170 protein-coding genes and 19 pseudogenes (1 of these 189 running past the window's edge) are annotated in these 230686 nt (G+C 58.2%); 98 read left to right on the forward strand and 91 right to left on the reverse strand.

The features are described 5' to 3' along the window. Nucleotides 1-58: 58 nt before the first annotated feature. Nucleotides 59-921 (forward strand): annotated as a pseudogene (locus P6U23_RS26845) (GSU2403 family nucleotidyltransferase fold protein); the annotation flags it as partial. 90 nt (nt 922-1011) lie between these two features. Beyond that, nucleotides 1012-1437, forward strand: a complete 426-nt coding sequence (locus P6U23_RS26850; RefSeq protein ID WP_407181587.1) for a DUF1488 family protein — start codon at nt 1012-1014, stop codon at nt 1435-1437. Here the strand turns inward: P6U23_RS26850 and P6U23_RS26855 are convergent. The 8 genes and pseudogenes from P6U23_RS26855 to P6U23_RS26890 all read right to left on the reverse strand — a co-directional run. Further along, nucleotides 1415-1585 carry a DUF3363 domain-containing protein gene (locus P6U23_RS26855; RefSeq protein ID WP_407175492.1) on the reverse strand — a complete coding sequence of 57 codons (171 nt, stop codon included), beginning with the start codon at nt 1583-1585 and terminating at the stop codon, nt 1415-1417. The genes P6U23_RS26850 and P6U23_RS26855 overlap by 23 nt on opposite strands. Before the next feature lie 911 nt (nt 1586-2496). Beyond that, the gene (locus tag P6U23_RS26860) at nt 2497-3831 is read right to left on the reverse strand and encodes a glutamine synthetase family protein (RefSeq protein ID WP_407175493.1); all 1335 of its coding nucleotides are present in this window, start codon (nt 3829-3831) and stop codon (nt 2497-2499) included. Further along, complete coding sequence (locus P6U23_RS26865) at nt 3824-5116, reverse strand: ATP-grasp domain-containing protein (protein WP_407175494.1); 1293 nt, start codon at nt 5114-5116, stop codon at nt 3824-3826. The genes P6U23_RS26860 and P6U23_RS26865 overlap by 8 nt, the downstream gene beginning before the upstream one ends. Beyond that, on the reverse strand, nt 5113-5982 hold the full coding sequence (locus P6U23_RS26870; protein WP_407175495.1) for an EamA family transporter: 870 nt from the start codon (nt 5980-5982) through the stop codon (nt 5113-5115). The genes P6U23_RS26865 and P6U23_RS26870 overlap by 4 nt, the downstream gene beginning before the upstream one ends. A gap of 162 nt (nt 5983-6144) precedes the next feature. Then, nucleotides 6145-6930 carry a gamma-glutamyl-gamma-aminobutyrate hydrolase family protein gene (locus P6U23_RS26875; RefSeq protein ID WP_407175496.1) on the reverse strand — a complete coding sequence of 262 codons (786 nt, stop codon included), beginning with the start codon at nt 6928-6930 and terminating at the stop codon, nt 6145-6147. Nucleotides 6931-6959: 29 nt separating this feature from the next. Further along, nucleotides 6960-8018, reverse strand: coding sequence for a dhydrorhizobitoxine desaturase (gene rtxC, locus P6U23_RS26880; protein WP_407175497.1), 1059 nt, complete (start codon nt 8016-8018; stop codon nt 6960-6962). A gap of 33 nt (nt 8019-8051) precedes the next feature. Then, complete coding sequence (locus P6U23_RS26885) at nt 8052-10463, reverse strand: 2-aminoethylphosphonate--pyruvate transaminase (RefSeq protein WP_407175498.1); 2412 nt, start codon at nt 10461-10463, stop codon at nt 8052-8054. 1608 nt (nt 10464-12071) lie between these two features. Then, nucleotides 12072-12362 (reverse strand): annotated as a pseudogene (locus P6U23_RS26890) (transposase); the annotation flags it as partial. Nucleotides 12363-12984: 622 nt separating this feature from the next. Here P6U23_RS26890 and P6U23_RS26895 point away from each other — a divergent pair. Beyond that, the gene (locus tag P6U23_RS26895) at nt 12985-13524 is read left to right on the forward strand and encodes a YopT-type cysteine protease domain-containing protein (protein WP_407175499.1); all 540 of its coding nucleotides are present in this window, start codon (nt 12985-12987) and stop codon (nt 13522-13524) included. A 757-nt stretch (nt 13525-14281) separates the two neighbouring features. Here P6U23_RS26895 and P6U23_RS26900 read toward each other — a convergent pair. From P6U23_RS26900 to P6U23_RS26915, 4 genes are all read right to left on the reverse strand, one after another. Further along, nucleotides 14282-15019 carry a carbonic anhydrase gene (locus P6U23_RS26900; RefSeq protein WP_407181588.1) on the reverse strand — a complete coding sequence of 246 codons (738 nt, stop codon included), beginning with the start codon at nt 15017-15019 and terminating at the stop codon, nt 14282-14284. 445 nt (nt 15020-15464) lie between these two features. Next, complete coding sequence (locus P6U23_RS26905; protein ID WP_407175500.1) at nt 15465-16571, reverse strand: sulfotransferase family protein; 1107 nt, start codon at nt 16569-16571, stop codon at nt 15465-15467. Between the two features lie 139 nt (nt 16572-16710). Continuing rightward, nucleotides 16711-17193, reverse strand: a complete 483-nt coding sequence (locus P6U23_RS26910; RefSeq protein WP_407175501.1) for a hypothetical protein — start codon at nt 17191-17193, stop codon at nt 16711-16713. 30 nt (nt 17194-17223) lie between these two features. Further along, entirely contained in the window at nt 17224-17592 is a 369-nt protein-coding gene (locus tag P6U23_RS26915; RefSeq protein ID WP_244558879.1) for an antibiotic biosynthesis monooxygenase, read from the reverse strand. Nucleotides 17593-17690: 98 nt separating this feature from the next. Between P6U23_RS26915 and P6U23_RS26920 the strand changes: the two genes are divergently transcribed. Continuing rightward, on the forward strand, nt 17691-18164 hold the full coding sequence (locus tag P6U23_RS26920; RefSeq protein ID WP_407175502.1) for a MarR family winged helix-turn-helix transcriptional regulator: 474 nt from the start codon (nt 17691-17693) through the stop codon (nt 18162-18164). A gap of 53 nt (nt 18165-18217) precedes the next feature. Here the strand turns inward: P6U23_RS26920 and P6U23_RS26925 are convergent, their stop codons facing one another. Next, entirely contained in the window at nt 18218-21322 is a 3105-nt protein-coding gene (locus tag P6U23_RS26925; protein ID WP_407181589.1) for a multidrug efflux RND transporter permease subunit, read from the reverse strand. Nucleotides 21323-21430: 108 nt separating this feature from the next. After that, complete coding sequence (locus P6U23_RS26930) at nt 21431-22165, reverse strand: FkbM family methyltransferase (RefSeq protein WP_407175503.1); 735 nt, start codon at nt 22163-22165, stop codon at nt 21431-21433. Between the two features lie 940 nt (nt 22166-23105). On the opposite strand from P6U23_RS26930, the gene P6U23_RS26935 reads away from it, so the two are divergent. From P6U23_RS26935 to P6U23_RS26945, 3 genes are all read left to right on the forward strand, one after another. Further along, nucleotides 23106-23855, forward strand: a complete 750-nt coding sequence (locus P6U23_RS26935) for a hypothetical protein (protein ID WP_407175504.1) — start codon at nt 23106-23108, stop codon at nt 23853-23855. Nucleotides 23856-23918: 63 nt separating this feature from the next. Continuing rightward, a complete protein-coding gene (locus P6U23_RS26940; RefSeq protein WP_407175505.1) occupies nt 23919-24590 on the forward strand; it encodes a hypothetical protein in 672 nt (223 codons plus the stop codon). Between the two features lie 442 nt (nt 24591-25032). Continuing rightward, on the forward strand, nt 25033-26793 hold the full coding sequence (locus P6U23_RS26945) for an NEL-type E3 ubiquitin ligase domain-containing protein (protein WP_407175506.1): 1761 nt from the start codon (nt 25033-25035) through the stop codon (nt 26791-26793). 769 nt (nt 26794-27562) lie between these two features. On the opposite strand, the gene P6U23_RS26950 is transcribed toward P6U23_RS26945, so the two are convergent. Then, entirely contained in the window at nt 27563-29851 is a 2289-nt protein-coding gene (locus P6U23_RS26950) for a hypothetical protein (protein ID WP_407175507.1), read from the reverse strand. A 374-nt stretch (nt 29852-30225) separates the two neighbouring features. Between P6U23_RS26950 and P6U23_RS26955 the strand changes: the two genes are divergently transcribed. From P6U23_RS26955 to P6U23_RS26970, 4 genes are all read left to right on the forward strand, one after another. After that, entirely contained in the window at nt 30226-30699 is a 474-nt protein-coding gene (locus P6U23_RS26955; RefSeq protein WP_407175508.1) for a VirK family protein, read from the forward strand. Between the two features lie 1159 nt (nt 30700-31858). Continuing rightward, complete coding sequence (locus P6U23_RS26960) at nt 31859-32548, forward strand: response regulator (RefSeq protein WP_407175509.1); 690 nt, start codon at nt 31859-31861, stop codon at nt 32546-32548. Nucleotides 32549-32639: 91 nt separating this feature from the next. Beyond that, the gene (locus P6U23_RS26965; RefSeq protein WP_407181590.1) at nt 32640-34037 is read left to right on the forward strand and encodes a type II and III secretion system protein family protein; all 1398 of its coding nucleotides are present in this window, start codon (nt 32640-32642) and stop codon (nt 34035-34037) included. A 10-nt stretch (nt 34038-34047) separates the two neighbouring features. Then, on the forward strand, nt 34048-34677 hold the full coding sequence (locus P6U23_RS26970) for a CpaD family pilus assembly lipoprotein (RefSeq protein ID WP_407175510.1): 630 nt from the start codon (nt 34048-34050) through the stop codon (nt 34675-34677). A 92-nt stretch (nt 34678-34769) separates the two neighbouring features. Here P6U23_RS26970 and P6U23_RS26975 read toward each other — a convergent pair whose 3' ends face one another. From P6U23_RS26975 to P6U23_RS27025, 11 genes are all read right to left on the reverse strand, one after another. Then, the gene (locus P6U23_RS26975) at nt 34770-35807 is read right to left on the reverse strand and encodes an EscU/YscU/HrcU family type III secretion system export apparatus switch protein (protein WP_407175511.1); all 1038 of its coding nucleotides are present in this window, start codon (nt 35805-35807) and stop codon (nt 34770-34772) included. Next, complete coding sequence (sctT, locus tag P6U23_RS26980; RefSeq protein WP_407175512.1) at nt 35804-36619, reverse strand: type III secretion system export apparatus subunit SctT; 816 nt, start codon at nt 36617-36619, stop codon at nt 35804-35806. The genes P6U23_RS26975 and sctT overlap by 4 nt, the downstream gene beginning before the upstream one ends. A 712-nt stretch (nt 36620-37331) precedes the next feature. Beyond that, complete coding sequence (locus P6U23_RS26985) at nt 37332-37607, reverse strand: EscS/YscS/HrcS family type III secretion system export apparatus protein (protein ID WP_407175513.1); 276 nt, start codon at nt 37605-37607, stop codon at nt 37332-37334. A gap of 1 nt (nt 37608) precedes the next feature. Further along, on the reverse strand, nt 37609-38274 hold the full coding sequence (gene sctR / locus P6U23_RS26990) for a type III secretion system export apparatus subunit SctR (protein WP_407175514.1): 666 nt from the start codon (nt 38272-38274) through the stop codon (nt 37609-37611). Continuing rightward, on the reverse strand, nt 38267-39322 hold the full coding sequence (gene sctQ / locus P6U23_RS26995) for a type III secretion system cytoplasmic ring protein SctQ (RefSeq protein ID WP_407175515.1): 1056 nt from the start codon (nt 39320-39322) through the stop codon (nt 38267-38269). Before sctQ ends, sctR begins: the two co-directional genes overlap by 8 nt. Before the next feature lie 57 nt (nt 39323-39379). Beyond that, entirely contained in the window at nt 39380-39916 is a 537-nt protein-coding gene (locus tag P6U23_RS27000; protein ID WP_407175516.1) for a hypothetical protein, read from the reverse strand. Then, entirely contained in the window at nt 39892-41247 is a 1356-nt protein-coding gene (sctN, locus tag P6U23_RS27005; protein ID WP_407175517.1) for a type III secretion system ATPase SctN, read from the reverse strand. The genes P6U23_RS27000 and sctN overlap by 25 nt, the downstream gene beginning before the upstream one ends. Then, nucleotides 41244-41867 carry a type III secretion system stator protein SctL gene (gene sctL, locus P6U23_RS27010; protein ID WP_407175518.1) on the reverse strand — a complete coding sequence of 208 codons (624 nt, stop codon included), beginning with the start codon at nt 41865-41867 and terminating at the stop codon, nt 41244-41246. Before sctL ends, sctN begins: the two co-directional genes overlap by 4 nt. Next, nucleotides 41864-42484, reverse strand: a complete 621-nt coding sequence (locus P6U23_RS27015; RefSeq protein WP_407175519.1) for a nodulation protein NolU — start codon at nt 42482-42484, stop codon at nt 41864-41866. Before P6U23_RS27015 ends, sctL begins: the two co-directional genes overlap by 4 nt. Nucleotides 42485-42505: 21 nt before the next feature. Continuing rightward, nucleotides 42506-43360: a type III secretion system inner membrane ring lipoprotein SctJ gene (sctJ, locus tag P6U23_RS27020; RefSeq protein ID WP_407181591.1), complete on the reverse strand. Its 855-nt coding sequence runs from the start codon at nt 43358-43360 to the stop codon at nt 42506-42508. 16 nt (nt 43361-43376) lie between these two features. Then, the gene (locus P6U23_RS27025) at nt 43377-43757 is read right to left on the reverse strand and encodes a nodulation protein NolB (protein ID WP_407175520.1); all 381 of its coding nucleotides are present in this window, start codon (nt 43755-43757) and stop codon (nt 43377-43379) included. A 330-nt stretch (nt 43758-44087) separates the two neighbouring features. Between P6U23_RS27025 and P6U23_RS27030 the strand changes: the two genes are divergently transcribed. The 11 genes from P6U23_RS27030 to P6U23_RS27080 all read left to right on the forward strand — a co-directional run bounded on the left by P6U23_RS27030 (nt 44088) and on the right by P6U23_RS27080 (nt 55403). Further along, a complete protein-coding gene (locus P6U23_RS27030) occupies nt 44088-44789 on the forward strand; it encodes a secretin N-terminal domain-containing protein (RefSeq protein ID WP_407181592.1) in 702 nt (233 codons plus the stop codon). A gap of 307 nt (nt 44790-45096) precedes the next feature. After that, nucleotides 45097-45717, forward strand: coding sequence for a hypothetical protein (locus P6U23_RS27035; RefSeq protein WP_407175521.1), 621 nt, complete (start codon nt 45097-45099; stop codon nt 45715-45717). Nucleotides 45718-46347: 630 nt separating this feature from the next. After that, complete coding sequence (locus P6U23_RS27040) at nt 46348-48150, forward strand: HrpF/NolX family T3SS translocon protein (RefSeq protein WP_407175522.1); 1803 nt, start codon at nt 46348-46350, stop codon at nt 48148-48150. Nucleotides 48151-49054: 904 nt separating this feature from the next. Next, nucleotides 49055-49351, forward strand: a complete 297-nt coding sequence (locus P6U23_RS27045; protein WP_407175523.1) for a hypothetical protein — start codon at nt 49055-49057, stop codon at nt 49349-49351. A 71-nt stretch (nt 49352-49422) separates the two neighbouring features. Then, complete coding sequence (locus P6U23_RS27050) at nt 49423-49656, forward strand: nodulation protein NopA (protein WP_407175524.1); 234 nt, start codon at nt 49423-49425, stop codon at nt 49654-49656. Between the two features lie 115 nt (nt 49657-49771). Then, entirely contained in the window at nt 49772-50659 is an 888-nt protein-coding gene (locus P6U23_RS27055; protein WP_407175525.1) for a hypothetical protein, read from the forward strand. Between the two features lie 219 nt (nt 50660-50878). Then, the gene (locus P6U23_RS27060; protein WP_407175526.1) at nt 50879-51232 is read left to right on the forward strand and encodes a hypothetical protein; all 354 of its coding nucleotides are present in this window, start codon (nt 50879-50881) and stop codon (nt 51230-51232) included. Between the two features lie 2 nt (nt 51233-51234). Further along, the gene (locus P6U23_RS27065) at nt 51235-51663 is read left to right on the forward strand and encodes a tetratricopeptide repeat protein (protein ID WP_407175527.1); all 429 of its coding nucleotides are present in this window, start codon (nt 51235-51237) and stop codon (nt 51661-51663) included. Nucleotides 51664-51671: 8 nt separating this feature from the next. Further along, entirely contained in the window at nt 51672-53789 is a 2118-nt protein-coding gene (gene sctV / locus P6U23_RS27070) for a type III secretion system export apparatus subunit SctV (RefSeq protein ID WP_407175528.1), read from the forward strand. A gap of 146 nt (nt 53790-53935) precedes the next feature. Beyond that, on the forward strand, nt 53936-54379 hold the full coding sequence (locus tag P6U23_RS27075; protein ID WP_407175529.1) for a tetratricopeptide repeat protein: 444 nt from the start codon (nt 53936-53938) through the stop codon (nt 54377-54379). Between the two features lie 157 nt (nt 54380-54536). Beyond that, nucleotides 54537-55403, forward strand: a complete 867-nt coding sequence (locus tag P6U23_RS27080) for an Effector protein NopP (protein WP_407175530.1) — start codon at nt 54537-54539, stop codon at nt 55401-55403. A gap of 1261 nt (nt 55404-56664) precedes the next feature. Here the strand turns inward: P6U23_RS27080 and P6U23_RS27085 are convergent. The 3 genes from P6U23_RS27085 to P6U23_RS27095 form a co-directional block, all read right to left on the reverse strand. Further along, nucleotides 56665-57084, reverse strand: a complete 420-nt coding sequence (locus tag P6U23_RS27085) for a hypothetical protein (protein ID WP_407175531.1) — start codon at nt 57082-57084, stop codon at nt 56665-56667. Next, entirely contained in the window at nt 57081-57296 is a 216-nt protein-coding gene (locus P6U23_RS27090; protein WP_407175532.1) for a hypothetical protein, read from the reverse strand. The genes P6U23_RS27085 and P6U23_RS27090 overlap by 4 nt, the downstream gene beginning before the upstream one ends. A gap of 862 nt (nt 57297-58158) precedes the next feature. Further along, nucleotides 58159-58368, reverse strand: a complete 210-nt coding sequence (locus P6U23_RS27095) for a cold-shock protein (RefSeq protein WP_407175533.1) — start codon at nt 58366-58368, stop codon at nt 58159-58161. Nucleotides 58369-58854: 486 nt separating this feature from the next. Here P6U23_RS27095 and P6U23_RS27100 point away from each other — a divergent pair, with 486 nt between their 5' ends. The 20 genes from P6U23_RS27100 to P6U23_RS27195 all read left to right on the forward strand — a co-directional run bounded on the left by P6U23_RS27100 (nt 58855) and on the right by P6U23_RS27195 (nt 87668). After that, nucleotides 58855-59019, forward strand: coding sequence for a hypothetical protein (locus tag P6U23_RS27100; RefSeq protein WP_407175534.1), 165 nt, complete (start codon nt 58855-58857; stop codon nt 59017-59019). A gap of 2556 nt (nt 59020-61575) precedes the next feature. Beyond that, nucleotides 61576-62259: a response regulator transcription factor gene (locus tag P6U23_RS27105; RefSeq protein ID WP_407181593.1), complete on the forward strand. Its 684-nt coding sequence runs from the start codon at nt 61576-61578 to the stop codon at nt 62257-62259. Between the two features lie 79 nt (nt 62260-62338). Next, on the forward strand, nt 62339-62737 hold the full coding sequence (locus tag P6U23_RS27110; protein ID WP_407175535.1) for a response regulator transcription factor: 399 nt from the start codon (nt 62339-62341) through the stop codon (nt 62735-62737). A gap of 2025 nt (nt 62738-64762) precedes the next feature. Continuing rightward, a complete protein-coding gene (locus P6U23_RS27115; protein WP_407175536.1) occupies nt 64763-65308 on the forward strand; it encodes a hypothetical protein in 546 nt (181 codons plus the stop codon). A 309-nt stretch (nt 65309-65617) separates the two neighbouring features. Further along, a complete protein-coding gene (locus tag P6U23_RS27120) occupies nt 65618-67087 on the forward strand; it encodes an acetyl/propionyl/methylcrotonyl-CoA carboxylase subunit alpha (RefSeq protein WP_407175537.1) in 1470 nt (489 codons plus the stop codon). Between the two features lie 2 nt (nt 67088-67089). Continuing rightward, nucleotides 67090-67593, forward strand: coding sequence for an acetyl-CoA carboxylase biotin carboxyl carrier protein subunit (locus tag P6U23_RS27125; RefSeq protein WP_407175538.1), 504 nt, complete (start codon nt 67090-67092; stop codon nt 67591-67593). A 1-nt stretch (nt 67594) separates the two neighbouring features. Then, a complete protein-coding gene (locus P6U23_RS27130; protein ID WP_407175539.1) occupies nt 67595-69202 on the forward strand; it encodes an acyl-CoA carboxylase subunit beta in 1608 nt (535 codons plus the stop codon). A 355-nt stretch (nt 69203-69557) separates the two neighbouring features. Then, nucleotides 69558-69917, forward strand: coding sequence for a hypothetical protein (locus tag P6U23_RS27135; protein WP_407175540.1), 360 nt, complete (start codon nt 69558-69560; stop codon nt 69915-69917). A 1779-nt stretch (nt 69918-71696) separates the two neighbouring features. Further along, nucleotides 71697-72722 (forward strand): anthranilate phosphoribosyltransferase, encoded by a 1026-nt coding sequence (gene trpD / locus P6U23_RS27140; protein ID WP_407175541.1) that lies wholly within the window; start codon nt 71697-71699, stop codon nt 72720-72722. A gap of 3 nt (nt 72723-72725) precedes the next feature. Then, entirely contained in the window at nt 72726-73571 is an 846-nt protein-coding gene (trpC, locus tag P6U23_RS27145; protein WP_407175542.1) for an indole-3-glycerol phosphate synthase TrpC, read from the forward strand. Between the two features lie 313 nt (nt 73572-73884). Beyond that, nucleotides 73885-74127 (forward strand): hypothetical protein, encoded by a 243-nt coding sequence (locus tag P6U23_RS27150; RefSeq protein ID WP_407175543.1) that lies wholly within the window; start codon nt 73885-73887, stop codon nt 74125-74127. Between the two features lie 356 nt (nt 74128-74483). Beyond that, nucleotides 74484-74933: a flavin reductase family protein gene (locus tag P6U23_RS27155; protein ID WP_407181594.1), complete on the forward strand. Its 450-nt coding sequence runs from the start codon at nt 74484-74486 to the stop codon at nt 74931-74933. 684 nt (nt 74934-75617) lie between these two features. Next, nucleotides 75618-75854 carry a hypothetical protein gene (locus P6U23_RS27160; RefSeq protein ID WP_407175544.1) on the forward strand — a complete coding sequence of 79 codons (237 nt, stop codon included), beginning with the start codon at nt 75618-75620 and terminating at the stop codon, nt 75852-75854. Nucleotides 75855-77266: 1412 nt separating this feature from the next. Beyond that, complete coding sequence (locus P6U23_RS27165) at nt 77267-78805, forward strand: class I adenylate-forming enzyme family protein (protein ID WP_407175545.1); 1539 nt, start codon at nt 77267-77269, stop codon at nt 78803-78805. Between the two features lie 168 nt (nt 78806-78973). Further along, a complete protein-coding gene (locus P6U23_RS27170) occupies nt 78974-80272 on the forward strand; it encodes a hypothetical protein (RefSeq protein ID WP_407175546.1) in 1299 nt (432 codons plus the stop codon). A gap of 499 nt (nt 80273-80771) precedes the next feature. Then, nucleotides 80772-82601 carry a trehalose-6-phosphate synthase gene (locus P6U23_RS27175; protein WP_407175547.1) on the forward strand — a complete coding sequence of 610 codons (1830 nt, stop codon included), beginning with the start codon at nt 80772-80774 and terminating at the stop codon, nt 82599-82601. Between the two features lie 961 nt (nt 82602-83562). Further along, entirely contained in the window at nt 83563-83697 is a 135-nt protein-coding gene (locus P6U23_RS27180) for a hypothetical protein (RefSeq protein ID WP_407175548.1), read from the forward strand. Nucleotides 83698-83843: 146 nt separating this feature from the next. After that, entirely contained in the window at nt 83844-84329 is a 486-nt protein-coding gene (locus P6U23_RS27185; RefSeq protein ID WP_407181595.1) for a lasso peptide biosynthesis B2 protein, read from the forward strand. Beyond that, on the forward strand, nt 84326-85984 hold the full coding sequence (locus P6U23_RS27190; protein ID WP_407175549.1) for an asparagine synthase-related protein: 1659 nt from the start codon (nt 84326-84328) through the stop codon (nt 85982-85984). The genes P6U23_RS27185 and P6U23_RS27190 overlap by 4 nt, the downstream gene beginning before the upstream one ends. Further along, the gene (locus P6U23_RS27195; protein ID WP_407175550.1) at nt 85971-87668 is read left to right on the forward strand and encodes an ATP-binding cassette domain-containing protein; all 1698 of its coding nucleotides are present in this window, start codon (nt 85971-85973) and stop codon (nt 87666-87668) included. Before P6U23_RS27190 ends, P6U23_RS27195 begins: the two co-directional genes overlap by 14 nt. Here the strand turns inward: P6U23_RS27195 and P6U23_RS27200 are convergent. Together P6U23_RS27200 and P6U23_RS27205 are read right to left on the reverse strand one after the other, a co-directional pair. Beyond that, entirely contained in the window at nt 87577-88272 is a 696-nt protein-coding gene (locus P6U23_RS27200) for a GntR family transcriptional regulator (protein ID WP_407175551.1), read from the reverse strand. The genes P6U23_RS27195 and P6U23_RS27200 overlap by 92 nt on opposite strands. 1099 nt (nt 88273-89371) lie before the next feature. Further along, a complete protein-coding gene (locus tag P6U23_RS27205; protein ID WP_407175552.1) occupies nt 89372-89686 on the reverse strand; it encodes a hypothetical protein in 315 nt (104 codons plus the stop codon). Between the two features lie 1273 nt (nt 89687-90959). On the opposite strand from P6U23_RS27205, the gene P6U23_RS27210 reads away from it, so the two are divergent. Continuing rightward, nucleotides 90960-91550, forward strand: coding sequence for a hypothetical protein (locus P6U23_RS27210; RefSeq protein WP_407175553.1), 591 nt, complete (start codon nt 90960-90962; stop codon nt 91548-91550). Nucleotides 91551-93675: 2125 nt separating this feature from the next. On the opposite strand, the gene P6U23_RS27215 is transcribed toward P6U23_RS27210, so the two are convergent. The 4 genes from P6U23_RS27215 to nifH all read right to left on the reverse strand — a co-directional run bounded on the left by P6U23_RS27215 (nt 93676) and on the right by nifH (nt 98269). After that, the gene (locus P6U23_RS27215; protein ID WP_407175554.1) at nt 93676-94236 is read right to left on the reverse strand and encodes a hypothetical protein; all 561 of its coding nucleotides are present in this window, start codon (nt 94234-94236) and stop codon (nt 93676-93678) included. Between the two features lie 600 nt (nt 94237-94836). Then, entirely contained in the window at nt 94837-95520 is a 684-nt protein-coding gene (locus P6U23_RS27220; protein WP_407175555.1) for a 2OG-Fe(II) oxygenase, read from the reverse strand. 12 nt (nt 95521-95532) lie between these two features. Further along, nucleotides 95533-96720, reverse strand: coding sequence for a GFA family protein (locus tag P6U23_RS27225; RefSeq protein WP_407175556.1), 1188 nt, complete (start codon nt 96718-96720; stop codon nt 95533-95535). A gap of 667 nt (nt 96721-97387) precedes the next feature. Continuing rightward, nucleotides 97388-98269: a nitrogenase iron protein gene (gene nifH / locus P6U23_RS27230; protein WP_407175557.1), complete on the reverse strand. Its 882-nt coding sequence runs from the start codon at nt 98267-98269 to the stop codon at nt 97388-97390. A gap of 611 nt (nt 98270-98880) precedes the next feature. On the opposite strand from nifH, the gene P6U23_RS27235 reads away from it, so the two are divergent. Next, nucleotides 98881-99030: a hypothetical protein gene (locus P6U23_RS27235; protein WP_407175558.1), complete on the forward strand. Its 150-nt coding sequence runs from the start codon at nt 98881-98883 to the stop codon at nt 99028-99030. Nucleotides 99031-99316: 286 nt separating this feature from the next. Next, nucleotides 99317-100681 carry an MFS transporter gene (locus P6U23_RS27240; RefSeq protein ID WP_407175559.1) on the forward strand — a complete coding sequence of 455 codons (1365 nt, stop codon included), beginning with the start codon at nt 99317-99319 and terminating at the stop codon, nt 100679-100681. A 966-nt stretch (nt 100682-101647) separates the two neighbouring features. On the opposite strand, the gene P6U23_RS27245 is transcribed toward P6U23_RS27240, so the two are convergent. The 4 genes from P6U23_RS27245 to P6U23_RS27260 all read right to left on the reverse strand — a co-directional run bounded on the left by P6U23_RS27245 (nt 101648) and on the right by P6U23_RS27260 (nt 108875). Beyond that, complete coding sequence (locus tag P6U23_RS27245; RefSeq protein WP_407175560.1) at nt 101648-102940, reverse strand: FAD-dependent oxidoreductase; 1293 nt, start codon at nt 102938-102940, stop codon at nt 101648-101650. A gap of 24 nt (nt 102941-102964) precedes the next feature. Further along, nucleotides 102965-104095, reverse strand: coding sequence for an electron transfer flavoprotein subunit alpha/FixB family protein (locus P6U23_RS27250; RefSeq protein WP_407181596.1), 1131 nt, complete (start codon nt 104093-104095; stop codon nt 102965-102967). A 16-nt stretch (nt 104096-104111) separates the two neighbouring features. Continuing rightward, a complete protein-coding gene (locus P6U23_RS27255; protein WP_407175561.1) occupies nt 104112-104954 on the reverse strand; it encodes an electron transfer flavoprotein subunit beta/FixA family protein in 843 nt (280 codons plus the stop codon). 1044 nt (nt 104955-105998) lie between these two features. Next, nucleotides 105999-108875 carry a hypothetical protein gene (locus P6U23_RS27260; RefSeq protein ID WP_407175562.1) on the reverse strand — a complete coding sequence of 959 codons (2877 nt, stop codon included), beginning with the start codon at nt 108873-108875 and terminating at the stop codon, nt 105999-106001. A gap of 1255 nt (nt 108876-110130) precedes the next feature. Here P6U23_RS27260 and P6U23_RS27265 point away from each other — a divergent pair. The 4 genes and pseudogenes from P6U23_RS27265 to P6U23_RS27280 form a co-directional block, all read left to right on the forward strand. After that, nucleotides 110131-110631: pseudogene (locus P6U23_RS27265) on the forward strand (GDP-mannose 4,6-dehydratase); the annotation flags it as partial. Next, entirely contained in the window at nt 110615-110779 is a 165-nt protein-coding gene (locus P6U23_RS27270; protein ID WP_407181784.1) for a hypothetical protein, read from the forward strand. The pseudogene P6U23_RS27265 and the gene P6U23_RS27270, both read left to right, overlap by 17 nt. Next, nucleotides 110760-111719 (forward strand): GDP-L-fucose synthase family protein, encoded by a 960-nt coding sequence (locus tag P6U23_RS27275; RefSeq protein ID WP_407175563.1) that lies wholly within the window; start codon nt 110760-110762, stop codon nt 111717-111719. The genes P6U23_RS27270 and P6U23_RS27275 overlap by 20 nt, the downstream gene beginning before the upstream one ends. A gap of 176 nt (nt 111720-111895) precedes the next feature. Beyond that, entirely contained in the window at nt 111896-113476 is a 1581-nt protein-coding gene (locus P6U23_RS27280; RefSeq protein ID WP_407175564.1) for an acyl-CoA dehydrogenase family protein, read from the forward strand. Here P6U23_RS27280 and P6U23_RS27285 read toward each other — a convergent pair. The 3 genes and pseudogenes from P6U23_RS27285 to P6U23_RS27295 all read right to left on the reverse strand — a co-directional run. Beyond that, nucleotides 113459-113624 (reverse strand): annotated as a pseudogene (locus tag P6U23_RS27285) (IS630 family transposase); the annotation flags it as partial. The gene P6U23_RS27280 and the pseudogene P6U23_RS27285 sit on opposite strands and share 18 nt — an antisense overlap. 180 nt (nt 113625-113804) lie before the next feature. Beyond that, nucleotides 113805-113963, reverse strand: a pseudogene (locus tag P6U23_RS27290) (oleate hydratase); the annotation flags it as partial. Nucleotides 113964-114097: 134 nt separating this feature from the next. Further along, a complete protein-coding gene (locus tag P6U23_RS27295) occupies nt 114098-114475 on the reverse strand; it encodes a hypothetical protein (protein WP_407175565.1) in 378 nt (125 codons plus the stop codon). A gap of 547 nt (nt 114476-115022) precedes the next feature. Here P6U23_RS27295 and P6U23_RS27300 point away from each other — a divergent pair. After that, nucleotides 115023-115297: pseudogene (locus P6U23_RS27300) on the forward strand (IS5/IS1182 family transposase); the annotation flags it as partial. Nucleotides 115298-115417: 120 nt separating this feature from the next. Here P6U23_RS27300 and nifA read toward each other — a convergent pair. The 12 genes from nifA to P6U23_RS27360 all read right to left on the reverse strand — a co-directional run bounded on the left by nifA (nt 115418) and on the right by P6U23_RS27360 (nt 129798). Further along, a complete protein-coding gene (gene nifA, locus P6U23_RS27305) occupies nt 115418-117253 on the reverse strand; it encodes a nif-specific transcriptional activator NifA (protein WP_407175566.1) in 1836 nt (611 codons plus the stop codon). Nucleotides 117254-117428: 175 nt separating this feature from the next. Further along, a complete protein-coding gene (locus tag P6U23_RS27310; RefSeq protein WP_407175567.1) occupies nt 117429-118265 on the reverse strand; it encodes an SDR family NAD(P)-dependent oxidoreductase in 837 nt (278 codons plus the stop codon). Between the two features lie 420 nt (nt 118266-118685). Next, complete coding sequence (locus P6U23_RS27315) at nt 118686-119765, reverse strand: nodulation protein NodZ (RefSeq protein ID WP_407175568.1); 1080 nt, start codon at nt 119763-119765, stop codon at nt 118686-118688. A 393-nt stretch (nt 119766-120158) separates the two neighbouring features. Continuing rightward, nucleotides 120159-122204 (reverse strand): carbamoyltransferase, encoded by a 2046-nt coding sequence (locus P6U23_RS27320; RefSeq protein ID WP_407175569.1) that lies wholly within the window; start codon nt 122202-122204, stop codon nt 120159-120161. A 429-nt stretch (nt 122205-122633) separates the two neighbouring features. Beyond that, nucleotides 122634-123422, reverse strand: coding sequence for an ABC transporter permease (locus P6U23_RS27325; RefSeq protein ID WP_407175570.1), 789 nt, complete (start codon nt 123420-123422; stop codon nt 122634-122636). Between the two features lie 3 nt (nt 123423-123425). Beyond that, nucleotides 123426-124340: a nodulation factor ABC transporter ATP-binding protein NodI gene (gene nodI, locus P6U23_RS27330; protein WP_407175571.1), complete on the reverse strand. Its 915-nt coding sequence runs from the start codon at nt 124338-124340 to the stop codon at nt 123426-123428. 9 nt (nt 124341-124349) lie between these two features. Then, complete coding sequence (gene nodU, locus P6U23_RS27335) at nt 124350-126059, reverse strand: nodulation protein NodU (RefSeq protein WP_407175572.1); 1710 nt, start codon at nt 126057-126059, stop codon at nt 124350-124352. 12 nt (nt 126060-126071) lie between these two features. Further along, nucleotides 126072-126785, reverse strand: a complete 714-nt coding sequence (nodS, locus tag P6U23_RS27340; RefSeq protein ID WP_407175573.1) for a nodulation methyltransferase NodS — start codon at nt 126783-126785, stop codon at nt 126072-126074. Further along, nucleotides 126712-128085: a chitooligosaccharide synthase NodC gene (gene nodC, locus P6U23_RS27345; RefSeq protein WP_407175574.1), complete on the reverse strand. Its 1374-nt coding sequence runs from the start codon at nt 128083-128085 to the stop codon at nt 126712-126714. Before nodC ends, nodS begins: the two co-directional genes overlap by 74 nt. 14 nt (nt 128086-128099) lie before the next feature. Beyond that, nucleotides 128100-128759 (reverse strand): chitooligosaccharide deacetylase NodB, encoded by a 660-nt coding sequence (gene nodB, locus P6U23_RS27350; protein WP_407175575.1) that lies wholly within the window; start codon nt 128757-128759, stop codon nt 128100-128102. Then, a complete protein-coding gene (locus P6U23_RS27355; RefSeq protein WP_407175576.1) occupies nt 128756-129388 on the reverse strand; it encodes a NodA family N-acyltransferase in 633 nt (210 codons plus the stop codon). The genes nodB and P6U23_RS27355 overlap by 4 nt, the downstream gene beginning before the upstream one ends. Next, a complete protein-coding gene (locus P6U23_RS27360; protein WP_407175577.1) occupies nt 129385-129798 on the reverse strand; it encodes a response regulator in 414 nt (137 codons plus the stop codon). The genes P6U23_RS27355 and P6U23_RS27360 overlap by 4 nt, the downstream gene beginning before the upstream one ends. Nucleotides 129799-130263: 465 nt before the next feature. Between P6U23_RS27360 and P6U23_RS27365 the strand changes: the two genes are divergently transcribed. From P6U23_RS27365 to P6U23_RS27410, 10 genes are all read left to right on the forward strand, one after another. Then, a complete protein-coding gene (locus P6U23_RS27365) occupies nt 130264-131205 on the forward strand; it encodes a LysR family transcriptional regulator (protein WP_407175578.1) in 942 nt (313 codons plus the stop codon). Nucleotides 131206-131916: 711 nt separating this feature from the next. Then, nucleotides 131917-132852: a LysR family transcriptional regulator gene (locus P6U23_RS27370; protein WP_407175579.1), complete on the forward strand. Its 936-nt coding sequence runs from the start codon at nt 131917-131919 to the stop codon at nt 132850-132852. A 1818-nt stretch (nt 132853-134670) separates the two neighbouring features. After that, entirely contained in the window at nt 134671-135435 is a 765-nt protein-coding gene (locus tag P6U23_RS27375; RefSeq protein WP_407175580.1) for a MerR family transcriptional regulator, read from the forward strand. A gap of 1067 nt (nt 135436-136502) precedes the next feature. After that, nucleotides 136503-137507: a branched-chain amino acid ABC transporter substrate-binding protein gene (locus tag P6U23_RS27380; protein ID WP_407175581.1), complete on the forward strand. Its 1005-nt coding sequence runs from the start codon at nt 136503-136505 to the stop codon at nt 137505-137507. A gap of 366 nt (nt 137508-137873) precedes the next feature. Further along, nucleotides 137874-139097: a hypothetical protein gene (locus tag P6U23_RS27385; protein WP_407175582.1), complete on the forward strand. Its 1224-nt coding sequence runs from the start codon at nt 137874-137876 to the stop codon at nt 139095-139097. Between the two features lie 248 nt (nt 139098-139345). Further along, complete coding sequence (hisC, locus tag P6U23_RS27390) at nt 139346-140464, forward strand: histidinol-phosphate transaminase (RefSeq protein WP_407175583.1); 1119 nt, start codon at nt 139346-139348, stop codon at nt 140462-140464. A gap of 104 nt (nt 140465-140568) precedes the next feature. Then, the gene (locus tag P6U23_RS27395; RefSeq protein WP_407175584.1) at nt 140569-141594 is read left to right on the forward strand and encodes an LLM class flavin-dependent oxidoreductase; all 1026 of its coding nucleotides are present in this window, start codon (nt 140569-140571) and stop codon (nt 141592-141594) included. Nucleotides 141595-141795: 201 nt separating this feature from the next. Beyond that, nucleotides 141796-142227: a hypothetical protein gene (locus tag P6U23_RS27400; RefSeq protein WP_407175585.1), complete on the forward strand. Its 432-nt coding sequence runs from the start codon at nt 141796-141798 to the stop codon at nt 142225-142227. A 1810-nt stretch (nt 142228-144037) separates the two neighbouring features. After that, complete coding sequence (locus tag P6U23_RS27405; protein ID WP_407175586.1) at nt 144038-144343, forward strand: hypothetical protein; 306 nt, start codon at nt 144038-144040, stop codon at nt 144341-144343. 349 nt (nt 144344-144692) lie between these two features. After that, nucleotides 144693-144944, forward strand: coding sequence for a hypothetical protein (locus tag P6U23_RS27410; protein WP_407175587.1), 252 nt, complete (start codon nt 144693-144695; stop codon nt 144942-144944). Between the two features lie 375 nt (nt 144945-145319). On the opposite strand, the pseudogene P6U23_RS27415 reads toward P6U23_RS27410, so the two are convergent. Beyond that, nucleotides 145320-145632: pseudogene (locus tag P6U23_RS27415) on the reverse strand (efflux RND transporter periplasmic adaptor subunit); the annotation flags it as partial. Between the two features lie 83 nt (nt 145633-145715). Between P6U23_RS27415 and tnpA (P6U23_RS27420) the strand changes: the two are divergent. The 3 genes from tnpA (P6U23_RS27420) to tnpC (P6U23_RS27430) all read left to right on the forward strand — a co-directional run bounded on the left by tnpA (P6U23_RS27420) (nt 145716) and on the right by tnpC (P6U23_RS27430) (nt 148147). Beyond that, nucleotides 145716-146138, forward strand: coding sequence for an IS66-like element accessory protein TnpA (gene tnpA / locus P6U23_RS27420; protein WP_407175588.1), 423 nt, complete (start codon nt 145716-145718; stop codon nt 146136-146138). Beyond that, complete coding sequence (tnpB, locus tag P6U23_RS27425; protein WP_007601228.1) at nt 146135-146488, forward strand: IS66 family insertion sequence element accessory protein TnpB; 354 nt, start codon at nt 146135-146137, stop codon at nt 146486-146488. Before tnpA (P6U23_RS27420) ends, tnpB (P6U23_RS27425) begins: the two co-directional genes overlap by 4 nt. A gap of 69 nt (nt 146489-146557) precedes the next feature. Further along, nucleotides 146558-148147 (forward strand): IS66 family transposase, encoded by a 1590-nt coding sequence (gene tnpC, locus P6U23_RS27430; RefSeq protein ID WP_407175589.1) that lies wholly within the window; start codon nt 146558-146560, stop codon nt 148145-148147. Here the strand turns inward: tnpC (P6U23_RS27430) and P6U23_RS27435 are convergent. The 3 genes from P6U23_RS27435 to metC all read right to left on the reverse strand — a co-directional run bounded on the left by P6U23_RS27435 (nt 148130) and on the right by metC (nt 151146). Beyond that, nucleotides 148130-148636, reverse strand: coding sequence for an efflux RND transporter periplasmic adaptor subunit (locus P6U23_RS27435; RefSeq protein WP_407181597.1), 507 nt, complete (start codon nt 148634-148636; stop codon nt 148130-148132). The two genes, tnpC (P6U23_RS27430) and P6U23_RS27435, sit on opposite strands and share 18 nt — an antisense overlap. After that, nucleotides 148596-149048 (reverse strand): biotin/lipoyl-binding protein, encoded by a 453-nt coding sequence (locus P6U23_RS27440; protein WP_407175590.1) that lies wholly within the window; start codon nt 149046-149048, stop codon nt 148596-148598. The genes P6U23_RS27435 and P6U23_RS27440 overlap by 41 nt, the downstream gene beginning before the upstream one ends. Before the next feature lie 949 nt (nt 149049-149997). Further along, nucleotides 149998-151146, reverse strand: a complete 1149-nt coding sequence (gene metC / locus P6U23_RS27445; protein ID WP_407175591.1) for a cystathionine beta-lyase — start codon at nt 151144-151146, stop codon at nt 149998-150000. Nucleotides 151147-151328: 182 nt separating this feature from the next. On the opposite strand from metC, the gene P6U23_RS27450 reads away from it, so the two are divergent. Then, complete coding sequence (locus P6U23_RS27450) at nt 151329-151712, forward strand: hypothetical protein (RefSeq protein ID WP_407175592.1); 384 nt, start codon at nt 151329-151331, stop codon at nt 151710-151712. On the opposite strand, the gene tnpC (P6U23_RS27455) is transcribed toward P6U23_RS27450, so the two are convergent. Genes tnpC (P6U23_RS27455) through tnpA (P6U23_RS27465) form a run of 3 tightly spaced genes read right to left on the reverse strand, consistent with a single transcriptional unit; the run spans nt 151713 to nt 154191 of the window. Then, complete coding sequence (gene tnpC, locus P6U23_RS27455; protein WP_407175593.1) at nt 151713-153338, reverse strand: IS66 family transposase; 1626 nt, start codon at nt 153336-153338, stop codon at nt 151713-151715. A gap of 53 nt (nt 153339-153391) precedes the next feature. Beyond that, nucleotides 153392-153742, reverse strand: a complete 351-nt coding sequence (gene tnpB / locus P6U23_RS27460; protein WP_407175594.1) for an IS66 family insertion sequence element accessory protein TnpB — start codon at nt 153740-153742, stop codon at nt 153392-153394. Further along, nucleotides 153739-154191 carry an IS66-like element accessory protein TnpA gene (gene tnpA, locus P6U23_RS27465; protein ID WP_407175595.1) on the reverse strand — a complete coding sequence of 151 codons (453 nt, stop codon included), beginning with the start codon at nt 154189-154191 and terminating at the stop codon, nt 153739-153741. The genes tnpB (P6U23_RS27460) and tnpA (P6U23_RS27465) overlap by 4 nt, the downstream gene beginning before the upstream one ends. Nucleotides 154192-155765: 1574 nt before the next feature. On the opposite strand from tnpA (P6U23_RS27465), the gene P6U23_RS27470 reads away from it, so the two are divergent. Then, the gene (locus P6U23_RS27470) at nt 155766-156497 is read left to right on the forward strand and encodes an outer membrane protein (protein WP_407175596.1); all 732 of its coding nucleotides are present in this window, start codon (nt 155766-155768) and stop codon (nt 156495-156497) included. A 418-nt stretch (nt 156498-156915) separates the two neighbouring features. On the opposite strand, the gene P6U23_RS27475 is transcribed toward P6U23_RS27470, so the two are convergent. After that, nucleotides 156916-157971 (reverse strand): cytochrome-c peroxidase, encoded by a 1056-nt coding sequence (locus P6U23_RS27475; protein WP_407181598.1) that lies wholly within the window; start codon nt 157969-157971, stop codon nt 156916-156918. Between the two features lie 568 nt (nt 157972-158539). Continuing rightward, on the reverse strand, nt 158540-159265 hold the full coding sequence (locus P6U23_RS27480) for a LuxR family transcriptional regulator (RefSeq protein WP_407175597.1): 726 nt from the start codon (nt 159263-159265) through the stop codon (nt 158540-158542). 1612 nt (nt 159266-160877) lie between these two features. Between P6U23_RS27480 and aepX the strand changes: the two genes are divergently transcribed. From aepX to P6U23_RS27515, 7 genes are all read left to right on the forward strand, one after another. Then, on the forward strand, nt 160878-161690 hold the full coding sequence (gene aepX / locus P6U23_RS27485) for a phosphoenolpyruvate mutase (protein WP_407181599.1): 813 nt from the start codon (nt 160878-160880) through the stop codon (nt 161688-161690). 256 nt (nt 161691-161946) lie between these two features. Continuing rightward, nucleotides 161947-163239, forward strand: coding sequence for a pyridoxal phosphate-dependent aminotransferase (locus P6U23_RS27490; RefSeq protein ID WP_407175598.1), 1293 nt, complete (start codon nt 161947-161949; stop codon nt 163237-163239). 191 nt (nt 163240-163430) lie between these two features. Next, nucleotides 163431-164234 carry a phosphocholine cytidylyltransferase family protein gene (locus P6U23_RS27495; protein WP_407175599.1) on the forward strand — a complete coding sequence of 268 codons (804 nt, stop codon included), beginning with the start codon at nt 163431-163433 and terminating at the stop codon, nt 164232-164234. A 61-nt stretch (nt 164235-164295) separates the two neighbouring features. Continuing rightward, nucleotides 164296-165417 carry a PLP-dependent aminotransferase family protein gene (locus tag P6U23_RS27500; RefSeq protein WP_407175600.1) on the forward strand — a complete coding sequence of 374 codons (1122 nt, stop codon included), beginning with the start codon at nt 164296-164298 and terminating at the stop codon, nt 165415-165417. An 11-nt stretch (nt 165418-165428) separates the two neighbouring features. Then, nucleotides 165429-166064, forward strand: coding sequence for a CDP-alcohol phosphatidyltransferase family protein (locus tag P6U23_RS27505; RefSeq protein WP_407175601.1), 636 nt, complete (start codon nt 165429-165431; stop codon nt 166062-166064). Nucleotides 166065-166167: 103 nt separating this feature from the next. Next, nucleotides 166168-166992 carry a class I SAM-dependent methyltransferase gene (locus P6U23_RS27510; protein WP_407175602.1) on the forward strand — a complete coding sequence of 275 codons (825 nt, stop codon included), beginning with the start codon at nt 166168-166170 and terminating at the stop codon, nt 166990-166992. 189 nt (nt 166993-167181) lie between these two features. Continuing rightward, the gene (locus P6U23_RS27515) at nt 167182-168090 is read left to right on the forward strand and encodes a DMT family transporter (protein ID WP_407175603.1); all 909 of its coding nucleotides are present in this window, start codon (nt 167182-167184) and stop codon (nt 168088-168090) included. Nucleotides 168091-168354: 264 nt separating this feature from the next. Here the strand turns inward: P6U23_RS27515 and P6U23_RS27520 are convergent, their stop codons facing one another. From P6U23_RS27520 to P6U23_RS27530, 3 genes are all read right to left on the reverse strand, one after another. Further along, a complete protein-coding gene (locus P6U23_RS27520) occupies nt 168355-169191 on the reverse strand; it encodes a carbohydrate ABC transporter permease (RefSeq protein ID WP_407175604.1) in 837 nt (278 codons plus the stop codon). Next, nucleotides 169188-170093, reverse strand: a complete 906-nt coding sequence (locus tag P6U23_RS27525) for a carbohydrate ABC transporter permease (RefSeq protein ID WP_407175605.1) — start codon at nt 170091-170093, stop codon at nt 169188-169190. Before P6U23_RS27525 ends, P6U23_RS27520 begins: the two co-directional genes overlap by 4 nt. Before the next feature lie 71 nt (nt 170094-170164). Continuing rightward, nucleotides 170165-171343, reverse strand: a complete 1179-nt coding sequence (locus tag P6U23_RS27530; RefSeq protein WP_407175606.1) for an ABC transporter ATP-binding protein — start codon at nt 171341-171343, stop codon at nt 170165-170167. A gap of 425 nt (nt 171344-171768) precedes the next feature. Between P6U23_RS27530 and P6U23_RS27535 the strand changes: the two genes are divergently transcribed. Further along, nucleotides 171769-172677 (forward strand): LysR family transcriptional regulator, encoded by a 909-nt coding sequence (locus P6U23_RS27535; RefSeq protein ID WP_407175607.1) that lies wholly within the window; start codon nt 171769-171771, stop codon nt 172675-172677. Nucleotides 172678-172892: 215 nt separating this feature from the next. Then, nucleotides 172893-173708 (forward strand): phosphonopyruvate hydrolase, encoded by an 816-nt coding sequence (locus P6U23_RS27540; protein ID WP_407175608.1) that lies wholly within the window; start codon nt 172893-172895, stop codon nt 173706-173708. A gap of 458 nt (nt 173709-174166) precedes the next feature. Here the strand turns inward: P6U23_RS27540 and P6U23_RS27545 are convergent, their stop codons facing one another. From P6U23_RS27545 to P6U23_RS27560, 4 genes are all read right to left on the reverse strand, one after another. After that, nucleotides 174167-175507: a M24 family metallopeptidase gene (locus P6U23_RS27545; protein WP_407175609.1), complete on the reverse strand. Its 1341-nt coding sequence runs from the start codon at nt 175505-175507 to the stop codon at nt 174167-174169. An 83-nt stretch (nt 175508-175590) separates the two neighbouring features. Further along, nucleotides 175591-176847 carry an ABC transporter substrate-binding protein gene (locus P6U23_RS27550; RefSeq protein WP_407175610.1) on the reverse strand — a complete coding sequence of 419 codons (1257 nt, stop codon included), beginning with the start codon at nt 176845-176847 and terminating at the stop codon, nt 175591-175593. 193 nt (nt 176848-177040) lie between these two features. Beyond that, on the reverse strand, nt 177041-178474 hold the full coding sequence (locus P6U23_RS27555) for a DcaP family trimeric outer membrane transporter (protein ID WP_407175611.1): 1434 nt from the start codon (nt 178472-178474) through the stop codon (nt 177041-177043). A 2094-nt stretch (nt 178475-180568) separates the two neighbouring features. Further along, on the reverse strand, nt 180569-180829 hold the full coding sequence (locus tag P6U23_RS27560; protein WP_407175612.1) for a hypothetical protein: 261 nt from the start codon (nt 180827-180829) through the stop codon (nt 180569-180571). Here P6U23_RS27560 and P6U23_RS27565 point away from each other — a divergent pair. The 8 genes from P6U23_RS27565 (at nt 180776) to P6U23_RS27600 (ending at nt 186204) form a co-directional block, all read left to right on the forward strand. Further along, nucleotides 180776-181354 (forward strand): ThiF family adenylyltransferase, encoded by a 579-nt coding sequence (locus tag P6U23_RS27565; RefSeq protein ID WP_407181600.1) that lies wholly within the window; start codon nt 180776-180778, stop codon nt 181352-181354. The two genes, P6U23_RS27560 and P6U23_RS27565, sit on opposite strands and share 54 nt — an antisense overlap. 63 nt (nt 181355-181417) lie before the next feature. Beyond that, on the forward strand, nt 181418-181579 hold the full coding sequence (locus P6U23_RS27570; protein ID WP_407175613.1) for a transposase: 162 nt from the start codon (nt 181418-181420) through the stop codon (nt 181577-181579). A 289-nt stretch (nt 181580-181868) separates the two neighbouring features. Continuing rightward, nucleotides 181869-182129 (forward strand): IS66 family insertion sequence element accessory protein TnpB, encoded by a 261-nt coding sequence (tnpB, locus tag P6U23_RS27575; protein ID WP_407175614.1) that lies wholly within the window; start codon nt 181869-181871, stop codon nt 182127-182129. Between the two features lie 45 nt (nt 182130-182174). After that, entirely contained in the window at nt 182175-183815 is a 1641-nt protein-coding gene (tnpC, locus tag P6U23_RS27580) for an IS66 family transposase (protein ID WP_407175615.1), read from the forward strand. Between the two features lie 221 nt (nt 183816-184036). Next, the gene (locus P6U23_RS27585; protein ID WP_407181601.1) at nt 184037-184552 is read left to right on the forward strand and encodes a Mov34/MPN/PAD-1 family protein; all 516 of its coding nucleotides are present in this window, start codon (nt 184037-184039) and stop codon (nt 184550-184552) included. Nucleotides 184553-184875: 323 nt separating this feature from the next. Further along, on the forward strand, nt 184876-185589 hold the full coding sequence (locus P6U23_RS27590; protein ID WP_407175616.1) for an aminotransferase class I/II-fold pyridoxal phosphate-dependent enzyme: 714 nt from the start codon (nt 184876-184878) through the stop codon (nt 185587-185589). Between the two features lie 106 nt (nt 185590-185695). Beyond that, nucleotides 185696-185842: a hypothetical protein gene (locus P6U23_RS27595; RefSeq protein ID WP_407175617.1), complete on the forward strand. Its 147-nt coding sequence runs from the start codon at nt 185696-185698 to the stop codon at nt 185840-185842. A 56-nt stretch (nt 185843-185898) separates the two neighbouring features. Beyond that, nucleotides 185899-186204, forward strand: coding sequence for a hypothetical protein (locus P6U23_RS27600; protein WP_407175618.1), 306 nt, complete (start codon nt 185899-185901; stop codon nt 186202-186204). 243 nt (nt 186205-186447) lie between these two features. Here P6U23_RS27600 and P6U23_RS27605 read toward each other — a convergent pair. From P6U23_RS27605 to P6U23_RS27620, 4 genes and pseudogenes are all read right to left on the reverse strand, one after another. Next, a pseudogene (locus tag P6U23_RS27605) lies at nt 186448-186618 on the reverse strand (transposase); the annotation flags it as partial. A 227-nt stretch (nt 186619-186845) separates the two neighbouring features. Then, the gene (locus P6U23_RS27610) at nt 186846-187250 is read right to left on the reverse strand and encodes a hypothetical protein (RefSeq protein WP_407175619.1); all 405 of its coding nucleotides are present in this window, start codon (nt 187248-187250) and stop codon (nt 186846-186848) included. 421 nt (nt 187251-187671) lie between these two features. Further along, nucleotides 187672-188673 carry an aldo/keto reductase gene (locus tag P6U23_RS27615; protein WP_407175620.1) on the reverse strand — a complete coding sequence of 334 codons (1002 nt, stop codon included), beginning with the start codon at nt 188671-188673 and terminating at the stop codon, nt 187672-187674. Between the two features lie 65 nt (nt 188674-188738). After that, on the reverse strand, nt 188739-191759 hold the full coding sequence (locus P6U23_RS27620; RefSeq protein ID WP_407175621.1) for a non-ribosomal peptide synthetase: 3021 nt from the start codon (nt 191757-191759) through the stop codon (nt 188739-188741). 302 nt (nt 191760-192061) lie between these two features. Between P6U23_RS27620 and P6U23_RS27625 the strand changes: the two genes are divergently transcribed. The 4 genes and pseudogenes from P6U23_RS27625 to P6U23_RS27640 all read left to right on the forward strand — a co-directional run. Next, complete coding sequence (locus P6U23_RS27625; RefSeq protein ID WP_407175622.1) at nt 192062-192523, forward strand: GNAT family N-acetyltransferase; 462 nt, start codon at nt 192062-192064, stop codon at nt 192521-192523. 44 nt (nt 192524-192567) lie between these two features. Further along, a pseudogene (gene tnpC, locus P6U23_RS27630) lies at nt 192568-193548 on the forward strand (IS66 family transposase); the annotation flags it as partial. 77 nt (nt 193549-193625) lie between these two features. Beyond that, a pseudogene (locus P6U23_RS27635) lies at nt 193626-194185 on the forward strand (LysR family transcriptional regulator); the annotation flags it as partial. 119 nt (nt 194186-194304) lie between these two features. Further along, a pseudogene (locus tag P6U23_RS27640) lies at nt 194305-195385 on the forward strand (IS630 family transposase); the annotation flags it as partial. A 783-nt stretch (nt 195386-196168) separates the two neighbouring features. On the opposite strand, the gene P6U23_RS27645 reads toward P6U23_RS27640, so the two are convergent. Next, nucleotides 196169-196297 (reverse strand): hypothetical protein, encoded by a 129-nt coding sequence (locus tag P6U23_RS27645; protein ID WP_407175623.1) that lies wholly within the window; start codon nt 196295-196297, stop codon nt 196169-196171. Nucleotides 196298-196752: 455 nt separating this feature from the next. Between P6U23_RS27645 and P6U23_RS27650 the strand changes: the two genes are divergently transcribed. The 3 genes and pseudogenes from P6U23_RS27650 to P6U23_RS27660 all read left to right on the forward strand — a co-directional run. Continuing rightward, nucleotides 196753-198027 carry an aminotransferase class I/II-fold pyridoxal phosphate-dependent enzyme gene (locus P6U23_RS27650; protein WP_407175624.1) on the forward strand — a complete coding sequence of 425 codons (1275 nt, stop codon included), beginning with the start codon at nt 196753-196755 and terminating at the stop codon, nt 198025-198027. A gap of 166 nt (nt 198028-198193) precedes the next feature. Then, entirely contained in the window at nt 198194-198979 is a 786-nt protein-coding gene (locus P6U23_RS27655) for an SDR family NAD(P)-dependent oxidoreductase (RefSeq protein WP_407181602.1), read from the forward strand. A gap of 509 nt (nt 198980-199488) precedes the next feature. Next, nucleotides 199489-200053 (forward strand): annotated as a pseudogene (locus tag P6U23_RS27660) (transposase); the annotation flags it as partial. Between the two features lie 1030 nt (nt 200054-201083). Here the strand turns inward: P6U23_RS27660 and P6U23_RS27665 are convergent. From P6U23_RS27665 to P6U23_RS27685, 5 genes and pseudogenes are all read right to left on the reverse strand, one after another. Next, entirely contained in the window at nt 201084-201773 is a 690-nt protein-coding gene (locus P6U23_RS27665) for a hypothetical protein (protein ID WP_407175625.1), read from the reverse strand. A gap of 383 nt (nt 201774-202156) precedes the next feature. Next, a complete protein-coding gene (locus tag P6U23_RS27670; protein ID WP_407181603.1) occupies nt 202157-202411 on the reverse strand; it encodes a transposase DNA-binding-containing protein in 255 nt (84 codons plus the stop codon). A gap of 176 nt (nt 202412-202587) precedes the next feature. Then, nucleotides 202588-202980: pseudogene (locus P6U23_RS27675) on the reverse strand (ATP-binding protein); the annotation flags it as partial. Beyond that, a pseudogene (istA, locus tag P6U23_RS27680) lies at nt 202980-204289 on the reverse strand (IS21 family transposase). The pseudogenes istA and P6U23_RS27675, both read right to left, overlap by 1 nt. A gap of 434 nt (nt 204290-204723) precedes the next feature. After that, nucleotides 204724-205716: pseudogene (locus P6U23_RS27685) on the reverse strand (IS110 family transposase); the annotation flags it as partial. Between the two features lie 92 nt (nt 205717-205808). On the opposite strand from P6U23_RS27685, the pseudogene P6U23_RS27690 reads away from it, so the two are divergent. Beyond that, nucleotides 205809-206106: pseudogene (locus P6U23_RS27690) on the forward strand (transposase); the annotation flags it as partial. Nucleotides 206107-206516: 410 nt separating this feature from the next. Here the strand turns inward: P6U23_RS27690 and P6U23_RS27695 are convergent. From P6U23_RS27695 to nodU (P6U23_RS27710), 4 genes are all read right to left on the reverse strand, one after another. Beyond that, nucleotides 206517-207410: a 3-keto-5-aminohexanoate cleavage protein gene (locus P6U23_RS27695; protein ID WP_407175626.1), complete on the reverse strand. Its 894-nt coding sequence runs from the start codon at nt 207408-207410 to the stop codon at nt 206517-206519. A 651-nt stretch (nt 207411-208061) separates the two neighbouring features. After that, on the reverse strand, nt 208062-210629 hold the full coding sequence (locus P6U23_RS27700; protein ID WP_407175627.1) for a CoA transferase: 2568 nt from the start codon (nt 210627-210629) through the stop codon (nt 208062-208064). 605 nt (nt 210630-211234) lie between these two features. Further along, nucleotides 211235-212671 (reverse strand): MATE family efflux transporter, encoded by a 1437-nt coding sequence (locus tag P6U23_RS27705; RefSeq protein WP_407175628.1) that lies wholly within the window; start codon nt 212669-212671, stop codon nt 211235-211237. 1624 nt (nt 212672-214295) lie between these two features. Next, on the reverse strand, nt 214296-216008 hold the full coding sequence (gene nodU / locus P6U23_RS27710) for a nodulation protein NodU (protein ID WP_407175629.1): 1713 nt from the start codon (nt 216006-216008) through the stop codon (nt 214296-214298). A gap of 1132 nt (nt 216009-217140) precedes the next feature. Between nodU (P6U23_RS27710) and P6U23_RS27715 the strand changes: the two genes are divergently transcribed. Beyond that, entirely contained in the window at nt 217141-217320 is a 180-nt protein-coding gene (locus tag P6U23_RS27715; RefSeq protein WP_407175630.1) for a hypothetical protein, read from the forward strand. Between the two features lie 281 nt (nt 217321-217601). Here P6U23_RS27715 and P6U23_RS27720 read toward each other — a convergent pair whose 3' ends face one another. The 5 genes and pseudogenes from P6U23_RS27720 to P6U23_RS27740 all read right to left on the reverse strand — a co-directional run bounded on the left by P6U23_RS27720 (nt 217602) and on the right by P6U23_RS27740 (nt 222719). Continuing rightward, a complete protein-coding gene (locus P6U23_RS27720) occupies nt 217602-217946 on the reverse strand; it encodes a hypothetical protein (protein ID WP_122402509.1) in 345 nt (114 codons plus the stop codon). Beyond that, nucleotides 217946-219037, reverse strand: a complete 1092-nt coding sequence (locus P6U23_RS27725; protein WP_407175447.1) for an IS5 family transposase — start codon at nt 219035-219037, stop codon at nt 217946-217948. The genes P6U23_RS27720 and P6U23_RS27725 overlap by 1 nt, the downstream gene beginning before the upstream one ends. Before the next feature lie 215 nt (nt 219038-219252). Continuing rightward, the gene (locus P6U23_RS27730) at nt 219253-220557 is read right to left on the reverse strand and encodes an IS701 family transposase (protein WP_407175446.1); all 1305 of its coding nucleotides are present in this window, start codon (nt 220555-220557) and stop codon (nt 219253-219255) included. Nucleotides 220558-220653: 96 nt separating this feature from the next. Next, nucleotides 220654-220827: pseudogene (locus tag P6U23_RS27735) on the reverse strand (transposase); the annotation flags it as partial. Between the two features lie 449 nt (nt 220828-221276). Continuing rightward, on the reverse strand, nt 221277-222719 hold the full coding sequence (locus tag P6U23_RS27740; protein ID WP_407175631.1) for an aldehyde dehydrogenase family protein: 1443 nt from the start codon (nt 222717-222719) through the stop codon (nt 221277-221279). A 1224-nt stretch (nt 222720-223943) separates the two neighbouring features. Between P6U23_RS27740 and P6U23_RS27745 the strand changes: the two genes are divergently transcribed. Together P6U23_RS27745 and P6U23_RS27750 are read left to right on the forward strand one after the other, a co-directional pair. Next, nucleotides 223944-224843, forward strand: coding sequence for a dihydrodipicolinate synthase family protein (locus P6U23_RS27745; RefSeq protein WP_407175632.1), 900 nt, complete (start codon nt 223944-223946; stop codon nt 224841-224843). A gap of 383 nt (nt 224844-225226) precedes the next feature. Next, nucleotides 225227-225966 (forward strand): IS5 family transposase gene (locus P6U23_RS27750; RefSeq protein WP_407181604.1). Its coding sequence is split into 2 segments (ribosomal slippage): nt 225227-225545 and nt 225545-225966, totalling 741 coding nucleotides; the frame shifts between segments, so codons are not numbered across the junction. 54 nt (nt 225967-226020) lie between these two features. Here the strand turns inward: P6U23_RS27750 and P6U23_RS27755 are convergent. Further along, nucleotides 226021-226506 (reverse strand): annotated as a pseudogene (locus tag P6U23_RS27755) (dihydrodipicolinate synthase family protein); the annotation flags it as partial. Between P6U23_RS27755 and P6U23_RS27760 the strand changes: the two are divergent. The 5 genes and pseudogenes from P6U23_RS27760 to P6U23_RS27780 all read left to right on the forward strand — a co-directional run. After that, nucleotides 226399-226800: a hypothetical protein gene (locus P6U23_RS27760; RefSeq protein WP_407181785.1), complete on the forward strand. Its 402-nt coding sequence runs from the start codon at nt 226399-226401 to the stop codon at nt 226798-226800. The pseudogene P6U23_RS27755 and the gene P6U23_RS27760 overlap by 108 nt on opposite strands. A gap of 284 nt (nt 226801-227084) precedes the next feature. Further along, the gene (locus P6U23_RS27765) at nt 227085-227291 is read left to right on the forward strand and encodes a hypothetical protein (RefSeq protein ID WP_407175633.1); all 207 of its coding nucleotides are present in this window, start codon (nt 227085-227087) and stop codon (nt 227289-227291) included. Next, nucleotides 227281-228237 (forward strand): hypothetical protein, encoded by a 957-nt coding sequence (locus P6U23_RS27770; protein WP_407175634.1) that lies wholly within the window; start codon nt 227281-227283, stop codon nt 228235-228237. Before P6U23_RS27765 ends, P6U23_RS27770 begins: the two co-directional genes overlap by 11 nt. A gap of 819 nt (nt 228238-229056) precedes the next feature. Then, entirely contained in the window at nt 229057-230025 is a 969-nt protein-coding gene (locus P6U23_RS27775; protein ID WP_407175635.1) for a hypothetical protein, read from the forward strand. 205 nt (nt 230026-230230) lie between these two features. Next, nucleotides 230231-230527, forward strand: a pseudogene (locus P6U23_RS27780) (transposase); the annotation flags it as partial. 31 nt (nt 230528-230558) lie between these two features. Here P6U23_RS27780 and P6U23_RS27785 read toward each other — a convergent pair. Then, a protein-coding gene (locus P6U23_RS27785) for a UPF0149 family protein (RefSeq protein ID WP_407175636.1) crosses the window boundary here: on the reverse strand, nt 230559-230686 show its 3' end. The gene runs 448 nt beyond the window's last position; only the last 128 of its 576 coding nucleotides appear in the window; its start codon lies off the right edge, out of view; the stop codon is at nt 230559-230561.

A 230686-nucleotide genomic window follows, 5' to 3' on the forward strand; every position in this document is an offset into this window, starting at 1 on the left:
AAAGCCACGCCGGATTCCAACTCCCTTATACTCAACCCGCAAACTGAGTATACCGACCATGCCGGCCCCTTCCCTGGTGAGCCAGACCACCTATGCCGAGCTCCTGGAGCGCACCGCGAACGCCGCCTTCCAGGACGCCTTCGCGGACAATGGCTCGTTCACGGCCAAGAGCATCAATGGCCGCAAGTATTGGTACTTCCAGACCGGCACCGGCGCCGAGCGGTCGCAGCGCTATGTCGGGCCGGAGACGCCGGAGCTGCTGGAGCGTATTGCTCACCATCAGGAAGTTCGCGAAGACGAGCGCGAACGCCGGGCGCTCGTGTCCACCCTCGTCCGCTCGTTCAGCTTTCCTCGCCCCCTTCCCGAGATCGGCGACGTCATCGCGGCGCTTGCCAAGGCCGGCGTGTTTCGACTTCGCGGCGTGCTCGTTGGAACGATCGCCTACCAGGCCTATGGCGCCATGCTCGGCGTTCGCCTCTCCGCCAGCTCACTTCAGACCGGCGACGTCGATATCCCCCAGTTCAAGAATGTCTCGGTGGCTATCGAGGACTCGACGCGCCTGTTCTGGACGTGCTGAAGGAAGTCGACAAATCCTTTCGTGCCGTCCCTCACGTATCTGATGGCCGGCGCGCGACCAGCTATGCCGCCAAAGGCGGCTTGCGCGTCGACTTTCTCACGCCCCACGAGGGCAAGGAGGCCGGTCGTCCCCAAAAGCTGCCCGCCCTGAACACGGACGCCCAGCCGCTGCGCTTCCTGGATTTCCTGATCCGCGATCCCGAGCCCGCGGTCATCCTGCACGGCCCCGCCATCTACGTGCACGTGCCGGCTCCGGCGCGCTACGCCGTCCACAAGCTCATCATCTCCCGCCGGCGTCCTGAAGGGTTTGCAAAGCGCGACAAGGACCTGCAGCAGTCCGACGCCTTGCTTGCGGCCCTGACTGAAAAACGCCCCCATGAGCTGAAATCGGCTTGGGAGGAAGCTCATGCGCGCGGTCCCAAATGGCGCCGGTTGATGCTCGAAGGGCTTGCTTTGATTGCGCCCTCCGTTCGGGACGTGGTGCTCAGGGCCATTGGCGCGCCGCGCTCGATCATTCCGGGCATCGATCTTGCCTTCGACAATCCCCCGGCTCGCTATGACTTCAACCGCGACGTCGTGACGTTCCAGGGAAAGGAGCTTGGCGGCCTGGTCAACTGCGCAGTCAGCCGCGAAGCGCTTGACGACCATTTCGGCGCCGATTGCCCGGACAGGAGGGTCGGGTGGAAGCGTTCCTCAAGAACAGGTCGAGGATTGAGGAGATCGCTCGCGCCAAATACCTCTCCTCGCCGGTCGAGGAGCCCGGGGCCGTCCTGGTCAAGACCTCCGACGTCGAGAGTTTTTCGGTGCGACGAGCGCCCAAACGGAAGTAAGTCCCTCGTCATCCTCCGATCCCTCGCTTGATGCCGATCGCCCAGGATATGCCCTCCCCGCTGACATGGCCGGTGACCAATTGCCCGCGCGCTCGCTCCAGCACCGGCCGCCACGGCACCAGCACGAACTCATGGGATCGCTCGATCAGGGCGAACCGCCCGCTGTTAAGCGTCAACATGCGCCGGTACACGAAGATACTAGAGAAGACAGATGCGGTGGAATTTCATTAAGCCATTGGGCTTGCCGCTCATGGCGGGATCGGCTCTTACAGAGCCGGCTATTTCGAATTTCAAAGTATCTCAAGGAGAATAAGGCGGATCAACTCTTGCGGCGAGGACAGTACATTCCACGCTTCCAAAGAAAATTTTTCTGGTCACCGTAAGCCCCCCAAAGCTCTTCCAGTCTCTCGTCACCCCAAAATAGCACAAAACCGCAGTCCTACCTGCCTTCCAGGCATGCCTGTTCATCCGCATTCGGCCCGCTACGCCGTCTGATATTTCTTTTACGTATTGGCATCAGCGGTTCGCCCTCAATGCTGGCGGCTGAAGGCAGCGCTACATCTAGTCCCAACTCTCTGACCAATCGCGCAAACGCCAATCGGCTATCGCGCTCAATGGCGACTTCCGGGCGGCTAGGCGGCGCGCCGAAGCGGTCCTCATAAGTCATGCCGTGCTTGGACGAGCACTTCGCCTCCGGGAATTCCGTTTTCATGCGAGCCCGCATCATCATCATTGTGGCGCCGGGCCGGGTGAAGCGCACTCGGGCATCGTGAACCCAGCGAGCATTATCACGTAAGTGAACTCGACGGACTCCAACACAGAGTGCCTGACCCGCACAAGGCTGTTCGGGAGAGTCTCTCCCGACACCTACGTTGGATCTGAAGCGACCGTCTCTGCCGGTCCAAGCCGCGAACAGAACGCGTCAGACCTCCTCAACCTCGCCACGCAGGGGCCCGCGGTTGACCAGCGACTAGCATTCGCTCCGTATCGATGCCGAACGTCACGCCTACACAGGCATCCGCACCAGCCGTCGGGCGCCATCCACCCAATAACGCCAGGACCTCAGGCGCGAACTATCGAAAAGCTCAAGCTAGATGATCTCGAAATATCGCCGCCGTTCAAAGTCGGTGACGCGATGTTGAACGGCTTCCCACTCCCAGCGCCGGGAGCAAGAAAAGACCTCAACAAACCTTTTTCCGAAGGCATCATTGGCCGCCCGAGACTGTGCAAAGCGATATGTTGCCTCTGACAGGCTTTGAGGCAGCCGCCCGGACCGAGGAGAGATCTCCGCGCTTGCATCGCCGACGATCGAAGGCGGCAATGCCGCATCTGTCTCGACGCCCAGTATGCCAGAACCGATAGCACATGAGAGGGCGAGATATGGGTTGATATCTGCGCCTGGCAGCCTGTACTCGAGGCGGTGTGCAGACGGCTCTCCCGGAATGGCCCGTACCGCGCAGGAGCGGTTGTCAACTCCCCAGCTTGGACAGACCGGTGCCCAGCAGCCAGGCACCAACCTCTTGTAGCTATTGAAGTTGGGCGCAGCGAGCACACAGAAGTCATTCATGTATTTGAGCTGTCCGCCGATGAATTGCCTCATAACCTTCGAAATGTTGCGTGACGCGTTACCATCGTAAAACGCATTCTGGCCGCCCGAGAACATCGAGATGTGAATATGGCCCGACTGGCCGGGCCAATTCTCGGAAACCTTGGCCATGAATGTAGCCGTCATGCCTCGCGTTTGCGCCCAGGCTTTTATCATCGACTTGAAAATGATTGCCCGATCCGCAGCTTCCAGGGCATCACAATGACGAAGTGACGCTTCAATCACGCCCGGTCCCGTTTCAAAGTGCAGCCCACTGAGAGGTATTCTGGCCTTCTCACAAAGCGCCAGGATCTCACCCAGCAGCTCCTGGTGCGCGACAGTACGCGCAATCGAGTAACCGAAGGGACCGCGCGTTAAAGAAGCCCATTCGCCGAACGGCTTGTCTTCAATTGTATCGGCATTCTCTCTGAACAGCATGAACTCGAACTCGAACCCGGCCGTGCAGCCGTATCCGTGGTCAGCAGCCCTTTCCAGGACTTTCCGCAGAACACCTCGCGGGCAGATGTTCTCATGTGCGCCCATAAACTCGGCGAGGTAGAGATCCTGATCGCCGACATAAGACACCCGACGACCGGTAGCTGAGAGAACGCGCAGATCGGCGTCTCCGAATGCTGACAGCGCCTCTCGCGTGAATCCCGCCGGAATCACCCGGTCGGAACAATCCCACGCCAGCACCGCTTCGGAGAACTTGATGACTTTATCCCCAGCCGAGAGGTTCTCACCCAGGACGTGCTTGCCTCGAAGAATGCCGTCGAAGTCGCTCACGCCAATCATCGCCGCGCGGGCTGAATTCGCGCAAGTCACCCGGCTGTCAGTCATTCCTTGGGCTCCTGCCCACCAAATCGAACACCTGGTCCATTCTCATCGCGCGCAATTGGCGATAGTCATCCTCGAGCTGTATCAAATCGTTATTCACGAGATACACGATGCCTGGTGTGGACGCCAAGTCGATCGTCGGGACCAGGGGTTGGCCTATCGGAACGAATGCAATGGCATCCGCGAAGCTCGGGAGCTTGTGGATTGCATCGAGACCAGAGTGACCGCCAACGACGCCGCTCATATCGGAAATCAGCGAAACGCAAAGTGCATGAGCCTGCCGCTTGTAGACCCCGCGTCGTCTCATATACTCGCCAAAGCCGTTGGGATCCGCGTAGCGCCACGCCGTCAGCGTCATATGGTTGTGACCCAAAGCCATGGTCCGGGCTTTGGCCGACATCGTACCTTGCAGCCTCGCTCCGAAGTCGACCAAAACTGGTCCGCGATCATCGACGATGATCTCGGCATGAGCAGGTCCGTTGGTGATCCGAAGCGCCTGCAGCGCACGCACAAGATAGTCGGACAGCTCCAGAACGATTGACTCCTTACCATCCAACAACCGCTCGACTGAGCAGACCGATGATGCGCCCTCAACAGGAACGGTCTCATAGGTCCAGGCCTCCGTGACGAAGGCTTCTCCGTCGATCGAGACGGCATTTACGGTATATTGCTGGCCATTTATTTTCTCCTGTCCGAGCGCCAGTTTGTTGAACGCTCCGACACGGTTCGTCTTGCCGACGATGGCAGCCAGAGCGCGCCTAATATCCGCATCGGTCGAGCAAAAGAACACGTCCTCCGTGCCTGTGCTGTTCAGCGGCTTGATGACGATCTCGTCGAAGTTCTCTTCACGCCTCCAGCTTGCGATCTCCTCAGCATCGTCGGATACGACTTGTCTGATCGATCGCACGCCTGCTGAGGCCAACGCTTCGGATAGGCGCGATTTGTCACGCCTGGCGGCTGATAGGGCAGTCCCATTCGAAGGCAAGCCCAGCCGCTCCGACAGGGAATCGGCTAGCTCAACGCCGGTCTCGCACCCCGCTATAACGAACTCCAGCTCCCTGCCTAGGAGAGCCTGAAGATGAAATTCAACGATCTCATCGTACCCCATGTGCTCGCGCGGGCGAATGACTTCGTCATACAGAGCCGCATTGAAATGCGACTGGAATATGGGTGGAATGTGTGCAGCCGACATCACATGCACCGTCCCAATTCCATACCGCTTGAACTCTTCCGGCAGAAACCGGCCAGTCGAATATGCGTCGACAATTACACAGTTACGTTCATTCATGCGGACCTCCGGTACTGCGAGTAGACCTTGCTGACAGCGACAGCCGTGATGAGAAGATTTCCAAGGAATGTGTGTGGCGAAGGCACGATGCGGGAATCGAAGTACTGGAACAGGAACGTGATGACAGGCGCAGTGGAGAGCACCATGTTGACTGTGAAGGGCTCTACGCGGCGTATGCCCTCCTGGATCAAGAGCAAAGGCACAATGATCGTGGATAGCCCAATCGTTGCGATTGCAAGCCAATGCTGTGAGATCTCAAGCACGACGGAGGAATGGTCGACCAGCCCCAGCAGCAAAAGAAGCGTTCCATAAAATCGATGCGCCAGCACTTGTCGGCCAGAAAACCCGCGATCGAACAGCAGTTTGACGAGTATGTTTGTAAGGGCGAGCGATAGGCCCGCGACGATTGCCAGGACGATACCAAGGGATGATCGCGGTCCCCACTGCACGCCCGCATTGCCGCTGGCCGAGATCCAGACCATGTAGCTCCCAATCATCGCGATCGCAACGCTCGCGACGATGTCGGACGCAGGAGGAACGCCCTGCCGCCTGATCAGAGCGTTCAACCACACCGTTGCGGCGGGCCCTAGCGCCACCATGAACGCGACCACGATCGCAGGTTCGGCGTATTTCAGGCCGATAAACAACCCAATCCAGCTGACCGCGGTCACGACATTGAGCGACACAAACACCATGAGCGCTGAACCCGTAACTCGTGGCTTGCCTCTGTCGTGACCGGCCATCACATTGAATGACAGACACACCGCAGCAAAGGACAGCAGAAGAGCGACGAACAGATCTGCCTGCTGAAAATACGATGCCGCATATACCTCGCCTGCCGCGCTCAGAACGACATAAAGCGCCACAAAGAGCACTCCCAGAGCGAAGCGGCTAGTCAATCGTCCTTCCTCGCGCTGGGGGTGGTGCGGCGTAGCGCACCGCCCGAACGATGCCCGTGCATCGAGTCCGGTGGACCCTTCTTTCAACCTGGGCGGACCGCGTTTGGTTTGAAACGTCACAATCCGCCTCTACTGTTTCTTCTGTTTGGCGTACGCAACACACGCCTCTCCAAATGCGGTGAACAGTTGCTTGCTGAGGAGATCGGTTGAAACGTGCCATTCGGGATGCCATTGCACACCGATTTGCAGCGTCGGCGCGCCAATGACCGAGGCCGCTTCGACCAGACCGTCAGGGGCCCACGCCTCGGGCCGGAGCGCAGTGGCAAGCTTCTCTATGCCTTGATTGTGCAGGGAGTTGACTTGCGCTTCGATGGCGCGCGCGATCGGAAAGAGCGCACCATCCTGACATATCCTCACGTTGTGCGCGACATCGTACTGGCGGTCTCTTGGAAGCTCTGGTTTCTCGGCATGAATCTGGCCACTTCCCTGGCTCCACTCCGCAAGCGACGAGTGAAGTGTGCCGCCGAAATAGACGTTGAGCTCCTGCAGCCCACGGCAGATGCCCAGGATTGGCATTCCGAGCGCAATGGCGCTCTCGATGGCTCCCGCGGCTAGCCTGTCCCGCGGGCGATCACGGATTGCCCCATCAACCTCCTGCTGATCAACCCCTGGATAGGATACAGGCGCCCTCAAAACGGCAGGATCGATATTGGATTCATCTCCTGTCAGCACCAGCCCGTCGAGCGCGCGCATGATCGCCGGGGCGGCCTGAACCCCCGCATCTTCAGCGTCGATCGTCGGCAATATGACGCACGCCACTCCCGCATGGTGAAGGAGGGCCTTGACATACTTGCGTCGCAACCAGTCGCGATGCACCCCATCGACCAAAAGACGGTTCGAGGTGACGCCGACCACGGCCCGGGCTTTGTCTGGCCGTTGCAATGTCACGCGACTTGCCCTCTCGTGCGGGCATCGTCCACGGACTGCTCATACAGGCGTCGATTTCGCTCCTTCAACTGAGTTATAACGCTTGGTTGACCTTGCGGCCCCTTGACGAAGAGCCCTCCCCAGCTTGCGGCAATCCTTGCGTAATTCGGATCCTGCATCCGGATCTTCTGGGCTTTATGCAACAGCCAAAACGGGATGCCGGGCGAGAGGTGATGCTCGAGGTGATATTCATCCAAATTTTGCCCAAGGATGGCCCGCTCGAGAAAATTCCCTTTCCGATTCCTGGTCAGATAGACGTTCTGCGTCTCGGTCTCGCACATCGGCGAATGCTCGGCGAGCTCGATAAACCAACCCAGGACCTGAAAAGTGGTGAGATAGGGTACGATCCAGAACAGGATCAGGATGTGGAGTATCCCAAGAGCATATGACCCGGCCAGAATGCCGATCCAGAAGAGATAGAAGCCATACTTGTCGACAAGTACGCCTGACCGGCTCTGGTCCTCTACATCCATGGTCAAAAACCGATTGGTCCAGATATACTTCAGGTACGCCACTGTCGCGCCGCCAAATATCGGCTTCCAGATCAGGTTGAACGCGTACCGCTCAGGTGGCTGCACGTCGTAAACACCGCTGTCCAGGAAGAACTTCAGGTCGGGATCCTTGTCCGGATCGCCGAGATACGGATGATGCAAATAGACATGTGAGATCCGGTACGCCCAGTGGCGCTGGAACAGAGGATAGGCAGCGAACAGAATTCCGAGAACGTAGTTCCAGGTCGTGTTCTTCGCGAGCGTGCGGTGAGCCGCATCATGGGCGATAGTTGTCAATCCGCGCTGGTAAGCGCCGATCAGAAGAACCGCGAGTGGGTAGAACCACCATGAGACGGACACAGTCGCGAGCGTGCACGCTGCGATTACGGCGTAATCTTTGGCGATATAGGCCGCTCCCGTGATGTTATCGGGCCTCAGCTGCGAGAGCTGCTTGTTGATCTCGCGGCTGAATTGAACGGCCTCATAGCGTGACGACCTCAGTTTCCAAGCTTCTGGCTGATTCATGAGAATCCCCTTTCCTGATGGCCTTCCAGGTTGTCAGATTGCGGAAAGCGCCTTGTCCAGATCGCGGACAATGTCGTTGACATCCTCGATGCCGACGCAAAGCCGGATCGAACCGCCAAATATGCCGGCGGCCTCTCGCTTTTCCCGTGGAACGGTTGTGTGTGTCGTGGACACAGGATGCGTCACGAGTGTGCGGGCGTCCCCAACATTCGAAACGTGGTACATCAAGTCGACGTTCTGGATGAACTTGCGGCCGGCGAGCTCGTCCTCCACCTCGAACATGACCATTGCGCCGTGTCCGTATGCCGCGTTGAGCGTCTGGTCGACAGTTTCCCGATCGGCTCCTTCGAAGAGCCCCGGGTAGAAGACACGGCGCACCTTTGGATGCTCCTTGAGAACGTCTGCCACGATCTTGGCGTTTGCGCAGTGCTGCTTCATGCGGAGCGGCAGGGTCTCAAGCCCCTGGATCAGTTGAAAGCTCGCAAAGGGGGCGATAGCCGCGCCAGTATCGCGCAACCAAGTCATCCGGGCCTTCAGCAGGAACTCGCTCTTTCCAAGATCGTCGACATCCGAGAGTGCGCTGCGCCAGACAATTCCGCCATGCGCCTCGTCAGGACCGTTGAACAAAGGAAAGCGGGACGCTCCGCGGTAACTGAACTTGCCGTTGTCGACGATCAGTCCGCCAAGTGTGGTGCCGTGGCCGCATATGTATTTCGTTGCGGAGTAGGTCGTAATCGCAGCACCGAGATCGGACGGCCGACATACCAGTGGCGTCGTCGTATTGTCCACCACCAGGGGAACGCCGTACTTTCGGCCAATCTCCGCCAGTTGCTTCACCGGGAGTGGAATCAAACAAGGATTCGAGATTACCTCTCCGAATAAGCATATCGTGCGATCATCGATGGCACGTGCGAACGTCTCGGGCCTTCGAGGATCCGCCGTCCTGACGCTGATCCCAAGACGCTTCAGCGTGTTATGGAGCAGGTTCCACGTATTGCCATACAGATATGGCGAGGCGACCACATTATCCCCCACCTCCCCGCTTGATAAGTTGACAATGGCAAGGAACGTCGCCGCTTGCCCTGATGCGACGGCGAGCGAGTCCCTTGCTGTATCGACCGCCGCATACCTTCTTTCCAGCGCGCGAGTCGTCGGATTGATAATCCTTGTATAGGTGAACCCATCAGCCTTTACGTTGTAGACATCAGCAATGTGGTTTAGATCGCCATCGAGTTCATAAGCCGTATTCTGATAAATCGGCACTGCGACAGCTTTCGTCACCGGGTCGCGTCGGTAACCTGCGTGCAGAACGGCAGTCTCAGGGGAAACCGGGAGCTGCATCCCGCCTGCCACTCGAGGCGACACTTTTACGCGAGTCTCGCATTTCTCCTGGGCAGACATCGGTCGCGCTGCCGCACCCTGACCAGACCGGAAGTATGTCCGGAAAGCGCACCCCAACTGCTCGATCCAGCCGGATTGGATTTCCCCGATGCAACCGACCCGAAAACTCCGCGTCGCAAGGTGCAGCTTCGAGTAGATATAGAGGTTGTGGGCCGCCAGGTGGCGATATAAGCCATCGAATGCCGCCTGATCCGCAATTCCGGATGGCGCAACAAACGCAACGCAGACTGGCGACTGCAAGTCCGCAGCTAATAGCGGAGACACCACCCCTTCGAGTTCGTTGACCAGATCGTCCCTGACCTTCTCATACCTGCGGCGGCGGGCATCAATGCCCTCCACGTCCAGGATCTCCAGCGCCTTTGTAGTTGCCTGAACGATGTGGGTAGGAGGGGTCGACCGCCACTCACCTGTGCGCTCGAGCGAGAGCCATTGATCTCTCACATCTAGTACAAATGACCTCGGTTCCTGAACCGCATTCTTCAGAAGCTCGCGAGACGCGATGACAAAAGCTACACCCGGGGGCCCTTCTATGCACTTGTTGCTCGACGTGACCAGGACGTCAGGTCCACCCTTGCTCAGGTCAATATCAATGGCGCCGAAAGAACTCATCCCGTCGATGATCGTCTTTACACCACGTCGCCTCGCCTCCTCCACGATCGCGTCCAGCGGATTGACGATCCCGGTCGTCGTCTCGCAATGCACGAAACAGAGGTGAGTAACGCCAGGATTTCGGCTCAGATGCTCGCCAATTTCCTGAGGATCCAAAGGTTCGGTCGCTCGCTTGGTAAGCGTTAGCGCTTCGACGCCCCACAGCCGCAGAATTTTGAAAACGCGCTCGCCATAGATGCCGTTTATGCAAACGAGCGGCTTGTGCGCTCGAGACACGAATGTAGAGAGAGCGGCTTCCATCGCAAAAGAGCCGCCCCCCTGAATAGGGACCACCGAATAGTCCTCGGCATTTCCTAGCAGATTGAGCATCAGCCGCCTCATGCGGGCGGTCACTTCCTTGAACTCGCAATCGCGCGATGCAAGATCAAGCTGCATCTGGCTCCTAACCGCCAGCGACAACGACAATGGACCAGGCGTCAGCAGAGAGCGCTGTCTTGTCACACCATTCCCCCTCAAATTGTATTCGTCAATGCATCTGGAGCACACCCGCCCCACCAAAGAGATGGCGAGCGCCGTTCAACAGCTTTGGGTCCAACGCCATGAATCCCGCGCGCGCTTCGGGTCGACGCCCGAAAAACATGCCGCGGGACAACCTCCATATCCAGTCCCAGCTGCGGAGTGATCTCTCGCAAGGCTCCTCACCGATGTCATTCATATCTCCAAGAAGTTGGCTTTTTGATCCAGTCCTCGAACTCAATTGGCGCGATGCCCACTCTCATCGAGCCATCACGCATGCGCAGATTTGAGCGCGGCCGTGGTCTTGCTTCGCAGACCCGGCAGGTCGCCGATCGGCTTACGTGGGACCTGTACCATTCAGACAGGATAGCGGTGCACGTCGGACCACCGCGCCCGGATACAGATCGGCGCATCGTGCACTACATGATTGTCGTAGACGACGGGACGCTTCCTGCGTGAGCCTGAGACTTGAGACATTCGCACACTGCGCTCGTTGTTTTGGTACGCTGACGACCGTCAGTCGCCTATTTCGAAGTCGTACAACTTGACGTTAGGTGCGTTTCAACCCTCTACGGGACTTTCTCGCGTGAATTTTTCCTGACACGCACCTTCACCTCGCGGCTACAAGCGCGACGTGGGCGGCAAGTAACGGAGATTCACAGGCGAGCAACGTAAGCATCTGGGATTTGGACATCAGGATCGTCGGCATTCACCTGCGAGCTCGATGCACGCAGGCAGGTGAGTTGGCCTGATCCTCTCGCTTCACGCGCTATCTTTTCCAAATTGCTAAGCGGGCACACCGAATTTGATTTCCTGGGATACGGGTGGCTGCGAAATGCATGATCCCGCTTGGCATGAGCGCCAGCATGGCATCTTGCGCTTGAATGCGCGGCTTTGGCATGCTTGGTCCAGCCCCGGCTTTGAAGGCGGCTACTTTGCGATCGCTGGCCCATTTTTTCAGCGACAGTTCGATGCTTTTCGGCGAGCCGCCGTGTGCAAACCATGTCAAATCTTGACCCGGTCGCGGATGAGTGAGACGTCCTCGAGTCCGCCGGTTGGTGGCCGATCCCAGAGCGCGGCCGCCGAAGTGAGCCGCTCGAAGCTCAGCAGCCTGATCGCGGACAGAGCTCCACGGCATTGCGGCGCCGGATCGTGATTTGCTTGTGCTTCAGGCTTCGGCTCCTGCTGATCGTATCCATCCGAGCTGGGCCGCGAACAGTGGATCACCGATTCCGCCGCTTGAAGCGTTTGGGATCTTCCTTGTGTATCCTGATGAGCTCCATCATTTTCGATGCTGATGTCCGTGAACGCCGTGACGCCGTCGTCATCTATGCCGTAGACCCAGATGACTCCGTCCTTCGGGCCATTCCGTTGGTCAGGTCCCTCAGCCGGTCCTCGTCTTGCCGAGGTCCTTTGCGAGGCGACCGCTGGTGAAGACAACGAACTTTGTTGACGTGCATGGCTAGGCCGCCTGGGTGGAGGACGTCACATGGGAGGCGTCTAATTCCAAGGCAGCAACTCGTGCAGCTAGCGCTGTGGCATGTCGGCGATCCGCGCGAAGACGTCCGCGAGCCACGCTTTCGGGTCGATGTTATTGAGACGCGCCGTCATGATGAGCGTCGCCATCACCGCGGCTCGCTCGGCACCCGATCGGAGCCCGCGAACAAGCATGCCCTTCTTCCAAGAGTAAAACGCGCAGGCACGCTCCGCGGCATTGGTCTTCAAGCAGATCCTTCCATCATGGACGAAGCGGGTGAAGCCGTCCCACCCCTTAAGCAGGTAGTTGATCGGCTTGATAAAGTCGGACGAACGCGACAGCGCTCCGCTTGCAGCCAACCCTCAAAATCGCTTAGCAGCGCGGACTTCGTCGTCTTTAGAAGGCGAGGTTTGATGGCTCTTTTGTGCCGTCTCGGGTCAGGACTGCGGTCAAGCCTTCAGCATAAGGCTATCAACGGGTCACCTCAATGTCCGCGAGCCCCATCGATCGTGTCGCGATCGAATGTATTGACGGGCCTCGCATTGTGTCCGTCAGCTCGTTGTCAGCTTGCTTGGCTACGCTCGCAGCAGCGCCTAGCGCTCGAACTCGCCTAGGCAGCCCGAATTCGCTGCGACGAAAGGCACGCCTAAGAAAACGCGGAGCGCCATGTATAATCGAATCAGTGACTCAACCACACGGACTAACCAAGCTGACGAACTGAATCAGCCGGTGGACAGCGACAGCTTTACGGAAGCACTTGCGGATCTCGCCTTACCGAGAAATCTCCCACCTGGGGAGTTGCCCGACAAAATGGGGCACTGCTGCAGCAAGCCACATACGTCGGATGCAAACTTTCACAGTTCAGACGCCTCCAGCCCGAGTCCATCCTCCTCCTCCTCCGATCCCAGTACATCCGCTCCAGCGAGGCCGAGCACCTCCTTATTCGAATACAGGACGGCCGAATTGCCTCAGGCGAATGTAGACGGCATCTGCGTTGGGTTGGCAACGGAGTGGCTTCTCAATCTCAACAACAGCCCGTCGAGCCGAACGAATGCGCTACTACCCGGATCGGAAAGGCACGCCTCAGCGGCTGTGCGCCAGCAGCAGTATGAGGATCTCAAGCGTCTGTTGCGAAGCGAGGGAGCAGGCGCTTCTCGGGCCGACCTTCAGGCACAAAACACGATGTTGCAAGCAGCAGGCTTGGCACCATCCGGAAAAGAGAAGAAATACAGTTTTGGCGAGCCCTCAAGCTTCTCGCGCATGCTGGACAAAATCACCGAAGACGGATCCAACCATTTGCTCAGCCTGTATTTCGCCGAAGGTGGCGCACACACAGTTGCGACGACGGCGTCCGATGGAGTGACCACGCTCTTCGATCCTAACTATGGAGAGTTTACTGTTCGATCAGACCAGATGGGTTCATTGTTCCAAAGCCTCGCCAATCGCTACAGAAATCCCAACGGGCTGCATGTGTCGACAGTCACCACACAGAGGATGTACTAAGTCGGGCCTGCAGGTCGCCGCCGATTGGCGCCTTCTGTGAAGGCGCCGATGCACCTCCCGGACGTGAACCTACCCTGGGCCATTTTTGTCGGCAATGAATCGCGCACAAACGGAGGCTTTGACTAACTACCGAGATGCGAAGTGCCGAGCTAGGGCTGCCCTGCCCTAGCAAAACGGCGTTTCTGCAATAGTGGGTTCCGCGATGTAGCGGACCCCGCTACCAGAGCAAATAGGCGTTTCTCACGTCTCCGCTTTCCTTGAAACGATCGGGTAGAACACACTTCGACCGCAGTTGGCGTCATGTCGGTTGGGGTATCGACCGGTCTTGATGCCGGGGAACGCGCACCTCGGTATGCGTCCTCTGGCCCGATGGATCAGCAGCAATGGCTGATTGGTCGCATTGTCGCGTTCGCACACGATTTCCTGCATCAGGGGATGAGGCGCTGCTGGGCGCGGTGCTCCTCGATGAAAGCTTTCACATCAAGCCATATCGCCCGCTCTCGCCGCAACGAGGCGCGGCTCGGACAGGCTCTCCAAAACAATCGGCGCCTTCTCCTCCTCAGACCAACGCCGCCGCCGGCCTGTCTCCACCACCTCGAGGCGATTCGGCGCACTGATCGTATGGCCGTCCATACGTACAGTTCTCAACCATCAAACCATCCTCGCAAATCGTCTTTCCTGGGAAGCTTACAGCCCTATCGAGCCCCACGTCCGCGAAGGAACGGGATCTTTGTGCTGGTAGCGCTCTGTCGTTGGCTCAGCTCAGTAGATCGACCTCACCGGTGTCGAGCCGATACACTCCCCCAACGACCTTCAGTTTCTTTTGCTCAGTTGCCGCGTTCAAAAGCGGGCTCTCTGATCTGAGCGTTCTGACATTATCGGCCACATTTTGCTTGATCGCGTTGGCGAGCGCGTTCCCGGTTTCCTGGGAAGACGCCTTTACCGCCGGAGCAAGTGCAGTGACGAGGGATGACCTATGCCCCGGCGCAGGCTTGTCCTCTTTCAGCGATTTGATCGTGGCCTCGACAGCGCCGCAACGGTCGTGGCCGAGTACCAAGATCAGCGGAGTGTTTAGCGCCTCCACCGCATATTCCATGCTGCCGATCATTTCGTCATCGGCGACATTCCCTGCGACCCGGCAGACGAACAGGTCGCCGAGTCCGCTGTCGAAGATATACTCGGGTGCAACACGCGAATCGGCGCAGCTCAAGATCGCGGCATATGGATTTTGCGCACCGACCAAAGCTTTACGCTCTGGTCTGAGATCGTCGCATCGCGATGTGCCACGCACATAGCGCGCATTACCTTCCAGTAGTCGCTTCAGCGAAGCGTCCGGCGAGAGCAGGTTCTCCGGCTTAGGCAGCGCTTTTGCATCCTTCGCGTCGGCAAGCCTATCGCCGAGCAGCATGCCCACTGCCGAAGCAGCGAAGAGCATCAGGGACCGGCGAGACGGCGCGATCGAATTAGGGCGGATTGGGGGGCAGTCTTCGCACATGGTTTTCCTTTTGGCGCGCGCCATTGCACCTTTTACAAGTGATAGATGCGCTCGCCCTTTCGGTTCACTCCGCCCCTATCATGCGCTCGGGTGGCGGCCGGTCTGATACGGAAGCAGCTCTGCGCAACAGCCTTGGAGCGTTGCTTTGCAGGAAAGTGGCGGCATGCCTACACCCTGACGCGACGTGAGATTCAAGCGATTTCTTGCGGCGTATCACCGAATGATGAGAACGCCCTTTCGCAAAATCATAGGCTAGACAACGCTGCGTCCCTTTGAGTCCAATCTGCTCTCCGCCGCGGTCACTCTTGTCGCCCTAATTGATCAATCTGCCGAGATGGAGACGCAGGTGTTTTGGGACTGAATTGGCTCGCTCTGCTTGGACTGAGCCAAACTGTCCTACAACTCTGGATGCTAGCAGCGCGATGTCGAACAAAGATGCAGGCGATCACCGTCTTGACGCCGTGAGCGCCTGCTCTATTTCAGCGGCGACGAACTTCACCAGGCGCAAAGTTTCCTCAATTTTGGTGTCGGCCAAGCCTTGCGCCTCGCGAACTATCGAGGAGACGGAAGTGAAGGAGGACGAGCTCTCGAGCACTTGGCTAAGGGCGCTGTTTGGCTGCGTTCCGAGACCCGTGACACCTGAGCCTCGTTCCGTGATGCCAGCGGACAAATCGAAGCATGCTTTGAACAATTGACGGTAACCTTCCGTCACTGCTGGGCCACGATCAGTGACCCCCACCTGCTGGGCGTATCTCAGTTCCTCCCCATAACCGAGCTCGTTAAGGAGCTCAGCTCCGACGAGATCAGTCACGGCTTGCATTTCCTGTGTGGTCAATTGCATCTGCCAAATCCGGACTGAGCGGTCATCGACCGCTCTTCGCTCTAGGATTTTTCGATCCCCGAAGCTGCTGGACCGCAGGTAATCCGTTTGCTCCACGGTTGCCGACGCTAATTGCTCAGGATCGTAACCCAGTGCAGCGATCGCGCGCCGCACTTCGTGCTCCGGGTGTGCGACCAGATGCTCATAGCGTACCACCAGTGTATCATGGCGACCGCGTTGAGCGGCAAGCGTCGGCAGGCCAAGAACGAGGTCGGCAAGCGAAGAGGCGATCGACGGTGGAGGCAGACCGACGGCTAGATCGGCGAGACAAGATGCGATGGCTGATGGGCAGCTCGCCGAGCTGAGTGGGATGCCCCATTTAGCTTTCACCGATGCGGCTATGGCATACGGATTGCGAAATAGAACGATTCGTTGCGCTTCGGGGTATAGACCATCTAGAAAATCCAGCACCATCCAATAGCGTGGCGTCTTATCTATGAAGGTACGTTTCCCGGTGGCCGCCAGATACTGCCCGTAGGCAGCATCAGCCAGGGCTCGGGCTACGATGCGACGATCTATTCGACCAAGGAATTCCGATGTCGCGCCCCTAATCAACGGCGCGCCCGCTGGGTGACGGTTATCCACGGTGCCGAACGCCTCAAGCGCCAACATTAGCCAGGGCTCAGGCGGAGCCAAAATATCTGGATGCTGTTGTAGCAAATGGGCCAGCACGGTCGTGCCTGAGCGGGGAAGGCCTAGAAGAAAGCAGACCCGTGGCGAACGGCTAGGATCCAGTGTCATGAGCTCATACCCTTAATTTCGGACGGCCGTCGGAAGGCGCGTACTCATAAAGTCACGACAATACCGGGCGTCAGGTCACTTGTGCGCGCAGTTCCGGTTCAGGTGAGCAAGCGGGTTTGCGGCGCAACCATCCCTTCATTTTGAGACCGTCCCGCATGTTGAGAGCAAGAAGTGTAATGTTTGTTGCGCCCGCGACGAGCTCGATCGCCTGCACAGCATAGAACGTGGCATCCAATTCTGCCGCCTGAGCCTTGGACGCAAGGAAGAGCGCAGACGGAATAAGAATCAGGATGCCGTTTCCTGCAATGAATGGCATGCGCTTGAATTTGGCCCCGATCAGTCCGGCCCGGCGCCCCTTTGCCAAGATGACACCTGTACCACCGGTCGCAGCGAGCGCCGGAATCAGCAACAAGAAACCCCACGGTATGGTGCTCTTAACCGCTGCAACTGTGGCATGGGACGCGAACAGCTCGCTGAGTACCGTCGATAGCCAAAATGTGCCGATCGTTGCGATAGCCAAGGCGCCAGCGACAGGATGGATCAACTTGATCATGAGTATCTTCCCTTCCTAAAAACAGCAGGGCTAGGCAACGCAGATGCCGGGCACGGCAACTTTCTGGAACAGATGAGGGGAAGCTATCGCCGAGGCCGGATAGCTGGCGATTTTTGCTAGAAAGTCAGGATGGGTAAAGGCCGCGCGGAAGTGTGCGGTGGATTCCCAGACGGCGTAGTTCAGATAGGTCGAGCTGTCGCCGAGAGCTCTGTGCAGCTGAGTGGAAATGAAGCCCGGCTGTCGCTTCATGAACGCTGCGTCGTCCTGCCAGGTCTTGAGAAAAGCCGCCTCATCGGCTTTGTCGAGAGTGAATGGGTTCACCAGGACGACCGAATTTGCCTCAATAGCGATCTGGCGGTCGATCGGGAAGGAAGGGTCGAGTGGGCGTAGCAGCGACATGAGTGCCTCCATCGCTATTTAATATGTGATGCCTAATGGGTATTATGATTACATAAGCAGATTGACATTATGATGTCAATAGAAAACAATGGTGACAAATGAAAAGAGCCAAGCGAACCCCCGAGGGTGACGCCCTGACCGACCTTGTTCTCGATCTATTCAGGCTCGACAGCCTACTTCTGACGGCCGGCGACCGTCTAGTCGCCCCGCTCGGCCTCACAAGCGCACGCTGGCAGGTGCTTGGCGCCATTGTGTCCGCCGAACGTCCCCAACCGGTCGCTTGGCTCGCACGCGACCTCGGCGGCAATCGTCAAAACGTGCAGCGGATTATCAATGATCTGCACAGGGAGGGCCTCGTATCTTTTGAGGTCAACCCGCATCACCGACGGGCGCAGCTCGTCGTGCTCACTGAGAATGGACGGCGCGCCTTCGAAGCCGCAATGGAATTGCAGGCTCCCTGGATCAACGATCTTTCAGAAGGGCTGTCGGTCAAGAACATACGGATTGTCCATCGCGTGATCACGGCCTTGCGAGACAGGCTTGAGGGCAGCCGTGAGGACAAGTCGGCCTGACATGGCAAAAGCATTATGCTCGGCCCGGCGATGCAATGAAGCTGGATTGGTCATCATGCTCGCCGCTCGGCCAGGTGGCCTTCCCCGACGAGCTCGAGCTCGGCGACTTTGTTGGACGGTTCGTAGGTGGGCTCGGTGCGGTGGTCGGAGGCGATCGCCACATAGACAGCCGGCAGCACGAAAAGCGTGAATAGCGTCCCGATCGACAGGCCCGCAACCACGACGAGGCCGATCGAGAAGCGGCTGGCCGCACCTGCGCCCGTTGCGGTGAGAAGCGGCAACAGGCCGGTCACCATCGCTGCCGTTGTCATCAGGATCGGGCGTAGCCGGACGCGCGCTGCGATCTCGACGGCAGAGCGGCGGTCGAGCCCCTCCTTGAGCTGGAGCTCATTGGCGAACTCGACCATGAGGATTCCGTGCTTGCTGATCAGGCCGACCAGGGTCAGCAGGCCCACCTGTGTGTAGATATTCATGGTCGCCACGCCGAAGAACAGCGGGACCAAAGCGCCAACGATTGCCATCGGCACGCTGATCATGATGACCAGCGGGTCGCGCAGGCTTTCAAACTGCGCCGCCAGCACGAGGAAGATAATGATCAATGCGAACGCAAAGGTGACGGCGAGTCGGTTGCCCTCCTGAACATATTGCCGTGCGTCGGCCAGATAATCGTGGCTGAAGCCCGCGGGTAGCTTCTTTGCCTCCCCCTCGAGGAAGTCGACCGCCTGCCCGACCGTTACCCCGGGCATCGGTACGGCCGAGAAGGTCGCGGAGTTGAGTTGGTTGTAGTGGGTGAGTGCGTTTGGATCAGTCCCCGTCTGTATGGAAACCACGGTCGATAACGGCAGCCGCGCCCCACTTGCGGCTGTCACGTAATAGCCGCCGAGCGATTCTGGCGTGAGGCGCCTCTCCCGAGGGACCTGCGGGATTACCTGGTATGAGCGGCCCTCCAGGTTGAAGCGATTGATGTAGTTGCCGCCGAGCAGCGTTGCGAGCGCAGCACCGATGTTCTGCATGGTGATGCCAAGGTCGTTGGCCTTGGAGCGATCCACCTTGATGCGCACCACGGGCTGGTTGAATTCGAGGTCAGAGTCGCTGACTATGAAGAGGCCGCTATTGCGAGCGGCGTCCTTCAATTTGTCCATTTGCTCATAGACGGTGCTGTAATCCAGCGTCGAGTTGATCGCCATCTGTACCGGCAAGCCGCCCGAGCCGCCCGGCAGCGGCGGGAGGTTAAAGGCAAATGCGTTCACGCCCTCGATCTTGGAAAGCTCGGCCTGCACCAATGGCTTGAGCGCGATGGAGGAGCGCTTGCGCTCGTCCCAAGGCTTGAGCAGCATGCCGGCGATCCCGCTCTGCGGACCGTTGATGCCGTTCAGCACAAAGCGGAGGTCAGTCTCGGGAAATTTCTGGAACGACCTGTCGAGCTTGTCGCCATAGAAATCGAGGTAGTCGATATTGGCGTATTTCGGCGCCTTGGTCATCGCGAATACGATGCCCTGGTCTTCCTCGGGAGCGAGCTCGCTCGAGGTATGCATATAGAGGAAGCCGACGAGACCTAGCATGGTCAGCGCGAACAGACCGGTTATTGGGCGGTAGTCGAGTGAGCGGTCGAGCTTGCAGCCGTACCAGCGCGTCATGGCGCCGAACACGCCGTTCACAAGTTTTGCAAACCGCCCCTCCTCGGCGCTCGTGAGGAACACCGCGCACATCATCGGCGACAAGGTCAACGCGATCACACCCGACACAATCACCGAGCCCGCGAGGGTGAACGCGAACTCCCGGAACAGCGAGCCGGTCAGGCCGCCGAGGAAACCGATTGGTGCGTACACGGCAGCCAGCGTGATGGTCATGGAGATGACGGGCCCCACGATCTCACGTGCTCCTTTGAGCGCGGCCTGTATGGGAGGCGCGCCCTCTTCGAGGTGACGGTGAATATTCTCCACGACGACGATGGCGTCGTCGACCACAAGTCCGATCGCAAGCACCATCGCGAGCAAGGTGAGCAGGTTGAACGAGAAGCCCAGCACCAGCATCATGCTGCAGACGCCGACCAGCGACAGGGGGATGGTGACGATGGGGATAACAACCGATCGCAGGGAACCCAGAAACAGGAAGATCACCATTACGACGATGACCACAGCTTCGCCGAGCGTCTTCTCGACCTCGTCGATGGAGGACTGGATGAACTTGGTCGAATCGTATGCCACCTTCATCTTCAGCGAGGGCGGCATGTTCCGCTCGATATCGGGAAGCAGTGCGCGCACTCCCCTGACGATGTTGAGCGGGTTGCCCTGGGGCGTTGCCTGCACGCCGATGAAAATCGCGTGCTCGCCGTTTAGAGCGACGCTGGCATCGCTCGTTTGCGCGGCGAGCTCCACGGTTGCGATGTCCTCCACGCGCACGAAGCCGCCGTCCTTGGCTTTGACGATCATGCGCTTGAAATCATCAACGCTTTTCAGATCAGTGTTAACGGTGACGTTGGAGAGGATAAGATAGCCTTTAGCCTGACCGGCCGCCGCCTGGAAATTGTTGGCTGCTACTGCAGCTGAAACATCGGCGGGAGACACGCCCTGCCCCGCCATCTTCATCGGGTCGAGCCACAGCCGCATCGCAAAGGTCTGCCCGCCCAGAATGTCGGCCGACGCGACGCCGTCCACCATCGAGAGAACGGGCTGCACCACTCGCGAGAGATAGTCTGAGATGGCACTGCCGTTCAGTTCCTCGCTGGAGAAACCGATATACATCACAGCCGTCGCCTGGCCTGTGGATTTGGTGACGACCGGATCGTTGGACTCTTTCGGGATCAGGTATTTGACCGAGTTGACCTTGGCGAGCACTTCTGTGAGCGCCTCGTTAGGGTCGAAATTGAGCTTGATATAGACCTGGATCGTCGACGTCCCGAGCACCGAGGAAGAGGTGATGTAGTCTACGCCTTCGGCGGAGGCAACCGCCTGCTCAATGGGGCTCGTGATGAACCCCTGGATCATGTCCGCCGAGGCACCAGGATATGAGGTCGTGATATTGACGACCGTATTCGACAGTTTGGGATATTGCCGGATCGGCAGCACGCTAGCCGCCCGAAGGCCGACCAGCAGGATGAGCAGGCTGACCACGACCGATAAGACCGGACGCTTTATAAAGAGATCGGTAAAGGCCATCGCCAGGATCGCATTCAAGACACTTGCGTTAGCACCTCAGGCCAGTGCCCGGCTCATCAATGCACGAGGATTGCGCCAAATAGCCCGAGGGACGCAGAAACCGCGGTTCTAGAGCTTCGTGTTCCTCAGCAGGACATCGCCTTCTACTTCTCGAGGATACTGGGCGACCAGTTCGAATGAAGGCAGAAGGTTAAGGATGGCTCGAAGCGATAGCTGCCCTTCGTAGAGCTCCTTGTCGCTGTATTCCGTGTAAATGAAGCGCGTCTTGTTCAGGGTCTCGCTGGCGCCCGCGATGACATCTGCCTCAGCTCCCTGCACATCCATCCAGATCAGATCGATCTTGTCCAACTTGGCGTTACTGTACCAGTCATCCAGCCTTCTGGTTTCCACTGAGATGGGCTGATCGAATCGAACCCAAGCATATTCGGAAAGGTGGTTCTTTGGCCGGCGTATTGACCCAGAGAGGGCCCAACCCTTTGCTTCTCCATCGCCATTGCTTGGATGAAAATCGATCCGGCCATTTCTGTCACTGATTGCGATCTCGAAAAGAGTCACCTTCTCAAGGGACGGATCGATATTCTTCTTGAACCGAGCGATCGCACGGGGATCTGGCTCAAAGCAGTAGGCCTCAGCTTTTGGGAAAAGCCGAAGAAAACGGAGCGTATCAGATCCGTCGTAGCAGCCAATGTCCAGGATCACGGGATCTGGCTTGTCCAAAAAGGACGCGATCTGTCGATGGACCTCTAGCGGTGATATTGGATCGAAATCACGCCCGAAAGCTTGCTGAGCAGGCTGCTGTACAGAGTCCGGCGGGCTTTCAGTGGCAGACTGCGGCATTTTCATTGAACTCCGTTCTCAACACATTTCAATTACAAGGACTCCCCCTGAACCAATCTGTGGGGAGCTCAGATTGCGCACCGGCCCGCCGATCGCCCTGGGTTCGTCCAGCTTCGGGCAACTTAAGAAGAACTCAAAGATCGGCTCAACTCTACGCAGGTAAGCGGCCGATATAGAAAGGGTTAAAAGACCTATACAAACGTTTGTCGGCAGCCGAGGCCCGGCTGATCTGCGGCGCCAAACCGGCCTGATGCAGCTTGCGAAGGGCCAGTGAACGTTTTCGCCACCACAATGATAAGTCTTGGCTGATACTCCGTCTCTCCACCTTTCTCCGAAACGGGACTCAATCATTCTGCTGTGCGCTGGGATTTGACCTCGACCTTGTATCCGCAGTTTCTGTGTCGGTAAAATCGATAGTTTCGATGCACAACATCCACACGATGGATAGATCCAAGGTGCCAATTGAACGCTTTCGAAATCCTCATCTCTTTCCCTATTGCCTCTTTGGAATGCTCGGCCACGGTTTGGAACGTGACGGTGGCGGGTGAGGTCGCGTACAGGACCACTACTCAGCAAAAGGAGTAGTGTCGCAGTTAAGGCCAAGCATCCCGCGACGGGGTCAAAGCAGCAGCGTTGAAGGCGAAAGCTGACGCGCTGTTAGATTCCTGGATTGGGCCTTCCGGTCGGCCTTCTTTGGGCCGCTGGTGATCGCAATGATGAGCGCTGCGCTTGGGACTTCCACAGTCCGGAAGATCTAGAGAATCTATCGTAAAAGCGCGATTACGTCATTTCGTCATGTGTGCTGATCTAGATCGCAGACGAAATGGGTTGGTAACTCCTTGAACGATTTCATCACCTCTTTTTTCCGCCATGTTCACGACCAAAGCACAGACTTGCCGCTCGCGTGATCCGCGATCGGCGCTAACGCGTTCTCAAGGGAATTCTAATGGCAAAGCCGGTTGTGATTGTGGTGGGTGCGGATAAGGGCGGGGTCGGCAAAACGACAGTATGTCGGACACTTCTGGACTACTTCAGTATCCATAGCGTGCAGACGCGCGCATTCGACACGGAATCGCCCCGGGGTACGCTCAAGCGCTTCCACCCCGATATCACTGAGATCGTCGACATGACGATGACGGCGGACCAGATGAAGATCTTTGACACCTTAAACTCGGGCCTATCGGTCACCGTGATCGATGTTCGCGCGGGCTTGCTTTCTCCGGCCCTGACATCGCTGCGCGACATTGGCTTCTTGGACGCGGTGAGGACCGGACAGATCACCTTCGCCCTGTTCCATATCCTCGGCTCGTCTATCGCCTCGCTGGACGAGATCGCCGAGACGGAAAACTTCATGAATGGCGGAAAATACTTCCTGGTGAAGAACTTCATCAATGACACCCAGTTCTTCCAATGGGACCACTCGACCTACAACTCCTATTTCCATCGCATCAAGGACGCGACCGATTTGACCATTCCGAAGCTAGACGAGATGGCGTATGAGCAGGTTGAGGTCGCTTCCGTTCCGTTCCTCAAGTTCATCGCCAATAAGGATCCGCGCGACGATGCCGCAAACTATTCCTTCGTGCTGCGCGGCTATGTGCGGCATTGGCTCGCAAACGTCTGGAGCGAGTATGACCGCATCAACCTCAAGGAGATGGCGGGGGCTACGTCCGTGAGCCGCAGCGGCGAGAAATGACTCTTCTGTCCGATTTTGCGCGGCTGAATTACGCACGAGAACTGCTCTGATGCACCGCCGATAATGTTAGCGACGCCGGTCTATATCATCTGCTCTCCGAGCCCGCAGGTCGGCAAGACCCTCGTGGCAAGGCTTCTGAGCGAATTCTTGCTGCTGAAGAACGGCAGGGTGCTCTCCTTCGATATCAACTTGAAAGAGCCGTCACTACTTGACTATCTCCCCGACATTACCGAGACGGCAGACGTGACGGATACCTACGGGAAGATGCAGTTGATGGACCGGCTTATCCTCAATGATCGGGTAACCAAGGTCGTTGATCTCGGCTTCCATGCCTTCGACGAATTCTTCAAGATGTGCGAGGTGATCGGCTTCATCAAAGAGGCGGCGCGCCGCCGTGTTGCGCCGGTGATACTATTCTTCGCCGGTACCGACCGGTTCTCATTGCGTAGCTATGAGATGCTGCGGCGGCGGGTTCCGCCCACGGCGCTGATCACCATCCATAACCAATTCGTGCTGCGCGGCGAATTACCTGACAGCATTCACCGCGCGCCAGTATTCCGCCTGCCCGTGCTGCCGGTCTTTCTAAAAACCTATATCGATAGGCTGAATTTTTCTTTTACAAGCTATCTACGCACCGAGAAGGATCCATCCAGTGAGTTGTATCAATGGATCGGACGAAACTACAGCATTTTTCGTGATCTCGACTCGAGGCTGATGCTGGAACGCTCGGGTTGAACAACGCCATGTTTGGGAAAGCTGTCAGGGGCTTTAGATACTGCCGCATTGAATTCAACAACACCGTGCGAACGATCTTAAAGGCTCGTAGTTCCTCAAGGTTTTCGGCTCGTCAGCTTATCGACAGCTAAGCCTCGTAGCATCAGAAGGTCTCTCTGGACTGACAAGTCCGGCCCGATCGGCTCAGATCTAGGACAGGAGAATAGGACGGAGCCTTTGACAATATCAATCCCATTCGAGCATTCAGATCTCGTGCGGACGTATTACGTCGGGCTGCGACCACTCTGTGGACGAGGGACCGTGCGTTCGGATGTTCTGGATTGGCGACCGCGGCTCGTGCTGCCCGCTTTCGTTGTTAGCTGTGTGAATCACCTGCGAGCTTCCGGTTCTACGAAGCAGCGATCGAGCGCATTTTCATTTCGTTAGCCAGGAGACCGCATCCATGAATCCAGATCATGTCCAGCCTGGCGCCGGCACGCCTTCCGAAATTTCCGAGTCCGAAACCTCCGAACCAGGATCTCCCGCCGCGGGGCAGTGGGACGAGGCCTTGAGGGAGGCGGGGACGTGGGCCGCCGCCCCGTCGCAGGATGCTGTCCTGACGGCCTGGGCTGCAGAAGGCGGACAGGGTGAAGGCGAGAATAGGCAAGAGGCGGTTGATCGAACCAGGGCTTGGCGGGATGCCGGCGTTATCAATGAGAGGCTGGATCTATCGTCCCTGTCCCTGACCGCCTTGCCTGCTCCGCTTCTGCCCGAGCTCCGACGACTGAACGTCAACAACAATCATCTGACCAGCCTGCCCGATCTTCCAGACGGGCTCCGGCGGCTTTACGCTATCAGCAACGGACTGACGAGCCTGCCCGCAGAGCTGCCGCCGACGCTGCGGCGCCTGACCGTCGACAACAACCAGCTGACGAGTCTGCCGCCCCTTCCGCCAACGCTTCGGGAGCTGGACGCCAGCGGCAACCAGCTGACCAGCTTGCCCGACCTTCCAACCGGGCTCCAACGCCTCAACGTCGACTACAATCAGCTGACCAATCTACCCGATCCCCTCCCGGCCGAGCTCGAGTGGATCAGCGCCCGCAATAACCGGCTGACCAGCCTGCCCGAGACAGTCCCGGCCGATCTCCTATGGTTCGACGCCGGCAATAACCGGCTTACCGGCGTGCCCGAGACCTTGCTCACGCAAATGCGCTTCGGGTCCAGCATCAATCTCGAGGACAATCCGCTGCCCGAGGCCACGCAGACCGCCCTGGCGACGGTCACGAATGCCGCAGCCTATGCCGGCCCGCAGATCTTTGTCACGATGACCGGAGAACCGATCGAAATTGAGCCGCGGCCGCTCCAGCAGGTCGTCGCCGACTGGCTCGAAGGCGAGCCGGAGACCGTCGAGGCGTGGCAGCACTTTGCGGATGAGCCAGGCGCCCAGGACTACGCACAGTTCCTGGAGAGGCTACGAGGGACGGTGAACTACGGCAATGACGAGTTTCGGCAGGCAGTGGCTGATGATCTGCGGCAGGCGGCGGCCAATCCGAGATTGCGCGAGCAGTTTTTCGCACAAGCTTCCGAGGCCAACGCGAGCTGCGAGGATCGTGTTACTCTGCACTGGAACGGTATGCAGACCGCGCGCCTTAACGCTGACGCCGAGGACGGGGTATATGACGGTCGGCTTGGCGAACTGATCCAGCGCGGCCGTGTTGCGTTCCGCTTGGAGGCGCTGGACGAGATCGCGCGCGACAGGTTCAACTCGCTCTTCAGCGTCGACCCGAGCATAGACGACGTCGAAGTCTACCTGGCTTATCAACAGCGGCTGCGCGCGCCGCTGGAGCTCAGCCACCTCGCCCCTGACATGCGCTTCCTGGCGGTCTCTCACGTAAGCGAGGATGATGCGATGGAGGCGCTGGACCTGGTCCGGGAACGGGAAGCAAGCCAGTTCACCGACTACATGGCAAGCCACTGGCACCCCTGGGAGACGGTGCTGAGGCGCATCGCTCCGGACGAACATGCGGCGATGCAAGACCGGCTGGTCGAAGCCATGGGCGAGGAGTTTCAAACCCGCTTGAATCAGCGACTGGCCGAGCATGGTCTAGTAGGCGACCTGGATGCCGAGCGGGTGCTCGGAGCCCAAGTCCGAAACCAAATCGCTGGCGAGATCAAACGCGAGGTCACGCGCCGGGTGCTTGGAAATCACGGCCTGCAGCTGTAAAGCTGGCCCTCAATGGCTGGTGCTGTCAATCTCTGCTTGCATTTGACCCAGCGGTCAGGGACCAAGCGGTGGCGGCACTCGATGCTCACGAACAATTGCCGGTCGGGAATCCCGGACGGTGCCGCCAGAGAACTCATTCTTACGTCAACGATCCATGATCCCCAGAAGCTGTCAGCGTGTGGCCCCTGGTGCCTGGTACGACTCAGGTCAGCGCTTTGCGCACGGCTAGTGGCCGCGCGGCGTTGATGATGGCGCGAGGGCACGCTCGCGGCCTTACGAGCGATACGGTGCACCAGGCACATACTAGGACTTATGGGCCCAAGCTCGCCTACAGGAGCAGAGCACTAAGCGTGATCGCCGCTCGAAGGTGACTTGGACCTCGCCCACAAAGCCATGCAGACATCCACACCGCACCTTCGAGCTTGGCCCGAGCATGCTTCCTCGTGGCCGCGAGCAGCGGCGAGGCAAGTCCTCGGGGCAAAGCCAGCGCGCGGCGCATTTAAGCGGCGATTCCTTCTGTCGCGGCGTCGCTGTGAGAACGACGGCCGCCGATCGCGTTCGACTCATAGCCTGTCGGGCTGTGGCCCTCCTGCGTCAGGGAGCCTAGCTACGATGTTTCCTCCTGTGGGACCTCTTGCACTCGATTATGGGCGGCGAGCTCGGGACCGGCCGCTTCCTCTCCCCAGTGTTTGGTTATTCAGGGTCGAGCCATCGCCCTGACCTCAATGAAGCGCTGCTGGTGCAACGTATTGGCCGCCAAAGCTCCGCCTCAGCCAAGTTCAGGATAAACACGAACGCGTGGGCCGCCGTCCGTTTGTACCAGCTCGGCCCTGTAAGGCACCTCTCGGATATTAATATAGGTTGGGCGCCCGACAGCGGGCATGAGGCGCTCGCCTTCTAACGCCCGGACAAGGTAATCCGGAAGAAAGCGTTCGTGGTGCTGCCACCCGCCCCGAATGAGAAAGCCAAGATCGGGTACGGACTCACGGGATCGCGCAAGGCTCTGAACGGATGGCCCAGCCCGGTCACTGGGTGCCATGGGCCGACTGGATGGCCCGGCTTCATCCGCCACGTAGGCGCGCGGATGATGGATGAGACGAACGTCCCTGCGCCCTCCCGGTCCGAACGTGGCCGAGTAGCGCTCACCATTGATCGCAAACTGGCTTGGCCCGAACTGGTTCGGCAGCAGATTGATATTGCCCAGTACGTCAACCAAGACGTCTGTGGCCGGTTGGGAGCCGTGGCGCCAGTCCGGCCCCACGATGGTTCCAATATCCCGTAGCTCCTGAGCGGCCCCTGACGATCCAGCGAACGATGGCGCTCCGCCGAATTCAGGTGCCGGCGCAGAGCGAGCGTCGTCGCGCAGTTCGTACGGTGTGGGCGGATTCAAATCAACCAGTGACTCGAGATCCCCGTAGATGTTTGACGATGGACGCCTCACCCAGGATGAGGACGCAGGTTCTTGCATCTGCTGTCCGAACCAATCCCAAGCTCCCTGGCTCGGGGTCTGCGGACTCGCAGGAAGCCCGCGCGATAGGTTCGGGTGCGGGACCAGTTGCGGCGCTGGCGATGGCGACGCCGGTCCATGCATCTGCTCCCTGAACCAATCCCAAGCTCCTGCACTCGGGGTGGCCGGAGTTCCGGGAATCCCTTGCGACAAACTGGCCTGCGAACCGAGATGCGGCGGTGGCAATGATGAGGTAGGCCCGTGGATCTGCTCGCCAAGCCAATTCCAGGCTCCCGCGCTCGGGGTAGCTGGCGTTGCAGGAAGCTCCTGCGGCGATGAGGCCTCTGGACCGCCTTGCCCAGCAGGCGAAGCGGCGTCCTCAGGAGGATTCAATCCGAGCGCCCTGTTCGCCTCGAGGACTTGTTGGTATCGCCCAAGCCTGAGCAAATCAGCGTTAATTTTGCCATCCCCGGTTTCCTGCCTGTACTCCTCGACATCTTGGGTCAACCCAGCGGTGAAGAGACGGTCAGCTATCGCCGACCTGTGGCTCGATCGCAGCCAGTCACTCAGCCTGAACAAGCGGCGCGCCAGTCTATCGATCGTCTCCGGCTCGACCCGGTGGGTCGCCTTTTCCGCCGCGGCCCACATGCGGATGAGGGTTGCGTCTGCACGATGGGGAACGAGGCGGCGGAGATCAGCCTCCAAGGCGTTTCCGGCGCCGAACTCCCGAAGCTTTTTCAAGGCCGCCTTGATCCGCCTGCCGCGGTCATTTGCATAGGCGTCCACATCCTCATCGAGCTCAGCTTCCAGCTGGTGGTTCCCCACCTCCGGATCGTCCAATTGCGCGTTTTCCAGCTCCCGGCGAATTCGATCAGCAATTGATGGCCGGCCGTTCGCGTTGAGGCGAGCGCTCAAATGCCGCAGATCCCCTGCCGCATTTTTAATGGTGCCGTCGCTCAGGTTGCCAGCCGCTCTGTTTCTGAAGTCTTCAATGAGCGCCTCGTCTGCCGCAGGGACAGGCCCTCCACGGTTCCGGCCGGGCTGTCTTGCGTAATCAACTCGAAACCTCGTTGAAAACATGCCTGGCTGCTCCGGGGCGCCGGAGGACTTCTCGCTGCCGCTTGCCCCAAAGGCTTTGCCGACCCCCGACTTGATGCGCGACCACAGCCCGCGCTTCTTGCTGCCCTTGGCGTTGGTGGCGTCCTGCGCCTCGGATGGGAAGCTATATCGCGCGCTGTTGAACAGATCATCTCGCAGAGCGGATTGCGTGCGCTCTTGTGTCCAAGTTTGAGGGAGAGTCTCGGGGATGTCTACGCTATGGCGCGTGCGGCTGAACGTATTGTCCTCCCGCGACGGCATGCGCATCGAACCACCGACGTCGGGGCGCCGGATCGCGGCACCACCCCGTCCAGGACGCGCAGCAGGTGAAGCCGCTTCTGAAGAGCTTTCGCTGGATGGACCGAGTTGCAACTCGCCCAAGTGCTCCTCAAAACCAGTTTGTTGGACTGGCTCGTCTGATTGCCGGCCTTCCGGCTGCTGCTGATAATACGCCCGCGCGAATCCTTCCACATCGAAATCGAACAGGTTGAAATTGCTGTTGGCCCGCTCCATCGCACCCTCGCAGATCTACACAGTAGCAAACTTCGAATCCGACGGAAGGAAAAGATAAAGTGAAAGCGTGCAGAAGCCGTCGGCTGAGAGTCCGCCCATGGACTCACAAAGCTGTCGTGAGCACGCGTCCAATCATCTCCGGTCCGGTCATCCTGCCCGTCCGCTAAACGGCATCGACATCCAGAACTCTCTGATAAGGAACTTAGCTGTTCAGAACCTGACGAGCGCTCGAAGAAGGGCATGAACAGATCGCGACCGTTTCATTTTCAGTTGAACCGCACGCAGCGTCAGATTGTAATTGTCTTAAAGCTAACGCGACCCGAAGTACTAAGCGGCCGAACTCTTTGGCAATACGACAGCGGGCACGTTGGCAGATGTGCAGCCTTTCGTTTCTAGGAGAAGAGAATATGCAGATTAGGGGCAGACAGCTGCCGATCGCGTTGTCCTTGCTTTTGGCTCTGAGCATAAGCGCGATCGCTAAAGCCGATGAGCCCTCGCCGAAATACCTGGAAGTGCTCAGTGCTCTGCAGGCCGGCAAGAATGTGAAGCTCATACTCGACTTGAGCCGCTGCACGACCGTCGACGGCGCCAAGCCGGGGCCGGCAACGCAAGGCGGCCTCGTTATCACTGCCTTCAGGGTGACCGCCCAGAACGGCATCAGCTTTGCTAATGCGCATCAAACGATCGACAGCTCGGGACACGCGGTCACGGAATACATTCGCCATAGTCTGAGCCGCGAGGGCAAGCTCACGGTGCGCGCGTCGAAGCTCGCGGTCGGGGCGGCTGAACTTGTGAACCAGGGTGAATTCGTCTGCGAACTGCCGGATGGAGCAAAGTTCGTCTGGTGATCGAAAACACGAACACGCAACGCTCCGCTGCGGTTCGGCGACGGGGCCCGATCTTAGAGATCATCTCGCCGTCTCTGGGGAGCTAGAGCACGGTAGGCGCAATCATAAAGGCGGCCAGCTCGTTTCTGGCCGTCTTTCCTCGGCTGGTACGCCAGAGCGAAGAGGCTTTCGAGAGGCTGGAGCAGTTGGGACGAGCCCGCACCGGTTCAAGTGCTTGAGCCAAGTATTATTGTTTTGATGTTCACGCAGCCGACAGTTTGACCAACGACATTAGTTCGATAGACTGGGTAGATCTTGACTGCCAAGCAAAGCTCCGCCTGCTCCGAGCTTGAGTGAGGCATCGGCCTTTCGATTGCCGGGGCCGTCGATCTGGCGCGAATTCCGCATCGAATCGCGCGTACGATTTTCTGATATAGATCCTACTCAAGAGCAAATGTCCTACATCGCTCTGTCCCTGTTCTGACACGATCGCGCGTCGCCTCTTGGGTGGGAACTTCTCCACGAGAGTAGATTTTTGATCTCCGGAGCAAGTGAATAGTGGTTTCCAAATAAGCTACCGCTGTTTGGTAGCATACTTACGCTCGCCGGGGCGGCAGCCCAGTATTCGTTAATATTTTCACGGAACGAGCTACGAAGGCACTTGAATCGCACGTAGCGTTAGATTGTAGGGTTTCAGACAAAGGTCGCGACATAATTCACCAGACGACCTCCTCCCGACAATTAGCAAGAACTGCGAATGTCTCAAACCCGCCAGGTGGGGCCGTATAGCTCCGCTGCACAGCTCAAGCTGTCCGCTCAAACGCCCGCTCTCAACCTCGGCGATGCGCTGGACAAGATACCAACCTCGGCCATTCGTGTTGGCAAGTGTTCAAGCGCTTCGAGAGGCTTGTGCGCTATTCTTGCATCATTGCCAGCTGACCGGAACAGAGCGCTCGATCCCAGTTCGAGAACAGGTTTGGCCAACCGCCGCTCCCAGATCAAGTGGGTCCACATGGCTGCGGGCTTGCGCACGGCACGGGCGGCTCTGGATGTAGGCAACGCCGGTGCGCACTCTCGCTCCCGGGCCGCTCAGTGCATTGTATGCAGCACTCTACTCCGCCGCGCGAAGAGCGTGATTTGCGCAGTCATTCCGACATGACTTGAAAAAAAGGCGACCAAAATGCGAGCACTACTCGTCGACCACGAAGCAGACCTTGCCCGTGCTCTGCAGGCCACGCTTTCAAATCGCGGTTTCGCGGTTGATGTCACACGCACGCTGGATGAGGCGACGGCAGCTCTTGATTGCGCGAGCTACGATATCCTTCTTCTCGAATTGGTCTTACCGGACGGAGACGGTTTAGACTGGCTAAAGCGCTTAAGGCGCGATGGCCACTCCATTCCCGCTATGATGATGAGCCGTCTCAACGACCTCAGTCGGCGGATCGCCATCTTCAATGGCGGAGCCGATGATTTTCTGCCCAAGCCCGTGTCAATTGATGAAATCATTGCCAGGATGCGAGCCATCCTACGGCGGTCAACACAAATGATCGCACCGATTGTCACATTCGGGAATTTAAAATTCGATCCGATCGCCCGGCAAGTGTCGGTGGATGGTCGGCCCCTGAGGATTGCACGTCGTGAAGTGTGCATTCTAGAGCATCTGCTCAGCCGCGCAGGCCGCACGGTACCACGCGCGTGTCTTGAAGACAGCCTTTACGCCTTTGACAACGAAGTTTCGACGAATGCGCTTGAAGTCGGCATTTACCGATTGCGCGGTCACTTAAGCCAGTCGGGCGCGACATTGCGGATCAAAACCGCGCGAGGCATTGGCTACGTACTGGAATTAGCGAGTGCGGCGTCCGCGGCGTAAGCGAACCAAACCGAAAGCAAGGACGACGTTGAAAATCCATCTTAGCAGTAGAAGCATTCGCGACCGTCGCTCTGCAACCGCCGGCTCCGGTCTGAATGCTCGTTTTACTTCACTTTTCCACCTGCTGTGCGTCGTTCTTTTGGCATCACCATGTACTGCCGGAGCTCAGACAACACGGGAGGTTAGTGCCGGCGCACGTGCCACGCCGGAGAGCATCAATGGGACGGTGACCCTTTCATCTTCGCTCGGCAAGACAATTCATCTGAGCGCGCCAGCTGCGAGCATTTTTATCGCCGATCCAACGATCGCGGACTATCAGGCGCCGTCCAACACGAGCATCTTCGTCTTTGGGAAGAAGTCGGGACGGACGAGCCTGTTTGCGTTGAACGATAATGGTGAGGCGCTCGCCGAATTACGGATCGTCGTCACGCAACCTATCGAGGATCTGCGCGCAATGCTCAAGGCCCAGGTCGGCGATTATCCGATCCAGGTCAACTATACGCCGCGCGGCGCGATCCTTAGCGGTGCGGCTCCGAGCGCTGATGTGGTCGACACGGCCATGAAGGTGACCGAGCAGTTTCTCGGTCCGGGTGCACTGGTGGTCAATAAGATCCAGGTGGCGGGTTCGCTCCAGGTAAACCTAAGTGTGCGCGTAGCCGAGGTCTCGCGGAGCGCCATGAAGGAGCTTGGGATCAACCTCTCGGCCATGGGTCAAAGCGGCACTTTTGTTTTCGGGTTTAGTAGTGGCAAGAGTGGCGGGACTGCTAGCGCCAACGGCGGTGGCACCGTGGGGGCCAGTTTTAGCGCCGGCAATGTTAGCATCGGCGCCGTTCTCGACGCGCTCGCGAGCGAGCATCTGGCTTCCGTACTTGCTGAACCTAATCTCACCGCGATGTCTGGTGAATCGGCTAGCTTTCTTGCCGGCGGCGAATTTCCGATTCCTGTCATGCAGGAAAATCGGCAAGTGTCCGTCCAGTTCCGCCATTTCGGCGTGAGCCTTGAGTTCGTCCCGACCGTTCTTAACAATAATCAAATCAATGTCCGCGTGAAGCCGGAAGTCAGCGAAATTTCGAAAGAAGGTGAAGTCAAACTCAACGGCATGTCCGTGCCTGCTCTCTCTACGCGACGTGCGGAGACTGTTGTCGAGCTCGCGAGCGGACAAAGCTTTGCAATTGGCGGGCTGATCAGGCGCAACTTCAACACTGATATCACGACGTTTCCTTGGTTGGGCGACGTACCGATTCTTGGTGCGCTGTTTCGCTCCTCTTCATTTCAAAAGCAGGAAACCGAGTTGGTCATCATTGTCACGCCTTACATTGTGCGGCCCGGATCGAACCCGAACCGGATGAGCGCGCCGAGCGACCGCATTGTACCTTCCTCAGACGCAGGGCGAATTTTCATGAACACCGTGGCGCGGCCGCCCCGTGAGCGCGATGCGCCTCGCGCCAGCGCACCAGGACTAACCGGCGCCGGCTTTATCATCGAATGAGGATCATCAAATGACCTTGCGACATCTGTGCTACCCGATCGTTGTTGCGGCAGCATTGGGTGGGTGCGCAAATACTACCTCCAACCTGCCCGCGCCGGCTGACCAAGAGATCCGGCTCGAGCAGAAGAGTAGCGTGCTGTTCCTGCAGAGCCTTCGTGGCCCCGAACGACATCGGCTCCGAAGCTTTATTGCAGCGACCAGTCGCGGCCGGCGGGATGCCCTCCATGTAGGTGTCACCGGCTCACCCAGACTCATTGCACAGGTGGCCCACGAGGCGCGCGCCATGGGCGTTGTCCCCTACAACATCCGCCTGTCCGCTTCTCCTGTGGATTTGCCGGCTGGTTCCGGGGTGAGGATCGAAGCGATCACTTTCGAAGCCCATCCTCCGGTCTGCCCCTCGCTCTCCATCGTCGGTCCTACGGTGAACGACAATTCGTTCAGTCCAACCCTTGGCTGCTCAATCCGGAATAACCTCGCAGTCATGGTCAATGATCCTAGCGACTTGCTAGGCAATGGCGCTGTCATGCCGACCACTGGTGATCGTGCAGTGCTTCCCATCACCCCACGTGGTGCGACGGCGGCGAGCAAGGAGCAATTTGGAGATGAAACCCATAACAGGGTTGCGCCAGAAACCCAATAAGCGGCTCGCACGCAGCATGAGCGTCGGCTTGGCATTCTATGGGATAGTTGGGTCTGACCAGAGGTTTGAGCGAATCGCTGTTTTGCGGGACGCTAGACTAGGCCGGCGGCAAAGACCGCCTTTGCAACTCTCTCGAAACACTCCATCGGAACGGCCTTGCCCATCGCACCTTTTCGGATCAGCTGACGCGCCAGCACATGATCCTCGACAATGCTCAGACCCTGGGCCCGCGCCTGCGCCACCAACTGTGAAGCCGTTTCGCCCTCACCACGGCACACCAGCACCGGGACGCCGGTCTCGCCCCGAACGTAGCGCAGCCCAATCAATGTCGTCCGCCCCGTCACTATCAGTGTCGCCCGATGGATGCCAAGCGGCGACTCGTTCGCCGATTCCCAACGGAGCCTGCGGTGTTCACTCTTGATCTGCGGATTACCATCCTGTTCCTTAGATTCGCGCTTGGCTTCGCTCTGTGTCATGCGCATGTCGCGCAAGAACAGCCAACGCTGAATGAGCAGATCAGCCAAGCCGCCAATCAGAAGAGCGCCGGCAGCAATCGCCATCAGCACTTTGAGCTCGTTAAAGACAAAACCAAAGCAACTCAAATCGCAAACGGGCAAGTATACCAGTGCCCTCCAACTTGCTAGCACAGTGAAAACGAACGTAGCGCCAAGCACCAAAACTTTGACGATAGACTTTCCAAGCTCGACAAGCGACCGCTGGGAGACAATTCGCTTCAGCCCTTTGACGGGATCCAATTTCTCAAAGCTGGGTTTAAGCGGCTCAACGGAAATCGTCAGCCCGCCGTTGGCCAAGACACCGGCCAGAATGGCCGCAACCACCGCCGCGCCTAGGATTGGGGCCGCGGCTGTTATAGAAAGGTCCATCAATCCGACCAACGCCTGCCGGACCGCACTGTTGAAGGGCTGTCCCTGCAGCTTGTCGATGAGCCGCACCGCTTCGCGCCATCCGTCTTCGATCGGGCCCGCCCTGAAGCACAGGCAGCCGAAACCAGCGCAAAGGCTTGCCGCGGTCACAAAGTCGGCGCTGCGCGGGCTCTGCCCCTTCTTACGCGCGTCCCTCAGCTTCTTGTGACTTGGTGGAAGCTTTTTCTCTTCGCTCGTATCATTCATTTCAAGAACTTCTCGAGCCACTCCAGCACGCCGTTGAACTGAATGATCTCTGCTCCCATATATTCGATCAGAAAAACGGCGTAGCTGACCATGATGATGCCAAAGGCGGCATTCTTGATGGTCAGAGAGAGATCGTTCAGCTTGATTTGCGGCGCAAAGCGCCCGAGCAGCATGAGGGATACGTCAATCAGAAGCAGCAGAGCCAACACGGGCCCGGCGACCACGAGGGTCGTATGCATGATATGGTCGAGCAGCCCGATAAACTCCATTGCCCCTTGCTGGGTCAGGGGCGGTAGCAGCCGATACACGGGCCAGATCAGATAGCTTCCATAGAGACATCTGACCATAGTCTGCAGACCTCCTGATACAACGAATATCGTAACCGCGGCAGTCCCGAGAAAAAGCCCCATCGCGGAGGTTTGACTGCGTGTCGCAGGATCGTCCACCTGGTTGGAGATGCCGCGCTGGGTATCAATGATGTCACCAACGGCCTGGATGCTCCAAAGTGGTATGCTAAGCAGAAAACCGAACAGCAGGCCGATAAATATCTCCTTCAAACCGAGGAGCGAGACCGCAATCATACGGGTGCCCGGATCTAGGGTCTGCAAGCCATTCCTGATCTGCATCAAGCAAGGCAATCCAATCACAACCGTCGCGCTTGCGCGGATCATCCCGCTAATGTGCGGTCGCGTGAATACCGGAAGAACCAGCATAATGCCGAGGGCCCGGGCCGCGCCAAGTCCGGCCGCAACGACGAACTCGACAGCACTCTGAACCAGACTTTGCGTCTCGATGGGTGACAACGCATCCATTTGAGCTCAGCTCGTCGCTCGCTTCAGCCAATCCAACCGCGCCCACTCGCCTCGCCATGAGGTAAGGCGTCAAGAACTCTGCAGATCATCGACCTCGTGTTCCAGCGGTTGCAGAGCGGCACGCCTCCCACAAGGGCAGATGACTTCGGCTGCAGCCAGCCATAACGGCTACAGCCATCCGGCGCAGAGGTATGACCATTCGATGAGAGCACCGGCCAGATCGCGCCGCTGCGCGGCCTGCTAGCCAAGCTCCTTCGGCTCTCACCGGCCGCAGCGCGGTTCGGTGATCTGAGGGTCTCGAACCTTCCATCAATTTCGCAGTCTATGAAGATCGGTCTCGAGCGGCACCCTCATTCGGGGCTTCATTCACCAGGACGCCAAGATCGTGCGGCCGCTCCCGATCAACGCGGTTCGCCCGTTCACCTTCGTCGACAACTCGGTAGGCTATCATCGAGGACAAGGTCTCAGCAGGTCATTCCATCACGTCGTAAGCGACATTTGACTCAAATGAATAGAGGTTCCAGATGTGGCCATTTTTCCTCCGAATACAGCAGGCTCATAGAGCCGAACGGGACGCTTCGGATAGCTATCCGTTTCATGCTAGTGAGGCGAGCTTTCGACAAGCTGACGAACTCGCCCTTTTGTGGTTCACAATGAAGGCTGACAAACGCGACGCTATAGCTGACACTTAGTCAGCCTTGCGTTCCGCGCACTAATACCTCGCTGTGAGCGTGGGGAACTCAGTGAAGATATGCTGGGCCTGCTCGATCAGCGGCGCGCTCAGCACCGGAGCAAACAGAACGAGCACGGCGACGACGACGAGGAGCTTCACGGTAAGCGGCAGGGTTTGATCCTGAAGCTGGGTCGCTGCCTGCACGATGCCGATAACCAATCCGGCCACGAGGGCTGCCAGGAGCGGCGGCAGCACCCAGATCATAAACAGGACCAGTGATCGGCTCAGGTGGGTGAGAATGCTGGCCTCCTCCATCTCAACCTCCCGGGGTTGCGTAGCTTAAGACCAATCCGTGCATGAGCCGCGACCAGCCGTCGATTGTGACGAACAGAAAGAGCTTGAAAGGAACGGATATCATTGTTGGTGACACCATCGACATGCCCATGGCCATCAGAATTGTCGTCACAATCAGGTCGATCGTGATGAACGGAAGATAGAGAAGGAAGCCGATTTCAAATGCGCGCTTAAGTTCCGAGATCAAAAAGGACGGCACGAGGATCGCAAAATCATCGGCTGTTGCGTTGCCGCGCATCTCCTCCGACCAGATATGTTCCGTCGACGACAGGAAGAACGTGCGCTGCTCCTCAGTGGTGAACTTTTTGAGATGGGCACGCAGCGGCTCGCTGCCCTCCTTGGCGGCGGTCAACCAGTCGTCGGCGGTTTGGTAACGAAGTTGCGGATCGGTCAGGCGGTTGTAGGTCTGCTCGAATACTGGCGCGCCTATGAACACGGTAAGGATCAATGCAGCGCCATATAGAACGATGTTCGGTGGTATGGACTGGGTGCCGAGCGCGTTGCGGACCAGGAAGAGAACGACGGAAACCTTGATGAACGCGGTCGTTGTGACGACTGCGAACGCCAGCAGGCCAAGGCCGACCGTCGCCGCAACAAGCGGAAGGATGCTCGGTTGAATGTCAACCATTGACCGCCAACCTGCTACGTAACCGGATGCCCAACGCTTCGCCGACGCGCACGATGTCCCCGCGGCCGATCAATTGACCGTTGGCAACAATATCGACCGGACCGTCCAGGGGCCGGCCAAGCTCGAACACGTGCCCCTCGTTGATGCTTCTCAACGTACCCAACGGGATGAGCCAGCGGCCGCATTCGAACACAAGTGTGATCTCGACACTGTCGATGTCGGCTTCCGAGGGCAGGATTGCATGCTCCGCTTCGGGGCGTATCGTCATATTTGCATACCTTAGAGGATGGGACTGCAGGCGGAATGGTCCCCGAAGGATCAGTCTGTCGCCCGCGACCTGCGCCGGCGCCCACAACTTGTCCGCAGCGAGGATGAGCTGGCCATTGGCAAAGGGAATGACGTCGGGCAGCAGTGCGTCGCCGCGCTGTGCTTGGCGAAGAAGCCTGACAGGCGCCCGCAGCGAGCCGATCTCTTTCGCAATCACGACCGGCAATTCCGAAGAAATCTTGCCTAAATCTCGCGGTAATTGGCCAATCAACTCCCCTAACACACGAAACGCAGACGGAACCAGACCGTCAAGAGGCGCGAACAAGTACAGGCGGGCCTTGCCCGCCAGCGGTCCGAAAGTAACGTCGAGCTCCAAATAGGGGTCTTTGGCCGTTGCGTCTTCGATGCGGATCAGTTGCAAATTCCGCGCAAGCTCATGCTCTAATCGAACAAGCCAAGGTTCGAGTGCAAGTTCGAGAAGCAGCGAGCGGGTTGGGTCGGAAGGTAAAGTAAGGCCATGCTGGACTGTTGAAATCAGTGTCTCGACGAGAAGGCGAGGCAAGGACAAGACGGCTGTCTCGCCTCCAACGCAAAATACGCAGTCGAGCATTGAAATGGCATATGGCTCGGCCTGCCAAACAAGCCGGCTCATACGGATGGATAGCGGCTTATCGCCAAGGCGGCTCTGCAGAAGCGTGCGCTGTGCGGCGATCTCGTTGAGCCACGAGACCACTCCATCCGACAGCTTTACCGCTGGCTGAAATGGTGCGGGTTCACCCACGGCATTTCCCGACAGCTTCCACAGGCCCAGCTCGCGATGTCATAAGAGAACGAGGCATTAGTTCGACCCGCCGACCGCCTGGCTGCGCGAACCACCCTGATATCGGAGCAAAACCTCATCGTCGACGTCGATTTCGGCTGCAAACTCCGAACGGCCAGCGGTGGTGCGCTGGACATTGCCCTCAATCTCCTTCCATTTCTGGCTCGCCGCCGAACGCTTGGCCCATAGCGTCCGCGCCTCATTCACTGCCCGCTGGGCCTGCTCATGCGCCGAGCGCGCCTGCTCAAGCGCCTCACGTGCCGGTTCGATCTCTGCTGCCAGCCGCGCAAGGACGAGTTGACAACGACGATCGAGCTCGATCACGGACATTGTCTCGAGCGAGGTCAGCTCCTGATAAAGTTCAGCTTCGACCCTGGCGCGATGCTTCTCCGCGCCCTCAAGATTCTCAAACGCTCGCTGCAGCGCGTCGGCCGCAATTCGGCGCCTGGCTTCCATGTTCGACAATTCACGAAGCGCGCTTCGTTCCCTCATGTCTTTCACCAGCCGCAATTTCGACGCTTGCACGGGATTCAGGCCGTCAGACGCGACATCCATGAAACGGTATCCTCAAAGCTAGACGGCTCGTCCTGTCCCTGGCGCAAGAATGCGCGCAGTTCCTCGATTGACTCGATTGCCCGATCCGTCAGTGGATCGCTGCCCGGCTTGTATTCACCGACCTTGATCAGGAACTCAGCCTCATTGTAGCGCGAGAGCAGATCGCGGAAGACGGATGCCGCCTTGCGATGTGGCCCAGAGGCGACCGCATCCATGACACGACTTCGGCTCGAGAGCACGTCGATGGCGGGAAAATGCTCTCGCGAGGCCAGCGCGCGCGAAAGAATGATATGACCATCGAGGATGCCGCGCGACTCTTCGGCGATCGGATCGCCCGTGCCGTCACCCTCGACAAGCACGGTATAGAATGCCGTGATCGAGCCCCGCTCGCCCATACCGGCGCGCTCCAACAGACCAGGCAGCAGCGCAAATACGGAAGGAGGAAAGCCGCGCCGAGTGGGCGGTTCTCCTGCGGCAAGGCCGATTTCGCGCATCGCTCGGCTAAAACGCGTCAGCGAATCCATCATCAGAACGACCTGCAGCCCTTGATCACGAAAATACTCGGCGAGTGCGGTCGCCATATGAGCGCATTGCGCGCGCTCCATTGCCGATCGATCGGATGTCTCGACGACAACGATCGTGCGAGCGATGGCATCTCCAATATGACGTTCGATGAATTCACGCACCTCGCGTCCACGCTCTCCTATGAGCGCAACCACGGTGACATCGGCGGCCGCGCCCTTTACAATTTGCGACATCAGCGTCGACTTACCGCAACCGGCATCTCCATAGATCCCGATCCGCTGACCTTCGCCACACGTCAGAAGTCCATCCAGCACGCGAACGCCGAGCGGAAACGGCTGTTCGATGCCACGCCGCCTCATTGGGTTTGGCGCCTTGCCGCGGAGCGGACGAGTGTGGACCGTCTTTATGGGCCCCCTGCCATCAAGTGGACGGCCGAAGCTATCGATCACGCGGCCGAGCAGGTCGGGGCCGACTGACACTTCCTGCATGCGACCGGTCGGGACCACTTCCGCGCGGTGTGACAAGCCGACCATATCCCCAATGGGCGTCAGCAACACCCCATCGGGCAGCAAACCAATGACTTCCGCCTCAAGTGACCATCCCGAAGCGTGATCCTGCAACAGGCAAAGTTCTCCGACACGGGCCGCGGGCAACACGGCATGAAGCAAGGTACCGACCGCCCGCGTGATCCGTCCCCGCACCGCACGCGTATCGACATCCTTTGCTGCGACCCTTAGAGATGCTATCGCCCCATGCACATCTCCTTCTCCGTCCGCTTGATCATGGCCTGATCGTTGCGTGGTCACGATCCGCTTTCCTGAGAAGATGGATTAAGATTGAGACGCAATGTACGGAGCTGCGCGGCAAGTCCTAAATCGACATTGCCGAACTCACTCCACAGGACGCACTGGTCCGGCCCCAGGGCCGGGTCCGGATCAATTCTGACTTTCGGCCGACCATCCGTCCCATCGAACGCAACGAACTCATGTCTTAGCGCATCAGCGTTCACGGGAGAGACGTGGAGGCATACTTCTGCGCTGCCATATCTTTGCTCGACAGCGTGACGAACGGCCCTTACCAACATCTCGCCTGGATCAAAGGAGCCCAACAAATCGGTCAATATTTCAATGACGAGCTGTGGCAACTCCTGTTGCAAAACGGCTTTTCGCCGGGCCACATCGGAAGCAGCCCGGGCGATCAGCTGCGCCATTTCGTCCGAGCCTGACCTAAGACCCTCGCAATGGCCGCGCTCCCGCTCTTGCTGATAGGCTTTCCTTGCCCAACTGCGAACCTGCCGCAGATATCGCTCGGCTAGCGCGCGCGTCTGCGCCGCATCGTACCAGATGCCAAGTTCCGCGGCTGGTATGAGTGGACCAAGCGGCCGTATCCGCGGGCTATCTGGCAAGGCTGTTTCATCGGCCGTCATGCCGCTGGCGCCTCCTTGGCCAAGTGCGCCACCACCAAAGGCAGTAACTGACCCGCTGACTTGTGGTGTTCGGCTGCTGGGGATTCTGCGGCGGTCCCCACAGGTAAGCGAAACAGAACGCGCACACGGTCAAGCTCTGATGCGTCCTTGAGCCAAGCACCAAGGCAGGCACATCCGTCATGTTCAATCTGGCTCGACAGTTCCTGCGGATCGTCAATCAATGTGGTTGCGACGGCGCTGGATGAATGTCGGATTGCGAAAGCATGTGCTTCCGCACCAATATTTTCGATCAAAATCGCTACGTCATGCTTTGACACAAGCTTCAGCATCGCGCGGGCATGCCAGATACTGCCTGCGAGCAGGGCCGCCCGACGCGGATCATGCCCGAGCAGAACGTCCCTACCCCAGTCAGTTCCGTTCGCGACCAGCTCATTGCCCAGCAGCAATTCGACCAGTCTTTGCTGCAGTCTCGGAGACTTCTGCAACTGCAGCACTGTGGCGGCCGACAGGACCCCATCAAGACGGCCGGCAAACCGGCTGGGATGGATCAAAGCGGCAAGCTCGCGCAGGCGATGGGAATGCGGATCGACTGAATGATTTGAGTCGGGGGATGCCATCGTTACGGACCTTCAGGCCGCCTATTTCGGATCGGAGGAGAGCTTTTTGCCGCCGGAGTGGACCGCTCGCTTGCTGACACCTCTGCCGAGATTTGTCATTTTGCGCCAGGATTGGCGGAGCTCTCGCCCACGTGTGCCCAGCAGCAGGTAAGATAGAATGCCCAACGCGGCGAGCGCACCTCCCGCGCCGATCGCAATGTTGGTTGCCATCAAACCGGCTGGTTCTACGGAGGCTGCCGCTGGCGCAACCGAGACCTCATGCTGAGCACGCTCAACCGGTACGAACACGACCGCCACCTTGTCGTATGATAGACCTTCGATGCTGTTGGCGACGAGCATCTTGATCTGCGGCAGCAAGGCTGAGAGCTTCGCGCTAGAGGCGTGTCGAATGAAAACCGACGCCGAGGACGGGGTTGCATCCTGTCGCAAAAGATCATTCTTCGGCAGAACGACATGAACACGGGCGGAGAGAACGCCATCGATATCGCTGATCGTGCGCGACAATTCTTCACTAAGGGCATAGACGTACCGGGCTCGCTCCTCAACCGGGGAGGCAACGAGGCCCGACCCTTTGAACACATCACCAAGGCTCTTGAAGGGTTGGCGCGGCAAGCCCTGCTCATTCAGCAGGTCGATTGAATAGGCGAGCTGCTTTTCTTCCACCTGAATTGTGCTGGTCCCATCCTTACCGACGACACGGGTGGCATCGACCCCCTTGATCAGGAGCAGCGCAAGCATCTCGTTGGCTTCACGCTCCTGAACTTTGGTATACAGATCGGCTTTGCAGCCGGCGAGGGTCAGCAACAGTGACAACAGGACGAGAGCATGAAGCGGCTTTCTTGCAGGCCGGCCGTTACCGATCTTGCCTTTCGTCAAGACAACCAAGGCCCGCTCAACCCGCCGATAGAAGCTTGTTCAGAGATGAACTGGCGGCACCTGTACCCTTGGAGATGAGCGAAACCTGGATGACGCCGTTGTAAACATCCCGCAGATTCGTCAGCGCCGAGTCGAAATGATCCGCACCTTCCGCTCTGCCTGCCGAATGCACCTCGACTTGCTGCGCACGCAAGACCGGTTGCGCTGCCGGCCCGGGCTGGAGACTCGTCGCAGGATCAGGCGCGCCGACGAGCATCGGCGACGCTGCTCCCGCCGGAAATGCTTTGTTCTGGTGGATGGCGGAAATGCCCTGAAGGACACGATCGCTGAGCGGGCTCGCCGGCGCGACTGCGCGCCGCACTTCCGACAGCGATGGAGCCGGCGCGCGCTCGGTCACAGAAGAGGCGACACCTTGGTTCGAGGCCGCCTGCGCAAGACTCTCGTGAAACTGAGCGTGCGCCGGCGAACAGAGCCTGGAGGCACACTCGACGGGATTGGCAGAGATCGACGTAATGCCAAACAACATGGAGGAAATCATTTCTGTCACGCGGTGAGATTAGCCGTTCGTTTGCATGAATGGGGCGGCACCTTAGAGAAGCGAGCTGACCAAAAGCTGACGAGCATCTGTCATCTAATGATCACGGTTAGCTTCCAATTTGGGACGAAGCATCGACTTTCAAATTTTGGGACGAATTCCGGTGCTTGCTATCCCTTGTAAATGGCAGGAATGCTCATCCCATCCACAAGGCTGCACATCTTGAAGAAAGCTATCTATGTTGGTGTTTTCATTTGCTTGGGCGCCGTCAAGGCGCTCGGCGCTGCCCTGGCGCTGCCATCGACACCTTATAGTTACACAGTTCTGGATCAGGACCTCGCGGCCGCACTGCAGGAATTCGGCAACAATCTAAATATCAGAGTCAATGTCAGCAGCGGGGTGAAGGGGCGGATTCGCGGGCGAATGCCAGATCTCCCACCGCGAGAGTTCCTCGAACGGTTGACCAACCTCTACAATCTTCAATGGTACTACGATGGGCTAGTGCTCTACGTCTCCGACGCGCATGAGGCGCAAAGCCGCCTCCTGGTCTTGAATCCGATCAGCTTTGATGCGTTCAAATCGGCACTCGATGCACTCAACATCTCAGACGAGCGTTACATCGTGAGAGCCGTACCGGGAGATGGCCTCGTCTTCGCCTCTGGTCCGCCCCGCTTCATCGCGCTTGTGGAGCAAACACTCAAAGGACTGGTGGCCGAGGCACAGGCGCGGCGAAACCCGAGCGGTGCCGAAAAACCGCCGCACGAGTCGGTTTTGATGCTGTTTCGGGGATCCTCCAGCGTGGTCGTTCACGAAGGACGAACCAATGACGCTCCTTCGCCCGAGGCACCACATCAAGACGGCGTGGTCCACACACCCGATGCAGACAACAAATGACCTGATGACAACAGATGGCCTAGGAAGGGATGCAATGCGTCTGTCTATGCCCTCTGTCAGCTTTTCGAAAGCTACTGCTGCCAATATCAGAGCGCGCATGTGTAGATGGCCATGCCGCAGGTTGGCCCAATAAACGTCCAGGCGGAGCCACGGATGCTCGAACCGGAATCCTGGCCAGCACCATACGTGACCCTGCTTTGGCACTTTAGCTTCTCATGCGAGCTTTTGAACAGCTCTCCGAAATCCGCAAAATGAGCTTCGTCGCCTAAGAATGAGAGCCACTCCGTTGTCCAAAAGGAGGAACAGGATGGACTTCAACGCGCTAAGCCGAGCAGACAAGATCCCAGCGTCCCACTCGCCCTCATCGCCCGCCGGTCCAAGGGAGTTTGAGCGTGAACTAGTGGCATTGCATGAAATACCCGAATACAGCCAGGACCTATTTTGGCAGGAGCTCGAAGGCACATCATCGCGTGTCGAACCATCATCGAGCGGCGGCGAGCGGCCCAATTCCCAACAGCCGATCGCTCAGCACCGCGCGGACGCCTCCGATTTCGGCAACGACCCTATTTGGCAAGATCTTGAGCCTGGACTCATACGGGTCGGGTCACCTCACGCTGAACCATCTCAAGCGGAGCCCACATTGCCCGCCCACGTTGCTCCGCCGGAACTTGGAGATTTCGCCATGGCGAACGGTCGTCGCGCCAAGGACAACTGGGTCTTCACTGCCCAAACAGCCACGCCCGCTCAGATCGAAATGCTAAGAAGCCGCGGTGTCATACCGAGCAGGGATGTCCGGACAACAACGTTCGCCATCCTGGGTGTGCCTCACACGGCGGAATGGCGAGAAGAAGGGTTTATTCGTCTCAAACCGTCGCTGGACCCTGCCCTTTGGCCTTTAGGTTCGAGCGAACACTCGCCGAGCGGCTAAGCATGACGACATGAAGAATGCGAGGTGCAGCTGAGCTTCGATCCGCTCGGAGCAACATGGTCTTCACAATACCTTCGGCGATCTACCCTTTCGAGCATCTACGCCGGCAACCTGATCCGATCATGCTGTATCTCGCTCATCGGGCAGGCGCCAACACTCTGGTTGGGCGCAGGCGCGAGGTGGTACGCGTGGGTAATTTCACCATAATATGCTGCGGAGACCTGCGACGTTGTTGCACGAATCAGCGCGCGTGACCGTCCGCAGAGCGGCAGACTCGGGTTCGTTCGACCTAGTTGGCGCGGAGACGAGCGATCGAGCACAACGGGCAACCCGATTCCGATATCGAGAACACATGCCGCCTTGCAGAACGTCATTTCGCGACTCGTTGTGAAATCCTCTGAGCGCCGTCAGCTTCTCGAAAGCTAATCGCTCCTACGATACGGCGTGAATATCTAGAGGGCGATGTGCCTATAGATTGCAGCGGAACTGAGCGCTGGGGGCGCAGTGATCAATCGGAAGCAAGTGGTAGGAGCCATCGACGCCTATCGACATTTCTTGCTCCTTGTTCGTCGCGATCTCGAGCTGCGCCACATGACCGCTTGTGGTGCGATTCAAATCAGAGGACGTATAATGTCAGTCAACAACCTACCGCTAACCGCCAGCTCGACTTTAGCTTTGTCCGGGCTGACCCCCGGGCCCTCATCGGCGCGTGACCTTTCAAACTTCGAGGCGGTGCTGGCTCGTTTCTCGTCGAAAGAAACGACCGATGACCATTCTGCACCGCAGGATCCGGCGGCTGCAGTCTCAGCCAAGCAGCTGACAGAGGAGCTCACGCTGGAGGTGCGGAGCATCCTCCCGCCGGAGATCAAGGCCGCACTGGAGGCATGTCAGCAGGCCCCAGAGCCATCCTCGACAGAGGCCTCCTCTGCGAGCGCCCCACAAATTGCAGAGGCCCCAGTCCAAAGCTCCAGGATCACGTGGAACAGCGGCACCCTGACTGATGCCGAGCTGCAGATCGTGTCGGTGTTGAACCGACACAAGGACAAATGCCCGCTGGATTGGAAATCTCTTGGAGAGTTGGCCAACGATCCCTCCACACCGCCGGATCTAAAGGCAGCAATCGAGGCACTGCGACAGGACCCAGAGCTCTTCTATGCGATAGGCTCGCAAGGTGATGGCCGCTGCGGCGGGAAGATCAAAGCAGGTGATCTCTCCGGCTTTTCCGATCACCACCCTCAGGTTGCTGCGTTCCAGGAGCAGCGGGCGAAGAGCTATGCGCAAAACTACATCCCCTCCGACGGCACCGGGAATGGCGAGCCATCGGTTATGACCCAGACCGATGCATTGCGGGAGCTCTATCGGTTTTCCGACAACCTGCCCAAGAACCTGAGCCTTGCGGACTTCAAGCAGATCGTCGACGGCGAAGCTAAAATCGGCAAATGCCCGCCGCAGGTCCTCGCGGCCGCTCAATATTTCCTCGAGCACCCGAATGAATGGAAGGAGTTGTACGGTGGCTCGATAGACAAGGTCCACAAAGAGGACTTCCTGCAGGTTGCTTCATCGTCGATGAATCTCACGCAAGCCGAGCTCGATACGCTCAACACGATCAGCAAGAACCAAAGCGCTTTCTTCGGGAAGGGCGACCTGACCCGGGAAAAGCTAGCGAGCATGGTCGATGATAAGAGTCTCGCGCCCGAGGTGCGAAAGGCGGCCTCCCAGCTGCTCTCCGATCCCGTGTTGTTCGGGTTGATGAACAACGCGATTACGGGCTACAAAACCCACCACAAGTTCTTCGACTTCGGCGGCGGCCATACGGTCGATTCCGGCAACATCAGCAACAGCGACTTCAACCAGTTCTTCAACAACATGTCGGGTGCGAACCGCACCGTTCACCAGGTGAAGACGCATGCCGCCCGAACGCCTGCCGAGCAGGACGCGGTCGCGGACATGACGATGGGCGTCGCAGACCAGCCCGACATCAAGTCTCCCAAAAAGAACGGTGGCGCCTTCATGCACGCACTTAATGACGTGCTCAAAGTCGGCTCTAAGGTACTCGACTGGGCCGCGACAGCAGTTGGTGTACTTGGCTTCATTCCAGGGTTGGGCGAATTGGCCGATCTGGGGTCAATGATCCTCGAAGCGGAGGCGCAAGCTGCAAATCTTCTTCACACTGCCATCAGTGGTGGCAACATAAAGCAAGCGCTGGAAGAAGCCGGGCTAAGCCTTGCGGCACAGGCGGTGGGCTGCATCGCCGGCCCTGAGGTCAAATTAGCAATGCGAGAAGGCTTGGTGAAGCAGGCAATTCAAGAAGCCGCGACGGCCGGCATCAACCTGCCGGTTTCGGTGGCCCAGTCCTATGCGGAGGATTATCTGAATAGCCTGAAGGCTCGTATCGAGTCCGAGCGCATGCAAGCTGCAGGTGCTTACGCCTAGCCGGAGCGAGGCTATCCTCTCAGGATCACGTTGGAAACGCTAGTCGAGCTTGCGCGGCCTCCGCGCGGTTGGCCCTCCCTGTCGAGCAGGGGTCGCGCAGGCTCTACCAGCATACTCGAGACCGGGATCCAAGGACCTCATTTCTGCTCTTCACTGCGCGCAAACTATGTTGGCCGCACTCGATCGCACGAAGCCGACCTCAAATCCGCTCTGCCGCAGCGAAGTTCCATCGACTGCGTACGCCGCCTGGCAAAACAGCTATGCATTAACGCTCCGCGACAGAACCGGCCGGAGCCGCGGAGCTTGCCGGTTTGCGCTAGGATCGAGCGCACATTGGTGCAGAGCGGCAGGGGCCGAACGCGCTTTCTCGAGCGGCAGGTTCCTGCTCGATCTTCCGTGAAAGTGGGTCCCGATTGACAGATCTGCCATCGGGCCACCAGGACCGAGGGGCCGCTCTTGGCCGCCGAATCGCCGTCACTCTGGCTTTCCGCCTCGCTCCCGACCAGGTCAAGCTCCGTCCCGCTTTCGCATGACCGCAAGCAGATTGTCGAAAGAGCTCGGAGGTGTCGCCAGGGACGCGAGCCCCAGATTGCAGCACGTCGGCCTCCAGACGCTACTTATTAGTGGCGGCTTTGACATTTCGCCTATCGACTCTTTCGACTTCACGAGCAACGAGCTCACTCGATCAAGCTCCACAAACGACCGTTTGTCTTGGTACAAACCATCTGATCTCCAGCTTTCGCAACCTGTTCACAACGGTTCGGCTGGTGAAGACGTTTAATGATGATGCCGGTCGGCTCATTGCATTTTCTAAGACTCGTCAGCTTGTCGAAAGCTAATACTTGCATAGTGGAGGGCGGAAACTGCCTCCATTGGCACGATCGAATTGACATAGGAGAACCCGATGCGCGTTACGAGCTCTAGCGCCGCTGGGCACGTTGATGCTGACCTCCATGCGGCTGGCGGCAAAAGCGGCAGCAAAAACGGATCGCACAAGCCTGGCGAGCGCGACGATCATGGCCGATCGCCTGATGCGAACATCCCCGTGAACGGCGGCGCGTCCACTCCGGGCGGTAACTCGCGAGAAGCCGCGATGCAGCAAGCCTTCAACGTCGCTCTGGGAGCCATTGCTCTCCAATTTGCAAATAGTGCAATGAGTCATTTCGACGATGTCATGGCCGAGACAGAGGAGGATTCCTGACCTCGCATCTTGCGGGGTTAGGAAATAGGAGCCGCACGTCGCGGCGCAATTCGAGCACACAGGAGATTAGTATGCCTAACAATGTTGGTGCGTCTCATACCTCGACTGCAGGTGGGGCAGCTGGCACCGCTACTGCTGCAATCGGTTCCGCGGCTGCTGACGCTGCTGGAGAGGCGGCATTCCAACGGCAAATCGCCGCGCTGACTGCCACCAGCACAAAGGCTGCTGAGAGGGATGTGGAACTTCGTGTCGTCTCGACCGAGCTCTCGACCATCAAGAAAGCGGCCGACGAGCGGGTGCAGTAAGGGATGAGGTGGGGCGACGTCGTCGCCCCACCTTCCCCGGCTGCTTAGTCTGTGAAGTCGCGACGGGCCGTACGGTTTTGCCGTACGGTTCCGTTCGCTGTTCAGGAGACCGATCGTGAATGAACCAAATTGCCCGCATTTCGAAGTGCTGTCGGGGTGTTATGCCGGGCTGAGAAGTAAAGTGGCGGTCGGATCGTCTCTGATTGGCAGCAGCCTCGATGCTGACTTGATCTTCGTCGAACAGGGGCTCGAACCGCACCATCTTCGTGTCACCCCGCATTCCAATTCGATCGAGATCGAGGCCCTTGCGGGGGACGTCAGGGTCGAGGGACACGAGACCATTTTACCAAACGAGCCCATTGTTGTCCCTCTTCCAGCCGTCCTGCATGCCGGCGCGATGTCGATTCGCTGGTCGATCGAGGGACACCAAACAGCTGGCTCTATCGACCGCCGTGTATCGCTCGCCGCACTCGCCTTAGTCCTGATCAGCTTTGCCGCGGTTGGCACAGTCTCATCCAGTTTTGTCCATGCGGACACCAGTGTGGCGTCAAGTCCCTCGCTCCCTATCGCGGACGTTGCACCCAAGCTGGCGCTCAGCGCTCCTGATGCTCAGGCCACCGATGCAGCTGCCGAGCGGCTGCAAGAGGAAGTTGACAGGGCGGGCCTTGTCGGCATCAAGGTCGGTTCTGGGGCGGGCGTTGTCACGGCCGACGGCACAGTTACGCCCGCCTCGCTCGCCACATGGCGAGACCTCCAGCAGCGGTTTGATCGCAATAGCAATGGCGCTTATACGCTCGTCAATGCAGTCGCCATCAAGGATGAGAAGACGCCCCCCGCAATTGGGGTCCAAGCTGTTTGGCGCGGGAGCGACCCTTATATTGTCATTGCTGGTCAAAAGTATTTCGTTGGCGCGCTCTTGAGCAATGGATGGACCGTCTGCGGGATTGAGGACGGGCGTGTTCTGCTGAGCCGGAATGGCCAGCATGCCACTCTACTCTATTAGCGTTTTAGGCCGCAGGTAAGGAAGCAAAGTGCCATGACTAGGCTGCCCCCGAATTTCGTCGAGCCTGGCACCTCTTTTCAGGGACCACACGTTGATCGTCATGCATCTGCCATCACGCCGGTCAATTCTCGAGCCAAGTCCATCGGGATTGACCGGACGCGTGGCAATGATGACAGGAGCCACACCGCAATTTCTCGACATAGCGACGCGCTGGATCGCTTGGTTGACGCCACGATCGAGACCGCGCTCGAGCTCAGTTCGATCGATGCGGTTTCGCGCATCAATCTCGACGAGGCCCGCGCCCCGCCAGGTCAGATCGAGCCAGGCTCGGAACTCGCTTGGCTCAATGGACCCAATCTCGCGCATAGCCTGCTCTCCTTCGTGACGCCGCGCCTACGTCATTCGCACGTTCTGCGTCCAGAGCAACACGGCCTCCTCCTGGAACGGCTGGTCGATACGCTATCAGCCGCGCCAGAGGATTTGGCGGCGCGTGAAGGGGCCGCCCTTCTGCAGCTGGAGTTGCAGCAGTTAATCCTGTTCCGGCAGAGCCACAACGGCTTGATCAAAGGCTAGCTATGGCCGGGCCAGACAAAGTGCAACACTTCACATCTGCACAGCCGCCAAACGTTTCCGAAGCCGATGCTGTCGAGCTGGTCTCCGGGCCGGAGCGAGATTTGCTCTGCGTGCTTTCTTATGTCTACCTTACGTGCGGGCAGAGCGCCAAGAGCCTGGCTCTGTTGCGGCTGGTCGCTCACGAGCAGTCTCAAGACATCGGCCTGCTCCGCATCTTGGCCTACGCTCTCATCTCGGAGCGTCGCGGTGACGAAGCACTGTCGGTATTGGACAGGCTGGACAAACTCGATGACGAGCCGTCTTCGTGCCTGCCTTTAATGCTGATGCGCAGCCACGCCCTGCGTCACGCTGGCCGCATGACCGAAGCGCAAGCCGTCTTCAAACGCTATGTTTTATTGCGGGGCAGCACAGCTCCAATCAAGCAACAATAAGGCTTCTCATGGCCAACGTTCTACGAAATCTCATCACGCGTGCGCCGGCACACCCGGATTTGATGGTCGCGTTGATGCTTCTTCTGGCGATCGGAATGATGATCATGCCGATACCGATCGTCGTGATCGATATGCTGATCGGCTTCAATCTGGGTTTCGCCATATTGCTGCTGATGGTCGCCCTCTATCTCAACACGCCGCTCGACTTTTCGTCCCTGCCGGGCGTCATCTTGATCTCCACCGTCTTTCGTCTCGCTCTTACCGTCGCAACGACGCGGCTGATCCTGGCCGAGGGGGATGCCGGCAGCATCATCCATACGTTCGGCGATTTCGTCATATCCGGCAACATTGCCGTCGGGATTGTCATCTTCCTGATCGTGACCATGGTGCAGTTCATGGTCCTCGCGAAGGGGGCCGAACGCGTCGCAGAGGTCTCGGCGCGCTTCACGCTTGACGCCCTGCCGGGCAAGCAGATGGCGATCGATGCGGAGCTGCGCAACGGTCATATCGATCAGCACGAAGCCCGCAGCCGGCGCGGCGCGCTAGAGCGAGAAAGCCAACTTCATGGCGCGATGGACGGCGCTATGAAATTTGTGAAGGGCGACGCCATAGCCGGACTCATCGTCATCTGCATCAACATGCTGGGTGGCATCACGATCGGCTCGCTCTCCAAGGGTATGTCCCTCGAGGAGGCGATGCATCAATACACCATCCTGACGATAGGTGATGCTCTCATTTCGCAGATTCCGGCCCTGCTGCTGTCAATTACCGCCGCAACCATCGTCACTCGTGTCAACGGTACCTCCAGACTCAATCTCGGCGCCGATATCGTCAACCAACTTACGGCCAGCACACAAGCGCTTCGGTTGGCCGCCTGTGTCTTGCTTGTGATGGGGCTCGTTCCTGGCTTCCCTTTGCCCCCCTTTGTCATACTGGCCGCGCTCTTCTCGGCCGCCAGCTTTGTCAAGGTTGGCGTGCAAGAAGGAAAGACCGCTCCCAACGCCGGCGCCAGTCCCACCGGTTCAGCTCCCGCTAGCGCACAGGGTCAGAAGCAAACCGTGCCCGCGGAGGCACTTCCGATTACGCTATTGCTAGCGCCAAACCTGATGCAGGCAATCGACGTAGGGGAACTCGAGCAGTGCGTCGCACGGGTTTCGGCACTGGTCTCAGCTGACCTTGGCATCACAATTCCACGTATTCCCGCCCAAAGCGCAAAGCACCTGGCCCAATCGCAATTCAGCGTGGCCGTCGAGGGAGTGCCCGTTGAAGAGGGCGCTATTGACCCGACACAACTCTTGCTTAACGACGACGTGGCGAACATTGAGCTGAGCGGGATCCCCTTTTGGCAGGACCCAGACACGAATCGGATCTGGATCGAACAAGGCCATGCTCCTGATCTCAAGGCTGCCGGAATAGGGCATCACCGTCCGAGCGAAATCATCGCCTTGCGCGTGCAGTCGACGTTGACACGCTATGCACAGCGCCTGGTGGGCATTCAGGAGACCCGCCAATTGCTGGGCCGGATGGAGCAGGAATATGGCGACCTGGTGAAAGAAGTGCTTCGAACAACGCCGGTGCCCCGAATCGCCGAGGTCCTGCGCCGGCTGCTCGACGAGGGTATCCCGATCCGCAACACCCGCCTGCTCCTAGAGGCATTTGCCGAATGGAGCGAACGCGAGCAAAATCCCGTCCTGCTCACCGAATATGTCCGCTCCGGTCTGAAAAGACAGATCTGCTATCGCTATGCTAACGCGCACCGCGTTTTGCCTGCCTTCATTATCGAACGTGAAAGCGAGGATATCGTGCGCAGCGCTGTGCGAGAGACTGCTGTCGGACCCTACCTGGTCCTGGAGGACTGGCAGAGTGAGAGACTACTGTCGCAAATCCGTCAACTCCATTCGAGCTTAGCACCACGTCATAGCCAGCCGGTGGTCCTGGCTTCAATGGACATCCGGCGCTTTGTCCGGGGCTTTCTCACCCGCAACGGAATCGATCTTCCTGTTCTGTCCTATCAGGATCTCGCGTCCGATTTCACGGTTCAGCCGGTGGGGTCGCTCAAGCTTCCATCTCCTAAAGAAACGCCACCTGCGGGGCCCCAACGCAATCAGCTAGCGACAGCCAGCTAACAGCGCACAATCGCGTAAGACTGCACGACATGATTTCGAGTGGCAGAACCATAGCGCCCCGACTGCACCCTCCTCCCGGCTTGTCTCTCCTCTCCGTATGCGCCGTTCTTCTACTTGGAGCTTGCGCCAGCTCTGACAGCCCAACGATGTCACTCCAACAGACGCCTCGTCAGGAGTTGCTGGGCGCCAAAGATATCGATCCCCCGATGCGCCAACGTATCGCGCAAGCTCTTGGTCAGGAGGTTGACGAGGAGAGTTTGCGCGAAACCCTGAAGCAAACGCCAGACAATGTCGATGCGGCGATCTTACTTACGCAGAGCCTCCTGGCACAAAAACGCGCAGGAGAAGCACTTGAGGTAACCGACAAGATCTTGGCCACGGTCCCCGGTGATTTGCGTGCACTAAACGCAAAAGGGGTCGTCCTCGACGTTGAGGGGCGGCATGAAGAAGCACAAGCGCTGTATCAGGAAGCTCTCGCAGCTGCTCCCGGCAATCAGATGTTGCGCAATAATCTCGGCCTATCGCTTGCGATTACGGGTAAAGCGGAGAGCGGCAACTCCAGCCATCCAGCAACTCGCGTAGGACGCTAGCAGGACATTCATAGCTGATGGCATTACAGTTCGAGCGGATTGCAAGAGGCCCGACTACCTCCAATCAGCTTCTCGTCAGACAATCCGGCTATCAAGTTCCGCGCCGGTCTCTGACCGGCTTAATGCAACACTCCCTGGTAGGAACACACACTTTACCATGTACAATCGAATCAACGGCTCATCCAGTTTTCCATGGACCGGTTTGTCCGACGCCGATGAACTGACACGCTCCGACATTCGTGGCACTCAACCAGACACAAAAGACCGGAGCTTTGAGGACGCATTCTCTGGCATGCAAATAGCTGAGTCGGGCTCTTACGCCAGTTCTTCCTCCTCGGCATCCCGACCCTATTTCCTCGCCTCGAGGCCGCCCGTAGAGGAGATCTCGCCGTCTTCATTCGCCGACAAACTTGAGGAGTTCCGCGGCGAGGACATCGAGCATATCGCCGCGAACCCCCAGAGGTACTCGCGTGAATTGTCCAGAAAGGCTGAACGCGCCATGGACGTTGTCCATAATCACGGTACATCCGGTTCGGACCACGCACGTTACTACAGCTATCAACTCGGCGAGAAGTGCGTCGGGCTTTTACGAACAGAACCTGGAGGTCCCTTAAGCGAAATCTTTAAAGGCCACAATTGGCAGAAAACGATTCCCGGACGGACTGACGCCACGTCCACGGTTGATTTTCGGGTTACTCATCCCCTGGTCGAGAACGCAGGCGATATTTTGCTCGAGCACCAGCTTCGCCGCGACGGCGATCGCCCGTTGCTCCTTTCCCACCCCGTGAACAACGAAGCGAAAGCGCGTGCAAAGGCGTTGGGCTTTATTGAGGTAGGTGACTCGATGATGGTGCTCGACCCTACACGGTCCGACAAATGGACCAATAGCTCCGGTGAATGGCAGCGAGCAAACAAACCGCCCCTTTACCTTTCCAAAGTTCAAGAGACTGATGGCAGGCAGGCCGAAGGTTCGCTGCCTGCGGTGAACACAACACCTGATTGGGAGGACGATGACTTTATGTAAGGACCAGAGAGGTCAAGCATGGAGAGCCCCATTGAGCCCCATCTCCATGCAAGACAGCTGGGAAGTCCCGCCGCGCAGAGGAAACAGCGCGGCGGCCATTGTTAGGGAGCGGCGGCCACGTTTCAGGCACGCCAAACTGCGCGTGCACTCACGAGCGGTCAGCTCTTCGAGTTCGCCGCATTTCGCTGCTGCTCATGAGAGGCCCATTCTATGAGCGCGTTCATCGGAAATGCCAAGCTCGTGGGGGAACGTCACGACTGAGCTGCCGGAGAAATCGCGGACGGTGATTTTTCATGTCTTCGAGGCAGCCCCGAACCGTGTACGAGGGCAACGGCCGGACGCACCTTTGGATAATCGCGACCGCAGCCAAATCTGATCGGCTTCTCAACGAGTTTCAAGCAGAAAGCTAGGACGCGGGACCCCTTAACGGGGGTGTGTAGCCGTAAAGAAAAGAGCCCCGCGGGCGGGGGCCTTCCCGCGGGGCTTTGCGTCAACGCAAGAGAGGATACTCTAACGTCGACGCGGCCGACCGAAACTCGAATAAACGGCCGGAACGTCAATCGTGGCCTTATGAGGTCCAGATCGTCTCGAAACATAGGCAGCATCGGCGCAACTCAAACAGCCTGAGTCATGTTTCGGCTCGCTGTCCCTGAAATTGCACCGGTCGATCAGCAGAACTGTCACCCCGAGATCCTGCTAGTGCTTTAGATAGGCCTGCTTGCGTTATGGCTTGGCTGATCTCATCGGGTGACCGGACAGCTTCGTGCGCCGGTTTCTCCCAACAATTTCCAGGCATCACAACGTTGTTCAATTTTGCCTTGAAAGCGATCTGCTCCGTCTTGTGCCAGTGCAACTGCTGACATGCACTGACACGATCCGGTTCGTTACATGAAGAAAAACCAATACGCCGACTGTGAGGCTCACGATTATAAGCGCGGTCATCAATAGGCAGGCCACACAGCACAGCCCGGCCACATCAAGCCACGATCGCAACCAAAACGGTGCCCAATCCAGGTTCAGCCTATCCTCCATATGGCCAGACATACTCGCTTGAAGTGTGATCATTGGCTACTAAATACCTACGGCTCGAGGCCTTAACGAACAAAGCTGACGCCAATCTGACGAGCTCTCTGCGGGAGCCTCTCCTCTGGAGAAAATTGAGCCCCTTACAAGCTTGGCTATCACTTCGAAGAGCTCCAGTCGTTGCCGCAACATGATTTTGGTGCATGGTCGGAAGCGTCACTTTTCAGGAATATGACTCTCACCCTGACAATTTCAGCCGTGCTGACAACGACGCAGCTTCAGATGGCCCAAGTCCGACAACTCCTACGAAGCGCGTTGGCGGCATTGGAATCTCTTGACGAGTCGGTTTCCAGAGATGCAGGCAGTATCGGCTGTTATTGACGTATTGCGAATGCGGCGGATGCAGCTGCATCACGCACTCCTCTTCATCCCAGAAAAGGTCTTTGACGAAGCACATCTCTTCCCAGTTTGGACAACGTCGCTGGGTCGAGACGGAGACATGCTCCCACCCTGGCCGGATAATTCCGACGATCTTGAGTTTGCAGCCACAAGGACCGTCGACGAAAAAAAGGCCGCAAGGGCCTGATCCCGGCTGGCTGGCGAACTGGCCAAATCGTACCCGGCTGAGTTCAAGCCTTTCTGGAATCTCCGCTCTCACGTCTCCTCCTTTGCCTCGCGGCTCGCTTTGAAATCGACGTAGATCACGTTGTCTTGCGACTCCTTCATCGATTCTAGCCAGCGCTGCTGCGCAATGTCCCAGTGCCATGCTTGACTCTCCGTCAGCCGCTGAACTTCGAATAAGCCGCCGAGCAAGCCGTAAATGTAGATCATCTCTCTTCTCCGCTGCGAAAGTAGGGCAATCACGTTCAATGAGGCGCCTCTGCTCTAATTGACGGATACGGCGCAAGCACCAGCAGCCCGGATTCTGTTCGCCATCTTTTCGCGCTCGGTTGAATACCCGGACTGAAAGGCGAGATCAGCTAAGCAGCCCGTCGCATGCTCCTCATCGGCCGCAAGCCTTGGATGATTGCATTGCACACGCTTCGAATTGCCTGTGTTTCGACCGAACCCTACCGATCGCTAGGAAGATAAGCAGACGCTTAGGCACCATTCCGCCACCGCCGTGGCAAGATAGCTGCTCATCGCCTTTGTCTAGCAAATACGTCAAGCAGCACTTATCCAGCCGGGCTCTGCCTGATATCCATTTCCTCAATGCTTGCGATCGCAACCATCGATAGCAGTTGCATCCAGCATCTCTGCCTCGTGCCCCACGTCAGGCGAAGCAGTTTGCAGAATGCGCCCACGAGGGCTCCCCAAAGTGGGCCGCCCCATTTCTGCACGTCAATGTAGCACTTGCTTACCCTCAAACCTGCCGCTCCTCGGCGAGGCTGAAACAGCGTCAATGGGACATCTGTATGGCCACACCGGCCCTGTCGTGCATTGAGCTTGTGAACAGAGTATGCATTTGCCGCAGCGTTGCTCGGCGAGCATGTTGTGGCTTGGAAGTGCAAATCGCACTTTCCATCCGCCGTTCTTGCGATGCTAAGGTCTCAATGCCGCCTACTCAGCTAGCCAGCTGGGACCTTGCTGAGTGGCGGCCTATCACAATTTGCAAATTGGGATCCGTCGAGAGCGCCCTCGGGGATCACTCGCCAGGGCGTCGAGCGCTCCTTCAAATGCTGAACGCGACTCTCACGAATGTGGCGGCAGCCGTTGCCTGCTGCAATGCGCCTCAAACATCGATGCGCAAGTTTTCAGCCGAGACTCTGCCACTGCGACCAGTGAAGAGTTCGTAGCTGACTCTGGCTCCATCTGGCAGGCCAGTTAGACCCGCCTTCTCGACGGCAGAGATGTGCACGAACACATCATCGCCGCCCCCATCTGGCCTAATGAACCCGTAGCCCTTCGTTGTGTTAAACCATTTCACAGTTCCGACCGCCAATTCAGTAGCTCCTCTTAGAAACACGATTGACGCAGCGATTACGAATCTTCTGCAGCCTGGTCGTAACCGGCAGCAAGAGTCCGCACTGAAATCTCATCGCGGCATCGATCGGCTACCACTACTAACGTCTAGTCGCCGGCTTGGCTAGAGGAGAGGCAGTCCGACTCCTGATCTCCTCTCTGCTCGTGCATATCGTGTTAAGCTGAAGACGGATGTCGGGAAGCCGACACCGACAGCTCGCCCCTTCAAGCACTGGCGCGTCGAACACTTCTTTTCTCCGTTAGACCGACGTGCGCGGGACGATCGCTTGCGGCACGCAGATTGCTGAGAGACGACAATGATCCAGTCAAGGAGCGGAAGTGTCGTCAGCCGCCGAGATCACGCAGTGTGCGCCATTAGTCTTGCCTTTCATCCCTGACGCGCGGCTGCGCCCCGAGACGCTATCACCACCCGATGCCCAAACCGCCGAGCCCTTTGAAACGCGCGGTGGACAAGCAGCCCGGTCAGTTTTGCACGGATTTTGCCGGCACGGTGATGCCGTCGCCCCACCTGGCGCCGTCCGACAATTGGGCCGGATGCATGGCACTGTTCGAACTATCGAAGCGAGATATGGATGACGCACTGGCGCGAACGAAAACCAGCCGTGATTGACGGTCATAGAGGGGCTCGCTGGTTCTGTCCCGTTCCGTCGCGGCCAAGCCGGCGTTTCTGCACATTTGCGATCATCGTTGTTGACGGGCTGCTCTGGGCCGCCATCTGCTGGCTCATTGCGGCCTTCTCATGAGGAGCACGAAGCGCGTCCCCAGGCTGACGCACAGGATGAGAGGCTCCCACTCGGTCACCAGGACCATTCATCGCATTACGATGACTATGGCGGCGCTATCCGGATTCGGGATCATTTTTAAACCCGCGCCGCGCCAGCCCAGCTTCGGTAACGCGATCGCTAAACGTTCTCCACTGGTCAATGGGCCGCGGGCGTGTGCCATTAGGCAGACTGACGTGCTGTTCCAAAGTGCGCGGGACGCGACACGGAGATAAGTTCAACCTCCGAGAATTTGGATCCTTAGATACATCAGTTTGCGCGATCGCCGAATTCGGCCACGGTTTGGCTATCCTAAAGCGAGGACAAAGAAGAGCTCGGATGAACTGTCCTGGATGGCGCAGCTGTTACTTGGAAGAATATCTTGTGGCAGCCTCTGCGGAGGCGTCCAGCCTCATCCATCGATCTCTCAAGCTGCAAAGCAACAGAAAGGCCCGACGCCTCTCCAGAACGGAGCTGCGTCGGGCCACAACCTGACAAGGTTGGAGCATCGACTAGGTGCAGGGATGAGGGGGGAGGAGGCCCTCGTCAATGCTCAACATGATCCGTGCAAGTGGTGTGCCGCTTTGAGCGACGGCGGTTCAGGTACCGCCGCGCCGAGAGCACGCCTCCATATGGTAGGCGCGGCTGAGCGCGTATTCTACTCAGAGCTCACGCGCCTCTCCGCCGCCGACAAAATATTCCAGGGCAAGCAAACGAACGTGTCTGTCCACATCGCCATGCCAGTCAAGCCGCTATTGCGCTCCTCGGCTTACAGGCGCAGCGGTGTCGCACTTCTCACAGGGCGAATGAGAGCATGACACTTGCGTTGGCGATCGGACAAACCGGAGGGCCGAGCTCGCGTGATGGGTGCGGCGGAGCTTCGACTGTCTTTATGCTCAAAACGCACAAATAAGCCCGACGCACCCGGCCGGGTACAAGGTGCGTCGGGCCCTTGGGCCTTGTCGAGGCTCAGACGTCAAGGACCCAGCCGCCCTTTTGCAAAAGGTGTGCCGTAACGAACTTTGGTCATAGTGTCCGGCCTGTCTTCTGCGCCTGCACCGTCTGTTTCCGGCGCGCGGACGCTATCCGCTGCTCTGCGAGGTGGCGGGGCTGGAATGAGAACAGACTCACCGACAACGAAGCAAAGCTGCGGACCGGCACTGAGGCCCCTTTGGACAAACGCCGGAGCTTCAAGATCCGTAATCGGCGTGTGTGTCACCCTCCCTTTGCAGCCTCTGCCACTCCTCTGCACGCCGGGCTAGGCTGTCATACTCACGCGCGACCTTGAGGAGCCTGTCTCTGTTTCTTCCATCGGCGAGAGCATTGGCTTTATCTCTCGTCGCATCTGCACGCGCTCGCCAGTGCTTGGGATCGTAGAATAGAGTTTTCGGGTTCATGCAAATGAGCATGCAATCTGAAGATCAAGGAAATGCGACGCGGGACCTACGTAGCATTACGTAGGTCGCCCTCACGCAACTTGATTGGCCTGCACTCGCCAATATGTCGCCGCCTCCACTGTAGGGCGGATGGCGAAGTTCTTTACAAGCAGATGGCGAAAGCGCTCACCAGGGGCAACGCTTCTGCCACATTCCAACCAGCGATGGCGATGCTCGCTCCTCACCGCACGAGAGCCGCCGCGCGCTACAATCATTTGTCTGAACATCGAGCATTAAGAGGAGCTCGTGGTCCGCTCGGACGCCTTCTGCCTTTAGCAAAGAGCAGAGAGAGGATCTGCACCTACGGGAGCGATACGCCCCGCAGGTCAACACACAAGCTGGGCCTATGGTGTCCGATGCAAAATTAGGGAGCAAGCCCACTTCTCCCCAAGCATACGGAACACGATTAATCGCTCCCGAGGGGAGCCTACCCAACCGGCCGCCCCGCAGATTAGCACAATTGAATTGCCTAGTCGACAATTGCACGATATTTGAACACGTGTATGCAGCGATTCTGAAGCGCCGCGAAAGCCGCAGATCCCATGGATTTGAAGCGTTGCGTGGATTTGGAAAACCTGGGTCCCGTAGGGCGGGTTCAGACGCCTTGGGAGTGGGTCGAGCTCGGGCTTTCTTCCTACTGTTGTCATCTGCGCATGAGGACGGGTTTCGCTCCTCCGACGATTGCGTTCATGTCAGGTGAATGAGTGAGGTGTAAGCGAGGCCACAGGAGCCATTTTCCTTGTCAGGCGAACCAGATGCGTGAACGGAACACTAAAGTTGGTCTTGCGGCCCCGCGCAAAACTAAGCCGGGCCTTCGCGGCTGCACCGAAACGGCTTTCAATTCAACCGAACATGGGCATCTGCCGCTTGGTGAAGCGCCAGCGCCCCCACACCTATTTCCATCTGTCGGCCGCAGGAGGCTCCGCAGCGCGGCGCACCAAGTCCGGTCCCTTTATAATAAAGAGTCCAATGGTGACCGGACGCTCTGACTCGCCTCAACTCGGAAAAGCCGACGAGCCGGATGGGAGGCCGACGGTCTTCGTTGTGGACGACGACGTTTCTATGCGTCGCTCGCTCACGAACCTTTTTCGGTCGATCGGCCTGAACGTACTTGCGTTCGAGTCGGCCCAGGAGATGCTCCAGAACAAACTCCCGCAGGTTACCAGCTGTCTGGTCCTAGACATCAGACTGCCTGGGCAGAGTGGCCTGGAGCTTCAGAATGAGCTTTCCAAGCAGAACATCCATATTCCGATCATTTTCATCACGGGACATGGCGATATTCCCATGACCGTCAAGGCCATGAAGCGTGGTGCGGTTGATTTCCTGACCAAACCGTTTCGCGACCAGGACCTGCTTGATGCGGTAGTCGCCGCGATCGAACGGGACCGCAAGAGACGAGAGGCCGAAAAAACCACTGCGAGCTTGCAGTCTCTGTTCGACAGACTAACTGCACGCGAGCAGGCGGTTATGAAACTCGTTGCTGCGGGGCTCATGAACAAACAAATAGCCGCGGAGCTCAAACTCGCCGAAATTACTGTCAAGATCTATCGCGGACAGATGATGAAGAAAATGGGCGCACGGTCAGTGGCTGATTTGATCAGAATGGCTGAAAGACTTGGTATTGGCGCCAATCGCGATCCTCTGCAAACCTAAGTATGATTTTACAATCTGCACGCCAAGGCCCACCTTAGGTCTGGGTGGCTATGCTACGGCAGGCGCCTTCCCCTGAGTTATGAGGGTCGTCTTGTCCGTCTTGTTTAGGATATCTGTCGTCGATGACGATGCACTGGTCCGTACTGCCACCAACAATCTTCTGAAGTCGCGTGGGTACATCGTAAGGACATTCGCATCGGGTGACGAGTTCTTAGGGTCGCCGCAGCTCGACGAAACCTCGTGCGTTATCGCGGACGTGCAGATGCCGGTCATGAGCGGCCTGGAGCTCCTGACACATACACGCGCGCGGGGTTGCGACGCGCCGTTCATTTTTATCACTGCTTTTCCAGACGATCGGGTTCGCGCCCGCGCGCTGAGCGCGGGAGCCACTTGCTTTCTGGCCAAACCCTTCTCCGGCCGCAAATTGATCAAGTGTGTCGACCTCGCGCTACAGGCGGATCACCGGCCGGGCGCGTGAGACCACTAAGGCGCGCAACTCGGCCCGCATTTCTTGAGGCTGGAACCGCCATGGAACCAGCCGCTCGACCAGTTCGCGAATTGCTCTGAGTCAGAGCTGGAACGACCCTCAACAGACCCCCCGAGTTCGAAAGCATATCACTCCCCTGGACCAGAGCTCGTCGGGGCCTTTGGCTGCGGGCACACTGACCCGAGCTGGGCGCAGGTCTTCTGGAACCGACGCGGGGCTGCGCCGCTTGGCGCCTCCGCCCGGACTTACTTCGATGCTGCCTCTATCTGCCGCACAGTGCGGGAAGAGCCGGGTACTTCGCCGGTTGAAGGCAGAGTGCTTCCATTGTTCGCAACTCAATCGCGTCAGCCGAACTAACGCTCCATGTCGAGGCCGAACTTGGCGCCTTGTAATCGTCAAGCGTGATCAGCGGGGACGGATTCTCATAATAACTCGAATGAGAGAACTTGCGCGGCAGATGAGACACCGCCTGGGCGCCGGGAGGTCTGCGACATTGGAATATTAACAGAGAGAGTCACTGCGGGGGCTTGAACCGCACGCAGCGTCAGATTGTACGGTTCGAAGGCACTCGCGGCGACCCTCGGTCACGCAAATGCTTCCTGATGGGTATCAACATGCACTACCGAGCTTAGCCATCCTACTTCGCGCATCAGATGCAGTGTTCGGGATGTTGCAAAACTTCCAATGTGCAGCCTCGAGGACGGATTGAACGAAATGACCAAAACAGCCGAAACGCACGTACGCATGCAAATGCAAAAGCAGCACACGCGGCATCAACGAGCTGAACGCAACCATTGCCAAACAGCAGCACACGACATGGAGGCCGATCGCGCGTCGAACCACTCCAACCCAAGAAATGACTGAGGCGAAGGATGGCTCGAAGCGCCTGCCGAGCTGTTCGGAGGTCGGGGCGCAAAAGTGGCGCGCCGGGTGATTGGTGGCGGTCGGCGCATGTATGTAACAACATCCGACGTCTTGTCTCTCGATGTCCATTCAGTGCTCGGTCAGGTATCTGGGAAATGAGTCGCCTCTCGGTAGACCCGGCAAGCACTCATCGAGCACCTGGCTGACGAAAGCCAAAGCGTGAAGTTCAGAGACGAGTGCAGCTTGCATAGTCTGTCGTCTCTCGGGCTCATAGCTGCGGCGACATTGGAAGCGCGAGAGCGATGCCCGAGCACCCCACCTAGACGCGTGCAGGTGGTCAAGAGCACTGAGGCGGATCATGGGGCGACTCACTGCGATCTGTTCACCGCCAGACAGGTCACCTTGCGCATCGCGCAGGACGAGCAATACCGGGACAACGTACTGACTAGATGAGGACATCGTGAATCGCAAACAAAAGATGTATGGGTCTTGGTTCTTAAAAGAGCTGCGCTTTCCAACAGCGATCGCAATTCTTGCTCTAGCGACTTCAGCCTTGTGCGACGAACCTGCAGCTGCGCTAGATCGGCCGCCGACGGCCCAGGAGCAGGACGCGTGCAAGGCGGACGTATTTCGGCTTTGCAGCAGCGTCATACCAGATCCCGCTGCCATCACTTCTTGTCTTAAAATCAACTTCGGCAGCTTGAGTGAACCGTGCCGCAAGGTGATGTCGATTAGCGCCTCCGACGCGCGAGGCTCGAAATGAGCTGCCGCCCACAAGCAAGCCTCTTGGATCGTCCTTCATCGGGGACAATGCACCCGGCCGGCGCGGAACCACGTCACGCGGCCGCCTTTGACGCCTCCTTAAATGCTGCTGATCGGGCTAGATGCGCTCACGACGTGCGTGGTTTTTCGGTTGCACTTGTGAGATTTGCCGGGCAGCTGGACGTTGCCGACCGGGAAAGATTCCTCCGGAGGAGCGCCACCACTTTTCAACACGAGTTTGTGCCGCGCTTTGAGGAGAATGTCCGCACCGGGCGATCATGGGCGTATGCGACAATCTGTAACCAGCTCAGCCAGGAAAGCGGAGGTAAGGCAGGTCTGGCGGCTTGCAGGAGCTTGGGGGCTCGGCTGTCGCGGCTTGATCCCGCGCTGGTGAAGAAGATCGAATTCAGAGCACTTGCGCTGTTTGTGGCAGCCTTCGGAAGGCATCCCCGAGCGGTTGAATGCCATGAAGGCGCAATCAGAATTGCCGAATTTCTGGCACAAGAAGGCGAGCCAATCCAACAGCTAACCAGCCGAGATTTATCGTTGCTGGTTGATGGCTTCAGCAAATGGCCTGACGAGCTGACCATTCGCCAAGCTGCGGTTAGAATTGCCGAGGAACTTCTTCGAACCAGGCGCGCCAATCGGCTTTCGAGCTTTGCTTACCAGCACCTGGTATCGCTGGTGGACGGCCTCAGGAAATGGCGGCAGGAGCCTGCCTGCCGCCGGGCCATCGCGGCGATCGCGTGTGAGCTCAGCCGTCGCAGGCATCGTCTCTCTGCCTTCACTCGGCAGCGATGGGCGAACCTGGTGAACGGTTCAGGAAAGTGGCCGGAAAACGGAGATCGTCGCCAGCGCGCGGCAATGGTTCCTACTGAGCTTCCTCGCAGCGCGGACGAGCTTACTCCGCTGCGTGCGCGAGCTCTCTGGTCATAGCGAAAAAGCGATGGCCGGACTTATGGACGATCTCAAAGACGCCGGAGAGGTGCATTCGTCGGCGCAGCCAGCCGGTCGATTTAGCTGCACGATAATGTTGAAATGTGTCGTGCCAGAATGGGCTTGGAAGCAAAAGAGGTTGCATTTCGAAACCCTGCCAAAATCGGCTAAGCGCTTCCAGGTAGGAGCCCTCTCCCGCCCTTTGCTCGGACGACACCACCGCCCCGGCTACGAACTTCCGCGGACGCGGAATTGCCGGCTGCTCCTTCGGATTGAGATGCTGCCGATCAAGGTGAACGAATAAAGCCAATGGTCACATTACCATTTGATACCGTTCTGATCGCCAATCGCGGCGAGATCGCAGTCCGCATCATCAAGACGCTGCGCAGGCTCGGGCTGCGCTCTGCGATTATCTACCACGATATCGATGTGCGAACGCTGGCCGTCTCGATGGCTGACACCGCGATCGCCATTCGCGGTCACACGCCCCTCGCGGCTTACCTGGATATTGAGCAGATCATAGCTGCAGCCCGCACGGCGAACGCGGGCGCGATCCATCCTGGGTATGGATTTCTATCTGAGAATGCAGAATTTGCGAGGGCCGTGACGCAAGCAGGATTTGTGTTCATCGGTCCTGCGCCAGAGGCTATCCAACTTATGGGGGACAAGATCCGATCTCGCAACTTCGTCCGGAGAAACGGTTTTCCGGTCGCACCTTCCGCGATCGAAGAAGATGAACCAGAGACGTTTCTTCGCAGAGCCCGGGCCATCGGAGCACCCTTGCTGGTGAAGCCATCAGCAGGAAGTGGCGGCAAAGGCATGCAAATCGTGCGCAAGCTGGAGTGCCTCCAGGACGCGATAGCACACGCACGCAGCGCGGCACAGCGATACTTCGGTGACACCCGCCTCTATGCCGAACGGTACGTCGAAAGACCGCGTCACATCGAAGTGCAGGTGTTAGGGGACTCGTTTGGTAACGTGGTCCACCTCTTCGAGCGGGAGTGTTCGGTGCAGCGCCGCTTCCAGAAGATCATTGAGGAGACGCCCTCGCCGGCATTGGACCAGACGCTGAGACAACAGATCTGTGAAACTGCCGCTGCCATCGCCCGGGCCGCGAATTATCGCAACGCTGGCACTGTCGAGTTCATCTTGGGCCAAGGAGAGTTCTATTTCCTGGAGATGAATACGCGCCTGCAGGTCGAGCATCCTGTGACCGAAATGACAACCGGGCTCGATTTGGTTGCCGAACAGATCTATGCCGCCGCAGGCCGCGAACTTCGATTTTCGCAAGCCGACATCGTCCCAAAGGGGCACGCAATCGAGGCTAGACTGTACGCGGAGACCCCGGAACGCGGATACGCTCCAACTACCGGCACAATACATATTCTCGAGTACCCGGGCGGCGACGGCGTACGCATCGATTCTGGGATTTCGCGCGGCCACCAGATCACAACAGCCTTCGATCCCATGCTCGCCAAGATCATCGTGCATTCATCTACCCGCATGGAGGCAGCGTCTAAGGCAGAACGCGCTTTGCGGGAGCTAGTGCTCCTTGGCTGCGAGACAAATGCGGATTTCCTGGCGCGTATCCTCGCGGACGAGACATTTCTGAGCGGCGATATTCATGCAGGATATCTCGAGGAGAATCCGCACGTCCTCTCGGGTGTGTCCGATTTGTCTCCTTTTCTCGCTGCAGCCGCTCTTCTCACAAAACCCGTCTGCGATTCTGCAAACGCCGTGCCTGAGCTTCACGCATCTCTCGGTGGCTGGAGAAATTGACGGTGAAGCACTCTTTCGAACTTGATGGCATCGATTATGATCTGTGGCTTTCGCCCTGCCCGCAAGGCTATCAGCTTCGGTTGGGGGACGACGTTGTTGGCCCGGTCGCATTCTCCGACTCCGGCAGCGATTCCGGCCTTCTTAGCATTGCGACCGAAAGAAGGCAGGTCAGGTTCTTCATCGATGGCGACACAATTCACCTGCATATCGGCGGCAGGACGCGCATTTTGCGCTACCGTGATCCGTTGCGAGCGCTTGCCTGTGCGAAAGACGATCCAGGCCATCTGGTGGCCCGTGCTCCAATGCCGGGCGTCGTGATCGCGACCAGAGTCTCACCTGGTCAATCCGTTTCCGCAGGGACAGAGCTTATCACAATCGAGAGCATGAAATTGCAGACAGTCATCCGCTCTCCAAAGGACGCGCGGGTCGCCTTTATTCACTTCAAAGAAGGCGAGAGCTTCGAGCGAGACGCTGTGCTGGTGACGCTCTCGGAAGAGGAACGCTGAAATGCAGCGAATCGTCTCTTCGGCGGATGTGAGCTCGCATGACTTTCAGCTCAACGAACTCCACAACAGACAGCTTGCGGCCGACCTGAAGCAGCGACAATGTGCCGCGCGGTTTAGCCGGCCAGAACGGGATCTGGACCGCCTGCGACAGCAAAATAAGCTGTTTGTTCGTGACCGGATCGAGTCCTTGCTCGATCCCGACACTCCGTTCCTGGAGCTATCAACACTGGCCGCTAACAAGGCCTACCAAGGCGAAGTCCCTGGCGCAGCGCAGGTGGTTGGGATCGGGATCGTGGCCGGCCGCGAAGTGATCATTCACGCCGATGATGCGAGTGTGAAGGGCGGCGCATGGTATCCGCTTTCCGTCAAGAAGATCGTGCGAGCTTTGGATATAGCAATCGAGAACCGCCTACCGGTGGTTCATCTCTGCGATTGTGCCGGAGGCTTTTTGCCCCTGCAGGCGGAGTTCTTCGCTGATCGCTATCACGCCGGTCGAATCCTGCGCAATCAATCAATTCTTTCCCGGATGGGCGTGCCGCAAGTCGCCATCGCAATGGGTCATTGCAGCGCCGGAGGAGCTTACGTTCCAGCGCTAAGCGACTACAGCATCATGGTCGAAGGTCAGGGAGCAATCTTTCTCGGCGGACCTCCGGTCGCGAAGGCTGCCACTGGCGAGATCGTGTCCGCCGAGGAGCTCGGTGGCGCCTCAATGCATACCAGCGTGTCGGGCACGAGTGACTATCTGGCAAGCTCTGAGATGCATGCGATTGCGATAGCCCGCGACATCGTCGCGCGCCTTCATCGCCCGACGAAAACCTTGATCGATCGAGCCCCGCCTGAACCGCCTTCCTATGATGCCTCCGAGCTCTATGGCCTTATTCCGAGGGACCCCCGGGTCCAGTTCGAAATGCGGGAGATCATCGCGCGTCTTGTCGATGGTAGTCGATTTCACGAATACCAGCAGAGGTATGGCCAATCTCTGGTGTGCGGTTTCGCCCGGCTGCATGGATATCAAGTCGGGATCATCGCCAACAATGGTGTGCTGGTTAACGATAGTGCACTCAAAGGCAGTCACTTCATCCAGCTATGTGACAGAAACCGAACGCCTCTGTTCTTCTTCCAGAACACGACCGGCTTCATGGTGGGCCGAGATTATGAGCGTCGTGGTCTCACGAAGGATGGAGCCAAGTTGATCATGGCCGTTTCTGGGACGTCGGTGCCGAAGTTCACCGTCATCTGCAACGCATCCCACGGAGCCGGGACTTACGCGATGGCTGGACGAGCGTTCGATCCCCGTTTCGTTTTTACCTGGCCACAATCTCAGATCTCGGCGATGGGGGCTGAGCAAGCCGCCGGCGTGCTCACCCATGTCAAGGCAAGGCAACTGGCCCGCCAGGGTGGCCGTCTGTCAGAGCACGAGTTAGCCGCCATTCGAGAGCCGATTCTGCAGGAGTATCAGGAGCGAGCGAGCGCGTACTACGCGACGTCCGAAATCTGGGACGACGGCATTCTCGATCCTGTCGATACCAGAACCGCGCTGGCAATCGCTTTGAGTGCCTCCCTCAACGCTCCCATCGAGGCACCACAGTATGGTGTCTTCAGGTTGTAACAGGCTGATCAACACCGGGACGCGGTTGAGCGGGCAGAGCCGAATGCGATCCTCTCGTTCAACAGCGAGCGCTTCGCTGATGAGACTACGCGGGACCGCCTCGGATCAGCCAATCGGTGACCGCGCGTTCGACGCGTTGACCCACCTTGAACGAAGGACCTCACTCTTGGAACACTCCAATCAAAAACTGCCGATCGACACACCTTGGACTGACCGCTCTCCGATAAATGACCGAGAATGGCGTGCCGGCGAGCACGGGTGCGCTCCCCAAGGCGATTCGGAGAGTATCTCCCGCCTGCGGAGTGCCCTTAGCGGGTCGGGGATCATTTCCGTCAGGCTCACTCTGCGCGCGTTGGTGTTGATCAACTTTGGGGCCGTCCTCGCAGTTTTGGAGTCTCTAACTCATGTCGCCGCCAAAGCTAAGCTCGATCTAAGCCTGATGAGCTCGGTGGCATTGGCAACGCTCTATTTCGGATGGGGCGCTGCCATGGCGTTGTTCGCAATCATCGCTCACGCCGCAGCTGAGCTAGAGGCCTCGAAGGCCAGGATGTCCGCGCCATCATCAACTGTGCAAGAGAAGCGCTGCTCGCGCAGGACAGACTTCACGCTGGCCTTGCAGCTATCCGCGCTCGTTTCCGGGCTGGCGTCTGTGGTGCTGTTCGCTTGTGGAATACTCGAGACCAACTCCAGCGTCGGAGAACTCTTGCAGAGGTGAACTCGCTAGGGAACCCGTCCATGTAATCTGTAACAACCCTACTACTTCGAGCAGTGGAAATCCGCCCGTGCTTTGCCCCAAATGTCACGCCAACAACTGGTGCGAGGTCGCATGTCACGATCCCTGGAGCGGCCGACCGGTGATGGGCTGCAATGTGTGCGGTGAATATACGCTCCCGGAGTCTTTCGAGCGCGAAAAAGCGCACGCGGTCATCGTCGACACGATTGCGCCAAGCCTTGGACGCGATTCGGAGAGGCCGGAAACAGTAGCAAGCAAAATCCTGGATGCGCTCGAGAATGCAGGATTGACCATTGGACGACGCTGAAGACGGCGCGACATGGCAGGCCCCCCGCATCTGCGAACACTCGACGTCTCGGCCGCGCTGCGTAGCAGAGGGGCCCGCTAATCGAACTCCCGGATAAGGGCCCATTGTCCGTGGGACGCTTATCGCCAGTAGCATCCCCCTGGGTTATGCCGGATCGGATCCTTCAACGCGCTGTGACGCGATCCGGCTTACCTGCCTCGCTGAAGCCGTTTTCACAACAGCGGGGGCGCCCGCGACGAATCTCTTCCAGCTGTTGTGGACCGAGACATGCTCCTGAAATGAGGCGACCCGCGCGATCGCTCTCTAAGCCGGTCCGTTCCCGCCACAGCTCGTGCCGCCCTTCTGGTTCGTCTTTTACTTGATTGAGGCTAGAACCAGGCTCCGCTGGCGCACCTTTGCCGCGATCGCCACACCGATCCAAGAGAACTAAGCACTTTTGGACCATTAGCAGCACCAGGGTTGCAGTGACCAGCAAAATCGCGGCAAACATGATCAGGTACTCCCGGTCCGGTCGATGGAAAGCAGCTGCGTCGCGGCGGTTCGTTGCTCCTGATCAGAGCAATCTGTGTGCCGCGCTGGAAAAAGGCGTCCGTTGTGCTGGGGCATTGAAAACCGACTCCGGCGCTCGCACCGCGCTTAATATGTCAGGAACGGCTCGGCGCAATGTGAGCTTTCCGACCTTGGCGTCTTTCGTTGAGCAGTTGCAGCTCAGCTCATCGCGCGAATAGGCGAGCAGCCGCGGCAGCCCTGTTGCAATGAGTGCCGGTCCAACTTGATGATGTGTTCGACCGCGATCCTTTGGTCGTCAGAGGATCATGCGCGACAAGCGCAATGGTGACCTGTCAGCTCGTCAATCCTTTTGCATCGCCGATAAACTTGAATTATCGCGGTCTTGGACCAGCGGGTCAGGCCACTCTGCGCCTTGAGCATCCTTATGACGATTTACGTTGAGCTTTACGCCCTCAAATCGTTATCGGCGCCCCCGCCTCCACCTGTGGACTCATCTGTCCTGCTCGCGTTACGGTCACAATCTGTCTTCTGCCGTGTCCCGAATATTCACGATCTTATGTTGATCACCTCGCCGCGGCCATCGCAATCGTGGCTTGGTGCATAGAGCTCGGCTCGAATCACAAGACATAATTTCCGTCGGAGCGCGGCCTGTCGCAGTCGTTGCACTCGGTATCTGCGTTCTGTTGGCACTGATCTTGCGTCTCGGAAGGTCGGCTTGAAACTCCTTGATCAGTTTCGGGGATCTTGTGGCGGGATCTGCAATGATCGTACTCACGGCAAGCCTCAAACCGCTTGATTCTTACGTTGCGTCAGGTTGTAGGCTTTCAAACAACCTAGCGCATTTTGAGCGACCAACGGCTGCCATTTTCTCGCAGCGTCCAGGTTGATCGTCGAAGAACAATCCTGGTTACCGCAAGCAACACTGTCCAACGCGAAATCGCGCTATGAACGATCTCAAACCAATCATTGGCAAAGTCGGATCTGGCGCCAAGTTGACCCGAGAGGAGGCAGCATCCATCTTCGCACGTATGATGTCGGGTGGCGCCACACCCGCGCAGATCGGCGGGCTACTTATGGCGCTGCGCGTGCGCGGCGAGACAGTGGAAGAAATCACAGGCGCAGCTTCTGCGATGCGCGGTCAGATGCGGCGCGTTAATGTTCCAGCCGATGCCATTGATATCGCCGGTACCGGCGGTGACGCTTCGGGCTCGGTCAACGTATCGACCTGCGCCGCTTTTATCGTGGCCGGTGCCGGGGTGCCGGTCGCGAAACACGGCAATCGCGCGCTGTCCTCGCGTTCAGGAGCCGCCGACGTCTTGAGCTTGCTCGGTGTGAAGATCGACATCCCGCCTGAAGCCGTCGCTCGCTGTGTGTACGAGGCTGGTATCGGCTTCATGTTCGCGCCGGCCTATCATCCGGCCATGCAGAACGTCCAGCCGATACGGATTGAGCTTTCGACCCGCACTATTTTCAATCTGCTTGGGCCGTTGTGCAATCCGGCCGGTGTCAAGCGACAGATCGTTGGGGTCTTTTCGCGTGATTGGCTCCTGCCGCTGGCGCAAGTGTTGCAGAACCTTGACGCCCATTCGGCCTGGGTGGTGCACGGCTCCGACGGACTCGATGAGATCACCCTCACCGGACCGACTTTTGTTGCAGCACTTGAGGGGAACCAAATTCGAACGTTTGAGGTAATTCCGGAGGAGGTTGGGCTGGCACGTTGCAGCGACCAGGCGCTCAAGGGCGGCGACGCCCGAGCCAACGCCGTCGCGCTCCGAAACGTACTTGAAGGCATGCGAAACCCCTATCGCGACCTGGCTGTTCTCAACGCTGCTGCGGCATTGGTCGTAGGCGGTCGTGTCATGACACTAAGGGACGCCGTAACCATCGCGCAGGACTCGCTAGATAGTGGCGCCGCGGCTTTGCGCTTGAAACAGCTTATCGCGGTGTCCAATGCTTCCCTGCCGGGCTAGCCGATGTCCGATATTCTGGCAACAATCGAAGCCTACAAGCGCGAGGAGATCGCCGCCGCGAGGCGCAAGGTACCGCTTGCAGAGATCGAGTCTCTGGCAAGGCGTGCCGGGCCTCCGCGCGGCTTCATCAACGCAATTCGCAAGAAGCACGGTGCAGGCGAGTACGCCCTCATCGCCGAAATAAAGAAGGCCTCACCGTCTAAAGGTCTCATTCGCGCTGACATTGATCCGCCCTCCCTGGCGAAGGCCTATGAATCAGGCGGCGCCGCCTGTCTTTCAGTCTTGACGGACACGCCATCTTTCCTGGGACATCTCGACAATATGGTCATGGCGCGCACGGCGACTAATTTGCCGGTACTACGCAAGGACTTCATGTTCGATATTTATCAGGTGTCCGAAGCCCGCGCGCATGGTGCCGACTGCATCCTGATCATCATGGCTGCCGTCGATGACGGAGCTGCCCGAGAAATCGAAGCGGCGGCACTTGAGCACGGCATGGATGTTCTCATCGAAGTTCACGACCACTTGGAACTTTCTCGCGCCTCTACTTTCCGCTCACCAATGATCGGAATAAACAACCGCAACTTGCGCAATTTTAAGACGAGCCTTGCCATCAGCGAAGAGCTGGCGTCGCTAGTCCCGAAGGATCGTCTGATCGTCAGTGAAAGTGGCATTTTCACTCCCGCCGATCTGATGCGGCTCTCGCACGTTGGGATTTCCACCTTCCTGGTGGGCGAAAGCCTGATGTGCCAGGCCGATGTGACGGCGGCAACCCGAGCGCTCGTCTCCGCCGGGACAACTGTTGAGACCGCACTCAGTGATCGACCGCAACGAGTATCGGACAAATGATTTCGGTCCGAACATTGCAGCTCCAGAGCGCATTGAATTGGCGAAACTTGGATGTACGCGCACTCAAGGGCACGATCGAAGGCTCGCATCCATGACACCGGAGCTCCGTCAGATGAGCGATGCCTCGAGCAGCGCTGCAATCACGACGGCACAACATTGATTAGAAGTCGCCGGGCGATCGCGCCTGGGGCCGCGTCTACAGAGGCGGCGCCGGCCCACATCGCGGCGCGGGTGCAACCCTCGTCGCGGAGAACGTCGACACGACGGGGGGTGCGGCGCATTGGGTCTCGTACAAGTACGAAGGAGACAGTTAATGATGACTTGGCACATGATGAGCGCCCTCGGATCCATTGCAACGGTCGAGCGCATAATTCAGAAATTTCGGGAACTGATCGATACAGACGATTCGATCGCGCCTGACGTTCGAGATTCCTTGCACGCGATGCTCGACAGGCGCGCTTCGTTCGCGAAAGAGCGCCTGCTCGAGTGGTCTCGAACAGAAGACGCCGAGCGCAAGATGCCCATCCTGCATGATGGTGTAGCTTGCAGCGAATGATCTTACTCGCGGAGATGAGAGCTCGTGAAGCCCTACGATCGCTCTCGTACGAGGGCGACAGGTACGAGATGCAAGGAAGAGATTCGAGGTGAAGTCGGCAGAACCAATATAGCCGATAGCGAGCGTTCCTGTGCGCTCTTTTGACCAGCTCGCCTCTCGCGAGTGCTCAGCTTGTCTTGGGAACGAAAGCCGCATCGGCACTAGTCGAACATGAACTGCCACACGCGCCTTCCGCGTGACATTCCGCCTGACTTAGACGTCGCAAGACCCAGCTTCGGGAGGTGGTTATGAGCTGCGGGCCGGTTTCAAAGACGCACGATATACCATCCATCGAGGGCAGCGAGTTCCGTCGAGCGATGAGAAATCTGGCGAGCGGTGTTGCCATTGTAGCCACGGGGACCGCCGCGGAACGGCGAGGTTTAACGGTCAGCTCAGTCACGTCCATATGTATGGAACCGCCCTGCTTGCTTGTCGGTATCAGTGCCGCGTCCCAGACTCACGACGCCATACTGGCGAATGGCATTTTCGGTGTGAGCATTCTAAGTGGGGATCAAGAGCACCTCGCGCAGCGTTTCGCCGGCCTGGATGGCGTGAGAGGTATTGAACGTTTCAATGTAGGCGGGTGGGATCAGGTGATTCTTGACGTACCGACTTTGCAAACCGCGGTCTGCACGCTCGAATGCGTCTTGTACCGCCACGAAGTCGTCGGGAGTCATGGCATCTTTGTCGGCCGGATCGTCGCGACACGCTCGGACGGAGGCGATCCACTCATCAACTTGCGAGGCAGGCTTCGAAAGCTGCCCTAGGGCTTTGTCGTGCAGAAATTTCAGGTCGATAATGCTGAATTTACAAATGGATCGAAATGCATTCTGCAGAGCGGCCCAGATAACATCTACCTGGTCAGCCCGTCGGTGAATGGCAGATGCAAACAGGAAGACCCCAGCAGGAGAGTTCTAGCAGGAGTTGAGTGATTTGGCGCACCATGAACAGAGCTCGGCAGCGGCTAACTCAGCCTGACGCGCGAACTGCGTCACAGGTGGGGGGTCTCCGCTTTGCGTTGAGCTACCCCATACTTCCCGTTGGAGTATTAGGCCGGTCCAGTGCGAGGACTTCGCAACTAGCCACACTCAAGATCAGCACCTCCGACCGTGCACGTCGCTACCGTGCGGCCATCGCGGTCAAGACGATCGGATTGCGCCTCACTGGGCGTCGCGCAATGAATGCCGTCAAGCTCAATGCAGCCTGAGAACGCATCGGTGGATCGCCATCTTCTCCCCGGCCAAGTTGCCTGGTGTCAGGCCACATCGAAACCCACAGGCGCATCCTGTTGCCGTGGATCTTCAGGCATGGCGGCATCGACGGCGCTCGCCTGCGCAATCAGTTGATCAGCAAGCGCGGCACGAGGCGAACAGCAGCGTGAGGTCAACGATCATCTGCCGCCACCTGCCCGTAAGTCGACGAGCGAAGACTATTGACCTGCGAGTGATCAAATGGTGCACTGCGTTCTTTGTGTTGCGTCAATCGATCGCGGTGTAGCGGTGGAGAGCATTGTTGAAGCTGTCGTGGACTGTTTCGGCGGCTCGATCAGCCGACCGACGCAGCAAAAGCTTTTGAGCTATTTACATTTGCTGGCCTCAACCGGCAAAACCGATGAACAGCTTCTGGCATTCGGCATCGCCTATGTAAGGGAACTCCTGGAGCCCAACCCCCGCTATTCGGGGTGGTGAAGGATAGCGGGTTGCATCGTGCTTTTACTTGTTGTCGGGCTCGAAGCCGGGCGCCCCTTTAACTCGCCGGCGCGTTGGATGAGGCCGGCAGCGGCGATGTGCCTTGGTCATCCTAAGCAGCAAAGCCACAGCCTCGCGTAAAAAAGCTGAAGTTTAGGTGCTGGCTTTGGATACCTTGAAAACCTCCGTGATCCTTTGATTTCTGGACTGGTCCCCTTCTCGGGCTCGGCGACCTCAAGGGCCAACCTGCACGAATTTGCAAGCGAGCCGCTCTGGATTTGCTTGCTCACAGGTAGAGGTCGCAAACAGGCTTGAATCGGACGTAGCGTCAAATTGTACGGTCTTCCGGGTACGAAGGTACCAGGGAATTGGGATGTCTCAACGTGTCAGAGTTAGGTCGGCCGGGTCCGTTACGATGCTCTCGTTCCAAAGGTCGGTTGACGAGGTGGTTGTGCGTCAGCGCGTCGTTCCGGCCGTGAGGCTACCAAGCCACCGTCGATGGGTCGTCGACCGCGAAGGGGCGCGGTACGTCTGTCGCAAGCCCCGCTCTGGTAAATCGGCTCAAACTAGAAAAGCCGCTCCCACCCTTCGGCACAGCGCCGCCGTTTTGCACCTTCGACAACTAGCCTTCGCCTCAATCGGGCCGGGACGTACAAACAATTCGACGCCCGTTCTCGTTCTACGGGCGTTGGGCGCCGAGCGCGGCAGATCGTCATCCTGGCCTGAGGGGCGCAAACTCGCGCTTTCGCCGAGCTTTGCCTGCACATGGCACCCAGCATGAGCGGCGCGGTGTCGCAACCTATCGTCTCGCATGCGGGCCCAGCAAGTGCGAAGGAGCCCGATGGCTCCAAGAAGGTCTTGCTCGTCGATCACACCGAGGGGCAATGCCGAGCTATTGTGGGCTGCAAAGATGGAGATCCCACAGCGGCCTATATGTGTGGCGAACCTGTATTGAGAAGGCCACGAAAGGACTCGTCATGGTGCGCTTATCACCATTGTCAGATGCACGTTTTGCACTGGTCAGACGGTCGCCACTCTTCTCAGCCAAAGGCAAGAACCTGAACAACATGTGAGTTGCACAGGATCGCTCCGACCATGCCTCATGTACGGACATTATCAAATCCTGCAGCCCGTCCTCGAATGGAGCCGCCGTCCGGCGGCTACAACAGAGACACGAAGTTATCACCGCTTTCGCCGAACAACCGGCAGGACCAGACGCCGATCCTGCGCTCCCCTCTGTGCATGAGCCACGCCAAGTCAGATCCCGCACGCTTGCGCGCGTCGACAATCACGGCCGAGACCATCGAACACGCAATGATGTCGCGATCGACGCCGCTCCCAAGATCTGTGAGGAGCTTTGCCTTGGCCGTGGGGGCGGATTGTTTTTCATACGCCAATCAAACGAACCATTGATGCTTGATCTCTGCACGCTAATTGAACGCCACGCCGCGTTCTTCCCCGACAAGCCCGCAATTTGTTTCGAAGGCGAGACATTAAGCTACGGCGCGTTTAATCACCGGATCGGGCGGGTTGCAGGCGCCCTGAAGCGCGACTTCGGCATCGAACGAGGCGATCGCATCGCGATCCTCAGCCTCAACCGGCCCGACTATCTGGTGCTGCTGTATGCCTGCGCGCGGCTCGGCGCAATGCTCGTACCTTTGAATTGGCGTCTTACCGTCAGCGAGCAGCTGTTCATTCTTTGCGACGCTGCCGTCAAGGTTCTGGTCCTCGAGAGCGCGTTCGAAGCACTCCTTCCCGCGCTGGCACAGCACCTGCCCAGCACCAGCGTGATCGGGTTCGATTTCGACCCGATGGGCGGCAGCACTTGGGAGTGCCTGCTGGATCCTGGACAGGACGAAAATCGCAATCCGCACACGGATCTGTCATCTCCGCTTCTGATCGTCTACACCTCGGGCACCACGGGGAGACCGAAAGGTGCGGTGCTGCGGCAGGACGCCCTACTATGGAATGGCCTAATGAGCCAGCATATGCACGGGCTCACCTCCGCCGATCACGTGTTGACAGTGCTGCCGCTATTTCACGTTGGCGGTCTCAACATCCAGACCACGCCAGCGCTCCATCAAGGTGCGACCGTTACGATTCACTCGCGGTTTACGCCCGAGGCGACGCTTGCTGCATTCGAGCGGGACAGGCCAACACTCACCGTGCTAGTGCCCGCCACAATCCAAGCGCTTACCGAGCATCCCGGCTGGAACAAGGCAGATGTATCCGCCTTACGCGCAATTTCTACCGGCTCAGCGATGGTCCCGCAGCATCTGGTCGAACGTTTTGTTGAGCGCGGCGTAGCCGTACTGCAGGTGTATGGCTCCACGGAGACTTGCCCTATTGCCATTCATACGACGCTCGGCGGCGATCCGCCGCGTGAAGGTTCGACCGGCCTACCCGGGCTTTTTTGCGAAGCGGCAATTGTCGATGCCCTGGGCAACGAGCTGCCACCAGGTATTCCAGGCGAGATTGTCGTGCGTGGGCCTCACGTTTTTGCCGAATATTGGGGTCATCAACGGGCAACCGAGGAAGCGCTGCGGAACGGCTGGTATCACACGGGGGACATTGGGCGGCGCGATGCCGATAGATATTTTTGGATCGAAGACCGGAAGAAAAATCTGATCATTTCCGGGGGAGAAAATATCTATCCGGCGGAGGTCGAACGGGTGCTCAAAGCGCATCCAGATGTCCTGGAATGCGCCGTCGTCGGTCGAACCGACCCGCGCTGGGGTGAAGTGCCAGTGGCCTATGTGATCCGGCGCTCCGGGTCTGCAATTGATGCCGAGGGGCTGACGGCTCACCTCCAACTTCAGCTCGCGCGGTTCAAGACGCCCCGCCAGATCATTTTCACGAACAATTTGCCGAGAACGGCACTGGGCAAAATTCAGCACTACATGCTGAAAGAAACCGATGCGTCGAGCCAGCAAGCTGAAACTCTTGAATAGCGAGCATTGGGCGATGACTGCACTTGCTTCAGCCTGCGTCGACGATTTCTTGTCTCGGGATCACAAAGCTCGTTCAGATTCTTCTCGGGCACACCGCGATTTTGGGATGGTGCTCACGTCGTTTGCGCTTGGAGAGCTCGGAGCCGGTTAATGCCGCGGATCTTGATCATGAATGCCGGCACTCCTCAGATGTCCGGTAGCGATCTGACCTCAGTGCAAGTTTCACTGGCGGCCAAGTCGGCTTGCCGCTCCGCTTGGTTTGCACGACAGGGAGACGTGATAGTCTCTCCTGTCCCAATCCCGATGGACCTGCTCCACTATATCGGCGCGACGCTCAAATTCGATCCGTCGAGCGTTTTGGTCCTTGTGCCAGAAAGCGCCAGGACAAGCACAGTCCTTAGCGATTTCATCATTGAAGCCGATTCAATCGTAGAGCAAATGAGCCGCCACATTGCTCAGAAGACGAATTGGTCACTTTGTCCGTGTTATCTTACCGAGGGGGCCGCGCGGCTTGCGAGGATACTTGGCGTAACCCTGGCAGGATCCGATTTCGCTCTCCAGCGGGGTCCTGATTTATTGAACCGCAAGAGCCATTTCCGCCAATTGGCGACAAGCGCTGCACTTCCAATGCCAAGTGGATGCGTGGCAACAACATCCGGCGAGCTATTCAGAGCAGTTAGCTCTCTTAGAGTTGAGACCGGCTCTGTGATCGTAAAGCTCGACAACGGCGCCGGAGGAGTTGGAAATGTTGTAATAACCGGGATGGAAACCGGCCCCGTGCCTGGGGCGAGAGAAACCCGGCAAATCGATTGGTCGTCCTTTGATCCTGAGGCACTCTGGCCCGAAATGACGACTCCGTCGTGCAGAACGGTCGTCGTCGAGGCGTATCACCCGGCCAGTTCGATGTTCTATCTGGAATTCGAAATCGAAGAGAACGGTTCAATCGCATACATCAACAGTGGAAACATACGTCTGCGTCGAAGCGAGGATCGATCGGAACGGGCCCTCGTCTGGACGGGACTCGAGCTTCCGGCCGACCTCACGATCAATGACTACTCTAGCGCCTACGGGCATGCTTACCGCTTTGTCGAGCTTGCATGCGCGTTGGGTTACCGAGGATTGATCAATATCGATGCGATCTTCACGCCCGACGGGCAGCTGTTGTTTAATGAGGCGAATGGCCGCTGGGGCGGTGGATCTGTGTTGCACAGCATTGCAGTCCGCCTACTCGGGCCGCACTACGCCCATTCCCACGTGATTTCATCTGTACGGGATGTCCGCTTAAGCCCGCTCCCATCAGCACTCGACGGTTTGGCCAACGAACGTTTGTTATTCAATAATCCACACGATGGAGGGGTGATCCCTCTTTCTGTCGATCAGGACGCCGGCACGGTCGAGTGCGCTACAATTGCGCGAGACAGGATCGCGAGCCGCAACTTCGAAAAGCAATTGTTGCGGATGCTGTGACTGAATCGCTCTTAGGCCGTGACTAGCCGTGCGGCATCGAAATCGAAGATTTCCGCCACTCCCGGTCCACTCGCCTGCAGAGTGAATACCCCGAGCGCCTCCTCCGCCGGCCCGCGTCATCCCCTCCTCCTGGAACGTTGGGCGATATGAGTCGGATTGGACGAAATTATCGGGACTGGCCGACCATCGTCGGACATCGATAAGATGGTTCAAAGCCGGTTGTGAAGTAGGGCGATGTGAGTAGGCAGGCAGTGTTGGAAAGAGGGGCTCCGTGGGTCCTTAAGTGACGACCCGCAAGACCCATCGACGCGGCGCATTCCAAAACGCGCGGGCTTTGTCGAGAGCTCACGCCGCTTGGTTGGATCGCCAACAGCGTGCAGATCGGGCCGTCAGTTTGTCGAAAGCTAGATCTGCTAGCGTGCGCAATGGAGACACTCGCCGGCATCTGTTGCGATCCGCGAGCCCGCATCGATGGGGGATATAGCAGCGGAGATGTAGGATGGATGAACTCAATAGGATTATGCAATCAGCAGCTTCCGCTGTGGCGGGAACATCACAGAGCGATGAACAACAGCAGCTCCTGCAGCAGGCTGCCTTCGAGCAGCACCTGAGCGGGGCACCAGCGGGGACTGCGGAGCAAGTTGGTGCAGGTCCGTCGGCTACTGTCCAGGAACTTCCTGATACGGCAGCCCAGCAACCGGATACGAAATTTGTCATCATTTCGAACCGCCTTCCGGAATTAAGCCCCGATCAACCAAAAACGGGCGGACTTGCCGCCGCTCTTGAGCCTGTCGTGAGGCGTTCCGGCGCCGTCTGGATGGGATCCTCCGGCAGGCTGGGTGATGGCGACCATCAACCGGCGTTGCTCAAGCAGCTCGGCCAAGGCCAGGTGGCGAGCTTCGATCTGCCGGCGGCGCACTATCCAGGCTATTACGACTATTCCAACGAGATCCTGTGGCCCTCGCTGCACTCGCTCTCCGATTGGATCTCGGGATCCGAAGAGAGTTTTGAGAGCTATCGCGAGGTAAACGACTTCCTGGCGCACGCGGCTTTCAACTTCCGAGATCGTGATGCGTTTGGGGTACAGGACTATCATTTGCTGCCGCTCGCCACTGGTCTGCGCCAGCTCGGCGTCGACGAGCCGATCGGTTTGTTCGTCCATGTCCCGTGGCCAAAGCCTGACGTGTTCGAGCAAATACCACATCATCGTGAGCTCATGACGTCGATGTTGGCAAACAATCTGCTCGGCTTTCAGACTGATGAGGACCGCAATAATTTCCTAGACTGTGCCCGTTCTCGTCCGAACACGGAGATCAGGGACGGTGTTGTGATCTCGGAGCAAGGCCAGACGCTGTGCAAGACGTTTCCGATTGGTATCGATCCCAGGCAGTTTGCAGATTTTGCAGCGGACTCGCTTGAGGCCCAGAAAGACTACATCTCATCCTTGCAGGAGAAGCTGAATGGCGCCACACTTGCGATCGGCGTCGACCGGCTCGATTATACCAAGGGCATCGACAAGCGGATTGAAGCCTTTGGTAGGGTGCTAGAAGAGAAGCCGCGCAGCGTGGCGCTCTTGCAGATAGCGACCCCCTCGCGCAGTAGCATTCCCGCCTACCAAGAGTACATGAGGCACGTCGGCAGCCTGGTTAACCAGATCAACGACAGCTATGGCACGGACGATTGGAAGCCGATCTTCTACGAGAACAATCCTTTCAGCCAGGCTCAACTCGCGGGACTCTATCGCGCAGCGAAGGTTGGGGTAGTGACGCCGTTGCGTGACGGCATGAATCTGGTCGCGAAGGAATATGTTGCCGCGCAAGATCCGAATGACCCAGGCGTTCTGGTCTTGTCCAAGTTTGCCGGTGCGGCGAAAGAGTTCGGTGAACACGCGCTGCTCGTAGATCCGAACCGTCCTGAGGAGATCGCGACCGCAATTTCAACGGCGGCCGATATGCCGCGCGAAGAGCGCATCAGGCGCTGGCGGCCTATGATGGATAAGCTTGAAGCTTATACGATCCACGATTGGGCGGCGGACTTCCTTCGGACACTGGACAACACCCGTTTGAGGGTACCTGCGAATCACTTCCCACATGTGGGCCTCGGCTGGATGAACACGGCTAAAATGCCTCTTTTCGCAAACTATGCCGAGGCCGCGGCCGCCTACGCCGATATGGATGACGCGGATCCCGAGGCGAACGAAGCTGCTTATGGCAAGTTGAAAGCAGGCTTTGATGCGCTAGCGCGCTCGCTGGAGCATAAACAGGATCGACTTTGGGTCCGGCCGCCTGCCACCGAGCCAGAAAACGGCGCAAGCGCCCCCTACCACTGAGCTCAAAGTAGCAGCCGTTCGCCGAAGCCGAACCACGCCTAAAGGCCGAGGAAAGATGAACTTGTGTACGTCAGGGTCAGCAAATTCGATCGTGAAGTCCGGCTGAGCCTCCCCTCGGAGCCGGCGCTCGCCTGCCCCGATAAACGCGAGCGCCTGCCGGACTCAAGAAACCGACTGCCGAGCCACCGGCTTAATTCTACCTTTCTCCAAGCTGCGTCAGGTTTTTCAGAAAGCTGACGCGACTAGCGAGAAAGGAGAGAACGAAACGATCTAACGATATTACCCGACTTTGGTCCGGATCTAGCTAGCGACAACGCCACGGTGCAACAGCCGCAACAGCGGCAAGCGGAATTTGAGCAGCACTTGGGAGACGTGGGACAAGTTGAACAGACTCCGCGACTATCGCACGGGACCATCATCGTCAAACAAAACGGGCTACTCGGCAAATAGGTCGGGCGATCGGGACGGAATACCCCATCTCTTGCGTGATCCTTTCGCTTGATCTGTCCGTCCTTGCTCAGTCCAGACTCTAACTCGATCTGGAGGCAACACGCAGTGGCAGGTCCAGCGTGATGCTCTGGTCCTTTTGGACCAGAACGAACTTCAACCAGGATTGAGCGCTAGGGTGTAGGACCTGCGGTTAACACGTGCTGGAATTTGCAACAGGTGAGTTTTGGTGAAAACTGACGATTAAACCTTCCGCTCGAAGCAATCCTGGAAGCTCAGGGTACGCATGACCATAGGTGATTGAATCGCCCCTTCATCGTCCCTTCGGCGGCTGGCCGGAAGCGCGACACGCGATCGCCTCGTCGCCCAAATCCCGCATCGTCCGCAATCTACGCAACGTCAAACTATTCTTTGCGTCGTTCGACATCATATAAAAAAAATAAAAGCCCTATTTTACATTACGATGTTAGGTTGCCCGCGCTGGCGAATATGCCGGTCACTCTGGAGAACGTCGATGAATACAACCGCTATCAATGACACAGTTCTGGACCTCGGGGACGCTACCGAGCTCACGGAAGGCCTTGGGGGCACGCACCGCCCCGCGCCGCGGACGGGCGATTACTATTTCGAGGGTGATGATTGCGATTGACGCGGAGTGTCTTGATGGGATGGGGTTCGGCCCATCCCATCATTTGACGGCGGGGTGGCCAAGGGATCGCTGCTGTGAGCAATGTATTTCAAGCGTGGTCTAATGGGCGTTGGATCAATCTCGACCTGCAATCCAATCGCTACGGCATGAGTACCACATCTGCAGCTTGTCCGGACGAGAGTCGACGGTTGATCGAGACGAAGGCAAAGTTGCGCGATTGCCTGAGTTCCCCGCCTGCCTTTATCCCACCCCTTCCTCTAGTATGGCACTACGCCCGCGCCGCTCATGCTGCTCGCACGATCCGCAGCCAGACCATCGTTCGTCAACTGGACTTTCTACGTGCCTCACTTCACGGTAGGGCACCCGTGTCTATGGGAGTCGAAAGAATCCATTACTACGCCAGCGTGTTCCAACATCTACGCAATCTTCGGTTCCGCCGCCCGCCCTGTCTTGAGGATTCCGTTGCGGGGTATCTGTTTTTCTACCCCTACATCGCATCACTTGAGCTCCTCGTGGGTGTGAAGCAGCCACCATTCAGAGCCCACGCCTGGCTGCAATCTGGCGATATAATTTTAAACGACACGAAGCGTGCTGTGGATGAGTACAGCGTCATCTTGAGATTCGAGAAATGAGACTCAACGCCGATGCGCTCTTGGATTCAGCCACCGCGCTTGCCTCGATCGTTGTAGACGGTCAGGTGGAACTCACAGTGCTCAACGATCTTGTTGACGCCGAGATCGGCAAGCCTGCTGAATTGGAACCAACACACTTTAAAGGCAAGTCTCTGCCGGAGATTCTGGCTCTCCTGCAGGAACGGTACGCTGGGGATGTGGCTTTCATTGTTCGCGCGCCAGGTGGCGTCGCGATCGTGCGCCCCCCTTTCTCCGAGATCTCGATCTTCAATCAGGTCAGAAATGATGTGATTGAATGCTGGGCAGGACTGAAGTTGCCAGATGGCGTCGTGGCGCAACGCCAAGCCTTCAACTTAGGCTATTTGACCGGCGTGATGTGCAACGCGTCCTGGTTGACCCCGCAAACAGGGTTGTGTGGGATTTTCGAGCTACTGAGTGGCGCGGCGCTCATCGTCTCAAGGGGGACCTTTCGGCAAGTCGATTTTCTGGCGGACGCCGTGGCCCGCCTCAAGGCGTCGGCGGTCTCTTTCGAGGAAGATACGGCCAACTTTCGCCAATTGATGGAGGCGAGCGTCGCTCACAAAACGCGCCGCTATAACGGTGCTTTCAGCATTGAATGTTCCGGTGGCCTTGATTCGTCGGTGGTGGCGTTGGCTGCGGCCGACCTCCATCGAGATAGGCCCCTCTCCCTTCTGAACAGCTACTCAGAGACGGACGTCAATGGCGACGAGCGTTTCTTTTTTGCGGCGCTAGCCGAGCAGGTGGGCGGCACCCGAACCTATGTCGAAACGAATGCTCGCTCCTCGATGACGGACCTATCGTCAGAATTGCTGGCTCCAACGGCGCGACCTTGTAAGCTAGCGGCCACGACCGCTACGACGTTTCAACTTCACGAGGCGGCGCAGACTGCAGGATCGCGCCTGGTGCTCACAGGAGATGGAGGCGATCAACTATTTCTCAGGATGAGCCGCCTGGCCATCGCCAGAGAACTGCTTGCCGAAACCCGATCGCCACGACAGGCATTGCGCGAGCTCGCCGGCCTTGCGATCCAGACCCGAGCGTCTATTTGGCGTGTCCTTCGCGACGTGATCACCGGGCAGAGCAGCCGGAACTTACGACGGCATATGTTCGGTGATCTTCGATTTCCGCAGCCGCCTCTCGCATCAGTGCTGCCGGATGGCCGTGCAGAGCTCGTACCAGGCGCCAGGTCCTTACGCCACCTACCGACGACGCGACTTTTTCAGTTCTTCGGCATGCGTAATGCGGAGCTCAATCGTATTGCACTACGAGGCATTGCGGTAGAAGAGCGAAAGGCCTTTGTGTTCTGGCCGCTGATCAAGGCCGGTCTCCTCACGGCTCGCCGACATCACCACTTAAATGGAATTGATCGTGCACTTGAGCGCGGGGCATTCCGGGAAGAATTACCGGACGTGATCTATCACAGGGTTGGTAAAGGTGCCGGGCGCGACATGCTAATGCGATACGAATATGGTGCCTTGGTGTCACGTATCGAGCGCAGTGCATTGTATCGGCACGGTCTGATCTCCCGCGATCTCCTCCGCTCTGCTGTCGACAATCTGTCTTACGACTCAGCGTCCGCACTCGTTCGCGTCTGCGCTGTTGCCGATTGGATGGACCTTCATGAACTCGGGTAAGCCGCTCTTGCCCCCGCTCCAATGGGACATCCTCAAGACGAGCCTACAATCTTCCCGCCTTCTTGTCGCGGCCTTCCTGCTCACGACAATTGCGGCGTCCGGCTGCACGGTCGCCGGGCCGCTCTTGTTCTCACGCGCCCTCGCCCGGCTGGCCAGCGCGCCACCGCTCTATACGCTCAGTTTATTGTTGCTGTTTGCTGTCACGGCCGCGCTTGCTCGGTGCTTGCAGGACGTCAAGGGGGCTCTGTCGAACCGGCTGGAACAGGACGTTCGTAATCTCTCCAGCAAGAAGATCATGGCAGCTGTGGTGAGCGCCGAGGGATCGCTGCTTGCTCAAAACAATCCGAGCAAGATTTCGGCGATGATGGAGAGTTGGCAACAGTCTAATAAGATCTACATCCAGCTCTATTTGATGGTGCTGATGGGCGGGGTCGCCGATATTGCGTTCTCGTTCCTTGCCGTCGGCGGAGCAACGAATTGGTCGGTGGCGCTGTTCGTCCTAGCCTACGGCGCCGTCCTCGTACTGATAGCGTTGAAGAGCAATAGGGCCACCAAGGTTTATCAGGCCAGGGCGCAGGCCTCAGCTAACGACGGCTCGAACCTATTAGGAAATGCAATTCAAAACATCATTTCAATTAGGGTCTTCCGCGCTCTAGCATGGATAGCTGAGTTGTATGATCGCCAGACCGACGCCACACGCCGAGCCTGGCTCACGTTCTATGGCATCCGGTTGCGCTATGGCGTTTTGCAAGCGACCCTCTTGTTCGTTCAGTATGCCTCGATCTTGGGACTTTTGTTTTGGCTCTATGGGCCGTCAGGCCAGATAGAGGGTCTCGTCATGGTAAGCATGATCCTAGTTCAATTGAACCGGCCGTTCGAGCTTATTGGCATGTCAATGCGGGACATCATCGTTGCGCGCGGCATGGCCGAGCCGCTGCAGGCGTTGCTTGATGCACATCCCCCACCGGTGCGACCCACTACAGTCGGGCGTACTATGCCGATATCCGGCCCACTCACCGTTTCAATCAGCGTGCTTTCCTTTGGTTATGAGCGAGCCGCCTCGCCGCTGCTCTCTGCGATAACGTGCGAGTTCAAGCCCGGCGTCATCAACTTCATTATCGGACCGTCGGGCGCTGGCAAATCAACTCTTATGCGGCTCTTGCTAAAAATGCATCAAGGCTACAGCGGCCTGGTGCGCATTGGCTCCTTGGACCTGGCCACGATCGATCCGGAAGATTACTTGGCGCACGTGGGTTACGTGCCCCAAGAGCCCATGATGATGAATCTGAGTATCCGCGAAAACGTTCTGCTGGGCCGCCCGTTTTCCGATGCGGACGTGTTCCACGCGCTAGAATGCGTCCATCTGGCTGCTAAGGTGACTTCCTTGCGGGACGGTTTGGACCACCGCGTCGGCGAGCGGGGCCAATTGCTAAGTGGCGGCGAGAGGCAGCGCATTGCGATCGCCCGTGCACTTATCGCAAGGCCTCGATTGTTACTTCTCGACGAAGCCAGTTCCGGGCTGGACGAGCAGACCGAGCAGGGGATCTTCGACGAACTTCGGCAACTCGCATCGGACACGACGATCATAGCCATCACGCACCGCCGGGGCCTGATAAATCCACATGACTACGTGCTAGATTTGTCACAGTCGGCATCCGCGAGAGCCTCGCCTGTGCTCGCATAACCTCCGTGACCCGGCGTCTGAAAAAGCCCTGGATGGCACGGGCTGCGGCCTTGTGCTGCCCTTCGACCACCAACGCGCTAATGCTCTGGCTCTCGGCAAGCAAATCGCTGTAGTACGTACGCGTTCCCATTGCGCGTGAGAGGTAGACATAAACGACGTCCGCGATATGATCCGCGACGTGGCGATGCTGTTTGACCAGCAACGCGCGCCGGTAGCACTCGCCTACTTTCAAGAAGAGTTTGGCGGGATCCTCATTGCTTGCGTAAATTGGCTCGATTTCACCGCAGAAGCTTGCCGCCACTTCATCGATCAGCTTCGCCTTTGTGAAATCGCTGATGCTGTCGAGATACATTTGCGATAGCATTTTGCAGAACAGGATGGCTTGGTGTGGGTCGATCGGCCTGGCGTTAAACCCCTTGTGGTCAATATTTTGCACCACATCGCGCTCAGTCAGCCGTATCAAAGCCTCTCGTACGGGGGAAATGCCGACGCGAAGCTCATCGGCAATTTCGGCAGGCTTCAAGGCCGTGCCGGGTAGCCAATGGCCGAGTAGTAGACGCGCGCGCAAGGCCTGGAATACTGGATGCTCCGCCTCAAAAGCCATGATTACTGGCCCGCTTAACCGTCCTGACTGAGTTGGCCAAGGCCGCCTCACCTTTTCGCACAGCTCTGCTCCACGCTTCTCAGGGATATCATCATGGCGGTGTACCCCACCAGCCATTTCGTCGCCGCGCGGACCGGGCGCATGGCTTCGAGGTGCATTTGCGAGGTCCCGCTGGATTCAAATCGCCGGACCGATCTCGTGCGCTCACGCCCCTTCTTCGGGTTGAGGGGTCGAACATCGCGAGATCGTCGCGCTGAGGATAATCTTCCACTCCCTTCTCAACTGCCTGAGCCTGCATCGAGGTGACGGTCGCATTCCTCGCGTGACTCCCGAGCGAGTTCGCGTCGATGTTGCCGTGCGAATCGTTCTCGACCAGGGACGGGCCGTCGTCCATGACTTCGAAAGGTCGAGCAGCCTCGGGGTCTCGAGGGCGCGCCGTCCAGAGACGGCGAGGCATCTGCAGGCGTTCCGTCAGGGCCATGAAGCTCTGTCCCCGAGCAGACATGGGCAGGTCCACACCGGAATGGGCAACGCAGAACCGGTAGAGGCGATGATGGAGCGGCATTTCTGCAATTGGGAAACTCGCCCATGAATCAGCAGCGCTAGCCACTATTGTCGCTGTCGGCGCCAACACGTTCGTTTCGCTGTTCATCATGATGGCCCATGTTGGGACCGAGCTCGCGGCCAAATTCGGCGGACCTCCTTGTCATGGCCGACGAGCCGAGCGGGATGGAGAGGTTGCGCTCCGCCGTTCCAAGTACCCGGACTGGTTCGCACCATGACGCCGGACTGTAGCAGCCGACGGCTCTACGGCGAGTGCCGCCGCTCAAGACTGCTACTATAGCTGCATGGCTCTTGCACATTGTCATTTTCTTGGAGGCAACCGCTCCCCGGCTATCTAGGTGCAATGCTCTTCGTTCGATGATGTCTGTTGCCAGGTCAACCCGCGACGTCGATCGATCTTGAGGCAGAGTGCGGAAGCGCTCGTCTGACCTAGTGAGCTGGTGAGACGTCGCCAACAGCGCGATCGTTGCGATGTCCAGCTCATCTATTGCTTGACATGGACCGCGATGCAGGTCGAGACGGCAATTTTCGTGACCTATTCGCTATCGCCTAACAACCTGACCAAGGGCCTGGCAAACACCACAACGGGGACAGAATAGGCAATGGAAAGAGCGACAACCATGGAGAGCAGGAACTTCGCGGCCTTCAATACGCGAGCAAGGTCGCGTGCGCCCCAACCGACGAAGCCGTTCACGATGTTTACAAGCATCGTGGTGTACCGGAACAAAATCGTCGCCGCGTACTCGAGCGCCACGGGCATGATGGTTGGAGTTGCCCCGACCGACACGAAGACCGCTCGCAGGTTTGGGAGTAGAGCGACCGTAAACATGATACCGATCGGCGCGATCAATCGCCGTGACTGCCTCGATCGGTTGGCGTTGTACAAACTGATTTTTGTCGGATCGACTTACGCTAGGCATACGCTCCCGCCATTCATCCCCTTCTGCGGTCCTTAAGGTCAGAGTTTGTTGTCCCGGGTCCAACGCAATTGCTCTGCGGCAGTGACGCACGCCGTGTGAACTGAACCCCACCAACTCTCAGCAACAGACGTGCAGCAACAGACGTGCCAGCTTTGCAAACCGATGAGTCGTGCGCTTTGCGCCGGCCGGCGGGCGGTGTTGTGTTTTAGTGTCAGGCTCCGAACATAGGCCGTCTTCAAGCGAACGCGGTCATGTCCTTTAACTGCCAATCGAAGGTGTTGGATAGCGCGATGAGACTGGGCGGGACTCCTAGCCCTTTATGCGGGCAGGTGTACGATTCGGCATGACGATTCGCCTGCCGGGCTTGAAACCGTACGCAACGTCAGGTTCTACGCTGCTAACAAGGCCGGCGGGCGTCAGAATTCGCTGATCGACAGTGAACATCGCGAAATCTCAAATCTTAAAGCTCGCTCCTCAGGACTCGGCTCTGCGCTCGTTGGGAGACCTTGGCAGTCAACATGGTCTATGCTCGGCATGGTTTGCGCCGAATCCATTACGTAGGCCGGTGGCGCGATGAAGCCTCATGCCGGCTCAACCGACGGGCACGGGTCGTCTAACGATCAGGAGTTTGCGGACCTATCCGGCGCGCCAGGTCAGGACTTTCTCTGATCGGCCGGCGGGCGGGGCATGCGCTTCGCATCGTCTCTTGCTGATAAGACCTCAATCATCTCGATGATGCGCTGACGGAGGGCAGGATTTCGGAGCGACCGAAACGCTCTCAAGAGACGAAAAGTCTCGGCAACCTCGTCAGAACGGTTCTTAATTGACAAGGGGCCCTCGCATTTACGGCCAAAGTGATGACAGTCTGATCCTGTTTACAGTAGCTTGCGCCGCTTTGATACACAACATGATGCCGGACGGAAAATTGATGTCGGTGTCTTGGCCAATCGGGTGCGACAATATCGAACATCTCACCGAATGGGCCGCTCCTTTGGGAAAGAGCGCCGTTCGTATGAACGAAATCAATGGCGTTCTGGTTTGTAGGATGTGTGGATTTGCCCACTAGCTCCAAGCCGCGTCAGGTTTCAGAAAGCTAACGCGACCAGCGAGAAAGGAGCGAACGAGCCCACCGGACAGGAACATGGATCGATCTAACAATAATATACCCGACTTGGACCGGATCGAGCTGCCGACAACGCCACCGTGCAACAGCCGCAACAGCAGCAAGCGGAATTTGAGCAGCACTTGGGAGACGCGCGACAGGTTGGCCCCATATATCCCCGCAGGCACCTTTATGATGTCACGAAGGAAGACGATTACCTCATCCAAGCAGCCTCCGGCGCTGCCCTCGAGCAAGGGCCACCGCCCAGTGCTACCACCGTCGAAACTTATGATCGTCGACTTCGCAAATTGGCTGAGGCGCTGAAGCAGTATGGACAATCAATTGCTGGGCTCGACGAGGATACTTTGCTGGACTGCGCCAAGACGCTGCTGCCAAAGACAAAATCATCGCCGCAGCCTTGTTTGATCAGCCGGTACCGCGCGCCTGGTGTCCCCGCTCGGCCGAGCACAACACATTACCGTCCTTCCAAGGAAGACGATCGCCTTATCAGGGAGGCTGCCGAGGCAGGCTTTGGTCGGGCGATCGACGTCAAAACCGTCGGAAATTATTGTAGCGGCCTTCGGAAGTTAGCGGCAGCACTTCGCCCTTTGTCACTTGCTAAGCTCAGTCACGATACGCTGCTCGGCCATGCCGACACCCTGTTTCCGAACGATAAGAAAGTTCCGCGTTGAACAGGCTGCGGGACTATCGCGCAATCGTCGGCCAGGACAATTCGGGCGGAGAAGGTGCCAGCTCGCGCCTGCCAACACAGCCGGCCGCGCGTTCGTCCATGCAAGTTTTCGATCATGAGCAGCCTTTTGGGAACGCCGCGGATCGGGGCGGCCCATTGCCGGCTGAGGCTTTCGATGCTCTGCAGGTTTGGCAAGGAATGGGTTTAGCCCCCCATTCTCCCGTGCAAAGTGTCGCCCAGGATGTGCTCTTCGACGCTGCGGAGCGGAGCGGCGAGCATCCGGCTGCGGCCTCGATCCACCGGTGCTTTGGCTGACGATGAGTTCAGCCGCCCAGTTGCCATGCAAAGTGTCGTCCAAGAAGCGCGCTGCTCGATGCCGCGGATCGACAGGGCCCGCTGCCAGCCACCACCTTCGATGCACCGGCGCTTTGGCAGCGGGTCAGTTCAGCCGTCCACTCGCCCATGCAAAGTGTCGCCCAGGACGAGCTTTTCGATGCCGCGGATCGGGACGGCTCTGTGCCTGCTGACAGTTTCGACGTGCCGGAGTCTTGGTCGGCAATGGGACCAGCCGCCCGCCCGCCCCTACGAAGTGCCGCCCAGCACAAGCCATTCGATGCCGCGGATCGGGGCGGCTGGACGGCTGATAGCTGATTCGAAGCGCCGGAGTTTTGGCAGGAAATGGGTTTGGCCGCTCACTGGCCCGCGCCAAGCGTCAAGCAGGAGAGGCTTTTCGATCTCGCAGCGGGGCAGTCCAACTCGCAGCTGCGCTATCCCAACTCGCCAGAATTTCTTGGACGAACGTTTGAGCAAGCCGGGCCGGCATCGGCCAGGGCTGCGGAGACGCCTCCCGCGAGCGGCGAGGCGTTCGATGCTTCGCTGGCCGTTCCCAACGACTTTTCCCACGGCACTCAACTCGCTCCGGACACAATGCTCTCCAAGTTGGGCTGGGGGCTCTTGCCAGATGCAGCGCAGCGAGCGAAGGACTATGACATTCGCGGTGAACGCTACACAGCCATGCTGGGGGCGGGAGGGCCCAACGATGTTCAGCTCATCCACCACCCTCGCCTTCGGCCGATGGGTGAAGCTGCGCCAGCGACACCGCGGCGCGCTCCGACTGATATCTACGGCGCTCTTGAATCGCTGGTTGATCTCGGTTCACCCGCACCCTTCGAATTGCGTGACGATGCTCATTCTGCGCCACTCCCGGAGGGTCGACCGCCATCTGCGAGGCTGCACCGGCTCATCACCGGATCCCGCAGCTAGCCGACATGGGAACGTTCGTTGGCCCCGACTGGCGCCACGGCCCCCGAGAGGCCTCGCCCGCCATCATCGACATCCTCCAAAACCTAGGCCTAAATGCCGCGCCGGGATGCGCCAATGACATGTTTCTTGATCAACGGTCAGCCCTACACGGCCGAAGAGCTGCCCGGAGGCCGCGTTCTTCTCTTCCATCGCCAGACCTTAGCTGAACGGGGGGCCAGCCGGCTTGCCTGCTGGCCCCCGGGGAACGTGGAGCGTCTCGGACTTCCTGACGGTCGAGGAAAAAGCGTCGGGCGAGAGTTAGGCGGCGGGCAAACGCCGCGGTGGCAGGTCCGGCATGATCTTGAGCCAGCATGCCCAGTGCGCCGCATTGAGTAACGCGCCCACTCCAGGCGCGGGAAGCGGCACCGAGACCCAGCCGTACGACAACGAAATCGAAGGTCGCATCGCCCCCCTCAAGAGTTTCCGGTCCACTCGCTCGCAAAGTGAAAACGCCGAGCGCCCTTCCCCGCCCGGCGTCATCGCGAATGTTGGGCGATATGAGTCGGATTGGACCAGATTATCAGGACTGTGCCGAGTGTCGCGACGGCAATCTCAACGCCGGCCAATATGCCGCGCGAACAGCCCATCAGACCTCGCCGGCCTAGATTGATAGCTTGAAGCTTACAAACTCGATCATGAATTCGGCTGAGCCATCTCCTTGGTGGCACCGTCGCTCGCTTGCTCGGGGCGCAGCACTAGCGAGCGACGGCGCGCGTACAGGAGTCGTCTCACGAGCTCTGGGCGGCTTTTGACCAGCCATCCACTAGCCTCAACTGAGGCTCATTCCCCTGAATGGGGCTGGCCAGTCCGGCCGCCACGACACGTTAGGCTGTGCGCTCCATATCGCCAATCAGGATGACGTCGTCTGGAATTGGAGATCCATTATAAATATGTTTCCGCATTTCAAAGTTCTTCTCTTCTTCCCCTTCTCCGGTAAATCGAAATCCCTTCTTGTAGAAAAATTCTGAAGCTCCTTCGTCTTGAGAAATGAGGGATAGACTGGAAAGACCCGCTGACTCTCTAATACGATCGGCAAGATCGATCATAGCTGTCCCGACACCTTTGTACCGAGACCGGCCGCAATTCTCTACGGTAAGAATTCGCAAAGTGTCGCCCCTCGGCGCCACGCTCATACTTCCCACCTTATTGCGTTGACTGGCATCAGAAAACAAAGAAACACATTGGACATTGCCGTTGTTATTGACTGCTCTGTACAACCTGACTTGCTCACCCCGCCTCTTATCAACAGCGAGCGAGACTGGTCCTTCAGCTGCTAGAGCGGCCGTAAACGCGTTTGAATCCGTACCAGCAGCGCCGGCCAGCGCATCGCGCTGCTGGGCCAGACTCTGCTCGTCGGAGGGCACGTAGGAGTAATTGATTCTCATGGTGAGGGCTTGTTATTCGGACAAGCTGTCGGAAAGCTGACAACATCCCACGGGCCTTCCGGAGCGCACAGGGGCTCATATCAGACACAGCTTTTGTCGAAGCGACGCAGCATTAAGCCGCTAAACGATTGGCGTTCTGACGAGCATCAGGCCCGATCTCGTCCGGCAGTGCTGCTCGTAAGATACATCTTTGACCCTGTAATGCACTTCACGATGACCCGACTCGAGACGAACGCCTCGATCAAACGGAAGCGGCCGTCCGGTGTCCAACCATCCGCCCTTGCATTTACATTCGGCGCCCGTGATCAGATCGCACTCTGAAAAGACACGTTCGAACGCTGGAGCACTCGCGGTCACCAGATTAGATTGGCGCTGCCGTCACCAGCCCGTCCCCGTCGATGCCCTTCAGCGAGGCCCGTGATCTGGACAGGGCCTACTGCCATGACCGGTTGCTGGAGGCGCGCTCACGCGAGCTACCCAATAGCGTAGATTGCATCTCACCCTGTTGCCCGCCGACCGACTAGTGCGCCCTACCCTCAAACCAAAGAACGGATGCAAGCCGGCCCATGATCTGGTGATGTGATCCGTTAGGCAACTGGCTCAAGCTTCAACGTTTGGCTTTTCCATCCTTCTGCGGTTTGCGCCGACGTGCCCTGAATGAAAGTAGACGAGTGTTCGGCGCTCTCCGCTCCGCACCGGCCTTACCTCGTGAGCGTACTTACAGCTAGTGATAACGACGCTGCCAAAGCTCGGCCGAAATACCTGCGTTTCACCCGCCCGAGGATACACGACGAACTCTCCGCCTTCAAAATCTCTCGCAAGTTGAACGATGACCGAATACTCGAAGTCAGGATCGCTCGCAGCATCTAAATGAATACCAATGAACGAGCCCGGAACCATTCGATGCATTTGACATCGTCGAATGACGTACTGCGAAGACGCTCCAAAGATCTTCTTAAGCGCAGCCGGCCTGGCTGCGCCTTCAAGGAGCTCGATGATCTGCGCTGACGCTACCCCATTCACGTTAGTGGGATGGCAGCCGGGATAATTTGCTCGAATTCGTTTCACGAAGACGCTGTGGGAATCGTTGGCATCCCCCTTTCGGACCTCTTCTTCAGGAATGTCGCCTTGCAAATGATCGATCCTGGCTAGCTCGTCCTGGGTAAAGAGCGTCCCAGGGGCAACCACGACCGTGCCCGTATCCCGCAATTCCGCCTGGTATCCCAAAAGTGCGTCTTTCGAAAGCACATCATGTTCATGACTCATCTTGAAGACCTTTCGCATTCATCTTCGACTTCAGGCGGGCCAATCCGCTCCGATTGAGGCGATCGCCTGCTCCCAATTCTCACCGTCGAAGTCATCTATTTTTACGGCTTCGATCGTCCTTCTATCCAGGCACTGAACGTTCACGCTAAAGCCCGATGGATTTGAGCGGGGCCGATAAAACGGTTTTACGCCGCACACCCGACAAAACGTGTGACGGGCGATGTTTTTGTTGAACCGATAAGTTGTCAGAAAGTGTTCGCCGCATTCGATTCTGAGTTTGTCCTCGGGAACGAGCAAGTGCAGGAATCCCGACATTCGGCAGATCGAACAATTGCACCTTACTGCGTGAATTTCGGCCGGCGCCCGGACGTAAAACCTGACGGAGCCGCAGTGACAGCGACCACTATGTTCAAGCTCCTCCCGACCACCTGCATCGAGCGAACCAAGTCGGACCAGACTTTGACACCACTCCCGGTTTACCAGGTACGCGCGGCCGAACTCATCCAAGAACCGCGCCACACCATCGGCAGGCACCACTTTGCTGATCAACCGGCTCGTCATCTCCCCATGATATTTCTCGGCCGGATCCTGGCCGCCGACATGGACACGGAAGTACTGAAGATCGTCTGCCCGAACATTGAAGGCCTTCACCAGGGTCGCCCACAATTGCTGGATCATTTCGTCGGCATGCAGTTCAAAGGCAACCATGTAGGCGCAACGCACCAAAGGATCTTTCGACGACAGGCCGTCGTATAGGATCCTCAGGTAGCGGCGCGTCGTGGTGCCATAGTTAGGATGAATGTCTCGGCCAAGTAGCCGCGAGGCGTCCTTTCTCAACAGCCTTGAGTGAAAGTGCTCCGTGTTTAAAATATTGGGCAGCGCGGCGTTCCCGCCCCGCAGAACCAGACTGTGGCCGCCCGTCTCGTCCCAGCATATGAAATTTGCCACCGCGCTGGTTAGCTCGACGTGCCTCGGAACGTCTCGATTCCGAGATATAGCATCGAACACGAGATCCTTTTGCGATCCCGCTTGCAGGTGCGGAAACGCTTGTGACATCGCGAAGTATTCAGGTAACAGACGGGCAAGCTGATCCTTTGACAGCTCAGCAGTGAACGGATGAGGCCCGAAGAGAACGCGCGCATGGACAGCCAACTCCTGGGCAACTGTTTTTCTTGAAGGCTGATGTCGTTTAACGACAGAAGCATCCGGCAGTGGCATTCGAACTCCGGCTCCGCAGAGCAATCCAGTGCTGTGTGCGAATATGAAACAAGCCAGCTTGGTAGCGCTCTATCTTCTAATGTCTTGACCGTGGGTCGACCGATACCGATCTATAACCATGGCCGCCTCGTCTTATTAGCGCCAACAGTTGGTGCTAGCGACATCGATACCTTGTCGATTTGGTCAGTTTGGATGCGTCCGCTCGGTACTGCATAACTGAACGAACTGATCTGCAATTCTCGTCATGACGTGGTCGCAGCGCAAATGCTGCCGCCGAGACATTTACGACGGTCGGAACCGGGCTCGGCAACCCTCTCCCTCTTCGCCCTCAAATCTCCATTCTGGCTGGCATGAACGGATAGCAGCACCCCAGTTATGGGCAGACTTAGCTCCGTTAAGGCGCTCGGTTCGCATCGGCTCCGAGCAGCGCTCAGCGCCGGACCGGCAAGGATAAGCACAGCAGGCAGGTGCGCATTGTAATTGTACCGGCACGTACGGGCGAGGGTCAGATTAGGAACCCTCGCCTCGCCCGCTCTGGAGCCTCTAACGGAGCTGTTGGGCTCTGAACCTGAGTTCCTGAGGTCCGCTGCGTCATTTATGCGCCACCGCCGCGGGGAAAGCGGCCTGCCTGTGGCATTGGCAGGCCACCCTCCGCGCGTTCGTGCGATCAGGCAGCGAGTTCGGCAGCCGTCTTGCCGATGATGGACTCGTCGACCGCCTTCATGATGCCGTGCTCCATCAGCATGTCTTCGAGCTCGTCCATGGAGATGGGGGTCGGGATGACGCCCTTGCCGCCATTGTTGTGGACCTTGGTCGCGAGATTGCGATAGTGGTCGGCTTGCTTGGAATCTGGCGCGTATTCCAATACGGTCATCCGACGCAGCTCCGCATGCTGCACAACGTTGTCGCGCGGGACAAAATAGATCAATTGTGTCCCGAGCTTCTTGGCCAGCGCCTCCGCCAGCTCCAGCTCCTTATCGGTCTGCCGCTCATTGCAGACGAGGCCCCCGAGCCGTACGCCGCCCGAGTTGGCGTATTTCAGAATGCCCTTGGAGATGTTGTTGGCCGCATACATCGCCATCATCTCGCCGGACATCACGATGTAGATCTCCTGGGCCTTGTTCTCGCGGATGGGCATTGCGAAGCCGCCGCAGACCACGTCACCGAGCACGTCATAGGAGACGTAGTCGATGTCCTCGTAGGCGCCGTTTTCTTCCAGGAAGTTGATCGAGGTGATGACGCCACGACCGGCGCAGCCAACGCCCGGCTCCGGGCCACCCGACTCCACGCAGCGGATGTCCTTGTAGCCGATCTTCATCACATCCTCGAGCTCGAGGTCCTCGACGCTGCCGGCATTCGCCGCGAGGCTCAAAATCGTGTCCTGCGCCTTGGCGTGCAGAATCAGGCGGGTCGAGTCCGCCTTGGGATCGCAGCCGACGATCAGGATCTTTTGTCCCATCTCGGCCAGCGCCGCCAGCGTGTTTTGCGAGGTAGTCGACTTGCCGATACCGCCCTTCCCGTAGAATGCGATCTGCCGCAGTGAAGCCATGTTGCTCTCCATCAACCGATTTGCCAAAGATTGCGCGCTCCTCGCGCGCGAGCTTGTTTCCGTGGGCACACCGGTTGAAGGAAAGCAGAACGTCGCTCCCCTTGCGGGTCTGCGTGCGCTTAGCCCTCACTCAGTGTTGCTGCAGCACAATAGCAATGGCCGTGCCAGCGCTTTGCGCGGAGCTCTAAGCCACTGATTTCGCCTGACAACTATTCGCGCGATGACTGATTACGCCAAGTGTTTTGAACCTGACCGGATTGTGGCGGCTGTCAGAAAGGCGACAGCAACCTGACGCGCGGAACGAAATTGTTAGGCGAAAAGAAATGCCGAGTTGCGAAACTGACGGCCGTCGTTGTCGGCAAGGATGTCTGCTGCGAGAGGACTCTAACGAAACCGCTTCTTGTATTGGATTGGAAACGCACGCCGCTCGACGAACCTGCCAAAGCGGTATTCGAAAACCACTAACACCATTCTGGGCGGCTTGGCCGCGGTCCCGTCGATATGCAAGCGCTTCGAGCTCAGTTCGATGCTCCATTTTCCTCGTTCTGCCGCAATCAGGGATTGCTCGAACACGAAGTCGAAGCTGTTGAAGGAAGCTGGGGCTAGCCAGCATGTCCATCACGGGCGGACAGGTTTCCGAATCCTGTTTATTCGCTGCAGGCGGCGATGACATGATTGATGAGCATCATCGGCTGCTGGCGGTTCTGCAAGAGCACGGCGCTTTCCAAAGCGCGTGGTCCTTTTCGGCTATCCAAACCTGACCGCCTCGGCGCTTATTCGTTACTTTAACGAACCAAGTGCAATCAATCAGGCCGCCCTCGGGTTCCTCCAGGCTTTGGCATAGAAGCCTCGCGTGCTGGCAGCTGGAGAGCAAAAGAATCCTGAAAATCTGTTGCTTCGAACTTGATCGCCGAAAATATGCCGGAAACCTCAGGCGGTTTCGGATTGGCCGGCGCCCATCATGGCAGATTCGTGGCCGGACTTAAGATTAGGCTGGCGTGAGGTTTTTTCCGCAACCGGCCATTTCAGACGGGGAGAACACTCGCGGTGTCAGAAACGTCCATAGCGCAACCATCAAAGCTCAACTCGCGCCTCGGCGCGATTTTGCGTTCCACGAGCGGCAATTTTCTCGAGCAGTTCGACTTCTTTCTATTCGGCTTTTACGCCAGCGCCATTGGGAAGGCTTTCTTCCCATCTGAGAGCGAAACCGCTTCGCTGCTGAACACATTTGGTGTGTTCTGGTTGGGAGCGTTGATGCGTCCGGTCGGTGCGATCACGCTCGGCGCCTATATCGACAAGATCGGCCGCCGCCAAGGGCTGATCGTAACACTCTCGATTATGGCGGTCGGGACCGTAGTCATCGCGTTCTGTCCGGGTTACGCTACCATCGGGATCGCCGCCCCTCTGATCGTTCTGTTCGGACGTCTGTTGCAGGGCTTTTCCGCCGGCGTGGAAGTCGGAGGCGTCTCGGTCTACCTCTCGGAGATCGCGACCCCGGGCAAGCGCGGTTTTTACACCTCCTTCCAATCCTGCAGCCAGCAGGTCGCGATCTTTGTGGCTGCCATCCTGGGCTATCTGCTGAACGAATTGATGCCGGCTGAGACAGTCGCCGCCTGGGGCTGGCGCGTGCCGTTCTTTTTCGGCTGCCTCATTGTTCCGCTGATCTTCTTCTTGCGGCGAACGCTCGAGGAGACACCGGAATTCCTGGCGATGCAAAAGCATCCCACAGCCCGCGAGGTATTCACCTCGGCACTCGTCAATTGGCGGATCGTCCTTCTTGGCATGATGATCGCGATCCTGACCACCACGACCTTCTATTTTGTGACGGTCTACACGCCGACATTCGGCAAGAATGTCTTGAAGCTGAGCTCTCAGGACGCCCTGCTGGTGACGCTCCTGGTCGCCATGACGAACTTCATATGGAATCCAATCGGCGGAGCAATTTCCGACCGGATCGGCCGCAAGCCGGTCCTACTGACGATTGCTGGGCTTGCATTGGTGACAACCTATCCGGCTCTGTACTGGCTCGTGAGCGCGCCCACATTCGCCAAGATGTTGGGGGTGGAAATGATGTTTTCCTTCTACTTCGGTACGTATAGCGGAGCCATGCTGGGCGCCCTTGTTGAGATCGTGCCAAAGCATGTACGCACAACCTGCTTCTCGCTGGCTTTCTCATTGGCGGCCGCCTTGTTTGGCACCTTTACGCCGTTCGTCTCGACCTGGTTGATCGGTCGGACCGAAGACAAGGCCTCGCCTGCCTTTTGGCTGATGTTCGCAGCTGTGCTCGGTATTATCGGGGCACTCGCGGTCTACCCGCGGACACCCAAGCCGTCGAGAGTTAAGAAGCCGTTCGCGCTTGGTCGGGCTCTACCTCAATCCTCCCGACAAGCCGCCGGTGTTCTGTTTCGATGAAAGAGCCAAGCTGGCCCACGACCGTACCAGCGCGGCCTGCCGATGAAGGAGGGCCGCGCTGGCACCACGAGTACAAGCGCAATGGCACCACGACCGGTTGGCGGCTCTCAAATGCTGAGGGGCAGCATGATCGAGACCTGCATACCCCGCCAGGGGGAGCAACCCGCTCGATCTCGACCTCCACTATCGTCGACACAACTATGCCATCCGTGAGCCGCGGCCGTAAGGCGTTGGCTCAAGGCGCATCCGCGCTTTTATTGACAAAGCACACCGACCTCGGCGTCCTGCAAACATGGTCTAACGCGTCTTCGCTCAAGACCACCTGAAACCGAATTCGCGGGCGGCGCCTTCAAAAGCGCCACCGCACTCAAGAGCGGAATCATCGAATACTGGAGCACAATGCCGATCCAGCCCCCTCGTCTGGAGAAGGGCTGGAGAGCAAATCGAACAAATAGGTCACGTGAAACAAGTCTTAGAGCCACAACATTGGCAGTCGCCTTGTTCTAAGTCCCGATGACAAGTGGCCCACCCCGGCCGTCTTTCGTTTTGGATGGCATGAACTGCGGCGCCGTTCGTCAGCTTCTCGAAAGCTATCTTGCGTAGCATGTGTCGCTGAAGCTAACCGTTCACACGCTCTGTGAACACCGGGCTAGGGTGGACGCGGGCAACGCCGATCCGTTCGAGCCAACCAGGCGGTGAGGCGCACCATGCCGGACTGCAACAAAAGGAGCCGGCAGAGGCCCGCCAAATAGCTTTGAATTCGATTCCCCGTTCCCGTCTCCACTCTGGCTTCGCGACATTAGAGCGGTTCTCGCGCCGATCCGCTCGGGACGTCAACCCCGGTTACGCGCGCCATCGCGCCATTTATCCTCGACGCGTAGAATTCGCCACGATCTGCGATCGCCGCGATACTTGCGACCGGGATCGTAACGCCCAGTCCGCACTGCGGTTCGGATCTGTTTCGGCCTAGCGCAATAGACGCCGCCGGAACGTATCGCGGACGGACCAGCCCCAGCCGCATGAATTCAAAAAGGATGCTGACGTCCGCCTTTCTTGCTGCGGATCAGAAATGCCCCCCAGCTGAGCGAAATTGTCCATGGCCTTTGCTATCAGCTGCGCATGGGTCAGACGAAAATTCTCCGGCCTCGTATGCAACAGCGCCGGGAAAGGCTTTTTTGAATGCGCAACGAAGTGGTTCAGCATTGTCTCATATAGAGAGAGGCAATCCGGCGTGATGGGATCACCGCTTGATTTCACACGGAAGATGGCTTCCGCGGCAATCCTCCCCGAAGCGATCGCAAGGCTCGAGTCTTCATGGCGGACGAAATTGTTGAGTTGGACGGCATCACCGACCAACACCCAGCCCTCGCCGAAGAGTCGTGGTTTGCTGTTGTAGGCCCCTTCAGGGATGAGATGCGCGGAATAATCATTGGGCTCGGATCCCTCGATTAGCGACAGCACGGAAGGGTGACGCTTGAAACGCTCAAGGATCCCGTAAGGCCGTTCACCCCCACGCTGAAGGTCGGAAACGAGACAGGCTATTCCAAGTGAGATAGAGTCCTTGTTCACGTAAATGAAACCCATGCCGCTCATGCCGTGCGAGATCGTGCCGGCGGTTTCGATCATGAGGCCTTCGTCGCGTTTAAGATTCAAACGGGCTTCAATGATCCGCCGCGGTAAAGAGTGTACTTGCTTGACAAGCAGTGCGACCTCGTGCGGTTTGGGACGCGCGCAGAACCCGGCACGCGTGGCGAGCAACTTGTTGACGCCTTCGGCGATGACCACCACATCCGCCTGAATAATGTCGCGCTGCCGGTCGGTGCGCACGCCAATGACACGACCGGCGCGGTTTTGAGCTAACTCGATAACGCTGGTCTGGCACAAAACAGTTGCGCCGGCCTCTCTCACCTTCGCAGAGAACCATCTGTCGAAGCGGGCGCGGAGAATGAGATAGCGATTCGGTCGCTTGCCGTTACAATGGTTGAAACGGTAACGCAGCCCGACATGAGAGCGCTCATCCATCATCCAGAAGCGCTGCTCGACGAGACGACGCTCGAGCGGCGCGTCCGCCCGGAAGTCTGGAATCAGTTCTTGGAGTATTTCCGGATTGAGGATTGCATTCTGGGTGTTCTTTGATCCGGAATATTCGCCGCGCTCGAGCTGCAGCACCTTCATGCCTCGCTTAGCCATGCTCAGCGCAGCGGCATTCCCTGCCATTCCGGCGCCGACCACGATGGCGTCGAACCTATCTCCGATCATGCACCTCTCCGCACCTTTCTCGCGTCACGGGCGTGCCCCGCCCTCCGCAAGACGGGCGCTCGGGAAAGAATGCGCCCCTCGGCGCCGACGAAAAGCGGCTGTGAGCGTCGGCAGTAGGCCAATCGCATCGGCCACGATCCCAATCTGGGCGAAGTCGAAGATCGGCGCGTTCTTGTCCGTGTTGATGGCGACGATCAGATCGGCTCCCTCCACACCGACCCGATGCTGAATCGCGCCGGAAATGCCGGCGGCGATATAGAGCTTCGGCCGAATGGTCCTACCGGTTTGGCCGATCTGACGGTCCGAGCTAACCCATCCCTTCTGCACCAGCGGCCGGGAGCAGCCATAATCCGCCCCGAGCGCGGCGGCGAGATGACAGACCAGTTGAAAGTTTTCCGGCGATCCCAACCCTAAGCCGCCGGCGACGACGAAGTCAGCATAGGCGAGATTGGATTTTTCGGATGCGCGGTCCGGAACAAACGACAGCACCTTGGTGACGATGTCGTCTTCAACAAGGCCCAGTGGATGGACGATGATGCGACCGGGGTCGCGTGAGACGCGTTTTGGCATCGCCATGACGCGAGGACGGATGGTCGCCATCTGCGGACGGTAATTCAAGGTGAAGATCGTACAGAGTAGCGAGCCGCCGAAGGTCGGGCGGGTCGCTGCGAGCGAACCATCAGCATCGACATCGAGCTCGGTGCAGTCGGCGGTCAAACCGGTGAGCAGTGTGGTCGCCACGGAGCCCGCGAGATCGCGGCCCAACGTCGTCGCGCCCAGCAGCAGGATCTCCGGCTTGTACGTGTTGACGAGATCCGTCAGCGCTTTGGTGTAGGATTCGTTGCGATAATCCGCGAGCACAGGATCGGCCACAACATAGACGAGATCTGCGCCATAGCAGAAGGATTCCACTGCGGCGCCGAAGGTCGCCTCGCCTTCTGCACCGACGACGACGGCGGCGAGATCGACCTTGAGCTTATCGGCGAGCTTGCGGCCCTCGCCCAACAGCTCCCAGGAGACCGGATGCACCTTTCCCCGTTCCTGTTCGACGAACACCCAGACGTGTCTGTACGCCTTGAAGTGCTCCGGCAGCTCCTTTTTCGCGGTGGCGCGACCTTGCGCGGGCGTGGCGGACACTTTCGTCACATTGGTCATACGAAAATTCTCCAGATCAGGAATCGCGGGCAGAAGCTGCAAGCTCGGCTTCAAGTTTTGGTTGATGGCTGAAAATTTCATCAATCAATGCTCGTTCCGGCCGCTCAGCGGCTTCCACCAACACCGCCTTCTGCGCCCGCGCAGAAGGTGCGAAGACGCGCTTGACGACGGTTGGCGAGCCTTTAAGACCGCATTTGGAAATGTCCTCGACACCTGCGTTCTGCGCATTCCATTTCTCGATGGGCGACCGTGCGGCCCGCAAGGCATCCCGCATAGCTCCGCGGCGAATCTGGTTGGTTGCCTCCAGCATGGTTATGAGACACGGCAACCTGGTGCGCAGCACTTGGACGCCCCCTTCCGAACGTCGCTCCGCTTCGATTGTGCGTGCGGCGAGGTCCACGGTTTGGATCTTGCTGACATAGGTGAGCTGCATCGCATTAAGCCGCTTCGCGATGCCAGGACCAACCTGTGCGGTGTCGCCATCGATCGTCTGCTTACCCGTGAAAATGAGGTCGGGCGGGCCGTATTCCTTGCCAATTTTGCGGATCGCGGTTGCAAGAGCGTAAGTCGTTGCCAGCGTGTCGGCGCCTGCGAAGCAGCGGTCGGTCAGCAATATGGCTCGATCGGCGCCGAAGGTCAGCGCCTTACGTAAGGAGTCTTCGGCCGAAGGGGGCCCCATTGTAAGGACGGTGGTCTCGCCCCCAAACTTGTCGCGCAGCTCCAGTGCCGCTTCCAGCGCGAAAAGGTCGTATGGGTTTATGATCGTCGGGACCCCCTGACGCATGATCGTGTTGGTCACAGGGTGCACGCGGATCTGCGCGGAGTCGGGGACCTGCTTGATGCAGACGACAGTATGCATGTGGCTTTCCGGGAGTTACGACAGGTTGCGAGCGAGCTGCAAATGCCGTACCATCAAAGATCTTCAGAAATTTCAATAACTTGCCAGAATATCTTGATAGCTCGATGAAGGCAGAACTCCGACATTCGTAGCTAGTCCGACAGCGCCATTCAGGCCGCGTGATAAGCAGTTAACGTGAATCATTAAGGGTGAGCCCCACAGCAAGAGATGATGAAGAAGGCGGCGGGGCGCGGTTCGGGATCGTCGGCCCACGATGGGATTTTGTTGAGCGTGCAGATAGCCTTCCGCGAAACCCAAGCGGTTGAGCGGGAGTCGATTTTTGGAGCGGAACGAGGCTTATATTGCAAGCTTGTTGGGTCTGAGGGCCCGAAAGCTTGCGATTTCGTTTTTGCGTTTTCTTCGAATCGCGGGTCGTGCCTCCGTGGTTCGCATCGGAGGGACGGACGAAACCAAAGGAAACGACGCGACAAGAGACAGAGCAAGGCTTACCAGTTCTTCTGCGGCGAAGAGTTTTTCCAGCACCCCTTGGTCTTTGACCGCTGTTCGCTGACCCGCTGGCGCCAGCGCATGGGCGAAGAGAGGGTGTTTTTTCTTAAAGCAAGAAACGCACCATCATGCTGGTGAGGGCAATCGACAGGTGGTCACATTCTCAACGGGGCGAGCAAGCCGCTGCCGACGCGCTTGCTGAGGGCATCCATTCTGCCGATCTCGTTCCCAACATCATGGCTCTCAACGTGAATGCGCGGCGCCGGCGAACGACATCAAGCTGGCCGCACTGACGATTTCACGCGCCGAGCGCGATTGCGCCCGCTAGATGATCTCCGGAGGATCACCTAGTACAACAATCCAGGCTTTCGACCTCATAAGGGTCAATCGGCGAGCCGCTCGCGCTCAGTGCTGGGCTTGCGCCGTAGAGGCTTCAATCGCGGTCGCCAGCACTCGGTCCATGAAGAGGCCTCTCACTAACAATGGCGCCCGGGCTTGCCCGCTTGCAAGTAAGCCGTTGCCTTCCACTGATTGGTGACTTTGCACCTGGCGCCTCGTTCAGCCAGCTTGAGGGCGATGGAAGAGAAGAACGCCACCATTCGGCAAGTTTTCGGCCGTGTACGGCTCGCCGTGAATCAAGAAAGAAGTCATTGGGACGTCCTCGTTCGGCAGCAGGCCAAGGTTTTGAAGTATGTCGATCACGAACGACGAGGCCTCTTGGGGGCGGTGGGTCCAGGTGTGACCGATGAACTCTCCAATATCGAGTGGCTGAAGATCCTGGTGATCACCCGGAGTCGGCCCGACGAACGGCGGCGGAAGATCAGGCGTCGGCACAGAAATATTGTCTCCCAAGAAAAAACTGGTCAGTGGGACCTCCTCGCTGGGCAGCAAACTGCTCCTGTGTAGTGCAGCGATTAGCTCGTCCGGTGCGCGCTGGTGGCCATGGCGCCCGTTCAAGTCACGAGCGGCTTGCCCAAAATCCGGTCCTTGGGGCTGGAGCGCAGTTGGCTGGAGAGAAGATGCTAGAACGGCCTCATTTTCGAAAGCTTCTGCAGGGGCATTAAGAGGATCCCGGCTATGCCCCGTCAAAACTCGGACTGACTGACCCAACTGCACTGGCGATGCCGCGAACATGGCATCATTCCCTGCGGCGTACGGCGCCGCGGCGTATGCCTGTCCGCTCCCCTCCATCGCCGGCCGCAGCTCCCAAGGTGCACCCAGGTGATGGGTGGTGGCCTGCGTCAGTACGCCTCGGTCTGAATTGACGAGCTCGCTCAGCTGCCGCTCAATGGCAGCGTCTTGCCAATTGTTTAGGGTCCTCTGTCTCTTTGCTGCCCTCAGTTCTGCTGCATCATGCTCATCCCAGCTGGGGATCTGCTCGCCTGGAGTTCGGTTGCTCTTGTCCAGTGCACCGCCCACTTCGTTGCTGGCCCAATAACGGTCGCTTGGCCAGCTCAAGGGAGCAACGAACGCTCCGGCATCCCACGCCTGATGATGACGCGTGGTCGCCTCGAGAGGCGACGATTCACCGGATTCGTTCACCTCGTCCCAAAGTAGATCCTGATTGTAACCCTCCTCAGCGAGGACCTCTGGCCAATTGAATGCTTGCTGCGGTGCTCCTTGCTGCACACTGACGCCCTCGACCGGCCAAGAGTGGCCGGCTAGGGCCACCCCGTCCCAAAGCAGATCCCGATCCTCACCTTCCGCAGCGAGGACCTCTGGCCAACTGAATGGCTGGGACCTGCTGTGCGCCACAATGGCATCGTCCACAGGCCTCGGGTCCATAAAACCCGCGTGTTCGGGCAAAGTAATGGCTTGGAAATCGCGTCCGACTTCCGGCGCTCCGTCGCCCGGCAGCATCTGCAGGAGATGAACGAGCGCGGCGCCAATCCTCGCGTTGCTGCCGGGCTCCTTCCTATAGCTCGTGACGTCTTCATCCAGCGAGTTGTCATAAAGCCGGCCAATAATGGGCTGCTTGTTGTTTCTACGCAGGTAGTCACTGAACCCCTTGAGAGCAGTTGCATACTTCTTAGCGGTACCCCTCGAGTCCCCAGGGGCTGCCCCTTTATACTGTTCGATGAGAGCGGCGTCCTCGGGATGCGGATCCAGGCAAGTGCGGCCTTTGAGCCGCGGCACGATGCCGCCCGCCGACTGAGCGGCCCGAAGATGACTTAGCGGCGTAAGGACGTACGGGGCCGTGCTTCTAAACTCCGCGAAATCTTCGTCCAGGGACGTGTCCTGGAGCCGCGCAGCAATGCCCGGCTTGTTATTTGCAAAAAGCGAACCGCTCAATCTGCGAAGACGAACTAGATTGGTCTTCACAGTCGCCTCTGCATACCCGGCCTTAAGGAGTTGCTCCTTAAGGGCCGAAATAAGCGGCTCATCTTCACGCGTGCCGGGCCAAGAGGAAATACTGAATGGCTGTGACCCGCTGTGCAGCACATTTGTGCCGTCCACGGGCCGCGGGTCCATAAGGCCCGCGTGTTCCGGCAAAATGGTGGCCTGGACATGTCGCGTGAGTTCCGGCGCTCCGTCGCCCCGCAAGGTCTGAAGGAGATGACCCAGTGCGGCGCCGATGCTTCCGTGACCACCGGATTCCTTCTTATAACTTGTGACGTCCTCATCCAGCGAGTTGTGGTCAAGCCGACCAGTAATGGGCTGCTTGTTGTTTCTGCGCAGATAGTCACTGAAAGCCTTGAGAGCAGATGCATAGGTCCTAGCCGTATCCTTCGAGACCGAGTTGCGAGGGGCAGCTTTTTTATACTCTTCGATGAGGGCGCCGTCATTTGGATGCGGATCCAGGCTAGCACGGCCTGTGACCGGCGCGATCACCGCGCCGGACAGAGCGGCCCGAAGATGATTTAGCGCCGCACGGACGGATGGCGCCGTCTTTTTGAACTCCGCGACATCCTGGTCCAGCGACTTGTCGTGGAGCCGAGCAGCAATGCTCTCCTTGTTGTTTTCACGCAGATAATCACTGAAGCTGGTGAGAACACCTCTATAGTTCCGTGCTGTTTTTGAACGAAGGCCGGTCGCAGGCGCTGCTTCTTTGTACTGCTTGACGAGGGCCGCGTCGTCGGGATGAGGATTCAAGACAGCGCGCGTTGGGATCGGAGCGACCCCGCCCAGCAACTGGAAAGCCCGAAGATGATTTAATGCCGTAAGGACGTTGCGGGCATGACCCTTTCCCCTAAACTCCTCGACATCCCTTGTCAGCGACCCCTCAAAAAGCCGAGCTGCAATGCCCGGCTTCTCATTTTCAAAGAGCCAACGCCCCAAACTAAGAAGCTCAGCTACATTGTACGTGGCGGTGGTCGCCGCGGCCCCAGCGATGAGTAGCGCATTCTCAAGCCCCAAAATAAGTGCCGCATCGTCGGAATAGAGAGGACGCGGGTTAACGCCTACCAGAACCCCAGTTGACAGATCAGCCTGCACTGAAGCGCTTAGCATGGCACCACCGCCCCCGTTATGCGATGCAGCTACGTATTCGTGCCCCCTCCCTTGCATCGCAGGCTGCGCCCCGGAAGGCAATGCACCGATTTGATCGGTGGAGGCTGCATGAGCAGGTCAGCCCCTGAATTGGCGACCTCTTTCAGCTGCCGCTCAAAGGACGCGGCATCTGCAGAAGGAGAAGCCGGTGAGCTCTCTTGCCCGGCCGCGCTGCCCGCCTGTTGATGCATACGGTTGGTTGAGATGAAATCCATCCGTTCTGACCTTCGAAGACATGGGCCAATCTGAAGCTGGGCTCGGATGCCCATGTGAAATTGAGCCAAGATCGACGGCAATTCAGAGTGAGCTCGGCATCGAGCTACTCGAGGTGTCCGACCTCAGCAACAAACTACCGTACGTCCCAGCACTGACTAAAATACCAATGTTCTTCCGATGTGATCAGCGCACCATCCTGCCGCGCGGACATACCCTTTTTGCTAAATGGGATAGCTGTCGAGAACCTGACGAGCTTGCGTGCTTCCGAAGTCTCGCTAAAGACAGCATCGTGCCCGCGCCTGAGCCCTGAAGCAGTGGAACGGAGATCGCGGCGCGCCACATTGACTCGCCGAAGCAGAAGCCAAATCGGAGAAAACGCCGCCGAGCAACCCGCTTGCTTCGGCCCTGGGTGCATGCAGCTAGTCATGGAGAGGGTGACGGCAAGAGGAAAGACCAGCATGCCGCCGGCAAGCCAGTTCGCTTTGCGCCAGCGCCAGGCGTCGACATAGTTGAGGAGACGCCGATATCAGGTTGGTGCGCCCGAGCAATCTTCCGGAAGTCAAGTTGCGCAGACTGCTGAAGGCTATGACGCGACAGACATGAACCTCGCCTGATACTCCGTCTGCGCATCTGTCTCGCAAACCGGACATCATTATCCCAGTCTTGGCCTGGGCTTCGACGTCGGCTTTGGTATGCCCCGTTCCCCATACTCGTAAAATCGATTGTTTTGATGACTGGCATCCACACCTTGGATAGGCGCCACTCAGCGTATTCGAGCGGCCAAGTGCGGACGGCTTGCATCGGCCGCGACAACACGACGGGGAGTGACGGCTCGTACACGCCCTTCGCCAAACCGCCTTTTGGTGCTAAGGGGCCGCGTTGCTTTGACGCCTAATCGGAAAAGAGAATGGCAGCTCAGCAGTCCAAGCGGCGCGTGGCGCTGACCGGTGTAACGGGGCAGGATGGCCCTTAGTTTGCCGAATACCTGCTCGGCCTCGGCTATGCCGCGCACGGGATCAAGCGGCGCCCGTCTTCCTTCAACACAGCGCAGTCGATCATCTCTATCAGGACCTCCATCCCGGCGACGTGCCGTTCCTGATGCACTATGGGGACATGGCGGATCCGACCACCCTGATCGGACTGGTGCAGCAAATCTGCCCGACCGAGATCTACAACCTCCCCGCACAAACCATGTCGGCGTCAGCTTCGAGAGCCCGGAATATGCCGCCAACGACGCCATCGCCGTCCCGCGCCTCTTGGAAGCCATCCGTATTCTCGGTAAGGAGGCTTCCTGCTACCTAGCTTCGACATCCGAGCTTAACGGCCTCGTGCAGGAGATCCGGCAGAAGTAGACAACGCCCCTTGTATCCGCGTTCGCCTTATGGCGTGGCGGAGCTCTTCGGCGTTGGATCACGGTGAATTCCGCGAGGCCTGCGGGATGTTTGCCAGCAACGGCATCCTGTTCAACCATGAGAGCCCTATTCGTCGAGGAGACCGGCATCGACAAGAGCAAGGCGCGGCAAAAGGTCGGCTGGAAGCCGAAGACAACCTTTGCACAGCTGGTGAAGGAAATGGTAGTGGGCGATCTGCGCGAGGCTCGGCTGGAGATCATAGATGGCAAGCACGCCGTTTGAGTTGAAAGGTAAGAGGGTGTTTGTGGCGGGCCACCGCGGCATGGCAGGCTCCGCGATCACGCGCCGACTGGCGAGCGAAGATGTGCATATCCTGACCGCGGGGCGCGGCGAGCTCGACCTGCGCAACCAGGCCGAGGTGTTCGACTGGTTTGCGAGGAAGAAGCCGCAAGTGGTGTTCCTCGCAGCCGCCAAGGTCGGCGGCATCGTCGCCAACAACACGCTGCGCGCCGAATTCCTCTACGACAACCTCGCCATTGCGGCCAATGTCATGCACGCGGCCTATCTGAACCGCACCGAGAAGCTAATGTTCCTCGGCTCTTCCTGCATCTATCCAAAGCTCGCGCCGCAGCCCTTGCGCGAGGACTACATGCTGACGGGTCCGCTGGAGATCACCAACGAGCCCTATGCGGTGGCAAAGATCGCCGGCATCAAGATGGCGGAAGCCTATCGCAGCCAGTACGGCTGCGACTTCATCAGCGTGATGCCGACCAATCTCTATGGCCCCGGCGACAATTACCATCCCAAATACAGCCATGTCGTGGCCGCGCTGATCCGCCGCTTCCATGAAGCGAAGCTTTCGGGCATACCGAATGTAGTGGTATGGGGCAGCGGCACGCCGCGCCGGGAGCTCCTCTATGTCGACGACATGGCGGATGCCTGCGTGTACCTAATGAAAGTGCATTCGAGCACCGACATCGTGAATATCGGCACCGGCGAGGACATCACGATTGCAGAGTTCGCACAAACGGTGGCGCGCATCATCGGCTACACAGGCGCGATCAGCTACGACACCTCGCGCCCCGACGGCACGCCGCGCAAGCTGCTCGACGTGAGCCGCCTCAACGCGCTCGGCTGGCGTGCCCGAACCACGCTCGAAGAAGGCATTGTGCTCGCCTATCGCGCCTATCTTTCCGAGATCGAGTTGGCCGAAGTCGAATAGTCCTCCTTACTTGCCACAAGGCCAGCGCTTGAGATTTATCAAGATGAGGAGCAACCTACTTATAGACGCTCGCATCGACTATACCAATGTGTAGTCGAGCTAACCACGGGAATGATTGGCAGGAAGCGCGGACGAAATCATTATGGCCTGATATTGTCCAGATCATCCGAGGGGCTATGTACAGTCAAGCTTACTCCCTGTTCGGGGAGACGCAGGAACGCACAGATCAAGGTTGCGCACCTAGCCTATATTCCAGTTTGATGGATGACCTGAGTCAGTTGAATTTCGCTGACGCGGATGACCGTCGGGCATTCCCTCCGACCCTACACAGCATATTAGCAAGGCATGGACTTTTCGGGCTCACTACACCAGCAGAGCACGGCGGATTAGCTCTTCCTTTGCAAGAGGCCATCGACCTCATCTCCGCCACCGCATCCTTCGATGTCTCGGCTGCCTCTACCCTCGTTATCCATAACTTCTTGGCCTTGCCCTGCATCGAAGCGGCGCCGCACATCCCTGAACAAAGGCATCTCATGCGGGGGGCAACACGCGGCGACCTGTGCGCTTTCGCTTTGACGGAGCCTGGAGCTGGCTCTGCCCCGCGACATATAGAGGCTTCGGCTTTCATACACGAAGATAGAGTTCGCATCTCCGGCCGCAAAATTTGGATCGGCCTCGCTGACTGGGCTCGTTGGATCGTTTGCTTTGCGCGAGCTTCTGGTCCCGATGCGAAAGGTCGGCTCGTTGGTGTACTGGTTGATAGGAAGGCTCCTGGCCTAAAGGTCACGCACGAGCATCGCACACTCGGTCTACGTGGCATCATTCAAAATACTCTGGAGTTCCAGGATGTCGAGGTGCCGAGTGCTTACGTGCTCTCCCGCGATCAAGACGGTTGGGGAGCAGCAGCATCTAGCATGAACCGCGGGCGTATCGGTGTGGCCGCTATGGGACTTGGCGCCCTTGAGCGCGCTATCCAAGTCGCAGCCGCATATGCAAGCGATCGTCGACTCGGTAAGCTGCGCATGATTGAGAACAGCTATATCGAGCAGTTGTTTGAGCAGATGGTACTCCGGCGAGAAGTAGTGAAGGCAATGTTGGGTGCATCCTGCCGACTTGTTTCAGCGCAGGGCGCGCCCAATGTCCACCTCGCGTCGGCAACAAAGGTTTTGTCATCGGAGTGGTGTGGCCTCGTCGCTGATCAATGCGTCCAACTGTTAGGTGGCCGTGGTTACGATGAGGGGACGCCTGTAGCTAAAATCTATCGAGACGCTCGCATTCTCCGCATCTTCGAAGGTCCAACTGAGACGCTCCTATCGCATCTCGGCCGTTGCCTGCTCTCTAGAGCCACACGTGACGAAATAGCCGATCTTTTTCGGTCTCTTAATGCGGCGCCAGTCCATGCTGCTGCGATTGAGGAACTCTCTGGGCTCGATGAGACAGACGGCGCCGTGCTAATCTATGCGGGTTGGCTCACCACACTAGGACTGGCACAAGCTGTGATGTCTGCTGCCTGCTTCTCCGCCGCAGATTGTGCCACAGCCGCGGCCGACCTAGTCCGTTCCGAATTAGCAACTCTCCGTACTCGCGCGCCTGCACGACTATCATTCGAAAGCCGCATTCGCGCTCGTCGGACTTTGAATGCCTTCCTTCAAGACGCAGCCTCCTCCATCCGCTCACCTGTCATCACAGACAATTACCTCAAGCTGGTGCAGTATGTCAGAAACCCTAGTCCCGTGAATCTACAGTTCGCCACATAATCTCTGATCAGCTTTGTGGCAGAAGCTTTGATGGAAGCCAAAATTTGGTTCGCGGACTCTTATTGTGCAGGTCGATGAAGGTAGGCATATCCGCCTCGAGTTGCCGAACAGAAGCGTGGTGAACTCGCTGGATCTGCTTTCTGGTGAGCGACTGACCAACCCATTGCGGCTCAAGCACGAACCACATGCGCCGACGTCCTTTGCGCCGTCGCCCGGTATGCCGCGCTGGCTCACGAATGCGATTTCGCTTTCGGCGCGAAGAACCACCCCTGGCTCGATCTCTGCGAACGGCTGGCTCGACCTGCTAAGAGATTTAGAATGCGCGTCGACCCGGGGCCTTGGTGTCCTTGCCGTCACCCAGTCTGCCCATCGCCGCAAGTTGCTTGCGGATATCATAGGTCGAGTTGAACACCTCTGGCACACCCCGTTCCACGTTGAGGAGCCTGTAGACGCGCTCCATCGCCGTGCGAACGGAGTATTCGGTCGTGCCGTGGGCGATTGAATTCGTCTTCGCGAGCCACAGCCGGTGATCCACTACCCGCTTGGCGGATTGCAACGGGCAGTCCATCAGTTGCGGCAATTTGCAGGCAAAGTGCTCGATCGTTCCCAACGCGGAATCGCTTAGGAACGAAGCGCGATCTGGATCTTTGGGCGCAGCGGTCGCTTCTCGTAATGGTCTTGTTGATAATGGCTCTGTTTCACATCTGCGATGTCGTTCAGTAGTTGCGCTAGCTCGTAAATCGCCCTGACTTCGTGATCCTCCAGCTCCCCGAGTTCGAGGTGATTCAACATAACGATTAAGCCGTCCTGAAGCCGACCGAGCTGCTTTCCATAGCTGGCGACGTTCGTCAGTATTTTTTCTTCGACGGCCGGATCGGATGCTTTCACGACGTTGACATTGATCAACCCGAGCTGACCGTTGAGGGTGCTAACGACCGATTGCCAATAGCGGAAGCATTGCGACACCGCTCCTGAAAAAGGGACGTTTGCGTCTGACATCGATGTAGCCTCGAATAAACCTGCCATATGCGGTAATGTCGATGAACATCGCCGCAAGCGATCCGATTGGCGAACTTCAGTCGCCGGGTCCACGATCCTCCGGCGCCGCAAGATCGCAGAGATGCTCAAGATGACCTGAGCAAATGACGTACCATCTCGAGTCGCGTGATGAGACGCGTCCAGTCGGACGTACGGCAACGGCCGCGCGAGAGAACGGTGTCCTTCCATGCTGCCACCGAAGAATCTGTAGGCAATTGAACACACGTGTCGGCCCGGTAACGAGCGAAGTCACTGGCCCAATGCGCTCAAGCGGGCAAACTTGATTTGCCTCCTCCTTTCGCGGATCTCATCGAGGCCGGCGGCCATGTGCCGCGCGCAACGGCCGGACATATGACCGCACCGCTCTAATGTGTGATCGACTGAAACAGCTCTTGCCCGCGGGGCGTTCCACAGATGGAGCAAGGTCATTCCATGCGGACGATGGAACGCCCCTACTAAGAGCCAATCGGCAAAGTCAATCTCGTCCGCATCGTATGGGCGCATCTGAAAGCCCGCGGCGCTGATGGCCGGACGCTACGCCCACACCAAGCATTTCAAGCACCATCGCGGGCAATTACGCCTGTTACGGACGCGGCTCGGCCGCCTCATACGTGACATCCGCCGCAAGATCGAAGGCCAGGGCGACTTTGAGGCTGCCCTCGAGCAAGCCGCTTTCGGGCGCCACGCAGATCCGCTCCCAAGAAGGCGCCAGCCGAGCTCGAATGCATCGGCGAGGGCAAGGTCTCGGCGCGATATGGCCTCAAAGTGCCGGCGATCTGGAACCGCTTTGGCGATCTTTTCTCGATTTTGGAGGTGCAGGATCCCTCGAGGTCAACCCACGGAAGCGAGGTTTAGCCGACTATTCGGCTCATTTCTTAACTGCGGCCTCAAGCCAAACCTTGTTCAAAACCGTTTGATCTCGATACCGTATCTCCTTAGGGCATAGCCAATTTGGCGCGGGGTCAGGCCAAGCAGCCGCGCCGCCTTTGCTTGCACCCACCCCGACCTTTCCATCGCGCTGATGAGAGCGTCGCGATCGATTAGCCTTGTGCCACCGAAGAGCGGTGTACCGAAAGGAGTTGGCGCTGCCTGCTCGTTCCCGAGGGGTGGGACCGCAGGTGCAACTGGCTTATCGACATCAACCGGCGGTATGGCCGGTCTCGCTGGCGCGGCTACAATGGGCTTGGCATGCGGTGCTATGTCCTCGGATCCGCTCTTCCACAACATCGCAGAAAGGCACTGGCCGTGGCAGCAGGCAAAATCGTTTCTCACGATCCATGGTCCGGCCGCTAAAGTCGCTGTGCGCTCCACGCAATTTTCAAGCTCGCGGACATTGCCCGGAAAACCGCAGGTCATGAGCAGCTCAATCGCACTTGAATCGAAGCTCAGGTTACGGCCGTTCTTGCAGTTGAAATTCTTGAGAAACTCGGTAGCGAGCATCGGAATGTCAGCGCGCCTTTCGCGCAGCGGTGGCAGCAGCAAGGGAACCACGCTGATGCGGTAATAAAGATCGGCCCGAAATTCGTTTCTTGCGACCGCCTCTTCGAGATTCTTGTTAGTGGCAGTAATCACGCGAACATCGACCTTGATGGTCTGGTTGCTGCCGACACGCTCAAATTCCTGCTCCTGGAGCACACGGAGCAGCTTTGCTTGGAAGGAGGCCGAGATCTCGCCGATTTCGTCAAGAAACAGCGTACCCTTATCGGCGAGTTCGAACCGGCCTTTGCGTGCACTGAACGCACCGGTAAAGGCCCCCTTCTCATGTCCGAACAATTCCGATTCCAGCACCGTCTCGGGCAGCGCGGCGCAATTGAGCTTGACGAAGGCCCGCTTGGCGCGCGCCGACTGCTCGTGAATGGCTTTGGCCGCCAGCTCTTTGCCGGTTCCGGATTCGCCGCGCAAGAGAACCGTGCTGTTCGATTTGGCTACGACCGCGATCTGGTCGAGCAGCCGACGCAGAGCCGGGCTGTCGCCAATGATCCCGTTGACATGAACCTTCTTACGCTCCCGCGCAGGCTGCCTGAACTCCGATAGCTCCTTTTGCAGCCGGTCTTTCTCAGCCACAAGCCGCTCGCGGTCGCTGGCGAACAGGCGATGCAGCTTCACTGTCTGCCCTACGAGCTGAGCGACCATCGTAAGCAGCCGGACGTCGCTCTCGAGCCGGATGCTCGACCTGCTATCCAGAATACGGTCGACCGTCAGCGTGCCCACGACTTTCGGTTCGACGCGAATGGGAACGCCAATGAACGACACTGGTGTTCTGTCGGACGCTCCAAGGAGTTCGACGTCCGCGGGATCGAAGGCTGAATGCAGGGCTACGTTCTCTGCGGCGAGCGGCATGGCCGTCGTCACAATTTCGTCGATCGCCCTTTGCGGCAGCCAATTCTGATAGCGCTCATCGGAGCCTTCGCTCAAGCCGGAGCCGACCGTGATCCCAGCGAGGCCATCATCCTGAAACAGAGAGATAATGCCATGACGCATCTGCACAAACGATCGCAGAAGACGGACGACATTGGCCAGGGTGACTTCGAGCCGGCAGGTGGCGGTAAGCACTCTCGAAATCTCGAAGATGCCGGTGAGTGCGCTCTCGTCCAAGTGCTCAGCGGTCAGCTTGTCGTCAGGCTCGGTGGTTAAGCTGGCGCATTCGCGTGAGGAGGCGATACGCAGGGTAACGACGTCTCCGTTGTTCTGATCACGCTGCCTGTCATGGTCTTCGGATTTGTGAGCAATGGGTTGCATGTCATCCTCGATCGGCGCTCAGTTCACCGGATGGCCTCGAGGAATATCACGCATTTATGGCATTGTGGTAAAATATTACCAAAATTAACAATTTGTCACTTGGTTCTTCGCGCTTAATGGCGCGGACCGGCGTAGATCAATTCGGCGCGGCCGGTTGTTGCTCCAGCGCTGCCGATCACAGGTGCTGGCCCCCATTAATCGGCAGCTCGCTCCCTGTGACATAGCTCGCTGCATCCGAGCACAGAAAGAAGATCACTTTTGCAACCTCTTCCGGTGTGCCTACCCGGCGCAGTGGAATGTTTGGCACGAGGCGAGCTTCTGTGTCCGGCGACAAAATGTCCGTCTTGATTTCTCCCGGTGCGATCGCATTCACGCGAATGCCATGCGGTGCATAGTCGTGCGCCATTTCGCGCGTGAGACACGCTAGCGCAGCTTTCGAGGTGGCATAGGCACTGCCGGCAAACGGGTGCACCCGCGAACCCGCAATCGAGGTCACGTTGACAATCGAACCTTGGGCGGCTTGCAGCTGCTCGAAGAGCCCTTGCGCAAGGAGAATGGGCGCCACCAGATTGAGGTGGAAGACCCTCATCCAGGTCTCGACCGATGTCGTCAACGACGTCAGTCGTGCCCCGTCCGATGTCTTCGGTGACATACCCGCATTGTTAACCAAAGCATCCAACGGCGCGCCCGCAAGACGGTCTTGGATCTCGGCGATCGCACGCGGAAGCATCCGATGGTCGCTAAGGTCGACCTGGATATGATCCAGGCTGCCGCGGTCCCATGGGCAGCGCTCGCCGTCAAACGATTGGCGCGCGCAGGATATGATGCGCCAGCCCGCTTCCAAAAACAGCTTTGCGGTGGCGTGACCAATGCCGCGCGAGGCCCCCGTCAAAAGCAAGGTCTTCCGCTTTCCCTGGCGGACGCCGGCTCTATCGACGTGAAACGGACGGCCCGCCTCCTTGTCCGATGCTGGAGCAGTCGTCATATATTCCTCGTTCAGATCGAGACTCAAGCTTCCCTCAGATTCTCACGCTCGTTCAGGGCCGGCTTTGCAGGATTTGGGCCACTCTCACTCTCAACGAAGGCTCGCGATTTTTGGACTAGATGTAGCGTTCTCTATCTGCTTGGCAGGTTTCGGACATGCGCATCGTTCGGATTCGGACAGCGGGAAACCACCACGAACCATCTGTCGACCAGCGGCGAAAAGCCACAGAGGGCTCTGCGAGAACAGGCGCTGGCGCAAAATATCAGCGCCTTCAATGCGATCCCGCGCATCCATAACGAGAGAAAATGGATCGTCAATAACGCTAAGCTTAACCCGCAATTCCGGCGCCATCGCGGCGCGCTAGGACGAGGCTGCCGTTGCAAGCTCGCGTCCTCAAGCCGGCGCCGAAGGCGCGCTATATGGCGCGCCTTCGCATAATTCGCGCGGTCAGTCGGTCTCAGCTGCAATATTTGCTTCGACGTGATCATCCGCAATCTGCACAATTGCACGACCGGTTGGTTCAGGCTGCACGTTAGCACTATCGTGAAACGGTTCCGAATGTCCTTCAATCAGGATCAGCCGAGCCGGATCGTTCAAATCGAATTCAATGACGCGCGGAGCGAAAAGGCGAGCATAGCGCGTAAAGGCGCTGGTCGGCGGAAAACGGATGACCGTATCGCATCGCCCGAGGAGGTACATGTCGACCAGAGCCGAAATCCCTCCCTCCACCCCCAGTTCTGCACTGTGCAGCGGCCCGGCCTGCTCCGCCTGGAAACGCTTTCTGACCACAAAAATCTCGGGAAAGATGGCCGATAAGCGTTGAAGAACGCGAACGCTGTCCGTGCACAGGAACACCCTCACCGGTCTTGGGTGCGACAACACCTTCGCCCTATCAATGGCCGCGCATACCTGACGCAGGGCCAAATCTGGATCAGCCCAGTAAGGTGCATGTCCCATGACATCTTCACCGTTGCCATGCCTGACATGAACCCCGATGACGCTGTATCCTTTGAAGTGTTCTTGATAGATGGCATCGATCCGTTCTTGGATTTCACGCCTCGGCTTGATGCTCTCAAAGATCTGACGTTCCGCAGTCTCATCGCAACGCCACATCAGACAAGCGTCACAGACGACCGTCTTCGCTTCAGTATCAGTTGCGGCTTCGAAGAGCTGTGCCAGCTCATCACGTTCCCGGAAAATCTGTTCATCCGGACGATAGATGCAGTCGATCGGCGGTTTATTCCACCATTCCGGGAAGAACGGCCCCGGGAACGCGAACTGATTGATCTCATCACCGCAGCAAGCAACGTGTATATCAGCAATGCGTTGCACTGGCTCGAAGAACACTGGGAAGGCATTTGTAAAGGATTGATCGAGATAGCAGGAGCCACGCCAGTCAATGGCGAGCGCGCGCCCCGTCCGTCGCGCATAGCTCCAGGCTGCCGCAAGCGACCACAAGCAATCACCAAAACCGGTACGTCGCCGCGAAACGACGAACCGATCGTTCGTCGTGGCAGTTGCAACCATTTTCGCTTCCTTCTCCTGTGATTGTGCGCTCATGAGACGCAGGTTTGTTAAAGATGATCTCCGCACAATGGCGCAATGGGCCATTGTGATCTCAGCCAGTTCAGCCCGTCCGCGGCGCCTACACTGGGGTTAATAGCTTCTTAAGAGGTCCACTCATGTTCGGCGCAGAGATGCCGGCAGCCCGCCTTGATCTGTATGCCATCTACTCTCTGGGCTCTTCTCACCACTTTCCAGCATGCATGATCTCTCTCGTGGCCACCACGGCTCGGTTTTCCTACCAAGCGGCTCCCGTAGGATTTCAGCAACGAGCCTCGTCCGAACGAGGCTTGGGTCGCACACAACAGCCAACGACCATTTTTGGACCCCGGGGAATACACACTCATGATCTCGCTGTTATCCGTCTTCTCGCATGAACGCGCGCCCCGGGCGCGCGCGAGCAGCGCTTGAAGGATGCAGCCGGACGAGCCGCTGCTCCCACAATCCCCTCAGTTCCTTGACCAGAGATTCGCGCCTCGCCTGATCCACCGTCATCGTCTCGAGCAGATCTCCTACAAGAGCCTCGCCCTCGATCTGCATCAGCAGATCGAACAGCTCGTTAGAAATTCTCACACTATCCCACGCGGAGTGACTCGTCTCGATCGCGCATACCGTCTCCTGGCGGTCCAAAGCTGTGTAAGCGCGGACGCGATGGAGGCGGACATAAGGTGGCAATGAGACTGCGAGCTCAGCCCACTCTTTAGGTGTTGGAGCTCGCTTTTTGATCATGAACGGACCGACGACAAGCCCGTCCAGATCTGTCGTCAAAAACGTGGTAATCGCGTCTGAAACGGAATCGACGATCGGTTCGGCATTGTTGTTGAAGGAGGTATTGAGCAGTACCGGAACGCCCGTACGCTTCTTGAATGCATTGATGAGGTCCCAGTACAGGGGATTGGTCTGCCGGGACACTGTTTGCAGCCGCGCGGTGCCGTCGACATGGGTGATCGCGCCGAGCACACTCCGTTTCGCCTCGTGCACCCGAACCACGAAATTCATGAACGGAAATTCGCGCATCCCCTCCGGCAGATCGAAATATTCGCGCGCATACTCCTCCAGCACTGATGGCGCGAACGGCCGATAGCCCTCGCGTTTTTTGACCATCGCGTTGATCCGGTCCTTGTTTGCGGCCGGCCGAGGATCGGCAAGAATGCTGCGGTTACCAAGGGCGCGTGGTCCAAATTCGGAACGACCCTGCACCCAGGCGATCACGGCGCCGCCTGCCATCAACTCGGCTGCGCTCTCAGCGACGTCATCACGTCGCTCGATTTCAACGTGCCCGGCCCAGGCACGGAGTTCTTGTTCTATCGCGCGCTCGCTTCCAAGATCAGGCCCCCAATAGACCTCCCGCAGCCGCTCACGTGGAGCGGACTGCCCAAGCTCCTGAGAGGCCATGAGCGCAGCGCCTAGCGCGCAACCGGCATCGTGTGAGGCGGGCTGAACGAAGATGTCTTCGAACAATCCTGAATATAAGAGCTTCCCGTTCATGGTGCAGTTTTGGGCCACCCCGCCAGCCAGGCACAACCGCTTCATATCGGTGGCCTTGCGATAGTGACGCAGGATGTGAAAGACAATCCGCTCAAGCGCCTCTTGCAATGAAGCACTCACGTCGCGATGCTGCTGCGTGAACGGCATTCCCTTGCCTCGGACCTCGATCGCGCGAAGCAATGTCGGACCAATACGGTCGAGGTGGACACGGTAGCTGCCCTCATCCAGGAGCTCGTAAAACCGCGCGAACAGCTCGCGATAAGGAGCAGGATCCCCGTATGGTGCAAGCCCCATGACTTTATATTCATCGAACAAGCCGTAGCCGAGATAGCGGATTGTCTCGAGATAAAACAGTCCCAAGGAGTTATGCTCAGGGAAGCTCGCGAGCTGGGTCAGCTCGTTTTTAGATCCTACTGCCATAAGACCTGAGAGAAAGTCGCCGCCGCCGTCGACGGCAAACACGAGACTTTCTTGGAACCCCGACATCGCAAACGCGCTCACCGCGTGTGCCATATGATGGCTTACGAATGAGACCCGCGCCGGGTCGATCTCGGCCCCAAACTCCTGCGCCACTATCGTTTGCAGCAGCACTCTGGCGTCCAGCGGCACCTCGATTTCACGTTGGGACACGCGCATGCGCTGCAGCATGGCGTTGCAGTAGGCTTCCGTCGCATAGAATGCGATGCAATCAATGTCGCTGAGCTGAACGCCCGCAGCAGTAAGACAGTGCTGAATCGAGCGGCTGGGAAGCTTATTCGAATGCTTGATTCGATTGAGGCGCTCTTCTTCCACGGCAGCGATGACCTGTCCGTCTCTCACGAGCACAGCAGCGCCATCGTGGAGAAATGTCTTCGGCAGATCGAGCGAATTGTCGTAGACTTTGTCTAACCCGCCACTCACTCCTAGACACAGCATCTTGCTCTCCGTTCATCGAACGATACTTGCAAGCCTGAAGGCACTCCAGCTTGCTTGCATGTCGCTCGCATCAGCAAACCGCAATGAAGGTCGTGCACTCCAACCGATTGGTCTGACACGCCTGCATCCGAGCACCTGCATACCTGACGAAGCAGAGGGGTGTTCGAGCAACGCTTATCCGCCCAGGTTGCCTCCGGTAGATGCTCTGCAATCTCGTTTGGGCGCCCCAGCCGCTGCCAGCCGCCCCGCACAAGTCCCCTCCGTGAACCTGGGCTATTGGCATCTCGGCACTGCGCGCATGCGCCTCGCCCATGGCAGCCTGCTCCCAAGCTCAGACGTCGTGAGCCGATTTCGGTCTTCATTATGGTGCTGCTGCACAATTCACTTCGCTGTATCCCATGTTTCCTTCTTTTTGCGCGCGATCGGTCATCAACGCATCAGACGACGGCGAAACAGCGCAATTGACAAGAAGAATGGCAACACGGCGTAGATAAAAAGGGCGCTGACATGGAGGGCGGCATCGCTGGCTGGACGATCGAGAATGATCGGGCGAATCAAGTCGACTGAATGTGCGAGAGGCAAGAACCCGGCGAGGCGCTGCAATCCGCTAGGCAGCTGAGTTATCGGGAAGACCGCGCCACAGAGAAACACCATTGGTGTGACGACCAGCGTCTGGTAGAAGACGAAATAATCGTAGCTTGGAGCCAAGGATATGACGACCATCGCCAAGCTCGCGAAGACGACGCCGGTAAAGGCGATAGCTGGCAGGGCATAGAGAACGGATATCCAGCCAGCATAGCCGAGCGTCGCGGCAACAATCCCGATCGCCGTTCCGGCGAGAACGGCCTTACTGGCTGCCCAGGCCAATTCTCCAAGAATGATGTCACCCAGCGTGAGTTGGGTCCAAAGAATGGCTTCCCAGGTCCGCTGGACATGCATCCTTGCGAACGTCGCATAAATCGTCTCAAAGGTAGACGAGGTCATGGCGCTGGTCGCAACCATCCCAGCCGCGAGAAACGCGATGTATGAAGTCCCGTCCACGCGCCCGACGATGATTCCGAGACCAAAGCCGAGCCCGAAAAGGTTAGTGATGGGATCGGCGAGGTTGCCGAGAACCGACGCAAGCGCGACCTTTTTCCATGCCAGATAGTTGCGGCGCCAAACGCTGGTCCAATTGTACGCATTTGCGGGCATGGCCGCCAAATAGCCTTGACCCATCGTTCATTTCTCCATCTCGCGCCCGGTCAACCGCAAGAAGACGTCCTCGAGATTTGGAGGGCGCTGCAAGAAGCGTAGACCGGCGCGCTCCTTCAGCTCCAGCCGAACCTGTTCTGGATCAGACGCATAGCAGAAGATCGTTTCCCCGCTCACTTCAATGCGCTGCGCGTAGGACTTGATCAACGTCACCAGCTCATGCGGGTTGCCGCCATAGATCTCGAGGACTTGGCAGCCAATCTGCTCATCTATCAATGTGTGAGGCTTGCCTTCGCTAATCTTGTGCCCTTTTTCAAGCACGCACAGCCGATCGCACAAACGCTCAGCTTCTTCCATGAAATGCGTGGTCAAAAGGATGGTCTTGCCGCGAGCGAGTAGCGATCGCAGACGCTCCCACATCAGATGCCGGGCGTGCGGATCAAGCCCAGTACTTGGCTCATCAAGCACGAGTAGATGCGGGTCGTTGATCAGCGCACGTGCCAGCGTCAGGCAACGTTTCATGCCCCCAGACAATTCGCCGACCTGTGCATCGGCCTTTGTCTCGAGGCGCGCAAACGCAAGAAGCGGCGGCACCGCTGCCTCGATCTCGCGGGCGCTCATGCCGAAATACCGCCCGAACACGAGCAGGTTTTCTCGGACCGTGAGCTGGAGGTCGAGGTTGTCGAACTGCGGCACCACGCCGATGCGCATGCGTGCGAGACGAGCTCGCGCCGGTATCGGTTCACCAAGCACGCTGATTTTGCCCGCATCGACGGACGTCATCCCGAGGACCATGCGTGCAATCGTGCTCTTGCCTGCCCCGTTCGGTCCCAGGAGGCCGAAGCATTCTCCTCGCGCCACGGCGAACGACAGCCCGTCAACAACGATGTTGTTGCCGTATGACTTCTTGACGCATTCGAGTTGGATTGCGAGGCTCGGCATGCGCTGACGTCAGCTTGCAACTAGCGGCTCGGAGCGCGCTAACTGAGTTGGGACCGTTTTGGTCCAGAGCAGGCCGTCACACCAGACATGCTCGACGCGTCCCCACTCGCAGGCCGCTGCCGCGTTCGGAAAGAAGCCCCGTCCGTGGTGATTTGCACTGGTATTGCAGAGCAGCGGAATGCCAGTGAGCTTTTCGTACTCGACGAGAAGTTCGGCGACCTTATGCGGTGAGGTTCTCGAGATCGTCTGCAATCGCGCAGACCCGTCGAGATGTACAACAGCCGGGACCTTATCCCGCCATTCGGGCCGCGTCTGGTGGTCAAAAAGCATGTAAGGATCCGGTGTCCCCGGGTTGAATATGTCTGGCGCACGATCTTCCAGGCATATTGGGGCTACTGGCCGGTAATATTCACGCCCTTTGATGTCGTTGAGATGGTCCTTCATTCCCGCCGATGTTGCGGCTGCCAGAATGCTCCTGCCTCCCAATGCCCGTGGCCCGAGCTCGGCGTTGCCGGCTAGGAACACCACAGGCTTGTTACTTGCGAGGATACCGGCAAGTTCACGCATGCTACACGGCGTTGATTCCCATTCAGATGGCACATCGCTGGGCCGCAGGGCCGGACCGCTATAAACCGACCATTGGAGCGGGACGAAGCCTTTCTCCGCAGCCATTGCCGCGCAAGCGGCACCGATCGCCGAGCCGCTGTCATTCGGAAACGGTGGTACCCAGACCGCATCGAACAGCCCGGTCTGACGGAGTGCACTGTTCCATTTGATGTTGAGACCGCAGCCTCCGGCTATGCACAGATTACGCGCTCCGGCCAACTCCGTATGCCGCTGCAAAGCGTCGATCACCTCTTCGACGAGAAGACGCTCGAGGAACCAATGAAGTGATGCCAGTACATCTTCCGGCCGTCTGCCCTTCAACAGGGGTGCGCTGGCGTCGAAGAAGTCGTGCATGGCATTAAGCGATAACTCAGGGCAGTTGATCTCCGCACGGTAACGACGCGCCTGTTCGGTCTCACCTGCAAAGTGCTCAAGATATAGCTCGCCGAACACCTTTATGATGTCTTCGTTGGGGTATCCGAGGGCAATATAGGCCATCAGCTTGCCGGCAACACCTAAGTCCCAGCTGGTCCTGGTGTCGCGCTTATATGGCCCGAAGTGATGGCCGGCGACGGCATAGACATGCCCTATTACCGGAAAGAGACAGTCGACGAACCGCGCACCGCGGTGGTCCACGTGATAGAGACGTGGAAAGATGCAGCCGTCCCATACCAGGCAAAAAGCTGGCTCGCCCGCTTCTGCAAATGGGCTCGTACAGTATGCAGAGGCGACGTGGCCAGTCACGTGCGGATAACTCGCATACGGAAAGTCCCGGCCGCCTAGCATGAGGCCGAAGCCGTCGCGCGACGTGAGAAGGCCCTCAGGATGCCGTTCGACGTAGGGGCCGCCCTTGAGAGTGACGGGAGTCGTCCCGCTAAGCAGCCGGAATTGCGACTCCGCCTCCCCGTCCCATCCGTCGATCACAAATTGATCAACATCTTCCGGAGCAAGGCCGTGCTCTGCCAAAGCGGCAACGACGCAGTCAAGGTTGTCGATGGTTTGATAGCGCGGATTATTGTCTCGTTTCTCCTGCTCGATGCAAAAGACAAGGCGCCCGTCGTCGATAAGAGCGACCGCCCCATCATGGGTGAGCTTGATACCGCAAACGCGCATAGTGCCTCCATGTCAGGGCCGGATATTGGACTGCTCTGGAGCTCGCCCCTCTTTCCCAAAGAGCACGAGCAAGCAGTCTTCGTTGGACGAGGCGCCTTGGCAGTGCAGCCGTTCGATCTCGGTCAGTGTCTCTTTGAAGATTGAGATGACCGTCTCGGCGCCGGCGGCATGTCCCCAGCGCCGACAGGTGGCGTCGAGGGCGGATCCGAAAACCACCCTCCCACCTGGCGCAAGCATGCGAACCAGGTTTTGGATGGCTGTGCGCATCTGTTCGACGTCCTTCAGATAATAAAGAATCTCTGCAACCACGATCAGATCGAACCGCTCTGCGCTTGTGAATTCTAGGATATCCGAGGCTATCCACGTGATGTGGGACCACCTCTTCGTCCTTTGGCACGCCCGGCCGATGGCGCGCGGCATGACGTCCACGACCGTCAGCCGTTGAGCGTGGGGCGCGAGCTTCTCGGTGAATGCGCCGGCGGCGCAGCCGACCTCGAGCGCATTCGTAATGCGATCTTGCGAGCGCGCCAGGCGGAGCATTTGCGTGTGACGCTCCCGCTCGAACGGGTTTCCGTCGAGACGCCAGGGATCGTCCGCCGCTAACTCCAGCTCCAAGGCTTGATATTGCTTCTCCAGATTCACGACTTCTTCCTTAGCCGGCACGTCCCGTTGACTCGCCGCGGCAGAGGGTCTCGGATACGACCCGCCTTGAACGACCGGCCGCAAGATCTACCCTGCGGTGTGATCCGGGGCGCTGCGCCCGTTCCAGAGCGCCTTCTCGATGAGCAGCTTTTCGGTCAACGACCTGTTTGCCGAGATCTGCCGGCAATTGGACCGCTTTACGAGACAGCCAGTCGCTGTTGCTCAATGTGAAGAGCGCATATGCCTTTAGTGGGAGTAACAGGAAGATGTTGATGGGTGTGTGCAGAGAAAAGGCAAGGAACCGAAGTTGACGAGCACGGAGAGCCGCCACACCGCAACGAACGGCGGTCATCAATATGATCATCAGCCCGGTCCACCACGGCACGGTACACGTGAACAAGATCTGCGCCAGGGCCGTCAGCGACGAGAGCGCGAGAAGTAGCGGGCCAAGATTTTGCCCGACCACATCTAGTGTGAGATAGCGGTCGAGGCCAGGCAGCAGCCGCAGTGCGAGAAAAGTATCTCGGAAAGTGCTCCGTGCCCATCGGAGCTGTTGCCGCAGATAAGGCCCCAAGGTGTCCGGAACGACTGTCGCCGCCACTGCCTCAGGAACGTATTCCGTTCGAAACCCTGCTTTCAACATGAGGATCGTCAGGTGCCGATCCTCACCGAAGTCGCTCGGCTTTCCTCGAAAAAACTGCGTCTCGTACTGGTCCAACAGCAAAAGGAGCGCCGATCGGCGGTACATTGCACAGGGGCCGCAGCAGCACATGACGGCTCCAAAACGAGCTTGTGCCGCGCGTTCCTCGTTGCACGCCAACCAGTACTCCATATCGATCAACCTGGTTAGCCAGGTGTCGCTCCGGTTGCTTGCTGTCAGCTGCCCCATGGCAGCGCCGACGCTCGCATCCTGCATCTTCGATGCGAGTTTGGTGACCACATCGGGGGCAAGTATCGTGTCCGAGTCAACGTTGAGCACCAGATCTCCAGATGAACGGCGTATCGCCGCGATCTGCGCTTTGCGCTTTCCCGCATTCTTTGGGAGCACAATGAAGTTGAACCTCGGGTCTTGGGCGTAGGTGTCGTGCACCGGTACGACCGCTTCAAGGTTTTCCGAGCCATCGTCCACCACATAGACCCGCAGCCTTCCAGCGTAGTCCTGGTCGGCTATGGACCGAAGGCACGCCGAGAGCGTGCGCGGATCTTCGTTAAAGCTGGGGACGATGACATCCACGCTCGGCAGAACGCCAGTCTCGTCCGACCGGTCGGACAAGAGTGATGCGTCTATCGGTTGCGCATAGAGCGCCTGTACGCTTCGATAAACAGTCGAGAGCAGCGCATAGCAAGAGATAGCAACAGTACTGGTTGTAGCAAGCAGGTTCATAAGAAGCCAGTTTGTTAGTGGGGCTTGGGAAGCGAGCGGATCGAAAATCCGCGTTCATGCAATTGCGGAATCAGGCGAGAGAGTGCGGAGACGGTCTGGTCGCGCAGAGCGGCATCGGAGCTCCAACTCAGCTCCTCCGGAGGAGACCCATCGTGCAACAGCACGATCACACCCGGCCGCACCGAGGACAGCACGGTCTCGATAATTGCGTCGACGCCAGGACGAGCCCAGTCTCGTGTATCTATGGTCCAGTGAACAGCGGTGAGGCTCGCTCTGGCAGAGACCGCGAGAACCTCTTCGGTCCACATGCCGTAGGGAGCCCGCATGTACCGCAGGCATACCTGCGGGTCGGCCATCCTGATTGCGCTGCTTGCCGCGAAGACCTGTCGTTCGACTTCTGCAGGATCGCATCGGGACAGATCCGGATGGGTCATCGTATGGTTCGCAACCTCGTGCCCTTCTGCGACCATACGTTGGATCAGTTTCGGATTCTCGAGCGCATACGCGCCGATCACAAAGAATGTGGCGGACACTTTGTGTTCAGCGAGCACGTCGAGAATATCCGCTGTGAAGCGCGGATTGGGACCGTCATCGAAGGTGAAATAGACGCCGGGCCTTTCGATCCGGCCCAGACCTTCGCTGCGCACCTCTGACAAGACCTGAAAATGTGTCACAGCTCTGGCCCGTTCCGATCAATCATGGTCCCGCTCGGCCAATCGCTCATTGACTTGGCAACGGGCATGACCACCACGAGGACGTCCTCGACCCGGGTTGGCGGCACATTTAGATAGACATCGGCAAGCGTAGACCGCACTCGCAGCCCCGAGAGGATGTTTGCCAGCCCCTGACGCACGAGCATCTTGGTAAGATGCTTCTCGAGCGCATACCGGACTGTGCCGAACCCGAAGGGCACACCGAGCTGCTGCAGAACCGGATACATGACGCGCATTGAGTGGCTAATGCCGAGTCCCTCGAGATCCGGACGCACCCCATACAATCCGAGCTCGGCCACGAGCACGTCGACCTCGCCGACCTTGATGAAACGACGCAGTATGCCAACGTGAGCGGCTATACCACGCGCGTCGTAACCGATGACCCGAATCTCAGGCCTCGCACCAGCCCAACTTCGGTGGGCGTCGAATGGCTTTGCATTGAATGCGCCCGTCGGTCCGTACGTCTTTCGGAAAAAGTCGGACAGCTCGATGTGATCGGCGAGACGCAGCTCGTTTTCCCAAAAGACTTTCCAGCGTACCTGAGAGCGCATGGACGGGCCTACCGAAGGAGTCGACACGGCAATGTTCATGCCCCACTCCTACCCGCCGCCCGGCCTTTGAGTGCGGATTTGATGCAGGCGCCCAGCTCACGTTCGCTGTAGGGCTTGCTCAGGTAATAGGAGATGCCGCCTAGCCGCGGCGCTGTGCGGCTCTCGGCGAAGAGATGGTTCGTGAGCAGAATGGCGGGGATAGGCCTCCCCGAGCCAGCCAGACACTCACCCAGCTCGAGCCCCGCCACGTTCAGCTGCTGCAGATCCGCAATCAAGCACGAGGTGTACGCACGAGTGTTGGACCTCAAGAACTCATCGGCGTTGCAGAACGGCTCTGCGACGTAGCCCATGGAAAACAACATGCCAATCAACACCTCGCGCACAGAAGGATCATTCTCCACGACAGAGATGACGTCGAGCGCGTGTGCCACGCGCACGAGATCCAGCATCGACTTTGCTCGCCGCTTTAATTGAACTTGATTGAAGTTCGCTTCGACTGATCGGTTCGCATACGCATGCGGCACGTGAACTTGGTGCCGTCCGATCTGTGGCCACCCTAGAGCGAGATTTATGGTTTGCTCAATCGTACGTAAGACAGTGGAGAATATAAAAACATTTGAAAAAACCATACGAAGGTTTGTCTGCAGCTGGCTCTGACCGACACTAGCCAGAAGCCGTCGCGCGACACCTTCGCCAAACAGCCTACCCAAGCCCTTGAAAACCAAAGCAAGGCAGACGCGCCTCGATTGATGCCCAGCGCGCAGCAGAGAGTATCTCTCGACCTCAGAGCAAAGCTCGATAACCATCTTGATATGCCCCAATTCTAAACTGAGGTTTGCTATCCGGCATTCGGAAGAATTGGTAAAATCGATTGTTTTTATGAAACACATCCACACTATGGATAAGAACAGACCATGCGTTTCAAAGGCCTGGATCTCAATCTACTCGTGGCGCTCGATGCTCTAATGACCGAGCGTAATCTGACTGCGGCAGCTCGACGGATCAACCTCAGCCAGCCGGCAATGAGCGCGGCGGTTGCGCGCTTGCGCGACTATTTCGGCGATACGCTATTTACGATGCGGGGGCGCGAGCTTGTTCCAACAGCACGTGCGGAAGGGCTTTCCGGCCCGATACGGGAGGCGCTGTCGCACATTCAGCTCTCCATCATTTCGCCCGATGGCTTCGACCCCGCGCAATCAACTCGTGTTTTCAAAATCATTCTTTCCGATTTCATGACGGTCGTCTTCTTTAAAAAGATCGTCGACCGCCTCGCTCGTGAGGCTCCCGGCGTCAGCTTCGAATTGCTACTCGCCGACGAGCCCGATGAACTTCTTCGCCGTGCCGAAGTGGACTTTCTGATCTTCCCAGATCGGTTCATGACGAACTTGCACCCTAAGGCGACACTTTTCGAGGACAGGTTCGTGTGCGTGACTTGCCGCAACAACAAGCACGTGCCTGGCGAGCTCACATTTGACGACTACATGTCGATGGGCCATGTCGTCGCCCGGTTCGGATCTGGAATAAGGCCCAACCTGGAGGAATGGCTGTTCATTGAGCACGGCTGGAAGATACGTACCGACGTCGCGGTGCAAGGCTTTACCATGATCCCGCCGATGCTGTGGGGGACGGACCGTATAGCGGCAATGCCATCAAGGCTGGCAAGGCTTTTTGCAAAGACAACACCCCTGCGCATCCTCGAACCACCGCTCCCACTTCCGGACTTTACGGAATCGGTCCAATGGCCAGCGCTTCACAACTCTGATCCGGGAAGCATTTGGCTGCGACAAATATTTTTGGAGGAAGCTTCCTGCATGGATTGTCCGCGAAGGACCACTGAAAGCCGCAAGCAGTGCTAAGCATGCTCAATTCATTTACTGCGTCAGATGGTCGCGCCTTTCGAGGGCGCTGGTCCGTCGGCTCACTCGACTTTGCTGTGCCTTCCCGCAGGTGCGCTGCCCAGCAGCTCGCGCGAGCCTGTTTCCGCACCTATATGGCAGTCCCAACTCTATCTCACAGCCAACTGGATTCAGCGCAGCTCAGTCTCCGTTCCCGAGCGCACTTGTTCATTGCTCGGACTACCCGCTAGTGATTTCGCGCACAGGCTCTGGGCCGCTCCGAGAAGGCGGAGACGGCATTTGACCAGATCATCGCAAAACAGGATCTAGAGCTCCGCCTAGCCAGGCACAGCTGTGGCGAGACTCTATTCGGTGCTAAACGACGATTTATATCTTCGCAAGTAAGCCCTCTTGAATCGCCCATTGCGTCAGGTTGTAAGCAATGCAACGAAGCTCAACACTACTCGGCATCGATAGCGCTGTGGCGGTTCTGCTGGGCGTCACGGCGCGCACCTCAGCTCAAAATAACTGGTTTTCCCGCCTGCGGGCCAATGGCCCTACGTCAAGGCGGGCGTCGACTTGTATGGAAGCTTGCTGCTTTGGCGTCAGATCTGTTCGGCCGCCTATGAGAACGAATCCCTCGTAGGCTGAACGAGCCAAGTCGAAGAAGGTGAGGCTCTGGGATAATGCTCGCTAAGGTCACGCACACAAACACCGGTTCTTAAGTACAGAATGCGTTTTAAAGGCTTTGATCTAAACCTGCTCGTCGCACTCAACGCTCTGATGGCTGAGCGTAACGTCACGGCTGCGGCGCGGAGCATCAACCTGAGCCAACCGGCGATGAGTGCCGCCATTGGTCGACTGCGCGCGTATTTCGGGGACGAACTCTTTACCATGAGAGGACGAGAACTCGTCCCAACGCCGCGCGCGGAAAGCCTTGCCGGTCCAATTCGCGAAGCTCTTCTGCACATCCAGCTCTCTGTCATTTCAAAGGACGTTTTCAACCCGGCCGAATCGAATCGCCGCTTCAGGATTCTTCTTTCCGATTTCATGGCGGTGGTGTTTTTTCGGAATATCGTGGAGCGCATTGCCCGGGAGGCTCCCGCGATCTGTTTTGAATTTTTGCCACTCGGTGACGAGCCCGATGATCTTATCCGACGCGGCGAGGTCGATTTTCTTATCTTACCGGAATTGTTCATGTCGAACGCGCACCCTAAGGCGCCTTTGTTCGAGGAGCGGCTCGTCTGCGTAGGCTGCCCGACGAACGAGCAACTGTCGCGCCAACTTACGTTCGAGAAATACATGTCGATGGGCCACGTTGCAGTGAGATTCGGACGTACACAAGTTCCAACGATAGAAGAGACTCTTTTGCTCGAGCGCGGCCTTAAGCGACGAGTCGAGATCGTTGTGCAGAGTTTTGGCATGATCCCGCCCCTGCTCGCGGACACCGGTCGTATCGCGACGATACCCTCAAGGCTGGTTAACCATTTCGACAAAACCATGCCCCTGCGGATAGCTGATATTTCTCTGCCATTTCCGGCATTCACCGAAGCTCTCCAATGGCCCGCGTTTCACAACAGTGATCCGGCTAGCATCTGGATGCGCGAACTCTTACTTCAGGAAGCGTCTCGTATGGCTCCCGTGCGCGCCACCGAGCACCAGGCCTAACGCGCTAGGATCGCGGTCGCGCGGGGCTCTCTGCAGTAACCCTCTTGCTCTTCGGAGTCCCTCTCGGTTTCCCGGGAGGGCGAATCAACCGCAATGCTGGCCTATACGACCGGTGGCGGCCGGCGGCCCCATTCTCGTCGTGGCTGCATCACGATGTAGTTGTCGCGATCTACCTACAGGTCTTTATTAGCTGTGTGAGCAAGCCCCCACCCGAGCCTCCGCTGACATTCCCCTCTGCTCCAAGCGGCTGAGGCATCGGCGAAGCCACCGAGTGATTCAGCAATCGATCCAGATTCGTTCGCACCTTAGCACCAGCTCTTGGAGTGTTTTTCAGGACCTGGAGCCGAGATCTGTGGCCGGGGCTCCCAATACTGCCCACCCACCTCTCAAATAATGAGCTGGCTTGCTTTTATCGGCCACGGGCAGTTTTCTTGAACAGGACACTTTGTCCGTCTCGATTAGGCAAGGGAGCCGTTTTGATGGACGTGTCAGAGTGCACGCTGACACGTTGCCAATAGACCTCCCTCCAATTCGATCCTTCGCGCGGCGCGCAGTTTCCAGGTGCTTACGCAGACAAGCGTTCGACAGCGTAATATTCCTGCTGGGCCGTCTTGAGGTCCGAATCGACTGCCCTAGATGCTCTGGGCCGCATGGACACTCATTGCGCGAATAGGCTCACGATGATAGAGCACGTGCGGTCCCGCTCCGCAGAGCGCTCGAATCGGGTCTGCCCTACGAACGCTTTAGCAGGCACGTTCACATGTCGAGTGCCTTAAGCATCGCATCGTCCAACAAATCCAATTGCTCAGGACCGGCCTGAGGCAAACCGCGCCAAGGCGAGCCGCTTGCCCAACGCACTCACACCGTCTCTCCGTCTCTTACACGGACAGCACATGATTCGATTATGACCATGCAGCTCATACTGTTTGGGTCGCCCGCGATCCTCCTCAGCATCCGCACTGACGCTTGCCACTGCGACCACGCAACGATCTATGGTTTGCGCCGCACCTATCGACCGCGTGAATGTCTGTCATCACGCGCGGTGATGAGTAACCGACGCCGCCAATCATTCATTCATCGAGAGCGATTCGTTGTCAGGCCGTTTGACACATTGTCGCGCTGGCACGACGCGCTCTGAAGCATCGCGTGGCCGACATAATACCACGACTGCTTCTCGCCAGCCCTGTATCAGACCACGCATCGTCATGTATCCGGACTGGGTTGTGTCGGGCATTGGGTGTCTGAAAACAAACAGCTAGCCCGTTGGCGGCGCACGTATAACAACACTCCCATCGGCTTATTTATTGCACATCACGCGCGCGATACTTCCGAACCGTGCTGCAAGAACTATGTTGCATGACGGCATCACTGGAACGCACAAGGCATCTTCGTCGTTGTACGCCCCCGGTCCGTCTGATTTTTGCCCTACCGCCGCCAAACGCTGTGGCCACGTGCGCCTCTCCAGTGCAACGATACACACGGAGCGAATGTTGCAGCAGTGCAGTGGTGTCTATGATCCGGAAGAGCTTTCGGTGTTGGGAAGGATTTTTGATGAGGCAATCGCGATGCTACCCCCATCGATGCAGACCTCCGACAATCGCACAGCAATCGCCAAGCTTGTTCTCGAGCGGGCCGGCGGAGGCGAAGGTGGGCTGGGGTCATTGAGGAGCTTGATGGACGCAATTGCGTCTGCCGCTTGATCATGCGGCGTCCACCAAAGCCCATGTCAGTCGCATCGAATGGTGACGATTCAGCTAGACCCTTGAAATCGCTTGAATCTCACGTGACGTCAGGTTGTAGGCTTCAAACTTGAGAACCATGACAAAAGCTACACCACGAAGGCGTCGATGGCGCATTGGCGAACTTGCAGAGGCGACCGGCGTAACGGTGCGCACGCTGCATCACTATGAGCACATGGGCTTACTCACTGCGTCTGAGCGCACTGACGGCGGTCACCGGATGTACGACCGCGAGAGTCTCAAGCGCGTGTATCAAATCCGTGCTCTGCGTGAGCTTGGTTTCTCGCTCGAAGAGATTCGCAGAGCGATGGACGGCAGGACGTCGCTCACTGAACTGTTGCACAAGCATTTGGAGCAAATTGAACTTCAGGTAGCGCGTACAACCATGCTGCGAGATCGTTTGCGCAATATGACCATGCCTGGTGAAATACAGGTCAGTGTGGATCAGCTTCCCGCCACTCTCGATGCAATGTCCCGCGATGAGCAGCGCAACCAGACAGGGCAGTGCGAATGCGATCTAGACGAAGATCGAGAGGACCGCTGGCGACAGATACGCGACCGCTTGCGTGAGTGCATGGAGCGCGGCGAGCAGCCTTATAGCGAGCGGTCAACCGCGGTGGCGGTTCAGGCTCGCTCGCTTATCACGGAAATCGCTGGGGTCGATTCGACCGTTTCCACCATTCTCAAGGTTCTCACCAGATTAAGCACACCGCGGACCCTGGCGGGCTGGGATCCAAGCCTCATGCGGTATCTCGATCTCGCGCTTAGCGCCTTGGAGAACCGGCCCCGCTCAGGCAACCCCTCCAGCCTCGCTCAGCCGTCGACCACGACGGGGCGAACATGAGGTTTTATGAGGCATTGAACGATTCCCGCTTCGCTTCTTAGGAGGACGAGGCGCTCTTCCCTGCATGCCTGGCCGCCCATCATTGAAGTGTGCCTGAGCCACACTTTGGAACGCTCCAATGTTCTTGATTGCCATCGCGACATTTCGCGCACCGTTTTGGCCACTTCAGATCACGACACCTATCTGCGGATTGCCGGCCTTGTAAGCGGCCCAACGCGTGCGAACTGATGTTCGAGGCGACGGCATAATTATCCCAGATGAAGCCGCCGAAACATTCAACCAAGACTTCGTACCCGTGCCGTTGCAAGCACGACCCTCGGTGCGCTCTGGTTCTCAAAGTGTCTGGTGATATGAGGGGGCGGATCGGTCCGCCTGCTGCTTTAAAAGGCTCGCAGACGCTTCGATCTTCTCAACCTGACTTTCGTCCTCGCCGACAAGTGTCAAGCAAAAGGATAGCAAGGAGGGCCGGACGATCACGTGGGCTCGAATGGGTAATCCTGGAGCGCTCGATCAGCCGTCGATCACCCATGTCTGTACCCAGGCTCGATGCTGACGTACGGGAGAACTCAGCCCGTCGTCTACTTTCTGGCTCCCTGACGCTGGTATTGGCCTCTGGTGGGGCGTGAGCGAAAGTTTCGCATCAGCCACTCTCGCCACCTGCAGCGGGACGGTTGGATGAACATGTGCTCAACCGCGCCGCGCGAACTCGATTCCCAGCGTGATTTGGAGGATAGCTCGAAGGGGCTTGAATCGCACGTAACGTCAAATTGTAGCATCTTCCAAGCACGAGTGTCTGGCGAGCAGCGCGAACGTTGCACTGGTGAGCCGCAGATAGGCGCGCGTGGCCCCATCGGACTGATGGGACTCTCGTTTGATTGAGGCCGACGCGGCAGGGCGTGGGCCCCCATTCAGACGGAAGGCTCAGCTAGATCATCGCAACAAGTCAGGATGAGACCCTTCTAATGTCATTCTCTCGAGTCTTTGCATTTACAGCTTGCGCGTTTGCCGCTTCTGCTTCCATTTCCGCCGCACCGGCGGCTGACATCACGATCGCTGTCGCGGGACCAATGACCGGCACCACTGCTGCGCTCGGTGCTCAGATGCGCGACGGCGCTGCCGCGGCGGTAGATGCCTTAAATACCTCCGGCGTGCTTAGCGACACAAAGGTCGTACTGCGGGTCGCCGATGACGCTTGCGATCCCAAGCAGGCCGTTGCAGTTGCGAATCGGTTGACCATGGACCAGGTCAAATTGGTCGTTGGCCACTTTTGCTCGGCTTCGTCGATTCCGGCGTCCGACGTTTACGCCGAAGCCGCTGTTATCCAAATCTCACCTGGCTCGACCAATCCTCGCCTGACGGAGCGTGGTCTGAAGAATGTGTTTCGGACCTGCGGCCGGGACGACCAACAAGGCGTTGTGGCGGCCGAATACATTCTGCGACACTATCCAGAGACGAAGATCGCCGTCCTTGACGACAAGAGCACCGCTGGCAAAGGAATTGCCGACGTCGTTGCGTCGCGTCTTGAGCAAGCAGGTGTAAAGGTGGCAATGAGGGAGAGCTATATTGCGGGCGAAAAGGACTACACGGCAGTCGTCTCACGGCTGAAGCGCGAAGGAATTAAGCTCGCTTATATCGGCGGTTATTACACCGAGATTGGCTTGATTGTTCGTCAGGCTGCAGAGGCAGGCGCCGGCATCAACGTCATGGCGAACGATGCTCTCATGACCGGCGAGTTCTGGAGCATCGCGAGCGACGCTGCAAATGGCACCCTGTTTACCTTCATGCCTGATGCTACGAAGAACGCCCAGGCAGCGGAGGCAGTTGCAAGGCTGGAACGTTCCAACCGGTCTGCGGAAGGCTACACTCTTTACGCTTATGCCGCGGTTCAGGCATGGGCGGACGCCGTCAAGCGGGCCGGCACCTTCGACGGCCCTCAAGTCGCAGCCGCGCTCCGGGCTGCGCCAATCGAAACAGTTATCGGCAGGGTTCATTTCGACCACAAGGGGGACAATGAGGGGCCCGGCTTTTTCGTTTATCGCTGGCACGACCATGTTGTCGAACCCGCCGAATAGCAAAGCTCGTCGCATCGGAACACCGTGGCTTGCATATCAATGAATGGGTGGAATTGTGAAACGTCCTCGTAGCGTTGACGGCGGCGCGTTCGTCGCGTTTGTCCTCTTCGCGACAGCAATTGCGGGACTCTTGTTTGTCTGCTTCCGGGCGGTGCTCGCTGCCATGTACCCTGTTCCTGACGATCCTGAGGACCTGCTTACGCCTGTTGAGACAAACCAGTCGGCATCGCCTCTGGACTATTCTTGCCTGGCGTTTTGCTTGAGCGGCGGGGAGCGTCGCTACGGGCTTCGTCTCCTTGAACTGATGCGATCGCCGCCGTCTTGGCACCGTCAGCTGCGTGATACGCCGGAACGAGGAGCGCTCTGATGCGGAAGATACTCGCAGCTTGCGGCGCAATTGCCCTCGTGCAAGCTCACGCCGATGCGCGACATTTGACATCCGACAGAGAGCTAGGCCCAGCGATCGTCCAACCACTCGATGGTCCAAGCCCGGGTGTCGCCTTAAAGCGCGCTGCAGATCGTCCGTCCCATCTAAGGTCAGTAAACCCCGATGGTGCAGCGGCAAAGGCCCGCGTGGAAGCGACTGGCGAAGCTGAGCCCAATGACATCAGCGCGACGCTTGCCTTTCTGCTCGACGTCTATGGCCCGGCGCCCGAAACTAAGCAATCTCAGGATCGTAGGCGCGAATACGCCCAGAAGTACATCGATTCGCACCCGGGCATGCCGGGCGTTCTGTTCATCGAAGATGTTGTCGATCACGGCAGCTCGAATACATCGGTCGGGCAGCACCAGCTCGAGTTCCGGCAGACCTTGGTCAACTATTATGTCGGCGGCGGGACTTTGAACGATACCGTGTTCGGTTTCATCGACGGGCCGTACCCTCCGATGTGGACCACGGAGACGTCGGCCGTCTACACGAGTTTGATATACGTCGATGCGCAGGGAAACGAGACGTACGTCAGCCAGGCAAAGGTCAACGAGATGGCTGAGCTTGCTCCCGGCCTGAGCCAGGAGATGATGCAGCGCCAAGAGACTGACAGACGCTATAAGGCAAGCCAGGTTTCACTTGCTGAAGCGATTAAGCAATCCTCGGACAGCGGTAAAGATGAAGGCCTTCAGGAGCTGCGTCAGCGTCAGCAGCAACTTTTGGCCGAGCGCGAAGAAGAGCTGCGAAAGCGGCAACAGCGCGATGCAGAGATGGACCGCATGTATGAGCTTGGCTTAAGAGCTGACTCCGGAACCATCAGCCTTTCCGAACAAAAAGAGCTGGACAATTACATTGAAAAGGCTGAGCCCGAGGTCGCGACTGGCACCCCAGCCGAGCCCGTTATTAGCCACGCGCTCAAGAGCTGCCCGATCTGCCGCCGTATAAACGTTGCGGCGCTGCGCGGCCGACACTTTACGGGGACGTTGCGTTTCATCTCGAACTCTGATCGATCTTTGGTGAAGGTCTATCGGCATGGTTGCGGCCAAGCGATAGCCGTACTGCGGAGCGTGAGAAGCGACCTCTCCGGGCCGATATTTGGTACCTGGACCAACGCAGGAATGGTATCTCCGCCAACGCAAGATACGGCAATAAGCATCCCATAAATTGAGCGTTTAAGCCCACGCAAGCAACACTCGTTCAAGGATCGATCGTTCGTCTGTTTCATATCGTTCCGGCTCTCGCTGCTACGGTGAGGTGGTTCAATGTGCGGCAGCGGCCTGATTTGCTCAATGGCTTGGTTGGTCGCCGCTGATTGAACGTGCCTCTCCGCCCACCATAAGCACCGAAAGGAGCCGAGGCGGGTCATTCAAAGCAACTGCAGCTAGCGCTAGTCGACCAAAGGGAGAAAACGATGTCGGACGCAAAACTTCGCAGTGTGCTTTCTGCCCTAGCTCCTGTCGCGAGCCAGTTAAGTACTCTGCCTGCCGGCCAACCGGCCCCGGATGGAAGCTATGTGAAGCTAAACACGAACGAGAATCCGTTTCCACTACCGGATATAGTGAGGCAAGGTGCAATTGCGGCCCTCGAGCGACAATACCTTTATCCCGAGGATGACAATCTTGGTTTGAGGCAAGCAGCCGCCGCTTCTTACGGCGTGCCGACCGACCATGTGATTGCCGGCAACGGATCATCTGAGCTTCTCGGGCTCGTTTACCGAGCCTTCCTTGCCCCGGGTGACAGCGTGGCGATGGTCTCCCCAGGCTTCACATTCAATCGCAAACTTGCCCTGTTGCAGGGGGCCCAGTTCCTTGAAATCGGGTGCCTGGACGTTGACTCGTTACCCACAGAGGAGCTGCTTCATGGGCCGGCGAGAAAAGCCAAGTTCATTCTGCTAGCCAACCCGAACAACCCGACCGGGACCTTCGTTCCAGTTAAAGATATCGAACATCTTGTCGCAGAATCCGACCGTCTCGTCGTCTTGGACGAGGCCTATGTCGACTTTGCGCCTGATAATGGCCTTCGCCTTGTCGGCCGATATCCGAATCTCCTGATCCTGAGGACATTTTCGAAAAGCTACGCTGCCGCGGGCATCCGCGTCGGCTTCGGCTTAGGCCATCCTGAGCTTATCGGAAGGCTTCGCAATATCCAAAACGTTTTCAGCATGAACGTGATTGGTCATGCGGTCGGCCTCAGCGTTCTTGCGCATCGCGACGCTTACGAGGAGAACCACAGACACATTCGGGATGAAAGAGAGCGCGTTACGACCGCCCTGTCTCATCTAGGCTTTGCTGTGGCGCCCTCTCACGCCAATTTCTTGCTCGCCCGCGTGCCCGCGGGTCACGACGGCAGATGGTGGCAAGCAGCTCTGGAAGACCGCAAGATACTTGTCGCCTTCTTTCCCGATAAGGGGCTTGAGGATCGGATCCGCGTCAGCATCGGCACAAGAGCGCAAATGGATACATTCCTTGCCGCTGTGAGTGACATCGCACGATCGGCTCCATTTGCTCCCCGCCTGACGAGCATTGGCTAGCAGCCGGCGGAGCCGAACACGCATCAGTGTCCATGACGTCGCTGGGCCGGAAAACACGACCGGGCTTACCCCCAAAATTTGAACCCAAACTTGGAGATGAATGAGTGAACAGCACACTTCCTTCAAAGATAACCTGCGGCATCTTTGATCATCTGGACGAGGACGGACGTGATGTCTCTCGACAGTATGCCGACCGCCTCGTACTGGCCGAGGCATACGATCGCCTCGGTTTCTATGCCTATCATGTGGCAGAGCACCATTGCACGCCGCATGGTAGAGGTCCTTCGCCGAACTTGTTCTTGTCAAGCGTCGCACAGCGCACGCGTCGACTTCGGCTTGGCCCGCTGGTGATGCTACTCAATCTCTATCATCCGCTCCGTGCATTCGAAGAGGTTTGCATGCTCGACCATTTGAGCGCGGGCAGGCTCGAGCTGGGCATCGGGCGTGGCTCCGCGCCAATTGAATGGGGCTACTTCGGGATTACTGCGGACGTGGCGCCAGGCCGTTACGACGAAGCCAGTGAAATCCTCATGAGTGCGATGAAAGGTGGCACGCTGTCTTATAAGGGGCAGTATTTCGAATTGAACGGGGCTCCCTTGACGCTAGGGCCCCATCAGCGTCCATATCCGTCGACTTGGGTCGCTACCAATCGACCGGAAACTGCAGCTTGGGCTGCCACAAGGCGCGCAAATCTGGCATGTCTTGGCCCCTCCTCCGCTGTCCGAAAAATTACTGATGCGTTCCGCGCGCATCAAGACGCCGATCCTAAAGCCAGTGACGAACAGCCCTTTCTTGGATTGCTGCGCATGATCGTGATTGCAAGCTCTCACGCAGATGCCTATTGGCTCGCCACAAGTGCTTACGAGCGATGGCTGGAAAGCTTTAAATTCCTGTACGAGCTGAATGGTATCCCGACTCCACCTAACCTGCCGCTGACCTTCGAGGGTGCACTCGAAAGTGAGTTGTGCGTCGTCGGAACGCCATCATCTGTGTGCCAAACGCTTCGCAATCATCTGGAAGAGGCAGGTGCGAACTACCTCTTGTGCCAAGTCGCGTTTGGAAATCTAGCGTTAGATGCCTCCCTGTACACGGCAAGCGCAATCCAATCCGAAATTAATGGCGTCGGCTGAGCAGGGTCTGGCCATTCGACTCTTGAGATCAGCTTCGCATGCCCGCGCTGCTTCACGTTTCCCCAGGGCACTCTAACGGGAGCGCACGCCCTCGGCAGTGCCAACAACGGTTCGTGACGCGGCACGAGCGTGCATGGGGCGACGTGCCGCGATGTCCGCGACGCGCCCACCCCTTCAACTATAGCTATGGAACACATTCGAATGACAAAAGACAGACCGGCCATCGCCTTCGCCCTCGCATGCATTCTGCTGGCCAGCCTTCGTTATGGGCCTGCCGGCGCGCAGGAGCCGGCACATCAGCAGCTTGCCGCCGGCAAACCGATCAATATCGGCGACGTATTGTCGGGCGAACTCAATGTGCTGAAGGTGCTCGAGCCGAGGAGCGGCAAGAAAGTGGCCGCTTACCAGATCACTTCAGAACCGCGCCAGCTGCCCTCACCAAGTGGGTTATGCGACCTGGAGACTGGCCCGGAGACGTTCGAGCTCCTCACAATCCCCGGCGCGGACGATCAGCTGAAAGGGCTTGTCGGCAAGAAGATCTCCGTAAAAGTCGACGAAATCGCCTGTGCTGAGAATGCTCGGCATCTCAGCGAGGCGGTGGTCAAGAAATGGAGCCTAGTGAAACGTCGTTGAGCTTTCCTCCCATCCAATAGAGATCGGATGCTGGGCCCGCCGCAATAGAGTTCTTGCGGCGAGTCCCCTGATATCGAAGAGCGGCATCGACGTACCGGTCAGGAACGAGAGGGTCGAAAACCATTGGTCGACGACCCATGCCTGCAAGCAGCTCCCTACCCTGGCGCACGCCTCTATGAGACTGTCACCGGACGTATCAGAAACATTCCGCGCACCATGCTTGATCGTTAATGTTCCGGTCCGAAAACGACCAGCACGTCTCGTCGGCTTTCATCGCCAACGAGCCTCCCACCGCGTTGCCAGCAAGCAGCGCGACAGCGTCGCCAATGCATCTCCGCTTGCGCACACGGTCACGTTGAGCTAGCTGCGGTCCTAATCAGCTAGCCTTCTCAAAACAGGGACACGTTCGCCGATGGCTCACCGCGGTCACTGACGGGCATTGACCAACGCATTGCCAGACCGGCGGCGCAGACGTCCTCCGTGCGGGGTGCCCGGATGATTTTTCGTTGCGACGGCACTCCACTCACCCGGTCACACCTGCGCTGTGTCGCCGACCATATTTGGTCGGCCGCAGTTATATCGCACTTCCGAAAGACCAATTGTGCGCCGGCGGACGTGCGATTTGCTCGAGGAGATGGTTTGGCGAGCTCTCCATCCAGCAGACCTGCGTTCATGCGCCCTCACAAGCGTCGAACGCCGCTATGGACGATGCGAGATGAGCGGAATTCCCCTTGCTTGCCGCCAAACAGCGCTATGCGGATGCCTCTGGCGACGATCCGACAGTCGGCATGCGGGGATACCTTCGTCATTGCAAGCAGCCACGACTTGCGTGATCCGTAAGCTGAATGACGCAACTACTCTCTTATCCACAATGATCACCTCGCCATAGCGATGCCATGAATGTGACTATCGAGGAACATAAATTCCGTAGCATCAAACGCCAGAGGAGAGCTATCAGTGCGCGTTAGTCCGTATTTCGATGAGATCAAGGCGCGCGCGCTGCAGCTTCTGACGGGTTTTTGTCCCACCTCGACCACAGTTGTCGGAATCAAAGGCGAACTCCGATACGCCGTGCGCAACGCACTTCGACAAGCCCGCGATGAGATGTACCAGCGCGAGAGGTCTTGCATGATGCGAACGCGAGCAGAGCGGGCTGCTGCTTATCGGCGGACGCATTTCAACATCGGTAACTTCGCGCTGGCAGAACGGGAGATTCGTCAACTCATTTGGACCCGGCTTCAGCACTGACCCTGCACTACTTCTGACGGTTTGGAACTTCTCTATACGTGGAGCGTTCTGGCATGGCACAGCGATTGCTCGAGAGCACCGCGCCATGGGCTTTTTTCTCATTTCGGGCGCACAAGCTTGACTGTTCACCTCCCACCTCAACACCGGATTCGAAATCGCGATGGACGCGGATGACAATAGCGATCTCTTGTTGAAGAACTTCGCCAGCATCGTGAAATTCAGCAATTCTTGGATCGATTTGGCTTTCCGCCGAGCAAAACTCCACGCTCGCGCAGAAATCGACGCTTCTGTTCTGCGAGACTGCTCCGGCCCCGATAACGCGAGAGAGCAAACAGAAGCAGCAAACCAAAGGGATCGCGGCCCAATAGCCCCCTGCCTCGGCCGAAGAGGTTGATTGAGTGCGGCCGGATCTAAGCAAGGAGCAGTCGAAGGTTGAGCAACGCCACACAATTCGCAACCATGTTTCACAACGATATCTTGGTGACCTTGGCGGTGGTTAGGTCAGTCAACTCGCAAGTTCGGGTTCTAATTGAATAATCCGAAAGCGCGTCGAAACTCGACAATGGTGTTCAAGAGCCGACAAATGTTCGGCCGACCGCCGCTCCAGGAGCGACCCGCGGCCGGCACCGGAGTGTCGGTTCCCGACGTAAGGAGAACGATCAATTTGTCTGACCAGCCACCAGCCGCAGACGCGTCGATCGCGAGGATCGATCAGGTCATTCAAAAGTTTCGAGAACTGATCGACACCGACAACTCGGTACCCCCTCGCCTTCGGGCTGCACTGCACACGATTTTCGACGAGCATCTCGTCTGCGCGAGGAGACGGATCCGCGAGCACATCGTCGAGCAAAGGGCGCAACGGCAATGAGCATTCCGTCGCTATTCGCGTGCTAAGGCTTTCGGTCCAACTAAGGCACTTCTTGGGCCAGACGGCGGCATTCCTCAGATCGAGTATATCGCTCGATCGGCAGCGTATCAGCGCCACCGATTGGCTCCCTCTGAGTTCTGCTCGAGAAGACGCGATTGGGCTCTCGATGGCGACTAGCATCCCATTCAGAGATTCGATCAGGCCGATCACCTCAGCCTGCGAAGTCGCGCTTTGCTAGGTTCGCAAGGCGGCGGGGTACGTGCCGACAGCGCTGGGTAAACGGCTGTGGGCGAATGGACATTTGTACGGCATGTCCGTGCATTGAGCTTAAGACGATAAAGGCAACGTCATGGATAAGATTTCACAAATCGAGGCGGAGCTTCGACAGATGGAGGCGGTGTATGCTCGCAAGAGCAGCGCGCTCGCGGAGCTGGCGGATGCGTGCCGTAGGAAGTTCGTCGAATTAATCGAGGCCAAGGCGGTACGCGACGGGAAAGTCGCCGCTCAGACCGGTAGCGGCTGCGATCCGATTGTCGGCTTCCCAAGCTGTCCTACAGCTCGCGCCATCGTGCTTGCCAGCAGAGACGAGGACCAAGCGTGACTACAGCGGATGCACCGCATCACCTGCAGCGAAATACGAATTAGCGGCCTCTCCCATCCACGCGACGCTGCCGTAGGTTCGCCGGTTCAACTGGTAGGGCGAGCTTTCATACCCCAGGACGCACCGGTGACGACGGTCGTAGGCTATTGAAGAAAACCGGACGTTTAAAGTGTAACATTGGTCTCATCACGAGCCTGAACCCGCCCTACCCTGACATCATCTTGGGTCGTCTGCCCAAAGCCGGGAATCCCCAGAGCGCTGGGCTCGCCGCCCGGCAACAAGGAAGCGCGCTCGCGCCGATGAGACAATCGGCCGGAACGGGTGAACATCCATTTGTCAGCGAACAAGTTCGGCATCCAGCTTACCCTCGCTCCTTTATCGTGTACCGCTCGCCCGATCGGCTTCTTCAGTCCATTTTAGCGGCTTCACCTTATCTCCGGGCGGCGAACTTCTGAAAGCCTTCCACCACGACTCGGTCGCCCGCTTTCAATCCATCAGTGATGAATAATTTTCCGTCCTGCAGCGAACCGGTGTGAACCGACTCCAGAACGACGCGATTGTCCTCTTTGAGGACGAACACTGCACTTCCAGCCTTCTTGCGCCGGACCGCCTGCTGCGGAACGGCGATCGCCCCGCTGTCAATGCCCTGCTCGATGCAAACCCGCACGTACATGCCCGGCAGCAATTCGTGCGTAAGCGCTTATCCGGAGCCCTTGCTTCGGGATCTGGATAGCTGTGCGAAGAAGCCTCCGGCTTGGACGGAGGTTTGTGATGGGATTGGACAGCAAAAAGGACGTCCATTTGGACGTCTCATCGGCCGGGTCGGTGAGCCGGTTAGAGATCCTTGAAGGGCCGTCAGGACGTCGAGTTCGGTCTGAAGCAGAGAGAGCCCGGATCGCTGCCGAGAGTCTGCTACCCGGCGCCCAGGTATCCGAGGTGGCGCGCAAGCACGGGGCGACGCGCTGGCAGATCTACGATTGGCGACGGCGGTTTCGACAGCGAGGCGTTTTGCCGCCGTGTGAGGCGTCCCCGCCGACATTTGCACCGCTGGTCGTGGAACGCGCGTTAGAAGAGGGTCAGGCTCCGGCGATCAAGCTTGAGATCGCGATCGGTGATGTCGTGCTGCGGACGGATACGGCCATTGATGCCGAGCAGTTATCCCGGTTGATCCGTGCGGTGCGAGCGTCACGATGATCGCGGCCGGTGCTGATCTGAAGATCTACATCGCGACGCGGCCGATCGACTTCCGCTGTGGCCACGACGGGCTTGCGGCAAAGGTGCAGGAGATGCTTCGTCTCGACCCGTTCAGCGGCGCAGCCTTCGTGTTCCGATCGAAACGAGCGGACCGGATCAAGATTTTGGTCTGGGATCGAACGGGCCTGGTGTTGGTGCACAAGCGTCTCGAAGGTTGCAAGTTCGTTTGGCCAACGATCGCAGACGGCGTGATCCGGATATCGCCGGCGATGTTCGCGGCCCTGTTCGAGGGGCTGGATTGGAGGTTGGTCCGCCCGGAAGAAGCGCGGCGTCCTCAGGCGGCTGGATAACTGCGGCAGAATGACTCGGAAGCTATTTTGAACGTGGCAGGCGCGGCGGCGATGTGCTCGAAATAGCGCATGAGCATCGCGGCGCTGCGCGACGAAAATGAACAATTGAAAGCGCTTTTGGCGCAAACGCAGGCGGCCTTGAGCGAGCATCAGGGGGCGCTGGCGGCGTCGGAGGAAGCACGGCGTCGGCTGGAGGTCATTCTCGGCGAATTGCGGCGCGACAGGTTCGGCGCGAAGTCCGAGAAGCTGCGGCCAGATCAGTATCATTTGCCGTTGGAAGACGTGGAGATCGCCCAAGGCATTCTGGACGCGGCGCAGGAGAGAGCCGCGGCTGTGATCAAGGGCCGATCGCGCAGCGATCCGGATCAAGGCTCTCATCGCAACCGAGGCTGCTTGCCTGCCCATTTGCCGCGCGTGGAACGGATCATCGAGCCTGCAAGCACGCTCTGCCCGTGCGGTTGCGGCGCCATGACGAAGATCGGCGAGGACGTCAGCAAGCGCCTCGATGTGATCCCGGCGCAATGGCGCGTGCTGGTCACGCGCCGGCCGAAATACATCTGTCGCCGGTGCTCGGGCCCCGTCGTGCAGGCGCACGCACCGGAGCACGTCGTGCCCGGCGGACTGCCGACCGAAGCGGCCATCGCGCACGTGATCGTCTCCAAGTTCGGCGACCACACGCCGTTTTATCGTCAGGCCGAGATTTATGCGCGCCAGGGCATCAGGCTTGATCGGGCGACGCTGGGCAACTGGTCTGGCCGCGCCTGCTTCCACCTTCAGCCTATCGCGGACCACATGCGCCACCACTTGGCTATGGCGGATCGGTTGTTCATGGATGAGACCAGGGCGCCGGTACTCGATCCGGGGCGTGGTCAAACGAAAAAGGGCTACTTCTGGGCGATCGCCTCAGACGACCGCGGCCACAGCGGCCCAAGTCCACCGATCGTGTTGTTCAGGTATGCCCCCGGTCGCAGCGGTGCCTTCGCGCAGCAGTTCCTCGACGGCTTCGGCGGGATCTTCCTGCAATGCGACGCCTATGACGGTTATGACCGGCTGACCGAAGTTGCTCGACCGCAAGGGCCGTGGACGCTCGTGCATTGCTGGAGCCATTTGCGCCGGCGCTTCGTCAAATTGGTGCGCAACAGCAAGTCACCGATCGCCGAGGCCGCCGTGCGGCACATCGCGCAGCTTTATGCCATCGAAGCCATGGTACGCGGTTCATCGCCGGACATCCGCTTGGCAGCGCGCAAGGAGCACTCGCTGCCCATGGTCGCCGCGCTGAAGTCGTGGTTCGAGAAGCAGCTGTCGATGATCTCCAGCGGATCGACGCTCGCCGAGGATATCCGCTATGCGCTCAATCATTGGGAGGGGCTGACGCGCTTCCTCAAAGACGGACGTCTCGAGCTCGACACCAACCCGGTCGAGAACGCCATCCGGCCAGTCTGCTTGACCAGGAAAAACGCTCTCTTCGCCGGACATGAAATCGGGGCCGAAAACTGGGCCCTGCTGGCATCGATCGTAGCCACCTGCAAACTCAACGACGTCAATCCGGCCAGCTACATCGCCGAAACACTCGAGGCGATCATCGACGGCCATCCCCATAGCAGAATCGAAGACCTCATGCCGTGGCGATTCCGCAAGCCGTCAAGCCCGCATCAATAGGGTGACGGCTGAGCGCTTACATTCGTGCTTGGGGTTGGGAAATTCCGCACGCAGGCTGATCTGACCGGTCGATGTATCGACGCGAGCGTCAGAAAACAGCAATTTTCCCGCAGCGGGATAGACGGTGACGTCGTCAAAGCCCACGCGAACCTTTGCGGTATCAAGCGCAATGCGATCGAGATCGCCCGCCTCAAAAGCGAGATGCAACTGATGCAGTTCGCTCGCCGACTGAGTGAAATCGGCATAGATCGGGTCGAGTTGCTGGACGGTCGCGAGCTTGGTCTGGTCTTTAATAACCAGCGCCCCCTCGCTGACCAGCGCAGGGCCGACTACGCCGTCAATCGGTGTGCGGACCGTCGTATAATCGAGATTGAGCCGGGCGCGTGCGAGCGCGGCTTTTGCCCGGTCCACATCCGCCTGAGCCTGGCGCTCGGCGGAAATAGCCCTGTCATTCTCCGCCTCTGATACAGTGCTGCTTTTTGGCCAGATAGCTCATACGCTGTGCCTGTCGTAGCGCCTGGCGCAGCTTGGCTTCCGCTTTGGCCAACGCGGCCTCGTTCGATAGCACCTCGATTTCGAATGGTTTAGGGTCGATGCGATAGAGAGGATCGCCAGCCTTGACTTCGCTTCCCTGATGGAGCAACCGCTCGACCACGATTCCCGAAACTCGCGGCCGCACCTCGGCGACGGGCATCGCTGCGATCCGCCCCGGCAGCCGCCTAATAACGGCGCGCGCCTCCGGCTTGATAGTAACCACGGTAACTTCTGGCTCCGACATCTCGGTTGCGGCGCTTGCGGACTCGTCTTTATCACAGGCAGCGACAATCGGCATAAGCGCGGTGAGAAGCAGTGCGATGCGTACCGGTGAAACGCGAGATGGCGACATGAGACTGATTGCCATTGATTCACCCGGCACCGGTTCAGCGGTGGAGCGGCCAGGGTGCAGCCCACCTGACCCAACCGACACAGCGTTTGGTGGTTGCGACGCAATACGGAGGAGCCGACGCGAATTGGGAAGGAAGCAGACTTAGCTGCTGCTAAACCGCTGAGAGCCGGCGGACCTCGGAACCTTACCGGCTTGTGATTCACGCCTCGCGTCTGAGGCATCTTGAGGCGCCATTTGAACAACGGGTCGATCGCCGCTCGAGGACGATAGTGTCCGGTCCACCCTGCTCGAGGAAGATCATGTGGGCGAGCTGGTGCCGGAAAGGACGGTCGCGGCACCGATGGGTATGGCCGGGCGCCTTGACTATAGCCGCTAGTGGAAGCGCCATCTGAAAAATCGAGCTCGCCAAACCGCCCCAGCTCGATATTGTTGCTTGGCGAGCCGACGCGTGGCCGCGAAGAGTGCCCAGCCTTATCGCTTGTCCAGCCGAACTTCTACCAGGTCCAAGCAAGTGCATCATAAAGCGCTCGATCAAGAGCGTTGCCTAATGTATTCAATGCTGGTCCCCTCGTCGGATTTGCCTTCAAAGTTGGTGTGACGTCCTCGACGGACTCGCCGCTACGGCTTCTCTGTTGAGTAGGCGCAGGCATTTTGGAGCTGTTTGAGCGCCCGTTGAGGCACTAGGACGCACGGGAGAAACGTTTTATGCCGGTCCCAATGCCGCGGCCGACTACCGGGCTGGCGCAGGCGCTCTTTATCGAGCTCCAAGCTAACTGGCCCCTTCATTTTTGGTGCGCAAAGGCCAAGCAACCGCGCGGTAGGCTGAGACCTTGCCGAACTGATCTCTCATCTAGAATGTCCACCGCACCGCTGCCCAACCGCTATTACCGTGAGACGTTGGCCAACCCATGCGATCCCTCCTTCGCATTTGCCTTTGAAGAGCCCTGCAAGCCGCGGGGGCGGATCAGCCAGTGAGCACGCCCTCTTGCCAGCGAGCGCCTCTGCCGGCGCCGAGGTTGGACACCTCTTGCAAAGCTTGATGCATATCTTCAATCAGATCGCTCGCGCTCTCCAAGCCGGCGTGAATGCGAATTAGCGGCCCCTCGAACGAGAGTGAGCTTTGCATTCGTTTCGGTGTTTCAACCGATAAGATGAGGCTTTCATACCCGCCCCAAGACGCGCCGATGCCGAAGAGTCGCAGGCTATTGAAAAAAAGTGAGAGTTGAGCCCGCGACAGTGGCTTCAGCGCGACTCCGAACAGTCCGCTCGCTCCTGAAAAATCACGTTTCCAAATAGCGTGGCCAGGATCACCGGGAAGCGCTGGGTGCAAGACCTTGTCGACAGCGGGGTGCGCTCCCAAGCTCTGGGCCAGTTCGAGGCCATTGCTCCAATGCTGCTTCATGCGTGCGGCCAGTGTACGCAATCCCCGGAGCGCCAAATAGATGTCGTCCGGCCCGCCAATCTCTCCGAACTCGTGGGCACTCGATTTCAGCGCGGGCCAAGCGCCCTCGTTGGCAGTCGCGATGCCAAGAAAGCCGTCGGAATGACCGAGGATATACTTCGTTGCGGCATGGATCGAGATGTCCACGCCATGATCAAACGGCTTGAAATAAAGAGGTGTCGCCCAAGTGTTATCCAAGATAACGAGCGCATCAGACTGATGGGCGACCGCAGCGAGCGCGCGAACATCCTGAACCTCAAAGGTCATCGACCCAGGTGACTCCAGATAGACGGCTCGGGTATTTGCTCTCATCTTCGCCGAGAGATCCGACACTTCAGTTGGATTGAAGTACTCCACTTTAATCTGAAGTCTTGCGAGAACCTGGTCTGCGAACGTTCTGACGGGCGAATAGACGCTGTCGGTGATCAAGACGTGATCGCCCGCCTTCAGCACGCCGATAAGCGAGTGCGTGCAAGCGGATAGGCCTGACGGGAATAAGATGGATCGGTAACCGCCCTCTAGTTCGCAAACAGCGGATTCAAGTGCGCGGGACAGCGGCGAGCCGAAGCGCCCATAGCTACCAATGACATTTTGCTTACGCGACTCCCATTCTTCCAGAGTTTCCGAGAGGATTGTAGATGCTCGGTAAATGGGAATGTTAGTGAGCGTCATGGGAGGATCGCCGTGTCCGGCCTTGACTAGCGCGGAATGCTCTGGATAGCGCAGTCAGGGTGATTGACGCTACCGTTGCGCGGTGATGGGGTGATCCCGGGTTGGAGCGGGCAACGGGGCATCAGAATGACCAGCGATTCTCAGCTGCGCGAGAAGCGCTTCGGAAGATCGAGGCGTTGTTCGTGGGTGCTGGAACTGCTGGTGAGCGCCTTGCGGCGGAAGCTGCGCTGCAGCGGGTGCGCGCCCGGGTCGAGGAGCTGGCGCGTCACGATCCGCCGATCGAGCAGCAATTCTCACTTCCTGACCAATGGTCGCGGCATCTGTTTCTGGCGCTTTGCCGCCGGTACGGGCTACGGCCGTTTCGTTACCACCGCCAGCGACGCAACACGGTGATGGTCCGCGCGTCGCGGGGCTTCGTCGACAAGATTCTGTTGCCGGAGTTCACCGAGCTGGAGAGGGCGCTGCAAGTCTATCTACACGAGGTGACGCTGCGCGTGATCCGCGAGGAAATCTATGACGACACCAGCGACGCGCAGGAAGTTCCAGATGCTCTGCCGTCGAACTGATCAGGCGGCGAGCTTTGTCTCCGAACCATCGCGCTCGGCCTTCCAATTCCACGGCAGCAGCGTGTGCAGCTGATTGATCTTTGTGCGTCCAGAGACGATGCGCTCAAGAACGTCGGTCAGATAGTGCCGTGGGTCGATATCTTGCAGCTTTGCCGAGTTGATGAGCGACGCGAGAATGGCCCATGTCTCGGCGCCGCCTTCGCTGCCCGCGAACAAATAGTTCTTCTTTCCAAGCCCTATCGGCTTGATGCTGCGCTCGACCGTATTGTTGTCTATTTCAATGCGTCCGTCATCGATGAAGCGCGTCAGGCCGTCCCAGTGGTTGAGGGTGTAGCGGATGGCTTTGCCCAGACCGGATTTCTTCGAGACTTCCAGCAGCCGCGCCTCGAGCCAGGGTTTGAAGTCCTCGATCAACGGCCTGGTATCGCTTTGCCGCACTGCAGCCCGATGCGCCGCCGGCAGACCGCGGATGCGATCCTCGATAGCGTAGAACATCGCGATCCGTTGCAGCGCTTCCGCGGCAATCGGCGACTTGGTCGCGACGTGAACGTCCCAGAACTTCCGCCGCGCATGCGCGAAGCAGAACGCCAGCTGCATCAGACGGCCGCCGCTCTTGATCAGGCCCTTGTAGGCGGCATAGCCATCGACCTGCAGGATGCCGTGGTAGTCCCCGAACAGCTGCTTGGCGCGGATCGCCTTGCGATCCTCGGCAAACACGTAGACCACCGCCGGCGGTGCCGGGCCGCCCCACGACCGGTCATCGATGGCGATTGCCCAGAACTGGCAGACTTTGGTCCTGCCACGGCCGGGATCGAGAACCGGCAGCGGCGTCTCATCGGCAAACAGCCGTGGATAGGACATCATCGTGTCGCGCAACAGCGCGTGAAGCGGCTTCAGCCACCAGGCAACGCGGCCCATCCACGAGGCCAGCGTCTGCCGGTCGAGCGTGATGCCTTGCGCGGCGAACATCTGTTCCTGCCGATACAGCGGCAGCTGGTAGCCGTATTTCATCACCGCGATGTGGGCCAGCAAGGCTTCCGTCACCATCCCGCCATCGATCGCCTGGGCCGGCGCGGGTGCCTGCAGCACACCCTGGCGGCATCCCCGGCAGCCGTACCGCGGACGCACAATGCGCTTGACCCGGTACTGCATCGGAATGACGTCGAAGGCTTCCTTGACGGTCTCCGCGATCTTGTGCAGCCGCTCGCCGCAGCAGGGGCAGATGTGGCTCTCGATATCGATCACGACATCGATGCGCGGCAAATGCTCCGGGAGCGTCCCCCGGTTGCGTCGCGCCGGTCGCTTTCCACGGCCCTCCGCTCCGTCAGGCAGCCTGCCTCCGGTCACGTCGTCGTTGGCGGCACGAGCCACCTGTGCCGTGATGGTGAAGAGAGACAGTTGTCCGGGATCCAGTGTCTCGGAGCGGGGACCGAAGATCGTGCGCTGGTACTGGGACAGGATCATCAGAAGCTTGTCGTTCTCCTGGACTGCAGCGTCGCGTTGGGCGATCGCCGCATCACGCTCGGCCGAAAGCGTGCTGCATTCCGCCGACAACGCCGCAAGCCGTGACGACAGCGTCGTCACGGTTTGTCGAAGCAATGCTGGATCGGAAGGCAAATCACTCATGCAGAGTGGTTCTACAACAGCTCCGCATGAGTGACGAACTACTTTGATACGGATCAACCAGCTCGTGCTGGCTGATCCACAACCCGCATCGGCACACGCTTCCAGTCTGAGCCATCGAGCAGCACCGAGAGCTGAGCATGAGATAGCGGCATGACGCCTTGCTTGATCGGCGGCCAGGTGAACTGCCCCTCGATTCTCTTGTAGTAAAGGACAAGGCCGCTTCCGTCCCAGGTCAGGATCTTCACGCGATCTCGGCGCTTGGAGCGGAAGATGTAAAGTCCGCCGTCGAACGGATCGGCTCCAAACGCCTCGCTCACCAGCATCGCAAGCGAGTCCATGCCGCGACGGAAATCGACCGGCTGCGTCGCGATCCAGATCGACAACCCGGGTCGCAGCCCGATCATCGGCCAACCGTCCCGACTGCCGCCAGCACCTCGCACAGCGCCCGCCGGTCGACCCTCCCCCTGACGCGGATGCGAACCGCGCCGACCTCGATCTCGATCGCCGCCTGCTCCTCGCACGACGGCAATTTGCCTCCGCAGCCGGTGATCGCGACCGGCACAAAGCCAGGTGGCACGGCTCCGTCCCCGCACGCCGCGACCTTCGCCCGCGTTGTCTGACGACGCCACAGAAACAACAGGCTTGGGCTGATGTCGTGTCGTCGTGCCACCGCGGACACGCTTGCACCCGGCGCAAAACTCTCCGCGACAATCGCCGCCTTCGCATCGGTCGACCAGCGCCGGCGCCGGCCGGTCCCGGTGATGATCTCGACACGCTGCAGTGTGTCGGAGCCGTCCTCGAGGATAGGCGTATGCCTATCCTTATCGCCATCCTTACGACTATCCTTTGACATGGTGACCTCGTGACAAATCATTCCACGAGATCTTCCTAGCCGACCAGATCAGCCCTCAGCCCGTGGTCCCTGGATGACGCTCACGAATGTTAGCTATCCCGCCATGTTGAGCAGGGTCTCGACCGAGATGACAGAGTTGCGTCTCTGTCTCGAGCATACGACTGCTCCCATTCCGTTTCTTCATGGCTCTTCAATGAGTTGGCGTTGGGATGAGCAACAGGCGCGCCAACCGTACTCCAAAGTCGATAGCTGGGAGTTGCGACTCATGACGCGGAGGGTCCTTTGACTTTGGTGGTCCTTCCAAAGCGGTGCAGCGGTGGCACCGAGCTTCGAATACGGGGGACTTTCGCCGTGCATGTGGCAGATCGCGGGCAAACGTCCACTAGCAGGGGCAGCACTTCATCCAACCCGCTAGCACCATCGTCCTAGCCAGGATGAGCTAATAGCATCGCGCACTTGATCCCTCCTTCTCCAGTCTCGCCAAAGCCATTACGCAGCAGACGGAGCAAAAATCAGACCAAATACATGCTGGGTGAGCTAGCGGAATCGAGCAGGATTCGACTCGGCCCGAGCTATTTCGGACGCTTTTATCTGAAAACGCACGCGTTACGTCTGGAACTAGACGAAGCCTGTTCTAGACGCGAAATTGCGCTGACGATGAGCTCGACCAATAAGGCGGGCCCGGAGTTTTTGGCGGCTGACCAAGCGAACACATATCGCTCCGCTGAGGGCGGGCCGCCGCGCGGCTGTGGCAACCAACAGTGCTGGTTCTCGGGACTCTTGATCTGGTGCCCATGCGAAAACTGGCCGCCGCCTGTCTGGACGCCTAGAAGTTCCTGGACATCCGGTTAGACCCAATCGTTCGCCCCGCCTTCAGCATTCAAAGCGTTCTGTCCGACGACAGCCGATTTCGATACAGCTCTCAATGTCCCTGTTGAGCCAGGTAACGAGATGACGCGGTAACTTCCCGCATGCGGGAGACGCTCGTCGGCCGCATTGGCCACAAACCCAATTTCCACCACGACGCTTGGCGCGTGGGACCATCGCAGAACCACAAGGTTCGCTCGATGGCCGAGTTGTGCAGCATCAGAACATGACCTGAAAGGCTTCGGACGAGTTCACTTTTGATTTGCATTGAGCGAACGCGTCCCGTGCTCGGCGAGGCTTGCCAGGGTATTCGCCACGTCGCGAGATTAGCGTTGTATTGCGTCGATAGCTGCTGCATCGACGCTGTTCTCGTGCCGCGCCAGCTCATCGGCCTGCCGATCAGACCTGCGACGGACGGGCGTGTAGATGCTTGCGCTTCTGATGACATGATCGAGTACAGCGCCTGCATGCAGCGAGCGCCTCGACTCAAACAGCTTTCCCTCCGCTGCCTTGCTGTTCGGCGCGCAATTCAACACGCGATCGAAATCTGCTCCATTCGCATGAATTAGAACTCTACAACCTGACGCAGCGTAAGATTCAAGACACTTCTTCAGAGGCGAGTGTGGCGCACCAGTTACAGCAATTCGCGACGACACTGTTAAGAAGCGCTGGGGCAGTGGGTACTCAAAACCGAAATGAAAGCTGGAATGAAAAAGTTGTTGTTTGTAACTGCGAGCATCGTCGCGCTTGGCGCGGTGGGACCCGCACTCGGCGCAGATCTCGCTCCACAGCCCGAGATCTACACCAAGGCTCCGCCGCCGCGCGTCGCGGCAACGATCTACGACTGGAGCGGGTTCTATATCGGTGCCAACGGCGGCGGTTGGCGCTTCAATGACCCGAATGGCCTCACGGCGGGTGGCCAGATTGGATATCGCCAACAGATGGGCCAAGTTGTGTTCGGCCTTGAGGGCCAGGGTAACTGGGCCGATTTGAACAGTTCGGATGTCAGCGCCACTCCTTCGGTTAACATCGCTCGCCATACGGACGCGTTCGGCTTAATCACGGGCCAGGTCGGGTACGCCCTCAACAACACCTTGCTGTACGTGAAGGGGGGCGCCGCGGTGGCCAGCGGTAGCTTGCAACCCAATGCGCTCACCGGCCTGCAGCTTGGGGGCTCCCGTTTCGGCGCTACGGCTCTGCCGCTTGGGAGCGTTGATTACACCCGTTGGGGCGCCACTGTTGGCACAGGAATCGAATTCGGCTTCGCTCCGAACTGGTCCGTCGGTGTCGAGTACGACCACATTTTCATGCGAGATGAGAACGTGAGCTTCACGACCCCGGCTGGCGCGGTTGCCACAGATCGCATCCGTCAGGATTTCGATCTCTTGACTGCGCGGCTCAACTACAAGTTCGGCGGACCGCCGGTCTTTAGGTATTGATTCCTTCGCGTTCAAACGGCGGATCGAAAGCCCCGGCCTTCCGGCCGGGGTCCTTTTTTTGAGTGATCGATTAGCCGAGCCGCAGCCACTTGCCCACCGTGCAGGCTTGCAGGCTGCGCACCTCGCGTCCCGCCTTACGGTCCATGGCTGGCCGTATTCACCCCAATCCTCGCGCACAAGCTACGCGTGCGCAACTGCCACGGCAACGACAGTAACGCTTTGGCTACGTCCTTATAGCGTGGACTAGCTGGGGTTGATCGCCCGACGCGCTGTGTCAGCTCCCATCGATTGGGCACGTTGTCGGACGGCTCCTTGGTCTCTACTCGATGGGACCTGCGCTTTGCAGCTTCGTTAGTCCGACATCCTAGCACTGCGCCATGGTCGCTTATTCAACCGCGGAGCCAACGGGCAGAACCATTTATCTCCCTAGAGAGGGCCGCGGCGTTGCGTCAGTACGGGTGGGCAACACCGGATAGTCGATCTTAGGAATTTGCCCCGTTAGCGAGTTCAGAAAAGCGACGATATCGTTCTGCTCCCTATCGCTCAGCTTGGCGCCGAGCTGGGTTTGACCCATGATTCCAACCGCTTCCTTGAGGCTCCACACTTGGCCGGAATGAAAGTATGGCGCCCGCAAGGCGACGTTGCGCAAGGGCGCGGACCGAAAAACGTATTCGTCAGTTGCGGCGCCCGTGAGCGCGAACCGGCCCTTGTCGGCTGCCGGACGCACGTTTGTGTCAGGCTTTTCGATCACACCGAACGGGAAATAATCCTGTCCGCCGACATTGATTCCATTGTGGCAGGACGCGCACCCTTTTTCCATGAATAGCTTCAATCCATCCTTCTGTTGGTCGTCGAGAGCGTTCGGATCGCCTTCGAGGTACTGATCAAAGGGAGCAGCAGGCGTAATCAGGGTCGCTTCAAATGCCTCAAGGCTCTTGGCCATGTTGTCGAACGTGACTGGCGACGCCTCGTTCGGGAACGCCTTCTGGAACATAAAGACATAGTCTGTTATCGAATTCAGCGTCTTGATCACATGATCCGGTGTCGCGTTCATTTCGACACTCGCCTGCACGGGGCCCTTGGCTTGCGCCTTGAGGTCTGCGGCCCGCCCGTCCCAAAATTGCGCCACATTAAAGACGGCGTTGTAAACGGTCGGCGCCCGACGTGGCCCCTGCTGCCAACCATGACCTACGGAGGTTGGCCCTGCATCGACGCCGCCCGTGCTAAGATTATGGCAGCTATTGCAGCTTATGATCTCACTGGCAGACAGCCGGGGATCGAAGAAAAGCATCTTCCCGAGTTCGATCTTTTCGTGCGTGATGGGATTGTCCTTCACGGCAGGCACCACCGATGGAATCGGCTTGAACAGCTGCCTAGCAACGCTCATCAAGTCATCGTCCGCCTTAGCCTTTAGTGAGACCAACACCACGATCGACGCCAAGCATAACTTGCGTACTAGGTGACGCTTCGGCATTGCGAACTTATTCACGATAACTCTCATCAGCACAGGTTCTCACTGGTGGATCAAGAATTGACGAACACGAAAGGCCGCTCGCGGGCGTCGCGCCCAGCACTACGCTTCGCTACCGGACGATGCAGAGCGGCATCTTGATCGTATGTGGTTCGATCTTGAGGTGCTGTACGTCGCGCACACCGCACGCCTCGAAGATCTCGACCTGCGTCCATGGAGCTGCATCACGCATGGTCGCCCAAGCTCGGATTGCCTAATGGGGGTCTGGCCCATCAGGCTACCGTCGAATGTTCCTGACGCCGGCCAGAGCTGCCAATCCGCAATCGGGCAAAACGGCGTTTTGCATAAATGAAGGCATCTCGTTCTCCGCCAAACAGATGGCAATGATGCGTCCTCTGCTCGCACTTGCCTTCCTCTTTCAGAGACGAGGCCTTGCGTCGGTTTGGTCGCGTTTTGAACGCTACAACCTGACACAACGTCAGATTCAAGCTTTTATTCGGCGTGAATTGTTAAGTGGTAGGCTGCGGCGATTCATGGAACATCACGCCGCAGCTCCGGCACCGACGGCAATTCAAATGAGATTGAGGCGTATCGCCTTGACGACGGCATGCATGCGGTTCGCGGCGCCGAGCTTTCGGCTCGCGTTCTTCATATGAAAATTTACAGTGTTTTCGCTGACGTTCAGTATCTTCCCAATTTCCCAGGACGATTTACCCTCTGCGACCCAGCGCAGGCAGTCTTTTTCGCGCTCGGATAGCGCCGCGACCCTATCGCGGCCACACTCCTTCGGCTGCGCGATCTCAGCAAACGCGTGATGAAATTGCCAAGCCAGTGCGCTAAGATGACTCATACGATCTTGAGGATCGACATCATCGAACGGCGATGCGAAAGATACGACAGATACTCTGCCCAGAGGCCCAAACAACGGCACACTCATGCCATGCTTGAGACCTGCTTCTCTGGCCTCGTCCAGTACGCGCTGCTCGCCAGGTTGTAATTGATATTGCTTAGCGAGTTCATCCCATAGAAAAGGCGCCGAAACCATTGGCGTCCGCCGGACCACCGGATCGATCACACGATACTTGCGTTCAAAATAACGGTCGCACCACTCAGGCGGGAAGTTTACGGTTATTGCGGGCGGTAGATACTCCGGTAAGCGAAGCGCCTCCGCAAACGTGAGTGCTCCATAGGCCACTTCACTGAAGCCCTCCTCGCTCGCACAGCTCACAAGAAGGTCGAACAGCGCCTTAATTGATTGCGTTCGCTTCGCGCATTCGACGAAGCTGAAAAGGTCCATGTGGCCCTTCTCGGGGCCGGTAGCAAACGCCGGTACCCCGGCGTCCGATTGAGCGTCTACTTCTAGTTCCATTCCGCTCACCCAGGCCTTCGGCTCTACTTGTCATGCAGCCTGAACACTCTCGCGCAACGGCAGTCGCCGGTTGCGAACTTTTTGACATGCGCCAGGCTAATGCCTAAGGAGGCTGGGGAAGCGCGCTGACGCGGCGCCAAGCACGCAGCGGAGTTGCAGCGGCCAGTGACACTCGAACAGTACACCACGAGCGTCGCACAATTGCTCCATCTTGCGGCACAATGGCTTGCCGCACCTGGGCTACATGCGGCTTTCGATGCAGCCGTCGAGGGTGACTTCCAGCTCGCACCTGCCCTTTGGCTCGCGGCAGTACACGAGCCCAGCTTTCGCCAGAGAGGCTTAGCTGCGGCGAGGTTGTTGTGCGCAGGCCCCCTGACGTGTCGAGGACCGAAATCGACGAAATAAGTGAGATCACGCAGCTCGCCTCGACGCATAGTGAAGATTCGACATTCATGCTTCGGCCTCCATATGTTCGCCACCGATCTTGGGGATCGCTGTTGTCGGCCCTGAGCCGACCGGGAGTGTGCCTACGCTCACGACGACTCGATTCGAGAACCGCACGACGGGTGCGGCGGCAAGGGCAGATGCATTTCGCAAAGGGCTTGGCGGCGTCCACAGGGGACAAGATCGGAACGGTGAGCTCGCCCCCGCACTCGTCGCCCCCGCACGACATGCCTCACGGCATGACGAGATCGTAGGAGTTGATGATGCGCGGTCCTCCTCCCAGCGGAGAGGTTGGCCGCAGGTCGTGCGCAGCCATGCACAAAGCTCTGCCTGATACACAACATCGCGTGCATGCGACACTCCGCAAGCTTCGAGACCCTTGGAATGAGCAGCAAGTCCCGTACCACTCGCGGGCTCGCGAAATCATGCGTGAGGACAAGAGCTTGAAAACATCGGGGACGATCGCCCCTCATGACGCATCGACGCAATTTCGACATACGTCAGAAAAGCGACACCGTCGTTTGCAGCACGCACGCCATCTCGTGATATCGACCAAACCCGCGACTTACCCGGATCAGGTCTTCCTCGCCTCATCTTCGTAGGCCGCGGCACGAAGATAAGTCGCCTCGCCGGTCCCCGCAGCGCAAAGATGCCTGCTCGATGCGCCGCGATGCTTCGCATCGTCGATGTCGAACAACGCGTCAGGCGGATTGATGGGGCTGTGCCGAGTGTCCAAACGCGTCCATCGTTGATTTTCCCTCACCAACGCTCACACTTCTTGTGATTTCCCGCCCTTAGCGACGGGCCGCTCATCCTGTTATGCAACAATTTGCGCACGGACAACTACCAAGGCTAGCAATTGATCCGGATGCAGAGGCATGTCACCTGAGCGTTGAGCTGATGCGTTGCTCAACCGGCTTGCCTCGATCGGGGACGCGCCCCCCTAGAACCAATTGATCGAACGGAGCTCTAAGGAAGCGGCATGCAAGATCACCCACATTCTGTTGTCGCCAACGGCCTTGATCGACGCGTTGACTGCTCGCTTGCAGACATACTGCGCGATGAGATCTGCTCCAGCCGCGATCTGTTCTTCCTCATGGAAGCTCATGACGCGCTCTCGGCTGTGATCGCCAAGCGCGTAGGATTCAAAGGTCTCTGGGCCTCGGGCCTCTCAATTGCCAGCGCTCTTGGTTACCGAGACGCAAACGAGGCTTCATGGTCCCAACTCGTCGACGTCGTCGAGCGCATCGTGGACTCGACCGCACTGCCTGTACTCGTCGATGGCGATGGCGGTTTCGGGAATTTCAACAATGCGCGCCTACTGGCACGCAAACTCCGCCAGCGTGGCGCTGCGGGAGTTGCGCTCGAGGATAGCTGCTTTCCGAAGATGAACTCGTTTGTCGGCGATCGGCATTCACTCGCCGACATTGATGAGTTTTCTGGCCGGATACGCGCAGTCAAAGACACAGTAGCTGACGATTTGGTCCTCGTGGCGCGGATCGAAGCCCTGATCGCGGGCTATGGAATGGAAGAAGCGATTTTGCGTGCTAGCGCCTATGCCGCTGCGGGAGCCGACGCGATCCTCATTCACTCGCGTCGGAGCACCGCAGACGAGATCCTCTCCTTCGCGCGCACTTGGCAGAACTGCCTGCCAATCGTAATCGTTCCAACGAAATACTATCGAACACCTGTCTCTGCATATCGTGATGCCGGCATATCGACCGTGGTCTGGGCCAACCACTCCATGCGAGCCGCAATAGCGGGAATGCGACAAGTCTGCGGCCGTATTATCGCTGAAGAAGGGGTCGCCGGGATCGAGCCAAATATCGCTACGCTCGACGAGGTCTTCGATTTGCTAAGCTACGATGAACTCGCGCGTGCCGAAGCACGATATCTCGCCCGTCCCTGAGTGGCACCGATTTCTCACAATGCAACAACATACTCCTTATTACGGCGCGCCGCCATCCAATCATCTTCCCCGTCTTCAAAGTGCCCGCCAACCGACGCGTTTGTTGCCATCCTGATACTGAACCTATGATACACTGGAGACCACTTTTGCCGACTGCTCTTTGCACTGCCGCGGTTGTCGGCTCGATCTGTGCAGCTGTTCAGATAGAGACCCGTCCTGAGCTCATAGGTGTCGCTAAGTCCGAAGGATGCGGCCCATGATGTGCATCGCTGAGTCATCGGATCTTATGTCTACGCCGCAGGACACTTCCGCCCGCTGCCCCGTCGGTAACCATCATCATTTTGAAATTGCGAGCGCCACGTTGGCGCAACGGACCCACTTGTTCAAGTTGTCAAAGACCGCCACGGCCAAGATCGCTGCCAAAGATGCTGCGACCAGTGGCAAGGAAATCATTGATTTGACCGCCGGAGAGATCTGGAGCGACATCGCACCATCGGTGCGCGAAGGTGCGATCGCCGCGATCGATCGGAACCTCAACCGCTACACTGACACGGTCGGCTTGTTGGAGTTGCGCCATGCGGTTGCTTGCAAGATTGCCGCGGAGACTGCTCAGCCCTGGTCGGCAGAAGAAATCGCGGTGACGAACGGCGCGAAGCAGGCGCTCTTTAATGCGGCTATGGTGCTTCTGAATCCTGGCGACGAAGTGCTAATCCCTGCCCCCTACTGGAGTACTTTCCCGGCCCAGATCGTCGTTGCGGGCGGCACGCCGGTTTTTATCGAGACGCGCCATACGAACTATGTGCCGCGGCTTACGGACCTCGCTGCAGCCGTTACCTCCAAGACTAAAGCGATCGTGGTCAACACGCCGAACAATCCGACTGGCGCGGTCTACGACTACGACACCCTCGCCGGCATTGCCCAGCTCGCCACAGATCGGAATCTCTGGATTATCTTCGATGAATGCTACGGGGCTTTCGCTCATGCCCCACATACTCATCATCCGATCCTTTCGGTTGCACCGCGGGCACGCAACCGTACTTTGCTCGTAAATTCGTTCTCCAAATCGTTGGCTCTGACCGGTTGGCGCATTGGCTATCTCGCCGGACCCAAGGCCGTCATCAGCGCCGTTAAAGCCTTGCAAAGCCATACGACGTCCAGCCCCAATGTTGTTGCACAGCATGCGTTACTCCAGCACCTGGACTCCGGCGATACGGGGTTCCAAACGCAATTGCAACGCGGTATTGCCAATGCCAGGGCGCTCGGGCTTTCGATCCTTTCAGAGCTCACCTCTGTACCCCACCCTTGCGCCCAAGGTGGATTTTACTTCTATCTTGATCTGACCGAATTGCTGCGGCGCATGAACTCCAATGGTGGCCGCACCAACGCGGACGATATTGTAACCGCGTTGCTGATGGACACTGGTGTCGCGGTGGTCTCCGGGACCGCGTTCGGGGACCCCGCCGGGATCCGCGTCTCCTACGGCATTGATCTCCAGCCGCTCGAGAAAGCCTTGCGACGACTGACCGCAGCTCTCAACGGTTGGCGCTGACTTGTCAGGCTCGCAAAATGCCGTCAGTCCAAGAATGTTCGACATCATATCCCGATTTCGTTCCACGCGATGCATGCAATGGCACTCTACTCGCGAGTGCAGAAACAGGGACGACACGCGAAATCGGCATGCGAACTACATACCGGCGTGATCTTGGTCAACGCGCTCTCAATGGAAGAAGGGAAATTAAGATGACTGCTCACGCGCCCAAGAAAGCTGTCATTCTCGCAGCTGGCTTCGGCAGTCGACTGCGGCCGCTTACCGATCTGCGGCCGAAGCCCCTAGTCGAGGTCAACGGCACACCGATCCTCCACAACGCCCTTCGGAATCTGGAGGCGGTCGGCGTTGAAGATGTCACGATTGTTGTCGGCTATCGGAAAGACGCAATTCAATATGCCTGCGGCAGCCGTTTCGGAAAGCTTCAGCTCAACTATGTCGAGTCGGAGGTATTCGATCGGACCGGAAGCGCCTACTCCCTGTGGCTAGCGCGTGACGCTCTTCTTTTCGGAGACTGCTACCTCTTGGAAGGTGATGTCTTCTTCGAGGAGACCGTGCTGCGCTACCTCAACATTACCGATGCTGCCGACGTTGCAGCGGTTGCACCATTTGATTCGACCATGCAAGGGTCCGCGGTTACTCTCTCAGAAAATGGACTGATCTCCGCGTTCCGGATGCGGCAGACGGCAGCGGATCTTGACCGGGACGGCCCGGTTCTTTTCAAGACAATGAATCTACTTCGTTTCAGTGCCACTACCCTGAAAGAGACGATTGTTCCTTCACTGGACGACATCGTCGTTTCAGGTGCCACACAGGCGTACACTGAAGAACTGCTCGCCTATCTGGTCGAGAGACGGGGGCTAACGCTCGGCGCGGCACGCTGTGACAAGCTCCGGTGGTACGAGATCGACAGCCCGGAAGATTTGGAAATCGCTGAACAACTTTTCAAATCAACTCCAACTGCCCCTGCGCCGAGCCGCGTCACTCGGCCCGTATAGCTCCCCACAACTCGCACTCGGGCACGACACCAGGGCTGCAATTGAGCAAAGGAACATCACGATGTCGCAACAAATCAGCATGATGCGTGCTGCAGCGCCCAAGCTGGAAATCTTCGCAAATGCTCTGAGAGCCACCTGGCGTGAACTCGCGGCTTCCGAAGAGAGCATGGCCGCACAGTTCCAGACGCATAGATTTACTGGAACGGACGACGACAGGACCGCGGCCGTGTCGTGGATAGGCGACCGCATCGTTCCAACGCCAGCAATTGATCGTGTGATGCTCACCAATGGGACCATGAACAGCATCCTCTTGCTCTCTTCATCCCTTGTTGGTCCCGGCAATGTCATACTCGCGGAGGAGCTGACGTTTCCGATCGTCTACACTCTAACAGAGATAGCGGGTGCCGCGGTGCAAGGAGTCGAGATTGATGACCTCGGCATTCGTCCTGACGACTTTGAAAAGAAGTGTCAGCAGTTCAAGCCGAAAGCAGTTTATCTGAATTGTACCGTCCATAGTCCAACTGCCTACGTCACTCCAACAGAAAGACGCGTACAGATCGCCGAAATCGCGCGGCGTTACGGGGTGCACATACTCGAGGATGAAGCACAGGCGCTTTACCTCGAAAATGCACCGAAATCGTTCGCAACTATAGCGCCGGATATAACCTGGTATATGATGGGGCTCTCGAAGTACTTGAGCCTCGGCGTACGTGTCGCATATGTTGTTGCACCATCGGCCAACGCGCTGAACAGCGTTTTGGAGAAGTTTCGTCCTCTCACAACTTGGCATCCCGCCCCGATTCTCGCCAACATCGTCACGCGTTGGATTGAGATCGGCACGGCACAAAAGCTGTTAGCTGCCGTACGTGGCGAGGTCCATCGCCGACAGCTCGTTGCGCAGGAACTCCTCAAGCATCTCGTTGGCTTCAGGAGTTCGCACGGGATCCATTTTTGGCTCGAGGCACCACCCGGCGTGGCTAGCACAGAATTTAGCAAAGCCATCGGGGAGGCAGGCGTAATCGTCCGTCCTAGTCAGCTCTACTCCGGAGCCAAGGAGCCTCGCTTGCAAGGAGTCCGACCTGGTGTCGGCGAGCCTTCGAGCATCGAGGAAATGCGTCGTGCCGTCGACCTCATGCGGGAGGTGTACGAGAGGCTGCATCGACCCAAACGGAGCGCCGCCTGATTGGCGATTCAGTGGCTGATCCACAAGAAGGGACACTTTGGGTGGTTCGACAACTTGCAGATCCGGCGAATGCTATCACCAGCTTCGGGCTTGGTCTCTCAATCGTGGCAATCAGCCTCGTGTTGTTTGATCACTTGGAATTGGCTGTTTCGACCGCGCTTTGGGCACTTTTGGCCGATCATCTCGATGGCTTGGTTGCCGAGCGGACCCGGAACCGCGCGACAGTCACCGGGCAAGTGGGTAAGAATCTCGATTCTTTGGCCGATCTAGTCAGCGCGGGCGTCTTTCCCGGAGTCTTGTTGACGAAAATTGCCAATGGAGAGCCATGGGCAGTAGCTATTGCAATCATTTTAGGTCTAGCGAGCGCGCTTAGACTTAGCTACTTCAATTCGGTCGGGCTCGATGGCCGCAATTTCATAGGCCTGCCTACCACATACACCCTACCAGTTGTGGCGGCTGTGTTCTTGTTAAGTCCCCTGGCTGCACGATCCGCCCTTGGACCAATACTCGCCGTTGCGCTGCTCGCTGTTGCATCCCTTCACGTGAGTTCGCTTAGAGTTCCAACAACCCACGGCTTCGGGTACGTCCTCATCCTCATCTACTGCGTGTCAAGCTCTGCCTTGCTTGCGCTCAGATCACTCACGTAATGATCGCGGTCAAGAGTGCAGTTTTGTTCGCTCCTCATTAACGAGCCGGATGAGCTCGAAAAGGCCGGAGCACGCGCCCCGACAAGCTGACGTGGAGAAAAAGATGAGCAGCATCAGTGAGCCGGGCAGTTGGTCATTGTTCAGTGAGTCATTAGCAACCCGCTTTCGGATACGGCCGGGCTATGCGATTCAGGCGCTTCATTACTTGAATGCCGAGCTTGCGCAGCTCAGCAGCTCAGCGCGTGTGGCGGATATCGGTGCCGGTACCGGCATTTTCACCCGACAGATTGCTCAGTTCGTATCAAATGCAGCGGTCATTGTCGGTATTGAACCTAGCGAAGGCATGAGAAAACTCGCGGCGATGCAAAGCAGCACTAGACCGATCAAATACATTGCCGGGTCGGCCGAAGAGTTGCCACGCCCGCACGCGCCATATGACGCTGTAACCGCGGCGATGGCCGCGCACCGATTTAACCGTCCGATCTTTTTCAACTTACTTCCGACGATACTTCGTCCAGGTGGACTCATTGCATTCATCGACAACTTGCCGCGCCACACTCCATCGAAGCTGCATGACGATTATCTAACTCTGCAGGAAAGGTATGTGCCATCCTTCCGTAGGGGGATGAACACTGATATTGCGACCGGCGGTTACGCGTTCTTCGATCTGGCGAAAGAGCTACGTGAACATGGCGGCTTCAAAGAAATCAGAACGTTGCAATGGGACAACGACCACTATGTTGATGAAGCGACATTTCTAACATTCGCCAACTCCTCAACAATAAGCCTCCGCGTCATCGACCAGATCGGAAAAGCCGAATTCGATGAAAAGATTAAAAAACTCTATCTGGATTCCGTTAATGACGGTTGCAAGACCGAGCTGACCTATACGACTAAGCTAATCGTTGCGACACTGAAGCCGGCTTGAAATTGGCTTTCGCAGAGATCTTTGACAAGGCCCTGATGGGGCTAAGCCGAATGATATTTCGGCTTCATGTTTCGAAGCTGACGAGCACCGCGGCGAGCGCATCAGGCGGCGGCTGAATATCCGGTCGTGTAGCAGGCGAAAAATTCGCTTGTCGTTTGCGCTCGCCTGTGGGGGCGGAAAAGGGAAAACGTGAAAACGACAGGCCTCGTGGCGTACTGGAATGACCTTCCGCCCAATACGAGGGGGATCATCTGGGTCACCCTCTCTGGGCTTGCAGCAAGCTTCATGGCTGTCACAATCAAATTATCTGGAGAGCGATTAGACGTTCTGGAAATCCTATTCATTCGTCAGGTGGTACTCGTCGCACTTGTTTCACCCCTCGTCTTTAGACGTCCCAAACTATCCTTTGCGACGCATTGCTGGACGCTGCAGTTCGTTCGTATTGTGTTATCAATCATTGCGATGATCAGTAACTGCACAGCGATGATACATTTGCGGCTGTGCCAGTCGGTTGCGTTGAGTTTCTCAAGGACGTTCTTCGTGGCGATTTTCGCCCTGGCGTTTTTGCAGGAGGTGATCACGCTGAGACGCGGGCTGGTTCTCTCCGTTGGCTTCATTGGCGTTTTGGTCATTGCGCAGCCACTCACAGCTGGGGGCGGCTGGTACGCCTTGTTAGCACTCCTTTCCGCGGCCGCTGTAGGAATGATCTCCGTTGTCATCAGCAAGCTCTCTCAGAGCGAGAGACTGCTCACAGTTCTTACTTATCAGGCGTTCGGAGTCGGAGCCGTCCTGCTCATTCCAGGGACCCTGGTATGGAAAGCTCCGACGTTGATCGAATGGATACTTCTCATTTTAGCGGGACTCATGTCTGCACTTGGCCAGAGCCTGACGTTTGCAGGATTTCGCGTTGGTCAAGCGACCGTCGTCACGGCCGCGGAGTATCTGCAGCTCGTGTTTGCGGCTGTTCTCGCCTATTTTGCTTTCGGTGAATTGCCGCAACGATCTACGCTCACGGGCGGCGCAATAGTAATATTCGCGGCATGGTATGCTTTGCACTACGAGCATGTCAGCCGCAAAACAGGAGGCACACCACTATAGAACCAAAGCACCGTGAGCCGATTCACCGTCGGCACTCCACGACCCGAGCTAGTCGGCTCGAGCGAACAACCGCGGCTACTCTGAGCAGCGCCACCCGCTCAGTTTGCAGATGAGCCGCATCTCGCAACGAGCGGTGCATATTATCGAAAGCCAACTGGGAAAGCGAATGCGCAGCTCGCTTAGGCTGGGCGCGCGCCGTGATTGTTGAGGCACACCACCATGCCCTAACAGAATTGTCCGCCCAACTTTAATCTCGTTGCCAATTCACTTCACCGCGCCGCCGATCATTCCCTCTACAAACAATTTCTGTGCAGCCAAAAAGGCTATAAGCAGCGGGGCCACAACCAGTGCTGAGGCGGCGGCCAACGGGCCGTAATCATTTCCGGCCTCCTCGTTCTTGAAATTCATGATTCCGAGTGGCGGTGGCATCAGGTTCCCATCGTGTACGGCAATTAACGGCCAAAACAGATCGTTCCAGTGGCTGACGACTGAAAAAATCGAAAACGCGATGATCGCAGGCAGCGCCATAGGCAACATTACTTTCCAGACAATGGAAAATTCGGAGAGACCATCGAGGCGCGCGGCGTGGACGACATCGTCTGGTATCCCCTTGAAGAATTGTCGGAACAGGAAGATCCCGAAAGGCGAGACGATATATGGGAAGACAAGTGCCACATAGGTATCGAGTATGCCGAGCTTGTAGCCGAGCACGAAGAGCGGAAGAGATAGGACCTGGTGGGGCAAAAGCAGACCGATAAGGACTAACCCGCCGATGAGATCCCGACCGGCGAACCTAAGCTTTGCTAACGCATATGCTATTGGCGCGCATACTAGGATCTGCAAGGTCAGGATGGAGGCGCAGACAAGAAACCCATTACCCATGTAACGCACGATTGGCACTGATGTCAGCGCTTTGCTGTAATTTTCAACACCATAGAAGTGCGCTGGCAAGAACGAAAAGGACGCGCGAAAACTTTCGTCGGGTGGCTTGATCGATAAGCTGACCATCCACACAAAGGGGACAAGCATAAATGCAGACGTGAGAACCAGGACGCTATGCCGCAGGATAGCGGCTCGAGGAGAAAGCCCGTTCTGACTCATTGATAGTGCACCCTTCGATCCATGATGCGCGCCTGGAGCAGGGTCAGCGTCACCAGCATCACCAGGAATACCACGGAAATCGCGGCTCCATACCCCGTGCGTAAATATTCGAAACTCTCTCGATAGAGCGTGTAGAGCAGCATCTCGGATGCGTGGCCTGGGCCTCCCTGCGTCAGGATTTGAATAGTATCAAAGGTCTCTAAAGCTCTGAGAGCTACAACGATGACGATAAACATCGACACGGGTCCAAGCATGGGAATTGTTACCAGCCGCAGGCGGTCGAGCGAGTGATCGGCTCCGTCAACAGCGGCCGCGTCATACAAGTCGACTGGAATTGATTTTAGGCCGGCCACGAAGAGCACCATCGCGTAGCCTAGATTCTGCCAGATACCGATAATGGCCAGCACGGGTAGCGCTGTCCTGTCATCACATAGCCAGTTAGCCGTGGGGACGCCAAGGGCGGCTAATATCTGATTGACAAGCCCAATGCTAGGATGGAGCAAAGCTTCCCAAGAGATCGCCATGGCCGTTAATGTGGCCATGAACGGCAAAAAATGGATGGCGCGGTAGACAGCGCGGCAAGACGCGCTACTCTCTATTAGAAGTGCAATCAAAAGCCCACCAATGACAGTTCCCGGAAGAACAATCAGCACGTAGATGACAGTGTTGGTGAGTGACACGCGAAAAACGTCATCGAAGACCAGTTCGCGGAAATTCGCGAGGCCGATGAAGGAGAGAGAGCCGGAGCCGAACTCCCAGTCGCTAAGAGCTATGACAAACACCGCAGCGACTGGCAGGAAGAAGAGTACCACGAGAAAGATAAGAGCCGGCCCAGCAAGTGCCCACGCCCAGAGCGCCTCATCTAAAGCGCGGTTTTGGCTGAGCGAGCCGGCGTGCGACACAGGTGCCCGATCCCCCTCGCCCGATGAGGCACCAGGGTGTGGCTGCCGACCGGCAGGCGAGCAACCAACATTCACCATACCCGCTCCTTAATCGGCGAAACTGCCGCAATGCCCGCCCCATTTCGCGAACGGATGCGGCGACCGTCGCTATCGAAAAGAAGTATGTGCTCCGATCTGACGCTGAGATGCAGCCTCTGTCCCGGAACAACATGGGGGACACGCTCGAACGAAAGTCGCCCGATCAAAGGTGGCTTGACACCGGCTACTTCGAGATAAACGAATAGGTCGGAGCCCATATGCTCCACCATTCGCACCGAACCGCTGATTACACCTGGTCCGGCATTATTTGCAAACTGGAGCGCCTCTGGGCGGATGCCGACGGTAAGCTTGGTCCCAACCGGAATCGCAAAATCAACCGAAAGAGCGAACCCCGCGATATCCAGCAAGCCATGCTCGCGCACAACGGCGCTCAGCATGTTGATATTTGGCGATCCAATGAATTCAGCGACTCGTCTATCGTTTGGATCAGCATAGATTGCCTGCGGCGGTGCGACCTGCAGCACCTCGCCCTGGCACATCACGGCTACTCGATCAGAGAGTGTCATCGCCTCCGCCTGATCGTGCGTCACGTAGACGAATGTCACTCCGATGCGCCGGTGCAATTCCTTGATCTCGGCTCGCATCTGGACGCGCAGTTTGGCATCGAGATTGCTGAGCGGCTCGTCCATCAGAAACACACACGGCTGACGCACCATCGCACGGCCGACGGCGACACGCTGACGTTGGCCGCCGGATAATTGGCTCGGCTTGCGATCCAATAAATGCGCAATACCGAGCGCTTCGGCCGTTCGTGCAACCTCCATATCGATGTCGCTTAGGAGGCCTCTCGTGCCCGGCAGGTAGCGCCCGATCAGCGGCAACCGCTGCCAGGCATTTAGGCGTCGCATCCGCAGTGGAAGCGCCATGTTCGCCGCGACCGTGATATGCGGATAAAGCGCATAAGTCTGGAACACCATCGCCACGTTGCGTTGCTTCGGGCGAAGTCCATCAATCACACGATCACCGATTTGAACGCTGCCAGCGTCCTGGATCTCTAGACCAGCGAGAATACGCAACAACGTTGACTTCCCGCAACCTGACGGGCCGAGCAGCGTCAGAAACTCGCCATCGGCAATGGACAAAGAAACGTCGTTCAGCACAGTGGTCGGCCCGAACGACTTGCGGACACTTCTGAGAAAAATTCCACTCACCAGACGTACTCCGGATTTCGCTCGGAAGTGAGCAATTTGCTTCCAGACTTCTTGTCGCTTATCTCTCGAGAACGGAGGAAGCGCTGAACACGTTCCGCGAAGTAACTGTCAGCCCGCAACGCAGCTAGCTCGCATAACAATCACTCATTCCATGCGCAATTCGATAAGCGTTACACTCAGGCTGCACGACGCCGCCGCACGACCTAAGTGCAAGCCTTCTGTTCGAGGAGATCATACTAGGCTAGAACTCGGTCCGTGCGCCGACTTCAAGGTCGCCCCCCAGACCACATGCGATCACGGTCGAGGCGATATCTTCTCGAGGCGACAATCCCGTGACAAGCATCGAATAATGTGATGAGATATTCCAATTTGCCGATGTATTGCTGTAGGAATTGGCTGCTGTCCAAGTAAGTTGCCCGATCAGAATGGCTAGCGAAGATGACGGAATTCCCCTAAACGCTATCCGGGCTTTCGTGATGATTGCCCGTGAGGGAAGCGTGACACGGGCAGCTAGCGCCTTAGGGGCAACACAGAGCTCCGTCAGCCGCTATCTCGCGGTGCTCGAGGAGTATCTCGGCACAGACCTCATGGAACGGCGCGGCAGGCGGAACGAATTAACACAATTCGGGCGGCTTTTTGCGAACACAGTCGCAGAACCGTTGGATACGGTATGCTTCACTGCTAAGAGGATGCGGAGGCGGAATCGTCCGGAAGCCAATAGGCTTGTGGTCCGTACATCGCTTCCAACCTTCGCCTACTCTCTTTTGATTCCCAATCTCCAAGCATTCTCCGCCGAAATGGGCGGCGTGATCGTGGATGTGATTAGCTCACTTTCGCTACCGACATCATCCGATCAGTTCGATATATTGATCACCCGGGACCTTTCCGTCCTTGAACCGGCCGACGATTGGGAACTCTACAACGAACAACTCGTGTGTGTAGGTTCTCCAAATCATGTCGCCGGAAAAGCCCTTTCAGTTATACGCTCTATGCCGATTCTGAACATCACCTCCCGGCCGGACATACTACCCACATGGCTGAGGGCCATGAACCTGGCCTCAAAAGATATAAAGTCTGGGGCGCGGTATGATCATAACTACCTTGCTCTGCCGGCTGTCATGACGGGAAAATGCCTTCTAGTAGCTCCCGAAATCATTGTCAGCGATCTGGTGCGCAGAGGCATCCTACATATCATACCAGGTTCACGCACTCCCAGCGGGATGCATTATCGAGCCTACGCGATGGATCGTAGTGGCAATCCCGAACTTGCTCGCGCTTTTTGCCGGTGGGTTGCTCGGCTTTGCAAAAAGGCCACGGTCGTCGAAACCGATTAAGATCGCATTTGGCTATTCAAACACGCTAAAATTCGATCAGTTCATTTGATGGCGCCCGACACATCTGAATACAACCATAGCAACAATCGTCCAACCGTACGTTAGATGTGGGAATGCTACAAGCTATGGTCACCGCCACTCGCAAGTCCGGCGCTTCCACGATGACCGCAGGGCGTCTCCGTGTCCGCATGGCTGACCGGTGTCCGGTACACATCATGGCGGCCCACAGCCCGCTGTCGGCGATTTTAGTTGAGGAGGCAGGTTTCGATGGGATATGGGCGTCCGGCTTCGAGCTCTCCGCACTTTATGGACTGCCCGACGTAAGCGTCATGTCTATGAGCCAGCATCTGGACATGGTCCGATCGATGGCCGAGCACTCGTCTCTTCCGATCATCGCCGACATTGACGCTGGATTTGGTAACGCCATCAACGTGATCTATGCCGTCAAGCAGTACGAGCGCGCGGGCGCCGCTGCTGTCGTGATCGAGGATAAGACCTTTCCTAAGGTAACTAGCCTCGTCTCAGATGGCCGCCAGGAGCTGGTCCGGATCGAGGAGTTTGCGGGCAAGGTCCGAGCAGCCGTCGCCGTGCGCTCGACCCCGGACTTCCTCGTCATTGCGCGAACTGAAGCACTGATCGCGGGGCTCGGACAGGCTGAGGCGCTGAAGAGGGCTGCGGCTTACGCGGCAGCTGGCGCGGACATGATCCTGATCCACTCGAAGCAGAGAACGCCCGACGAAGTGGAGAGTTTTGTCCGCACATGGGACGGCAATGCTCCGATTGTAATCATTCCAACCTCCTACCCCCAACTGACTGAACAGCGCATCCGCGCGCTAGGTAAAATAAGCATGGTGATTTACGGTAATCATGCAATCCGGGCTGCGGTCACCGCGATGAAGGACATCTTTGCCCGCATCCGCGCTGACGGTGGCATTCATCGTGTGGATCGCGACATAGTTGGGGTCGAGGAGATTTTTCGATTGCAGAAGATGGAAGAAGTCAAAGAGGACGAATGTAGGTTTCTCAAATGAAATCACCTTTGCGGTTTCCCGAGCGCGATCATCGCTTCCCGGATGATGGGGGGCCAACCAGAATGTTTGACCTAGCCTCCTGTGTCGCCGGCCGTCAAAGTTCGCTTATCCACGGCGCACCTGACGGGACCAAATCTCCATCAATTCCGCGCACGCAACTGAGAGGTTGAGGAGCTGTCGCTAATTCCGGCGGTTGCGTTGCCGGACCACAGATAGCGACCGTGACGAGATTAGCCATCTGATCCTGGACGAGCAGAGGCGAGCTGGCGAACGGGCGCGTGAAGGGGATCATGGATTGGTCTCGCCGCCAACTGCTCACGCTTGAGCTTGCCAACGGGACAGCGGTCGCGCATCCGCAGCGGGCATCTCTGGCTCGTGGCGGTACTCCGCTGGTAGGCCTCGTTGTTGGGCCGTGGTAACTGTGGTAACGCTATGGAGCCACCTTGACCACGCACAACTCAGTTGCAAAATTCGGAATCAAAGAGCGAGGAGGATAACAGCTCCGGGCCGTCAGAGCGGATAACCGTTTGATGCTCCAGTTTTACGCCCTCGCCCCCATCCTTGCGGCCGGCGAACGTTCCCACACACAGTACCATGCCTTCCTGGATACGACCTTCGTGAATGCTTCCTTGAGGATATCCGGGACGTCGACCAATCGCGGGGAATTCCCCAATGCTCATCCCATTTCCATGGGCAACACGGTGCCACTGGCGGTACGCTTGCGGAAGGACGCTCGCTTTGTCGATAATTTCGGCAAAAGAACGCCCCACCTGCAATAGCTGAGTGTTCGCCATTATCAAGTCATGCGCGCGCTGATAAAGATTTCTTTGCTCGGCCGTAGGCTTGGCAGCGCATACAAATGCCCGCGAAAGATCCGCGCCATATCCAAGGGGGCCGATAAGATCGCAGTCGAACGTCACCATTTCGCCCTTCTGAATCTGCTTCTGACTGGCTTCCTGATGGAAGGGATTTGTGCGGGGTCCAGACGTAAGCAGCCGAGTTTCAATGTATTCTCCACCGAGCTCGATATTGGTCTGATGAAAATACGACCAAAGCGACAACTCCGTTATCCCAGGGCGCAATTCCGCTTTGATGCGCCTAATCCCGGCTTCGCAGACGTCAATTGCTATTCGGGTCGCCGCGATTTCATCTTCAGACTTAATCGACCTCGCCTGCTCCATCAGTTCCTGAGCTTGATCGCTTACTATGAGCCCGGCGTCCTCAAGGGAGATGGTTCCCATCCTATCGCAGCGATCTACGTAGAGGCGCGGCTTATACGCGCTGGCCTTAGAGAGCCCAATCAGGTCAGCAATTTCGGCGGCGAACTCTTTTACATGATTGCTGGCCTGGGATCCGGCATAGTAGTAGAACCAGGGTCGGGCAACGCGCACCTCATCGATCAGCGGCAGTCCCTCGGCGTGATGCGATCTGCCTCCAATCTCAAAGAGAACGGTTTTTCCTGACCGCAGTACCAGGGCGTAGCGTGCTGGTTGATGCATTGTCCAAATTTGCATATTCCGCGCACCTGTCGCGTACCGTATGTTGACCGTGTCAAAAAGCAGAAGCGCGTCGCAACCACGCTTATCCATCTCAGCATGCAGTCGGCTCGTACGATACCGGTGAAGTCGCCCAACATCGAGATCATAACGCTTCGGATAGACCCCGTAGCGTGCACAAACGTCTGCAGGAGGAAACATATCTGCTGCGGATGATTGGACGGACTGATGTCCTTTCGATGGCCGCTGCGATGTTCTGCCATTCTCATTGATTGGCTTTACGGCGCTATCGACGTCCTTCATCGTGTGCTTTCCTATACTGTCATGTGTGTGGTTGTCCGTACCGCGCGCTGCAGACGAACTTGGCATCCGGATTGATGCCCGACCTATGGCGCTCGTCCAACGTCGCGCTCTTTAAGTAGAGCGCGCGTGTTTTTAGCCATGTCATTGAGGGCGACTGTCGGGTCCACCGCACCTATATATACTTTCTGCATATAGCGCTTAATGGTGGTGTGGATTTTCAAGCCGTTGGGACCTGGAAAACTGAGCCACGGGCCGGCAACTTTTAAAGCCTTAACAGCAACGCCGAGCTCAGGATTCTCCGCATAGTAAGAGCCAAGTTTATCTGGCGATTCGATTGAAATCCGATTGAAGGGCACAAATCCCGTGAGTTTACCGAGGAGAGTTTGTCCATCCGGCGATGATGCATATTTCACGTAATCCCAAGCGAGATCAGCTCTCTTACTGTCGGAGGTCAGCAGCACACCAGCCATACCCGAGCTCGGCAGTCTGCCGTTTTCTGTAACGGGCAAAGGCACGACTCCAACTTCAAAATGACCTGCTGCTGCCTTCTTGTAGCTGGATAGGCCGCTTGATGAATCGACAAGAATGCCCAACGTGCCCGCTGCGAATGCCTGGCGTGCCTGCGCCTTGCTCATATCCGCGTGATGGCGTACGGCGCCTATATCGGCCAAATGTTGAAGGGCGTTCAGGCCCTCTGGAGATTCGAAAGCGATGTCCTTTCCGTCATCGGTCAGGATCTTCCCACCTTCGCTCTGGACAAGGCTCATGAAACTCCAGCTCGACGAGCCATCATAGTTGAAGGCGATCCCACCACTAGCCGCCTCGATCTTCTTCGCGAGCGCAAGAATTTCCGGCCACGTTTTCGGCAGATGATTGGGATCTCCACCCGCCTCGGCGACAAGTTTATCATTGAAGATAACGACCATGAAGGATGCGCTATACGGAATACCATAGGTCTTTCCCGCGCATTTCGTAAATTCAAGTGCGCTATCGGGCAAGCCAAGTGACGCCCAATCTGGATCCTTAGCGATGCGGTCATCAAGCGGCTGCGCAATTCCACGCCCAGCAAGCACGCAAACGTCGGAAGTACCGAAATAGCCAGCGTCTTGGGTTTGGCCGATGAGGGACTGCCTGAGCGTGACGGCCAACGCATCGGTGTACTCAAGCGCGGGCTCGAGATTTACTCTAACCCCAGGATGGGTCGCCTGAAAGTGCTCCGCTAGCTTGATATGGACCGGTGCCATTAGATTTGAGGCTGCATAGAGCACATCGAGGTCTGTCGCCGAAGCTGACGCAACGCTTGCGGCTACGCCGATGGCCGCGAGTGCAGTGCGTTTCATTAGATCTCTCCAGATAGCTTGTTTGAGGATTAAGCGAGCTAGATCTCGTTCGCGCTTCTCCAAGGCGCCCTCGTGTCAATGGCCATTGACGGTCCGTAAACGCGGGAACGGACCCAGCCTCATTCGTAACCAGGCGCCCAAGCCGTCTCTCCAAGTGCGGATGACAGACAAACCGTGCGAGGCACTGGTGTAGTTAGAACCGCACAAGTACCATGCCCTGAAGACGATCAGCTGTTCCACCCACGACACCACCCGCCGCTGCGACCAACAGCGTGCGCGAAGCCCGTATATACTCAACACCCAGGTCAACCGCTGGCACAGGGGTGTAGATCAAGTTCACGCTGGTCGCCCACAAGCTCCTGTTGATTGTACTCGAGCTTGTCGTGAATTGGGTGACATAGTTCGGATAGTCGAGGCTGGCAGCCGCAACGAGGGCATTGGTTTGAAGATTTGGGAGAAAGAAGTACTGCAGCCCAAGAAGGCCCGCTGTTGCTGTTACCGTATCAATTGTCGCCGTTTTAGCAGTCACACGAGGCAAGCCGAAGTTGGTTACTGCGCCAAATCCGCTACTGACCGTGTGAAGATATCGGCCAATACCAGGTCCATAGTTCACGGTCACAGATAGTGCCAGACGGTTGTCCAAAAGGTTGAGCGCGCCGGTCGCGCCAATACCATAGCCCAAAGTCGACGCGTCATATCGTTGTGGAGCGGCGGCCGCATCGTTATTGATCTCGATCTTCCGCACCATGCCTCGTAGAGCGAAGAACGCGCCCTCTCCGCGCCACAAGAGTCTCGCTGTGAAGTCCGGAGTCCGACTCAAGGTAAAGCCCGCACCACCATTCGAATCCGGATAGCTCGTTCCAGCCGTGGATGTGACGTCGTTGTAAGTGTTCTCTAGGCCCGCACCGAACGTTGTCGATCCAAAGCTTTTGCTGTATTGAACGGCGGCCTGACGCAGGCAACTGGTCCCCGGCAGCGTCCAATTTGACACGCTCCGCAAGGGGATAAGCGTGCCGTCGGCGTAGAGAGAGTAGGTTTGTCCGGCAACTACGTCGCCCCACTCATCAATGTTACCGAACTCTCCGAAGGCTTGCCGAACCCTTGTGTTGAAGCTTGATCCGGTTGCCTGACTCGTAAGATCAGACTGCCCTGCGAAATCGACCTCGAAGAAGCTACGAACAGATCCAAAGCCTTCGCTAACTGGCGTCCTTACATCAAGATTCAATCGAGAATATCGAGCGCCAACAGCAAGATCTCCTGGAGTTTGGATGCCCAGCGTCCCGCTCGACAGCGGGATGGAGGGGACTGTGATTGTGTCCGATCTGTTGCGCGCCCCGAGATCGCCGTAAGCAAAGACCTGCGCATAGCCGTAAACCTTGAAGGAGGTATCGGTGCCGGGAATTCGCACGCTCCCGGCAAAGCTTCCTGTCAGTGGATCTGCTCCACTCCGCGCCGCTTGGGCCTTTGCTCGAGCAGCTTCGGCCTGGAGTCTCGCCTCCTCTGCGCGCGCCCTCGCCTCCTCCGCCTCCTTTTGGGCCAACTTCGCCGCCTTAGCAGCCGCGCGACCTGCGCGCGTACCACTTTGCTCGGCAGCTTCAAGCGAACGAACGCGAGCCTGCAGACGCATCAGCTCCTGCTTTAGACCGTCCAAAGAGTCGGCATGAGCGAGGGAAGATAAATAGGACAATGCGCAACCAACCACTACGCTAGTCGCGCCCCATCGCGATGCAATCAACCTGCCGGGTGTCCTCGGGCGACCGCGCGCCCGGGTAGATGTTACTCTGTCCGTTCTTTTTAGCACCAAAGCCCCCACATAAGTACGCAAACATAAACTCCTGTGTTTTCACGTAGGAAGATCGACATCGTGGATGTCCGAGTTAACGCGTCGCGCGCGGCTGCCGCGGGAGAGACACGTTCTATCAAGCTCCGGGATCGACGCGCCGGAACCGGCGCCTCTTCCCGGCGCGGTAGGGCCGTGGTTCTCGCAAGAAGGCGACGTGCTTAGAACTGATGGAGACGTTCAGCGTCTGCCCATCATTGACATGCGGCGCGTGTGAAATGACGACTCGCCTTCTACATGAGCGGCTCGCATGACGGCCAGTCAGCGCGCTCACACTTGGATGGGAGTGAATCACATTGGCGGCAAGATCACGCTGCGCAAAGCCGCAACGATCTAAGCCAGCGTAGTTGCTTGTAAACACCATGCTCCCGTCCTTGGGCAGACACTTGCTTGTGCCGCCCCAGTATCGTTCGGAAGCAATAGCCTCGTGACAGGCATCAACTAATCAGATGGACCGTTCTGATTTGACGATTGATCAAGCTCAATTTCGATCTGCAGGTGCTGAGAGCCACGTAGCCGCATTAGTACATCGACACGCGCTGTTAGCGCGCCGCAACGGCTTATATGGGGTACTCGCCGGTTCGCCACGAACGAGTATTTTCATCGATGCCTCTCTAGAACGACCTATCGTTTAACACGGACAACCCACCGAACCACCAGACATGAGACCAAAGGAATAGGTGCGGACGTAACGTACAGACTGCGTTTTATTGAATGACTGTGGTCGCGATGCGCCACTTTCGTCCGAAGCGTACTGACCATTTTCATCTGCTTCCTTTGTCGGCATTGTTCATCTTTCTGAGTTGCGATAAGGGGGAAACAACAATGCCGCTGGCTCTGCGAACGATAGGACGCGCTCAGAATTGATCAGTAAGCAAAACAAAGAAGGAAAGAAGCATGGCTAAGCCGCCACACCCATCACATCCGGAGCATCCCGACGTGCCCCCCGCCGAGTGACACGCCGGGTAAGGGCCCGCCGCGCCCCAGCACGCCGCCTGCACATCGCCCAGTGGGTTAGCTTTGTCTAAGCAGAGTAAGCCCAGTGCCGACCAGGATTGTGGACGCTCTGGCCGGATATCCTCGACGCCGAAACTGGTGGCTTTCGCTCGGTTGGGGATCATGCCGCGAACTATTCACAAGCGAAACGGGCTGCTCATCCTAGAAGCGGACTGGCCGGTGAACGGCCGGTCCGCACCGATGCTCTAACGGATCGGGTATTCCCCGCTCCACCCTTTTTTCCGCCCCTCGGTAGCGGCGCCAAATGAAAGCTTCGAACGTCATCAAAACCCGCTCAGTCGCGAGCTGTGCCTGCTCACGCAGGAATCGGGACAATGGGACTCCAACCAGCTGGTCGCCGACTTCGTCCAGGAGCGGCTGAATCATCTCCTGCGCGCCCTCGCGGCCAGAAAACACGGCCGCTGTGAGGACGCGGCCAAGCTCGAGGAGCATGCCGCGGACCCGTTGATGCCCTACTTCGGGGCGGCCTCGGAAGAGGATTCTATCATCCTCTTCGACGGTCAGGCGTCCTTGCCGCCGGCACCGCACGGACTGATGGAGGTCGTCTGCTCTGCTCGGTCTAGCCGGAACAACGACGCAGCGTTTGAGGGAGTCCTGCGGCAACAAGACCAGCAGCGGCGCGGCGCTCGGAAACTGGTTCGGATTTCGGGTGGAGCCGGAACACACCCAGGTGATCGCCGGTCGCTGGGTGAGGTTCACTCCCCCCGCGACCACGGATGCGGGCGAATTGCTCCGGCTCGCGGAAGCGGAGTTGGCACGACACGCGGTGCTGCAACCGAAGAGCGTGCGGAAGATCAACGAAACGGCGCACGGGCCCTTATCCATAACCGGGATCGTGTTTCCTGAAGAGATCAAGTACGGCCATCAGAAGAGCGGCGCGGGCTGGCTCTTTCTGGTCACGCGGCGTGCAGTTGGGCACGAAAGGAGTGGGGTAGCCGCCACCGGGCTTGTTCGAGGAGAACGGGCCGGAAAGGAAGACGTTTTTTCGCGGTTGCCCGTTTCGAAGTCGCTTCTGAAAAAGAAGGCCGTGGTCATTGGGGCGGCGCAGTCGGCAGCTTCGCCGGTCTCGAACTGGCGCGCGCGGGACTCGGCGAAGTCACGTTCATCGATTTCGACACGGTCCAACCCGGCAACAGCCTGCGCTGGCCTTTGGGTCGTTCCGCCTGGGGCAGGAACAAAGCCTTGGCTCTCGCAAACTTCATCGCCGAGAACTATCCATGGACGAAGGCGAATTTCTTCCCCGCACGCCTCGGTCACGCATTCACCGATGTCGCGGCACTCCCGCGCGGGTTGGGCAACGTGCTCGCGCCGGTGTTCGATTTGCTGCGCAACGCCGATGTTGTGGTCGACGCTTCGGCATCGGAAGAGGTGCAACTGGCGATGGCCCACTACTGCGAGCGGTTCGGCGTAGCGTACGTGGTCGGCCACGCGACCTTTGGAGTTGCGGGCGGCCTAGTCGCCCGTTTTCTCCCGGGGGCCGAGGGCTGCTTCGTCTGCCTGCATGAGCACTGGAAGGATAAGCGGATACCCGAGCCGCGCGTCGACGACGCCGGCATCGTGATTCCAGTCGGCTGCAATGCGCCTACGTTCACGGGCGTGGCTTCGACCTGCAAGAGATCTCTCTGGAGATGGTACGTATCCCTCCATTGAGGACCGCCTTGTTTGACGGACGCGAGCGCTGCAGGTCCTAGGGGTAATCCTAGGAGAAGCGCTATGACGATTTCGCGGGCAGAGGTGATCACATCGGTCGAGCGGCGACGGCGGTGGTCGCAGGATGAGAAGGAACGGCTGGTTGCAGCATCGCTAGAGCCCGGAGCCACCGTTTCCGAGGTGGCTCGCATGGCCGGCCTTCATGTGAGCCAGCTGTTCAGGTGACGCAAAGAGCTTTGCAAGCAAGGCAATACCAGTATGGCGCCGTTAGTGCCGGTCGAGATTGGGCCATCTGTGCCGCCGCGGGATGTGGCCGAAGCGCCATTGACGACGCGTCGGCGCGTCGGCGGAAGAGCCAGGGCATCATCGAGATTGATCTTGGGAGCGGACACCGCATCCGGGTCGATGGCGACGTTGATGGAGACGCGCTGCGTCGAGTCCTCGATGCTCTGGTGCGCCGATGATCCCGGTTCCGACAGGCGCCCGAGTGTGGCTCGCGACAGGCTACACGGATATGCGCAGAGGCTTTCCGTCGCTGGCACTCCAAGTGCAGGAGGTGCTGCGCAAAGATCCGCTGAGCGGTCATCTGTTCGTCTTCCGCGGCCGCCGCAGCGATTTTGTGAAGATGATATGGCACGATGGCCAGGGAGCATGCATCTGGCCGTCGGTTGCCGGAGAATCGGTAACGATCTCGCCGGCGCAGTTGAGCTATCTGTTGTCCGGGATCGATTGGCGCAACCCTCAAGAAACCCAGCGTCCGATGCGGGTCGGATAGCCATTTTGGGTTTGAATTTGGTGCTCGATCTGATTCAATGGCTTCGTGATATCGAAGCCGGACGATCTTCCATCGGACCTTGTCAGTGCCCTGGCGGCGCTGCAGGCCGAGCGTGAGGCGCGGCTGCGAGCCGAGGCGATGGCTGCCAGCGCGCGGGCGGAGCTGTCGGACAATGAGGCGCTGATCGCGCATCTCGAGCTGCGGATCGAGAAGCTCAAACGCGAACTGTACGGGCAGCGCTCCGAGCGCACGGCGCGTCTGATCGAGCAGCTGGAATTGGAGCTCGAAGAACTCGCCACCACGGCGAGCGAGGATGAGCTTGCCGCGCAGGCCGCGGCGGCGAAGACGCAGAACGTCCGCCCCTTCACACGTAGGCGGCCGGTGCGCAAGCCCTGGCCGGACGACATCGAACACGAACGCGTCGTCATTGACGCTCCGACGAGCTGCGCCTGTTGCGGCGGATCGCGGCTGGCGAAGATCGGCGAGGACGTGACCAAGACGCTGGAGGAGATCCCGCGTCGCTTCAAGGTCATCGAGACAGTGCGCGAGAAGTTCACCTGCCGCGATTGCGAGAAGATCAGCCAGCCGCCAGCGCCGTTCCACGCGACGCCGCGCGGCTTCATCGGCCCACAATTGCTGGCGACGATTCTGTTCGACAAGTTCGGCATGCACATCCCGCTCAATCGCCAGAGTGCGCGCTTTAAGGCCGAGAGGATCGACCTGTCGTTGTCGACGCTTGCCGACCAGGTCGGCCACGGCACCTTCGCCGTCATGCCGCTCTTCCACTTGATCGAACGTCATGTGCTCGCTGCTGAGCGTCTTCATGGCGACGACACCACCATCCGTATCCTGGCGAAGGGCAAGTGCACGACCGGACGGATCTGGACATATGTGCGGGATGACCGGCCCTTCGCCGGGCCCGCGCCGCCGGCGGCGGTCTATTACGCCTCTAGCGACCGACGAGGCGAACACCCGCAGAGGCATCTGGCCGCCTTCGCCGGCATCCTGCAAGCCGATTGCTACAGCGGCTTCGAGCCGTTGTTCGATCCGCAAAAGAAAGCGACGCCGATCACACCGGCGTTTTGCCTGGCCCATGCGCGGCGGGGCTTCTTCGAGTTGGCTGACATCGAGAAGAATGCCCGGGAAGGTAAGAAAGGCAAACCGGTCTCTCCGATCGCGCTGGAGGCGGTCGGGCGCCTGGATGCGTTGTTCGAGATCGAGCGCGCCATTAACGGCCGCGGCGCCGGTGAGCGGCGCGCCGTGCGCCAGGAAAACAGCAAGCCGATTCTCGACGACATGCATGCCTCGCTGCTCCGCGAGCGAGAAACCCTATCGCGCTCCTCCGAGGTCCTGAAGCCTATGAATTACATGTTGAGGCGCTGGGACGACTTCGCTCGCTTCCTCGACGATGGCAGGATCTGCTTGACCAACAATTGTGCCGAGCGTGCATTGAGAGGCATCGCCTTGGGAAGGCGCAACTGGACCTTCGCCGGCAGCCAGCGCGGTGCCGATCGGGCTGCCATCATGCTGACGATGATCACGACCTGTCGCCTCAACGAGGTCGATCCCAAAGCCTGGCTCGCCGACGTCCTCGCCCGTATCGCCGATCTTCCCGCATCGCGTCTGCACGAATTGCTGCCCTGGGAATGGAAGCTCCTGCGCCAAGGCGACCAGCAGGCCGCCTGACCTTCATACAACGCCATCATACTGCTCGCCGTACCCCCGCGCATGCGTCAATCAGGCGGTCCTCGTCGTGTGCATACGATGGTACGCACAGCGGTGGGTGTCCTCTCGGAGGGGAACTACGATCCTGGCGATTGGGACGTGTCGATACTGACGCTCAAAGACGCTCGAGGTGCGCGGGTCCTGCCTCATTGGAACGCATTTCAATGCCCGCCCCATCCCAAATGCTGCGGAGCCGTGCCGTGATCGTCTGGCTCTCCTCACACGTGCTGCGGCTGATGTGCCGATACGCACGGGAGCTGTCCCCGCTCGAGAATGGCGGCTTTCTTCTCGGCTGGCGGTCCGGCGAGGACCGTATTGTAGTCGATTTGCGCGGCCCCGGGCCCCGCGCTCTTCACGGGCGACACCGCTTCATTCCGGATCATGCCTGGCAGGTGAGCGAAATCAATCGCGCCTTCGAGGCAAGTCGGGGCGACCTCGACTATCTCGGCGACTGGCATTCCCATCCGGACGGCATTGCCGAAATGAGCGAGCTCGATTCGGCCACACTCTTGCAAATAGCCCGGCGGGTGAGTGCACCGCTGATGGTGATCGTGGCCGTAAGAGAAACCGAGTGGCATCCCCAATGCTGGAAAGGAGATCTTATCCGTCCCTTACTTCGGCGCCGGTTGGTAGCGACCCCTCAGGAGATCAAAATATTCGAACCGCCAGCCCGCTGGCCGAGCCAAAGCGCGGCTTGACCCGCAGCCATCCAGCTTACTCGTGTGCGGAAAAACGCGAGGTAACGACGCGCCGCAATGCAGGGAGATCGCCGAAAGAACCTCTTTCGTACGTTGCACCTGCTCTTGATCACATACTATGATCGAACTGAACCAACCTCCAACTACATCCCTCATCTCATAAATCGAATTTCAATCACCTCACTGCCTATTAGGACTCCAAGAAGAGATGCCACTGCACGGCAAGATCGCACTGCCCCTCGTATTGGTCGGCGTCGCGCTCATGTGGCCCGGCTGGCGGGACGGCTGTGCAATCCGACGGGGCGGTCTATAGCCGAGGCGAGATGCTGGCCCATGCCGTGGTGCAGCGCGGCTATGCCCATGTGCATGGGCTGTCCGACAATATCTATGAAAAGCTCACGTATAGCGCCGATTTTGTTACCATCACTGGGGTGGCGCCGGGGCTGTATAGCCGGATCCTGACCGTCAACGGCCCGTCCAACGCTGACGCAATCAGCGGCTGGCGCGTTGGTTGTGGCGTAGGGCCTCTGATTAAGGCCATGAGCCTCATGCAAGGCCAAACGTCGTCCCACGCCAGCTCGGCTTCGCAATATCCTGCGATCGAGGCATTGTCTGGCGGCCGGCATCATGTCGATGAATTTGCGAATGCCTTTGAGCAGCCTCGGGAGCCTGTCGCTGCGAGGCTGAACAAGGCCGAGGTGCCTTCGTGCCGAGTGCCGGACGGCGGCTTCTATATTTTCCTCTCCTGCGCAGGTGTTATCGGCAAGCGCGCACTGGACGTCAGGGTAACCGAAACCGAAACACCGATTTCCCTATGTATCTGCTCAACGCTTTCGGCTTGGCCGTCCTGCCCAGCAGCGGCTTCATGGCGTCGCCCCATATCCACATTTCCTATGCCTCGTCTCTCGAGGACCTCACCCGCGCCCGCGACCGGATCGCCTACGCGCGCTGTCGAAAGATCTGTCAATGCCTGCTGCCAAACGCCTCCGCGCTCCCATGGCCGAGACCGGCCTTGTCTACATCATGGCCGCCCATAGCCCGCTTTCCGCGATCCTCGCAGAAGAAGCCGGATTCGACGGTCTCTAGGCATCTGGCTTCGAGCTGTCCGCGCTCTACGGCCTGCCCGACATGAGCTTGATTTCGATGACAGAGCATCTGGAGATGATGCGGACGATCGCCGGGCGCACGACGCTGCCAATCGTCGCCGACATCGATACGGGCAATGGCAATGCAATCAATGCTATCCATGGCACCCGCGAATACGAGCGAGCCGGCGGAGTGCTGTGGTGATCGAAGACAAAACCAGTGACGAGCCTTTGCCGGCGGGCGGCAGGAGTTAATTCGCATTGAGGAGTTCCAACGCAAGATCCAGGCTGCCCGCGCGACAAGACGGGAGTTCGGATTTTCTTGTTATTGCCCGTACAGAAGCCCTGATCGCGGGTCTCGGCCAAGCAGAAGCCCTGCGGTGCGCACAAGCCTATGTGCAGCTTGGCGGAGACATGATCCGATTTATTCGAAAAAGGATCGGTCGGAGATCGAAGGCTCCTCGCGCCTGGAGCGGATCGGTGCCGTTGGTCATCGTGCCGAACGCATACCCGGATCTGGACGCCGAGCGGGTGAAGGCGTTCCGCAATATCCGCATGGTGATTTAGGGCAATTACGCCATCAGAGCCGCCGCAACTGCCATACAGGACACCTTCCGCCGGATGATCCCGATGGCGGCGTACAGAACGTGCATAAGGAGATTCTGCCCGTGGAGGAGATCTTCAGATTTCAGAAGGTGGGCGAGTTTCAGGCTGCTGAAGCTCGCTTCCTTTGCTGAGTGACATCGTTCCGTTCTCGCCCTCCAACCATCAAGATTCCGCCCTACGACTGATGGGCGGGCGTCACTATCCCTTTGATGCGACCTCCTTGAGCATGGCCCCGTCGAGCAGCGCCTCTCTCAACATCTCCTTTCGCGTTCTCGTCCTCGAGCGCCTTCAATCGGTTGGCATCGGACACTTCCAGCCCGCGTATTTGACCCTCCACTTATAGAATGTCCCGCCGCTGATCCTGTGCTTGCGGCACGTACCGTTTTCGTCCCGGCCCCTGCTCCCGCGAGACTCCTATGATCTGGTTCCGTGGATCGGCTCGGCTTCATGCCCACCCCTCCGAGGTGATGGACTCTGTCCCATTTGTCGAGGAGATTGCACGCGATGCCTCTTTGCGCGCAACTGATAGTCAGAAAACACAAGTGATAGCCAGTCTCGAAGCCGAGCCAAGAGGTGCCAATGGAAAGATCATCACATCCCGGTCATTCCGCACGCAAGGCGAGTTCCGGCTGGATGACCTCGAGACGGATGACAGCGCCAGCTCGCCGACTGAGCGCCATCACGCTGTTCTCAATCAGTGCGACGAGGCTTTCGAGAACACCACAGGGTTTTCCACTTTCCTGGCCGCGATCGAACTTTCCCAGCAACAGCAAGGCGCAATTCTTGTCTGATCGGGCACAGAAGACTAAGGCGCCGGTACCCTCAAATTCCTGCACCACAAAGGCGTCGTCCGAGGCGATGCCTGAAAGCGGCTCATAGGCTTTGCGTAGCCTTGATCGGATCACAGCGTACTCCTCCCGAGATTCGATGACGCCGGCAACGCACAGGTATGGCAATTTTGCTTCAGCCCGCAGCCACACGTCGGTTCCGTCTGCTTTATGAAACACCTCGCTCTCCCTGGCTCTTCTAAAGCCGCCCAGCTTCCGAACTGGCAAGACGCTTCAATCGTCCCGATCACACTCCGGTCTTTCGGACCTACGGTCGCGCATATTTGCAGATAGATCCCGCATCCGAGTTACGCGTGGCCTTGCGGCCTGATCTTAAACCCCTTCTTGCGCCCGCTCGCTTTGACCGCGCTCAAACGGGGCCCCTTCATGGGCGACAAGCTCTCGTGGACCATCCTTCGTTGGGGTCATCAGGACGAACCGCGTGGCTGCCATTATCCCCTAAGATCATCGCATCATTCATCAATTGGCAGACTCTCAGCTATGTTCATAGACGAGCGAAAGAGAGCAGTCGATGGGGAGCGCGGAACAGCCCGCTGGACGATCATTCCAGTTCCGAACCACGTTCCTCTTCCGTACGTCCTCATTGAGACCATTCGGTCGGCTCACGATCCCACCTGTGGGCACGAAGTTTGGATAGTAATTCCACCGGCAATGGCGACATTTGGCTCACGGCAAAATTGCTGCAGACGTGCCCGATTTTGCGCATTCCAGGAATTGTAGTGGCAACAGCTGGATGATGAAGGATGAAACGAAGCGCCGCTTCTGGCATCGACATACCCGAAGGAAGACAGGCGCGCAGGCTCTCCGCGCGCGCGACGCTACATCTGAGATTCTCCGGAACGAAATAGCTGTTTCGCCAGTCCCCTTTAGGCCAAGTTGAGTCTAGGGTCAGTCTCCCGGTCAGGGTACCCTCATCAAACGGAACCCGTGCGATCACTGCGATGTCTAGCTCCTGACAACGAGGGAAGAGCTCATCTGCTGGCGCTTGATCAAAAATGTTATAGATGACTTGCACGCTGTCGATTAGCCCAGTCCGCACCGTATCGAGACAGTTCCATGGCTCCCAGCGGTTCACCGAGAGGCCCACACCCTCGATCAGGCCCTCTCTCTTCCAATCTTCAATCAGACGTTTCCAACTGTCGCTTTTGGCCCAACCATCTTCCCATACGTGGAATTGCATAAGATCAATTCTGGAGACGTTCAGATTCTCAAGACTTTTATGAAGGTATTCATCGCAATAATCTGCAGGAAACAAGCTCTCGAACGTGTCTGACCTCTTTGATGGCCAAATCCGATTCCTTGGTGGAATCTTGGTAGCTACATAGAGTTTTTTTCCTGAGTGTCGCCTCAAGAGCTCACCCAGAAACCTCTCCGATGCGCCGCGGCCGTAAATCCATGCAGTGTCGAAGAAATTGCAACCCAATTCAACCGCGCAATCAAGGCTCGCTATCCGATCCTCTTCACCAACGTCGATCCATCCGCCCTCACCTCCTCCTATGCCCCACATTCCATAGCCGATTTCGCTTATACGCCAGTTTAGGCGTCCGAAGCGTCGCTGTCGCACTCCCGGGGAGGTATCCATACTAACCATCGAATTCGTGTTTCTCGAAGTCATGCGCACGTTGAGGCGAGCTCAAGAGTAGGACCTCATGGCGAGGCGGGCGTCACTATGTGCCGAACCAATTCGTGAGGTTCGGGCCAGTCAATTCCTAACGCCGCGGTCGCGGTTTCATGATAGAGCAATCCGGGCTCGCGAAAACGGCCCAAGAAGCGGTCAACTCCTTCGTCTCCCCAAGCCGGAAGTGGTAACTGAGCAAGAAGCCCCCTCAGTTCTCGGACACATGGAAACTCTTCGCTGACGCTTTTAAGTTTCGCATGGAAACTCGCATAGTCTACCTCTTTCAATGGACGGCGTTCGTTCACAGCCGCGAAGAAGTCTTGAAGATTAAGAGCTCTGCGATTGAACACGTGATAATTACGTGCAGCGTTAGGGCTTTCGGTGAGCGCCTTCGAGATCGCTTTCGCCAAAACATCAACCGGTGAGAAGTCAACGGCAACAGGAAGCCTCGTGTAAACGTTCATTCGAATTGATGCGCCGATAATTTGATGAATGATCGACTTCGGATTGATGGCCGCCGTTTTAACTGAAGGCATTGCCTCGCCAATTCTGAAGACCGAAACCGGTATCCCCGCGTTTCGTGCTTCGAGCAAGATAGTCTCGGCAGCGGCTTTCGTGCACTCGTATCCGCTCAGTTCCAGGGCATCAGTAAGGGGCGGAGTCTGCGCCTCTGATGTGACGAATGATGTCGGCCGAAAGACGGAAAGGGTAGACAGGAAGTGGATTGGAATCGGATCCCCTGCGGATGAAAATTCGATCACATCGATTGTTCCCTGAACATTTATAGGGCGTAGCTCTGCATATGGCTTCGCTAGATTCACCTCAGCGCCGGCGTGCAGCACGAGGTCGCTGCTTCGAGCCAGATCTCGGAACTGTTTGAGCGGGAGTCCAAAGTATCTCTTGCCGAGCGTCCCAGGAACTACGCTGATACGCTCATTGATCCGATCCGGATGGATGCGATTTTGAGCAAAGGCCGATTTGAGGCGATCCCGGCCATCTGCTTGGCAACTCGCTCGGATGAGGCATATGATCCGTTCTATGGGGCTATCAAGCAAAGCATCTAGGGCATGCACGCCGACATAGCCAGTAGCACCGGTCATAAATACAGTACGTGGTCGTAGCTGCTCGATCGCTTTGCTGGGTCGGGGACCTCCAATGATGCTCCACGCCCGTTCTAGATCATCGTTCACCAGCGCTCGCAATCTCTCGATTTCTGGTTCGTCCGCACTCGACCGAATGAGCATCTCTGCCATCATGCTCGGCGTGGGCGCGCGCATAAGCATATCTACCGTCACGGCGCGGCCTAGCGCTTCCGAGATGCCAAGGATGATGTTCACTGCCGAAAGTGAATCGCCTCCCTCGTCGAAATAGTTCGTCTGCGCATCCGCATCTGGAAGCCCGAGTTCGGCCCTCCAAATTCTGGTTAGCGTCGTCTCCAGGACTGCGTCCTTCGAGCTCGATTGTGCCGTCCCGCAAGCGCAAGATCCGAGCAACGCCATGAGTACACCGCGATCGACCTTTCCATTCGGCGTGAGCGGCATCTGGTCCAGGAGGTAGATTCTGGAGGGCACGCTGCCTTTCGGAAGATAGCGCTCAAGCTCTGTTTTCAGAGCTTTCGGAGACACTCTGCTATCCGAGCACGCAAACCCGATTAGAGTGGCAGAGCCGTTTGGCAGGGTGTGAGGAAGTGCCACAAAATCTGTGATGCCCGGTACGCTCAGGGCCATGGAAGACACCTCTCCGAGTTCGATGCGTACACCTCCCAACTTGATCTGCGAGTCGTTTCTTCCGTTGAAGTGAAGCAAACCGTCGGCGCCGACGTGCCCAAGATCGCCGGTAAGATATAGTCGAGGATAGGGAATCTCGTGAAACGGGTTGAGGATAAAAGCCGCTTCTGTTTGCTGTGGCTCATCGAAATAGCCGGCTCCGAGGCAATCGCCGCTGATAGCAATTTGACCGACCGTCCCGACCGGTACAGCTCGGTTCCTTTCATCAAGGATGACAGCGTAGGTGTTGGCGATGGGACTGCCCAGCGGAATTTTGCTTTCGTCGGTTTTGCAGATTTCGTGGAATGCCATGCCTATGGCGCATTCCGTCGGGCCGTAAGTATTTATGACCGAGAGGCTCGGAAGCAAGCGCTTGAGTTTGCGGATAGTCGAAGGATTAATTTCCTCCCCTCCGACGAGGAGAAACCTCAGGGAGCTCAGTAATTCGACCAGCGAGGATCTAGCTTCGAGAGCGCGGACAAGAATGCTAAGAATTGATGGCACAAAATCGGTCATTACGACCTTATGCTCCGCGATCTCCCTAAGTGTAGCGTGAACATCGAGGATTCCGCACCTGTCCGGAATAACGACTGTCGCACCAATACTCAGCGGCCATAGAAGCTGCCACAACGACGAATCGAAGACGTGATGGCTGTTCTGGAGGACGGTCTCCCCAGGGCGAAGGTCGAAGTACCGGCTCATGTATGAAAAGCGATTGAGGAGTCCGCGTTGAGTATTCAGGCAGCATTTTGGTGTTCCGGTAGAACCCGACGTAAAGACTCCGTAGCAAATGTCTTCTCCGTTCCTCACAACAGGTTCAGATTCAGAAACCCCACAGAGGCTGATCGGAAAACAGGCGACGCCTTTTGGTTCAAGCAAGCTGGTATCCAAGCTTCGTTCAAACAGAACCACGTGAGGGGACAGGTTTGTTAGCACGGCCTGCAAGCGCTGCTCTGGCCATTTGATGTCTAGTGGCACGAAGGCAGCTCCAGCGAGCATCGTACCAAGTATCGCGATCACCAGCGGTACCCCGCCTCCACAGAGGATCGGAACAAGGTGGTTGGGCTCGATCTGCCGAGTTCTTAGCTGTTGCGCTGTTGCGCTCGCAGCAAGAGCAAGTTCTCGATAGGAGTACCTCGTCGTCCCATGTACTAGCGCAATCTGCTCCGGTGACGCGTTCATCTGCCCCACAATTTGCTCGATCACTGTTTTGTTAGGCAATTCAATCTTGGGGCCGGCCAAAACCGAAACGAATCTTTTAGGCTGCAGGACATCGGGATCCATTTGGAGCTCCCTAGCGGACTAGCGGATTTGGCGACGAGATACTACCTTGAGCTATCAAGAGGTTATGAGTGCCAGTCCGAATGTTCTACTACAAGACTTGATCGTTTACGCGACCGGGGAGAGCGGCTTTTCCTTCGTCAAGAAGCCATGTCCATGACTCATTTGCTCCGAAAATGGATAATGTGGCGGAGGATGGACAATCGCACATACGCTGCTCAGTTCGCAACTTAACAAAGGCGCGCTAAATGGTAGTTTCCTCGGGATGCCGCCCCGGCACGACGACCCCAATCACGATACGCCCAATGAACGAGAGCGACATGCCAGAGTTGCTTAGGCTTATGCATGCGATTGTCAGTTTTGAGGGCTGTCAAAACTTCCGGCTGAACGAATCGGAGCTGCTTCGGCGTGGCTTCAGTAAGCGGCCGGAGTTTGGCGCTTACGTTGCAGACTTAAGCAGAGGAACACTCGTAGGAATGGCAGTGCATTACGAAATCCCGTTCATGCATACGCTGCAGCCATTGCTGATGCTGAAGTGGCTCTATGTTGATCCGCAGCACCGCGGTCGGCGCCTTGGTCAAAAGCTCATGGGCCAAATGGCCTTGCACGCGCATGCGACGGGACACGACTGCTTCTACTGGTTCGTGCGGAGGGAGAATGTATTAGCGCAGTCGTTTTATCGCAGCATCGGCGCGACGGAGGATCCCACGTGGCGGAGGTGGGTAATGGGTACTAACCCTGGCACGATGTCGTGGCTTATGCAATGACGGTCACAGCCAACTACGACGGCTGGGGCACACGCGGTACTACCGTCGCAACCGAAGCAGTTCTCGCCCAGATCGCAGCGACCAAATACGGCTATGGCTTTGCCGCTGTGCCCGCAGGAGGCGATCTATGCGCGTGATGGTGTCGATCTCGACCGATCGCTGATGGCGCAATGGATAGGCAAGGTCGGCTTCGAACCGTAGCCGTTGGCCGATTTTGTACTGGAGAACATCAAACAGGGTCAGCGGATCTTGGCCGATGAGACGCCCTTGCCGACACTCGCTCCCGGATCGGGCAAGGCGCAAGAAGCTTGGCTGTGGGCATATGCTCGGGACGACCGGCCTTTGGGCGGCAACGGTCCGCCGATGGTGGCTTATCGCTTCGAGGACAGCCGCGGCGGCGAATGCATTGAGCGCCATCCGGCGGGTTTTGCGGGCATTCTGCACGTCGACGGCTATGCCGCCTTAATCGGCTCGCCAGGTCGGCGGGTGCCAATGAGGGCGTAACACTGGCTGCCTGCTTTGCCTACGTCGGAGGCCATTCTCCGGGCTGCACGTCAGCGAGAGCTAGCACCTGGCGACGCAGACCGTCACGACCATGGCCGGGCTATGGGAGATCGAGGCGACATCTGCGGCCAGGATCCGCGACGCGGGTGAAAGGACAAGTCCAGCGCCATCGCCCGCGATGGACAAAGGAGCTGCCCGCCTGTCCGGCAAATCCAAGTTGGCCGAGGCGGTCCGCCACGCTCTATCGAGGGTCGCAGCCCTCGAGCGCTTCCTGACCGATGGCCGCATCGAGATCGACTCGAGCGTTGTCGAGCGGGCAATAAGGCCGCAAACGATTACGCGGAAGAATGCGCGCTTTGCCGGATCGCATGGTGGCGGTCGGATCTGCGCGAGCATTGCAGAGGGCGAAAATGAATGAGGTCGATCCACATGTATGGCTCACGCAAACTCTCGAGCGCATCGCGCGGGACTGGCCGATCTCTCAGATCGAGCCCCTGATGCCTAGGAATTTCCAAGCCTGAACGGCCTCAGCTTGGCTTACTGATAAGCAGCAATCCGGCTATAAACATTGAATAACGTGATGACAACTTTCATGGCAATGTCTGCCGGGAACAACTGGGCGCCATTGCAGAAGCTGCCGGAGCAGAAATTGGCTACTGAAAGCGATGAAGTGCCGCTCAATGCGATCCGGGTGTTTGTTACGATCGCCCGAGAAGGAAGCGTAACGCGCGCGGCTCACGCATTGGGAATGACACAGAGCTCGGTCAGCCGCTACCTAGCTGTGCTGCAGCACTATCTGGGTACAGACCTGATCGAGAGGCGCGGCCGACGGAGCGAATTGACCGAATTCGGGAGGCTCTTTGCGAACACAGTTGCCGAACCACTGGATACCGTGTGCTTCACCGCCAAACGAATGCGCAGCCGGATTCAGCCGGACGCCAATCGGATTGTGGTCCGTACATCGCTTTCGACCTTCGCCTACACATTTCTCATTCCGAATCTCCACGCATTCTCCGCTGAAACCAATGGCGTAATTGTAGACGTGATTAGTTCACCGTCTCAGCCGACCTCTTCCGACAATTACGATGTTTTGATTACACGCGATCTTTCACTCGTCGAACCGGCCGACGACTGGAACTCTACAATGAGCAACTCGTCTGACCAGCGCATAGGCGCGCGGTGGTATCGGCTCTCGGACTACGATCGCGACAGCCTAGTCATCTGGAACGGACGTTCGTCAGATATGATGGCCCGACTCTCTGCAGAGGAGAGCGCCTGTGGCGAATGCAGATGTTAGAGGCCGACCAATCGAGCCGCTGGTGCTGAGTGCCGCAAGAGCGCACAGGCTCATCCTTATGGTGTAGCCCGATCGCTGTCCGAGCGATGCCGTGCGATCCTGCGGTGTGCAGAGGGCTTGCTAAGCAAGTCTGTGGCTGTCCAAGTTCGCATCCATGAACACACACTTGGCAAGTGGCGCCGCTGATTCTTGAAGGACCGCGGCGATGGCCTGCTTGAACGAAGCCCGCCCTCGCCGCCCTTGAACCATCGACGGCGATCAGCTTTCTGAGCTAATCGAGCGGACCATTGCGTACAACGCGATCCGACGCGACGAACTGACCCATCCGCTCGATGGCTGCGGAAACTGGCTTTTCTCACGCTACGATCCGCCGAATGTGTGGACGGCTTTCGGCTTGCAGCCGTACCGCAGCCGGACATTTTAACATTTAACTGTCGAGCGGGTACGCGATATTGTCGAGCGTTATCTATGCTCCCCGAACCGAGCCGTTGTCCTCAACGTCCATGAGAAGAGTCAGACACAGGCGCCCGACCGCGAGCAAACAGTCTTACCGATCATGCCTAGCGTCGGGAACGTCTCACGCACAGGTAGGTGCGGCATTGTACGACTGCGCTTTTTGCCGCGCTCGGTGTCGCGTCCGGGTTTGTCATTGGAAAATGCCACAAGCGGCATCGGACGATCGAGTTCTTGAAGTTCGTCAAAGAGATCGACGCTCAAATCCCTGAGGGGCTCGCTGGCCATATCGTCGTGGACAACTAAGCAACCCGCTAGGCGCCCAAGATAAAAGCGTGGCTCGCTCGCCGACCGCACTATCATGTTGACTTCACTCCGACTTCTGCGTCATGGATCAATTCGCATCGAGCGCTGGTTCGCGGAATTCACCAGAACGCAACTCCAACGAGGTGTTCACATTCGGTGAGGCAACTCGAAGCCGCCATCCGGACCTTCATCAAACTGCACAATAACAACCTGAAGCCCTTCAAATGGACCAAGTCCCCAAACCAGCTCTTGGCTTCTGTCACGCGCTTTCGTCACAATCGCAGACATTATGTGGCGAGCTTCAGACTCACGTGACTAGATTGCGGAAGGCGACCCATACCGGAGCGATACGCGGATGCAGAGGAGCTTCATCGATCAGACTGCCAGCTAGGCGAATGATGGACGCTTTGAACGACGCGCTCTTCAGCTCGCGGTCCCAGACGCGCATCACGCCGGGATGCTGACGGGACCGCTTACAACGATACGACCACACCCGCAGTGCTGATGTCGGAAAGTCGACAAATGCGGTACGATGGGTTGCAGAGTCTTGTGAGGCACCATCCCTACCGTTGCACAACGTGGGCAGCAGACACCGCGATTGGCACGCCAATTGCTCAGACGAAGGAAAGCGCCGCCGCCAGAGGCGTGAGTTCATTCCAGGAGTAGCCGATGACACTTGCCCAAATTGATCCCAACGAATGGGTTGACGTAGTCTGTGCTTTCGTGCGGCACAGCGGCACAATTCAACGACGTTGCCACACGCTCGAGCCAGCCGCTCAACCAGATTGCTACAAGCGTTTAACCAGCACGGCATGAGGCAATACGACGGTTCGGCTTAATCGGAGACTTTGATAAGATCGCACCCATGCCTGTGGCGTGCCAGATGCTTCTCTCGCTCGAAGATTCCGTCCCGAGCGGCGATCTTCTCCTTCTTTTTCGATGGACTGAACTCGCGCACCGCACGCAACAGTCCGATCCTTTGAACAGCAACAGTCTCGCCTTGCACGCAGCGACTGAAACGCGATCTCTTTAAGAAGGACTAGGAAATGCAGCTTGTTGTCCAGACTTCATGCAGCTCCCCAGCGTCAGCCGTGTTTGTTGGCAAAGATTCGCGCGGCAACTGGGTTGCTCGCGAACAGAACGGCCTTTTCGGCGGCGTATTCTTGAACCGCGCCCAGGCAATCAAATATGCTCTGTTCGAGAATGGCCATCATCCAGAAGCCATCGTCGAAGTATCGCGCGAAATCGAACTGGATTTTGCGCCGGCTCCTTCGTCCATTACGAGCGCCCCTGCGAATCGGTGCCAGACAAGCAATTGTGGTGAATTCCTGCGATGTGACGGTTTGTGCGCTCCCTCAGCTCCGTAATTAAAGCTGGCATCATGCTGCCTGTCGGGTGTAAAGGCCCAGGCCACGCAACTGCTTTTCCATTGGTCCACCGGCGGGAGTGGCTGGCGTAACGATCCGTCTGGGGCTAGTCCTGTCACATTTGGTAGCTGCCCAAGCGAGCTTGTTAGTGATTTAGCTTGCTTCTCGAGAGAGGACGACCGCGCTGCCGCAAGACTTGGCAAGCACCTCCGGTGCTTACCCGATGTCGCCAAGCCTTATCGTCCCTGGGCACAGCTGAGCGGCGGCCTGAATATCGCCGACAAATTGGAATTGGGAATGAAATGCAACAGCAGATCGCTCCGCCGGATGGGGGACTTGCAACTGGAGGGGCTGCGGAGCCGACGTACCTGAAGATCGACAGCGCGCCATATTTCGACCCAGCGATGGCGGGGCTCACAGCCGTCGGCGATCGTTTCAGGACCGGACGCCCCACTAATTCTGGGAACTATGCGCTTGGCAGCCGTACACAGGTAATTGATTTCGTGCGGTGCTCATATCTCGGCCTCGACAATCATCCGGTGATCATAGCTGGGGCGACGGAGGCGATTGAGGCGAAGCGGCCATTGGATTGGTCCTCAGCCGCGACGCCGCTCCGCTTCGCACTTCTGACAGAGCTTGAGGAAATTCTGTCCGAGATCTTCAACGCGCGCGTGCTCGCCTTTTCCAGCGCCATGCTCGCCAATTTTTGTGCCATGCCCGTCCTTGCTTCGGGTCTATTGACGGGCGGCAAGAAGCCGCTACTGGTGTTCGATCATTCTGCACACGTCTCGCTCGCTTATCACAAGCCGGTGGCGGCCAACGAAACGCGAGTAAAAACGATCGCGCATAAGGACATGGACGCTCTCGAACGCCTATGCCGTGAAAATCCCGTGGTCGCCTATGTATGCGATGGTATTTACTCCAGGGGAAGCCATTCGCCGATCGAGGAGCTGCGTGAGTTACAGGAACGTTATGGCCTCTTTCTCTACATCGATGATGCTCATGGCTTGTCAATCTTCGGCCCTCAAGGTGAAGGATTTGCTCGCTCTCAGCTTCCGCAAGAGCTCGGTGATAGAACCATCATAACAGCCTCGCTGGCCAAGGGTTTCGGCGCGTCTGGCGGAGTGTTGATGCTAGGAGCAGCGGATCACGAGGCGCTGTTTCGACGGCACTCCATTCCCCAAGCGTTTTCGGCGGCCCCCAATCTGGCAGCGGTTGGCGCTGCGCTCGGGTCATGTAAAATTCACCGTTCCGCAGAACTGGGCCAGCGGCAGAGGCGATTGGCGCAACGCATTGATCTCTTTGACCGTCGTGTCGCAACCGCCGGGCAAGGAAATTCACTTCCGATCCGAGTCATCGCAATCGGATCGGAGACGAATGCGATTGCAATCGCAAAGCGACTTTTCGATTCCGGCTTTTATACGCTGGTGACGTTCCTCCCAGATCTCGATCAATGCAGGGCCGGCATTCGGGTGTGCATTACTGCGGAGCATGATGTCCGCGACATAGAGCGGCTGTGCGACGCCATCTTAGAGAACGTAGCCGAAATAACGGGAAAGCCTTACCCCATTAGGTGACCACAGGCAGCTGGGACGCACACGGAAGAGCAGATGCTGCTTCATGCTACCGCCGGCAGCGCACCCGCCTCAATTCCGCGCCATACATCAGAAACTTCGCGCGGGTTCTGCTCCGCGAGCTGGTGTGCCGCCCGATAACATGCGATTGAACTCTCAAGAAGAGGTGATGATGAAGGATGGATTTTGCGCGATCGTAACAGGATCGGCGTCGGGGCTTGGAGCGGCGACCGCTGCTCTCTTGGCCAAAGGCGGGGCGAGGATCATCGTTAATTTTTGCAAGAGCCAAGAGGAAGCCGAGGTCACGGCAGAAGCCTGCCGCCAGGCGGGCGCTGCCGAGGTCCTACTGGTGCAAGGCGACGTCTCTCGCGATGATGATTGCAGAAAGATCGTGGCGGCCGCTGCTCTGTGGGGACGGCTCGATGTGCTCGTCAACAATGCCGGTACTACAAAACATGTGCCCTCTCACGATTGGGACGGGCTCTCGGCGGAGGATTTTCAGCGCATCTATGCCGTCAATACCGTCGGAGCTTATCAGATGATCCGTGCGACGCGACCGCTGCTCGAGGCCGGCGCCAAAGCGGGCGGACGGCCGACCGCGGTGGTGAACGTGTCTTCGGCCGCCGGCATCAGCGGTAATGGCTCATCGGTCGCGTACTCGGCGAGCAAGGGCGCGCTGAATGCCATGACTCTGTGGCTGGCCCGGGCGCTGGCACCTTCCATTCGCGTTAACACCGTTTGTCCTGGCTATATCGACACGCCCTGGTTCGTCAAAGGTTGTGGCGAAACAGATGCTCGACTTTTGCGAGAGGCTGTGATGGCGCGTGTGCCACTCAAGCTGGCATCGACAGCTGATGATGTCGCGCAGCTGGTCTGTTTTCTGGCAAGCCCCGCGTCGAGCAACATGACCGGCGAATGCGTGCGCATCGATGCCGGCCTGCATCTGACGTTGTGAGAACGCGAAAACTCAATGATAACCATTATGGGCCGAGAACTCCACGCGTTGCATGCGGCTTGAGGTAAGCTCTAGCCCGCAACATCGGTTGCGCAATGCTTGAGTTCGTGCCGGAAACCCGGGAGCGCGACACGTGCATGATGACTCGCTTCGCAATCAATATTCTCGCTTTGCCCCCAATAGGGGCCCTTGACTAAGGCCAAACAGAACGCCGCGTAATCGAACTTCGCGCAGTCCGGAGCGCCCAGGAGGGCTTCTCGCCGCCAGCGCCGGCATACTCTGGCGAGATCACGACTGCTTCGGCCGGGGTTAGCTTTCATCGCCGTTCGAACTGCATGTCATCGAGGAGCCTCGGTTATTTTAGTTGCCGATCCCCATTGGGCGTCGTGGCCTATCGCACGGCCCTGGTCAAAGCGCGCGGGAAGAGTTCGCCACGTAAATATTAACTGGTCGGATGTAGCGTATCCCTCGGTTGAGAGCCACCTTGTTTGACGGACGCGGGCGCTGGGAAAAATGCCCGGGAAGGTAAGAAGGGCAAACCGACCTCTCCGATCGCGCTGGAGGCGCTCAGACGCCTGGATGCGTTGTTCGAGATCGAGCGCGCCATTAACGGCCGCGGCGCCGACGAGCGGCGCGCCGTGCGCAGGAACAGAGCAAGCCGCTTCTCGAGGACATGCACGCCTGGATGCTGCGTGAGCGCGAAACCCTCTCGCGCTCCTCCGAGGTCCTGAAGCCGATCAATTACATGCTCGTGCGCTGGGACGACTGCGCCCGCTTCCTCGACGATGGCAGGATCTGCTTGACCAACAATTGCGCTGAGCGCGCATTGAGAGGCATCGGCTTGGGAAGGCGCAACTGGACCTTTGCCGGAAGCCAGCGCGGCGCTGACCGGCCGCCCTCATGCTGACGATGATCACGACCTATCGCCTCAACGACGTCGATCCCAAGGCCTGGCTCGCCGACATCCTCGCTCGTATCGCCGGTCTTCCCGTGTCGCGTCTGCACGAATTGCTGCCCTGGGAATGGAAGCTCCTGCGCCAGGGCGACAAGCCCGCCGATCAGCAGGCCGCCTGATCTTCGCGTAACGCCATCATAAAGCTTGCAGTGCCGGCGCGCATGCGTCAATCAGGCGGTCCTCGTCGTATGCGTACGATGTAACCCCCCTGTTCTCTGGCGCGGAAGACGCCGGGCTGCGTTAAACATGGCCCAGAATTCCGGTGATGATCGCGTGATCGACATCGGCGTACCGACGTAGCGCGGCAACGCCGAGACGACATCCTCGTCGATGTTGCCGATTGCAAGCCTTCCCTACTGAGCCAACAAGCGAATTGGCGAGCTGAACGCTCGTAGCCGCTCACCGTCAAGCAGGAATGTCTCAGCGTCCGAGATGCGGCCATAAGCTCTGTCACTGCCGGGCGAGATCGCTCGCCTCCATACTAGGCCGATGATTGCTGCAACCTTGCTTCAGCTTGACGAAGGTTGGCTTCCTCTCGTTCTCATCAAGACAGCGAACGAAACCTCGAATTTTGCTGAGACCAGATCGCACGGGTGTCAATCTAGGCTACTGAGAAGTAGAAAAACTTCGGATCGGCTGGCCGTGGACCCTAATCGTGTGTTACGCATAATTCCGGATGTCAATGTAGCCGGTCGTCAGCCGCACTCGCACGCCGACCGGCAACCGAATCATCGCGCCCGTCCATCAGATAGCGCTGCCACCTCTGATATCAGCGTCGCGGCGCCGACCGAACCGGTGATCCGCATTCGAACTCCGGCCGCGGACTCAATCTCAATAGCGGTCACGGAGGGCGCCGTTAACGGTTTGATGATCTGGCGCAACGGAGACTGCCGCAAAGCCGACTTAGTCTTTGACGCCGCGAAACTCCGAGCAAATCGCGTGAACATCATGGCGTTCAGCGATGTCGACGAGACTGGGCCCAGGCGAACTCTCCTCGACGATCAGAAGTTTCCGTGCAGTCCTCGACCTCTTTCGTCGCTCTCGACCAGATAGAACCGTAACCGTCGTCGTGTTTGCTTATTTACAAATTAATGAGCAAACCATCTCGCGCTCGGACGTGATCCAGCAAAGCGGCTCACCGGCTTTCAATTACCGACGAATTCTCCTCCGACCATCGCGCCCAGCGCGATGTCGGTGAGGCGTGACAGCCCGCGCCGCATAACGGTATTGCCGGGCGGCGGATCGCTGGCGCGGGGGAGATGACCGCCGAGCCGGGCGATCTTGATCAGATAGTCGCGAGAGCATTTTCTTTTTTGCTTTTGGTTTGTCGTTGACGAGGCGATCGAGCACGTCGATTTCAGTCGCGGTCGACGCGACGGTTGGCGGCGTGTCTGGGGCGGAACGGTTGAGCATCGTCATCCAGAAGACCCGCCAACTCAGGATGCAAAACAGCGAGATCAGATTGGTCAGACGCTGGGCGGTCCTGAGCTTCGACTCCTCAGCTTTGCAGCCCGATTTGAGGATCTTGTGGAACACCTCGATCTTCCATCTCAAAGCATACCATTCGAGCTTCTCAATGGCGTCGGTGCGGGAACCAACAGGCAGGTCGGTGATCAGCTTCCAATCGATCTTCTTTCTGTTTTTCGGCGTCCCGCGCTCCTCGGCATGGATCACCGTCAGGGTCAGAGCGGGATAGCGCTTCTGCTTTCCGATCGGCGGCAGGACGCGAATCTTGCGATATCTGATCTCAAGAACGGCCTCGTCGGGATCGCCGTTGCTGTCTCTGACTTCGATGCGATGGAGCCCTTTGACGGCGACCTCGTCCATTTCGTCGGCCATCGTGTGATTCCCGTCTCCAGCCAAGCGGTCGACGCAGGTCCTGATCCGGAATGAGTTCCGATCGCCTGTGCCGCGCAGAAAAGCTGGTATATGTCACTCTGGCGATCACCAATATGGATGCATCGTCCCGGATGATCAAAGAGTTGGGTAGACTGCTTGAGATTTTCCAACCACCGGACGCTTTCCTTTTTCTCGATGGGAATCCGGGTCGGATTGATCTTCTTTTTAAGCGCGGCCGTCCCCTTGAATTTCTTGCGGGTCCAGAACTTAACGGCCGCCAACCCCAGCGGCATCCCCTCGATTGTGACCGCGAGGGCTCGAATGCATCGGGATGCCGCAAACCGTGTGCGATCTGAGGCGACCCGCCCTATCCCGTCCACTGTTTATGCTCTTGGTGATGCCGATCGCTTCTGACTTCTCGCGTTGATAGGTGAACTCGGTTGTATCGTGCAGCACAAGAACGAGACCTTCAGTGGCGGCGGCACGATCACGTCTCGATTGGAAATGGCCGGCCAGAATGTCCGCTTCGCTGACCCGTCATTAGAGAAGAAGAACCGGTAGGCTGCCTTGGTATTCGCCCAATCCTGGCAGACGAGCGGAATGCTTTGTCCCATAGCGCTTCCAATCTGCGTGAGCAGCTTGCGGAAGCTGTCGCCGAGCCGCGCGTCCCTAAACTCGCATCCACTACTCTCTCATCCCAACATTCACCTTTCAAGGACCGCAAACTGCCTTTTGCCGATCGATCACTTAATGTCAGCCCCATAGAGAGCCCCTCGCGAATCAGGTGCTCAGCAAGGAATCACAAGTGATTCACCTCTCGCCCGAGCGCGATCGACAAGTGCGTCTTACCGACGCCCGGCGGGCCGAGCAGCAGCACGTTCTCGCCGTTGGCGATCCAACGTGACGCGGCCAGGTCGCGGATCTGCTTCGGATCGATCGACGGCTGCGCCTCGAAGTCGAAGCCCGCAAGCTCCTTCACGGCCGGGAAGTGTGCGAGTTTCAGTGCCATCTCGATGCGGCGATGATCCTTGCGCGCGATCTCGCGCTCGCACAGCAGGATCAGCGTCTCACGCGCCGACAGGTTCGCGCGCGCCGCCTCGTCGAGCAGGTTGTCGAGCTGGTCGCGGATGCCGGAGAGCTGCAATCGCGCCAGCATGGCCTCGAGCCGATCGATTGGTGCTTCGGTGACCTTCTTTGCGCGCGCCATCAGAAGCTCCCTCCGATCGCTGCTTCGTATTCGGCAAGAGGACGCAACAACGAGGGCAGTGGAGAAGGCGCCGGCACTGTCGGTGTCGCGATTGCCGGTCGGCAGACCGCGCCATTGCGGCCGGCAACCCCGTCGAGGTGGGCGGAATCGACGATCCGCAGCCGGCGACCCTCCGATTGCTTGTGGACCGCAACCTCGCGCATGCCGTGGCGGACGCGCACCTCGCCGGCCGCGACCGTCACTGCCACGCGCTCCCCGATCAGCCGCCAAGGCACCGAGTAGCTGTTTGTATCGATCTCGACGGCTCAATCGTTGCCGACGACACGGGTCAGTTCGCGCAACGATCCGAACGACGGCTGCCCGCCGAGCGGCTTCAACCGGTGTGCCTCGTCACGCGCAAAGCGAGCGATCGGCGCCTCGCCGGTCGTGCCGTGGATACGCACGTTCGCCACCTCACGCTCCCACTCGGCGAGATGCGCCTCGAATGCCTCCCAACTAGCGAAGGAATGCCCCGCGATCGCGTTCTTCTTCACGGAGCCGACGCCATTCTCCGTCTTGCCCTTCGTGCGCGCCCGATACGGCGCGCAGGCGCGAGGACGGAAGCCCCAGTGCTTCGCGAACGCGATGAGCTTGTCGTTAAACTGAACCGACCGGCTCACCGCGTCGTGGCGCACCACGAGGGCGCGTGGATTGTCCATCAGCACTTCCTCCGGCACGCCGCCGAAGGTCGTAAATGCACTCTCGAGCCCGGCGAACCAGTGCTCTTGCTTCTCGGCCCGGAACGCACGGACATGCAGCCGCCGCGAATGCCCGAGCGTCGCCACGAACACGAATGCTTTGATCTTCACCCCGCCGATCTCGACCAGGCGCTCGCCGAAGTCGATCTGCAGCTGCCGGCCCGGCGGCGTCTCGAACCGCGTCGTCGCCAGCGCTTCGGCCTTCAGCGCCTGCCGATAGGGCTGCACGGCGCGTTGCAACGTTCGCCGGCTGACTGCCACGCCTGTTTCGGTCAACAGGTCCTGGCGCACCACATCCGCATTGCCGCGATGCCGAATGAACCTCTCGCGCAGCCAACCCTCGAGGCCATGGAGTCGTTCGTCCGCTCAGGCGATTTGAACGCCTTCAGCCCGCCCGCCGCCACGTAGTCCTTCACGGTGTGGTGGCTGCAGCCCAGTTGCCGGGCAATCCGCTTCAGACCCCACCCGCACGCCCTCAGGCGCAACATCTCCGCCACGTCATCCGGCGTCTTCATCACCTGCCCCCGTGGATCAATCCACGATGAGCTTTCCGTGATTCGTTCCTCGTTCATTAGCTCTCTCCTCGGCTATCCAAGGAGGGGGCAATTCCTCGTGACGCCGAGGGGGCAGTTTTCCATGGCGCGCGACAGATCAGCCCGAGTGGTCAAAGTTATGGGTAATTGAAAGCCGGTGAAGCCCGGTGAAGGCCGCCTTGCCGAATGAGGCGTGTTGTTGAGAACTGTCCTTATGGACATGTGTGGACGCCCCCAGTGATGCAAGAAGAATCTCTGGAACGAGCAAGGAGCGCGGTCGGGTGCGGCCTCTGATGCGGCCGTTATTTGCCGCCGGCCCGTATGGGAGTTCGCGGAGCGGGTCCAATTCAGTGATGCGCGCTCGGGGCGCGTGTCCATAACTTGGTTTTCCCGATCCCGTCTCTGACCGTTGCGCCATACTCTCCGTTCGACCTTCTCGCACCGCGGGCAGTGGTGAAGCTAGCCCGCCATACCGGAGCTCGATACGTTCCGCCTCTTGCCATCAATGCCCAGACTATGCGCGCCATCTTGTTGGCAGCGCCACAATCACCAGCATGGGTGGCTTACGATTCAACATGTTCGTGAGCCATGGGTCGGAAGAGCCCCTGCGCCTTGCCCATCGCACCGCAGCACTTGCGCAGATGATCAGTAGTCTGCGTAGTGTTCGCTCACCCATTCGAGAGGTCTCACCAAGCTTCTGCTTTCCCCCGGTTGAGCGCTGCAGCGGTGTTAGACCGAGCCAAGCTGCAAAATCGCGGCCCTTCTTGAAGGCCTGAGCAGTCGGGGCTAACGCAACAAGCGCTGTCGCGGTAACAGGCCCTATCCCGGGAATGGTCATTAATCGCTTGGCTTCCGTATCCGCTTTAACACGATGGGCGAGTTCTTGGTCTAAATGGGCGATCTTCTCATCCAGGGACTGCAACTGGAGATGAGCAATTGTAGGATCGATTGGGCCATCGCGGGGATATCTGCTATCCTATCCAGGAGTTTGGCGACGTGACAGGGCTCCTTTGCGACGACGATCCCGAACTCAGCCAGATGGCCTCGTATTGCATTGATGATTTGGGTTCGCTGGCGAACCAGAAGATCGCGAGCACGAAATACTAGAGACGCTGCCTGTTGCTCTTCTGTTTTTATTGCTACGAAACGCATGGTTGGCCGCTGTGCGGCTTCACAGATCGCTTCCGCATCGGCTGCGTCGTTCTTTTGCCGCTTCACATACGGCTTGACGTAAGCGGGTGCAATGAGGCGAATCTGACGCCCCAATTTTGCGATCTCTCGCCCCAATGATGGCTGCTCGCGCAGGCTTCCATGGCAACCGTAGAGGCCGGCTGCGTGGCGAAAAACTTGAGTACCTGATCTCGTCGCAGCTTCTTGCGGAAGATCACGGCTCCTGAAACGCTCGAGCCATGTACCTGAAACACGTGCTTCGCAAGATCCAACCCAATTGTACCAACGCCTGGCATGAGAACCTCCGTTTCGAATGATGAACACGGCCACCTTGCCACAGGGAAGCCGTGAGGGGGCGTCCACCCCATCAGTGATAGGCGCAGTGCCCAAAGCGATCAATTACTGCATCAGCCGCTGGGATGCATTTAGCCGCTTCCTTGATGACGGTCGGCTTTGCATGTCGAACAATGCTGCCGAGGACGAGTTACGGGCGGTCGCATGGGACGAAAAAAATTGGACCTTCGCCGGGTCCGACGAGGGCGGCCGGCGCGCGGCCGCCATCTACAGCCTCATCGCCTCCGACAAACTCAATGACATCGACCCACGGGCTTGGGCTTGCCGGCGTACTGGCGCGCCTACCGGATCACCCTGCCAAGCGCATTGACGAACTGCTGCCTTGGAATTGGCGCAGCCTCAAAGCGTCGCTCACGCCGCTTAAGCTCGATCAGCCTTGCGCCAAAACGGCCCAGCCGGGGCCTTCGCCGGATGCGTACGGTCTTTTCCAAGCTCAAGGACCTGCTCCGAAAAGCCGCTGCGAACCGTCAATCCCGTCTGCACGGCAACAGCGCAGGTTATCGAACCTAATGCTTTGCTTAAGTTGAACGCGTGTGCGGCGACAAGGCGGTTGGGGTGATCCACCTCGCCTCCAGAGGGAAGGCGCAACCCGTCGAGGACCAGGTCAAGGTATCCGGCGCAAGCGCCTGGCTAGGCGTCGCGAGTGCTGATGCTGCCGACTCTACTTTGCGGCCCACCTGCCGCCGATACCGGCCCCAGCCCAACCGCTCGCGTCCGGCTCTTAGCTATGGACTTTGGCCTCTCAGACATGAACTTTTAATGCGAGCTTCTCGCGCATCTCATTCGGAGTCATCACCCGCACACCGATCCGCTCGAGAATCTCGATCGCACGCCGGATGAGCTCGGCGTTGGTCGCCAGCCGCCCGCGGGAGACGTACAGATTGTCCTCCAGTCCCACCCGCACGTTTGCGCCGACTAATGGCGCCAACGCCACGTACGGAAGCTGCATCCGTCCAATCGAAAAAGCCGAGTAGACCGCACCGGCCGGGAGCTGGTGCACGAGAGCTGTCAGCGTGGCCGGATCGTCCGGCGCGCCGTAGCGAATCCCCATGCATAGCTGAATCAGCGGCGGGTCGCTGATCAGCCCCTCTTTGATCAACTCGTGCGCCTGTACCAGATGCCCGGTATCGAACACCTCGAGCTCAGGACGAACTCCGAGCTCTTGCACGCGTGCGGCCATCGCGCGCAGCATCCCGGGGGCGTTGAGCATGACATAGTCGCTGCGAGGACCGAAGTTCATCGATCCGCAATCCAGCGTGCAAATCTCAGGCAGCAGCTCTTCGACGTGTGCGAGCCGCTCAAGCGCGCCCGCCATGTCCGTCCCGACCCCCAGCAGCAGCGGAGAGTGCGCCCCACCCAGCACGAGGTCGCCGCCCATTCCCACACTCAGGTTGATCACCGGATTCACATCCGACTTCCGAATGCGCTGCACAACGTCCCGAAATAGTACCGGATCACGCGAGCCTCGCCGAGTATCGGGATCACGCACGTGGATGTGCACCGCGGTCGCTCCCACTCGCGCTGCCTCGATGGCCGAGTCGGCGATCTGCTCCGGTGTCACCGGCACATAGGGGCTACGCTCCACCGCATCCCCTCCGCCTGTGACCGCACAGGTGATGAACACCTCAGAAATCATTTTCACCTTCTCCTTTTACCAACGCTTGGTGTGTGCCAAACCGGGCCGACGACAACTCTTCATCTTCTCGCCTGACGTAGCAACTAGGTCGATTGGCCGCGTATTCATTAGGAACTCCCCAGACAAGCCCGCTGCGAACGCCTTACCAGCGGCAGCTCTCAATCCAACAATCGGCGTTCCGCTCGGGGGACTGCCGTGTGCCGCTTGCCCGACGAGGGAACACACGTGCTGCTAGAAGAGTGCTCTAGTTACGAGGCGGCGGCCCTCGGATTTCCGGCGGCGCCTGAGTCAGCTGAACACGGCTAGGATGACCAAGTTGAAAGCTCGTGTGACGCCGCTCGTCTCTCGATCGAGAGTTTGATGATGAGCGCCGCATGTGGACCTCGCGGCCGACATGCTCTCCATCGGTGCATGGTCGGGCATCATGCGTTTGGCGGCGCGGTGCATCGGGTGCACCTATCCAAGCCGTGTTGGTTCTCCGAGTAGTGCGCTGTAACGGGCAATTGGGCAGTTGCGGTGCGCCGCGCCGGAACGGCGCCTGATCTGTCAAGTAAACAGCTCCGCAGTCGACTGAATCCGGCGGCCGGAGCCTCCGCGTGCGCGCGCCAGAGTGGAGCGAGGTTTGATCCGTCCGCCCGTTGGCCCGATTTGTCACTTTGAGGGTGCCTTCTTTGCTTTTGCGAGGTCCCGTTCCGAAAGCATCGCTGTACCGATGATCCCCTCCCTTTCCAATTGCGCCATCTCGGTATCCGAGAGCCCAAGAAGTCCTGCCATGATATCCGTGTTATGTTGTCCGAGCGTCGGCGCCGCTGAGTGGATCGCATACGGCGTTGCGCCTTCGCGAATTGGCATTGAGGGCTGCGGATGCAAGCCTATGAACGCGCGCTCGACGTCCTGGAGAAATGCGCGCGACTTGAGATGCCGATCGGTGAGCAAATCAACTGGCAGCCGGACCACGCCGGCGGCAACCTTTACCGCTTGCAACTCTGTCATCGCGTCATCGGCGTCGCGGGTGAGCGTCCAGGTAGCGATACCACTCTCGATGCCATCCTCAATCGCCCGCCGAGCCTCTGCAGATTTCAGCGATTCGTCGTTCAGCCAGTCAAGCCGGCCGAGGAGCACCGCGAGCCTCTGCCACATTTCCGTGTCAGTCACGGCCACCACGATCCAGTTGTCCTCACCTGCACATCGGAAGCAGCCGTGTGGTACGAACTGCGGATGTCGATTTCCATACCGCATGGCGGGACTCCCGCCGATCGAATGGACTGTTATCCATGGCGACGCGAACGGAATCATGCAGTCGACCAGCGCCAGATCAATAAATTGTCCCTGCCCAGTTTTTCTGGCGTGAATTAGAGCTACCATAGCTGCAGCGCAACCATTCAAACCTCCGACGGGGTCCCCAAAGGCAACGTGGGTCATAGTGGGGGGCCCGCCGGCGTTTCCGATCACGCTCGGCAACCCCGATCCCTGCTCGAAAGTCGTGCCGTAGCCTCGGCAATCGCGATGGACGCTGCCTGCACCAAAGGCTGACATCGACATCATCACGAGTCGCGGGTTGAGCTCTCTGAGCACGTCGTAGCCGAGCCCGAGCTTTCGCAGCACGTCGACCGAATAGTTGTCCACGACCATATCGGCTCCCGCTAAAAGCCGTTTGGCGAGACCCAGTCCCTCGGGCCGCTTCAGGTCGAGTGTGATGCCGCGCTTGTTCCGGTTCATGATGCAAAAGGGCATCGCCTTTTCGTACATGTACTCATCAACGTAAGCAGACCGTCGGTCCACACCGCGCCACCAGTCAGGATATTGGATGGCCTCGATTTTAATGACGTCAGCACCGAGATCAGCTAATGAGCGCGTGCAGAACGGACCCGCCCAGCCCATGGAGAAGTCGATCACGCGTATACCATCCAAGGGCAGTCGGCCAGCATCGATGAAATCCGCTGAAGACGCGGAGGAAGATTGGTGTTTTCGGGTCCTGGCGAAGCGCTGCTGTTCGTCGAGAGCAGGAACCTTTCCGCCACGGCGCGGCGGCGTTAGCGTCAGCTGCTGCATCGAGCCAGCAGCGAAGCCGGCTTCTTCGCCAAGGACGATGGGCGCGATTGCGCCGCGAGCCTTCTTTTCCGTATCCTGAAGCAGATCCGACATTTCGGGTACCGGCACCATCGGGATCTTCCGTCTGAGCCCCTCTGCAAACCACTCCGGCGCTGTTCGCGCTCTTAGCCGAGGCATAAATTGTTGTTCGAAACGTCCCATGTGTTTCAGACGATCTTCCCCGAGAACTAGAGCCAAATCATCGCGCAATTCGAGAAGGTCGAGCATTTCGCAGAATGAGCGCCATTGTGCCGGCGTCACGATCGTAACGCCGAGCCGACCCTTTCTGGTTTCATAAATCCCGACGGGAAAGCCTGGCCAGAACCGGTTGATGCCGCTCCGGCGAATAACGTCGCGACGCGCAAACGCCTCAAACATGAGATACTCACTCAGGGCGAGGCTCGATTCGAAGATACTGAGCGACCAGGAGCGCCCTGCCTGGCCCCTTATTCGAGCGAGCGTCGAAGAAGCCGCCGCAACGAAGCCCCACAAGCCGGCGAGAATACCCGTTTGGAAATCGGGCGCGTGCGACGGCGGGCCCTCGACCGGTCCAACCAGTTTGATAAGCCCTGCTAGCGCGCGGACAGTGGAATCGGTTGCGGCGAATCCTGCATAGGGCCCCTCTCGGCCGAACCAGCTCGCTTCGAGGTAAATCAACCCGGGACGCAGCTGGCGGATCGCGGGTATATCGATCGATGGACAATCTGCTGAATCGACGTCGCGGCCATCGACCACAATGTCGCAATCCTTGATCAACGTCGTCAGACGTCGGCTCGCGTCCGGCGCGGCGGGATCAATGATGATGCTTGACTTGTTGAAGTTCAGGAACGCGAACCACGCGCTTTGGCCACCATGCGTGAGTGGCGAGCTACGACGAAGTGGATCGCCTGATGGCGGTTCGACCTTCTGAACATCGGCACCGAAATCGGCGAACAAACGCGCGCAATAGCTAGTTGCGGCCGAGCTACCGATCTCGACGACTTGCAGATGCGATAACACTCCCATCAAGGGCTCCATTTGTTCAGCGACGCTGCTGCTCCAGAAGATGATTTGCGATGCAATGCGGACCTGTTGGCTATCTGTCGAGTGGGTCGGCAGCTGTGGCTTTTCGATGCTGAAGGACGACAATCCTGCGCGCCGTGCACTTATGGTCGCCTGCGGAAAACACCTTCACGGACTGAAGATGTTCTGCAAAGTTGGTAAGGAAAGCTCATACAATCGAGCAGCCGATGATTTCCCTGCCTCGTTAAATCGGCGAAGATCGGACATCTCTCGCCCCTTTTAGTTGCGAGCGATCGGACCTTTGTAAATCTCGGCCTCACTGTTGGAACGCCTGGTCCGCTCGAGATGCACTCATGAAAGTCGAATTCGATCAAAGCGCTTGGTGGCGCGCAATGTTTTAGACCCAGTAACTAAGCTTATCATTTTTTGCACTTTCCGTATCCGAGCGCGAGCTGATCACTGACGCTACAGCAGAAACGATGGATGGCGATACTACCTACTCTGGTGACAGCTATTGTATTAGATGTGCGCGGAGCCGGCGCCGGATGTGCCAACGTTCAACGCCGGAACATGCTCCTGAGCGATTGCGGGTTTCTTGATGCGGTCGTGGGTTGCTGCGCACGAGGCCGGCTATCAGGCAATCTTCACAGACTTTGACGATTCCAGCAGTAGATCGGCAGCACGAACCGCTTCAAATGCCTAAAGATTGACATGCACACAATCTCTTGCGCTTACGAAGCCATATATCGGCTCTGAAAACCAAGCCTGCTTGCCAGCAGATGGAAACGTAGGACAAGCAGTGTTGCACAGACCGTCCTCCCAATCGACAAGCCAATCCAGATACCAATGGCGCCAAGGCCCACTTCCAAACCAAGCAGGTAGCTGAGCGAAAAGCCGATTGGCCAATAAGCGACGATAGAAAGGAGAAGCGGCAGTCGCGTGTCCTTCAGTCCGCGCAGTGTACCCGCCGCAATGCTGTAAACTGCAGCGGCCACGAAAGAGCTTGCGCCGACCAAAAGGAGCCGCGCAGCTAGTTTCACCGTTGAGTCGGTATCGCCGCCCGCTTCACCCAAGAAAAACTCCGCTATCTCAAAGCGCGCTACAACGACTGCAAGCGTCAGTATCGCAACACTCACAGCACCGAGGAGAATCGCGGCTAGACCTGCCCGCTTGACCCCCGGACCGTCGTTCCGGCCAAGCGCATGGGCAACGCGCACGGCCGCTGCCATGCTGATACCGGTCGGAATCATGAAAAGAATTGCGGAAACCTGGAACGCGATTTGGTGTGCGGCCAGCGCTGCGGTGCCGATCAAGCCAGCCAGGAGCGCTGCGGCAGATGAAAGTCCGTACTCTATCAGAAAGGCGATCGAGATCGGTGTTCCAAGTACGATAATCTGCTGCATTGAGGGCCAATCGAACCGCCAAAGATGTGCAAGGATATGGTAATCGCGGAACGGGCGACACATTGTGGCCAACCACAAACCGGCAAAGAAGGTCGCGAAGTTCACCAAGGTGGTTGCAAGGCCCGCCCCGAACAGCTCTAGCCGCGGCACGCCGAGCTTTCCATAGGTCAGCAAATAGACCAGCAGAGCGTTTACGGGGATAGCTGCGAGCGTGATCCAAAAGGCTGACTTTGGCCGGTTGACCGCGCCCATGAAACTACGGAGGGCCAGAAAGCAGAGCGCGGGCGCCACGCCCCAGGCCAATCCGAACAGATATTGCTGGCCTAGTCGCGCCGCATCCGGACCCTGGCCAAGAGCGAGCAGTATTTTCTCGCCGTGCAGCGCAACGAGCATGATCGGGAGCGATAGCAGCAGCGCCGCCCAAAGCCCCATGCGCAGCAAGCGCCGTATCAAACCTGGGTTTTCCGAGCCAAACGCCTGCGCCGCTAATGTTGCGGTCACCGCCAGCAGTCCCACGCCGAAGGCGATGCCAATAGAATAGACCCTGCCGGCCAACGCTGCCGCGGCGACCGCCTCGGCGCCCAAGCGCCCGATGAGGGCAAGGTCGGTCGTCATCATCGCGATCTGCCCAAGATGCGTCAGCACCATCGGCGACGCGAGTTTCGCGGTCTCGATTAGCTCGATAGCGAGGTGATGGTCAGTCGCCCGTCGACGCAATCCGTACCACGAAACCGACACCGGCATTCTTTCGGCTATCTTGTCCATAGAAGCCACGTTGCCCAGGTTACCTCCGCGGCCAAACGATGCCTTATTTCACGGACAGGTCCTGTTCTCGGCCCAGAATTCGAGCTGGGTTGCGGATGCGGACACCCGCTTAGTTTGGCGTCGGCGCGCATCACAGCGCCACTGAGCGCGCCAGCGGCTTTTGCCAGAGGCCGATCCGGCACAAGCTCTTGGCGCGCGGTGGCAAGCACGCGCCCTTCCGCAAGTGGGAGAGAAGCAGTCCTAACTGACAAATTCACGCGAGCCGCCGACGTGAACTGAGAGGCAATAATCTTGTAGTCATCATTACATATCCTTGAGCATGCGATTCTGGATGTATCCTCTTTCATCAAGGCTCGTGCCAATCTGCGAACGCTTGATTCATAGAGGTTATCTAGCAAAGCAGCTGTGTTGCGGGCCCGACAGCACGTCCAATGTCCGACGCCCCGTCAGAGACGCTTGGTTTCGATGCTCTATGTGTGCCTCTTTCCAAATCGGCGAACAGGGGGCGGACTGCAGTGGGACAAAGGTAGATCACTATTTCGCGAGTGGACGAGATGACAATATGGATTGAGAACGACCCGTATTGACGCTTGTAAGGGACCCTGTTGCGCACTGTGCTGACCTTCGTGATACGTGATACTCGCTTCGGCCGCGACCTTGATCGGAGCGATTCGTCTCCGTGCTCACGACGCCGGTGAGGCGTAACAGCCGCGTCACATGAGCTCTCGATCAATCCAACAGTCACCTTAAGGATCGCAAACAGGTGCCGTGCCAGGAATCATAAGTGATTCTTTCGACTCAAGATTCACTGAGCGCCCAGCAATCTAAGTACATGTTGAGATGCTTTGGCGATGGCTTCTAGTGCGCTGACTGCTTGCATGCCTCACCAGTATGCAAGTCGGCCCCTGGTCTCTCGGCCAAGCCACACGCTCCCCAGCTCGGAGAAAGCCGTTCAACGTAACCTCGGGAGCAACAATTCGGCACCAAATCGCGCCTATACGCAAGCGACTGGATCCTCCGTCGACTTCGAGGCGCAGTGATGGAGACACAACTGCAAACCCAGACGTCCGGGTCCTTACAGACCTCTTGATGAAGCGGAGCGACACCGCACTGCTACTTCCTCTTTCTTTGCGGGGTGTCTTGGAGGCGATCGGATGGCAGCGTAGACCGACCGCACCGAACCTGGTTTGAGAAACATTTGGGATGGCCCGGTTAGAGCCGACAGCAGCTAATTCCACGGATGAAGATCTTGTGCCGGAAGCTTTCGAGGCACTATGCCAAGCCCTGTTCTGACACGATCTAGGATCCTCCCCTTAAACTGCGCCTCTGGCTGGCTAGCACTTAGTGCCGTTATGGCGAACAGTACAACTTCGCACCGTGGAAAATGATGACACATTATCCTGGCAACGAGCGCGTGCCGGCACCCGCTCGCCGAGCGCAGTCTTTGCCCGGGTCAGAAGATTGGCGGACCGAGGACATAAATTGCGGTTGTGCTACTATCCGCACGTTCGATGCAAGCAACCAAAGCACGTTCCGAGACAACCTGCACGATTACCCGTCTGCAGCGGTATTGTAAGGCCCGTCTACATGCCAAGATCGATCATTGCTGTAGCCATACGTACAGCTAGCCTGAAAACAAGCCGCTCGGCTCGCAATTGCTTAGTCGCGGGTTCCTGGTCCACAGCAGGCCGTCGCACCATATGTGTTCGACACGTCCCCATCGACAAGCCGATGCGGCATCCGGGAAGAACCCGCATCCATGGAGGTTGGCACTCGTGTTGCAAAGCAGTGCAATGCCGGTGAGCTTTTCGTATTCCACGAGAAGCTCGGCGACTTTGTGCCCTGATGTTCTCGCGATCGTCTGCAAACGCGCAGATCCGTCCAAATGTACCACCGCGGGAACTTTGTCCCGCCATTCCGCCCGTGTCCTGTGATCGAACAGCATATAAGGATCCGGCGTTCCCGGGCTGAAAATGTCCTGCGCACGATCCTCCAGGCATATCGGCGCCACAGGTCGGAAGTCTTCACGAAGCTTGATGTCGTTAAGATGATCCTTCATTTCCGCCGATGTCGCGGCGGCGAGAATGCTTCTGCTGCCCAATGCCCGCGGCCCGAGTTCGGCGCGTCCGGCGAGGAATATCACAGGCTCGTTGTTGGCAAGGATGATCGCAAGTTCGTGCATACTGCACGGCGTCCCCTTCCATTCGGACGGCATTTCGCTGTGTTGCAGCGCCGGACCACTGTAGACCGACCATTCGAGTGACATGAAGCCTTCCTGCTCTGCGATTGCGGAGCAAGCTGCGCCGATGGCCGAGCCGCTGTCGTTCGGAAACGGGGGCACCCAGACATCGTCGAACAGTCCGGAAGCACGTAGAGCACTGTTCCATTTGATGTTGAGCCCGCAGCCACCGGCAATACACAAATTCCGCGATCCTGCAAGATGCGAATGACGCTCCCACCTGAGTGCCATCTCGCGGACAAGCAGACGCTCGAGGAAATAATGAAATGATGCTAGCACATCTTCATCCGACTTGGTCTGCATCCGCAGCACGCTTGCATCGAAGAATTCATGGGCCGCCGCCATCGCAGCATGCATACTGTTGACATCTGGGCCGCAACGACGAGGAGGCCTCGTCTGGGCCGCAAAGCGCTCCTCGTACAGCTCCCGAAACACCGACACAATCTCTTCATCAACAGATCCGAGCGCGATATAGGCCATCAGCTTGCCGGCAACATTCCGGTCCGCCCAGCCGGTGCGGTCCGCTCGCTTATAAGGTCCGAAATGATGGCCGGCCGCGCCGTAGGCACTACCTATAATCGGGAACAAACAGTCGAGAAAGCGTGCCCCGCGGCGTTCTACGTAATAGAGACGTGGAAACATGCCGCCGTCCCAGACTAGGCAGAACGCGGGTTGTCCGGCTCTGGCAAAAGGGCTAGTTGAGTATGCGGAGGCGACATGGCCGGTCACGTGAGAATAGCTTCTGTACGAAAAACACTTCCCATCGAGCATCAGGCCCGAGCCGGCGCGCGACGTGAGCAAGGCGTTCGCATGGAGTTCAAGATACGGCGCCCCTTTGAGAGTGATGAGTGCCGCACCACTGGCGACTTCAAACTGCGACTCTACTTCTCCGCCCCAGCCATCGATAACAAACTCATCAACATCCCGCGCATCCAGACCGTGCTCCGCCAAAGCAGCTACAATTGCATCGAGATTGTCGACGACATGATAGCGCGGGTTGTTGCTTCGCTTCTCCTGCTCGATACTAAAGACAAGTCGTCCGTCCTCGACAAGAGCAATCGCTCCGTCATGCGTTAATTTGATACCGCAGATGCGCATAGTGCCTCCATGTTTTGCACAAGCAATTCGATTAATTCGAAAATTGAGCCTCAATCCGAGCGCAGACCAGCGAGCAGCCTTCAAAAGGCCAGATGCCGGACGAAACCTCTCTTGCGGACTGGGGCTGCAATTGCCGAAGTCGCTGCAGTGCTTGCCTCAGTCGTTGGCCTTCGGACGATAACGGGCTTTTCACGCCCGTCTGCTCGAGTTCCCCAGGGCGGCGACCTGCAACCTCGTCGTCGCTTGACAAACCGAGACTCAAAGGCGAGCTCCCATTCTGTCGCGCTCGTCCATAGCGCTCTGCATGATTTGGGCCACCGCGAACTAGAGTCATCGGGCGCCGTTTGTGATCGAATTTCGCGTCGGCAAAACGCCTAGCGGATTCGAGACATCGGGCGCGTGTGGTTCCCGACAAGTCCGCTGCGAATGGGACGGGCGAGGCTAATACCGAAACTTGGCCACTTTGGACACAAGATTGAGATTCGAGGGCACCGCAGCGTCGAGTGGGGCTATCTCGCTGGTGAACTGAACATCAGGGACGGCAGCTCGTTGGCCTGCATAAACTCGTCCAGGAGACCGAAAGGTCGATCTCATCAAGATCAGCTTGCCCGGCTTGAATAAGCGCAGGAAGTTCCGTGATCTCGAAGACCACAAGCATTAGCTGTGCCGACCGGGGAGCGATGGAGCCAGCCGTCCACACGTCGGTAGCTGGTCATATCTAACTGCTTGATTATCGAGATCAGCACGGTTTTCGTCGGGCCAGTGGCTGCTCGACGTTGAAGACCAACTCTAGTTGTGGCTGACGGGCGCGATGCGAGGAAACATAACTTCGCGTAGACCCAGCCAGATGCAGAATTTCTTCGTCCTCACCGCCTCGTCACAACACTAAATTTACTGATTCGGCCCGATCTCGCCGTTCATCCGAGATCTCGCCCAACATTCTGATTTGGAAGTCGCCCCATCCATTCGGAGATAGTAGCGCCCGCTATTCCGCCATGATGTGACCGTGGTGACGAGGCATCTTCTCGCATAGCATAACTCCTTCGGCTTTCCGAAGGGGGCACCCTGGACGCCAGTCGAGAGGCATCCTCCGTGTGCCCGCTGGCGACGTGGACAGGGGCCCACCCACTCCATGAGCGCCCATGTTGGCGCCTTTGCGGCGATCGGCCGCATGGCCCACAATGTGGAGTATTCAACGCCCAACGACAACAGCGTTCCGCATCGTTTCGTGCGCGCCGAGGTCAAGGTCCGGCTCACGTGCCGTGTCGTCGAGACCTCCCACAACCGATCGACGACCATACCGACCTGCTGATCTGCGAAGCGGGCGGCAGTAGACCAGCTCGGCATTCAGCGCACAAGACCTGCCGTGACGGCGGATCCCTGCTCTACGCCGCACGTCAGCGGAAACTTCCGCGATGGCGAGATACCACTGGCATAGGACGACTTTCAGAAATGAGTTGGTGGTCGCCGTCATCTCCTTCGTGATTACAACCTCGGTATGAAATGAGGCCGCCCTCGATAAGCTTGCTGCTGTGGACTCGTCATTAAAGCCCTGGCCGACGTCGGGCATTCTCTAGCAGGCTGTTGAAGAACTCAGCCGCGTTCGCAAACGAAGGCTGAATCGTCGCCATTGTGGATGTAGAAGTGGCCGACGAGCCTGCCCGCAGTGCCGATCATAGCCCATCCGCGACCGCAGGACGGATCATTCTCGTCGTGCCCTTCCCATGAGAACTCGGCGCAGGCCGATCCGTCGCGGGCGCCGTAGCGCACGTCCAGGAAGCCCTTGAGAGCCCCAAAGGCGATTTCGCCATCGGACTTGCCCTGGAAGGTGAGATGCGCCTCTTCGGCAAGATCGAGGAACTCGCTGTCCCAGACGTCCATCTCGACGATGCGCCAGCGGCCGACAAAGGCCTTGGCGAAGCCGGGCACCTTGGCCATCAGCCAGTCTCCGCAATCAGCTTGGGCAGCCGCACCAGATTGTAGGCGGCGGCAGCGAAGGTAAAGGCCCATGCGACGCGATCACGGCCACGGAAGCTGGTCTTCTCTTGCCCGGCGACCGTCTTGATCCAGCCGAATGCCTCCTCGATGCGCTTGCGGATGCGCTGACTGATGGCATAGCCGCCGTGCCGGGTCGTTCGTCCGTCAATCGCAGAACTACGGCCGCTGGTGTTCTGTGCAACATGCGGCGTCACGTTCATCGAGCGCAGTTCGTTGACGAAGTCTTCTGCATCGTAGGCTTTGTCGGCGCCAAGCGTGATCGCTGTCGGTCGATCGGCACGAGGCTCGATCATGTGCAGCGCGGCCACCCGTTCGGCATGCCCGCCGGCCTGCGTCAGGCAGGCGTCGACCAGCAGGCCGTGGCGGTTCTCCATCAGCCCGTGCCCGATGAAGCACAGCTTCGTCTCCTTGCCTTTGCCCTTGCGGTAGAGCCTGGCGTCCGGATCGGTGGTTGAAGCATGGGTGTCATTCGAGCGTTTCTGGCCATGGAAGTCCGCTTCGGCATTGCGCCCGCCGCCTGGCGCTGGCGGCTCGCCGGAGCTGTCCTTCGGCTTGACGCTCTTCATCGAGGCCCAGGCCTCGATCAGCGTACCGTCGACCGAGAAGTGATCGCTCGACAGAAGCCTCTTCACCTTGGGCTGCGCCAGCACCGCCGCCAGGAACTTGGCCGCGATGTCGCCTTCCAGCAGCCGGTCGCGGTTCTTCGAGAACACCGAATGGTCCCAGGCTGCGTCGTCAACGCCGATTCCGACGAACCAGCGGAACAGCAGGTCGTATTCCAGTCGCTCCATCAGAAGCCGCTCCGAGCGGATCGAATAAAACGCCTGCAACAGCATCGCCCGCAGCAGCTTCTCCGGCGGGATCGACGGCCGCCCAATTGGCGAATAGAGCGCGGCAAACTCTCGCTCCAGCGCCGACAGGCCTTCGTTCACAATCGTCCGGATCGCTCGCAGCGGATGATTACGCCGCACCCGCGCCTCCAGGTCGACGTAGCTGAACAGTTCGCCCGTTCGATTGTCGCCGCCGCGCACGCACCATCTCCGATCTCATCGGACCAATGAATCACGGTCGCCGGTCGGCGGCGAGCGCCTTTTTCAACAGCCTGCTAGTCTTACTGCGTCATAAATTTCGGTAGCTACTTTGACTTGAGACTGCCCTGATACAACAAGGGCATCGAGATAGTGTGGACGCCAGAGCGGCGCTCAATCTTCGCCGAACGGTCGCGATCGAATTTGGAACGTGCCGTTCAGGCCGCAATGGCGGCCCCCCTCGGGCGATAAGTTTCGGGAATTGTAATTTCTTTGAAAAGCCCGGTGGAAGCTGTTGCTGAGGGGGAAATCGTCTCCCGCTCGGAGACCAGGAATCCGTAGGCCGCGATGCACAGCGTTGCGTGATGGTGGAAGCCGCGCCAGCCTCGCCCCTCGAAGTGGCCAAGGCCGATCTCCTGTTTGAGTTCGTGGTAGTCGCGCTCAATGCGCCAGCGCAGTTTGGCGGTGTCGACCAGCTGACGGAATCCAATGTTGGCCGGAAGCGTCGAGAACCAATATTTGCTGGGTGCTTCCTCGCCCTCTGGCCACTCGATCAGCAGCCATTCCTCCGGCCGGCTTTCGGCGAGCCAGTAATCTCGATGGGCCGGACGGATGCGGACACGGGCAAAGCGGGAGGATAAGCGTTCCGCCGCCCCCTCACGCCACGTGATCTTGCGCCAAGCATCCATTGGCAGGCCAAGCGCAAGCTTCTTAACTGAGATCGGTTGATACTTGCCATCACGTCGCAGCAACTTCGGAGGTCGCCCGCTCCCAGACCACTTCTTCGGCGCCCGCGGCCCAGTGCCAGGGCGCCATACGGACGTTTGCGGCTGGATGCCGGCCACATAGTTCAAGCCGAGATCTGTGATGCTCGTACGCAGATCGGTATCAGTGCCATAGCCGGCGTCCATCAGCACGACGCCACGCGGCAAGCCCGCCGCACAGGCCCAGCGCAATTGCTCAAGCGCGATGGCCGGCTTGGTTTTGAAGGTGATCTCCTTGGGCACACCGGCTTTGCGCCGACGCGGACGGTCGGTCGCCCACTCCTTTGGTAGATAAAGGCGATACGCCACAGGCAGGCTCGCGTGATGGTTCGCAATCGAAAGGGTCACCGCGACCTGACAATTGTCTTGCTTACCCAGTTGGCCGCAATATTGCCGTGCAACCCCGACCGAATGCCGCCCCTTCTTAGGAAAGCCGGTATCGTCGATGATCCAGGCTTCGATCTGTCCGTGGCGTGCGATGCTCGGCAGCACTAATTCACGGACCTTGGTCAACACCTGCTGGTCCGACCAGTCGCCTTGACCGACAAAATGCAACAACGACTGGTGTTGCGCTCCTGTCCGCTCAGGAGCCGTGATCGCCGCCATCGGCTCGACACTCTTGCGATCGCAAGGCATCATCAGACCGGTGCAGTAATCGCGAAGCGGTTTAGCTCGACCCGCGTGCCCGATGACGCTCGTAAGACCCTCAACATACGCCGAAAACCGCGACGCGACGTCCCCCGATTTTGCCTGGCCCATTTCAGCCTCTCCGTGTGCCGAAAAGATGAGCCTTCTCAATTATATGATTCTTCTCGGCAAAGGCCGCGACACTCTGACTCAGTGAGACTAGCTAGGCGCCTTCAGCCGCTTGGCTTCCGAGACCTCTATCCCGCCGAACTTGGCTTGCCACTTGTAAATGCTGACGGTCGCTGACGCCATGCTTGCGGCACAGATCGGCGACCCGACACGCCTGGCTCGTGCTCCTTAAATCCCGATGATCTGTTCTTCCGAAAAACGGCTGCGCTTCATGCTCTGTTCTTGTCTTGGGCCAGAGCGAACTTCAACCTGGATTAAGTCCGTCGGGCAAGGTCGCCGCGTTCGGCGGTGCCAATCACGGCGGAATTGACTTCTCACGGGAGATCCCAACGTCCCGGCATCGGCAAAGATCCGTTTCCCTCGGACGGCAAGTCTGGTGCTAACCCGCTAGCCTACTGGCTTCGGCCGTTCACTCCGCCGCGCTCGGCCATTCTGCGCATGTCTGAGATGCCAGCATCGAGCCGAGGAGAAACGTAATCCGTACTTTTCTGTCCGACGAAGAAAGAAGGCGCGATGAAAGCTGAAGCGGTGGCAAACTACATTAATCAAATTAATATTCAACAACGTTTGGACAAGAAAAGCAGCGAAGTCGCGGGCTGAGCGGTACACATCCAGACCTCGCTGCGCACCAGCGATAATTTGATAAGCCTTTGTAGGCGAGCTTACGTTCCGTAACTTCTGGTCCGGTGGTACGACGTCAGCTTTGCAGTGGTGTAGGGAGAGGCACCTTCGCGACCGAGAATACGGCCGAAACCGCTGTCCTTAATGCCGCCGAAGGGAGCTTCGACGAACATGACGACACCCTGATTGACCGCTACGGTTCCGACTTCTAATCGCTCTGCAATGGAGCTCGCGCGATCGCCATCGCGGTCGAAGACATAGCCGGCAAGGCCTGCCGAGGTTGCGTTCGCGCGCTCGATTGCCTGCGGGATGTCGTCGAATTTCCAAAATGCGGAGATTGGCCCGAATATCTCATGAGTCGCGACTCGGGCGATCGACGGGGCCTCCAAGGCCAGGGCATGGGCAAAGTAGTATCCTTTAGTCGGCGCCGGCTGACCAACGATCTCAATCCCGGCGCCCTTCGTACGGGCATCATTGATGAAGTCCGACATCGCGCCGAGCCGGCGATTGTGTGCCAATGGCCCAGTACTCACCTGCTGGTCGAGACCGCTCCCAAGGGGAAAGGATTGCATGTGGTTCGAATAGGCCTGGGTGAAATCGTCGAAAATGGCACGCTGGATGAAGAACCGGTTAGGGGCTGTGCAGACTTGGCCAGCATTCCGATTCTTCCTCGTGGCGAGCATTTTGGCGACTTCGGTCACATCGACATTTTCCGTCACGATAACTGGAGCGTTTCCGCCGAGTTCCATCGTGCTCGGTTTCAAGTGCTGCCCGCAGAGTGAAGCGAGCTTTCGGCCGACCTCAGTCGATCCTGTTAGCGCTACCTTCCGAATGACTGGTGACGCGATCAGATGCGCCGATATGCGACCCGGATCTCCGGTGACCAGATTGACCGCATTTGGGTGTACGCCGCCCTCGAGTAGGATCTTGATCAAACTGATGCCTGTGCAGGGCGTTTCCTCTGCTACTTTGATGATCGTGGAGCAGCCCGCTGCCAACGCGGCTGCTGTATGTGCAACGGGCTCGACCAGTGGGAAATTCCATGGTGTGAAGATTGCCACCGGGCCGATCGGCTCCAGGGTGACGCGAAGCTCGAGGTCCTCTCGCGGTGGCGGCACAACATGACCGTACAGTCGCATGGCCTCGCCGCCGAACCAATCAAGAATCGCCGCACTCGTATCGACTTCGCCCAACGCTTCGGCTATGACCTTCCCCTGCTCAATCGTGATGGTCCGCGCAATTTCCTCACGACGCTCGCGAAGGAGGGCCGCACTGCGGGCTAGCGCTTCTGCTCGTTTCACCGGAGCAAAGCGGCGCCACTCCTGAAGGCCTTTCGCTGCTGATCTTAACGCACTGTCGAGGTCGTCCTCCGTCGCGATTGGCACGCGGCCAATTTCGGTTTCAGAACTAGGGTCGATGAGCGGGAGGGAGCTGCGATCGCCCGCTGCGACCCATCTTTCATCAATGTATAGAGCGCCATCCATAGCTATCAACTACCCTTCGTTTGCTGTTATTGTCGCGTCCCGCCCGACCTAAGACTGGCCCACTCGCCCCTCGAACGTTCCTGGTTTTTCGCTGAATGGGCATGATTTAATCGATTATCAAAAGGGTCCTAGCATCCGCCAGTTAAAGGCGATTGCATCAATAGGACGTATTGATGCACGTTTGAGCCATGATCGGGCAGCTTACCTAGCTCCACCTCAGGCGAACGGAAGCGGCAATCGCGTCAGTATTGCCCGTACCACTTCGATGCGAAACTCGATATCACTCTCGAGTTATCTGCTCGGACGGAGCTGAGGACATCTCGCGCGAGGACCCGCAGATGCGTGTTCAATCCACATCGAAACTCGATTGCTCTACGCGACGGCGCTCTGTGAAGCCGAAAGCGCGCTGGTATGACTTCGGGCGGAGGGATAAGGCCAAAACCTCCGCCTGCCGACCGCCAAATCACGGGTCCCGCAAGGCAACTGTTTGCATTGCCCCGCAACCTCGCCGTGATGAAGCATGCGATGTCGGCAGCGCGCCTTCTACTTGGCGCTTCGCTCGCTTCACCAGCGGACGTCAGCGTGCGCGTATTTGACAAAGCCGCATGCTGCTCCGGACCCGCGTGGCCTGAGCAGAACAGCAGATTGGAAACTCAGAGGATGAGCGTGGACTGTTGGTCCTTCTACGCAGCAGCGACCGCCGAAAGGCGCGAAATCGTCTTTTTTAAACCGTTGTGAAGGCAAAAATTGTCGCTGAAACCTGCGATTGGTCGTATTTGCAATAAGGCAATGCGACTCGGTTCTTGGTGCATTTCGACTAAATCAGTATTGGGTGAGGCCGTGAACATGACCTGCCGCCACTGATGACCGACGCGCAGCTGGGCCATGGGAGAGCTGGGCTCGGGCGGGAGAATCGGACGGCTGGACCGAGCACGATCGCCGTCATTGGTGGGCGGCGCGGTGATGCCGATGCGTCACCGTCGTCGAGCAGGGAGCATCGGCCATGGCTGCTCGTGCGTTAATGGCGCCAAATGCAATGCGGGATCGGCTTTCCCATGGCTCGTCCCGGCGTCATTTGGCGCGCACTGCGCCGGCTGGCGCGCGGCTCAAGCCGCCCGGCCCGCGCGCCAGCTGGCCCGCACCTTGCAGGCTCGTCTTCTCGGTCCGCTCGCTGCGCCGGCCGCCGCACCTCTAACCCACGTCTCCCAACAAGGATAATAGGTCATGACTGATACCAACTGGGGCGGTATCTTCGCCGTTCTCGTCACTCCATTCGGAGCCGATGGCTTCATCAATGAGTCTCGGTACAAGGCGCTCATTGAGGACGCCATTGCCAACGGCGCGCAAGGCGTCGTGACGGCTGGCAGCACCGGCGAATTCTATGCCCTCTCCAAGGCTGAGCGTGCGCGCCTCTATAAGTTGACGGTCGATCACGTTGCCGGCCGCGTGCCCGTCCTGGCAGGCGTCGCCGACCTGCGTGTCGAGGATGTGCTGGAAGCGTGTAAGACGGCCCTTGCGGCCGGCTGCGCGGGCGGCATGATACTTCCACCCATCTACGCCATGCCGAGCGCGCGTGAGATCGTTGCCTTCTTTGAGTATATCTCACGGAGCACGTCGCTGCCGCTGATGCTCTACAACAGCCCGCGTCGCGCGGGCATCGACATCACCCCAGCTCTTGTTGAGCAGCTGTCGGCCCTGCCAGCCGTGGTCGCTATTAAGGATAGCTCCGGCGTCATCACTCAAGTGACAGAGCTTGTGCAGCGTGTCGGGAACAGAATTCGTGTCTTCATCGGTTACGAGACCATGATCGTGCCAGCCCGCGCCGTTGGCGCTCATGGGGTCGTCGCCATGGCGCATCAAATCGCCGGGCCGTTGATCCGCGACTACTGGGACAAGGCTCTGGGTAACGAGAAGACCTTGGATGATCTCGGCCGCGACGTGTTTGCCTTCTATCGTTGCTTCCAGTCCGGATCCTATTACGCGGCTATTAAAGAGACCATGAGCCAACTTGGTGGGGATGCCGGTGGCCCGCGCCTGCCGCTGCTGCCGTTGGCAGACGAACAGAAAGCGGCCATTGCGAAGATCATCGCCCAGGCTGGTCTTACTCGCTGGGCCAGGGCTTAAGGAGAGGCAACATGCGGTTGAATCCCGTGATCCGCGAGATCAACCTTGATAGTGGGCGGCAGTAGAAGATGTTGTAGAAGTCGCTGATGTACTTCACATCCTGCGCGATATGCTTGCATGCCACCTGCTTGGCGTCCTTTCCGTCACATAGCTGTGCCTAATGGGTGAATGCGCCACTGCACTCAAGCGGAAACGGAACGTTTTTATGCAAGGAAGGCACCGTCGCGGTTCCGACGCTGCGTGGCAGTTCGTTAAGAACCCTGATTTCATGCCGGATCAAGGAGGGCGGGGAAAGAGACTAAGGCTTGTTTACAGTCAGGGATTCTCAAATCGGCAGAAAATTGATTCAAGGCTGACAATGGAGATCAGCCTTGATTCGATTGATGTTGAGCGACAGCCAGTGGGATCGGATCGCGCCGGAGTTATCGGGCAAAGCCGGCGACCCGGGCAGCAGTGGACGTGACAACCGGCTCTTTATCGAAGCGGTGCTTTGGATTGCGCGCACGGGCTCGCCGTGGCGCGATTTGCCGGAAGCGTTCGGCAAGTGGTTCACCGTCTATACGCGCTTCTGGCGCTGGGCGCAGAAGGGGGTCTGGGAGCGGGTTTTCAAGGCGCTCTGCGAGGATCCTGATTTCGAATATGTCCTCATCGATGGCCCGCTCATCCGGGTCCACCAGCACGGCACCGGCGCAAAAGGGGGACTCAAAATCAGGCCATAGGCCGCTCACGTGGGGGCCTCACCACCAAAATCATGGCCCTGGTCGACGCCCTCGGCAATCTCATTCGCTTCGTGCTGTTGCCCGGCCAGCGCCACGACAGCATTGGCGTCGAGCCATTGATCACCGGTCTCGATTTTGCGGCGCTGATCGGCGATAAGGCCTTCGACATCAACTGGCTACGCGCCAACCTCAACGAACGTGGTGCCGCCGCAGTCATCCCGTCCAAGGCCGACCGCGCCGGGCGCATCCCTCATGACGCCGAAATGTACAAATGGCGCCATCTCGTCGAGAACCTCTTCTGTTCCCTCAAGGCATTCCGGCGCATCGCAACTCGCTACGAAAAAACCGATGCCAGCTTTGCCGGCCTTCTCAATCTCGTCGCCAGCTTCCTCGCAAGCCGCTGACTGTAAACAGGCCTTAGTCACGGATTATCGTAGTGAGCGCCTTGTCCCAGTCGAGATTAAGGAATCGGCGATTTGGTGTGGCATAGCAACGACGCCATGGGCGCCAGCGGCAGGGGCGGGAACGATCGTGTTCTCGTACCCGACGAAGACACGAAGTCTGTCACCCACGCGCTGCACGAGCTCACCTACCTGAATGGTGACGCCGGGGCTATGCTTTATGGCAACTATATCTGGCGGGGTGGAGAGCTGCTCCACAAGAGCGCGGGGCATGTCCATGCCCGCACCACGCGGGCTATTGTTGAGCATCAGCGGCAGCGCGGTCCTACAGGAGCTATACTCGAAGAAAGGCCACGATGTCACGTAGGCAGGTGGAGGCATCGTGCCGCCCGCGCAGCCCGCCGCGCCCGTTGACTGACACACTTCCAGTACATCATGGATACGCGAATCGGCGACGGCTGTCGCCACGCGGTCAACGGTCAACATATAGAGGCGCGCACGCTCGGCCTTGGTGAGCGTATAGACATCGCCGGTGCTGCTAGCTGTACTTTGTACGGCCACGGTAACTATCCTTTTTGGAAGATCGAACTGGTGATGCGGCGCGCGGCGGTGCAAGCATCGCTTAGGCACAGAAGTGCCCGAGGTAAAGCCAGCGTCTTCGCTGTTCAGAACTCGGCGGTGAATCCATCCATGGCAACGCTCAGCGCTCAGCACTCCTCGATTGGAGATCTCCCACGCCTTACGGGCGTGCTGCTCACCAAAGCGGAAAGATGGATTTCCCTATCGCAATGTCGCATACTCAACATCGTCCGACAGCAGACAAGGTCCGGCGGTTGAGTGCCGCTTGAGCATGGCTAGCCTGTGACTACCCAGTCTGCCAGTCCAGGGAAAACGCCAGGAATCCTACGAAGTGTCGACTTTGTCGACTCCGCAACGCGGTGCTGGTCGGCCCGGCGTCCTTGCCGCTCGCTCCTTTAGGTTATTGATTGATATGCGAAAACGACTCCCGGCCTGTTCTGCTCCGCGGTTTGGCATATTTTTTGGAGACCCCTCGTTGTAGGGCGGCAGGAGTTGCCGACTGATATTACGCCGCCCGATAACTCAAACGAAGGCGACCCAAGATGATGGCTGCCATTGTCGGCTTTGAGGAGAAGACCCTCACCATCGGCTGCGTCCTTAAATCGCACTCCATCTGCCCGATCTTGAAAGGCGAAAATACCGTCCCCCACCTGGGGGCGAGGCAAGGCTCGGAGGAAGACTCCAAGAACTCGAGTGGAGTTCCGGCGCGTCTTGAGCTTCAATCGACTCCAGGAGGAAATGATGAATGAGCTCCTTGGCCTCTATACTGATCACCAAATGACTGGGCCTCTCGGGATCGCGCAGCTTTCAGAGAAGATTAAGCCATTAGCGCGCGATTTTGGGAGATCTGGATGCCTGCTCGTGGCAACCTGTGCAAGAGTTGAGATCTACGGTGAAGAGAGAGCAGTCAGAGATGTCAGTAGGACGGTATTTTCTGGTTTTTCATGCGAGCGCGTAGAAGGTGCGGGGGCAATTACTCAACGTCTCGCCGAGATTGCGTCCGGCGCTCATTCCCAGATCCTAGGTGAGAGCTACATTAGCCAGCAGCTCGCGAAGGCTACCGAATCTCTGAGTCCAGATATTCCGATCTTCCAAATCGCACGCTGGGCAATTGATGCGGGTCGTGTCGTACGCGAGCGGCAGCAGTTCATCGCATCATTCAATTACGATCAGATCGTCCGAGACATTGTAGCTGATCGATTTCCGAGTGGAGAGTCAGGCGACTGTCTTTACATCATCGGGGCGGGTATGCTCGGTCGCGGGCTCATCAGGAGCGGCCTCGGAAAGCATTTCAGCTCCACAGTGATCGTGACGCGGAACCCCAAGAACCTTCGAAAACGCCTTCGCTCCTCCGCTGATATGAAGCCCGCGCTCCTGCGTCCGAACGAGATTGGTTACGCACCCGAACCACGGTCGGTCGTTGTTGTCGCAACCGGCGATGTGAATGACGAATATCAAGCCACTCTTCAGGGAGCCCTTTTACGGTTGAAGCCACGTACCATACTGGATCTGTCATCAATTCCAGTATTTTCGAATGCCGCAGTCGGAGATCTCAATTATGTGAGCATGTACCACCAAGAGTTTCTCCGGTTCATCAAACAAAACAATCAACAGCTCGCTCCGAAACTGCCGCTCGTTGTCTCCGACATAAGGGCCGCTATTCAAAGGGCCCAGATCGACATCCGACCAAAGTAACGACCGAAGTTTCGGGACAGCCGTTCGGAATGGGGTACCCTATTCAGAGGTGCCATATACCAAACCGAGTGACTGGAGCGTTCCAGCGCTGGTCTCAGTGCAGAATTTGGCTCGATGTTGTGATCTGTAATGATCTTGCCTGATCTTGTGATTCAGCAAATGATCCCTCGTGCTAACGCACTACGTGGCCGGCCGCACAGCTATCCAGCTCTCAACGACCTCTACTTGGAGTAGGTCGGATCTGGCCCGTTGTGTTAGACGACGCAGCCAGAAAAGTCGGCGTGTGGGCTGACCGGAGTTCGAGATGCTGAACGCACGCTTCTGCCTGCCGACTCCACGCATCATTCGAACTGGGGCGCAGGCGCGGATATGACGCAGATTACCGTCGGCAAGAGCCGGTGCGGGAAAAGCCGCACGGCCGGATCTGTAAGGGCGAAGCCGAATGGCCGAGCTACTCGACAATGACCACAACTCGCGGGCATATCTCAATGATTTCCGTTGTTTCAGGTGTCGTTCTATAGCGAGTGCCTTGTTGCTAACTCCCGCCGCAATCAGATCGAGGACTTGGGCCTAGGCTCGATTTTGCATCAGCATCGCCGTAGATCCTGGTCCGGACTTTACATCCTAAGCCGGTACAGTAAGGCACGCGCATGTTAGCTATCTTCTTTGGTAGCATCAGGATTTTTCGCCATCGGCTATGTTCGCTCGCAAAGGGAGACTGTTTTAGTCCCAGAGAAGACCCGCCACATCCGATCTTGGGCTCGTATTGTTTGTGCCCGGGATTCCACCGGGCAGTCACACATACGAGAGTACCACCGAATGTCGGCTGAACTGCTCTACTTGTCGAGTGCTCATGTCAAAGAGGTCAAAATTTCACCCCGAGAGGCGCGAGAGGCAATTCTTGCTAGCTTTCGTGAGAATGCGGCCGGCCGTAACATCTGTTTACCGAAATCGACGATCACCATCGGTCCAAGTTCCTGGTTCAGCTCAATGAGTTCGGCGTCTGAGACCAAGAGCCTCGCGATAATGAAATGGGTGGCCGCTATTCCGGTCGAGGGAAATCCCGAGAGGCCGACAGTTAACGCGCTGATTTGTGTGAGTGATTACAAGACGGGCGTGCCTATAGCCATTGTCGATGGAAACTCACTCACACTGATGAGGACGGCTGCGACTTCAGCGGCCGCAGCTTTCTTTCTCGCGCCTCAGGCACCCACGACTATTGGCTTGATCGGCTGCGGGTTGCAGGCGCTTAGCCACATTGATGCGTTTGTCGATCTGTTTCCTTCGCTTCGCAGAATCCATCTCTTAAGTCGGAGTATCCTCTCTGCTCAGAGGGCCGCAACTGCAGCATCGGAAAAGCAACTCGATCCGGTCATTACTGAAGATCCCGATGCGTTGTTGAGTGAGAGCGAGATCGTGATCACCATGGTTCCGAGTTCGCCGGGATTGAAATCGTTTCTGGACGCTCGACTGTTGCCAGTTTCGTCCTTCGTGTCGGCCGTGGATGGGGGTAGAAGTTGGCGACCCGAAACGCTCACCGCCTTCGACATATTTGTCACCGATGCATTGGAGCAATCCTCGTCACCGGTGGATGCGTCAGATCGATACGTCAAATCCATACGATTTCAGGATGATCTGGTGCATCTTGCTTACCGGCCACCGCCGCGTGTGGCCTCAACCAAGGCCTTCTTTGGCTTTCGGGGTGTCGCTATCGCAGACTTGGCGCTGGCAGACTTGGCGCTTCGGAAGGCCAGAGCTTTCGGGATTGGAAGAATCCTGCCGCGATGAAGAATCCTACCTCGGTGAGCCGCGGCTCTCAGCCTCTCGCTTGTCGCGCTGGTCGACGGCTTGGACTGGGGGCAGCTCCATGCTGCGGACATTTCTCGCCAGACGGGCGAGGTCGTGAGGCTGTGACCTCAGGCTGCAGATCGCGCCACAACGGCGCGCGAATCTGATTCCGTGACGGGCGTGAGCGAGAGGACCCTCGACCGTTATTGACCTGCTGCGGGCGCCGCTTGCGCGGGCGCGTGCGGAGCGCGATGCCGCATGGGCCGACGCGATCACCTGCAGTCGCAAAATCACCGACTCCAGCATCTGCTACACCGATTACAGCGCGCCCAATTCGGCCGCAACTCAGAGAAGCTCGATCCGATCAGCTGGATCTGGCGTTTGAGGACATTGAGCAGGCCTTTGCCGCCATCGAAACCGACCACGATAAGAGAGATCCGATCCAGGCGACTGCTCGCGCAGCAAAGCGTACGCCAGCCGCAGCGCGCTTCCCGCTCATTTGTAACCGGTATGAGCTTCCACGTCTGTGGCGATCAGCGCGCGCGAGGGTAGCGGGTAGGCATCCAGTACTGGCGCATGGCCTCGACGACAGTTGGGATGTCGGCATGGGCGTTGCGCAGGAATTCTTCGGTATCGCGGCCCGCTCTCGGAGGCCCAAGCA

Source organism: Bradyrhizobium sp. STM 3562 (assembly GCF_045571435.1).
GTDB lineage: Bacteria > Pseudomonadota > Alphaproteobacteria > Rhizobiales > Xanthobacteraceae > Bradyrhizobium.

What these genes read in the sequence shown, in the direction of transcription:
- P6U23_RS26850 (WP_407181587.1), top strand. Translation starts at nt 1,012, where the DNA reads ATGCTCGAAGGGCTTGCTTTGATTGCGCCCTCCGTTCGGGACGTGGTG.
- P6U23_RS26855 (WP_407175492.1), bottom strand. Translation starts at nt 1,585, where the DNA reads ATGTTGACGCTTAACAGCGGGCGGTTCGCCCTGATCGAGCGATCCCAT.
- P6U23_RS26860 (WP_407175493.1), bottom strand. Translation starts at nt 3,831, where the DNA reads ATGACTGACAGCCGGGTGACTTGCGCGAATTCAGCCCGCGCGGCGATG.
- P6U23_RS26865 (WP_407175494.1), bottom strand. Translation starts at nt 5,116, where the DNA reads ATGAATGAACGTAACTGTGTAATTGTCGACGCATATTCGACTGGCCGG.
- rtxC (WP_407175497.1), bottom strand. Translation starts at nt 8,018, where the DNA reads ATGAATCAGCCAGAAGCTTGGAAACTGAGGTCGTCACGCTATGAGGCC.
- P6U23_RS26885 (WP_407175498.1), bottom strand. Translation starts at nt 10,463, where the DNA reads ATGCAGCTTGATCTTGCATCGCGCGATTGCGAGTTCAAGGAAGTGACC.
- P6U23_RS26900 (WP_407181588.1), bottom strand. Translation starts at nt 15,019, where the DNA reads ATGTGCGAAGACTGCCCCCCAATCCGCCCTAATTCGATCGCGCCGTCT.
- P6U23_RS26910 (WP_407175501.1), bottom strand. Translation starts at nt 17,193, where the DNA reads ATGATCAAGTTGATCCATCCTGTCGCTGGCGCCTTGGCTATCGCAACG.
- P6U23_RS26915 (WP_244558879.1), bottom strand. Translation starts at nt 17,592, where the DNA reads ATGTCGCTGCTACGCCCACTCGACCCTTCCTTCCCGATCGACCGCCAG.
- P6U23_RS26920 (WP_407175502.1), top strand. Translation starts at nt 17,691, where the DNA reads ATGAAAAGAGCCAAGCGAACCCCCGAGGGTGACGCCCTGACCGACCTT.
- P6U23_RS26925 (WP_407181589.1), bottom strand. Translation starts at nt 21,322, where the DNA reads ATGGCCTTTACCGATCTCTTTATAAAGCGTCCGGTCTTATCGGTCGTG.
- P6U23_RS26930 (WP_407175503.1), bottom strand. Translation starts at nt 22,165, where the DNA reads ATGAAAATGCCGCAGTCTGCCACTGAAAGCCCGCCGGACTCTGTACAG.
- P6U23_RS26935 (WP_407175504.1), top strand. Translation starts at nt 23,106, where the DNA reads ATGGCAAAGCCGGTTGTGATTGTGGTGGGTGCGGATAAGGGCGGGGTC.
- P6U23_RS26940 (WP_407175505.1), top strand. Translation starts at nt 23,919, where the DNA reads ATGTTAGCGACGCCGGTCTATATCATCTGCTCTCCGAGCCCGCAGGTC.
- P6U23_RS26945 (WP_407175506.1), top strand. Translation starts at nt 25,033, where the DNA reads ATGAATCCAGATCATGTCCAGCCTGGCGCCGGCACGCCTTCCGAAATT.
- P6U23_RS26950 (WP_407175507.1), bottom strand. Translation starts at nt 29,851, where the DNA reads ATGGAGCGGGCCAACAGCAATTTCAACCTGTTCGATTTCGATGTGGAA.
- P6U23_RS26955 (WP_407175508.1), top strand. Translation starts at nt 30,226, where the DNA reads ATGTGCAGCCTTTCGTTTCTAGGAGAAGAGAATATGCAGATTAGGGGC.
- P6U23_RS26960 (WP_407175509.1), top strand. Translation starts at nt 31,859, where the DNA reads ATGCGAGCACTACTCGTCGACCACGAAGCAGACCTTGCCCGTGCTCTG.
- P6U23_RS26970 (WP_407175510.1), top strand. Translation starts at nt 34,048, where the DNA reads ATGACCTTGCGACATCTGTGCTACCCGATCGTTGTTGCGGCAGCATTG.
- P6U23_RS26975 (WP_407175511.1), bottom strand. Translation starts at nt 35,807, where the DNA reads ATGAATGATACGAGCGAAGAGAAAAAGCTTCCACCAAGTCACAAGAAG.
- sctT (WP_407175512.1), bottom strand. Translation starts at nt 36,619, where the DNA reads ATGGATGCGTTGTCACCCATCGAGACGCAAAGTCTGGTTCAGAGTGCT.
- P6U23_RS26985 (WP_407175513.1), bottom strand. Translation starts at nt 37,607, where the DNA reads ATGGAGGAGGCCAGCATTCTCACCCACCTGAGCCGATCACTGGTCCTG.
- sctR (WP_407175514.1), bottom strand. Translation starts at nt 38,274, where the DNA reads ATGGTTGACATTCAACCGAGCATCCTTCCGCTTGTTGCGGCGACGGTC.
- P6U23_RS27000 (WP_407175516.1), bottom strand. Translation starts at nt 39,916, where the DNA reads ATGGATGTCGCGTCTGACGGCCTGAATCCCGTGCAAGCGTCGAAATTG.
- sctL (WP_407175518.1), bottom strand. Translation starts at nt 41,867, where the DNA reads ATGACGGCCGATGAAACAGCCTTGCCAGATAGCCCGCGGATACGGCCG.
- P6U23_RS27015 (WP_407175519.1), bottom strand. Translation starts at nt 42,484, where the DNA reads ATGGCATCCCCCGACTCAAATCATTCAGTCGATCCGCATTCCCATCGC.
- P6U23_RS27030 (WP_407181592.1), top strand. Translation starts at nt 44,088, where the DNA reads ATGCTCATCCCATCCACAAGGCTGCACATCTTGAAGAAAGCTATCTAT.
- P6U23_RS27035 (WP_407175521.1), top strand. Translation starts at nt 45,097, where the DNA reads ATGGACTTCAACGCGCTAAGCCGAGCAGACAAGATCCCAGCGTCCCAC.
- P6U23_RS27040 (WP_407175522.1), top strand. Translation starts at nt 46,348, where the DNA reads ATGTCAGTCAACAACCTACCGCTAACCGCCAGCTCGACTTTAGCTTTG.
- P6U23_RS27045 (WP_407175523.1), top strand. Translation starts at nt 49,055, where the DNA reads ATGCGCGTTACGAGCTCTAGCGCCGCTGGGCACGTTGATGCTGACCTC.
- P6U23_RS27050 (WP_407175524.1), top strand. Translation starts at nt 49,423, where the DNA reads ATGCCTAACAATGTTGGTGCGTCTCATACCTCGACTGCAGGTGGGGCA.
- P6U23_RS27065 (WP_407175527.1), top strand. Translation starts at nt 51,235, where the DNA reads ATGGCCGGGCCAGACAAAGTGCAACACTTCACATCTGCACAGCCGCCA.
- sctV (WP_407175528.1), top strand. Translation starts at nt 51,672, where the DNA reads ATGGCCAACGTTCTACGAAATCTCATCACGCGTGCGCCGGCACACCCG.
- P6U23_RS27075 (WP_407175529.1), top strand. Translation starts at nt 53,936, where the DNA reads ATGTCACTCCAACAGACGCCTCGTCAGGAGTTGCTGGGCGCCAAAGAT.
- P6U23_RS27080 (WP_407175530.1), top strand. Translation starts at nt 54,537, where the DNA reads ATGTACAATCGAATCAACGGCTCATCCAGTTTTCCATGGACCGGTTTG.
- P6U23_RS27105 (WP_407181593.1), top strand. Translation starts at nt 61,576, where the DNA reads ATGGTGACCGGACGCTCTGACTCGCCTCAACTCGGAAAAGCCGACGAG.
- P6U23_RS27110 (WP_407175535.1), top strand. Translation starts at nt 62,339, where the DNA reads ATGAGGGTCGTCTTGTCCGTCTTGTTTAGGATATCTGTCGTCGATGAC.
- P6U23_RS27120 (WP_407175537.1), top strand. Translation starts at nt 65,618, where the DNA reads ATGGTCACATTACCATTTGATACCGTTCTGATCGCCAATCGCGGCGAG.
- P6U23_RS27130 (WP_407175539.1), top strand. Translation starts at nt 67,595, where the DNA reads ATGCAGCGAATCGTCTCTTCGGCGGATGTGAGCTCGCATGACTTTCAG.
- trpD (WP_407175541.1), top strand. Translation starts at nt 71,697, where the DNA reads ATGAACGATCTCAAACCAATCATTGGCAAAGTCGGATCTGGCGCCAAG.
- trpC (WP_407175542.1), top strand. Translation starts at nt 72,726, where the DNA reads ATGTCCGATATTCTGGCAACAATCGAAGCCTACAAGCGCGAGGAGATC.
- P6U23_RS27150 (WP_407175543.1), top strand. Translation starts at nt 73,885, where the DNA reads ATGATGACTTGGCACATGATGAGCGCCCTCGGATCCATTGCAACGGTC.
- P6U23_RS27155 (WP_407181594.1), top strand. Translation starts at nt 74,484, where the DNA reads ATGAGAAATCTGGCGAGCGGTGTTGCCATTGTAGCCACGGGGACCGCC.
- P6U23_RS27160 (WP_407175544.1), top strand. Translation starts at nt 75,618, where the DNA reads ATGGTGCACTGCGTTCTTTGTGTTGCGTCAATCGATCGCGGTGTAGCG.
- P6U23_RS27165 (WP_407175545.1), top strand. Translation starts at nt 77,267, where the DNA reads ATGCTTGATCTCTGCACGCTAATTGAACGCCACGCCGCGTTCTTCCCC.
- P6U23_RS27170 (WP_407175546.1), top strand. Translation starts at nt 78,974, where the DNA reads ATGAATGCCGGCACTCCTCAGATGTCCGGTAGCGATCTGACCTCAGTG.
- P6U23_RS27175 (WP_407175547.1), top strand. Translation starts at nt 80,772, where the DNA reads ATGGATGAACTCAATAGGATTATGCAATCAGCAGCTTCCGCTGTGGCG.
- P6U23_RS27180 (WP_407175548.1), top strand. Translation starts at nt 83,563, where the DNA reads ATGAATACAACCGCTATCAATGACACAGTTCTGGACCTCGGGGACGCT.
- P6U23_RS27185 (WP_407181595.1), top strand. Translation starts at nt 83,844, where the DNA reads ATGAGTACCACATCTGCAGCTTGTCCGGACGAGAGTCGACGGTTGATC.
- P6U23_RS27190 (WP_407175549.1), top strand. Translation starts at nt 84,326, where the DNA reads ATGAGACTCAACGCCGATGCGCTCTTGGATTCAGCCACCGCGCTTGCC.
- P6U23_RS27195 (WP_407175550.1), top strand. Translation starts at nt 85,971, where the DNA reads ATGAACTCGGGTAAGCCGCTCTTGCCCCCGCTCCAATGGGACATCCTC.
- P6U23_RS27200 (WP_407175551.1), bottom strand. Translation starts at nt 88,272, where the DNA reads ATGGCTTTTGAGGCGGAGCATCCAGTATTCCAGGCCTTGCGCGCGCGT.
- P6U23_RS27215 (WP_407175554.1), bottom strand. Translation starts at nt 94,236, where the DNA reads ATGAGAATCAATTACTCCTACGTGCCCTCCGACGAGCAGAGTCTGGCC.
- P6U23_RS27220 (WP_407175555.1), bottom strand. Translation starts at nt 95,520, where the DNA reads ATGCGAAAGGTCTTCAAGATGAGTCATGAACATGATGTGCTTTCGAAA.
- P6U23_RS27225 (WP_407175556.1), bottom strand. Translation starts at nt 96,720, where the DNA reads ATGCCACTGCCGGATGCTTCTGTCGTTAAACGACATCAGCCTTCAAGA.
- nifH (WP_407175557.1), bottom strand. Translation starts at nt 98,269, where the DNA reads ATGGCTTCACTGCGGCAGATCGCATTCTACGGGAAGGGCGGTATCGGC.
- P6U23_RS27235 (WP_407175558.1), top strand. Translation starts at nt 98,881, where the DNA reads ATGTCCATCACGGGCGGACAGGTTTCCGAATCCTGTTTATTCGCTGCA.
- P6U23_RS27245 (WP_407175560.1), bottom strand. Translation starts at nt 102,940, where the DNA reads ATGATCGGAGATAGGTTCGACGCCATCGTGGTCGGCGCCGGAATGGCA.
- P6U23_RS27250 (WP_407181596.1), bottom strand. Translation starts at nt 104,095, where the DNA reads ATGACCAATGTGACGAAAGTGTCCGCCACGCCCGCGCAAGGTCGCGCC.
- P6U23_RS27255 (WP_407175561.1), bottom strand. Translation starts at nt 104,954, where the DNA reads ATGCATACTGTCGTCTGCATCAAGCAGGTCCCCGACTCCGCGCAGATC.
- P6U23_RS27270 (WP_407181784.1), top strand. Translation starts at nt 110,615, where the DNA reads ATGAGAGCCCTATTCGTCGAGGAGACCGGCATCGACAAGAGCAAGGCG.
- P6U23_RS27275 (WP_407175563.1), top strand. Translation starts at nt 110,760, where the DNA reads ATGGCAAGCACGCCGTTTGAGTTGAAAGGTAAGAGGGTGTTTGTGGCG.
- P6U23_RS27280 (WP_407175564.1), top strand. Translation starts at nt 111,896, where the DNA reads ATGTACAGTCAAGCTTACTCCCTGTTCGGGGAGACGCAGGAACGCACA.
- P6U23_RS27295 (WP_407175565.1), bottom strand. Translation starts at nt 114,475, where the DNA reads ATGTCAGACGCAAACGTCCCTTTTTCAGGAGCGGTGTCGCAATGCTTC.
- nifA (WP_407175566.1), bottom strand. Translation starts at nt 117,253, where the DNA reads ATGCAACCCATTGCTCACAAATCCGAAGACCATGACAGGCAGCGTGAT.
- P6U23_RS27315 (WP_407175568.1), bottom strand. Translation starts at nt 119,765, where the DNA reads ATGGTTGCAACTGCCACGACGAACGATCGGTTCGTCGTTTCGCGGCGA.
- P6U23_RS27320 (WP_407175569.1), bottom strand. Translation starts at nt 122,204, where the DNA reads ATGCTGTGTCTAGGAGTGAGTGGCGGGTTAGACAAAGTCTACGACAAT.
- P6U23_RS27325 (WP_407175570.1), bottom strand. Translation starts at nt 123,422, where the DNA reads ATGGGTCAAGGCTATTTGGCGGCCATGCCCGCAAATGCGTACAATTGG.
- nodI (WP_407175571.1), bottom strand. Translation starts at nt 124,340, where the DNA reads ATGCCGAGCCTCGCAATCCAACTCGAATGCGTCAAGAAGTCATACGGC.
- nodU (WP_407175572.1), bottom strand. Translation starts at nt 126,059, where the DNA reads ATGCGCGTTTGCGGTATCAAGCTCACCCATGATGGGGCGGTCGCTCTT.
- nodC (WP_407175574.1), bottom strand. Translation starts at nt 128,085, where the DNA reads ATGAACCTGCTTGCTACAACCAGTACTGTTGCTATCTCTTGCTATGCG.
- P6U23_RS27355 (WP_407175576.1), bottom strand. Translation starts at nt 129,388, where the DNA reads ATGAACATTGCCGTGTCGACTCCTTCGGTAGGCCCGTCCATGCGCTCT.
- P6U23_RS27360 (WP_407175577.1), bottom strand. Translation starts at nt 129,798, where the DNA reads ATGCTGGATCTCGTGCGCGTGGCACACGCGCTCGACGTCATCTCTGTC.
- P6U23_RS27365 (WP_407175578.1), top strand. Translation starts at nt 130,264, where the DNA reads ATGCGTTTCAAAGGCCTGGATCTCAATCTACTCGTGGCGCTCGATGCT.
- P6U23_RS27370 (WP_407175579.1), top strand. Translation starts at nt 131,917, where the DNA reads ATGCGTTTTAAAGGCTTTGATCTAAACCTGCTCGTCGCACTCAACGCT.
- P6U23_RS27375 (WP_407175580.1), top strand. Translation starts at nt 134,671, where the DNA reads ATGACAAAAGCTACACCACGAAGGCGTCGATGGCGCATTGGCGAACTT.
- P6U23_RS27380 (WP_407175581.1), top strand. Translation starts at nt 136,503, where the DNA reads ATGACCGGCACCACTGCTGCGCTCGGTGCTCAGATGCGCGACGGCGCT.
- P6U23_RS27385 (WP_407175582.1), top strand. Translation starts at nt 137,874, where the DNA reads ATGCGGAAGATACTCGCAGCTTGCGGCGCAATTGCCCTCGTGCAAGCT.
- hisC (WP_407175583.1), top strand. Translation starts at nt 139,346, where the DNA reads ATGTCGGACGCAAAACTTCGCAGTGTGCTTTCTGCCCTAGCTCCTGTC.
- P6U23_RS27400 (WP_407175585.1), top strand. Translation starts at nt 141,796, where the DNA reads ATGACAAAAGACAGACCGGCCATCGCCTTCGCCCTCGCATGCATTCTG.
- P6U23_RS27405 (WP_407175586.1), top strand. Translation starts at nt 144,038, where the DNA reads ATGGTGTTCAAGAGCCGACAAATGTTCGGCCGACCGCCGCTCCAGGAG.
- P6U23_RS27410 (WP_407175587.1), top strand. Translation starts at nt 144,693, where the DNA reads ATGGATAAGATTTCACAAATCGAGGCGGAGCTTCGACAGATGGAGGCG.
- tnpA (WP_407175588.1), top strand. Translation starts at nt 145,716, where the DNA reads ATGGGATTGGACAGCAAAAAGGACGTCCATTTGGACGTCTCATCGGCC.
- tnpB (WP_007601228.1), top strand. Translation starts at nt 146,135, where the DNA reads ATGATCGCGGCCGGTGCTGATCTGAAGATCTACATCGCGACGCGGCCG.
- tnpC (WP_407175589.1), top strand. Translation starts at nt 146,558, where the DNA reads ATGAGCATCGCGGCGCTGCGCGACGAAAATGAACAATTGAAAGCGCTT.
- P6U23_RS27440 (WP_407175590.1), bottom strand. Translation starts at nt 149,048, where the DNA reads ATGGCAATCAGTCTCATGTCGCCATCTCGCGTTTCACCGGTACGCATC.
- metC (WP_407175591.1), bottom strand. Translation starts at nt 151,146, where the DNA reads ATGACGCTCACTAACATTCCCATTTACCGAGCATCTACAATCCTCTCG.
- tnpC (WP_407175593.1), bottom strand. Translation starts at nt 153,338, where the DNA reads ATGAGTGATTTGCCTTCCGATCCAGCATTGCTTCGACAAACCGTGACG.
- tnpB (WP_407175594.1), bottom strand. Translation starts at nt 153,742, where the DNA reads ATGATCGGGCTGCGACCCGGGTTGTCGATCTGGATCGCGACGCAGCCG.
- tnpA (WP_407175595.1), bottom strand. Translation starts at nt 154,191, where the DNA reads ATGTCAAAGGATAGTCGTAAGGATGGCGATAAGGATAGGCATACGCCT.
- P6U23_RS27470 (WP_407175596.1), top strand. Translation starts at nt 155,766, where the DNA reads ATGAAAAAGTTGTTGTTTGTAACTGCGAGCATCGTCGCGCTTGGCGCG.
- P6U23_RS27475 (WP_407181598.1), bottom strand. Translation starts at nt 157,971, where the DNA reads ATGCCGAAGCGTCACCTAGTACGCAAGTTATGCTTGGCGTCGATCGTG.
- P6U23_RS27480 (WP_407175597.1), bottom strand. Translation starts at nt 159,265, where the DNA reads ATGGACCTTTTCAGCTTCGTCGAATGCGCGAAGCGAACGCAATCAATT.
- aepX (WP_407181599.1), top strand. Translation starts at nt 160,878, where the DNA reads ATGGAAGCTCATGACGCGCTCTCGGCTGTGATCGCCAAGCGCGTAGGA.
- P6U23_RS27490 (WP_407175598.1), top strand. Translation starts at nt 161,947, where the DNA reads ATGATGTGCATCGCTGAGTCATCGGATCTTATGTCTACGCCGCAGGAC.
- P6U23_RS27495 (WP_407175599.1), top strand. Translation starts at nt 163,431, where the DNA reads ATGACTGCTCACGCGCCCAAGAAAGCTGTCATTCTCGCAGCTGGCTTC.
- P6U23_RS27500 (WP_407175600.1), top strand. Translation starts at nt 164,296, where the DNA reads ATGTCGCAACAAATCAGCATGATGCGTGCTGCAGCGCCCAAGCTGGAA.
- P6U23_RS27510 (WP_407175602.1), top strand. Translation starts at nt 166,168, where the DNA reads ATGAGCAGCATCAGTGAGCCGGGCAGTTGGTCATTGTTCAGTGAGTCA.
- P6U23_RS27520 (WP_407175604.1), bottom strand. Translation starts at nt 169,191, where the DNA reads ATGAGTCAGAACGGGCTTTCTCCTCGAGCCGCTATCCTGCGGCATAGC.
- P6U23_RS27535 (WP_407175607.1), top strand. Translation starts at nt 171,769, where the DNA reads ATGGCTAGCGAAGATGACGGAATTCCCCTAAACGCTATCCGGGCTTTC.
- P6U23_RS27540 (WP_407175608.1), top strand. Translation starts at nt 172,893, where the DNA reads ATGGCGGCCCACAGCCCGCTGTCGGCGATTTTAGTTGAGGAGGCAGGT.
- P6U23_RS27545 (WP_407175609.1), bottom strand. Translation starts at nt 175,507, where the DNA reads ATGAAGGACGTCGATAGCGCCGTAAAGCCAATCAATGAGAATGGCAGA.
- P6U23_RS27550 (WP_407175610.1), bottom strand. Translation starts at nt 176,847, where the DNA reads ATGAAACGCACTGCACTCGCGGCCATCGGCGTAGCCGCAAGCGTTGCG.
- P6U23_RS27555 (WP_407175611.1), bottom strand. Translation starts at nt 178,474, where the DNA reads ATGCGTCTGCAGGCTCGCGTTCGTTCGCTTGAAGCTGCCGAGCAAAGT.
- P6U23_RS27570 (WP_407175613.1), top strand. Translation starts at nt 181,418, where the DNA reads ATGACGATTTCGCGGGCAGAGGTGATCACATCGGTCGAGCGGCGACGG.
- tnpB (WP_407175614.1), top strand. Translation starts at nt 181,869, where the DNA reads ATGCGCAGAGGCTTTCCGTCGCTGGCACTCCAAGTGCAGGAGGTGCTG.
- P6U23_RS27585 (WP_407181601.1), top strand. Translation starts at nt 184,037, where the DNA reads ATGCTGCGGAGCCGTGCCGTGATCGTCTGGCTCTCCTCACACGTGCTG.
- P6U23_RS27590 (WP_407175616.1), top strand. Translation starts at nt 184,876, where the DNA reads ATGCTGGCCCATGCCGTGGTGCAGCGCGGCTATGCCCATGTGCATGGG.
- P6U23_RS27595 (WP_407175617.1), top strand. Translation starts at nt 185,696, where the DNA reads ATGACAGAGCATCTGGAGATGATGCGGACGATCGCCGGGCGCACGACG.
- P6U23_RS27615 (WP_407175620.1), bottom strand. Translation starts at nt 188,673, where the DNA reads ATGGATACCTCCCCGGGAGTGCGACAGCGACGCTTCGGACGCCTAAAC.
- P6U23_RS27620 (WP_407175621.1), bottom strand. Translation starts at nt 191,759, where the DNA reads ATGGATCCCGATGTCCTGCAGCCTAAAAGATTCGTTTCGGTTTTGGCC.
- P6U23_RS27625 (WP_407175622.1), top strand. Translation starts at nt 192,062, where the DNA reads ATGAACGAGAGCGACATGCCAGAGTTGCTTAGGCTTATGCATGCGATT.
- P6U23_RS27645 (WP_407175623.1), bottom strand. Translation starts at nt 196,297, where the DNA reads ATGATGGCCATTCTCGAACAGAGCATATTTGATTGCCTGGGCGCGGTT.
- P6U23_RS27650 (WP_407175624.1), top strand. Translation starts at nt 196,753, where the DNA reads ATGCAACAGCAGATCGCTCCGCCGGATGGGGGACTTGCAACTGGAGGG.
- P6U23_RS27655 (WP_407181602.1), top strand. Translation starts at nt 198,194, where the DNA reads ATGATGAAGGATGGATTTTGCGCGATCGTAACAGGATCGGCGTCGGGG.
- P6U23_RS27665 (WP_407175625.1), bottom strand. Translation starts at nt 201,773, where the DNA reads ATGGCCGACGAAATGGACGAGGTCGCCGTCAAAGGGCTCCATCGCATC.
- P6U23_RS27695 (WP_407175626.1), bottom strand. Translation starts at nt 207,410, where the DNA reads ATGATTTCTGAGGTGTTCATCACCTGTGCGGTCACAGGCGGAGGGGAT.
- P6U23_RS27705 (WP_407175628.1), bottom strand. Translation starts at nt 212,671, where the DNA reads ATGGACAAGATAGCCGAAAGAATGCCGGTGTCGGTTTCGTGGTACGGA.
- nodU (WP_407175629.1), bottom strand. Translation starts at nt 216,008, where the DNA reads ATGCGCATCTGCGGTATCAAATTAACGCATGACGGAGCGATTGCTCTT.
- P6U23_RS27715 (WP_407175630.1), top strand. Translation starts at nt 217,141, where the DNA reads ATGAGCGCCCATGTTGGCGCCTTTGCGGCGATCGGCCGCATGGCCCAC.
- P6U23_RS27720 (WP_122402509.1), bottom strand. Translation starts at nt 217,946, where the DNA reads ATGGCCAAGGTGCCCGGCTTCGCCAAGGCCTTTGTCGGCCGCTGGCGC.
- P6U23_RS27730 (WP_407175446.1), bottom strand. Translation starts at nt 220,557, where the DNA reads ATGGGCCAGGCAAAATCGGGGGACGTCGCGTCGCGGTTTTCGGCGTAT.
- P6U23_RS27740 (WP_407175631.1), bottom strand. Translation starts at nt 222,719, where the DNA reads ATGGATGGCGCTCTATACATTGATGAAAGATGGGTCGCAGCGGGCGAT.
- P6U23_RS27745 (WP_407175632.1), top strand. Translation starts at nt 223,944, where the DNA reads ATGACTGATACCAACTGGGGCGGTATCTTCGCCGTTCTCGTCACTCCA.
- P6U23_RS27760 (WP_407181785.1), top strand. Translation starts at nt 226,399, where the DNA reads ATGGATACGCGAATCGGCGACGGCTGTCGCCACGCGGTCAACGGTCAA.
- P6U23_RS27765 (WP_407175633.1), top strand. Translation starts at nt 227,085, where the DNA reads ATGATGGCTGCCATTGTCGGCTTTGAGGAGAAGACCCTCACCATCGGC.
- P6U23_RS27770 (WP_407175634.1), top strand. Translation starts at nt 227,281, where the DNA reads ATGATGAATGAGCTCCTTGGCCTCTATACTGATCACCAAATGACTGGG.
- P6U23_RS27775 (WP_407175635.1), top strand. Translation starts at nt 229,057, where the DNA reads ATGTCGGCTGAACTGCTCTACTTGTCGAGTGCTCATGTCAAAGAGGTC.